We start from the raw sequence: 230,686 nt of genomic DNA on the forward strand, positions 1-230,686 counted from the left end.
GCGATGCAGAAGTGGAACCTGCACAAGCGCATCGCCCTGGTCATCGTCTCCAAGGTCGGCTCCAACACCGCGGGGCTGATCGGCGGCTTCATGATCGCCACCGGGTTCATCACGATGTGGGTGTCCAACACCGCCACCGCCGTGATGATGCTGCCCGTCGGCCTCTCGGTGGTCGCGCTGATCACCCAGTTCCGCGACGGCAGGACCGACGCGAACTTCGCCACCGCGCTCATGCTCGGCATCGCGTACTCGTCCTCCATCGGCTCGGTGGCCACCATCATCGGCACACCGCCCAACGTGCTGATGGTCGGCTACCTCGCCGAGGCCCACGACATCCACATCGGCTTCGGCGAGTGGATGCTGGTCGGCCTGCCGCTGGCCGCGGTGTTCATGCTCATCGCCTGGTTCGTGCTGATCAAGGTCTTCCCGCCGCAGGTCAAGAAGGTGGAGGGCGCCCAGGACCTCATCCGCTCCGAGCTCGCCGAGATGGGTCCGATGGCGCGCGCCGAGAAGCTCGTGCTGGCGGTCTTCGCCTTCGCGGCGCTCTCCTGGATCTTCGTCCCGGTCCTGGCCGACAACTTCCTGCCGTGGCTGTCCAGCGTCAGCGACGCCGGTATCGCGATGACCGTGGCGGTCCTGCTGTTCCTGATCCCGGTCAAGCGCGGGACCCGCCTGCTGGACTGGGAGACCGCCGTGCAGCTGCCGTGGGGCGTCCTGCTCCTCTTCGGCGGCGGTCTGGCCATCTCGGCGCAGTTCACCGCGTCCGGCCTGAGCACCTGGATCGGCAGCCAGGTCGCCGTCCTGGCGGGCGTGCCCACCTGGGTGCTGATCCTGGTCGCGGCCGGGCTGGTCCTCTTCCTGACGGAGCTCACCAGCAACACCGCCACCGCGGCCACCTTCCTGCCCATCCTCGGCGGCGTCGCGGTGGGCATGCAGATCGACATCCTGTCCCTGGTGATCCCGGTGGCCCTGGCCGCGACGATGGCCTTCATGCTCCCGGTGGCCACACCGCCGAACGCGATCGTCTTCGGTTCCGGCCACGTGCGGATCGGCCAGATGATGCGCGGCGGTGTGTGGCTCAACCTCATCGCGCTGCTCCTGATCCTGGCCACGATGTACACCCTGGTCAGCTGGTTCCTGGGCGTCAGCCTGTAGGAGTACGCGACGCGGGCGGCCCCCTGTGCTCAGGGGGCCGCCCGTTTCTGCTGTCCTGACCGCCTCCCGCAGCCGCGGAGGGCGTGGGGCGCCGGCTGGCGGAGGGGCGCTCTCGGGGGCGGGGCCCGCCTGCGGGGGCTGGGGGCGGGGGACCGGGCGGCGGCTCACCCCGGGGGCCGGGACAGGACCTCCGGTGGTCGTTCACCCGCCGGGACGTCCTGTGGCCTTCCGCCGCAGGGAGTCGGACCCTCCAGTGAGGCCGCGCCCCGCGTCACACGGTGCCCGCGTCGCACGGTGCCCGCGTCGCACGGCGGCGGCCCGCCTCCCCGCTCGGGGGAGACGGGCCGCCGCCGTGCTCCTACTCGGAGTTCTTGCCCGCCGTGCTCTGGCGGTCCAGCTTCCGGTAGTGCCTCGCCCGCGCGCCCAGGATCACCGCGGCCAGCAGGGTCGCGATGGCGGAGGCCACCAGCACGCCGGTCTTGGCATGCGCCAGGTGCCCGGGGTCGTCGGCGAACGTCAGCTCGCTGATCAGCAGCGACACGGTGAACCCGATACCGGCCAGCTGCGACATGCCGACGATGTCGATCCACTTCAGACTGGGGTTGAGCTCAGCCTTGGTGACCTTGGTGGTCAGCCACGAGCCGCCCGCGATACCGATCACCTTGCCGAGGATGAGGCCCGCGATGATGCCCAGCGCCGCCGTGTCGGTGAGGACCTCGCCGAAGCCGTCGAAGACCACGCCCGCGGAGAAGAAGGCGAAGATCGGCAGGGCCAGACCCGCGGACCAGGGGCGCAGCAGCTGCTCCACGCCGTGGCTCGGGTCGTGGCGCTCACCGGGCAGCTTGTTGGTGCGCATCAGCAGACCCATCGCCACGCCGGCGATGGTCGCGTGCACGCCGCTCTCGTGGACCAGGACCCAGATCACCACGGCCAGGGGCACGTAGACCAGCCAGTTGGGCACCACGGACGCGTTGAGCTTGGCGGCCAGCCCCTTGCCGCGCTGGAGGTACCAGAAGACCGCCAGGCCCGCGGCGGCCACCGCCATGGGGAGGAAGTTGATGTCCGCGGTGTAGAAGACCGCGATGACGATGATCGCGCCGAGGTCGTCCACGATCGCCAGCGTCAGCAGGAAGGTCCGCAGCGCGGGCGGCAGCCCGCGGCCGATCACCGCGAGGATCGCGAGGGCGAAGGCGATGTCGGTCGCCATCGGGATGCCCCACCCGTGGACGGTGTCGGGCGAGGTGAGGTTGATCGCGGCGTAGATCACGGCGGGCACGATCATGCCGCAGATCGCCGCGACGATCGGCAGCATGGCCCGCCGGGGGTTGCGCAGCTCCCCGTGGACGAACTCCTGCTTGAGCTCGTTGCCGACGACGAAGAAGAAGACCGCCAGGAGGCCGTCGGCGGCCCAGGTCTCCAGGGACAGGTTCAGGTGCAGGGACTCGGGCCCGAAGGTGATCGCCCGCAGGTTCTCGTAGGCCTCGCCGAAGGGCGAGTTGATCCAGACGAGAGCGAGGACCGCGGCGCCGATCAGCAGGAAGCCGCCGACACTGTCGCTGCGCAGGGTGTCGGCCAGCCGTGAGAGCGGGCCGGGGCGTTCGGAGCGCAGAATCGGGTCAATGCTCATGTGCAACTTTCCGGGCGTATGGCTGACAGGGACTCGCCGACCAGTCTTCCCGGCACACCTAGACGCGGGCGCGCGCCTCGCCCATGCTCGCGGAAGATGGGACGAATGTCCAGTCCAGGGGCATGGTGTCCGTTCCGGGGAGGAGGGTGCCGGTGAGGGGGCGGTGCCGGCCACCACCTCGTGTCGTACGTCCGGGAAGGGAGCCCGTCAGCCCTTCCCGGTCGGGCTGGACCATGTGTACCACTGGTCCCATGAGCGGAATGCGGGCGGAGACCATTCGCCAGGTGCGCGACCGCATCTCCGGGGTCGTCGACCGCGCGGACCGTGAGAATTCGCCCACGGCCATCACCAGACGGGGAAGAGAGGCCGCGGCGGTGGTCCCCACCGACCTGCTGCGGCGTTGCCAGCGGCGCGGGGAGCAGGAGGTCCCGCGCATGACACGGTCCCGGGCCCGTCAGGGCACCGGGACCACGGCGCGGGGCTCAGGACTTGCGGTTCTCGCCCAGCTCCTCCTCGATGGGGTTGACCGGGCGGCTCTCCTTCATCGACTCGGCCATGCCGGGCTTGCCGTGTTCCCTGCGCAGCTGCGCGCGGGCGGACTCGGTGTGCGAGTCCGTCTCGGAGCGGGGCAGGGGCACCGAGCGCAGTACCTCGTCGGCCTCGTTGTACTGGGCGGGCGGCATGGCCCGCAGGGCGCTGAGCAGTTCCTCGTCGGCGCCCGCGTCCAGGGCGTGCGTCACGATCCGGTCCTTGTCCGCGGGGAAGTCCACCTCCCCCAGGACGTCCTGTAGCCCTTCGATGCCACGCTTGACGCTCATCGTCAGTCCCTCCGACTCGTGCGAGGGCCGGGCAGCTCCGCCCCGGTCACCAGGGGCGGACTACCTGACCTGCGAGGACACTGGGGTCGCCTACCCGGTCGGAGGGGAGCCCAACCGTCGGAGGGGAGCGGGGCCGCAGCCCCGCGCGGCGCCCGGCGGGGCGCCGCGGCCCAGGCCACCACGGCGCGAAACCCCGAGCGGGGACTTCGCACCGCAGCGACCCCACATCAACCGCCGCGGGCGGCCGGAGACGTCCGCGGCGGAGGGTCTCAGCCCTGCTCCGCGGCCGTTCCCCCACCGGGGCGCAGCAGCGGCATGACCTTCTCACCGAACGCCGCGAGGTCGGCGTGGTAGTCCGGGAAGATCAGCATCAGACCGTCGAGCTCGGCGTACTCCACGATCTCGCGGATGCGTCCGGCCACCGTCTCCGGGGACCCGGTCACGAACGGCGTCTGGAACGCCTCGTCCTCGGGCCGCTCGGAGGTCAGCGACAGGGCCTTGTCCAGGGGCAGGCCCCAGGACCGCTTCATGTTGACCAGCGCGTCGATGTCCGCGCCGCGCCCGTACTCCAGCCGCCGCTCCTCGGCCGCGGCGTCGGTCTCGTCCATGACGACGGTGAGCATCGAGTACGTCTTGATGCTGCGCCCCTCCTTCCGGGCGCGCTCCTTGACGTCGAGGCTGGCGCCGCGCAGGCCGGGCAGGTCCTCCGCGGTCAGGAACGAGCCGTCGCAGTGCCGCGCCTGGAAGTTCAGGCCGGTGTCGGAGCGGCCCGCGCTGATCAGGGTCGGCGCCGGAGCGGGGTGCGGCCGCGAGCGGCAGTCGTCGAGCTTGAAGAACTCGCCGTCGTGGGTGACCGAGTCCTCGGTCCACAGCCGCTTGAGGACGCTGGTCCACTCCTCGGTGTACCGGTAGCGGTCACCGTGGCCGATGTCCTCCCGCCACAGGCCCATCTGGGCGAACTCGTCCACGTAGGAGCCCACCACGATGTTCATCCCGGCGCGTCCGCCGCTGATGTCCTGGAGGGTGGTGTACATCTTGGCGGCGAGGGCCGGGTGGAACAGGTTCGTGTGGACGGTCGCCCACACCTTGACGTGCTCGGTGGCCTCCGCGAGCCCCGACATCATCGTCATCGACTCCAGGGTGCGGCCCCAGTGGTCGGTCGCGCCGTCGTAGCCGCGCCACTTGCCCATGGACATGACGAAGTCGAGTCCGTAGGCGTCGGCGAGGACCGCGGCCTTCTTGTTGTACTCGTACGTCGCCTCGGGGTGCGGTGCGGTCTCCGAGACGATCCACCCCCCGTTGCCGATGGGCAGGAAGATGCCGTACTCGGTTTCGGCGGCCGGAAGCCCGCCTTCTGCTGCCATCCTTGGCTCCTCATTCCACTCTCGGGCGCCGCGTACCGCGGTCGCCCGTACGCCGCGCGGCTCGTGCGCCGCGCCCAGGCGCTCTACGCGCCCGGTGCGCGGCCCCGGGCCGCGCGGTTCCTGCTTGTGTGCCGTGACAGGCCCTACTCGGACGGCCAGGACACCTCGGTGGCCACGTGCACGGCCTCCAGGTAACGGGGGTCGAAGAGGGGCTCCACATCGGGCAGCTCGTCCAGCTGGCCGTTGTCGATGAGCGTCTGGCCCTCGGCCTCGGTCATGCTCAGGTCGATGTAGCCGGGGGTGGAGTCGTCGGGCGTGGAGGCGGTCACCAGCTCCTGCTCGGAGTTCCAGATCCGCAGGTTGTGCTCGGTGTCGTATCCGGCCTCGGCCAGTTCGGCGGCGTAGCCGACGCACTCCTCACCGTTGCCCTGGCAGTACTCGAAGGCCTTGGCGATCGCGCGCAGGTAGTCCTCGACGACCGTCGGGTTCTCCTCCGCCCACACGGGGTTGGTGGCCATCACGCCGAACGAGCCCACGACCCCGTAGTTCTCGGGGAGCCACTCGTTGTACTCCTCGCCCATGTCGGTCAGGAGGAAGGGCTCGTTGGAGCGGAACGCGGTGAGCGCCTGCACCTGGTCGCGCGGCAGCACGCTGGGGTCGTAACCGACCTCGACGATGTCGATGGAGTCCATGTCCACGCCGTCGGCGACGAGCATGGCCTCCAGCGGCGCGGGGAGCATGCCCTTGTGGCCGAGGGTGGTGCCCTCCAGGTCCTTGAGCTCCTCGATGCCGGTGCCGGTCAGCAGGCTGGCGATCGGGACGTGCCCGTAGGTGGAGACGCCGATGACCTCGTGTCCGGCGTCGTTGGCCTGGAGCACCTCGGCCTCGTTGCCCAGGGAGGTGAAGTGGGCGGTGCCGGCCGACACCAGCTGGGAGTTGCCGATGGTGTCGCCGCTGCCGGGCTGGATCTCCACGTCCAGGCAGACGGCCTCGAAGTAGCCGAGGGCGTCCGCGGCGATGGCCTCCAGGATGGAGACCGAGGCCTGGTACTGGTAGCCGGTGATGTAGGTGATCGTCCCGACATCGCGGTTGGTCTGGCAGCGCTCCTCGTCGATGACGGTGGCGACCTGGTTCTCCTCCTCGGCGGCCTCCCCTCCGCTGCACGCGGCGGTGAGGAGGAGGACCGATGCCGCGGTTGCGGCCGCGAGGGAGCGTCGGCGCCGGGGACTGGGGCGGTGGGGCGGATTGGTCATGGGGGTTCCTTAGGAGGTGGTGCGCTGCTGGGACTCGTGCCAGAACAGCAGTCTGCGTTCGAGGACGGTGATGAGTGCGAGCATCAGCACGCCCATGACGGCCAGACAGGCGACGGCCGCGTAGACGTACTCCAACCGGGCGGTCGCGGCCGAGTTGCGGATCATCGTGCCGAGCCCGCTTGAGGACCCGGCGGCGACGAACTCCGCGACCACGGCGCCCACGATGGACAGGGGGAACACCACCCGCAGAGCGGCGAGGGTGTAGGGGAGGCTGCTGGGGATACGCAGCCGGAGCAGCACCTCCAGACGGGAGGCGTGCAGGGTGGAGAAGACGTGCAGGACGGGCCGGGAGACCGACCGCAGTCCCGTGGTCACGTTGATCAGCACCGGGAAGAACGTGATGATCGCGGTCACGATGACCTTGGGGGTCATGCCGAAGCCGAACGCCACCACCAGGGCGGGGGCGATCGCGATGACCGGGGTCACGTTCAGGACGACGGCGAGCGGCATGACCGCGCGCCGCAGCAGCGGGATCTCCGACATCAGCAGGGCCAGGACGAACGCGGTGCCCGCGCCGAAGGCCACGCCCGTCAGGGCGATGCTGAGGGTGGCCCAGGCGTTGTGCACGAACAGCAGCGGGTCCTCGACCAGGATCCCCCCGACCTCCGCCAGCGGAGGCAGGAGGTAGGGCTGGTCCTCGGCGGTCGCCGACCAGGCGAAGCCGACGATCACCACCGCCACGGCGGTGGGCAGCCACACGCTGAGCCTGAGGCCGAACCGGCGCCGACGCGCGGCACCGCGCTTCGGGGACGCCTCGCCTCCGGGGCGGGGACGGGCGGGTGTGCTGGTGGCCATGGTCTCTCCTCCTCTCACAGGGGAACGAGGTCGTCGGGGGCGGCTCCGGCTTCCCAGGCGGACTGCAGGGACGCGCGGACCCGGTCCTCCAGGGCGTGCATGTGCGGTCCGGTCACCACGTCCCTGTCGCGGGGGCGGGGCAGGTCGACGGGCAGCACCTCGTGCACCCGGCCGGGGCGGGCCGACATCACGACGACGCGGTCGGAGAGCGTGACCGCCTCGCGCACCGAGTGGGTGACGAACACGACCGTCGTGGACATGCGCTCCCACAGGTTCAGGAGCTGGAGCTGGAGCGCCTCGCGAGTGAACTCGTCCAGCGCGGAGAAGGGCTCGTCCATCAGGAGCAGGTCGGGCCGCAGGCCGAAGGCGCGGGCGATCGCCACGCGCTGCTGCATGCCGCCGGACAGCTCGTGCGGGTACTTGCGGGCGGAGTCGTCCAGGCCGACCATGCGCAGCAGCTGGTCCGGGTCCTCGCTGCCCCTGCCAGCCCGGCGGTTGACCCGGGAGGGCAGGGAGACGTTGCGCCGCACGTTCAGCCACGGCAGCAGGGCGGGGGTCTGCGGGACCAGGCCCACGGCCTTGGCCTCGCACATGCGCTTGGGCGTGGAGCCGAAGACGGTGACGTCGCCGCTGTCGTGGCCCTCCAGCCCGGCGACCACCCGCAGCAGGGTGGACTTGCCGCAACCGCTGGGGCCGATCAGGCTGACGAACTCGCCGCGGGGGATGTCCAGGTCGATGAGGTCGAGCGCGGGCCGGTGCGGGTCACCGCCCTCGTAGGTCTTGCTGAGTCCGCGTACTTCGATACGGTCGTCGCTCACGCGGCGTCCCGCTTTCGGTACGCGTGTTCGGTGCGCCGGGCCACGGGCCCTCGGCCCGTCTCCGGCCGTGCTGGACGTGCCATACCTTCTCCTCGGAATGTGTGGTCGGATGATTGCACAACGTGTCCTGGCGGTGAATGGGTGCTGGAGGTGCAGGAACGGGCGCGCAGGTCACGGGGGTGTGGCGTCATCGACCGAGGAGGGGACCGGGCAGCACGGAGCCGGAGCGGGGCGGGAGCGCCGCGGAGCGCGTCGCGGGGCCGCCGGGGGGCGTGGCGGTGTGCGGGCCGGAAGTGCTTGCGATGACGACCGCATGGGGAAAGCCCATGGGACACCCTCCAGATGGCTGTCTCCGGGCATGGGTGCCCGAGGACCTTCGATGGAGAGCGGGTGGAAGCAAGCATGGCGACGGCCCGCGGGAATCTTGACGTGTCGAACGTTAGGGATTGCTGATTAACGCGTTATGAAGCGTTGATCACATACTGATATCGAGTGCCCGAATCCTGAGACGGTCGTCAACCAGGGCGACCGCGATCCGGTGTGAGGCGAAGGCCACGGGCAGCCACGCGCCGCGCCCGAAGAGCTTGGCGAGGGGCTCGCCCAGCACCACGAGCGGACGTGCGTCCGGGAAGTGGCGGTCCCGCAGCCAGGCCAGCTTGAAGGCGTCCGCGATGACCTTGTTGCGCTGGGCCGACTTCATCGGCCCGTGCAGGGGCGAGAACTGGGCGAGGACGGTCGGCTGACCGCCGTCGGCGCAGTCGACCCCGACCCGGGTCCCGTCCGCGAGGGTGAACTCCCGAGGGGCGAGCTCGACCCCCAGGTACGCGGAGAGTGCCCTGGTGAGCTCGGGATTACCCTCCCGGGCCGATCGGATTATGTCCCCCGATGACGGACTTCTCGCTGAATGCCCCATAGCAAGGAAACTTTAGTGCACACGGGCCCCAGCGGCATCGCGCTTGTCTCGGCGCACCCCAGGCCGGGAAGGGTGCGGGCTCTGTGACCTGCGATTTTGCGAGAAGCTTCCGTGTTGTGCTTCACATCGGCCCTTCCCGGGCCGAACTCGTGACCGAAGTCCCGTTCCGGTAGGTCCTACCGGTGCGGTCGGCGTCCGCGCGCGCTCTCCGAGGAGCATGGACCTGAACGTATCCCCTGGTCGAAGCGGGTGTCGGGAAGAAATGGCCCGGTAATTTCCCGCGAGAGCGCCGTTAGGACAACTCCAGTTCACCGTGTGGAGGTCCGCACAGTGGACTGATGGCGGTCGTTGTTCACCCGGTGATGATAGGCGCCGCGGAATGGGCGCGGTTCTCACGGCGCGCCGGCGGCGGATCCGGGGTCGCGGGGAGCCGCCATGTTCACCTGTGCCGCCCCCCGGGCAGGCGGGGATGGCAGGCGTCGCACGAGGAACACGAGGAGGCGGCGATGGAGATCGTCCGTGCCGAGCACGTGGCTCGGCTGCTGAGTACGGAGGACGGCGACCCGGTGCTGGTCGTCCACGAGGGACGGGCCGACGTCGTGGAGGAGGCCGACCTCGACGACCCGAGCCACGCGGGGGCGCTGCGCGTGATCGGCCGCGCGGACCTGCTGGCGGAGCGCGGCGGCGCGCGACCGGGGCCGGAGGAGACCGAGGCCCTCGCGCGGCGGCTGGACACCGCGGTGCGGAGCCTCGGCGGGTGACGGCAGGGGACCGGCGGACGGCCGCCGGCCCCCTGCCGTGATCGCGGGCGGCGGACCCGCGCCGTGCTCCTGGGCGACGGACGTCCGCCGTGTCACGGACGGCGGACCCGCGCGGGGCCGAGCCCCCTAACCGGCCGCCTGGGGGTCGTAGGTCTCACCGGTCACCGGGTTGGTGGCCAGACCGGTGACCGGGTCGTAGTCCACGTCCATGCCCAGGTCGGAGTCGTGGTAGAGCCCGGTCTCGGGGTTGCGCGGCAGCCCCACCTCGGGGTCGATCTCCCAGCCGGTGACCGGGTCGACGGTCGGGACGGACTCCTCGGAGGGCGCCCCGGACGGCTCCGCGGACGTCTCGGAGGAGGGACCGGTCTCGGTGTCGGCCTCCGGCTCCGGTGCGGGCTCCTCCCGCGTCGTCTCCTGCTCGCTCACGATCTCGCTCTCGGCGGGCTGCGCGCCCGCGCCGCCCTGCGGGTCGAGCGCGCCCCAGCTCACCAGGGCCAGGATGAGGATGCCCAGGCCGACGCGGTAGTAGACGAACGGCATGAAGCTGTGCGTGGAGATGAAGCGCATCAGCCAGGCGATCACCACGAAACCGACGACACCCGCGATGAGCGTGCCCACGATGGTGGCGCCCCACCCGGCGTACTCGTTCTCACCGATGTCGGTGAGCTTGTACAGGCCCGAACCGAAGACGGCGGGCAGTGCCAGCAGGAAGGCGTACTCGGCCGCGTCCGCGCGCTTGAAGCCGAGCAGCATGCCGCCGGTGACGGTGCCGCCCGACCGGGAGACGCCCGGTACGAGGGCGAGCGCCTGGAACAGCCCGAAGGTCATGCCTCGGGAGACGTTGAGGTCCTCCAGGGTGCGGTGCTTGCGCGAGTACCGGTCCACGATGCCGAGGATCACGCCGAAGATGATGAGGTTCAGCGCGATCAGGCGCAGGTCGCGGAAGACGCTGTCGATCTGCTCCTCCAGGAGCAGCCCCAGGACCACGATGGGGACGGAGCCGAGGATGACGTACCAGCCCATGCGCGCGTTGATGTCGCTGCGCAGTTCGCGGTTGACCAGCGACCTGGTCCACGTGGACAGGATCGCCCAGACCCGCTGGCGGAAGTAGATCACCACGGCCAGCTCGGTGCCGATCTGGCTGACGGCCGTGAAGGCGGCGCCGGGGTCGGGCCACCCGAAGAAGGCCGACACCACGCGCAGGTGTCCGCTGGAGGAGATCGGGAGGAACTCGGTCAGTCCCTGGACGAGGCCAAGGATGACTGCTTCGAAGAGGGACACGGCAGAGTCTGCTCCAGCTGCTTCGGTCGCCTCCCTCGGCGGGACGCGGCGACGGTGGACAGGGCACGGCGGGGGCGCGCTCGGGGAAAAGGGGGTGGTCCAGGAAGCTTACTGAGTACTCCGGGCCGGCGTGGCATCGCCGTGGGCCGAAGGACGGCGCCGCCCCGCCTCCGCGGCCGGACGGGTGCGCACGCGCGGGCGGGGCGCAGGGGCCGTCCGGCCGCGGCGGCCGGGCACACCGGAACGGGAATCGTGCACTGAGTTCTCCGGACCGCCGCCGGGCCGGGGAGCAATCCGGTAAATGATTCTTCGTCGTGAGAAATCACGGGTGGCGGACATGACGATTTCTTCGGGCGGGGCCGGGGAACATGGTCAAGTCTTTGCCCTTCGGGGCCGATTGCCTTTTGGATCCGGGGCCGATACGTGGGAGACATGTGTCGTCACCTCACACGACCGTAAGGAAGAGGCAATGCCCTACGGATACGCCGCCAGTTCCGGCGGGACGCTCGCCGTGACCGGGCTCGCCACCGGTTACCTCTGGCTGGTCGTCACCGGGTTCGTCCTGGTGGTCGCCGGAGCGCTGCTCGTCCGCGTCTCCTTCCGCCGGGACCGGGGGCCGCTGGAGCGATGAGTCCTGCCTCCGCCACCGGAAACGACCGGGATCCGTGGGCCGGGGGCTCGCGGGACGATCCGCCGCTGCCCACCGCGAGGTGCGCCAGACCCGGCGTGACGGCGTTCCTGGGCATGATCGCGCTCTGCGGGTTCGCCGTCTGGGGGCTGCTCCACGTGGTCGGCGTGGCCGGGGGCTCCGAGGCGAGCCTGGCCGTGGTGTGGCTCGCCTCGTTCCTGCTCCTGTGGTGGGCGCCCCTGGCCTGGCTGGAACGGCCGATCCGGGCCACGCCCGAGGAGCACGAGGCGCTGGACGCACTGACCGTCACCGTCCAGGTTCCCGTCTACAACGAGGACCCGCTGATCCTGCGCTCGTGCCTGCGCTCTGTCCTCGCGCAGAGCCGCCGGGTGGACCGCGTGCGGGTCGTCGACGACGGGTCCGTGGACGCGTCCACCGGGCGGCCCGTGGACTACGACGGGATCCGCGCCTGGTTCCTCGCCCGGGCGGCCGAACTGGGGGTCGAGGCCACCTGGGACCGCACCGAGAACCGCGGCAAGCGGTTCGCCCAAATGCACGTCCTGGCCGGGGACGACGCGGATGTCTTCGTCACCCTCGACAGCGACTCGGTGCTCGACCGCCACGCCGTGCGGGAGGGGCTGGCGCCCTTCGCCCGGCCGGAGGTGCAGTCGGTGGCGGGCCACGTCCTGGTGCTCAACAGGACGGCGGGCCTGCTCACCAGGCTCACGTGCGTGCTCTACCTGCCGTTCACCCGCGGCCTGCGCAGCGCCCAGTCGGTCCTGCGCCGGGTGACGATCAACTCCGGCACGCTGGCCTTCTACCGGGCCGAGACGGTCCGCGCGTGCGCGGGGGCGTACGAGAACGAGCACTTCTGGGGCCGTCCCATGCAGATGAACGACGACTCCATGCTCACGTTCTACGCGCTGCTCCGGGGCGACACGGTGCACCAGCCGTCCGCGATCGTCTTCACCCTCGTCCCGGAACGGCTGCGCCACTACTTCGGCCAGCAGCTGCGCTGGATGCGCGGGACGACGGTGCGCCACCTGTGGTGGCTGCGGTACATGCCGGTGGGCGGCGTGGTGTTCTGGGGGACGGTGACCGAGTACCTCCACCTGGTCCTGTCCTACGCGCTTCCGCTGCTGATCCTGCTGGACGACGGCCTGCGCCAGCAGTGGGGGACCATCGCCGCCGCCGCGTTCCAGATCGGCCTGGCGATCAACTACATCATGGCCCTGCGGCTGTTCACCGTCCGCAGGAGCGACGAGCCCGGGGGCTACCTGCTCCTGCTGTACCTGCTCTCGCCGCTGGCCGCGCTGTGGCGCCTGGTCGTCCTGCGGCCCCTGTACCTCTACGCGATGCTGACGTGCCGCAGGATCGCCCGGTGGGGGACCAGGGAGGGCGTCGAGGTGGCCCTTCGAAGCCGACCGGCGTGAGACCGGGCCCGGGTCCTGCGGGGGCCGGGGCGGAAAAAGGCGGGCAAGCCGAGGAGCCGGGTCGTCGAGGGCCCGTTCGGTGCACGCGCGCGGACGGGCCCCGCCGCGTGCGGACCCCGGGGCGCGGGCGCCCCGGGCACTCCCTACGGCCGAGCGCCGGGGGAGAGCTCCCCGATCAGCTCCTCGACGCGCTCCCTGATCTCGTCGCGGATGGGTCGGACGGCCGCCACGCCCTGTCCGGCGGGGTCGGGCAGGGCCCAGTCCAGGTAGCGCTTGCCGGGGAAGACGGGGCAGGCGTCGCCGCAGCCCATGGTCACGCACACGTCGGAGGCCTCGACGGCCTCGACGGTGAGGATCCTGGGCCGCTGGCCGGTGATGTCGACGCCGACCTCGGCCATGGCCTCGACCACGGCGGGGTTGAGCGCGTCGGCGGGCGCGGACCCGGCGGAGCGGACCTCCACGCGGTCCCCGGCCAGGTGGGACAGCCAGGCGGCGGCCATCTGGGAGCGGCCCGCGTTGTGGACGCACACGAACAGGACGGACGGCTTGTCGGAACTGGCCACGGTCATTCGCCTTCTGTTTCCTTTCGGTGGTGGACTGGCGCCGAGGGGAACCGGGCCCCGCGGACGCAGGGAGGGCCCGAATCCCCTCCGGGGCCGCCCCGGCGGTCCGCCGCGGCCGCGTGTCCGGGCCCGGCCGGAAAAGACGTCGGATCCGGACCTGGACCGGGTTCCCCGGGAAACGGGGGCAGGGCGCCCGGCGTCTTATCAGCGACAACTGACGGGATATTATCAGCGGATGCTGATATCAGTCGACACTGACCTCATGAGGGCTCTGGGAGACCCGCTCCGGCTGCGGATCGTGGCCCTGCTCGCCCGGGAGACCCTGTGTACGACGCACCTGGTCGAGGAGACCGGGGCGCGCCAGACCAACCTGTCCAACCACCTGCGGATCCTGCGCGAGGCGGGGGTGGTGGAGACCGAGCCCTGCGGCCGGTTCACCTACTACCGGCTGCGCCCGGACCGGATCGAGGACCTCTCCGAGGCCCTGGCCGGGCTCGCCGCCACCGCCCGCTCCAGCGGCGCCGCAGCGAACAGGAGGCCCTGCTGATGTCCTCCGCCGACAGGACCGCCGGGACCGCCGGCCCCCCGGTCGCGGGCCGGTTGTCCACACCCGACCGGTTCCTCGCGGTGTGGATCCTGCTCGCCATGGCCGCGGGCCTGGGCCTGGGACGCCTGGTCCCCGGGCTGGACGCCTTCCTGGCCGCCGTGGAGGTCGGCGGGATCTCCCTGCCCATCGCGCTCGGCCTGCTGGTCATGATGTACCCGGTGCTGGCCAAGGTGCGCTACGACCGGCTGGACACCGTCACCCGCGACACCCGGCTGCTGGTCTCCTCGGTCGTGGTGAACTGGCTCGTCGGCCCCGCGGTGATGTTCGCGCTGGCCTGGATCTTCCTGGCCGACCTGCCCGAGTACCGCACCGGCCTGATCATCGTCGGCCTGGCCCGCTGCATCGCGATGGTCATCATCTGGAACGACCTGGCCTGCGGCGACCGCGAGGCCGCCGCAGTGCTGGTCGCGCTGAACTCGGTCTTCCAGGTGCTGGTCTTCGGTCTGCTGGGCTGGTTCTACCTGGACCTGCTGCCCGGGTGGCTGGGCCTGGACACCGGCGGCCTGGACGCCTCCCCCTGGCTCATCGCGCTCAACGTGGTGATCTTCCTCGGCGTCCCGCTGGCGGCGGGTTTCCTCACCCGCCGGATCGGCGAGCGGCGGATGGGCCGCGAGCGCTACGAGTCCGACCTCCTGCCCCGGATCGGCCCGTGGGCGCTCTACGGCCTGCTGTTCACCATCGTGCTGCTGTTCGCCCTCCAGGGGGACCGGATCACCAGCCAGCCGCTGGACGTGGTGCGCATCGCGGTGCCGCTGCTGGCCTACTTCGCCATCATGTGGTTCGGCACCTTCGCCTTCGGCAAGGCGATCGGGATGGACTACGGCCGCACCACCACGCTGGCCTTCACGGCGGCGGGCAACAACTTCGAGCTGGCCATCGCGGTGGCCATCGCCACGTTCGGGGTGGCCTCGGGCCAGGCCCTGGCCGGGGTGGTGGGTCCGCTGATCGAGGTGCCGGTGCTGGTGGGCCTGGTGTACGTGTCCCTGGCCTGGCGCAGGCGGTTCGCGCCGGAGCGACGGTAGGGGCCCACCGGAGCGCGCGGGCCCGCATCTGACCGCGGGCCCGCACGGGCTCCGGCGCTCCGGCCCGGGCCCGTCCGATCGGGACCGGACCCGTAACCGGCCACCTCGACCGGCCGAGTAGTCGCCGCACGACGTGACGTGCGTCCCGGCGGACTCCGCGCAGGGTGGCCGAGGAGAAGCGGGAGGGGACCGTCGTACGGGGGAGTGCGCCGGGGAGAAGGTCAGGAAAGGGTGGTGGAGGGAGTCCGCTCGTCCCTGACACGGGTGGCCAGGGAGGTCAGCGCGCCGAGCGCTGCCAGGGCTCCCAGTGCCGCGAACGCCGCCGGATAGCCGCCCAGGGGTCCGGCCAGGGCGGCGCCCGCCCAGGGCGCGACCGCGATGGCCAGCATCAGCGGGGTGTGCATGAGGCCGTTGAGGGTGGCGTAGTGCTCCGTGCCCCACCGGTCGGACACCGCGGTGGCCTGGAGGAGGGTGAGGATGCCGCGTGCCATGCCCGCCAGCACCGCGATGGCCAGGACCAGTCCCAAGGGTCCCGGCATCAGCGCCAGGAGAAGGGTGGTCACCGCACAGGCGCCCAGCACGGCCACGGCGCGCGGTACCGGGCCGGTCCACCGTTCCAGGGGCGCGTAGACCAGGCGGCCGAGCACCTGTCCCACACCGCCCACCCCCAGGGCCCATGCCGCTTCCGTCGTGCCGAAGCCCCGTTCCTCCAGCAGGGGAACGATGTTGACCACGACCGCGTAGACGGTGAAGGACCCCAGGGCCAGAGCCGTCGTCAGAGCCCGGAACGCCCGACCGCGCACGACGGCACGCGCGCTCTGCCCCCTGTCGCCCCGGTGCCCGACACCTCCTGGGTTCCAGCCTCGTGGCAGGGCGAGGGCGTGCAGGGGCACCACCACGACCAGGAGCACGGCCGCGAGCACCAGGTAGGCGCCCCGCCACCCCCAGGCTCCTTCCAGGAGCGCGGTCAGGGGAGCGAAGACGGTGCTGGCCAGCCCGGCGGCCAGGGTCAGGGCGGTCAGGGCCCGCACTTTCGCCTTCCCGTACCAGTGGGTCAGGGCGGCGAAGGCCGGAGGGTAGAACAGTCCGGCCATCGCGGCTCCGGCCACCAGCCACGCGGCGGCGAAGACCCACGGGTCCGGGGCCAGGGCGACGGCGGCCACGGCGGGAGCCGCGAGCAGGGCCGCCGCCGTCATCGCCGGGCGCGGACCCCGGGCCTGGAGCCAGCGCCCCACCGGGATACCCGCCAGTCCCGCGATGACCTGGGAGGCGGAGAACAGCGCGGTCACCGTGGTCAGGGACCACCCGGTGTCGTCGGTGATGCTCGGAGCCAGGACGGGGAGGGCGTAGAACAGCACCCCGTAGCTGGTGGTGACGGTGACGCACAGGGCTACCAGGCCCCGGCGCGCGCCGACCACGGTGGGTGCGGGCGCGCCGGATGCCTGACCGGACGCAGGTGTCACGAGACCCGGTCCGGCTCACCCGGCCCGACCTGCTGCGAAGACGCGTCGGAGCAGCAGCCGCTCCCGGTGGAAGCCGCCGCCTCCTGGGAGGGCGCGGTGCGGTCGCCACCGAGGGAGATCACCGGCGCCTCGGAGACCTCCAGGCCACCGCGGAGACCACCCCGCTCGGCTGCGGGCTCCTCCGCGGTCTCCGGTACGGGCCCGCAGCAGCCGCCGCTTCCGGCCGCCGCTTCCGGCTCGTCGAACAGGCCCGCGCCGCCGCACACCCCGGTTTCGGGCAGGACCAGCTCCACCCGTGCGGCGGCCTCGCGGTCCCCGGCCAGGTGTGCGGCGATGCTGCGCACCTGCTCGTAGCCGGTCAGTGCGAGGAAGGTCGGGGCGCGCCCGTAGGACTTCATCCCCGCGAGGAAGAACCCCTCCTCGGGGTGGGAGAGCTCCTGCGCTCCGTGGGGGTAGACGGTGCCGCAGGAGTGCTGGTTGGGGTCGATGAGCGGGGCGAGTTCCACCGGTGCCTGGAGGGTGCTGTCCAGGCCGAGGCGGATCTCGGACAGGAAGGACAGGTCGGGGCGGAATCCGGTGAGGACGACCACCTCGTCCGCGGGGGCCAGCTCCCGGCCGTCCTCGTCGGCCAGCACGAGACGCCCGTCCCGCTCCGTCCGGACCTCTGCGGTACGGAATCCGGTCACCACCTCGACGTGCCCGGCCTCCACCGCCGCCCGGGCCCGCTGGCCCAGGGCGCCGCGCGCGGCCAGCCGGTCGTCCGCGCCCCCGCCGAAGGCGTCGCCGACCTCTCCGCGGCGCAGCACCCACACCGCCTTCGTCCCCGGGTGTTCCCCGGCCAGCGCGGCCAGGTCGGCCAGGGCGGTCAGCGCCGAGTGCCCGCGCCCGACCACGGCCGTGGTGCGGCCCGCGTGGCGCGCGCGGACGACGGGGTCGGCCAGGTCGGGGACGCGGTAGGCCAGGTGTGCGGCCGCGGCGGTTTCGCCCAGCGCGGGCAGGCCGTCGCCGCCCACCGGGTTGGGCGAGCCCCAGGTGCCCGAAGCGTCCACGACCGCGCGGGCCAGGATCCGCTCCTCACCAGCCGCGGTGCGCAGACGCACGGTGAAGGGCTGCCTCCCGCGGTCGGCGTCCACGACCCGGTCCCGGCCCAGGCGGCTCACCCCGGTCACCTCGGCGCCGAAGCGGACCCGCTCGCCCAGGGCCTCGGCCAGGGGAACGAGGTAGGCGTCGGTCCACTCGCGGCCGGTCGGGTAGCCCGCGTCGTCCGGGCGCCGCCAGCCGGTGGCGGTGAGCAGCTTCTCCGCCGCGGGGGCGACCAGGTCGCGCCACATCGAGAACAGGCGCACGTGCCCCCACTCGGCCACCGCCGCTCCGGCGGAGCCCCCCTTCTCCAGTACCAGGACCGGCAGGTCGCGCGCGACCAGCTCCGCGGCCGCCGCCAGTCCTGCGGGTCCGGCTCCGATCACCACGACGGGACGCTCGTCGCCCATGACACACCTCTTTCATCGACTGGTGTCTATGAAGTGGAACTCTATCGATGCCGACCGATGGACGCAACCATAGATGATGGTCGATAATGTGAGGCATGACCGTGACGCAGCCCGAGCACACCGCACCAGCACTGCCCCAGCCCGAAGCGGAGACCTACGCCGCCTGGTTCGCCTGCCTGGCCGAACCCATGCGCGTCCAGCTCCTGCACGCCATCGCCACCACCCCCGGCTCGGTCAACGTGGGGCGGCTCGCCGAGATGGTGGAGGTCCGCCAGCCCACGGTCTCCCACCACCTGCGCAAACTCGCCGACGTCGGGTTCGTGACCCTCACCAAGGTGGGCACCTCCACCCGGGTCGCGGTCAACCCGGCCTGCTGCACGGGCCTGCCGCACGCGGCCGACGCCGTCATGGGGATGCTCAACGCGCGGCCGTGCTGCCCGACCGACCTGCCCGTCGACGTCACCACCCGCGCCATGGCCGACGCGGACCTGGAGGCGGTCCGGGAGATCTACGCCCAGGGCGTCGCCACCGGCCACGCCACCTTCGAGACCGAGGTCCCCGGAGCGGGTGCGCTGAAGGACAGGTGGACACCCGGGCACCGCTGGGTGGCCGAGGCGGGTGGCCGCGTCGTCGGCTGGGCCGCGGCCTCGCCGGTCTCCGCCCGCGAGGTCTACTCCGGGGTGGCCGAGACCTCGGTCTACGTCGCCGAGGACGCGCGCGGCCGGGGCGTGGGCAAGGCGCTGCTGTACCGGCAGGTCACCGAGGCCGACGCCGCCGGACTGTGGACGCTCCAGACCTCGGTCTTCCCCGAGAACCGGGCCAGCCTGGCCCTGCACCACCAGGCGGGTTACCGCACCGTGGGCGTGCGCGAACGCATCGCCCGCCACCACGGGGTCTGGCGCGACACCGTCCTGCTGGAGCGGCGGCGCACGGAGGAGGGCGCCGAGTCCGGCGAGGCTCCCCGCGCGGACGGTTCGGGTTGCTAGTCGCCTGACTTCCGGCAGCGCGGAGCGGCCCGTCGGGGCGAGGGCGTCACCGCGACCGCAGGAGGCGTTTCGGAAAACCCCTGGCAGCGGGAAGCCAGCTCTGAACCGGGATTTCATTTTTCCAGGGGCATGGAAAGCCAGGGTGGTCCTGGATATACGAGTGAGGGCTCCTCGAAAATCGGAGGGCGAAAGCGAGAAGCGCAGGGACAGAGTGGGAAGACACGTCTCTGCCGCCTTCGGAACGGCACTCCCCGCCACGGCTTCGGGTCCGGATGCCTCGCCCATGCCCCTCCACGCAAGGGATCCGGGTCTCGTGCGCTCCCCTCCGGCGGCGGCCGCCCGGGGAATCCGCCGGACGAATTCCCCCTGACCACGTCTTATGGCGCCTTGCCCCGCTCTCCGGTATGGTCCCGTCGTCGAGTTCGCGCCGTCGCTCCGCAGCGCCCCCGACCCGCTGGCCGGACCCGACCTCCTCCACAACGAATTCCGGGTTACTCGTGGTTTCCAGAAAAGCGTTTCCGGCCCGGCCCGGGAACAGTTGGATGTCCCTCGGCCAATGGGTGGCGTGCGCAGCGACCGGCCTGCTCATCGCGGGCAGCCTCACCGCCTACGCGGGCTACCGCGACGCCCTGGCCATCGAGACCGAGCAGATGGACACCGACGCCTGGGGCGATCGCCCCGCCCAGGTGGAGGGGGTCCACAACATCCTGCTGCTCGGCGGGGACAACGAGTCGCAGGGCAGACGCCCCGACGTCCTGGTCGTCGTCAACGTCAACGTGGACAGGGGCGCCGTGACCATGGTCAACCTGCCGCGCGACCTGATCGTGGACATCCCCCCGTGCGAACCGGTGGACGGCTCCTCCGGGTGGCCCGGCGGACCGCAGCAGATCAACCACGCCGCGTCCTACGGCGGCTTGGACTGCCTGGGCAACACCGTGGAGAGGACCACGGACATCCGCCTGGACCACATGGTGATGGTGGACTTCGCCGGGTTCGAGAACATCGTGGACACCCTCGGCGGCGTCGAACTGTGCATTCCCCAGCCGATCAGCGACCCTAAGGCCCACCTGGAACTGGAAGCGGGAGTGCAGACCCTCCGCGGCCGGGAGGCGCTCGGACTGGCCCGCTCCCGCGACAGCACCCGGTTCAAGGACGACATGGGGCGCATCGAGAGCCAGCAGCGGTTGATCGGCGCCATCCTGCGCGAGGTCACCAGCGGCGGAACCCTGTCCAGCCCCACCACCCTCTACGACTTCTTGGGCTCGGTCACCGACAGCATGGTGACTGACGACGGGTTCACGGTGGACAAGATGGCGGAACTGGCCATCGCCATGCGCGAGGTCGACCTGAGCCGGGTCACCATGGTCATGGTGCCGGTCGTGAACTCCCGCACCCACGAGCACAAGGTGGAACCCAAGGAGCCCGAGGCCGGTGAGCTCTTCGCCGCGGTGGCCGCGGGCGAGGTGCTGCCCGAGGAGGAGGGCGACGACGGTGCGGAGGGGGACGGGCCCACCGACCCGGAGGAGCCCGCAGTGGAGCCCGCGGACGTGTCCGTGCGGGTGGTCAACGGCACGGGCGTGACCGGTCTGGCGGGCCAGGTGGGGACGCTCCTCGGAGAACGCGGGTTCGACGTCACCGGCGTCGGCGACCCCGTCGGGAGCGTTCCCTCCGCCACCACGGTCTACCACGGCCCCGGTCAGCGGGCGCACGCTGAGGAGTTGGCCTCGGTACTCGCCAACGCCCGGCTGGAGGAGGCCGCTGACCTCGGTGGGGAACTGGAACTGGTGATGGTGCCGCAGGACTGGGACGGGTTCGCCGACTCCGGTTCCGGCTCACACTCCGCTGCGGATGGGGACGCGGGGGCACTGGCCGGACTGGACACCGCGTCCGCGGCCGAGGACGGAGCCGTGTGCTGAGGGGTGCTCCCACCGCAGGGTGAGGTGCTCCTCGTCCCGTCATCGCGCGGGTGTGCCCCACAGCACTGTGCGATTCCGTCGCGAGATCCTGGCGGCACGGTGCGTCCGACCGGCGGGCAAGCCCTTGCCCCGCCGGGTGTACCGGCCGTCCAGAGCCCGTATGGCTGCGGTAGAGTTGGCTCCGGCGATGGCTGGGACCGTGCTCCGAGCCGTGTCGCGGGCCTCTAGCTCAATTGGCAGAGCAACGGACTTTTAATCCGTGGGTTCAGGGTTCGAGCCCCTGGGGGCCTACCCGCAAAACCCCAGTTCAGAGGCCGTGTTCGAGGCATCCGTCCTGGGGTTTTCGCATGCCCGGAGCTGTGTGGTTGCTCCAAGTGCGCTCTTCAGCCTCGGCCGTGCCTCCATCTCGACGGAGCACACCGGAGCAACAGGGCACCCAAACCAACCCAGACCGGCCCCTATTGCCCCGACCGTCTCGAAGTCCGTTGGTTACGACCCGTACCCGATGGACGCATAATCCGCTGCCCCATCTCCGCAGGTGAAGGGCACGGGCCGCACCTCACCAGTCTCGCCAGATACTGACCAGCTCGGTCAGGGCGTCGAGTTCCGCAGGCCGCCACCTGGCCAGCGGGCGTGCCGTAACCGCGCTGGCCGCCTCCACCAGCAGCTCGTAGCGGACCAGGTAGGGCCGGGCTCCTCGATGCCGTCGACGTCGAGCACTACACTTCCTCACGATTTCCTCTTGCTCATCCGGGTGGTGATCAGGCCCTGGCGGGTGTGCCCGCACCAGCCGGGGCGCCTCGCTCTCAGTGCCACGAGGTGTGCTCAGACCATGAGCGCCGCGGACCGTGGTGCCCGCAGGCGCGCGTGTTCCTCGACCAGCGCGCGGGTTCGGCGCGTGTCCAGCGCACTCCCGTCCATCGCCACCGCGAACCACACCCGCTTGCCCACGCCACAGCGGTAGACCCCACACACCTCGCGGGTGAACGCCCGGATGAGCCCGAGTCCGCGCCCGTGGTCGTCGATCACCCGGGCCAGCTCCTCCGGCTCGGGGAACACCGGGAGCGTCGGCCCGGTGTCGTACACCTCGACCACCCCGCAGCGGCCCGGCCACGTCCAGACCTCCACGCCGACCTCAGGGCGTCCGTGGAGCAGGGCATTGGTGAACGCCTCGCTCACCGCCAACCGGGCCACACCCAGACCGGCTTCGTCCACCTCGGCCGCCGCCAAGGCCCCGTCCACCTCGGCCGCCGCCAAGGCCCCGTCCACCTCGGCCGCCGCCAAGGCCCCGTCCACCAGAAACCTGGCCAGCCCCACGTCCTCTGGTCCCGGACGCCTCCAGACACACATGACTTCGTTCACCGCGCATCACCTCGCTGTCGTCACCGATGCGGAGCGGGCCGCGCAACCGTTCACTTCCGACCCGCCGTATGTCCATCATGATTTGCAACGACGCAAATTACAAGCAGAGCAAGTCGCTATGTGTACAATGAGTGACGATGTGTATTTCATGCGGGTGGGAAGATGGCCATGCCCGCGCAGCGAAGACAGGAGGTGGAGATGCCCGAGGGCTCTCCGGTCCAGGGTTCTCCCGCCCGGCGGCACTACCTGGTCAGCCAGCTCAAGCGGCTACGCGCTCAGACCGGGTTGTCCCAGGAGGAGGCCGCCGAGGAGATGGGCTGGCACAAGTCCAAGGTCTCCCGGATCGAGAACGGCAAGTGGAAGCGGCTGAGCAGCCCGGAGATCGACGCGCTCTGCCGCTTCTACAAGGCTTCCGACGAGCTGAGGGAAGAACTCGCCCACATCGCCAAGGCCGCCAGCCGCAACCGGGCCTCCGCCTGGTGGAACGCCTACGAGGACGTTCCCGGCGGGGCGTACTACCCGTTGGAGTACGAGGCGGACCAGATCTTCGAGTACACCCTCGGCCTCTTCAGTGGCCTGGCCCAGCACCGCGACTACATCCGGGCTCTGATGGGGCGCGGCGCGGTGCCGGACGAGGCCGAACGCGAACGCAGGTTGGAGGCACGGTTGGAGCGGTCCCGCAGCATCCTGTACCGCGACCACCCGCCTCGGATGTGGTGGGTGGTCGACGAGCCCGTCCTCACCTGCCAGGTCGGCGGTCCCAGAGTGATGCGCGCCCAGCTTGAACACCTGCTGGAGCTGAGCGACCATCCCAGTGTCGACCTCCAGGTCCTTCCCCAGTCGGAGGGCATGAGCCTGAACTACGGGTTCTGCCTGCTGTGGATCGGGGACGACCGCGTCGGACACGTGGACGTGCCACCCCAGGGGCTGCTGTTCGACGCCTCCGAGGACGTGCAGCACCATGAACTGAGGTCCCACCATCTGAGGGCGGCGGCGCTGTCCCCCGAGCGTTCCCGCGACCTGGTCCGGGACCGGATCGCCGAACTCGACTGAGGAGGGTCCCCACATGAGCATCCAGACCACGCCGTGGCACAAGTCCAGCTACAGCAACGAGGCCGGGACCTGTGTGGAGGTCTCCGAAGGACCCGTAACTGGGGTCCGGGATAACCAGAACCTCCACTTGGAGCCGCTGGACTTCGCCCCGGGCGTGTGGGCTCGTTTCCTGGGCAGTTTGCACACGGGCTGACTTCCGGTGCCCGTCGTGCTCGGCGGGCACCGGAAGTTCACACCCGAAACTGGTCCTTGACCAGCGAGGGGCCTTCGAACTCCTCGGGGATGGCGTCCATCAGCACCTCGTTGACGGTTTCTCCCAGCCACTGGTTGGAGTTGCGCCGCATCCCCTGCCGCTTGAATCCCGCCTTCTCGTAAGCGCGGATCGCCCCGGCGTTGGGCTCGATGACAGTCAGGTACACGCACCTCAGGTTGGTGACGTGGAAGGCGTAGTCCAGCACCAGCCGGGTCGCCTCGGTACCCACGCCCCTGCCCCGGGACTCACCCAGGGCCACCACGTACTCGCCGTTGCGCCGCATCTGGTCGATGTACACCTGGGCCAGGCCAACCGGGCACGGGCTCTTCCCGGTCAGGTCGTAGACGGTGAACCGCAACTCCCGGTCCGATGCCCGCGCGTAGCCCTCCAGGAGGATGTCTCGGGTGCTCTCCACCGGCTGCGGGGTCTGCCGGTTGTAGCCGACGATCGTCGGGATCGACTGCTCCCACCGCCAGTACTCCTCCACGAGATCGGCGCGCAACGGGCCGATCCCGGCCCTGTCGCCACGCAGCCAGATCAGGGGTTCACTCACGTGGTCTCCTCCACGGTCGGGATGGTCAGCAGTGCCGTGCACCGCCGTGTGCTGTCAGGTTCGGCCACCGGATGCCCCTCCGCTTCGATCCAGGCATGCAGACGGATGGGGTCGGCGATCACGCCGTGGCACCAGCGCACGCCGCGTCCGAGGACGGCCAGGGCCAGTGTCGCGGCCACCGATTCTTCCAAGCAGGCGACTCGTACGGGCGAGAACAGCCCCAAAGCACGTACTGCGTGGACGGCGTTCTCCGCCTCGGAGAGCGTGGCCGTCCGGCCGCCGCCGTGTAACGCCCGGACCAGACGCACCATGCGGCCCATCCGAGCCGAGCGCGGCCCGGCCCGCATAACGGCCAGGGAGACGGGCAAAGCCACGGCTGCGGCCATCCGGTACCGCGCGGGGACTCTGGGGAGTTCCGAGAAGCCCATGGGTAGCTCTTGCACGCCCCAGCTCGGCTCCCACCGATGACCGGTCACCACCGCCGTGGAACCGCGGTCTGCCCTCCATTTTCGGGCAGCGGCTGGGGAGAGGACCCGTACAGTCCCCTTCCTGTAGTGGACGACCACCGTTGCGGAGCCGAGGTCGCAGGCGCGTTCTTCATCAGTCGGAGTCATCGCATCACCGCTTCGTCCGGGAACCACTCGGGGACCGGTGCACGGAGTACCGCGCGTAACCATGTCTCGGTCGCCACCGTGGACTCGATCTGCGCCAGCTCCTCACCGAGGCCCAGCGCGGCACGCGTCAGCGAGTTGTGCAGAGAGGGCACGTTGATCATCCCTTCCTGGGCCAGGTGGCCGTCCACGAAATCCATCAGGAAGGGCAGGGATCGTCGCAGCCCTTCGTGGTGGTCGCTGGAGGCGTCGCCCTTGGTAGTGCGCGTCAGCAGCTTTGCAGGGAACAGGTCCCGCATCGCGTCGGCCATGACCGGCTTGTAGCGAGCAGGGCCGGGCAGGTCCTCCACGGGGATGCTCAGGTAGGCGTCCACCACCTGGGAGTCGAAGTAGGGGTTGTGCAGGGGGACCCCGACGGCCTGAGCCAGCTGCACATCCGCTCGCGCGGTACGCCCAGCGTGGACCATGGTCCGCTCCAGCATCCGGCGTGTTCGTCCCCGGGGCGAGGGATCCTCGACGTTCTGCGGTACGGGCAAGGCGGCTCGTACCCAGGTCGGTACGGGATCGGGGCCTGCCCTGGAACGGGCCGCCCGCAAGGCGTCGAGGGCCGACATCCTGCGGACGTGGGCCCATCGGACGGCCTCCCGGAAAGCGTGCCTCACCCGTCTCCGGTACAGCAGTTCCACCAGTTGGTACGGCGGAGTCAGTAACAGGGCGTCTCCGCCGTCGCCGGTCATGTGCATGTCCGAGCCGATCTCCTCCGACAGCCACCGCAACTGGGCGGAGAAGTAGGCGTACGAGACCGTCGACGGTGCAGGTTCGTCGGTGGGTGGAACGCAGTCCAGGCCGCCATAGGGGGAGTGCTCCAGGCCCAAGGGGAGGAGGCGGTGGTGCACTGCGGGATGCTGTGCCGCTTCGCGGGAGTAGTCCAGATCACCACCGTGGAGTACACCGTCAGGGTGCACGGTCACCCCGACGATCTCTCGGCCATGCGGCGCCAGGCGTTCGGCGGCCAGGAGGCCGAGTGCCGTGGAGTCGAAGCCACCGGAGAAGTCCGTGCTGGGCGTCGTGGCGTGGTTCACACGAACCGCTACCGCTCCTTCCAGTGCCGCCCGCAACCGCTCTCCATGACCGGAGCCGACATCCTGGGGCTCCCACACCCGCCTTGCCGCAGGTTCGGTGCCTCTGCTGAGGACGAGTCGGTGTCCGGCGGAGACCCTCTCGACCCCGGTGAAGTACGACCCCATCCCGTACTCCGCTGTATCGGGACCGATCAACCTCTCCGCCACCTTGGCGAAGTCGACCTGGACGGAGCCGTACAGTCCGGCCAGAATCCGGGAACTCGAAGCCCACAGCACCCCGTCCTCGGTTCTCCGGATGTAGAGAGGCAGTGCTGAGGTCAGATTCGTCCACAGCGTGACGGATCCGGTGAGCACCTCGACCACTACGTAGCTTCCCCGCCACCGCCAGGCCACATCGTCGGGGACGGCCAACGCCGTGGCCCGGTGTAGTTCAGCGGAGTCGACATCGCAGGTGCCGAACACCAGGACATGCCGTTCACCGTGCGAAGTGATGACGAGTTCGCGCTTGGGCCACTCGGTGCTCGTCCACACCCCGGGCACATCCGGGCTCACCGGGACGGCAGGTGCGGGACGTAGGGGAATGGGGCCGGTGGAACCACCGAACCACATGGCGATCCTTATCCGTTCGGGAGAACGTCCAAGGCCGCCGCGCGGAGGCAGCGGCCGTGGACGCCTCGGCGGGTCAGTTGTAGGGGTTGCGCTTGTTTTCGTTCTGGGCCCGGCCCTGGCCGAGCGTCAGGTCGGCGGCGTCGCCCAGGTCGACGATCAGTTCCAGACCGAGATCAGGGGAGTCCTGTACCGGCTTATCCATGGGGACCTCTCCTTGCTGTGAGCGGAAGGCACACCGACGCCTCAGAGGGGAGGCTGAGCCTCAGTGTGGGGTTGCACTGTGATCGTCGCTCGTGGTTGCCGGATGCGGCCATTCCAGCCCGGGTATCCCACCGTGGGATATAGCTTCTGAGCGTGACCGAGAGCCTTCTGCCCCAGCGAACCTGGGACAACCAGGAAATGCGCACTGTTCTCCGCAAAAGGGATATTTCTTCGCTTTTCCGGATCATCGGGGCGCATGGCATTTCCCAATCCCGACTCGGCAGTGTGGTGGGGATGAGCCAGGCGCGAGTCTCGGAGATCGTCAGCGGCTCGCGTACAGTCACCGCGATGGCCGTCTACGAGCGCATCGCTGAAGGGCTCGGCATGCCCGACCCGGCCCGCGTCGTCTTCGGGCTGGCGCCCCTGCACCCGGCAGGGCTGGACCACCTCGGGGCTTCGGGTCGTGCTGAGGTCATCGAGGTCTACCCGTCCCAGTCAGCCGCCACGGGGGAGATTCGTACCCGCGCTGCGAAGGCCTCCTCGTTGGAGGTGCTCGCCGTCCGAGGACTGGGGATCGTCGGCATGAACGACTCTCTACTCCGCAACGCCGTACGTAAGGGGAAAGTCCGGTTGCGGTTGCTGCTCCTGGATCCGGAGTGTCCGGCCGCCGCTCACCGGGCCGAGGAGATCGGCGAGAGCACGGGGTCCTTCACTGCCGGCATCCGGTTGGCCATAGCCCGGGTCCAGGAGTTGAGTCAGGGGGACAACGTCGAGCTGTACCTCTACGACAGGCTTCCGGTATGGCGTGTCATCGCGATTGACAATCTGCTCTACCTGTCGGCCTTCGGAGCGGATTGGGAAGGACATTCCTCGGCCATGTACAAGTTGGCGCCCACGCCTTACGGTGCTCTGCATCGCGGCGTGCGACGGCACATGGAAGACCTCCAGTGTGGGGCGCGACGCCTCCTGTGACGCTCATGAAGGGATACCGCCGGTGATCGAGGCAGAGGTGAAGGCACGGGTGGACGACCCGGAGCAGGTACTGGCCGCGCTACGCGAGTGTGCTCCGGGCGAGGAAGCCGTGTACCGGGACGTCTACTACGACCTTCCGGACCGTTCACTGACCGCCCAAGGACGGGAGTTGCGGGTTCGTGTGATCGAGCGCGACGGTTCGGAGCAGGTGGTATTCACCTACAAGGCCCCGGCAGTGGACGAGGAGACCGACTCCAAGCCCGAGCACGAGACCCATGCCGAATCCGCGCAGGCCCTAGATGCCATCCTGGCCGGTCTCGGCTACGAGCACCTGGTGGCGTTGACCAAGCACTGCACCAACTTTCCCCTGACCGCCGCGACCGGGCGGGAGTGCTTGGCCACCGTGGTGACGGTGCCCGAGCTGGGCGGGATCTTCATCGAGGTCGAGACCCTCGTTGAAGAGGACAACCTTTCCGAAGGCCTGACCGCCGTACGCGGTGTCCTGGCCAAGCTGGGCATCGGCGAGGACGCTTTCACCACCGAGCAGTACACCGACGCCGTCATCGCTCACCGCGCAACCTGAGAGCACGAATATCCCGCTTCTACGAGACCCAACACATCAATCGATCGAAGCGGGAGCCTGCCCTGGGTCTGTTCACAGGCGTTTCCACAGTCAAAGAATATTGAGATAAAGGAACGTGAGTTTTAAAATAAAAATGCCCCATTATGGGACAAATCCTTTGCCGTGGAACGTCCCTCGCTTGTTGTACCTTTTGCTTGGGGGTCGCAAATTTATCATCGTGATCGTTGGGTAACTGGGGGTTGCCTTGGTGTCTGGTTTCCGGTGCGGATGTGCGCGACACCCAGAACCGCTCGCGCGGCCAGCTCGCCTTCACTTCGGCTGCCTGGGGTGCCTTTCTCGTCTCCCTTGCCCAGGCGAGCAGGAACCGATAGCAGTCCTCTAGCGGTAATGGGTTCGCGTTTTCACAGGTCAGGGGTAGACCAATTCAAAGCTTTCGAGTGGTCTAGCACTCCTGCGTAGTTTGTTCCGGTAACGCCTGGTTCTGACCTCCGGTAACTGCTCTTATCAGTGCGGTCAGGCCGCCTTCGGGCTTCGCTGGAGAACCCCGTTCTCCGGAGTAGCGGGGAACGGGGCTTTTCGGGTTTCAGGGCCCGGGTGTCGTATCACCCCACGATCGTCTGCACGGACATCATTGCGGTGGGCGCGGCAAGTAGAAAGAAGAGCAGGATCGCACATCCGCTTCCGGCTTGAGACGCCCTGGAGGCGTTCCCTGTTGCCTTCTCACGTTGGGACGGCGGGGCGGATTCCGAGTCCTGGTCGTCCTCGGCCCTATCGTGTCGGAGCTGCCACTGCTCGGCTTCCTGGGAACGGCCAACCCGTTTCAAGAGTTGGGCCAGGCCCCACATGGCGTCAGAGTCTCCGGCTTCGGCGCCCTGGCGGTACCACCGTTCGGCCTCTTGGAACTCGCCCTTCCTCTGCGCCAAATCGCCCAGGGAGTCCAGATTTTCGACTTTGCCGGCCTCGACGCTCTGGCGGTACCACCGTTCGGCCTCCTGGAAGTCGCCCTTCCTCTCCGCCAAACGGCCCAGGTAGTGCAGGGAGGTGTCGTCGCCTGCTTTGAGAGCGCGCCGGTACCATCGCTCGGCTTCCCACAGGCGGCCGGCATGCTCCGCCAAGAGGCCCAGGGACCACATGGCACTGGCGTCTCCGGCTTCAGCGTCCTGGCGGTACCACCGCTCGGCCTCCTCGAGCAGGCCGGCCTGCTTAGCCCAAAAGCCCCGGTGTGCGGTGTCGCCGGTATCGACACTCTCGTGATACTGTTTCGCGGCCTCCTCGCGACGGACGGCCTTCTTCGCCAGGTCGTCCAGGCTCTTCTGGGCCTCGGTGTCGCCGGCCTCGACGCCCCGGCGGTACCACTGCTCGGCCTCTTGGAGACGGCCGACTTGTTCCAACAGGCGGCCCAGGCGTTGCAGGGCGTATTCTTCGCCGGTCTCGGCGCCCTGGCGGTACCACCGTTCGGCTTCCCGGAAGTCGCCGCTCTCCTCAGCCAAGCTGCCCAGATACCACAAGGCACTGGTATCCCCGGCGTTGAGGGTGCGCCGGTACCACCGCTCAGCCTCCTGGAAGCGGCCCATGCTCTTCGCCAACGAACCCAGCTCTGTCATCGCCCGGGTCTCACCGGCTTGGGCCGCGCGGCGGTACCACTGCTCGGCCTCTGGGAAGCGTCCGGCTTGCTGAGCCGACCAGCCCAGCTGTGTCATCGCATCGGCGTTGCCGGCCTCGGCCGCTCGCCGGTACCACTGCTCGGCCTGGACAGGGTCGTCGTCGATACTCGCCAGGATGAGCATGGCCCGGGTATCACCCGCCTCCGCGAAGGCGCGGCACACCTTCGCGACTTCCTCACCCTGGCCCAGGTCCCGCAGCAACGAGACATGCTCGTAGAGGGCCTCGTCGTCCTCCCCGGTCTCAAAGGCACGGCGGAGCCGTCCCAGCGGACTCTCGTCAGGAGACGGAGCCTGCTCCTCGCGGGCCCCCTCGTCCTGGTGACGACGGCTGGAGGCCGCAGGCTGCTCGCCTTTCGCAGGCTCCTGCTGCTGCGGTCCGCCAGTGTCCCGCTCCGGGGGAGGGGCCTCCTCCGTGGGGTCTTTCGCTGCGGCCGGCTCCTCGGCCCGGTCCTTGCGGGCGGCGTTGCGCCACAGCCCCAGCATGCGGGCGACCTCGGTCTCGACGTCGGCGTCGCGGACCGTCTCGGCCAGGACCTCGGTGATCATCTCGACCGCGCCCTGGGTGGGCAGGTCCGGTTTGGTGAGGGTGTCGTGGACCTTGGTGCGAGACATCGGCACCCTCTTGTCCTCCAGAGCCCGCTGGATCTCGCGGGAAGAGGGCCAACCGGCCCGGTGGTGCAGCTCGTGCAACGCGAGGTTGAGCTCACCGAGCGGGCCCGGAGGTAGGTCGGGGCGCTTCCAGGGTTGAGGCACACCAGCTCCTGTGCGGAAGAGGGGGCGGGGGGTGGTCCGCGGGTGTCCGGAACTGTCAGACATCCTGCCAGCACGGGCTTCCAGGCGCCCGCTTCTGTCAATGATTGGCCGGTCTTGGACGCCGCCGTCCGAGCCCGTCCACACCCTCTTCGGGCGGGTTCAGGCTGATCGCATCCCGATCCGCCCACCCGTGATGGAGGAACCCCCGATGCCCGCACACACCCTTTCCGAACCGTCCCTGGACCTGCTCGTCGCCCTCCTGGGCACCGCCGACACCTGGCCCATGCTCCTGCTCGTCCTGCTCGTGGCCGTCCCCGCCGTGTGGTCGCGTGATGCCCGCCGGCGCCGCCGCGCCCGGCAGGTTCTGGCCCTGCTGCGCCCCCACCGCGGGTCCGACGAGGAACCGCGCTCGGGGGCCGAGGAGGACCGCTACAGGATGTAGCGCTTCACACCCCCTAAAGTCACGGCCAGATCACGACGGCCCCCGCGCAACCGACCGTTGCGTGGGGGCCGTCGTGTGTCCGCATTCGTCAATCGGAGTTGTCTGGCCGCCGATAAGGTTCACTTACCAAACTCAAGTACCTGGACTGCTGTCTGCTGTGAGAACAGTTCGAGTCACCAACGGATTTGATCCGTGAGCCGTTGGGCGGGGAAATGCTCGGTGATTGCTCGGCTGTTCCGGGACGGGGTGGCACGGGGCGGTCTCCGGTGTCACGCACCGGGACACAGCCGCCCAGACGGTCTGGAACGAACCCCTGCATACCGGGGTGTTTCGCCCACGCACACACGGACTTTTAATCCGTGGGCTCAGGGTTCGAGCCCCTGGGGGCCTACCCGCAAAACCCCAGTTCAGAGGCCCTGTGTAAGGCTCCTGTCCGGGGTTTTCGTGTGCCCGGGGTCGTCTGCTCGCTCCATGTGCGCTCTTCGGCCTCGACCGTGCCTCCACCCCGACGGAGCACACAGGAGCAACACGTCCTCTGAGCCCTATCCGAATCCGGGCAAGCCAGGACCGTCCAGGCGCGGGTCGGTGGTGCGGCGGCGATCCTGTCCGTGCGTTTCGCGCGCTCCTTGGCCCGCTACGGGCGAGGTCCCACGATGCCTTTTTGCGGTCATGTGGTCCCAGGATTCACAGATCCGGTTCTGACAAACAGCGGGACACACCAATGTGCCATTTCATGGCATCGGTTCCTCGCGATCAGGCTTGGCGAGCGTAGGACGCAAGGCGATCGGCGAGCGCGGTGACGAGGCCGCGCAGTTCGTCGGGGCGCTCGATGACGAACGGCCGGTCGAGTGAGGCGAGTACTGGAGGCAACCAGTCGAGCCGCTCTACCCGCATCTCGACGCGCAACCAGCGCTCGGGCTGCCCGTCCTTGCCCGCCGCGGGCTCGTGCTCCTCCAGGCTCGCGATACTGGCGGGCAGATGGGAACGGATCTGCTCGACTGTCCCGTGGACCCGCAGGGTCACCTCATACCGGTACTCAGCCGTGGCGAACGCTGACAACACGCGCTGCGCCGGACCGGAACCCACGGGTGCTTCGAACGAGCCGGGCAGGGTCCGCGCGTCTGCGATGCGGTCGAGCCGAAAGGTTCGCTCCTCACCGATTCGGGCGTCCTTGCCCGTGACGTACCACCGGCCCGCATGGGAGACGATTCCGTACGCGTGCAGCGTGCGTTCGCTGCGCTGTTCGCCGCGGTCGGTGTAGCGGATCGAGACCGGTCGGCGATGGCGTACCGCATCGGCGAGGGTGAGCAGGACCCCGGCGTCCGGAGCGTCGGGCTCTCCGGGCTGTTCCGTGAAGGCGAGGGATTCCAGGAGCGTGTCGAGCCGGTGGGCGATGTGCTTGGGCAGCACCCGCCGGATCTTCGCCGATGCCGTCTCGTTCGCCGTGTGCTGCGTCGTCAGCCCTGCTCGGCGGCCGGCGACCAGGCCGAGCAGCACGGCCAGCGCCTCGTCGTCGCTGAGCATGAGCGGAGGCAAGCGGTACCCGGGAGCGAGCCGGTACCCGCCGTAGCGGCCACGCACTGATTCCACGGGTACATCCAGGTCGATCAGCTGGTCCACATACCGCCGCACGGTACGTCCTTCGACGCCGAGCCGGTCGGCTAGTTCGGCCACCGTTCGGGTGCCGCCCGACTGCAGCAGCTCCAGGAGTGTCAGTACGCGGGCAGTGGGTCGGGACATGGGCACAACCTAATGCGTTTACAGGACCGATTCTGTCCACTATTTCTCCTAGTCTGCGCGATGTACGCCTCCAGCGCGACCAAGGAGATCCCCATGGAGTTCGTCTCCATCCGCATCATCACCAGCGACGTAGCACGCCTCGTCGAGTTCTATGAGCGAGCCACAGGGTCGCAGGCGACGTGGGCCACCGAAGACTTCGCCGAACTCAACACCGGGGGCGCCACCCTCGCGATCGCCAGCACCAGGACCGTCCCGCTGTTCGCTCCGGGCTCCGCCCGCCCGGCGGACAACCACAGCGTGATCACCGAGTTCCTCGTCGACGACGTGGACCGCGTTCATCAGAACCTGACCGGCTTCCTCACCGACTTCGTCACCGAGCCCACCACGATGCCCTGGGGCAACCGGTCGCTGCTGTTCCGTGACCCCGACGGCAACCTCGTTAACTTCTTCACCCCTGTCACCCCGGCGGCCATCGAGAAGTTCGCACGCTGACGCCACGCGAAGCCGTTCATTGGGAGCCCTGAGATCTCAGGGCTCCCAATGGACGCGGCCGTCGAGTCCAGGAGCGCCATCAGCAGAGGACAGGGGGCGAAGAGGGTTCCTACGGGGTTTAGCGGCAGGCCCACACCAGAAATCATGGAAGGATCACGACAACCTCCGCGCAACGGTCCGTTGCGCGGAGGTTGCTTCGCACACGAGGCCGCCAACCTGGGGTGCCTGGCCGTCGGTAAGGTTCACTTGCCGAACATAAGTGCCTGAGCGACTTTCTGCCGTGAGGCCGGTTCGCGTCACCAGCGGACTTTGTCCGTGCCTTCCGGCCATAGGAGATGCTCGGCGATTTCTCGGCTGTTCTGGGACATCGTGGCACGGGATGGCCTCCGGTGGCACGTACGGGGACGCCGCAGCCCGGATGGGGTGGAACAAATATCCGTATAGCGGGGTATTCCGCCTCCGCGCACGCGCTTTTCATCCGTGGGTCCAGGGCCCGGGCCCCTGGGGGACTGCCCGCAAAACCCCAGTTCAGAGGTTGTCGAGGTCCTCGTCCTGGGGTTCTCGTGCGTCTGGGGCCGTCTGGCCGCTCCGTGTGCGCTCTTCGGCCTCGGCCGCGCCTCCACCTCTTGAGATGCTTCCCGGGGACGGCACCATCAGACCATCAGGTGGGACTGGGCCCTGCCCGGTGAGGGGCCTTCGAAATCCTCGGGGATGGCGTCCGGTAGCACCTCGTTGACGGTCTCACCCAACCCACTGGTGGGAGTCGAACCACATCCCCTGCCGCTTGAACCCCGCCTTCTCGTAGGCGCGGACCGCCCCGGTCTTGTCGCCGCGCGGTCAGATCAGGGGGCCGCTCGCGCGGTCTCCCCCACCGCGGGGATGGTCAGCAGTGTCGTGCACCGCCGGGGAAGCCGCCGCCTCAGCCCTTCACGACGGAGCGTCCGTCTGCTGGCGTGCCGGGGTCGAGAAGGCGGCGAACGCAGCGTCCAGCAGGTCGCCGAGGTCCTCTCGGCCGTCGCTCGCACTCCATTGCCCGAGGACGATCCACAAGATTTCGAGCGCCGCCGCCACGCGCACGTTGGCGATGACCGATGACCCGTCGGCCGAGGAGGTTGTCCTCCGCAGCCGGTCGACGATCTCTGGTCGCCATCCAGCCTGCTTCTCGCGGAGGCGCGCGCACAGGGCCGGGGTCTGCTCGATGAGGCCGAGGATCGTCACGAGTTCCCGGACGTCGCGCACGAGGAACCTCACGGCTGACTCCATGGCGTCGCGCAACCTGCTCCAGTCGTCCTGGTCGCCCCGCTCGGCATCGAGAGCGTCGGCGATGACGTCACCGACAGGGTCGAAGACGAACAGGACCACGTCTTCCTTGGTGCCGAAGTAGCGCAGGAAGGTGCTCCGCGACACTCCGGCGGCTTCGGAGAGGTCGGCGAAGGTGACCTGGTCGAAGCCCGTGAGGCAGAACCGGTTGAACGCGACGCGGGCCAGCTCTGCTCGCACCGCGTGGCGGCTGATCTCGCGGGTGCCGATTGGCGCTGTGCTCATGGGGGCGAGTGTACTCGGACACACTCGCTTGCTTCTTTGGATACAGGTTCCTAATCTGACACCCAGTGTCACCCACGATGCTGGGATTCGCGACGCGGTCCCCAGTCGGCGGCCCGGTCACAGGCCGTCCCTTACACGCGTACATGGAGCCACCTCATGAGCTACGAAGACCTTCCCGCCCTGACGATCGACGTCTTGGACGGGGTCGCGACGGTGACAATCGACCACCCGCCGCTCAACCTGATGGACGCGGTCCTCCTGCCGTCACTCCGGGCATTCGTCGCGCGTGTGCGGGATGACGCCGACGTCCGCGTCATCGTCTTCGAGAGCGCTGACCCGGAGTTCTTCATCGCGCACGGTGACATGGCCTACCTCACCGACCCTGACGCGCTGCCTGCGGCCACCCGCGCCGCGATCGCGGCCGCGCCGGGCTCGACCATCCCGGAAGGCCTGAACATCCTCCAGGCGATGAGCGAGGAGGTCCGCTCGCTGCCGCAGGTCACCATCGGCAAGCTCGCGGGCTTCGCGCGCGGCGCGGGCAACGAGTTCTTCATGTACCTGGACATGCGGTTCGCGGCGATCGGCAAGTCGGGTCAGGGGCAGCCTGAGTCCTTGATGGGGATCCTCCCCGGAGGCGGCGGCACGGTGAACATGACGCGCCTGGCGGGAAGGGCCCGCGCGCTGGAGCTCATCCTCGGGGCCGAGCTCGTGGACGCGGAGCTCGCGGAACGGTACGGCCTGATCAACCGTGCCCTGCCCGCCGCGGAACTCGATTCCTTCGTCGACACCCTCGCCCGACGGATCGCCGGCCTCCGGCCGGAGGTGATCTCCGTTACGAAGGCTGCGGTCGACGCGGTCGCTCAGCCGATCCCGCGCGCGGCGTACGTCGTTGAGAACGAGGGCCTGTTCGCTGCGTTCGGCGATGAGGTCACCGAGCTCGCCCACAAGCTGCTCGCCGCTGGCATCCAGACCCGCGAGGGCGAACGGGACCACGAGCGCATCGCCAACGGCATCTGAGCTCCCGAGCTCTCGCCCTCGGCTCCCGCCCTCCGTGCGCAGAGGCTCCGTGAAAGGGAGTTCCTCAGCCATCGCCGGCGCGCGTGTTCCCGAGCGGTCGGGTCGACCGCCCCGGTTCGCCGGGCACTGTGTCGGGAACACGGCCGGCTGAAGCGCCGGAAGCGGTGGGCGGGGGAGCGGACGGCGTAAGCAGCCGTAGATTCGGCAGCGCTGTCGGCCGCGCGAGTGGGCGCGGTCGGGAAGGCGGGCAGCCGAGCGGGCACAGGTCCCGTCGGTCATGGAGCGGCTGGCACTCCGTGATCACCGAGGAGGCCTGTGCCCGCGCTTCCGTCACGGCTGGCCGAGCCGCTCCGGGACCGATTCGCGGTCCTGTTTCCCGAGCGGCCGGGATGCCGCCCGGACCACCCGCCTGGCTGTCACCACCGAAGCCGGTACATGCCAGACTTGTTCCGTGCCTGGCCAGCCCGCGATGAAACCGCCACGGAACAGTGGTGGTTCAGCTCCCGGAGCCGACGATGGCGGTGACGCGGATCTCCACGCGCATCGCGGCGAGGCCGAGGACGGTGACGCCGGTCTCGGTCCAGATCGGCGCGCGGCCGCCGAGGCGGCGGCGGAACTGCTCGGCCATGACCCTGTTGTGGTCGTCGCCGATGGCCTCATCCCCCGGTGTGACCTTGTGGTAGGAGTTGACGTGGATGACGTCCTTCCAGGTCGCGCCGACCGTGGCGAGTGTGCGCTCCACGTTGTCGAAAGCCTGGATGATCTCGTCCTCCAGCGAGTCGGGGATGGTCAGGTCGTCATCCACTCCGGCCTGGCCGGAGGTCTCGACCCGGTCGCCGACGCGGACGGCCCCGCTGTAGCCGAGGGCCGCGTGCAGCTTCTCGCCCTGGCCCGGAGCGATGCCGAAGGTGACGGTACTCATGTTGCTCCCTTTTCCTTGTCGCAGGGGTGCGCCTCGTCGCAGGGGTGCGCCTCCCCGTCAATGACTTCAAGCGTAAAGTGAATCTAGCAAGCAATGACTTCAAGCGTCAAGTGATAACCGGCTTTGTCGAAAGAACGGGAGGATCCATGAGCGGCACACACGAGCACGGGGACGACGAGGAGCCGCGATGGCTCGACGAACAGGAGAAGGCGGCGTGGACGGGCCTGGTCTCCCTCGTCCTGCTGCTGCCCGGCAAGCTGGAGTCACCGCTGCGGCAGGAGAACGGCCTCACCCTGTTCGAGTACCTCGTGCTCAGCCACCTCTCCGAGGCTCCGGAGCGCAGGCTGCGGATGGGGGAGCTCGCCTTCCTCGCCAGCGGATCGCTCTCCCGTCTGTCCAACGTCGTCAAACGCTGTGAACAGCGCGGCTGGGTCGTGCGGACACCCGACCCCGACGACGGCCGCTACACCCTCGCCGAACTCACCGACGTCGGCCTCGACCTCGTGCGCTCGGCAGCGCCCACGCATCTGCGCTCCGTGCGCCGCACCGTCCTCGACCCGCTCAACACGACCGACCTGAAGGCCCTCGCCCGCATCGCGGAAAAACTCGGCATCGTCCCCGACGGCCTCGGCTGACAGCGGTCCCTTCCCGTGCCGCGACCCGTGGCGGCCGGGCCCGTGCGGGGGCGGCGGGTCGGCCCGCCTGCACCGGCACGGCCCCCACCCGGTCCTGCCCGGCCCCCGGGGCCGGGCAGGGACCCGAGGACTACGACTGCGCCCCGGCCGTGACCGGCGCGGGCGCCGCGCGTCCGCCGCGCACCACCATGCCCGCGGGCACCGCGGCGAGGGCGAAGAGAACCCCGGCCATCAGCACGTAGAGGTACACGCCGGTCGCCGTGCTCACCGGGGCGCCGTCGGCCATGCTCCCGGGGACGTGGGTGGCCTTGAGGAGTTCGCCTCCGGCGAAGCTGAAGACGACCGAGCCGAGGGCGAACATGACCGACACCAGGCCGGAGATCGTGCCCTGCCGCTCCGGCGGTGCCAGGCTGGTCGCCAGGTTGTAGCCGGACGTCGAGATCGCTCCGGCGGCCATGCCGACCAGGGCCCCGCAGGCGATCGCCAGCGGCAGTGCCGACACGCCGACCAGCATCATGAGGGTCGCCGTCGCACCGACGGCGATGGAGACGAGGAGGGGCCGTGCGGCACCGAAGCGCCCCGCGACCCATCCGGCGAGGATGCCGCCGACCATGATGCCGAGCGAGGGCGCGGCGAGCAGTACCGCCACCGCCCCTCCGCTGCCCAGCCCGTAGCCGAGCCCCAGTTCGGGGGGCACCTGGGCGACGATGCTCGTCAGCTGGAGCATGCTCCGGAAGGAGCCCGCGGCCAGGACCAGGGCCAGCAGCGTCAGCAGGACCGGTCGGCTGAGGCTCCGGATGTCGATGATGGGTTCGGTGACCCGCAGGGCCAGGACCGCCCAACCGGCCAACATGGCGGCACCGGCCGCCAGCAGCACGATCATTCCCGCGGACAGCCACCCGGCGTCTCCGCCGAGGCTGGCGTAGGCGAGCACGGAGCCGAGGCCGCCTCCCAGCAGGAGCGCCCCGCCCACGTCGATCCGGCCGGTGCCGAGCACCGGCGGCTCCGGGATGAGGGAGCGCACGCAGAGCGCGGCCACCGCGGCGAGCAGCGCCGCCACGACGAACACGCTGCGGTAGCCGAACAGGTCGATGACCGGCACCATCACGAACGGCTCGATGATCCCGACGATCGCCGAGCCCGACGTCACGAGCCCGATCACGGGCATGGCCACCCGCGGGGAGCAGATCTGGCGTATGAGGGCCACCGTGATGAAGACCGCGGCCAGGGCGGCCCCCTGGAGGAAGCGCCCCACCAGGAAGATCCAGACGTTGGGGGCCACGAGACAGACCAGTGCGCCCGCGCACGCGGTCACCAGCGTGATGACGAGCAGCCGCCGCTTGCCGAAGAGGTCGGAGCTCTTCGCGAGCAGCGGCGACCAGATGGCCCCGGCCAGCATCGCGCTCGCGTTCAGCCACGCGGCCTGGTCGGTGTCGAAGTGTTCGAGCAGCTGGGGCAGGACCAGCAGGGGGGAGGCGATGGCCACGTCGGCCAGGACGTTGGCGAGGATGAGAACGGCGACCCAGAGGACGAGTCGCCCGCTCCATCGGTGTTCCCGGGTGTCGGCGGCGGGCCCTTCCGGCGTGTCCTTCACATCTATCCTCTCCAGCGCGCCTCTCCGGCGCGTCAGTGGTCGAGAACTCTTCACGCCGGGGTTCAGCGCGTGCCGGTGTCCGCCGCCCGCAGGGCCTCGTCGCGGGCGGCGATGGCGGCCCAGCTGGTCGGCAGCATGCGGTCGCGGCCGCTGTGGACGCTGGCCTGGGCGAAGGTGACGTAGGGGCGCTGGCGGGCCTCGTACCGTTCGAACGCGGCGGTGTGGTCGCCGCCGCAGCGGTCGAGTTCCTCGGCGAGGATGCGCGCGCCGGTGAGCGCGAGTGAGGTTCCCCTGCCGGAGAGGAACGCCGGGCTGTACCCGGCGTCGCCGACGAGGGCGACGCGGCCGCGGTGCCAGGAGGGCAGGTGGATCTGGCTCGCGGAGTCGAAGAAGAAGGCGGGATCGGCGCGGACCGCGTCGAGCAGTTCCGGGATTCTCCACGACCGGTGGCCGGCGAAGGCGTCGATGACGATCTTCTTCTGGGCGTCCAGGTCGTGGCGGTCGTAGTCGAGCGGTTCCGAGCGGAACTGGAAGACCGCGACGGCCCTGTCCTTGTACCAGAAGGTGCCCGCCACCCGTCCGGGGACGTTGTGCAGCGAGTTGACGCCCCCGGTCCGGGCCTCGCCGGGCAGGGCGGCGAGCGCGATGTAGACACCGAGGTGGCGGAGGTAGTCCTCCTCGGGCCCGAACACCAGTCTGCGTACCGCGGAGTGCTGGCCGTCGGCGCCGAGCACGAGATCGTACCGCCCGGTGCGGCCGGAGGCGAAGCGCACGCCGACGCCGTCGCCACCGTCGGTCAGCGCCGCGATCGAGTCCCCGAAGCGGATCGCCGCGGTGCCCGGGAGCGCGTCGGCGAGGATGCGCACGAGGTCCTCGCGCAGGATCTCGATGTCGTCCTCGGAGTCGCTGATCTGGGCGATGGGGATGCGGCCCACCGTTTCGCCGTCGCCGTCGACGAACCGGGTGGACTCGGTCATCCGCAGGCGCTGCTCCAGGATGCTGGAGAGCAGGCCCATCTCCTCCACGGTTCGGACCGCGTCACCGCGGATGTCGATGGGTGTGCCCGCGAGGCGGAGGCTGTGGTCGTACTCCACGACGGTGACGTCGTGGCCGCGGGTGCCGAGTTCGCGTGCGGCGGCGAGCCCGGCGATGCCGGCTCCGGAGACGAGGATGTTCACGGGTGTGCTCCAGGTGGGTCTGGGCGGACGTGCGGGGCAGGTCGGTGGCGGTGCTCCGGAGCAGGGGAGGGGTGCGCGGCAGCGCGGTCGGCGCGGGGGCCACGGTCGCGGCACCCGGCAACTAAAGCAACTATTTGTTGCTTTAATGAAGCCTACTGGCGACCGGCTTGCACTGCAACGCCACGCCTGGTGACAATCGGCACCCGAGCAGAGAACAGGAGGTGGGCGTGGAGACGACCGACGGGACCGCCGGCCGGCCGCCCGCACGGCGCCCCGGCGGCCGCAACGCGCGGGTGCGGGCGCAGGTCCTCGCCGCGACCGCCGAGCTCGTCGCACGCGACGGCGTCGTGGGCTTTCGCTACGAGGAGGTGGCCGAGCTCGCCGGTGTGCACAAGACCAGCGTCTACCGCAACTGGCCCGACCGCGAGGAGCTGGTCGTCGACGCCATACTGAGCTACGCCGAGACCCTCGCGTCGGTCGCCGACACCGGTGACCTCCACCGGGACCTGGCGGACTTCCTGATGGGCCTCGCCGGTGGCCTGGAGACGCCTTTCGGCCGGACGCTCGAACAGGCCATCCAGCCCGCCCACCAGAGTCCCGCCGTCCGGCAGGCGCTCGCCAGGATCCTCGACCAGCGCGTGGCCGTCATGCGACGGCGGGTGGACACCGCGGTCGAACGGGGTGAGCTGCCCCCGGTCGACAGCGCCTTCCTCGGCGAGATGATCTCCGGTCCGGTGCACCTCATCCTCAACCGCGGCCTGCGCGCGTTCACCCGCGCGGACGCCGAGCGCATCGTCGCCGTGGTCCTCGCCGGTATCAGCGCCACGGCACCCGGCTGAGCCGTGCGACCGGCCCAAGACGGCGGGAGAAGGCCGGTCCCCCGATCCCCGAACCGCCGTTTCCGGTGGCTTCCACGAACACGCCGGAGCTTCGGGAGGTACCGTGCTGACAACTTCGGACCAGGGGAGCGGCCATGTGGGTGGTACTGGGTATCTGCGGCAGCCTGCGCCGGAACTCCCACAACGCCGCACTGCTGCGCCTGGCGGGCCGCAGCAACCCCGACGTCTCCGTGGTCGGCGGTGACCTGGCCGGACGCCTCCCCCTGTTCAACCCCGACCTGGACAACGACGAGGACCTGCCGGAGGTCGTCACGAGGTTCCGGTCCTGTGCCGACCGGGCCGAAGGCGTGGTCATCGCGACCCCCGAGTACGCGCACGGCCCCTCCGGAGCAACCAAGAACGCCATGGACTGGCTGGTCGGCTCCGGAGGGCTCGCCGGGAAGCCGACCCTCCTCATGAGCGCGTCGCCGGGGCAGGCGGGCGGTATGCGAGGCCACCTCGCGCTGATTCCCACGCTGACCCTGATGGGGAGTGTCCTGGTCGACTCGGTCACGGTCTCCGGGGCCCCCGCCCGGGTGGACTCCCGTGGCGAGTTCCGCGATCCGGCGGTGCTGGAGCGGGTCCGTCTGGCCATGGACGAGATGGCCACGGCGCTGTCCTACTCCCGTCAGAAGAAGGCGACGGACCTGCTCCTGGAGTAGCCCCGCTCCTTCGCGGGCGCCGTGGGCAGCGGACCGCCGACACGACCCGGTCGGGGTCCGCCCCGCCGGTCAGAGGCGTGAACACGGGGCTGTCCCGGCCGCCCGGACCGGTGCCCGGCACGTGCCCCCGACCCGCGCACGAACGCGGCGGGCGACGCAGACCGATCCTGTGCGAGGTCTGGGGGCGGTGTAGCTCCTGGGAAAGGTGTGACTCCCGGCAAACGGGGAACCTCCTACTTCCCCCCTCTTGTCGAACACATCGAACAACGGAGTGAAGCCAGCGTGCGCATCCACCAGACCACCCCCCGCATCGCGGCGTCGGCGCTCATCGCGGCCCCCGTCCTCGCCCTGGCCGCCCCGGCGCAGGCCGAGCAGGCGACCGGCTGCCTCGGCCGGGAAGGCGCCACCGTCGAGGAGGCCCGGGTCACCGAGGAGGTCCCCCAGGAGATCCTGCGCAGATCCGGGTTCGCCATGGCCGTGGACCGCTTCACGCGGGAGCTGTGCGCGGCGTCCGGAGCGGACGAGGCGAGCGCGGTCGTCGAACGCCACGGCGACGCGCTCTGGCGCGAGGCGGTGGACCGGGTCCAGGGCAACGGGAAGGTCGGGGGGAGCCTGAGCGCCGGGGACGACCGGCCGGTCTACTGGGCCCGGCTCGCCATGACCTCGGCCCTCAACCGCTGGCAGCCCGACTTCGAGCTGAGCGACGCCGACCGCGCCGGACTCGTGGCCGACATGGACCGCCGCTCCCGCGGCCACGACGACACGGACTTCGCCGAGGTCCCGGGGGAGCCCGAGGCCCTCCACATCATCGTGACCGGGTTCGACCCGTTCCGCCTCGACAACGACATCCGCCAGGCCAACCCCTCCGGTGCGGCCGCCCTCGCCCTGGACGGGGCGGTGATCGAGACCGACGCCGGCGTCGCGGTCGTCGAGACCATGCTCTTCCCGGTGCGCTGGCGCGACTTCACCGACGGCATGGTCGAGGAGGCCCTCCTGCCGCACTACACCGGCGACCGGCCGGCCGACGCGGTCATCACCGTCAGCCAGGGCCGACCGGGCCAGTTCGACCTTGAGGCCCACAACGGCGCCTGGCGCGGCGGCGCCGCGGACAACGAGTCGGCCGGCCCGGAGGAGATGATCCCCGTCCCCGACGGCGTCCCCACCGTCACACCGCAGCCGCAGTGGTCGGACTCCACCCTCGACCACCCCGCGATCGTCGAGGAGACCACCGGCGCGCCGTTCCCCGTGGTCGACAACACCACGGTGACCGAGATCCCCGAGGGCGAGACCGAACCGGTGGTGAGCGAGGACGGGCCCACCCCCGGCTCCGAGGCGCGGGCCGGAGGCGGAGGCGACTACCTCTCCAACGAGATCGCCTACCGCAACACCCTGCTGCGCGACGCCACAGGCCTGGACATCCCCGCCGGTCACGTGCACACCCCGGTCCTGGACCTCGGCTCCGGCGACGGCGTCACCGACCCCGGGTTCGAGGAGAACCGCGCGGCGATCGTCGGCCAGGTCGAGGACATCGTCGCGGCCGCCGTCCGCGGGTGACGTCCGAGGGGCCGGGCCCCCTCGGTGCGCTTCCACCGCACCGTCCGTGAGGCCCCGGCCGCCGCGTGGCCGGGCACCGCGCTCCGGCGGGGGCCCCGTCGCGATCCGCGGGGTCCGTGCGGCAGCGGGGTGCCTCGGGCGTTCGCGTGGCCGCGCAGGCGAACGCGAGCCGGCAGGCGCCTGCGCGGAACGGGCGCCTGCGCGGAACGGGCGTTGGCGTGGTCGGCCCGGTCAGGCCCCGGGCGCGGCGAGGAAGTCCCGCACCAGCGCGTTCACCCGCTCGGGCGACTGCCGGTTGACCCAGTGGCCGTGGCCCTCCAGCATCTCGACGCGGGAGCGGGGGACCAGCTTCGCAGCGGCCACGGTGTGCCGGGGGCGCACGCCGGCGTCCTGGTCCCCCTGGACGAACAGGGTGGGGCACCGGATCTCGCCCAGGCGGGGGCGCAGGTCCACGTTCATCCGCCACGGACCGATGGAGGCGTTCTGCCAGTCGGAGGAGCCCGCGCCGTTGGCCCGGACCTCGGGCATGATCTCCTCGACGATGTCGTCGAAGTCGTCTACCGGACCGGCGAACAGGCCGGTGCGTGCGAACCGGGCCACCCCCTCGCGGCTGCGGAACAGCCACGTGGGCAGTGTGTGGTTGAGCAGACGGCTCCTGGCCGTCAGCCACAGCAGCTGGTGCACCAGGGGAGGGAACGAGATGATCCCGGCCGGAGCCAGGGCGACGAGCCGGTCCAGCCGGTCGGGGTGGTCGATGGCGTAGGCCAAGGCGAGCGCGCCGCCCTGCGACAGACCCACCAGGGAGGCCCGACCGACCCCGAAGTGGTCCAGGACCGCGGTGACGCATCCCAGCATCCGGGCGTGGTCGGCGGTGCCGTCCCAGGGCCTGCTGTGCCCCTGTTTGGGCCAGTCCAGGGCGAGGACCCTGTGGTCGGGGGCCAGGACGGGGATCAGGTGGCGCCAGCTCAGCAGGGCGTTGTCCAGGCCGGCTCCGCTCAGCAGCAGGACCGTGCTCGTGCCCTGCCCCGCGGTGATGACGCTCAGAGCGCCCTCGGGCTGTTCGACGCTGACGCGGGAGAAGGGGTCCGACGGCGGAGGGCTCATGGGCGCCGACCGCTCCTCTCCCGCTCACTCCGCCACCGGGAGAAGAGCGGCGGCAGCTCGGCCTCCAGGAATCCGTAGAGCTCATGGACGTTGGCCAGGCGTTCGCGGCGCTCGTCCGGGGCGTCCCGGAGCACCCTGAGCCCGCGCTCGGTGACCTCGCGGAAGGCGGCCGCCTGGGCGTAGCGGCGCTCCAGCATCCGGCTCCAGCCGTCCGCGGCGATACGGAAGTACTCCTGGCGCTGTCCGCGCCTGCGCACTCCCTCGACCAGGCCGCTGGGGGTGAGCAGGCGCGTGGCGCTGCTGATGGAGCTGCGGCTGACCTGGAGGGTCTGCGCGAGCTGGGCGGCACTCTGTTCCGGTGGGTCGCTGATCAGCAGCCAGCCGATGACCCGTCCGGCGATCAGGGGCAGGCCCTCGCGCTCGAAGAACACCGCGACCTCGTCGACGAAGGCCAGTTCGTCCTCTGGGGGTTCGCTCATGTGAGGACATTACAGTCATTGCAGTAATGACTGCAACGAAGTGGCGTCGCGGGGGCCCGCCGCCACGGCGGCCCACGGCCTCCGCCCGGGGCGCGGAAGCGGTCCGGGCGGAGGCGGTCCAGCCCGTCCCGAAGCGCCTGGACACCGGTCGGCCCGCGGCTTCCCGGCTGTTCCCCGACGCGGTCCGTCCGTCTCGGGCGCGTCGCCGCGTCCGCCCCGGAACGTGTTGGTGTACTCGACACCATCGGCGTCAACCGACGACAAGGAGTGACATGGCTTTCTCGGAGAAGCAGCAGGCGGTCCTGCGCAAACCGGCCTTCGGGCACGTGGCCACGCTCGGACCGGACGGTTCCCCCCAGTCCAGCCCCGTGTGGATCGACTGGGACGGCGAGTTCCTCAGGTTCAGCCAGACCACGACGCGGCAGAAGCTCCAGAACCTCAGGCGCGACGGCCGGATCGCGGTCTCGGCCACCGACCCCGACGACGCCTACATGTACGTGGAGGTCCGCGGCGTGGTCGACCGGGTGGAGGAGGACCAGGACAAGGCCTTCATCAACGAGATGGCGCAGAAGTACCTCGGAACGCCCTACCCGTGGGACGACCCCGACGAGGAGCGTGTCATCGTTTACGTTCGGCCGGAGCGCTTCGTCGGCCGCTAGACGGGCGCGGCCCCGTCCCGGCGGGGCCGCGCGCTCCGGCGCGCGGTCTCCGTTCCTGGGGGATACTTGTGGGAAACTTTGCATGGACTGCAAGGATCGACCTTGTACGGGAGAGGACCATTGGGGCTTCGCGAACGCAAGAAGCAGGCCACGCGCCGTGCCCTCCAGGACGCGGCCGTCCGCCTCACGCTGGAGCGCGGCCTGGAGAACGTGACCGTGGAGGAGATCGCGGCAGAGGCCGACGTCTCCACCCGGACGTTCTTCAACTACTTCGCCACCAAGGAGGACGCCCTCCTCGGTGAGGTCCCGCGGTGCCCCGACGAGGACATGCGCAGGCAGTTCACCGAGGGCGGCCCCACCGGTGACTTCGTCGAGGACCTCATCACCATGCTGATCGCCTTCCTGGTCAGCACCGAAGACCTCGACACCCAGCGCGACGACATGCGCCTGCGCAAACAGCTCATGGACCGCGAGCCACAGCTCGTCCCCAGGATGCTCGCCCGCTTCCACACCGTGGAGATGGAGCTCGCCGCCATCATCGCCGAGCGGACCGGCGTCCCCGCCGAGGACGACCGCTCGGTCGTGGTCGCGGCGGCGGCCATGGCGGTGATGCGCCACACGATGAGGCGCCTGCGCTTCTCGGAGCACGAGGAGGCGGCGGACGTCCGTGCCAGGCTCCGCACCGACTTCCGCTTCCTGGGCGAGGCCTACGGGCGGCCCGGCCCCGCTGACTGACCCGAGGCCCCGTTCAGGCCCTCCGTGCCCGGGCTCCACGCCCTGAGCCCGGGGGCCCTGACCCGTGCCCGGGGGTCGGGGCCTGACCCGGACTCCGGCTCTCCGCCCCGCCCGCGGCACGGTCTCCGCGTCCGGTGTGCTCCACGCCTCAGCAGTTGGCCGGAACGCCGTGCGCCCCCGCCCGCGTCCAACCCCCTGCGGGACGCGTCAGCAACCCCGTGCCCGGCCCCTCCAGGGGCTCGGGGGGATGTCAGGGGACGCCCAGGGCTGTCCCGGATGGGAATCGTCGTCAGGAGGGGGCAGGGTGGAGACATGAACCAGAACTTCCAGAGCAAGCGCTTCCGACGCAGCGGAAGCGACCGCTACCTCGCCGGTGTCTGCGGGGGGATCGCCGAGTTCCTCAACGTCGACTCCACGCTGGTCCGCCTGGTCTTCGTGGTCCTGACGGTCCTCGGGTTCAGCGGCGTCTTCGTCTACATCCTGGCCTGGCTGATCATGCCGGCCGAGAACGAGAAGCGCTCCTTGCTGGAGCAGATCATCCGCAACTTCCAGGGAAAGCCGAGTCAGAGCTGATGTGGACCCTCAGAGCACAACCGGGTTGGAAACGACGCGAGCTGCGCACCCCGCGGGAGGAGCGCGAGGCCGAGCAGGCCTGCGAAGCCCCCGCGGAGTGCGGCAAGGAGCGCTAGGAACCCCGTGCGGCGGGGAACCTAGGCGCTGTCCCCGGTCGCGTTCATCTGATCGATGGTCTCACCGGCCATCCGCGACCACGGGAACGCCAGGAGCACCGCGCAGACCACGCCGATGGCACCGGCCGCGACGATGACGACACCGGTGCCGAACTTCTCGGCGAAGAACCCGGCCACCAGGATGCCCACGCCCTGTGCGGCCTGGAGCCCGGCCGCGACCAGCCCGAAGGCCAGTCCGCGGCCCTCCTTGGGCACGCACAGCACGAACGCCGCGTTGGCCACGAACTGGTAGGAGCCCGCGACGCCGCAGAGCGCTAGTGCGGTCACCATCAGCCACAGCGGCGGGTCGGTCAGCCACAGCAGCAGCGGCGCCGAGGTGAGGACGGCCAGCGGGCCGAGCAGGCGCATGCGGATGGACGGCGGGACGAACCGGGTCAGGACGAACCCGCCGACGAACCCGCCGATCGCCGAGCCCGCCATGATGAACCCGGCCGCCGCCGCTCCTGCGCCGATCTCCTCGGCCATCGGGTTGGCGAGCCCGTAGGGGATGCCGTACAGGCCGGCGAGCCAGGCGAGCAGCGCCAGGGTGCGCAGCCTGCGGTCGGAGAAGACCAGCTTGGCCCCGTCCCGGGTCATCGCGGCGAACCCGGGGCGGTCTCCCTGCCCCCCGCGGGGCGCGGGGCGCGCGGCCACACCCAGCAGCACGGTGAGCGCGGACAGCACGAAGAGGACGCCGGTCGACATCACGGCGATGTTGGGGCCGATGACGGCGACGATCAGGCCGCCGGCGACCAGACCGGCGAGCATGCCCAGCTGCGAGGTGAGCTGGATGATGGCCGTGCTGGCGACGTAGCGCTCGCCCTGGATGATCTCGGCCATCATCGCGGCGCGGGCCGCGGCGAAGGGGACCGACGGCAGCACCGAGCAGAAGAGCAGTATCCAGACGGCCCAGATCGGCATGCCGGGGATACCGATGAGCACGATCACGGCCGCGCGCGCGAGGTCGCAGGCGATCATGACGCGGCGGCGGGGGAGGAGGTCGGCGAGCCCGGAGATGAGCGGGCTGATGATCGGGGGCAGGAAGGTCAGGGCCAGGGTGACGCCCGCGGCCAGCGCGGAGCCGGTGATCTGGAAGACGAGCACGCTGGTGGCGATGTTCAGCAGGTTCGTGCCGATGACCGAGAGCGCGTGGGCGAGCCAGACGGCCCGGAACTCGGCGATCGCCATGACGACGCGGTAGCTGCTCCGCCAGTCGTCGTTGTTGGGGGCGCTCGAAGACTCGTGGTCTCCGTTGTCAGGTGTGTTGTCGAGGCGCGGATTGGCCACCCGGCACTCCCTTACTGTTACAGGGTTGTAATCACGCTGTGTCGTGTCCCAATAACCAACAGTTCCGGAAGGTGAGCTTCGTCGCAAGCCGTTCTGGGGAATTCGTGTCTGATTCGTTGCTGTGGGTGAGGAATGCCGGGTGGATTCGTCCGTGTTGTCAAGCCGCCTTGGACGGATTGTCTTCGCTGGTCGCGCCGTGTCTGAGCGGAGTCGTACGCCCGCCTTGGAATGTCGTTTATGAGCATAATGTTGATTGATATGTGCGAAGAGTGACGAAAAGCGTGATCCGAAGGAGACCGCGGCCCGGGGGCGAGGGACCGGAGGAGTGCCGGGTTCAGCCCCAGCCGAGCTCGGTCAGGCGGGAGTCGTCGATGCCGAAGTGGTGTGCGATCTCGTGCACCACGGTCACGAGCACCTCCTCCACCACCTGCTCGGGGGTCTCGCAGAAGGCGCAGATGTTGCGCCGGTAGATGAAGATCTGGTCGGGGAGCACGCCGAAGTAGGAGTCGCCCCGCTCAGTCAGGGGGATGCCCTCGTACAGGCCGAGCAGCCCCTCCGGCGACTCGTCCTCGACGGTGATCACCACGTTGTCCATGAGCTGCGCCAGCTCGGGCGGGATCTGGTCGAGGGCGTCGGCGACCAGTTCCTCGAAATCCCTGCGCGTCAGTTCCACCACACCTGCCATTGTGCTGCCTCCCCACGGCACGCCGGAAGCGACATAACACTCTCGAAGGGGAGGAAACACGGGAACGCCTCCCCCGGAGGGGCATGATGGGGGTGTGTTGTCTTGGGAAGCGATCCGCGGATACGACCTTCGCGGAGCCCTCCGACGGCTCCGCGGCACCTTTGACCGGCTGCGCTCCGGCCGCGCGTGGCGGTGGGGGTGCGTCGTCGTCGCGGGCCTGGTCGGCGGCTGGCTGGGCCTGGCCCTGGGCGGCCAGGTGGTCACTCCCATCGGCCCCGCGGACGTCACGATGAGCCTGAGCCCCCAGTGGCGGGGTGAGACGGTCGTCGACGTGGCCCCGCTGGGGCAGCTGGCCTTCGACACCCACAGCGCCCCGATCAAGCTGGAGGCGAGGATCTCCAACATCCGGCTGTCCGCGGCCGAGGAGGTCTTCGCCGACCCCGAGGCGATCAACCGCATGGCCGCGGGGATCGGTTCCGACCTGCGCGCCGGTGTGATCGGCCTGCTGGTGCGCGCGGTGCTCGCCGCGGCCCTGGGGGCCGCCGTGGTGGGGCTGCTGCTCTTCCGCGACGTGTGGCGGGCCCTGGCCAGCGCCCTGGTGTCGCTGGGCGTGCTCGTGGCCTCCGGAGCGGTGGCCGCCAACACCTTCAACCCCAGCGCCATCGCCGAGCCCCGCTACACCGGACTGATCGCGGGCGCCCCGCAGGTGGTGGGCAGCGCGGAGGAGGTGGTGGGCCGGTTCAGCCAGTACCAGGAGCAGTTGGCGGGGCTGGTCGGCAACGTCGCGATGATCTACGAGGCCACTTCCACCCTCCCCGTGTACGAGAAGGACGAGTCCGTCATCACCGTGCTGCACGTGTCCGACATCCAGCTGAACCCGGCCTCGCGGAGCATCATCCGCACGCTCCGGGAGCAGTACGGGGCGGACATGGTCGTGGACTCGGGGGACCTCACCGACCGGGGGAGCGCGGCCGAGGACGCGTTCGCCGACGAGATCGGCGGGCTGGACGTGCCGTACGTGTGGGTGCGCGGCCGGCACGACTCCATGGGAACGCAGCGGGCGGTGGCGGCACAGGAGAACGCCGTCGTGCTGGACGGCGAGGTCCGGGAGGTGGGCGGCCTGACCTTCTACGGGTCGGGGGACCCCCGGTACGTCCCGGACGCGACCCGGCTCAACCCCGACGCCTCCGAGGTGGCCGCACGGGGCGAGGAGGAGGCCGCGAAGGTGGTCGACTCCCGCGAGGACGTGGACGTGGTCGTCATGCACACGCGCACGCAGGCTGAGGCCTTCGACGGGGTGGTGCCGCTGGTGCTGACGGGCGACGACCACCTGCGGTCCACCGAGCTGACCGACCTGGGCACCCGGTTCCTCGTGCAGGGGTCCACCGGCGGGGCCGGTCTGCGCGGGCTGGATCACGGCCCCGGCCGTCCGACCCCGTACCAGGCGTCGGTGCTGTACTTCGATGCCGAGACCGGGCGCCTCCAGGCCCGCGACGACATCGATCTGGGCGGCATCGGACTGACGTCGGCACAGGTCGAGCGGCACATCGAGACCGACCCGCAGCGCCCGGTGGGCGAACCCTCCGAGGAACCTGAGGAGGAGGCCAGCGACGGGGAGCGGACTCCCTGACCCGCGCGTCGCCGCAGGTGGAGGAGGCGGCGACTGGCCGGGCTTATCACTTTGGTGTTGGTTGCGAATCTCCCCTATGCTTGACGTGTCACACGGGCCCCCATCGTCTAGCGGCCTAGGACGCCGCCCTTTCAAGGCGGTAGCGCGGGTTCGAATCCCGTTGGGGGTACGAGGCGGTTCGAGCACTACCGGACATCTGGCAGAATGAGAACCGCAGCGAGAGCACGGGGCCCAACACCCGGTGCGACAACTGAACAAGGTCCTGTGGAGCAGTTAGGAGTGCTCGCCACCCTGTCAAGGTGGAGGCCGCGGGTTCAAATCCCGTCAGGACCGCCGTCGCCGAAGTATCGGCGAGTGCGGCTAGGTAGCTCAGTTGGTACGAGCGTCCGCCTGAAAAGCGGAAGGTCGGCGGTTCGACCCCGCCCCTAGCCACTCCAAGCAGACATGCACAAAGGCCCCGCCACCTGCGGAAGCAGGCGGCGGGGCCTTTGCGTTGGTCGCGGTGGTCGTGGGTGGGCGGCTGCGGTCCCCGGTGGGTGTCCACGGCCAATGCGCGGCCACGGGGTCGTGGGGTCTCACCGGCTTCGGGTCCGATCCCGTCCTCGTGGGGCCTGGTGGACTCGTGGGGACTGGTGGAGAGGCCGACTGGCAACGCTGACGGGTGGCGCCTCGGTACAGCCGGTGCGCCTCCTCGCCCTGGCCCCTGGTGCGACTTCGTCCGCACCCGCGAGGCACGTGCGTGGGACGCCTTCAGCGCTCCCGTGCTGTGCCGGGACGAGCTGAGCGGGCGTCCGGGCGGGGTGCCCGCGCTTTCCGGGCGTTGAGCGGCCTCAGGCCCGCTGGGAGACCTCTGGTCCGCTGGGAGACCTCTGACGAATCCGGCCAGGTCCATGTGCCCCGGTAAGCGGTCACGGTCAGGGGACCGCCTCCGCGCGCGTCGGGTCCTGCACGTCCTCCGTGGGGGCGGACGGGACCGTCCCGGGCGCCGTGCCGAGAACCCCCGGGCGGTGGGGTGACGCCGACCACGGCGTGCGCGGAGCTCCTCGGGTAGTGTCCGGACCCGTGAGCCACGTGACCGCAGCTGACGGAACCCGGATCTGGTACGACGTCCTCGGGCAGGGCGATCCCCTCCTGCTCCTCAACGGGCAGTCCCTCGACCACGAGATGTGGGACGGGGTGCACACCGACCTGGCCCGGCACCACAGGGTCGTGCGGATGGACTTCCGGGGGACCGGCGGCAGCGACGCGCCCCTGGACGAGCCCTACACCTTCGGACTGTTCGTGGACGACGCCCTCACCGTCCTGGACGCCCTGGGGATCTCCCGTACGCACGTCTACGGGTTCTCCATGGGCGGGAAGGTCGCCCAGACCTTCGCGGCCACCGCGCCCGGCCGCCTCGGCGCGCTCGTGCTGGGCTCCACTGCGCCGGGCGGGAGCAACGAGGTCGAACGCCCGAGGTCGGCCACCCTCGCGCTGCGCCGGGCCGGTACGGCCGAGGGGCGCGACAGGATCGCCGAACTCTTCTACGGCTCCGAGTGGGCCGCCGCCCACCCCGACACGGTCACCCGCGTCCTGCCGCGCGGACCGCTGCGCGCCCAGCGCCTGCACTTCGGTGCCAGCTCGGGCTACGACGGGTGGGAGCTGTTGCCCTCGATCCAGGCGCCGACCCTGGTCGTGCACGGTGAGGACGACGTCCTCACCCCGGTCGGCAACGCCGCCCTCCTGGCGGAGCGCGTCCCCGGAGCCCGGCTGCTGGTCCTGCCCGGCATGCGCCACGGCTACCTGCACGAGGACGCGGCCAAGGCCACGCACGAGGTGCTGGACTTCCTGGCGGAGCACCCGCTCCCCGCGCAGGGCTGACCGGTCGCCCCGGCCGACGGGGCCCGGACCCCGGTCCCGCCAGCCGGTCCCGCCGACCGTTTCCCACGGCCGCGCGCTACGGCGCGGGCGGGCCCGGCGGGAAGTCGCTGCGCAGCCTGTCCAGCATGCGGCGGTCGCGCTTGGTCGGCCTCCCGGCCCCCCGGTCGCGCCTGATGACGGGCGTGGTCGCCTGCGGCGGGGGCGTCGGCGTCCTGTCGGTGTAGCAGCGGGCGGCGATCGGCGCGCTCACGCGCTTCTCGATGACATGGCCCACATCGACCGTGCGCGTGGTCCCGTGCAGCCGGACGCGCACCTCGTCGCCGACCTTGACCGTGGTGGCGGGCTTGGCCGGGCGGTCGTTGACGCGCACGTGCCCGCCGCGGCAGGCCTGTGCGGCGTCCGAGCGCGTCTTGGTGAGGCGTACGGCCCACATCCAGCGGTCGACCCGGGTGCTCTCCGGGCCCGGCGGCAGGGGCGCCGAGAACTCGTTCACGCCGGTTCCTTCCACTCTCCTGGGACGTTTCCCGCCACTCTAGGCGGCCACCGGTACGAAGTACTCCGAAGTCGCGCTAGAGTTGTTCATGCAGCGAGGTCCTGTGGAGCAGTTAGGAGTGCTCGCCACCCTGTCAAGGTGGAGGCCGCGGGTTCAAATCCCGTCAGGACCGCATGGTGAAGGCCCGGTGTCGTTTTCAGACACCGGGCCTTCGGCGTTCTGCGGCTGACACGGACACAGAAGGGCATGAGGGACCTTGGGTTACCGGTACGCCGTCGAGCGGACCGACCACTCGGCCCTGGCGAGCGGACACGTGCTGCGGTCCGCACCGGGCTTTCCGGGCTTTCCGGTGCGGCTGGCCAGCGAGCTGTTCCAGCGCGCGATGGTGCACACCGGAGGGGAGGCCGTCCGCCTGTGGGACCCGTGCTGCGGCAGCGGGTACCTGGCGACGGTGCTGGGCCTGCTGCACCGGGACCTCCTCACCGGCGTCCGCGCCACCGACGTGGACGCCGAAGCGGTCGCCCTGGCCGCGCGCAACCTGCGGCTGCTGACGGCCGAGGGGCTCGCCGAACGCGAGGAGGAGCTGCGCCGCTCCGCCCGGGACTTCGGCCGTGTGGCCTTCGTGGAGCGCGCCGAGGCCGCCCGCGACCTGGCGGCGGGGCTGGCCGCGCAGGGCGGCGACCTGCCCCATGAGACGGCCGTGGCCGACGTGTTCTCCCTGGAGGAGGGCGTGGACGCGGACCTGGTGGTGACGGACGTGCCCTACGGCGAGATGACCCGGTGGGAGGGGGACGTTCCCGGCGGTGCCGGGGAGCCGATGCGGGGACTGCTGGCCTCCCTGGGGCGGGTGCTGCCCGACCACGCCGTCGTCGTGGTGACCGCCCGCACCCGCCGGGTCGCCCTGCCCGAGGGCGTGCGCGCACTGGAGCGGGTGAAGGTGGGCAACCGGGCCGCGGTGCTGGTGCGCGCCCGCGACATCGCGCCCTAGCCGGACTGACCGGAACCGTCGCCGGTGTGACACGAGGGCCCGGCGAACCTCTGTGGTCGCCTGGACACCCGTCACACGGTTCCCGGCCGCGGAGCTTCGTCCACAGGCTGTGGACGACCGCTCGCCCCGGCCCGCTCCGCGCGTGCTCCCCGCTTCCCGGTCCCGTGGACGGTTCCCCGGCGCGGCACGGGGCCGCTGCCCCGGCGGCCGGACCCGTCTCCCGGCCGTCTCACCCCCGCACGTGGGCGAAGGCCCTCCAGGCGTACAGGGCCACCGCCAGGGCGACCGCCGCCAGCAGCACGAAGCCCAGCGTGTAGGCCCCCGTCGCCTGGTACACCGCCCCCATGAGCAGCGGCGGGAAGTAGCCGCCCAGTCCGCCGGCCGCACCCACCAGACCCGTGACCGTGCCGACCCTGGACGGCTCCACCAGCTTGGCCACCAGCGCGAACACGGCTCCGGTGCCCAGCCCCAGCGACAGCGCGATCAGGACGAACGCCGCACCGGCGGGGAACTCCGCGGGCGGGTGCAGGGCCAGCACGACCGCGAACACGCAGGTGCCGACGAACGAGACCAGGCACACCCGCACCGGGCCGATCCGGTCCGACAGGACGCCGCCGACCGGCCGGGCGGCCACGGCGGCCACCGCGAACCCGGCGGTGCGCAGCCCCGCGGCGGTCTGCGCGTAGTCGTAGGCCAGCGTCAGCAGCGTCGGCAGGTAGGTCGAGAAGGCCACGAAACCGCCGAAGGCGACCGCGTACAGCAGCGACGCCTGCCAGGTCGCCCGCAGCCGCACCGCCTCCCTCATGCGCGGCAGCGCGGGCTCCGTGCGCGGCCGCCACTCCGGTGAGTCCCGGCACAGCAGCCACATCACCACGCCCATGGCCGCCAGCGCGGCGCACAGCAGCAGGTGCGTGGTGAACAGCCCCACCGCGTCCACCAGCCAGGGGGTGAGGAAGGACGACAGGGCGGTGCCGCCCATCCCCGCGCCGAACACGCCCGTCGCGAACCCGCGCCGGTTCGCCGGGTACCAGGCGTTCACGAAGGGGATGCCGACCGCGAACGACGTGCCGGCGACGCCCAGGACGAAGCCCCACAGCAGCAGCATCCCGTAGGAGTCCCCCGACACCCCCACCAGGAACGTCGGCACGATGCTCGCGAAGCACAGGACCGTGAACATCAGCCGTCCGCCGTAGCGGTCGGTCAGCGCGCCCACGGGGATGCGCCCCAGCGCCCCCACCAGCACCGGGAAGGCCACCAGGACGGAGGTCTGCGTGGGCGTCAGCCCCAGGTTCTCGGTGTAGGTGCGCGACAGGGGACCGATGAGGTTCCACGCCCAGAAGGTGAGCGTGAACGCCGCCGTGGCCAGCGCGAGGTTGCCGCCCGCCGTGCCGCGGCGCGACACCCTTCTCCCCGATTCCGTACGCATCCGCGCACCCCTTCCTCCGCCGTTCCATGCGATTGTCACCCGATCCGGTGTGGGATGCGCCTTTTTCACGCCGGAGAAGGCATATTTGTTGGCGGAATGCATTGGGTTCTGGCCCGGTGTCCCCGCTGGGGGCCAAGGAACGGTAAACGGGGTGTTGTCCTTATGGCGGCGGAAAGCAAAAAAGGAGGCGCGGGGAACGCCCTTCTGGCGCTGGGCAACCACCTCACCCGCTCGGAGCCGCTGGACGGGGGCCGTGCCCAGGTCAGGAAGGGTGGGCGCCAGGGGGACTCCTTCTACCGCGACCGGTGGAGCCACGACCGCGTGGTCCGTTCCACGCACGGCGTGAACTGCACGGGATCGTGTTCCTGGGACGTTTACGTCAAGGACGGAATCATCACCTGGGAAACGCAGGCCACCGACTATCCCTCCGTCGGTCCGGACCGCCCGGAATACGAACCGCGCGGATGTCCGCGCGGTGCAGCCTTCTCCTGGTACACCTATTCGCCGACCCGTGTCCGCTATCCCTACGCGCGCGGCGTCCTCGTCCAGATGTACCGCGAGGCGCGCGCCCGCCTGGGCGATCCGGTGGCGGCCTGGGAGGAGATCACCACCGACCCCGACAGGCGCGCCCGCTACCAGCGGGCCCGGGGCAAGGGCGGCCTGGTCCGGATCACCTGGGACGAGGCCCTGGAGATCGCCGCCGCCGCGCACGTGCTCACCATCCGGAGGTACGGACCGGACCGCATCGCCGGGTTCTCCCCGATCCCCGCGATGTCGATGGTCTCCCACGGCGTGGGCGCGCGCTTCGTGAACCTGCTCGGCGGCTCCATGCTGTCCTTCTACGACTGGTACGCCGACCTGCCGGTCGCCTCGCCGCAGGTGTTCGGCGACCAGACCGACGTCCCCGAGTCCGGTGACTGGTGGGACGCCGCCTACCTGGTGCTGTGGGGCTCCAACGTCCCCGTCACCCGCACCCCCGACGCCCACTGGATGGCCGAGGCCCGCTACCGGGGCCAGAAGGTGGTGGTCGTCTCCCCGGACTACAGCGACGCCACCAAGTTCGCCGACGAGTGGCTGGCGCCCCACCCGGGCACGGACGGGGCCCTGGCGATGGCCATGGGGCACGTGATTCTCAAGGAGCGGTTCGTCGACCGCACCACGCCGCGCTTCGACGACTACGTGCGCCGCTACACCGACCTGCCGTTCCTGGTGGCCCTCGACAGCCGCGAGGGCCGCCTCGTCCCCGACAAGTTCCTCACCGCCGCCGACCTGGGGGACACGGGGGAGAACGCCGAGTGGAAGCCGGTGTTCTGGCCGGAGGGCGAGGACGCCCCCGTCGCACCCAACGGCACCGTCGGCCACCGCTGGGGCGAGGCCGGGACCGGCCGGTGGAACCTGGACCTGGAGGGCCGCGTTCCCGCCCTCACCCTCTACGCGGAGGGCGGGGAGGCCGCCGAGGTCGCCCTGAACCGCTTCGACAACCCCGGCGGCACGGCCGAGGTCCTCACCCGCGGCGTCCCGGTCCGCAGGGTCGGCGGACGCCTCGTCACCACCGTCTTCGACCTGGTCCTGGCCCACTACGGGGTGCACCGGCACGACCTGCCCGGCACCTGGCCCACCGGCTACGACGACGCCGCCGAACCCTGCACGCCCGCCTGGCAGGCCGAGCTCACCGGGGTCCCCGCCGACCGGGCGGCCCGTATCGCCCGCGAGTTCGCCGACACCGCCGAGGAGTCCGGCGGCCGGGCCATGATCATCCTCGGCGCGGGCACCAACCAGTGGTTCCACGGCGAGAACGCCTACCGGGCCTTCCTGTCCCTGCTGCTGCTCACCGGGTGCCAGGGGGTCAACGGCGGCGGCTGGGCCCACTACGTCGGCCAGGAGAAGTGCCGCACCTCCGCGGGGTGGGCCGCGTTCGCCTCCGCCGCGGACTGGGCCCGGCCGCAGCGCTTCATGGCCGGAACCTCCTACTGGTACCTGCACACCGACCAGTGGCGCTACGACACCTACCGCGCCGACGCCCTCGCCTCGCCGCTCGGCCCGGGACGGGTGCGCGGACGGCACACCGCCGACCTGGTCGCCGCCTCCGCCCGGATGGGGTGGATGCCCTCCTACCCGACCTTCGACCGCAACCCGATCGAGCTGGGACGCGAGGCGCGCGAGCGTGGGCAGGACCCCGCGGAGTACGTCGCCGACCAGCTCCACAGCGGTGGCCTGCGCTTCGCCGCCGAGGATCCCGACGCCCCCGAGAACTGGCCCCGGGTCCTCACCGTGTGGCGGTCCAACCTGTTCGGCTCCTCGGCCAAGGGCAACGAGTACTTCCTCAAGCACCTGCTCGGCACCCGCTCCAACCTGCTGGCCGAACCCGCCGGGCCGGGGGACCGGCCCGCCGACGTCACCTGGCGCGAGGACGTCCCCGAGGGCAAGCTCGACCTGCTGCTGTCCATCGACTTCCGGATGACCAGCACGACCCTGCTGTCCGACGTCGTGCTGCCCGCCGCGACCTGGTACGAGAAGCACGACCTGTCCACCACGGACATGCACCCCTTCGTGCACTCGTTCAACCCGGCCATCGACCCGCCCTGGGAGACCCGCACCGACTTCGACGCCTTCCACGCCCTGGCCAGGACGTTCAGCGCCCTGGCCGCCGACCACCTGGAGGAGGTCACCGACCTGGTGGCCGTCCCCCACCAGCACGACACCCCCGGCGAGCTCGCCCAGCCGCACGGCGTCCCGCCGGACTGGAAGGCGGACGGCACGCGGCCCGTCCCCGGCCGGACCATGCCCGCCGTCGTGCCCGTGCGCCGCAACTACTCCGAGGTCGCGCAGAAGCTGGCCGCCCTGGGGCCGCTGGCCGAGTCCAGGGGACTGCCGGTCAAGGGCGTGTCCTTCACCCCGGACCTGGAGGTGGAGTGGCTGCGCCGGCGCAACGGGGCCGTCCGGGGCGGGGTCGCCGACGGCCGCCCGGCCCTGGACACCGACGTCAAGGCCTGCGAGATGATCCTGGCCCTGTCCGGAACCAGCAACGGCCGCCTGGCCGCGCAGGGCTTCCGGCTCCTGGCCGAGCGCACCGGCACCGACATGGACGAGCTGATCCACCGGGCCGCGGAGCGCCGGGTGGTCTTCTCGGACGCGAGCCGGGGGCCCACGACGGTGGGCACCAGCCCGGAGTGGTCGGGCAAGGAGGCCCCCGACCGCCGGTACTCGCCGTTCACCATCAACGTCGAGCACGACAAGCCCTGGCACACCCTCACCGGCCGCCAGCACTTCTACCTCGACCACGACTGGATGCACGAGTTCGGAGAGGCCCTGCCGGTCTACCGGCCGCCGCTCGACATCAGCCGCCTGTTCGGCGAACCGCGACTCGGTCCGACCGGCCAGCGCGAGGTGGTCGTGCGCTATCTGACCCCGCACTCCAAGTGGTCGATCCACTCCGAGTACCAGGACAACCTGCTGCTCCAGACCCTCTCCCGCGGCGGCCCCACGATCTGGATGAGCCCCGTCGACGCCGAGGCGATCGGCGCGGCCGACAACGACTGGGTGGAGGCGGTCAACCGCAACGGCGTGGTGGTGGCGCGGCTGGTGGTCTCCCACCGGATGCCCGCCGGAACCGTGTACATGTACCACGTCCAGGAGCGCACCATCGACGTGCCCAAGTCCGAGACCACCGGCAGGCGCGGCGGCATCCACAACTCGCTCACGCGCCTGCTGGTCAAGCCCACCCACCTCATCGGCGGCTACGCGCAGCTCACCTACGCCTTCAACTACCTCGGCCCGACCGGCAACCAGCGCGACGAGGTCACCGTCGTGCGCAAGCGGACCACGGAGGTGCGTTACTGATGGCACAGGCCCACGGCAGCGGGGACGGGACCGGCGGCCCGGGCGGGGAACGGCCGATCGGCAGGGTCATGGCGCAGGTCGCCATGGTGATGAACCTGGACAAGTGCATCGGCTGCCACACGTGCTCGGTCACCTGCAAGCAGGCCTGGACCAACCGCAGCGGCGTCGAGTACGTGTGGTTCAACAACGTCGAGACGCGGCCCGGGCAGGGCTACCCGCGCACCTACCAGGACCAGGAGCGCTGGAAGGGCGGCTGGGTCCTCGACGCCAGGGGGCGTCTCAAGCCCCGCGCGGGCGGGCGGCTCAAGCGGCTCTCCACCATCTTCGCCAACCCGGTGATGCCCTCCCTCCAGGACTACTACGAGCCCTGGACCTACGACTACGAGACGCTGACCAACGCTCCTCTGGGGGACGACTTCCCGGTGGCCGAGCCGCGGTCGGCGCTCACCGGCGAGCCCATGAAGGTCAGCTGGAGCGCCAACTGGGACGACGACCTCGGCGGCGGGCCCGAGCTGACCCGCCGGGACCCGATCGTGCGCAGGCTCGGCGACAAGGTGCGGTTCTCCTTCGAGGAGACCTTCATGTTCTACCTGCCGCGCATCTGCGAGCACTGCCTCAACCCCTCGTGCGTGGCCGCCTGCCCCAGCGGCGCCCTGTACAAGCGGGTCGAGGACGGCATCGTCCTGGTCGACCAGGACCGCTGCCGGGGCTGGCGCATGTGCGTCACCGGCTGCCCGTACAAGAAGGTCTACTTCAACCACAAGACGGGCAAGGCCGAGAAGTGCACGTTCTGCTACCCGCGGGTGGAGGTGGGCATGCCCACCGTCTGCTCCGAGACGTGCGTGGGACGGCTGCGCTACCTGGGCGTGGTCCTCTACGACGCCGACCGGGTCCGCGAGGCGGCGTCGGTGGCGGACGAGAGGGACCTGTACCGCGCCCAGCTCGACGTGTTCCTCGACCCCTCCGACCCCGCGGTGCGCGCCGCGGCCCGCCGCGACGGCATCCCCGACCGCTGGGTGGAGTCGGCTGTCCGCTCCCCGGTCTACGCGCTGGCCAAGCGCTTCCGGGTGGCGCTGCCGCTGCACCCGGAGTACCGCACGATGCCGATGGTCTGGTACATCCCGCCGCTGTCCCCGGTGGTGGACACGCTCTCCTCCACCGGGCACGACGGCGAGGACGCCGACAACCTCTTCGCCGCCATCGACACCCTGCGCATCCCCGTGGAGTACCTGGCCGAGCTGTTCACCGCGGGTGACACCGGCCCCGTGGACCTGGTCCTGCGGCGGCTCGCGGCCATGCGCTCCCACATGCGCCGGATCAACCTGGGCCGGGAGCGCGACGACTCCATCGCCGCCGCCGTCGGGATGACCGGCACCGAGATCGAGGACATGTACCGGCTCCTGGCCCTGGCCAAGTACGACGAGCGCTACGTCATCCCCACCGCCTACGGGGTGGACGAGGCCGACCGCGGGGTCATCGACGAGGTCGGGTGCAGCCTCGACTTCGAGGGCGGGCCGGGCATGGGCGGCATGGGCGGGGGCGTGCCCTTCGGCGAGGCCTCCGGGCAGCCCGAGGCCGCGACCGTGGAGAACTTCCACGCCCTGCGCACCCGCCAGACCAGCGACGCCCAGGCGGACACGAGCGGCCGGGTCAACCTCCTCAACTGGGACGGCAACGGCCGCCCCGCAGGGCTCTTCCCACCCCGACGGGGTGGCGACGACGACGGCGGTGGCGGCGACGCCGCGCCGCGGAAGAGGGGGAGAGGATGAGTACCACCGCTGACGCCGAAGGAGCTGGCGGGACGGCACGGAGCGGCACCGGTTGGCTGGGGGCGGCGCGCACCATCCGCCGGGCGCACCGCGTGGCGGTCACCCACCAGTCCGCCTCGGTCCTGCTCGGCTATCCCGACCAGGTCTTCTTCGAGCGCCTGCCGCTGGTGGCCCGCGCGGTCGCCGAGCTGCCGCGGGGAGGGGTGCGCGCGGCGCTCCAGGAGTTCTGCGACCACGCCTCCACCACCTCCGAGCTGGAGCTGTGCGAGCACTACGTGGACGTGTTCGACCTGCGCAGGCGCAGGACCCTGTACATGACCTACTACACGGACGGCGACACCCGCCGCAGGGGGCACGCCCTGGCCGAGGTCAAGCGCGTCTACGCCGAGGCCGGGTGGCGGGTGGAGAACCGCGAGCTGCCCGACCACCTGGCGGTGGTCCTGGAGTTCGCGGCCCGGGGGGACGCGCGCGCGGGCGAGGCCCTGCTGCTGCGCTTCCGGCCGGGCCTGGAGCTGATGTCGCGGACCCTGCACGACCACGGCACCCCGTACGCGCGGATCGTGGACGCGGTCCGCATGACCCTGCCCGCGCAGGAGCGCGGGGACCTGGAGCTCGTGCGCAGGCTCGCGGCCCAGGGGCCGCCCGCCGAGGACGTGGGGCTGGAACCGTACGGGGTGCGGGCGCCGCTGCCGCGGACCGAGGCCCCCGGGCGTGACGGGGAGGAACGGTGAACGGGTACGGCGCACTCGACCTGCTGCTGTGGGGCGTGCTGCCCTACGCGGTCCTGGTCCTCGTGGTGGGCGGCCTCGTCTGGCGGTACCGGTACGACCGGTTCGGCTGGACCACCCGCTCGTCCGAGCTGTACGAGTCCAGGCTGCTGCGGATCGGCAGCCCGTTGTTCCACGTGGGCCTGCTCCTGGTGATCGGGGGACACGCGGTGGGGCTGCTCGTGCCCGAGGGCTGGACCCGGGCGCTCGGGGTGTCCGACACCGTCTACCACGTCACCGCCCTGTCGCTCGGGCTCGTGGCGGGGGTGTGCACGCTCGGCGGGATCGCGCTGCTGATCTGGCGCCGCCGCACGACGGGCCCGGTGTTCAGCGCCACCACGCGCAACGACAAGCTCATGTACCTGGTGCTGGTCCTGGCCATCGTCACCGGGCTGGGCATGACCGCCTACTTCGCCGGGGTGGAGGTGGCGGGCGGGCACACCCAGGACTACAGGCGGACGGTGTCGCCGTGGTTCCGCTCCATCTGGGTGCTCCAGCCCGACGTCGCGGCGATGTCGGGGGCCGAGGCCCCGTACAAGCTGCACGCCCTCGTCGGCCTCGGGCTGTTCGCCCTGCTGCCCTTCACCCGCCTGGTGCACGCGTTCAGCGCGCCGGTCGGCTACCTCTTCCGCCCCTACGTCGTCTACCGCACGCGGGACCGGTACCCGACCGCCGCCGGGCAGGCGGAGCGACCCGCGCGCCGGGGCTGGTGACCCTGCCCTCCGCGCGGTCCGGGCGGCCCGCGGGCCTCACAGATCACGGACGGTGACCGCGCGACCGGGGTGTGCGCGACGGTTATGTGTGGGAACGTGGTCATTGGCCCGCGCACACCGCGTGCGCGAACACGGGGAGTGGGAGAGAGTGCCATGGACCTGACGGTCGTCGACGTTCCGGAACGCTCGCGCTACGAGGTGAGCGCAGACGGGGCGGTGGTGGGGTTCTCCGCCTACCACCTGATCGACAAGGGCGTGTACGCCCTGCCGCACGTGGAGGTCGACTCCTCCTTCGAGGGCAAGGGGGTGGCGAGCCGCCTCATGCGCGACTCCCTGGACCACATCCGGTCGCGCGGGCTCAAGATCGTGCCGATCTGCCCGTTCGCGCAGGCCTACCTCAAGAAGAACCCGTCCTACGCGGACCTGGTCCACGAGGGCTGATCCCGCGGGTCCGCGCGGGGCCCTCCGTGGCGGCTCCGCGGGCCGGAGGCGAATAACGGGAACATCACCATCCGGGCACGGCGTGTCCCGGATGGTGATTCCGTGCACTTCACGGGTATGTGGGGGCGGTTGTCCTCTTACGGAGCAAAGGAGCCCCGCCCCGTGCTGCCTGCCGACCAAGCGCCCACCCTGGACGCGCGCCTGACCGACGCGATAGCCACGTTCAACAACGACTTCCTCTGGGCCTGGATCCTGATCCCGCTGCTGGTGGTGGTGAGCGTCTACCTCACCATCCGGACGGGAGTCGTCCAGATCCGGATGCTCCCGGAGATGTTCCGGGTGCTCAGGAGCAAGCCCGAGATCGCTCCTGACGGGGGCAAGGCCGTCTCCTCGCTCCAGGCGTTCATGATCTCGGCCGCGGCCCGCATCGGTACGGGCAACATCGTCGGTGTGGCCGTCGCCATCTCCCTGGGCGGTCCGGGCGCCGTCTTCTGGATGTGGACGATGGCGATCGTGGTGTGCGCGGCCAGCTTCGTCGAGTCCACCCTGGCCCAGCTCTACAAGGTCAGGGACTCCACCGGCTACCGGGGCGGTCCGGCCTACTACATGGAGAAGGGCCTGGGGCAGCGCTGGCTGGGCGTGCTCTTCGCGATCGTCCTCATCGTGACCTTCCCGATGGTCTTCAACGCCGTGCAGAGCAACACCATCGCCGGGGCCGTCACCAACTCCGCCGAGAACATGAACGTGACCCCGGGCCTGGGGCTGTCGGCCGCGGTCGGGGTCGTGCTCGTCGCGGTCACCGCGATGGTGATCTTCGGCGGCGTCCGCAGGATCGCGCAGACCGCCCAGGCCCTGATCCCGGCCTTCGCGCTGATCTACCTGATCATGGGCGTCATCATCGTGGGGATGAACTTCGAGCGCATCCCCGGGATGTTCACGCTCATCTTCGAGCACGCCTTCGGCATCCGCGAGTTCGCCGCCGCCGGTCTGGGCACGGTGATCATCCAGGGCGTGCGCCGGGGCATGTTCTCCAACGAGGCGGGCCTGGGCTCGGCCCCCAACGCCGCGGCCAGCGCCGCGGTCACCCACCCCGCCAAGCAGGGCCTGGTGCAGACCCTCGGCGTCTACTTCGACACCCTCGTGGTCTGCTCCGTCACGGCCTTCATCATCCTCATCGGCTACCAGGGCGACTCCGAGCGCGAGCTGGAGGGCGACCTCACCCAGATGGCGGTCACCGAGGCGCTGGGCCCCTGGGCACTGCACCTGATGACGCTGATCATCCTCCTGGTCGCGTTCACGTCGGTGCTGGGCAACTACTACTACGGCGAGTCGAACCTGGAGTACCTGACCGCCGACCGGCGCGTCATGCTCGGCTACAAGATCGTCTTCCTCGTGGCCAGCTTCCTCGGCTCGCTGGGCTCGATCGACCTGGTCTGGACGCTGGCGGACACGACCATGGGCATGATGGCGCTGATCAACCTCGTGGCCATCACACCGCTGGCCGCGATCGCGGCACGGGTGCTCAAGGACTACAACGACCAGCGGCGCCAGGGCATCGACCCCGTGTTCACGCGGGACCGGCTGCCCGACCTGCGCGGCGTGGAGTGCTGGGAGCCCAGTGAGAGGGAGACGGCCGCCGAGTCCGACCGGGTCTGAGCGCCGCGGGACGGGGCCGGGACCGTGCTGCGCCCGGATCCGGCCGTCCCGGGCCCCGGCCGGGGTTCTGATCCGTCCACCGGTGGGGCGGGGGTGTACGCATCCCCCGCCCCACCGGCGTCTTCAACGGGTCATTCAGTGACAGAACCCACCAGGTAAGGCTTTTCAGTGCATCTGTGTTCTTTCGGTCACGGCGAATAATCGCTAGTGTGCTGGATCACAGTTGTGGCGGCCCGTGTGTCTCGTCGAGGGAGTCCGATGTCCATCGTCTCAATCGAGCCCGCCACCGCCGAGCGGTGGGAAGACCTGGAGAACCTGTTCGGACCGACCGGAGCCTACGGGCACTGCTGGTGCACCTTCTTCCGGAGGCGGGCCAAGGACCACACGGCCAGCACCTCCTGCGACCGCTCCCAGCGCGGTGTGGACAACAAGGAGGAACTGCGGCGCCTGACCCTGGACGGGCGGGTGCCCGGCCTGCTCGCCTACGACGAGGACGGTCCCTGCGGGTGGGTGTCCGTGGCCCCCCGCGAGGACTTCATCCGGCTGTCGCGGTCGCGGTCCCTGCGCCCGGCCGATCCCCGTGAACCCGGCGTGTGGTCGCTGGTCTGCTTCTGGCTCCCGCCCCGCCGGCGCAGACGCGGCCTGGGCAGCCGCCTGCTGGACGGGGCGATCGAGTACGCCAGGACCAACGGGGCGCGCGTCCTGGAGGCCTATCCGGTGGACACCGCCGGGGGCCGGGCGCCCAGCGCCGAGGTCTACACGGGGACGGTGGAGATGTTCCGGCGGGCCGGGTTCACGCTGAACAACCACCACGCGAGCGAGCGCGTGGTCGCCCGCCTGGAACTCAAAACCGAGTAGCACGCGCCTCCTCTTTCCCCTTTTCCTGATCCGCCTCCCCTCTGAACCCCCACCCCCTGAACCCCCCGCCCCCCATCGCAGCCCCCCTTCCGGCTTCTGACAGTCCCGCCCCCAGCGGAACCCGGTGCACCCGCCGCCCCCGCTCTCCGGTCCGAACACGGGCCGCCCCCGGAGAACGGGGGGAGGGTATCCGGAACGCCCGCCGGGGTCCGCGGACGCCTCCCCGTTCCCCGGGGGTGCCGCCCGAGGTCCTCGCACGTCGCGTGCGGGGGCCTTCGTCGTTTCCGGGGGCGGCGCGCTCGGCGGACATTTGACAGCACCATACCCCTGAGGGGTATGTTGAACGCATTGGAGTCCGGTCCCAGGAGGACTGGCACAGCACACATGCCCCAGGAGGCGAAATGGCTGCCACCACCACCGCTGTTTACACCGTTGACGGCATGAGCTGCGGACACTGCGTCAACTCCGTCACCGAGGAGGTCGGCGGGGTCGCGGGGGTCACCGACGTCAAGGTCGACCTCGACAGCAAGAAGGTGACCGTCACCAGCGACGGCCCGGTCGACGACGCGTCGGTCCGAGCCGCCATCGACGAGGCCGGCTACGAGGTGCGCGGCTGACGCGCACACCGGACCCGCGGTCCGGGCAGGGGCGGCGCACGGCCGGTCCCGGGCCGCGGGGGAGTTCCGGCGCGGAACGGGAGATCCGCCCGCGCCGGGCCCCGGGGCCGCCCGGCCGCGGAGCACAGAACCGTCCACGGGAACACGGGGACGTCACGGAGGACCGAGGAAGGGCTATGAGCAGCAGCGCAGCCGCGGCGGGCCGGGCCGACACCGCACCGGTCGAACTGGACATCGGCGGCATGACCTGTGCCGCCTGCGCCAACCGGGTCGAGAAACGGCTCAACAAGCTCGACGGTGTCACCGCCACCGTCAACTTCGCCACCGAGAGGGCCCGGGTCTCCTTCGACGGCTCGCCCACCCCGGTGGAGGACCTCGTCGCCCAGGTCGAGAAGGCGGGCTACACCGCCACCGTGCCCCGGGTCGAACCCGAGGCGGCCGAGGACGCCGCGGAACCCGCCGACCCCGCCCGCGCGCTGCGCGACCGGGTGATCGTCAGCGCGGTGCTGTCGGTGCCGGTCATCGCGATGGCGATGGTCCCCGCCCTGCAGTTCACCTACTGGCAGTGGGCCTCGCTGGCCCTGGCGGCGCCCGTCGTCGTCTGGGGCGCGCTGCCCTTCCACGTCGCCGCCTGGAAGAACCTCAGGCTGGGCAGCGCCACCATGGACACGCTGGTCTCCCTCGGGGTGTCGGCCGCGTTCCTGTGGTCGCTGTACGCGCTGTTCCTCGGGACCGCGGGCATGCCGGGGATGACGCACCCCTTCGAGTTCACCGTCGCCCGCGGCGACGGCTCGGCCAACATCTACCTGGAGGTGGCCGCAGGGGTCACCACCTTCATCCTCCTCGGCAAGTACTTCGAGGCCCGCTCCAAGAGGCGTGCGGGCGCCGCCCTGCGCGCCCTGCTCGAACTCGGGGTCAGGGAGGCCACCGTCCTGCGCGGCGCGGACGCTCGGCAGGAGTCGGTGCCCGTGGACCGGCTCGTCGTCGGCGACCGCCTCCTCGTCCGGCCGGGGGAGAAGGTGGCCACCGACGGCGTGGTGGAGGAGGGCACCTCCGCCGTGGACATGAGCATGCTCACCGGTGAGTCGGTGCCGGTGGAGGTCGGGCCCGGCGACTCCGTGGTCGGTGCGACCGTCAACGCGGGCGGGCGCCTCGTCGTGCGCGCCACCCGGGTCGGCTCGGACACCCAGCTCGCCCAGATGGCACGTCTGGTGGAGGAGGCCCAGAACGGCAAGGCCGAGGTCCAACGCCTGGCCGACCGCGTCTCCGGGGTCTTCGTCCCGATCGCCATCCTCGTCGCTCTCGCCACGCTCGTCCTCTGGCTCGTGCTGGGGGCGTCCGCCCCGGCCGCCTTCACCGCCGCGGTCGCGGTGCTCATCATCGCCTGCCCGTGCGCCCTGGGCCTGGCCACGCCCATGGCCCTGATGGTGGGCACCGGGCGCGGCGCCCAGCTGGGCATCCTCATCAAGGGACCGGAGGTGCTGGAGGACACCCGCCGCGTGGACACGGTCGTGCTGGACAAGACCGGCACCGTCACCACCGGCCGGATGACCCTGACCGGCGTGTTCACCGCCGAGGGCGAGGACGAGGAGGAGGTCCTGCGCCTGGCCGGTGCCCTGGAGGACGCCTCCGAGCACCCCATCGCGCGGGCGGTCGCCGCCGGGGCCGCCGACCGAGTGGGCGCACTCCCGACCCCCGAGGACTTCGCCAACGCCGAGGGCCTGGGCGTGCGGGGGACCGTCGAGGGCCGTGCCGTGGCCGTCGGCCGGGTCGCGCTGCTGGAGGAGCACGGCGCCGTCCTGCCCGAGCGGCTGGCCGCCGCTCTCGGGGACGCCGAGGCCGAGGGCCGCACCGCCGTGGCCGTGGGCTGGGAGGGCCGGGTCCGGGGCGTGCTGGTGGTGGCCGACACTGTCAAGCCGACCAGTGCCGAGGCCGTCCGCAGGTTCCGTGAGCTGGGGCTCACCCCGATCCTGCTCACCGGGGACAACCGGGCGGTGGCCCGGTCGGTGGCCGACCAGGTCGGCATCGACGAGGTGGTCGCCGAGGTCCTGCCCCGCGACAAGGTCGAGGTCGTGCAGCGGTTGCAGGGCGAGGGGCGCACGGTGGCGATGGTCGGCGACGGGGTCAACGACGCCGCCGCCCTGGCCCAGGCGGACCTGGGGCTGGCGATGGGCACGGGGACGGACGTGGCCATCGAGGCCAGCGACCTGACGCTCGTGCGCGGCGACCTGCGCGCCGCCGCCGACGCCATCCGCCTCTCCCGCAGGACCCTCAGCACCATCAAGGGCAACCTGTTCTGGGCCTTCGCCTACAACGCCGCCGCGATCCCGCTGGCGGCGGCGGGACTGCTCAACCCCATGATCGCCGGAGCCGCCATGGCCTTCTCCAGCGTCTTCGTCGTCAGCAACAGCCAGCGGCTGCGCCGGTTCCGCCCGCTGGCGGGGGACCGGGCCTCCTGACCGGCGCACGGGGAGACGACAAGGGGGGAGGGGCGCGGGCCGTCCGCGTCCCTCCCCCCCTGACGAGGGGGCGTCCTCCGTTCCGCCGCGGCGGGTTCCGCCGACCCCGGTCCCGACACGACCTGGTGATGACCACGGGTGTTCCCCTGATCGCGGACGGAGGTGCCGGAGGTGGACCGGGCCCCGATCCGAGGGGGTCCTGCCCCGGCCAAGGATGTGAGGCGGGTCTCGCGCCCGCCCGGGGCGGGCCGCTAAGGTTGCGCGGGGCCGCGCGGTCCGGGCGTGTCCGCGCGATCGGTGCGGCCCCGCCGTGCCCGTACGCCCCCGCACACGAGGCCCCCGCCCCGGCCGCCGAGCCCCTCCCCCGCCTCCTTCGACCTCCCACGTGAAGGACGGACCCCCGCCCGTACCCGATCGCCCCCAGCCGAGGTACCCGTGTCCTCTGGATGTCCCCGAGCCTCGCTGCACCACAGCGAGCCGCACCCCGACCCCTACGCCGTGTACGCCGGGATGCGCGCAGACCACGGGCCCGTGGTCCCGGTCGAGCTCGAACCCGGTGTGCACGGGTGGCTGGTCACCGACTACGCCACCCTCATCTCCTGGTCACGGGACACCACCGCGTTCAGCCACGACTCCCGGCTGTGGCGGGACCTCACCGAGGGACGGGTCGGCCCGGACTCCGCGCTGCCGCCGATGCTGGCCCCGCGCGCGAGCGCCCTGTACGTCGACGGCGTGGAGCACCAGCGCTACCGCGGGGCCATCACCGACGTCCTCGGCAGCGTCGACGCCGAACACCTGCGCCGGATCGCCAGCCGCCACGCCGACCGGCTCATCGACGGGTTCTGCGCGCGGGGACGGGCCGAACTCCTCGACGAGTACGCGCGCGTGCTGCCGCCGCTGGTCATGAACGACCTCTTCGGCTTCGGGGAGGACCAGGGGAGGCGCTTCGTCACCGCCATGCGCAACCTGTGGCTCGGCGTGGACACGGAGAGGTCCCACGCCGAGGCCGAGCGGGTGCTGTCGGAGGTGGTGGCGGCCAGGCGCCGCGAACCCGGTGACGACCTCACCACACGGCTGATCCAGCACCGCGCCGCCCTCAGCGACGAGGAGGTGACCATGCAGCTCCTGCTGGTCACCGCCGCCAACGAGCCGACCGCGAACCTGATCGACGCGACCCTGCGCGCCGTCCTGACCGGCCCCTCCGGGCACGGCACGGCCCCGCCCTCCGACGCCTCCCTGGCCGAGGTCCTCGACCGCGTGCTGTGGCGGGACCCGCCGATCACCAACTTCCCCGTCCTCTACCCGCGCGTGGACGTGCCCCTCGACGGCGACCGGGTGATCGAGGCCGGCTCCCCCGTGCTGATGGCCTTCGCCGCGGCGAACCACTTCTTCGCCCTGGAGAACGCCGAGCGGATGGAGGAGACCGCCAACCGGGCGCACGTGGCCTGGGGCGCGGGGCCGCACCGGTGCCCCGCCATCGAGGAGGCGACCACCGTCGCCGGCGTCGCGGTGCGCGTCCTGCTCAACCGCCTGCCCGGACTGCGCCTGGCCGTCCCGCCCGAGCAGCTGCGCTGGCGGCTGTCGACCCTGTCCTGGTCTCCGGTCCGGCTCCCCGTCGAGTTCGCCCCGCAGGACCCCCCGCCCCGCGGGCCCGGAGAGGCGGCGCCGCTTTCGGCCGGCCCGCAGGCCTCCGGCGGCCCGTCGCCCCTGTCGAGCTTCCTGGTGCGGCTGCTGCGCAGATCGTGAGGCGGCCCCGTCCGCACGTCCGTACGGCCAGGGCCGGGCGGACACGCCCGGTGATCCCCGTCCCGCCGGTCCGGCGGAGTCTGGAGCCCTCGTGGGAATCCGCCCACTTCAGAGGCGTGCTTACGGACGTCCCGCACCCTGGGAAGACACATGACACCGTGGCGGGGAGCGCCAACAGTGGCCCGGGGATCCTAGACTCGCTAAGGCCCCGAGGTCTCCCCTCCGCCGCGCCCCGAACTCCCCACACCGCCCCTCCCCACAGAGGAACAGCGCCTTCATGAACAGTTCCGAAGCCGACCCCGGTCGTCTCCTGGCCAACCGGTACCGCCTGGACGAGGTCATCGGCTCCGGCGGCATGGGGCGGGTCTGGCAGGGCACTGACACCCTCCTGGACCGGCCGGTCGCCGTCAAGGAGCTGACCACGCCGCCGAACCTGCCCCCGCACGAGGTCGAGGTGCTGCGCACCCGCATGCTGCGCGAGGCGCGCAGCGCGGCGCAGCTCAGCCACCCCGCCATCATCACGGTGTTCGACGTGGCCGACGAGGACGGCCGCCCGTGGATCGTCATGGAACTGGTCCGCGGCCCCTCCCTGGGCGACCTCGTCCGCGACGAGGGCGCGCTGCCGGTCCGGCGGGCCGCCGCGATCGGCGAGCAGATGGCGGCCGGGCTGGCCGAGGCGCACGCCCGCGGCATCGTGCACCGCGACATCAAGCCGGGCAACGTGCTCATCGCCGGGAACGACCGCGCGGTCCTGACCGACTTCGGCATCGCCCACCTGGACGGCTCCACCCACCTGACCAGTACCGGTCTGCTGATCGGCTCCCCGAGCTACCTGGCCCCCGAGGTCGCGCACGGGTACTCGGCCACCCCGGCCTCGGACATGTGGGCCCTGGGCATCACCCTCTACCAGGCGGTCGAGGGCACCCTGCCCTTCGACCGGCCGACCCCGATGGCGACGCTGACCGCCATCGTCACCCAGGACCTGCCGGAGCCGGTCAACGCCGGTCCGCTGCGCCCGGTCCTGGAGGCCCTGTGCGAGAAGCGCCCGGAGGACCGGCCGTCGGTCGGCGAGGTGCGCGCCCTGCTGCGCGAGATCCGTGACGCGGACGACACTCCTGAGACGGTCACCCCCACACTGGTCACCACCGTGCCCACGCCGGAGCCGGAGCCGGAGCGGATCGCGGAGTCGGCCGTCCGCGCCGAGCCCTCGGGCCCCGGCCCTGCCGCCCGCCCCGCCGTCCGCGGTGGGAAGCGCCCCGGTTCCGCCAGGAGGACGCTGCTGGTCGCCGCCGCCGTGCTCGTGCTGCTCGTCGTGGGCGCCACCACCAGCCTCCTGGTGAGCATGAACCGCTCGGGCGGGCCCGACACCGGGCTGGTCGACGGATCGGGGCAGGAGGCCGCCGCCGACCCCGGCGCGGAGGTGCCGGAGCCCCCCGCAGAGGAGAGCGCGTCCGCCGCTGAGGAGACGCCGCAGGAGTCCGCACAGGCCTCGGACGAGGAGTCGGAGGCCGAGCAGGACGAGGACGGCGTGGAGGAGGCCTGGGGGCCCCTCACCCGCCACGAGGACTCCAGCGGCTTCTCCGTGGACGTCCCCGAGGGCTGGAACGTCGAGCGGGAGGGCCACATGGTCTACTTCCGCAACCCCGACGGCGGCTACCTGCTGGTGGACCAGACCGACGACCCCAACCCCGACGCCGGGGACGACTGGCGCGAGTTCGAGCCCGTCGGCAGCGGCAACTTCAGCGGCTACGAACTGATCGGCATCGAGGACGTGGAGGCCGACTGGACGGAGGACTACGTCAGCGCCGCCGACTGGGAGTTCACCTTCGGCAACGGCGACATGCACGCCATCAACCGGGGCTTCCACACCGAGGACATCGGCTACGCCCTGTTCCTGGTCTCCAGCAACGACCACCCCGAGGAGAACCGGGCGCTGCTGGACCACATGTCCCGCGGCTTCGAACCGGCCGACTGAGTGCCATGGGAGTCCGCCCCCTTCGCCGTGATCTTGTACTTATAGCGAGGCTCGACCGTCCAACCTCGCTATAAGTACAAGATCACCGCAGGTCAGAGCCCCTTGCGTCGCGCCAGCAACGTTTCCGGTTAGTCCACTGGGCGGTCGGGGAGCGGTCAGAACACCGAGCAGTTGGTGATGTCGGTGAAGGCCTCCAGGGCCAGCGCCGCCGTCGCCGAGTTGCCCTTGGAGTCCAGGCCCGGACCCCACGCCGCCACGGAGCAGCGCCCCGGCACGATCGCGAGGATGCCGCCGCCCACCCCGCTCTTGCAGGGCAGGCCGACGCGGTAGGCGAACTCGCCCGCGGCGTCGTAGGTGCCGCAGGTGAGCATCACCGCCATGATGCGGCGCGCGTCGGAGCGGCTGAGCAGCTGGGAGCCGTCCGCCCGCCTGCCGTGGCGTGCCAGCAGCAGCCCCGCCCGGGCCAGCTCCTCGCAGCTGACGGTGATCGCGCACTGCCGGAAGTAGTGGTCCAGCACATCCGGTACCGGGTTGTGCATGTTGCCGAAGCTCGACATGAGGTACGCCAGCGCCCGGTTGCGGTCCCCGTGCTCGTCCTCCGAGCGCGCCACCAGGTTGTCCGCGTGCAGGTCGGGGTCGCCCGTCTCCGCGCACAGCAGCTCCCCCAGGGCGCCGACGGCGTCCCCGGTGTCGGTCAGCAGCTGGTCGGTGACGATGAGCGCGCCCGGGTTGATCATCGGGTTGCGGGGCACGCCGCTCTCGAACTCCAGCTGGTACAGGGAGTTGAAGGAGGTGCCCGAGGGCTCCCGGTGGACCCGCTTCCACACGCTGTCCCCGGACCTGCTCATCACCAGGGCCAGGGTGAACACCTTGGTGATGCTCTGCATGGAGAAGCGCGTTCCGGAGTGGTCGCCGACGCTGTACAGGTCACCGTCAACCGTGGCCACGGAGAACCCGAACTCGTCCGGGTCCACGCGGGCCAGTTCGGGGATGTAGTCGGCGACCCGGCCCTCACCGATGTGCGACCGCACCCTCTCCATGACGGCGTCGAGCACTTCCCCGTAGTCGTGGTAGTCGCTCACCTCGGCCGATGCCCCCTCCCGTGTCGGTGTGCCTCACCCCCCCGGCTACCCAGGACGGGCTCCGGCATGGCTCGGGGCGGCCCCGAAGGCGCGGGGAGGGGCCGGGAGACGGCCCGGGGCGGCCGCTGGGGGGAACGGGAGGCGGATCAGCCCCTCCCGTCCAGAAGCTGGGCGTCGTGCACGAGCAGCGCCACCTGCACACGGTTGTTGAGCCCGAGCTTGGTGAGGATGCTCGACACGTGCGTCTTGACCGTCGGCACGCTCAGGAACAGGGCCGAGGCGATGTCGGCGTTGGAGCGGCCCTCGCCGACCGCCACGGCCACCTCCACCTCCCGGCCGTTGAGCGCCGAGAGCCGCTCGCGCGCACGCAGGGCCCGCTCGCCGCGGTCGTTGGCGCCCACCCGCTCGACCAGCCGCCGCGTCACCGTCGGGGACAGCACCGACATGCCCCGGGACACCTGGCGCACCGACTCCACGATCTCCGCGGGAGGGGTGTCCTTGAGCAGGAACCCGGCCGCGCCCGCCCGCAGCGCGCGCAGGACGTGCTCGTCGGCGTCGAAGGTGGTCAGCACCAGCACCTCCGGCGGGTCCTCCAGGGCCCGCAGCCGCTCGGTGGCGGTCAGCCCGTCCACCGTCGGCATCCGGATGTCCATCAGGACCACGTCGGGGGAGTGGCGCGCCACCAGGTCGACCACCGCGCTCCCGTCCTCGGCCTCGGCCAGCACCCGGATGTCGGGCGCGCCGCCCATCATCATCACCAGGCCGACCCGGACCAGCGCGTCGTCATCGACGAGCACGACCCCGATCTCCCGCTCCGTCTCGCTCATCTGTTTGTTGGGCGTGGATACCCCGTCCTTCAGGGCGGGGAAGAACACACCCTCTCCCTTCTTGTGACTTTCTGTTGGATTCGCCTCACGCGATCGCAGGGCGGTCGCTACGGTGTGTGCCATGACCAGGAAGAGCGTGAAGCGGGCGTTTCGGTACCGCTTCTATCCGAGTGATGTGCAGGCGGCTGAGCTGCCGCGCACGTTCGGGTGCGTGCGCCTGGTCTACAACCGCGCTCTGGCCGAACGCACCGCCGCCTGGCAGCAGCGCCGCGAGCGGGTGGGTTACTCCCACACCTCGGGGATGCTGACCGCCTGGAAGAGGAAGTCAAGTCGGCCACGGTAGCCATGCCGCCAGCCGCCAGCCACCCCGGCCGTCCGGACCGTGCTCCAGCCGCCCCGAGGCCAGGGACACCCGCTCGGCGAGCCCGACCAGGCCCTGGCCGTCGCCGTCCCCGCCCGACGCCGTGCGGGGGGCGCGGGGGGAGGGGTCGTTGCCCACCTCCACCAGCAGGCCGTCGCCCGGGGCTCCCCGGACCAGCACGCGCGTGGTGGCGCCCGGGGCGTGCTTGCGCACGTTCGTCAGCCCCTCCTGGACGATCCGGTACGCGGTGCGCCCGGTGCGCTCGGGGACCGTCCCGGCGCACTCCTGCACGAACTCCACCCGGGTTCCGGCCTCGTCGGCCTCCTCCACCAGCTGCCGCAGGTCGGCCATGGTCGGCTGAGGCAGCTCCCCGACGGGCGCGCGCAGCACGCCGATCACCTCCCGCAGGTCCTGGAGGGCCTGGTGGGCGCTCTCGCGGATCACCTTCGCCGACCGGGCCACCTCCTCGGCGGGGGCGTCCGGCCGGTACTCCAGGGCGCCCGCGTGCACGCTCAGCAGCGACAGCCGGTGCCCCAGTACGTCGTGGATCTCGCGGGCCATGGCCTCGCGGACCTGGTGCTGGGCGTGCTCGGCGCGCAGCTGTGCCTCGGTCTCGGCGTGCACGGCCCGGGCGCGCAGCGACTCCACCAGCTCACGCCGGTGCTGGACGGTGAGCCCCCATCCGGTCACGGCGCCCTGGAGGGCGGCCCCCAGCAGGAAGATCACCAGGAACGGGGCGTGCGGGTCGGGCCACAGCGCGGCGTGCACGAGCGAGGCGCCCACACTCAGCCCGTACACCGCCAGGCTGGTGCGGGGCGGGCGGCGCACGGCCAGCGAGAACAGGGCGATGAGCATCACGCCCGAGGCCAGGCTGGAGACGGCGGAGTACAGGACGAGCACGACGGCGAGCTGGACCGGCCAGCGCCGCCGCCACCACAGCGCCAGGCAGGCCAGCAGGGTCAGGGCCGTGTCGGTGGCCTTGAGCCACACGGGCGGGACCGGTTCGCGGACGGGCAGGTCGGGGAACTCGGCGGCGTTCATCAGCACGGAGAGGAGGGCGATCAGGAAGATGGAGGAGTCCACGATCCAGTCGCGCGCGCCGCACCGCCCGGCCATAGCGTTCATCTGTTTGTTGGGCGTGGATACCCCCTCCTTCAGGGCGAGGAGGAGACGCCCTCTCCCTTCTGTGGCTTTGTGTCGGATTCGGCTCACGCGATCGAGGAGCGGTCGCCACGGTGTGTGCCATGACCAGCAAGAGTGTGAAGCGGGCGTTCAAATACCGCTTCTATCCGACCGCTGCGCAGGCGGCTGAGCTGTCGCGCACGTTCGGGTGCGTGCGCCTGGTCCACAACCGCGCTCTGGCCGAACGCGGCACCGCCTGGCAGCAGCGCCGCGAGCGGGTGGGCTACTCCCACACCTCGGCCATGCTCACCGCCTGGAAGAGGACCGGGGAGCTGTCCTTCCTCACCGAGGTCTCCTGCGTCCCGCTCCAGCAGACACTGCGCCACCTGCACACCGCCTTTGGGAACTTCTTCGACCGCCGCGCGAAGTACCCGCGGTTCAAGTCCAAGAAGACGTCGCGCGCCAGCGCGGAGTACACCCGGTCCGCGTTCCGCTACCGCGACGGGCAGTTGTCCCTGGCCAAGATGGCCGAACCCCTGGACGCGGTGTGGTCGCGGTCCCTGCCCGAAGGGGCCCGCCCGTCGACGGTGACGGTCTCGCGTGACGCGGCCGGGCGCTGGTTCGTCTCGCTCCTGTGTGAGGACACCATCGAGCAGACCCCGGCCGCCAACGACGCGGTCGGTGTGGACATGGGCGTGACGTCGCTGGTGGTGTTGTCGACGGGGGAGAAGGTGGCCAACCCCCGCCACGAGCAACGCGACCGGGCCAGGCTGACCAAGGCGCAGCGTGCGCTGTCGCGTAAGGCCAGGGGCAGCGCGAACCGGGACCGGGCGCGCCGCAGGGTGGCGCGGGTGCACGCCCGTATCACCGACCGGCGCCGGGATTTTCTGCACAAGCTCACCTCTCGACTCGTCCGCGAGAACCAAGTGGTCGTGATCGAGGATTTGGCCGTGGGCAACATGGTCAGGAACCGCGGGCTCGCCCGGGCGATCTCGGACGCGGCCTGGCGTGAACTCCGGTCCATGTTGGAGTACAAAGCGCGGTGGTATGGGCGGGATCTGGTCGTGGTGGACCGGTTCTTTCCTTCCTCCAAGGCGTGTTCGACCCCTGGGTGCGGCTACGTGCACGCGTCGCTGCCGCTGCACGTACGGACGTGGGCATGCCCCCGTTGCGGGGTCACGCATGACCGGGATGTGAACGCGGCGCTCGATCTCGAAGCCGCCGGGCTGGCGGTTGTTGCCTGTGGAGCTGGTGTGAGACCTCAACGGGAGTCTTCCCGGACGGGGCGACCGGTGACGAAGCAGGAAGGCCACGGGGCGACCCGTGACGAGGCCCTGGCCTCGAACCACCGGTAGGTGGTTCCGGATTCTCCTGCCTTCAGGCAGGAGGGGAAGTCAACGCGCTGAAGTCTACGTTCGGCGCCGCACCCGGCGGGAGGAAGCTGGGGGCGGGGAGCCGGGGCCGCGCCGCCGGGTCGGCCGCCCGCGCCCTCGGCCGTTCGGCCGACGCGCACCCGGGCGGGGCTGGACGGTCGGCCGATGCGCCGCGCGCGGCCCGGTGCCTAACGTCGGGGGTATGCGCAAGGTCATCCAGGGCGTCGGCGTCCTGCTTCTCCTCGTCGGCGTCAGCGGTGCCGTCGACCACCTCTGGTACCAGCCGTTCCTGGGTGTGGTCCTCAACTCGTTCAACCGCTTCGTCGTGCCCCACGTGGGGACCTTCGAGGGCCACGAGGTGCTCGCCAACCTGGGCCTGGCCGCCGTCGGCGCCGCCCTTGCCCTGGGGATGGAGGCGCGGCGGCCGCGGAGCCGGACCTGAGGACGGGGCCGGTCCGCGGGGGCCCGCGCTCGGCCCGTCACGGCGAGGACGGTTCGTGTCCGGTCCGCGCGTCGGTACCTTGTAACCGATGAGCACCCTGGTCACCGGAGCCACCGGAATGGTGGGCCGCCGCGTCCTCACCCAGCTGAGGAGCCGCGGCCTGCCCGCGACCGGCGCGTCCCGCACCTCGAAGACGCGCCTGGACTGGACCGACACCTCCAACTGGGACGAGGTCCTCGACGGCGTGAAGAACGTCTTCGTGGTGACACCGGTCGGGAGCGCCCTGGGCAACCGGGTCGCCGGGTTCCTGGAGAGGGCCGCCGCGGCCGGGGCCGTCAACGCGGTGGTCCTGACCGCCATGGGCAACGAGTACGCGCCGTCGGACTCCGACCAGCGCGTCGCCGAGCTGCGGGCCAAGGACCTGTTCGGCCGGTGGACCGTGCTGCGGTCCAACTGGCTCTTCCAGGACTTCACCGAGGGGATGTTCGCCGGTCTGGCGCGCTCGCGCAACGGGCGCCTCGAACTGCCGGTCAAGAAGAGGACCGAGGTCAGCTTCGTGGACGCCCGCGACGTCGCCGACGCCGCCGTCGCGGCACTGCTGGGCGACCACAGCGGCAGGGAGTACACGCTCACGGGTCCGCAGCCGCTCACCTTCCGCGAGGTCGTCAAGCGGACCCGCGGCACGGAGAGCCCGGTGTGGAGGTTCAAGGCCGTCGACGAGGCGGGCTTCTACTTCCGAGCCGCGGACCGGGGGTGGAACGACCGCTTCATCGACACCCTCAACGAGCGCTTCGCCGCCGCGGTCCGGGGCAGGGCTGCCGAGGTCACCGGGGACGTGCGCGCGGCGCTCAACCGCGACCCCATCCCGCTGGGCCGCTTCGTCCGCGAGGCCACGCTCTGACTTCCCGCTCCCGGGGGCGGGAGGCCGCGGGCCCCCCGCACGGACCCCGGACCGCCCGCGGCGCGGGCGTCCGCACCACGGGCTCCCGTACCGAAGACGCGCCTACTTGAGCAGCTGGCGGGCCATCACCATGCGCTGGATCTGGTTGGTGCCCTCGTAGATCTGGGTGATCTTGGCGTCGCGCATCATGCGCTCCAGCGGGAAGTCCTTCACGTAGCCCGCGCCGCCCAGCAGCTGCACGGCGTCGGTGGTGATCTCCATGGCGGCGTCGGAGGCGAAGCACTTGGCGGCGGCGCCGTAGAACGGCAGGTCGTCGTCGCCGCGCTCGGACTTGGCGGCGGCCACGTAGACCATCTGCCGCGCGGTCTCCAGCTTCATCGCCATGTCGGCGAGCATGAACTGCACGCCCTGGAACTCGGCGATGTGCTTGCCGAACTGCTTGCGCTCCTTGACGTAGGCCACCGCCTGGTCCAGCGCGCCCTGCGCGATGCCGACGGCCTGCGCGCCGATGGTGACGCGCGTGTGGTCCAGGGTGCGCAGCGCGATCTTGAGGCCCTCGCCCGGTGCGCCGACGATGCGGTCGCCGGGGACGCGCACGTTGTCGAAGAACAACTCGCGGGTGGGGGAGCCCTTGATGCCGAGCTTGCGCTCGGGCTCGCCCAGGGTGAAGCCCTCGTCGTCGGCGTGCAGCACGAAGGCGGAGACGTTGCGGCCGCGCGGGCCCTCGGGGTCGGTCACCGCCAGCACCGTGTAGTACTTGCTGACCCCGGCGTTGGTGATCCAGGACTTCTGGCCGTTGACGATCCAGCCGTCGCCGTCGGCGACGGCCTGGGTGCGCATGCTCGCGGTGTCGGAACCGGCCTCGCGCTCGGACAGGCCGTAGGAGAACATCGCCTCACCGCTGGCGACCTCGGGCAGGTAGCGCCGCTTGACATCCTCGGAGGCGCCCAGGATCAGCGGCATGGTGCCGAGCTTGTTGACGGCGGGGATGAGGGAGGAGGAGGCGCACACACGGGCGACCTCCTCGATGACGATGCAGGTGGCCAGGGCGTCGGCGCCCACGCCGTCGTACTCCTCGGCGATGTGCGGGGCGTGGAAGTCCGTGGCGACCAGGGCGTCGAGGGCGTCCTGGGGGAAGACGCTCCTCTCGTCGACCTCCGCCGCGTGGGGGGCGATCTTGTCCTCGGCGACGGAGCGTACGGCCTCGCGCAGCTCCTCGTGCTCCTCGGTGGTCCTGAACAGGTCGAAGTCGCTCATCTGCATTCCTCCCCGGGCGGCGGTCCCGGCCGATGGCACCACGTGCCATTCTTTGGCATTCAGTGCCAGGATAAGGGGTGCAAGGGATGAAGTACACAGATGGGGTCGGACAGCCCTTCCAGACACCGGACGAAGGGGGCGCAGCCCATGGAGAACACGGGGGGCCGAGGCGGCCAGACGCGCGCGGACACCCGCGCGGTGGTGCTGGCCGCGGTGCGGCTGTTCACCGAGGACGGGTTCGAGGCCACGACGATGGACCAGATCGCGGTGGCCACGGGCGTGAGCCGACGCAGCCTGTTCCGCCGCTTCGGCTCGAAGGAGGACATCCTCTTCGCCGAGCACGACGAGTTGTTCGCCACGGTCGCGAGTTTCCTGGAGGCCTCCCCGGACGACCCGTTGACGTCGGTCCTCTCCGCCACCCGGCTGGTGCTCCAGGGGTACCTGGGCGATCCGGAGATCACCGTGCCCCGTTACCGCCTGGTCCGCGCCCACGCCCGCCTGCGCGACCGCGAGGTGGCGATGACCGCCCGCTACCAGGCCGCCTTCAGCCGTTACCTGGCGCGGTGCGGAGGAGGCGGGGACCGCTCGCTGGCCGCCGGGGTGGTGGCCGCGTCGCTCATCGCGGCGCACAACCACGTCCTGCGCGGATGGCTGCGCGACCCGGAGCAGGACGTCCGAGAGGTGTGGGCGCGCTTCGACGAGGCCGTGGACTTCGTCCGCCGGTCCGCCGAGCCGATGCTGCACACCTCGCCGGAGCCGCGGCGCGACCGGGTGCTCGTGGCGGTCTACCCGGGGGACACCGGCCGCGAGGAGCTGCTCCGCCGTGTCGCCGAGGCCGTCCGGGAGGCCGAGGAGCCGGGGAGGGCGCAGGGGGCCGGGGGGCCCGCGAGGACGTAGGGGGCCGAGGGCTCTGGAAGGCGAGGGAAGGCCGGGGAGGCAGGAGGAGCCCGGGAGGCCCGGAGGGCGCTGAGTCCGCGCGCCGGCCCGACGCCCGAACCGGGTCCGGCCGGGCCCCGCGCGGTCGGGGCCGCGCTCCGACGAGCGTAGGCTGGTGGGCCGGGAAACGGGTAGTCACACGAGGCGGATCGGACAGCGGAAATGAGCGTGGACACGGCGGGCGCCACCAAGCAGGAGTCTGAGGTCGTACGCGAGGCGTCCCGGCGGCGGACGTTCGCGGTGATCTCCCACCCCGACGCCGGCAAGTCCACCCTGACCGAGGCCCTGGCCCTGCACGCGGCCGCGATCTCCTCAGCGGGTGCCGTGCACGGCAAGGGCGACCGCAAGGGCGTGACCTCGGACTGGATGGAGATGGAGCAGGACCGCGGCATCTCCATCACCTCCGCCGCGCTGCGCATCGACTACGACGACCGGGTGCTCAACCTGGTGGACACCCCCGGCCACGCCGACTTCTCCGAGGACACCTACCGTGTGCTGTCCGCGGTGGACTGCGCGATCATGCTGCTGGACTCGGCCAAGGGCCTGGAGCCGCAGACGCTCAAGCTCTTCGACGTGTGCCGGGCGCGGAAGATGCCGGTCATCACCTTCGTCAACAAGTGGGACCGCCCCGGGCGCGAGCCCCTGGAGCTGCTGGACGAGATCGAGCAGCGCATCGGGCTGCGCCCCACCCCGATGAACTGGCCGGTGGGCATCGCCGGGGACTTCCGCGGCCTCATCGACCGCCGCGAGGGCGTCTACACCAAGATGTCGCGCACCCCGGGAGGCGCCCAGAAGGCCATCGAGGAGGTCCTGGAGCCCGAGCGCGCCGCCGAGGTGGAGGCCGACGCCTGGACCCAGGCCCGGGAGGAGATCGAGCTGCTGGAGGCGCTGGGCGCCGACTTCGACGCCGAGTCCTTCCTGGCCGGGGAGTCCTCCCCGGTGCTCTTCGGCGCGGCGCTGCCCAACTTCGGGGTCGGCCAGCTGCTGGAGGCCGTGGTGGGCCTGGCCCCGGCCCCCGGGCCCAAGGAGGACGACCGCGAGCGCTCGCGCGCCGTGGCCGACCCGTTCTCCGGCCAGGTGTTCAAGATGCAGGCCAACATGGACAAGAACCACCGGGACCGGATGGCCTTCGTGCGCATCAGCTCGGGCCGCTTCGACCGCGGCATGGTGCTCACCCACGCGCCCACGGGGCGTCCGTTCGCCACCAAGTACACCCAGGCGGTGTTCGGCTCCGACCGCACCACCATCGAGACGGCCTATCCCGGCGACGTGATCGCGCTGGTCAACGCCCAGGCGCTGGCGGTGGGCGACACCCTCTACGACGGCCCCAAGGTGTCCTACCCGCCGATCCCGAGCTTCGCCCCCGAGCACTTCGTGGTGGCGCGGGCCAAGGACGCGAGCAAGTACAAGCAGTTCCAGCGCGGCATCGCCCAGATGGACGCAGAGGGCGTGGTGCAGGTGCTGACCTCGGACGTGCGCGGTGAGCAGGCGCCGGTGCTCGCCGCGGTGGGCCCCCTCCAGTTCGACGTGGTCAAGCACCGCATGGAGCACGAGTTCCGGGCCCCGATCGAGACCTCGCCGCTGGACTACTCCGTGGCGCGGCGCACCGACGCCGAGTCGGCGCCCGCCCTGCACGCGCTGTCGGGCGCCGAGGTGCTGCGGCGGCGGGGCGACGGCGAGTTGCTGGTGCTGGTGCACAACAAGTGGCGCCTGAGGGTCATCGAGCGCGACCACCCCTCGCTGTTCATGGAGCCGTTGCTGGCCGGAGGCGTCGACGAGGGCGAGTGAGGCCCCGGGCGGGAACGCCCCCCGGGTGCGCCGCGGCCCGGACCGCTCCCTTCCGCCCGGGACACCGCCCTTTACGGCAAAGCGTGCCCGCGCTGTTTACCCGGGGTGAATACCGGTGACCCGCTGTCGATACCGGGGTCCGGCCCCGTGGAAATTGGGCGACCCGTGGAACGCCCCGGCGGGCGCTGCGGCGGTGCGGCGAGGCGGCGGGTCGGCACCGGGTGTGAACTCCCGTGGTGCACGCACAGTCCGTTGCCATGACGGGCCCGGTTCGTCGTGATCGTTGGGGCCCTTGTGACTCCCCAGTCCCAGGCAGAGGCCAAGATCACCAGTTGGCGGGCACCCCGCGTCAGGCCCCGTGAACAGCGCGAAGGTACCCTGAGGGAAGGCCGCTAGGGCGTGTTCGGACACCCGGCCGCACCGAGCTTCGTTCGGCTCTGTCCACTTCTGTGAAGGACAGGCCGAAGGGGGAGGGTTCGGGCGGATGTCGGACCGTCCAGGGGACCGGTACAGGAGGCAGCGGGACGCCGGGAGGACCTCCCGGTTCCGTCTGCGACGTCTCAGGGCGATCACGAAGTAATCGACGACTGGCAAAGTTTGTAAATCTTCACCTGGCGGTAATTCGGTGCACGTGTGGGTATGTGTTGCATGTCACCTGTTCGTGAATCGGTGAAACTTATATGCTTTTGCTTAACTGTCGTTTAACAAAACAGAACAATAACGAGTGAAGCAGGAACGTGGCGGCGGACCGCCCCGCGTATGACGCACCTCACGTATCCCCCGCCTGGAAAGGTTGACCTCGGGCATGAGCGAAGACGACAAAGAGCGCACGGTGGAGCTCCACTACGAGGGCGGCGTGCTGAAGCTGCCGGTGTTCACCGGTACCGAGGGTGAGCGCACCATCGAGCTGAAGACCCTGCTGGGGTCGACGGGGATGACGACCCTGGACCCGGGGTTCGGCAACACCGCTTCGTGTAGCTCGGAGATCACCTACATCGACGGGGCCGCCGGGATCCTGCGCTACCGCGGGTACCCGATCGAGGACCTCGCCGTGGGCGCGACCTTCCTGGAGGTCGCCTACCTGGTGATCTACGGCGAGCTGCCCGACGCGGACCAGCGCAAGGAGTTCGCCGACAAGCTGCGCGACAACGCCGACATCCCGGCCGACATGGGCGCGCTCATCGACGCGATGCCCCGCAACGGCCACCCCATGTCCCTCATGGCCAGTGCCGTGAACACCCTCGCCGCCTACTACGACGACAGCGTCGACCCCAGCGACGAGGACCAGGTGGAGCTCGCCACGATCCGGCTGTTGGCCAAGCTGCCGACGATCGCGGCCCGCATCTACCGCAACTCCATCGGCGAGAAGCCGATCGCCCCGGACAGCTCGCTCGACTACGTCGACAACTTCATCCGGATGACCTTCGGCGACGTCCACGCCGACAGCGAGCTCGGCGACCTGTTCAACCAGGCCGTCGGCATGCTGCTGGTGCTGCACGCCGACCACGAGCTCAACTGCTCCACCGCCACCGTGCGCGTCGTCGGCTCCTCCAAGGCCGACATCTACGCCAGCGTGGCCTCGGGCATCAACGCCCTCTCCGGCCCGTCCCACGGCGGCGCCAACCAGGCCGTCCTGGAGATGCTGGAGGAGATCCGCGACTCGGGCATCTCCATCGAGGACTTCCTGGAGAAGGTCAAGGCCCGCGAGATGCGCCTCATGGGCTTCGGCCACCGGGTCTACAAGAACTTCGACCCGCGCAGCAAGGAGATCAAGGTTCTGGCCAGCCAGATCCTCGACCGCGACGAGAACCCGGACGAGCTGTTCGCGCTCGCCCTCAAGCTTGAGGCCGCCGCGCTCTCCGACTCCTACTTCACCGAGCGCAAGCTCTACCCGAACGTCGACTTCTACACCGGCGTCATCTACCGCACCATGGGCTTCCCGACCAACATGTTCACCGTGTTGTTCGCCATCGGCCGCCTGCCCGGCTGGATCGCCCACTACCGCGAGCAGCTGCGCGACCCGGCCTTCCGGATCGCGCGCCCGCGCCAGCACTACGTCGGCTCCTCCGAGCGCCGGCTTCCCGGCCAGGGGTAGGCACACCCCCGAGGCACACAGGAGCGCCCGCCCGCGTCAGACGGGGCGGGCGCTCCCGTGCGTCGTCCACAGCCGCGTCCGAGCTGTTCGGCCCCCGCGCGCCCGGGTATCACCCGTACGGGCTGCCTTTCCCCGCATTTTGCGGACCGCTGTCGTCCGTGTGCGACGTTGGGGGAAGGGGCAGGGTGCGGTTACCGCACGGGGCCGTGCGAAGGAGGGGGAGACGATGGTCAGGTACGCGTGGGCCGGCGACCTGCTCGGTGAGCTGAGCCGGAACTGGTGGCTGGTGGTCCTGCGGGGGGTCGCCGCGGTCCTCTTCGGTCTGGTCGCGCTGATCTGGCCGGGCAAGACCCTGGTGGTCCTGGCGGTCGTCTTCGGCGTCTACGCGCTGGTCGACGCGGCCGCCCTCGGGTACGCGGCCTACCGCTCGTCGTCCGGCGCCCGGGTCCCCCTGGTCGTCCAGGCGGTCCTCAGCGCCGTCATGGGACTGGTCGCCCTGGTCTGGCCGGTCGCGGCGATCGTCGCCCTGGTGTTCGTCATCGGTGTCTGGGCCGTGGTCACCGGCGTGGCCGAGATCGTCACCGCCATCCGCCTGCGCGCGCACATCAGCTCCGAGTGGCTGCTGGTCTTCGTCGGTGCGCTCTCGGTCGTCTTCGGACTCCTGCTGTGGTTCTGGCCACTGGAGGGCGCGCAGGCCATCATGTTCGTGATCGCGATGTACGCGGTCATCTTCGGCGCGGTCATGGCCGTGGCCGGGTTCCGGCTCCGCGGCGCGGCCGAGGCCTTCCTGCCCCCGGAGGAAGCGCCCGCCTTCGCCGGTCTCGGCGAGCCCGAGGAACCCGCGGAGCCGTACGACCGCGGGACCCGATCCGGAGACCTCCTCGAAGACCGCGCCGACCGCGCCGACCGAGCCGATCACGACGACCTGGACCGGTGGGGCGAGCGCGGTTTCGGGGACGATCGGGACCCCGAGGAGGGCCGCTGGGGTGAGCCTGGCGCCGGGGGCCGGTGGGACGACCACGGCCGGGACGACCGTCCGGGCGGCAGACACCGGGCTCCGGGCGATGAGGGCCCTCCCGACGAGCCCCGCTGAGAAGGCCGGCCCCCGCTGACGGAGAGCGCGCCGCGACGGTCCGCTCGGGTACCGGGCACGGGCGCTTCCGCAAGGGGCACGGGGGTTCTCGAGCCCGCAGGGCCGTGCCCGAAAGCAGGTGCGCACCGGCCTGCCGTGTGGCTACCATGGCGCGCATGCACCTCCAGATCTACGGCTAGAGACAGGCCTCACCGACGCCGCGACGCACCCGCCCCGCCACGGGGCCCGGTGCCCCCCAGCCCTGCCCCCGAACACCCGTATCTGGAGAAGCACCATGAACCGCCGTGCCCATATCGCCATGGTCGGCACCCCCACCGTGAGCCACGTCCTGCCCAGCCTGGAGGTCATCCGCGAGCTGGTGGACCGCGGCCACCGCGTCACCTACGCCAACGACCCCCTGCTGGCCGACACCATCACCGGGGCCGGAGCCGAACTCGTCCCCTACGCCACCGTCCTGCCCACCGGCGACGACACCTGGCCGGACGACCCGATCAAGGGCATGGACATCTTCCTGGACGAGGCGATCAACCAGCTGCCCGCCCTGCGCGCGGCCTACGACGGAGACCGCCCCGACCTGTTCCTGTACGACATCTCGGGATTCGCCGCCCGGGTCCTCGCCGTCAACTGGGACATCCCCTCCGTGCAGCTCTCGCCCACCTACGTGGCCTGGGCCGACTACGGCGACACCGTCCTGAAGTGGCTTCGCGCCCAGCCCGGGGCCGAGGAGCACTACGCCAAGCTCGACGCCTGGCTCGCCGACAACGGCGTCACCGGGCTCGACCACTCCTCCTTCGCCGGGACGCCGGAACGCGCGCTGGCGCTGATCCCGCGCGAGATGCAGCCCTTCGCCGACACCGTGGCCGACACGGTCACCTTCGTGGGGCCGTGCCTGGGCGACCGGGCCGACCAGGGGGAGTGGACCCGTCCGGCGGACGCCGACAACGTCCTGCTGGTGTCCCTGGGATCGGCCTTCACCAACCAGCCGGGGTTCTACCGCGCCTGCCTGGAGGCCTTCGGCGGCCTGCCCGGCTGGCACGTGGTGCTCCAGATCGGCAAACACGTGGACCCCGCCGAACTGGGGGAGGTGCCGGACAACGTCGAGGTGCACACGTGGGTGCCGCAGCTCGCCGTCCTGCGCCAGGCCGACGCCTTCGTCACCCACGCCGGTATGGGCGGCTCCAGTGAGGGCCTCTACACCGGGGTGCCGATGATCGCCGTCCCGCAGGCCGTCGACCAGTTCGACAACGCCGACCGGCTCGTGGAACTCGGCGTCGCCCGGCGGATCGACACCGAGGACGCCAGCGCGGAGCGGCTGCGCGCGGCCCTGCTGGAGCTGACCGCCGACCCCGAGGTCGCCCGCCGCCTCGCCGAGGTCAGCGCCCGGCTCCAGGCCAGCGGCACCTCCTACGCGGCCGACCTGGTCGAGGCGGAACTGCCCGCCTGAGCCGGGTCCGGCCAACATCCGGTCCCGGAGGGCGTCCGACGGGGACATCCCGGCCGGACGCCCCGCCGCGCTGCCGGAGAACGGCCCCGGCCCCACCGCGGTGGCGCGCCGAACCCGCCCGGCCGGACGGGCCCGACGCGGGGAGGCGCGGCCTCCCCGCGGGCCCGGTCCGGCCCCGTCCCCGAACGGAGCACCATGGACCACCTCGTCGTCGTCACCGGAGGGCCGGGGTCGGGCAAGACCACCCTGATCGACCACCTGGCCTCGCTCGGGTACGAGCGGACCCCGGAGGCCGGACGCGCCGTCATCCGCGACCAGCGCGAGATCGGCGGCCGGGGCCTGGCCTGGCGCGACGACGCCCTGTTCGCCGAACTCATGCTCTCGTGGGAGATGCGTTCGCACCGCGAGGCCTCGTCCCTGCCCGGTCCCGTCTTCTGTGACCGGGGCGTCCCCGACCTGGTGGGCTACCTCCGCCTGCGCGGCCTTCCGGTCCCCGGGCACGTCGTCGAGGCGGCCCGCCGGTTCCGGTACCACCGCCGGGTCTTCGTGGCCCCGCCGTGGCCGGAGATCTTCACCGGCGACGCCGAGCGCCACCAGTCCCAGGAGGAGGCCGAGCGCACCCACAGGGCGATGACCGAGGCCTACCCGGCGTGCGGTTACGAACTGGTGGAACTGCCGCGCGTGCCGGTCGCCGAACGGGCCCGCTTCGTTCTGGAGGTCCTGGACCGAACTCGGCCCCCGAAACCGTGACGGGAGCGCTCGGAGTGACGGGAGTGACGGGAGAAAGCCTCTGTCACGTGATGTGCCCTCTGGACCGCAAACGGGGCACCAGTGGCCGTTCATGGCCGTAAACCGGGCTTTCTCTTGTAGTTCGCGAAGCCGGGGGCCAGACTCTTGTCTAGGTAAAGGACCATTGACCGTCCACGCCCCAGACGGCTGCGGGGAGCGTGCGTGGACGCCGGGGAGGAAGGCGGCAGGTGGCCAGGGCGTCCGGGGCGAGCATGCCGCCCATGAGCTGGGAGGGCATCGACCACGCGCTCAACCGTGTGCGCGGTGAGGCCGACCGGATCTCCCTCAACCTCGCTGACCTGGACGGACACGTCAGCCACCGCATGCTCCAGGGAGCCGACCTCGTCGGGCGCACCCGGCGGCGCTGGGAGCACGCCAGCGGGCACGTCCGCAGCCTGTGGACGGTCTACGAGGCCTTCCGCCGCGTCGTCGACAGGGCGGGCCGCATCCGGGCCCACGCGTGTGGCCCCGAGGACCAGATCACCCTGACCTCCCTGCTCAACGACGCCTCCGTGCCGTTGCCCGCCCGGGAGGTCCCGCTGCACGAGCGCGGGCTGCTCCACACCGGGCGGGAGTCCGTCACCCTCGCCGACGCCGTCGCCCGCATGTCCGCCGACTACGAGGAGGCCACCGAGGTCATCTCGGCCGCCGAGACGGCCTGGGACGCCCTCCACCCGCGCCTGGGCGAGCTCGACGCCATGTGGTACGAGATCGGCACCCTCTCCGACATGGTGGAACTCGCCGAGGACGAGTACGAGTCCCTGCGCGTGGACCTGGACGCGGTCGGCACCACCGTCCGCCGCGACCCCCTCGCGCTGGTCGAGGACGGCCGCGTGGACACGTCCGCCCTCGAACGGCTGCGACTGCGGCTGGAGCGCGTACGCGGCGAACTCCGCGACGCCCTGCGCATGCGCGACTCCTACGACGAGAGCGTCGAACGGCTCGGCTTCGCCATCGACGACGTCGGCAAGGCCGTGGAGCGCACCCGCGTGCTGCGTGAACAGGTGGTCGCCAAGATCTCCTCGCCCGCCGCGGTCGACGTGCCCGACCCGGTCCCCGCGCTGCGGGCGCACATCGGAGCCATGGACGCCCTGCGGGCCCGGGGCCGGTGGCGCGAACTCGGCGCCCGCCTGGGCGAGGTGCAGCGCGCCGTCCACGAGGCCGCCGACGACACCCGGGAGCGCGAGGCCGACCTCACCGGCCTCCTGGAACGCCGCGCCGAGCTGCGCGGTCGCCTGGACGCCTACCGCTCCCGCGCGGTCCGGCTCGGCGCCGCCGAGGACGCGAGCCTGGCCCGGCTCCACAGCACGGCGCACTGGGAGCTGTGGACCGCGCCCTGCGACCTGCGCGCGGCCACGGTCGCCCTCTCCGCCTACCAGCGGGCGCTCCAGGAACTCGGCGGAACCGATTCCGCTGTGAACAGAACCACACCGGGACCGGACGCGTCAGACGGCGAGAGTGATGGTGGTGTGAACAGATGACGAAATGCACGGCCCCCGGCTGCCCCGGCCGGATCGAGGACGGTTTCTGCGGTGTGTGCGGCCTGGCCCCCGTGCACGTACGGTCCCCGGGTGACCCCGTCCCCGCCATCCAGCGGCGACCCGCGCCGCCGACCTCCGACCCGCAGCGCTCCCTCGGCACGAACTCCTCCGCGGATCCCCTCAGCGGCGACTCCGCCCGCTCCGGCCCGGCCTCCGGCAACGTCAGGCTCTCGGGGCGCTCCGGTCCCCGCAGCGCCTCCGCGACCGCGGGCACCAGCATCAGCGGCCCCGGTCGCGGCAGCCGCCGGTCCTCCCGCGGCATGCTCGGCATGGGCATGGTCCAGGTGCCCCTCGTCCCCTACCGGGACCCCTCCGACGCCGTCATGGACAACCCCGTCGTCTCGGAGAAGAACCGCTTCTGCGGCAACTGCTACGAGCGGGTCGGCAGGTCCCAGGGCGACCAGCCAGGACGCACCGAGGGCTTCTGCCGCAGGTGCGGCACCCAGTACTCCTTCACGCCCAAACTCTCCCCCGGGGACATGGTCGGCGGCCAGTACGAGGTGCTCGGCTGCCTGGCCCACGGCGGCCTCGGCTGGATCTACCTGGCCCGCGACCGCAACGTCAACGACCGCTGGGTGGCCCTCAAGGGCCTGCTCAACGCCGGTGACGCCGAGGCGCACAAGACGGCCGCCGCCGAGCGCGCGTTCCTCTCCGAGGTCGAGCACCCCAACATCGTCAAGATCATCAACTTCTCCCAGCACCCCGACCCGCGCACCGGCATCCCCGGCGGCCACATCGTCATGGAGTACGTGGGCGGCAAGTCCCTGCGCGAGCTGCTCACCGAGCGCCGCCAGAACGATTCCGACGCCGTCCTGCCCCTGGACCAGGTCATCGCCTACGGCCTGGAGGTCCTGCGGGCCCTGGGCTACCTGCACTCCAAAGGCCTGCTCTACTGCGACTTCAAACCCGACAACGTCATCCAGAGCGAGGAGCAGATCAAGCTCATCGACCTGGGCGGCGTGCGGCGCATCGACGACACCGTCAGCTCCGTCTACACCACACCCGGGTACCGGGTGCCCGAGGAGGAGCTGCGCGACCCCGGCCCCACGGTCAGCGCCGACCTGTACTCGGTCGGCCGCGCCCTGGCCGTGCTCAGCTTCCGCTTCAGCTACATGCGCGACCACCCGCACAGCATCCCGCCGAGGGAGACCGTGCCGCTGCTCCAGCGCCACGCGTCCTTCGACCGGCTGCTGCGCCGTGCCACGCACAGCGATCCCGATCTGCGCTTCCACGACGCCGGGGACATGGCCGACCAGCTCACCGGCGTCCTGCGCGAGGTGCTCTCCGACCTGGACGGCACGCCCCACCCCGGCCCCTCGACCCTGTTCGGCGCGGAGAACCCCACCGCCGGGCCCGACCCCGGCACCCACAACGCCGACCGCATGCTCGTCGCGCCCCCGCCCACCGACGCGGCGGCGCTCCTTCCCGCGCCCCTCATCGACCAGTCCGATCCGGCCGCCCAGCACCTGCGCGGATTCCGGACCCTGCCGCCCGAGGAGCTCGTCCCCGCGCTGCGCGCCATGACCGCGCCCACCCCCGAGACCCTGCTGATGCTGGCCCGCGCGCTCGTCACCGTCGGCCGCCAGGGCGAGGCCAGGGAGGTCATCCAGCGCTTCGAGGAGGCGGCGCCGGGCGACTGGCGCACCATGTGGTACACGGCGGTCGCCGAGCTGAGCACCGGTCAGTTCCGTGAGGCCCGCGACCACTTCGACGAGCTGTACGACCACCTGCCCGGGGAGCTCGCGCCCAAGCTCGCCCTGGCCCTGGCCTGCGAGCGGACCGGCGAGTACGAGACCGCCGCCCGCCAGTTCCGGACGGTCTGGAACACCGACCACTCCTTCGTCAGCGCCGCGTTCGGCCTGGCCCGCATCCGTCTGGCCCAGGGGGACCGGGCCGCGGCCACCGCCGTCCTGGACGCGGTCCCGGAGCTGTCCCGGCTGCACGTCCACGCCCAGACCGCGCTGATCGCGGTGCTCGCCGCGCACCACCAGGGCACCGCGGCCGCCGACTTCGTGCAGGCCGGACGGCGCCTGGAACGGATCGGTCTGGACAGCGAGTCCGCGGACCGCCTGGCGGTCCGTGTCCTGGAGTCGGCCCTGGACTGGCTCGGCGCGGGTGCGGGGGCACCGGCGGAAGAGGGGCTGCTCGGCGCCCCGTTCACCGAGAACGGCGTGCGGGGCAACCTGGAGCGCCGCTACCGCGCGCTGGCCCAGCGCGTCGTCGCGCCGTCGGAACGCTATGAGCTCGTCGACAGGGCCAACTCCCTACGCCCCGTGACGCTGCTGTGAGGAACGAGGGAACGGCCATGACCAAGGTGCGGACCTGCCCCGCCTGCTCGGACAGGGTGTCCACGGAGGACGCCTTCTGCGAGGGGTGCGGGCGCCCCCTTCCCGAGGGCGCGGAGACCGCCGGGCACCCCGACCGGATGCCCACCGCCCCGCAGACGAGCCTGGCCGGCGCCGTGCCGCCCGGCGGGTGGGCCCGGGACGGGGCCGGTAACGGCACGCGGACCGGGGGAGCCCCGGGCCCGTCCGGTTCCGTGCCGCCCGACGCCGACGCGCGTCCCGGCCTGGTGCCCGACGACGGCGCCCCGACGGCTCCGCAGGTGAGTCTGCGGGCAGTCGACACGGGCGGGCGGGACGCGCCCCCTCCGGAGGCGCTGCCCGACTCCGCCCCGCACGCGGCCGACTCCATGGTCACCCAGCCGATACGGCGCGACAGCCTGCCGTCGTTCGCGTCCTCCGCGCCCCGGCCCGACCAACCGGAGGCCGCCTCCGACTGGGCGCCGCCCGCCACCGGAAGCAATCCGGTGCGGCCGGCCAACCCCGGCCTGTGCGCGTGGTGCCCCGGAGCGGTCGTCGACGGCTACTGCGAGCGGTGCGGCCTCCTCCAGCCCACCGGGCGCGACCACGTCGAGGTGCGCACGCGCGCCGCCGTCGGCGTCAGCGACCGGGGGCTGCGGCACAAGCGCAACGAGGACGCCATGGCGATCCGCGTGATCGACGCCGACAACCCCCGTGCGCCCGGCGCGGTCTGCGCCGTGGTCTGCGACGGCGTGTCCAGTTCGCCGCGCTCGGACGAGGCCTCCCGCGTCACCGCGGAGACCGGTGCGGCCGTCCTCGCCGAGCGCGTCAGCCAGGGCGCCGACCCCCGCGAGGCCACCGGCGCGGCGATGATCCGGGCCGCCGAGGCGGTCGCCGGGATCGCCGACTCGCCCAGCTCCGCGCCAGCGTGCACCTTCGTGTCGGCGGTGTACGTCCCCGCCGCGGGCACCGTCACCGTCGGCTGGGTCGGCGACAGCCGCGCCTACTGGCTCTCCGGAGGCCCCGCCTCCAGCGCTTCGGCCCTGCTGACCAGAGACGACTCCTGGAGCGAGGCGATGGTGCAGATGGGAGCGCTCTCCCGCGAGGAGGCGATGCGTTCGTCCAACGCCCACGCCCTCGTCGCGTGGATGGGCGCCGACTCCGGCGAGATCGACGCCCACATCTCCACCGTGACCCCGACCGGCCCCGGTGCCGTCGTGCTGTGCAGCGACGGCCTGTGGAACTACTTCCCCGAGGCGCAGGCCCTGACCGACGCCGTCCCCGGAGCGGGGGCCAGACCCCACGAGGCCGCCCGCGCCTACGTCGACCTCGCCCTGGAGGCGGGGGGCAAGGACAACATCACCGTCGTGATCCTTCCCGTGCCCGCTGGGGGTCCCCGTGCCGAACACGACTGAGCGCGCGGCCGAGCCGGGCTTTCGGATCGGGGTCGACCAGAACGCCTTCCTGCCGATGGGCGGACGAGAGGTGCACGCGATCGTCAGCGTCACCTCCACCAGCTCCGTGGTGGTGGGGGCGTCGGTGCGCGCCGCCGAGGTGATCATCGTCGACACCTCCGGCTCGATGTACGGCGCGAAGATCAACGCGGCCAAGCAGGCCGCCCGCGCCGCCGTGGGCGTCCTGCGCGAGGGTGTCCTCTTCGCGGTGGTCGCCGGTCACAGCGGGGCCTCCGTGCTCTACCCCGAGGGCGGCGGGCGGATGGTGCCGGCCGACGCCGTCACCCGCGCCGAGGCCGCGGAGGCGATCGACGGGCTGCGCGCCGACGGCGGCACCCGCATGGGCTCCTGGCTCACCCGGGCCGCCGAGCTGTTCGCCACCGTCGACGGCGGCATCAAGCACGCCATCCTGCTCACCGACGGCCAGAACAACGAGTCCGCCGCGGTCTTCGGGCAGGCGCTCGACCGCGTCGCGGGCTCCTTCGTCTGCGACTGCCGGGGCGTGGGCACCGACTGGAAGGTCGAGGAGCTGCGCCGGATCGACTCCGCCCTGCTCGGCGGCGGCCCCGGCATCATCGCCGACCCCGCCGACATGGTGGCCGACTTCCGGGCGATGGCGCAGGCCTCCATGGGCAAGGCCGTCGCCGACGTGGTGCTGCGGCTGTGGACGCCCCAGAACGCCGTCGTGCGCCACGTCAAGCAGGTCTCCCCCACCGTCAGCGACCTCACCGGCCGCGGCGTGGAGCGCGCGCCCCAGTCGGACGACTACCCCACGGGGTCCTGGGGGACCGAGAGCCGCGACTACCACGTGTGCGTCCGGGTGCCGCCCGGAGCCCCCGGCCGCCAGCTGCGCGCCGGGTGGGTACGCGTGGTGCTCCCCGGGGCCGCGGGGGCCGAGGACCAGGTCCTCGCCTCGGGCAACATCCTCGCCGAGTGGACCACGGACGAGGAGCGGGCCACCGAGATCAACCCCCGCGTGGCCCACTACACGGGCCAGGCCGAACTGGCCCAGGCCATCCAGGACGGGCTCGCGGCCCGTCGCGACGGCGACGACGACACCGCCACCGCGCGGCTCGGCCGCGCCGTCGCACTCGCCCACGAGTCGGGCAACGAGGAGACCGCGAGACTCCTCGGCAGGATCGTCGACGTGGTCGACCCCGTCATCGGAACCGTCCGGCTCAAGCCCGGTGTCAGCAAGGTCGACGAGATGACCCTGGACACCAACTCGACCCGGACCGTACGGACCCGGCCGCGGCAGAGCGGGCCGGACACCGGCGGTGCCCCCACACCCGGGTAGGAGGGACCCATGCCGAGTTGCCCTTCCGGGCACCACTCCACCACGACCGACTTCTGCGACGTCTGCGGGCTGCGCCTCCAGGCCCACACCCCCGCGTCGCGGCCCCCGTCGCAGCGCCATCCGACACCGCCCACACCGCCCGTGGCCCCGGCGCGGCCCCCCGCGCCGCCGCGCCCGGTGACCCTGCCCCGGGGAGGCCCCTGCCCCGAGTGCGGCACCTCCCGCGCGGGCCGGTTCTGCGAGGAGTGCGGATACGACTTCGCCTCGCGTTCCGACGGCCACCGGCGCGTGGACACGGGCGTGCGCTGGCGCGCGATCGTCGTCGCCGACCCCGCCTACTACCAGTACATGGTCCACCAGGGCATGCTCGACCCCGCCCAGATCTCCTTCCCCAAGGGCAGCGCGCAGCGCCGGGTGCCGCTCAACGGGGACAGGGTGCACATCGGACGGCGCAGCGCCACGCGCGGTTTCACCCCCGAGATCGACCTGGGCGGCCCCGGCGGCGACCCGGCGATCTCCCACATCCACGCGATCCTCGTCGCCAAACCCGGCGGCACCTGGGCCCTTCTCGACCCGGGCTCGACCAACGGCACCATGGTCAACGGGACCGCCAACCCCATCGCCCCCAACGTGGAGGTTCCCCTGCATGACAGCGACCGGATCTACGTCGGCGCATGGACCGTCATCATCCTCCAGAAGGGGTGAGCCCCGTTGACCTCCCCCACCCCCGACCGGGCTCCGCGCGGGACCAGACCGCCGGACACCCCGCACGGCGCGCTCCCGGCGGTACCGGGCGGCCGGCCCGCGCGGACCCCGGCGCCCGCGCGGAAGGGCCTCGGCACGCCCCGGCGGGGACGGGACGGGTCCGGCGCGCGTGAACGGGCCTCCGGGCTCCGCCGCTGGGCGGGCACCACCCCGGCCCGGGTGTGGCTGCTGTCCTCGGCGTGCGTGCTGGCCGTCCTCGGGCTCTTCGGCTCGGCGGCCGCCACCCTCGGCCAGACCCGCGCGGACCTGCATGTGCTCGGGGTCGACGCCGGGCCCCAGGCACTGGCGACCACCGACCTGTACCTGGCGCTCGCGGACATGGACGCCCGCGTGGCCGACGTGCTGCTCATGGGCACCGACCAGGATCTGAGAGCGGACCGCGAGGACGCCCTGGAGGGGTACGAGGCCAGCCGTGCGCGGGCCAACGAGGCCCTGCTCCAGGCCGCCTCGCTGACTGAGGAGGACGAGGACGAAGACAGCGCGGAAGGGCCCAACGTCAAGGCGGTCCAGGACGGGATGGGCGCCTACGAGCAGCTCGCCAGCCGGGCGCAGGTGCTCAACGACGAGGCGCGGGCCCCGTCCGGTCGGATAGACGGGGAGGCTCTGGCGGCCTACCGCGAGGCCACACAGCTGATGCACACCGAACTGCTGCCCAAGGCGTTCAACCTGGGGCTGGAAGCTTCGGCGGACGTGCGCGTCAACCACCAGGAGGGGCAGTCCTCCGTCGTGCTCGGCATGCTGTGGGTGGGAGCGGCCGGCGCGGTCGCCGTCGCCGCGCTGCTCGGCCTCCAGCTGTACCTGCGCGTGCGGTTCCGGCGCCGGTTCAGCGCACCGCTGCTGGCCGCCACGGCGGTCGCCGTCCTGCTCACCGGCGGGGTGGTCCTCGCCCTGACCGTCAGCGGCGGTCAGCAGCGTGAGGCCAAGGAGGAGGGACTGGACGCGGCCATGGCGCTGTCCCGGGCCGGGGCCATCTCCACCGACATGCAGGCTGACCAGAGCCGCTACCTGCTCGAATGGGACATAGAAGACAGGTACCAGGCCGACAACTACCAACAGGTCTACTTCGAACGGGCGCAGCAGGTGCTGTACCGACCGGCCGACAACCTGGAGGAGTACTACACGGCGATCGAGGGTGTGGTGGCCGCCTACCCGGAACCGCCGGTTCCGTCGGGGTCGGAGGAGAACGCCCCCGAGGACGACCCGGGCACACTCGGTTACCTGGGGCAGCGGGCCCAGATCGCGCCGTTGTCCGGTCACGAGGGTGAGCTCGCCGAGGTGCTGGAGGCCTACAACGCCCTCCAGGCCGAGGACCGGGCGCTGCGCTCGGCCGTCGGGGAAGGCGACCTGGCGGGGGCCGTCGACATCCGCATCGGTGTCGCGAGCTCCGGGGACGGTGCCTTCCAGACCTACGAGGACGCGCTGTCGGAGCTGTTCGGCCTGCACGAGGACGCGTTCAACGAGGGCATCGCGCGCGGTGGAGCGGCGCTCGATCCCTGGGAGTGGCTGCTGCCCGCCGCGACGGCTCTCGTGCTGGCCCTGATCGCGCTCGGCATCCGCCCCCGGTTGGCCGAGTACCGCTGAACCCGGGCCCGCTCACACCCGGGTCCGCCACCGTCCCGGTTCCGCCCCCAGATCCGCAGCCCCGAGAGACGAGGAACAGGCCGATGAGGTTTCGACACCAGCGCACCGCCGCCGCGGCCGCCCTGGCCGCCGCGGCGGTGATCGGACTGCCCGCCTGCTCCGTGGTACTGGGCGAGGAGGAGTCGATCCTCGACGCCGACTCGCTGACCATCGGAGTCAAGGCCGACCAGCCCAGACTGGGGATGAGGGACGACGCCAGCGGCGACATCACGGGCTTCGACGTGGAGGTGGCCCTCTACCTCGCCGACAAGCTCGGCTTCGCCGCCGAGGACGTGGAGGTGACCGGCATCGCCTCCACCGAGCGCGAGGAGAGGCTGGACAGGGACATGGCGGACGGGGTGGACATGGTCGTGGCCACCTACTCCATCACCCCTGCCCGTAAGACCGAGGTCACCTTCGGCGGCCCCTACTACGTGGCCAAGCAGGACGTGCTGGTGCGCGACGGGGACACCGACATCGAAGAGGTGCGCGACCTGGAGGGCCACACTGTCTGCCATGAGAAGGACTCCAACTCCGCCGCCCGCATCAGCGAGGGCCTGGGCATCGACGTCGAACAGAGGGAGAAGCCCAGCTACAGCGCCTGCATCGAGGCCCTGGAAAACGGCGAGGTGGACGCCGTCTCCACCGACAACCTGATCCTGGCCGGATTCCTCGCCGAGAAGCCCGACACCTTCCGGCTCGTCAACGAGCCCTTCACCGACGAGAAGTACGGCGTCGGCCTGCCCCACGGCGACGTGCGCGCCTGCGAGGAGGTCAACAGGGCCATCAGCCAGATGTACCAGGACGGCACCGCCGCGAGGCTGCTGGATAAATGGTTCGACGGGACCGGCCTCCCGCTCGTGACGAGCGTGCCCCAGTTCGAGGGCTGCGACCCGACGTGAGGCTCGGGGGCATGGTGCGTGTGCGGCGCGTGCGCCCGCGGGTGTGTGCGGGGGCGCGAGGGGCGAACGGCCGGGGCGGGGGGCCGTGGCCGGAACCGGACGAAGGCGCCCCGCTCCGCTCCGGGCCACCGCGGGAGCGGCCCGGAGCGGGTACAGGTCCGACACCGGGCCCCGGGGCAGTGGTGGACAGGAGGGGAGTCGTCCGTTGACCATCGTCGAGTTCCTCAACGCGCGTCTGGACGAGGACGAGCGCGCGTCGGAGGCCGTTCCCGCGGGAACCCGCGGCCGTGACCGGGCGCTGGCGGAGGTCGCGGCCAAGCGCAAGATCGTCCGCGGGTACGTCGACGCCCACCGCGTGAGCATGCGCAGCCTCGAACCGGTCGCGGGTACCCTCCCCGGGACCCGGCCGGGCGCCGCAGGGGACCCCTGGTCGGAGCTGCTGGCCTGGCGGCTGGCGGTCAAGTACCTCGCCGGGGTGTACCGGTCCCACCCCGAGTACGACCGGTCCTGGGCGGACTGACCCGCCGGGCCTCGGCGCGGTCCCCGACACGGGCCGGGAACGCTTGACCTGATCGAACTGGTGTTCGATAAACTGGCGGCGTGAGTCTTCTGAACGAGCAGATCGACGTCCGTTCCACCGAGGGCGGGACACCCGCCCGGTTCACCTGGCGCGGTCGCGCCTACCGTGTGCGCAGGGTCATCGGGGACTGGCCCGCCCGCCCGGGCGCGCCCGGCGTCCCGGCCACGCAGATCCACCTGCTCCGCGTCTCGGCCGAGTCCGACGCGGGGGAGCCGAGCATCATCGATATCACCCGCGACCTCGCCTCCGACCGCTGGACCATGCGCCGCCACTGGAAGTGATCCGGAGCCCGCCCGGCGCCGTCGAGCGGACCCCGCCGGGCGGGTGGGATCAGTGCCCGAAGGGGCGGTCTAGAGGAAGATCCGGCCGCGCCGGGTGCGGTCGCGCAGCGCGGCCATGCGTCGGGTGTTGCCCGGCCGCCGGGTCAGCAGGTGGTAGAGCAGCAGCGAGCAGCCCCGGTCGGTGCGCGCGCGGTCCGCCATCTCACCCATGTTGACCCTCGTGTACAGGTTGCCGCCCCCGGCGAGGATGCGCACCGAGTGGGCGCCCTCGGGAACGTGCGCGTAGGCGTGGTTGTCGGCCGTGTACTCCATGGCCCGCGACAGCGCCGCCCCCAGGCCCGGAACCAGTTCCCCGCCCAGCGTCGCCGTCCGCCGCCAGAAACCGGTGTGTCCGGCGGCCACGTGCCCCAGCTGGTGCGCGACCAGGAAGGCCAGCGCCTCGGGATCGCGGACCCGGCCGCACGGGTCGAACAGGTCGTCCGACAGCACCAGGTACCGGCGCAGCCCGTGCCCGGCGGCGTCCGTCCCCCAGCGGCGCGGCCCCACCCGCACGTAGGCCTCCGGCGTCCGAGGCAGACCCGTCTCGGCGGCCAGCGCCACCACCATCCGGTGGGCCTCGGGGAACTGCGTGGGCGAGATCTTCACCGACTCCGCCCGCCGCCGGGCGTACAGCAGCCCCCGCGCCTTCCAACACACGGCGGGAACCGCAGCCAGGGCGGCGGCCGCCCACAGCCACGACCCCGACACCGACCACACCACGTGGGCCAGCCCCGCCGCCGTCAGCAGGGTCGCGCCCACGCACGCGGCCAGGAGCGGGGCCTCCCACGGGTGGGCGGAGGCCGGGACGACCTCCTCGTCGGCGCCGAGCACCCGCAGCCCCTCCCGGGAGCGGCCTCTGGTGCCCCCGTCGACGGCGGAGCGGCAGTCGGGCACGCCGTGCACCGGACATGCGGTGGCGCGCCCCTCCGGCGGCATCGCGTGGGACATCCTGCCTCCCCTCGGAGCGCGGTCTGCGGGACAGCGGGGGATGACTACTACCTGTGTCCAAATATTACTTTCCGCTGTCCTGAAGATGGAGGAGTGTGCGCTACGGCGTGTCCGCGACCGCCGGCCCCTACGCCCCGCCCAGTAGGCGTGACCGCGTCCGAGGTCGTCGCCGCGGCGCGGTTCCCGCGTGGTCCGCGGTCCGCCCGGCCCACCCGCGCCCATCACGCGGAGTCACCGTCAGTGCGGCTGCTCGTACCCGCGCAGCTCCTTGGCGAGCACGTCCAGGAAGTGGTCCACCTGCGCCGGGTCGTACCCCGGCCGCGCGCGCGTGGTGCTGAACTGGATCCGTTCCACCTCGGCGGCGGTGAGCGTCGCCAGGTCCGGCCGCCCCTGCTGGAGGACGTCCAGCGTGAACTCGGCCCGGTCCAGGAAGTCGTCGACCTCCTGCTCGTTGTAGCCCGTGGTCAGCCGGGTGGTGGCGAACTGCTTCTCCCGGACGTCCCTCGGGGTCATCCCGGAACGCCGCGGCGGACGGAGCCGGCCCTCCTGCGGTTCCGGCTCGGACGGGCGCTGCTGGCCGTCCGAGCCGGGACGCTGGTGCCGAGGCCGCGCGGAGGCGCCCGCCGCACAGGGGAGGGGCGGCAGCGGCGGCGACTGCTCCTGGGCGCGGCCGAGGCCGCGCCCGGCCAGGTCGGCGACCACGACGTCGAGGAAGTCGTCGACCTCGTCCTCCCGGTACCCCGGACTGAGCCTCGTGGTGCGAAACCGCGAGTTGCGCACCTCTTCGGCCGTGATGAGCGCACCCGTGCGCGGGCCGCCCTCCAGGGCGACGAGCGTCGCCTCGATCCGGTCGAGGAGCGCGTCGACGTCCTCCTCGTTGTACCCCGGGCGCAGACGCACCGTGTGGAACTTCTTTTCGCGGATGTCCGCCGGTGTCAGAGGCATGGTCCCCATTGTGCAGTTGACGAGGTTCGCAGGGCTGTTTATCCCCGGGTCGTGTGTGATTCGGCCTCGGCCAGCAGCTCCACGAGGCGGGACAGGACGTCCTTCACCTGGTGGCGGTCGTACCCGCGCAGGACCAGGTCCAGCGGGGCTTCGGCCAGTTCAGCGGAGGTGATGGGGTCGGGCGCCGGCGCGGAGGGCAGGTCGAGGGCCCGCCCGTCCTGGTCGGTGAGGGCGGGGCCACCGGTGAGGGCGGTCAGCGTGAAGGAGGCGCGGTGGACGAGGTCGTCCACCTGGTGGCGGTCGAAGCCGCGCAGGACCACGTCGAAGCCGGGGAACGGGAAGGGGCGCGGGGCAGGGGATGTCATGGACGCATTATGCCCATGGGGGAGTGGCCTCCGCCATAGCGGCGGGCGCTGTGTCCGGGTACGGCAGGGCGGTGGAGACGGCCGGGCGGTGGCGCCGCCCTCCCCTCACCCCCGCATGAGGTAGAGGGCCAGCCCCTGCGCGATGGCGTCGGCGGCCCGCTCCCGCCACGCGGGGTCCTCCATGAGCGCCGCGTCCTCGGGGTTGCGCATGTTGCCCGCCTCCAGGAACACCTTGGGCACGTCGGACATGTTCAACCCGCCCAGGTCGGTGCGCACGTCCAGGCCGTCGTCGGCGAGGTAGTCGGCGGTGGGGACGCCGCTCCCCTCCAGGTACGCGCGGTGGATGTCCTCACCGAGCAGCCGGGAGGGCTCGGTGATGTCGTCGGTGAAGCCCTCGACCTCGCCCGGCATGATCACGTGGAACCCGCGACCGGTCTCGGGGCCGCCGTCGGCGTGCAGGGACACGGCCGCGTCGGCCTCCTCCTCGTTGCCGATGCCCGCGCGCTCGTCGATGCACGGTCCGACGCCGCCGTTGTCCTCGCGGGTGAGGACGACCATGGCGCCGTCGGCCTCCAGCCTCTCCTTGACCAGCACGGACAGTTCCCAGTTGAACTCGTGCTCGGCGTAGCCGCTCGCGGTCTCGGCGCCGACGGTGTCGCAGGCCTTCTCGTTCGGCCCGGCGGGGACCATCGCGTTGATCTCGTCGGGGGCGGCGGCGTTGCCGCCGTTGTGGCCGGGGTCGATGACCACGACGCTGTCGCCGAGGGGGCCCCGGCCCGCGGGCGGGCCCTCCTGCGCTCCCTCCCCGGGAGCCTCGCGGTCGTCGCCGTCGGTGCCGTCCTGCGGCCCCGGGAGGGGGAGGGCGGCGGTGGGGTCGCTGCCGGGGGGCGCCCCGGGCGTCGCCGAGCAGGCGACGGCGGTGAGGAGGAGGAAGGAGGCGAGTGACAGGGCGCGGGTGGCGCGGCTCCGGGGCCCTGACGGTGCGGAGACGGGCATGCCCACAACCTAGCCGCTCCGGACACCCGGACGTCACCCCCGGGTGTCCGGCAGGGGGCTCGGGGGAGCGGGCGCCGGGGCGCGGGGGGAGGGGCGCGGCCGATGGGAGGCGGGGCCCGGCCAGGGCGCGCCGCCCCTCACACGGAGCGTGCGCCCACGGGCGCGCGAAAGACGCTCCGGGGGGACGCGCTTCCTTTTTAAGACGCTGCGTGCGCCGTTCGGTTTACCGGTTTCGAGAAAAACTTCCAGAGGGAATTGGGGTGTCGCTCAGTGTGAGTTCGTCTTTCTCTGTGATCTTTTCGTGATGGGCTCCGGGGTAATTTAGGCTTTGTGGCGATGTAAGGTCTGAGTTAGGAAACCGGAAGCACCCCACGGCCCGGTTCCCGCGCCCCCTCCGTCCGGTGGTCGCGGCCGCGCCCTCCTGTTTCCGCTGGCAGTGAGCTTTCTGTGTGCTCCCGCCATCCCCCATCCGATCCTGGTTCGCGCCCTGTGTTCCCGCGACTTCCCCACAGTCAGCCGGTGGCGCGCGTATCCAGACCAGTCCGACCAGTGCGGACTGCGGCCGATCCGAAGAGGATTGACTTGAAGAACACCCGTGTTACCGCGCGCCGCATTCTCCAGGGCGGAGCGGCTTTCGCTGCTCTCGGCGCGCTCAGCATCGCCACGGCTCTTCCCGCCGCGGCCGAGACCGAGTACTACGGCTGGGCCTACGCCTCCGTCGGCAACTGGGAGGGCGTCGCCATCAGTTACGACGGCACGACCACCAACAGCTACTCCGGATCCGTCGGCAACTGGCTGACCTTCTCCGGTACCAGCAGCGCCACGGTCGGCGACGAGGGCGTCACCGCCACGGCCACCGTGGACACCGCCCGCCTCCAGATCACCGTCTCCGACGTGGAGGAGATCGTCGAGGAGAACCTCGACGAGGAGTCCGGGGCCACCGAGGAGCCCGAGGAGACCGGAGCCGAGGAGTCCCCGGCTCCCGAGGGCGAGGAGACCGAGCCCGGAGCCGAGAACGGTCAGCCCGAGGACGGCGGTGACGAGAACACCGGCGGCGAGGGTGCCGACGGTGGCGAGACCGGAGGCGACGAGAGCACCGGTGGTGGCGGGACCGGCGACGAGGGTACCGGTGGTGGCGGGACCGACACCCCGGCGGTACCGGAGACCGACCCGTCCCCCGAGACCGACCCCGCCTCCGAGCCCGAGACCCTGGTCCTGGACGAGGAGAGCACCGAGCTGGTCAGCGGCTCGGACGAGATCGTCCTCGACGCCACCCTGTCCGGTGTGACCACCACGACCACCCAGAGCTGGGACGGCGAGGTCTCCCACAGCGCCGACGTCGCCGACATCTCCTACCCGGACGTCGTCACCCTCGACAGCGGCGAGCAGGTCGCCGTCGTGATCGACCTGGAGTCGTACGAGTACGTCGAGGAGTACGCCGACGAGGAGAACGGCGTCACCTGGAACGACGCCCACACCGGATTCGCGGTGACCTTCACCGTCGACGGCGCCGAGGCCCCGTTCTACTACGTTGACCTGGCCGAGAGCCTCGCCAGCGTCGGTGCCGCCGAGACCGGCGACGGCGGTGGCGACAACGGCGGCGACGACAAGCCCGCGCCGACCCACCCGGAGGACGAGACCGAGAAGAAGCCGCAGCCGGACAAGCTGGAGAACGCCGAGTCCCTGGCCCAGACCGGCAGCCCGATCGCCGGACTGATCGCGGCCGGTGCCGCGATCGCCGCCGGTGGCGGTCTGGCCGCGTACTTCGCGCGCCGCAAGAAGAACACCGCTGACTCCGCCGCGGAGACCAGCCAGGGCTGAGCACGCGCTTGGCGTCGGCTGAGCCGACCCGGCCCCGGGGGACACGTTCCCCGGGGCCGTCCTGTTGTCCGGACCCCCTCCCGCCCGGCCTGCTTTCCCTGCCCTCCCGTCGTGTTCGGAACTTCGCGGCGGCGGCCTCCGTTGACCGGTGGTCGGCGCCCGCGCACCTGCCGATCGGCCTGGGGCGGACGGTTTCCGTTTCGTGATCCAGAGGTTAGGCTCGCGGTAGGGCGCCCGCACACACCGCCCGACACAGAGTCACCTTCCCGGGGCGGGAAGGCCCCGACACGATCCGCCCCGCACACCGCGACCGGCCGTCTCAGGCCGGCCGGGCAACCCTGTCCGCCGTCCGCGGCGGGCACGGGCCGACTCCCGGGTCGGACATCCCCCGCATACAACAGGAGTGTTGTGGTGTCTCCCGCCAAGCTGACCGCGCGCCGCCTCGTCCGCGGCGGCGTCCTGTTCGTCGCTCTCGGAGTGTTCGGGGCCGTGCCCGCGCTCCCGGCCTCCGCCGACCAGCTCGTCTGGGGCAACGCGCAGGCCTGGGTGGCCGACGGCGACGTGGTCACCGGTTACTCCACCGCCACCGGCTTCGGCGGCGAGACCGAGGGGAGCGCCGCGGCCGAGGACCTCTTCGGGCCGATGGCCGCCTACCTGGAGATCGACGGCGAGAGCCACACCGTGGTCGACGCCGACAGCGCGCGCGCCGCATCCACCGTGCGGACCGCGTCCTTCCGGATGGAGGTCGCCGACCTCGCCGCCCACGGACTGATCGACGTGCCGCCGGAGGCGGACCTGCCCGAGCCCTCCGCGTCGCCGTCCCCCTCCCCGGAGGCCGAACCCTCCTCGGAGGACACCCCCTTCCGGGACCAGCCCTCCCCGGACGGCGGCGACGGCAAGGACGGCACGGGCTCCGGCGCGGAGGACGGGACTCCCCCGAGCGGTGGCTCCGCCGACGAGGGCGCCGCGGACGAGGGCTCCGAGGGCGGCGGGGACACCACCGCGGACACCGGCGACCAGGACGCCGCCCAGGCGAGCGAGGAACCCTCCGACGCCCCCCAGCGCGAACCGCAGGAGGGCGCGTCCCACAGCCCCTCCGGCTCTTCCAGCCCCTCCCCGAGCGCAGCCGAGGACGTGCTCCTCCTCGACGGGGCTTCCGCCGAGACGGTGTCCGCCGACGGCAACGCCGTGGAGTTCACCCTCGCGGACGTGACCGCCACGGCCACCGCCGGGTACGACGGCGTGACCGAGACGACCTTCGCGCACGGTGACCTGACCGCGTTCGGCGTATCCGCGGGGTCGCTGGGCGAGAACGCGGACGGGACCGTCGTGGAGGAGGTCCTGGAGGTGTTCGACGAGGACGGGGACGTGGCCCTGGAGGTGCCCGTCCGCATCCGCTTCGAGGCCAACGAGACCACCTTCCAGGACCAGGACGAGGACTGGGACGGGCGGGGGATCCGCAGCTGGATGACCGTGTGGGTGCAGGTGGGCGAGGTGGGCCAGGAGAGGGGCTTCGCGGTGGACTTCGCCGACGCGTGGGCGCTCGGGTCCACCTACGCCGCCACCACCCCGCCCTCGCCGGGCGACAAGGGGGACCCCGAGGAGGAGTCGCCGCGGCCGGAGGAGGCCGCCGGGGACGACAACCGCCTGGCGACCACGGGCAGCTCGCTCGCCGCGCTGATCACCGCCGCGGTGGTGGCGGTCGGTGGCGGCGCGGCCGCGACCTTCCTGGCCCGCAACCGCACCACCGCCATGGACGACCGGATCGAGGACTTCTAGCCGGTGCCCCCCGGGGCCCGCAGTCCGGGTGCGGCGTCCCCCGGCGCCCGGACACGCGGAAGGCGGGCCTCCTGTGGGAAGACCCGCCCTCGACCCTCGTCAGCCGCTGTCAGCGGCCGGAGCCCGTCCGGCCGTTCCCCCCGGAACCGGCACAGACAGGGGAGATCACTCCGTACGCTGGCTGGGGATTCCGGCCAGCAGGGCGCGGACTTCGGTCTCGCGGTAGCGGCGGTGTCCGCCCAAGGTGCGGATCGAGGTCAGCTTGCCCGCCTTCGCCCAGCGTGTCACGGTCTTGGGGTCCACACGGAACATGGTGGCAACCTCGGCGGGGGTCAACAGGGGCTCCGCCTCGGGCGTGCGAGTTGACATGTGTACGGCCTCTCCTCCTGGATCTGTGTGCCGATCCTTGAGCCTTAATCCTGGCACTTGGCCCGGATGTCCAATATTCCCTCTAGGTCTATATTGGCATCACCCGAGGTGATTGTACGACCACTCCAAGCAACTTTGCACGTGGGAGGCCAAAGAAAGCCGCCCGTGGCCGCGTCACGCTAAGTGATTCTAGCGACACGTTTAGTGGCATGTGGCGTATTCGGTCAAAACTTCGTTCTCCGGCCTCGTTTTTCTCGATGCGGAGTACCCGAAGTGCTACGGCTGCCTGACCGAAACCCGGCTCCGTGGAGCGTGGCGGAGTCCCGGGCCCTCGGTGTGTGGTTCGCGTGCGGGGGAGGAGGCGGACCGGCGGGGGAGGGGCGCCGTGTGCTTCGGCTGGCGGTCGGGCCGCGCGGATTCCCCGCGTGGCAAGGGTTTCCTGATTACTGGCGGTGCTCTCTGTGATCGGTCGGCTACAGTCTATGCCGATCCCTATCGGGCGTTATGCCCAGTTTCACGACTCTTGATGTCGTGCGCGGACGACGTCCGGGCTCGCACCCTTGTCACATGCGAAAAGATCGCGGAGGAAGGGAGAGAAACCTGGTGTACCAGGTTGGTAACCGGCGTGGCGCGCACGTGTCCGCCCTCCCGGATGACGACAGAAGACAGCGGGTGCCCGCGAAAACCTGGCGACACCGTAACCCTCAGTTGGCGTGCTCCAGTGCGCGCACCGACCTCCAGCGTCGGGTGAGCCTCTCGCGCAGCTCCACCACGCGTCGGCCGTCCCCCGTCGCCAGGGCCTCGATCGCCCCCGCCACCTCCGCCACCGAGTGGTCCTCGCCGAGGTGGTCGTCGCTGAGGAGGTGCGGCAGTCCGCCGTAGTCCAGTTCCAGCAGCGAGTCGGGGTGCGCGGTCAGCGACAGCCAGTCCGTCAGCTGCTCGGTGGCGGCCGACACCGCGTGTTCGCCGATGTGCTCCCGCAGCACCGCCGCCGTCTGCTCCAGCCGCCTCAGCGCCAGCGAGGTCCGCGTCAGGTACAGCAGGGTCCGGGTGGAGTCCGCCGACAGCACCAGGCACCGCTCCTGGGCCTCGAAGGGCACGAACCACGGGATCGGCACGGTCCAGTTGCTCGACAGGATGCCCGGGCGCACCAGCGCGCCCGAGTCCCGCCACTCGCGGTAGCCCTCCTCGGCCCGCTCCGCCTCGGTCAGGGGCACGAACGCCGTGCTCAGCCCCACCGGCATCGTGCCGGTGAACTCGGTGAAGGCCCGCCACGAGCGCAGCCGGGTCTGCCAGGGGCAGACGTACAGCCGCTCGTTCACCCGCCGCAGGTAGGCGTTGCGGCTCTCCTCCGTCGGCGCCACCACCGGGGGTGTGGCCACCAGGCGGCTCAGGCTCTCGGCGTGCTCGGCCGCCAGCGCGTTGATCCGCCGGGGCCGGTCGGGCGAGGCCGCGTACTCCTCCCAGTAACCGCGATCGTACGGAGAGAAGGCGTTGATCGGCTGGTAGACGCGGAGATAGGCGGTGTAGGGCAGCACGAACGCATCGTGGCACATATCGTTGTCTGTGGCACTCACCACGGGGTAGCCTGTGCGGCCGCCGCTACGTGCGCTCACCACATCCGTCACACCCGGGTGGCGTAGGCACGACGGGGGCCGACCAGGTACGGTTGTATGTGTACGTAAGCTGGCGCCTGTCGTCAGTCGCGTTTGACGGCCGTCAGCCCGATAGTGCGGGTTTGTAAGTGATCTGGGGTTCGTCGGAACCCAATCGTTGAGGGGGTCGAGCCAATGGGGCGCGGCCGAGCCAAGGCCAAGCAGCAGAAGGTCGCCCGGAAGCTCAAGTACAGCTCCGGCGGGACCGACCTTGAGCGGCTGCGGTCAGAGCTGGGTGTCGCTGAGGACGAGGGGTCTCCCTCCGGGCCGTCGGGTCCGGATGATTCCTACGCGGATTCTCACGACGACCTGGTCGACCGTTACGCGGATCTTGCCGACAAGTACTCGGACTCGGACAAGTAGTACCCGGTAGACCGAGACCTTCAGGCCGCTCGGACAACAACCGCTGACCTGTGGCGGTCGCGGCTCCCGCACCCGGGAGCCGTAGCGGACAGGTGGATATAGCCGGTGCGAACCACTGTGGTGGTTCGCACCGGCTATGTTCGCGTCCGTTCCTCACGCGCCGCGGTACTCCCCGGTCAGGACAGCCTGTCCCGAACCGGCCGTCACCGTGCCCAGCCGCCAGGCCGGGACGCCGCGGTCGGACAGTACCCGCAGGGCGCGTTCGGCGTCCTCCGCCGCGACGATCGCCGCCATGCCCACGCCCATGTTGAACGTGGCCTCCATGTCCTCCCGGCCCACGCCTCCCCTGTCGGCCAGGTAGCCGAACACGGGGGCGGGCGCCCAGGTGGAGCGGTCCAGCTCCGCGTCCAGGTGGCCGGGCAGGGAGCGCGACAGGTTGGCCGCCAGCCCGCCGCCGGTGATGTGCGCGTAGGCGTGCACCTCCACGGCCCCGGTCAGCGCCACACAGTCCTTGGCGTACACCCGGGTCGGGGTGAGCAGCACCTCGCCCAGCACCCCGTCCAGCTCCGGGACGTGCGCGAACAGGTCCAGGTCCGCCCGGTCCACGATGTCGCGGATGAGCGAGTAGCCGTTGGAGTGCGGACCCGAGGAGCCCATCGCGATGACGGCGTCTCCCTCGCGGACCCGGTCCTGGCCGAGGATCGCGTCGCCCTCCACCACGCCGGTGCCCGCACCGGCCAGGTCGTACTCGTCCGGCTCCATGGCGCCCGGGTGCTCGGCGGTCTCCCCGCCGACCAGCGCGCAGCCCGCCTGGTGGCAGCCCTCGGCGATGCCGCCGACGATCTCCGCGATGCGCTCGGGCACCACCGCGCCGCAGGCGACGTAGTCGGTCATGAACAGGGGCTCGGCCCCGCTGACCACGAGGTCGTCGACGACCATCGCCACCAGGTCGATGCCGATCGTGTCGTGCCGGTCCATCTGCTGGGCGAGCATCACCTTGGTGCCCACACCGTCGGTGGAGGTCGCCAGGACCGGGTCCCTGTACTTGTTCGTGTCGAGCCGGAACAGGCCCGCGAAGCCGCTGGCGTCGGTCACCTGCTCGGGCCTGCGGGTGCGCGCCACGTGGCGCTTCATCAGGTCGACGGCGCGCTCGCCGGCGGCGATGTCCACCCCGGCGGCCGCGTACGCGCCCGACGTCCCCGTGCTTTCGGCTGCCACGCCAGTTCTCCTCGTGCTGTGTCGCTGTGGTGGTGCGGTCCCCGCCTCCCCTTCCAGGGCACGGCGGAGCCGCCGCACGGGCCCGTGCGGACCCGGCGGCGGACTACTTGTCGCTGGTGGCCAGCGTCGATCCCTCGGGCGTGCCGCAGGACTTCTCCAGCAGGTACTTGCCCCGTGCGTCGTCGCGCACCTCGATCGGGTACACGCCGTCGAAACAGGCCCGGCACAGGTTGTCCTTGGGCACCTCCGACGCGGCGATGAGCTCGTCGAGGTCCACGTAGGCCAGGGAGTCGGCGTTGACCGAGGCGGCGATCTCGTCCACGGACATGTTCGCCGCGATGAGCTCGGCGCGCGTGGCGAAGTCGATGCCGTAGTAGCAGGGCCACAGCACGGGCGGGCTGGAGATGCGCACGTGCACCTCGGCGGCGCCCGCGTCGCGCAGCATCCGCACCAGGGCCCGCTGGGTGTTGCCGCGCACGATGGAATCGTCCACGACCACCAGGCGGCGGCCCTCGATGACGTCGCGCAGCGGGTTGAGCTTGAGCCGGATGCCCAGCTGGCGCAGGGTCTGGCTGGGCTGGATGAAGGTGCGCCCCACGTAGGAGTTCTTCACCAGGCCCTGGGCGAAGGGGATGCCGCTGGCCTCGGCGTAGCCGACCGCGGCGGGCGTGCCGGACTCGGGCACCGGGATGACCAGGTCGGCGTCCACCGGGTGCTCCCGGGCCAGACGGCGGCCCACCTCCACGCGGGTGGAGTTGACGTTGCGGCCCGCGATGGTGGTGTCGGGGCGGGCCAGGTAGACGTACTCGAACAGGCAGCCCTTGGGCCGGGCGGGCGCGAAGCGCCGGGAGCGGACCCCGCGCTCGTCGATGGTGAGGAGCTCGCCGGGCTCGATCTCGCGCACGACCTTGGCGCCCACGATGTCCAGGGCGGCGGTCTCGCTGGCGACCACCCAGCCGCCCGCGCCGGAGGTCTCGCCCAGGCGGCCCAGTACGAACGGGCGGATGCCCTGGGGATCGCGCGCCGCGTACAGGGTGTTCTCGTCCATGAACACCAGCGAGAAGGCTCCCCTGACCTGCGGGAGCAGCTCGAGGGCGGCGTCCTCCACGGAGCTGCCGCTCCTGGCCCGCTCGGCCAGCAGGTTGGTGAGGACCTCGGTGTCGGTGGTGGCCCCCCGGCGCGTGTCGGGCAGCATCGCCGCCAGTTCCGGGGTGTTGATCAGGTTGCCGTTGTGGCCGAGTGCCAGACCCCCCTCACGCGCCGTGTAGAAGGTCGGCTGTGCGTTCTCCCACACCGGGGACCCGGTGGTGGAGTAGCGGCAGTGACCGATCGCGAGGTGGCCGCGCAGGGAGTCCAGGGTCGCCTCGTTGAAGACCTGGGAGACGAGTCCCATGTCCTTGTAGACGACGATCCGTTCCCCGTCGCTCAACGCGATGCCCGCGGACTCCTGTCCGCGGTGTTGCAGAGCGTAGAGGCCGAAGTAGGTGAGCTTGCTGACTTCTTCGCCGGGCGCCCAGACCCCGAAGACACCGCAGGCGTCCTGCGGGCCGCGTTCGAGCGGATCGAGATCCATGGTGAGCCGGCCGTCGGAGTACGACACACGCACAGCTTAGTGCCTGGCTGTCGGCCGGGCACCACCCGGGGGAGGTACCGGCCACAGGGGCAGGTGCCCGGACAGGTCGGAGCGCACGCCGCTGGCCCGCACCAGGTGCTCGGACACCGCCCGTTCCCAGGGGGTGCGGCCGGTGGCCACGCGCAGCCAGGTGAGAGGGTCGGTCTCGACGACGCCCGGCGGGGTGCCGCGGGTGTGGCGGGGGCCCTCGACGGCCTGCACGGCGCCGTACGGCGGTACGCGCACCTCCAGGGTGTGACCGGGGGCACGGTCCGCGAGCACCGCCAGGGTGCCCCGCACGGCGGCCTTGAGGGCCGCGCGCACGGGCTCCTCGGCGCGCAGCACGGCCTCGGCGCAGGCGGCGACGGCGGCCTCGTCGTCCCCCTCGAAGGGGGCCTCTCCCAGTTCGGAGAGCTGTTCGTCCAGGGACGCGCGGAGGCGCCGCACGGCGCTCGCGCTCAGGGCGGAAGGCATGGAGGTGAGCCTACGGGCCCCGACCTGCGGCGCGGCCGGGTGATCGGATGGATGAACGGAGGGGGTACTTGTTATTGCGGGCAAATAGACCGAAGGTGGACATCGAAGAATGCCGGTGGAACTGTCCACCGGTCTCCGCTCAATTGGGTGATTCCTGTCTCAGCGTGACGCTGGCCAGCGAGAGCGGGACACGGTAGCGTCCCGAACCGTCCCGGTGTTGTCGAGATTGGGAGGATTGCGATGGACCCCGCACCCCCAGGGTGTTCCACGCGGTGGCACCGTCAGATGAATAAGCGGTGACTAAGTCCGTGCCAGCCCAACCCCTCGGCGCCGGTCCGGCGCCGCCCAGCCCGGCCGCGCCGGACCAACTGGCCGACGCGCTTAACATCCACCAAGGAACACCACCGCACCATCGGGAGAACGACGTGCGCCTGCGCTTGCGCCCGCGTGATGACAGTTACTACGAGATGTTCACCGACTCGGCGAACAACCTGGTCATCGCGGCCCGCCTGCTGGTGGAGCTGATGAGTGACGGAGCCGATCGCGAGGCCATCACCGAGAAGATGCGTGCCTGTGAGCACGCGGGTGACGACGCCACCCACGCGATCATGCGACGCCTCAACAAGAGCTCGGGGACACCCATCCACCGGGAGGACATCTACCGTCTGGCCTCCAACCTGGACGATGTGATGGATTCCATGGAGGCCGCCGTCGACCTCATCGGCCTGTACGGCCTGGAGCGCCTCCCCAAGGGGATCATCGACCAGATCGAGGTGCTGGAGCGCGCCGCCGAGCTGACCGCCGAGGCGATGCCCCGCCTGCGCACGCTGGAGGACCTGACCCGGTACTGGATCGAGATCAACCAACTGGAGAACCAGGCGGACCGCATCTACCGCAAGCTCCTCGCCCGCCTGTTCAGCGGGGAGTACGACGCCCTGACCGTCCTCAAGCTCAAGGACGTCATCGAGGAGCTGGAGACCGCCGCGGACGCGTTCGAGCACGTCGCGAACACGGTGGAGACCATCGTCGTCAAGAACGGCTGAGGCCCCGGCCCCCGAACCTGCCCGGTGGGGACCAGCGGCGGGCGGGAGGTGTGCGCTCCCCGCCCGCCGAAGAGCTCCGGAGCCCCTGGGGCGTCCCGCCGCCCGCCTCGTCCGGGTACTCCTCGTACCCGGCCCCGTCGCCCGCCTGACCTCGGCTGACCCGCGAGCTCGGGTCTTGCGGAACACGGTCAGGATGATGGTGCGTCGTTCCTCAGCGGGCTGGCCGGAACCGTTGCTGGTGTGACACAAGGGCTCTGACCTGCGCTGATCTTGTACTTGTAGCCGCTGTCGGCGCTCGAACCCCGCTATAAGTACAAGATCACAGCGAAGGGGACGGGTCGGTGACCCTTCCCGGTCATCGCAGAAGGTGTCCGGAAACCGGGAGGCCGGGGTCTACAGGCCGGTGATGACCCGGTTCGGGGCGGTGCGCCGGGACAGCAGACCGGCGAGGAGGTCGAAGAACCCGTCGGCGTCGATCTCCTCGACCACCGTCGCGTTCGCCTCCAGTCCGTGCACGCCCCAGGACATGGCCGAGTATCCGCGTGTGAGCTCCCCGGCGGTCTCCACGTCCACGTGGTACCGCGCGGAGCGGCGCACCAGCTCCGGGTGGAGCAGCACCGCGGCGGTCAGGGAGTCGGGGTGGGTGGTGCCGTCGATGCCCACCCTGCGGTCGAACTCCAGCGTCGCGGCGCACACGCGCCCGAAGAAGTCCGACAGCGGGGTGCCGAGGGCGGCGAGGGCCTCCAGCCGCTCCTGGCCGAACACGGCCTGGCGCAGCGTCAGCGGGTCCCAGGGGACCACGGTGATCTCGAAGCCCGCCGCGAACACGGCCTTGGCCGACTCCGGGTCCACGTAGAAGTTGAACTCCGCGGCGGCGGTGATGTTGCCGCGGCCGTTGTTGGACCCGCCCATGACGTAGAGGGCGCCGACGTTGCGGGCGAAGTCGGGGTCCTTGGCGGCCGCCATCGCGATGTTGGTCAGCGGCCCGATCGCCACCACCGACAGCTCACCGGGGTTCTCCGCGGCCAGCCGGACCAGGGCGTCCACCGCGTGCTCGCGCTCGGTCTCCAGCCCCGAGACGTCCATGGACAGGCCTCCCGACCCGTCGCCGTGCACGTTCTCCGCGCTCACCCACGGGCGCACGAGCGGACGGCGGCAGCCCAGGTGCACGGGTACCTCGCCCAGGCGGCCTGCCACGCTGAGGGTGAGGAAGGCGTTGCGCACCTGCTGGTCGAAGCCGACGTTCCCCGCGACCATGGTGACGGCTCGCAGGTCCGCCTCGGGGTCCAGCAGCCCGACGAGGAGGGCAACGCAGTCGTCCTGCGCGGTGTCGGTGTCGATCACCAGGGGTGTGGTCACGCCTGTCCTCGTGTTCTCTCGTCAGCGTGGGTTTCCGGGCGTTGCCGGCGGGTCCCTACCGGGCCACCCGATCGCCGGTCGCCCTTGGTCAGGGGGGTGAAGGGAGCGGTTGAGCCGAACCGGCCGCCCGATCGCCGGACGCCCCTGGTCAGAGGGGTGAAGGGAACGGTTTAGCCGAACCGACCACCCGATCGCCGGTCGTCCCTGGTCAGAGGGGTGAAGGGAACGGTTTAGCCGAACCGACCACCCGATCGCCGGTCGCCCCTGGTCAGGGGGGTGAAGGGAGCGGTTGAGCCGAACCGACCGCCCGATCGCCGGACGCCCCTGGTCAGAGGGGTGAAGGGAACGGTTTAGCCGAACCGACCACCCGATCGCCGGTCGTCCCTGGTCAGAGGGGTGAAGGGAACGGTTTAGCCGAACCGACCGGTGATATAGTTCTCGGTCTCCTTCTTCTCCGGCCGGGTGAACATCTGGTTCGTCTCGCCCATCTCGATGAGCTTGCCCGGCTTGCCCGGAGCCGACAGGTTGAAGAAGGCCGTCCGGTCGGACACACGCGCCGCCTGCTGCATGTTGTGCGTCACGATGACGATCGTGTAGTTCTCCTTGAGCTGGTGGATGAGGTCCTCGATCGCCAGGGTCGAGATCGGGTCCAGCGCCGAGCACGGCTCGTCCATCAGCAGCACCGACGGCTTGACCGCGGTGGCGCGGGCGATGCACAGGCGCTGCTGCTGGCCGCCCGAGAGGCCCGAACCGGGCTTGTTCAGCCGGTCCTTGACCTCCTCCCACAGGTTGGCGCCGCGCAGCGAACCCTCCACCAGCTCGTCCGCCTCGGACTTGCTCATCCGCCGGTTGTTGAGGCGGGCGCCGGCGATGACGTTGTCGTAGATCGACATCGTCGGGAACGGGTTGGCCTTCTGGAAGACCATCCCGACCTCGCTGCGCACCATGACCGGGTCCACGTCGGGCCCGTAGATGTCCAGGTCGTCCAGGAGCACCTTGCCCTGGACGCGGGCTCCCTGGGTCACCTCGTGCATCCGGTTGAGGGTCCGCAGGAAGGTGGACTTGCCGCAGCCCGACGATCCGATGAACGCCGTCACCGACCGCGGCTCGATGGTCATCGACACGTCCTCCACGGCCTTGAAGTCGCCGTAGTAGACGTGGAGACCGGAGACGTCGATACGTTTCGCCACTGGAAGTTCCTCGTGAATCTGCTCCGCGCGCGGGGCGTGGGCGGTGGGTGTAGGGGTCAACGGGCCTTCGGCGCGAACAGGCGGCCGATCATGCGGGCCAGGAAGAACAGCAGCATCACCACCAGGATCAGGGTCAGCGCCGCCGCCCAGGCCCTCTCGTAGTTGACGGCGCCGCCCATGCGGACCTGCGAGTAGATGAACACCGGCAGGTTCATCATCTGTCCGTCGAACAGGTTCCAGTTGATCGACACCGCGGACGACCCCGTGGTGAGGATCAAAGGAGCCGTCTCCCCGATAACACGTGCGATGGCGAGCATGATTCCTGTGGTCAGACCGGCCGCGGAGGTGGGCAGCACCACCTTGGTGATCGTCCGCCACTTGGGCACCCCCAGGGCGTAGGAGGCCTCGCGCAGGTCCTGCGGCACCAGCCGCAGCATCTCCTCGCTGGAGCGCACCACGACCGGGATCATCAGCACCGCCAGCGCGATCGCGCCCGCCGCGCCGTTGGTCCGGCCCGGGCCGAACAGGATCATCCACAGCGCCACCACGAACAGTCCGGCGACGATCGACGGGATGCCCGTCATGACGTCGACGAAGAACACGATGGTCCGCTTCATGCGGCCCTCGGCGTACTCCACGAGGTACACGGCGGTCATCACGCCGATGGGCACCGAGATGAGCGTGGCCATGCCGGTGATCGCCAGGGTGCCCGCGATCGCGTGGTAGACGCCGCCCGCGTCCATGCTCGGCAGGACGCCGTTCATGGACACCGTGAGGAAGTAGCCGTCGAACCGGACGATGCCGTTGCTCAGCACCGTCCACAGCACCGACACCAGAGGCAGCATCGCCAGCAGGAAGCACAGGTAGACCAGCGAGGTGACCAGGCGGTCCTTGGCCTTGCGGCCGCCCTCGACGCGGGCGGAGGCCGTCACGATGATCACCACGTACGCGGCGGCCGTGAGCAGGCCCCACAGCAGGAACCCGAAGGACGAGAAGGCCAGCAGGACCCCGGCCACCACGGCGGCGGAGGAGGCCAGCAGGGCGGCGGGGAACTGGTGGGGCAGGGAGCCGCGACGCAGGTCGGTCGCGGTGGATCCCGCCTCGGGGCCGGGAGGCTGGGCGGTCGTCGTGTCCATCAAGACTCCTTGCTCCCCCGGGTCACGACGTAGCGCGCGCCCATGTTGACGACGAGGGTGATCGCGAACAGGACCAGCCCGGCGGCGATCAGCGCGGAGACGCCGTACCCGGTGGCCTCGGGGTACTGGAGGGCGATGTGCGCGGCGATGGTCTGGTTGCCGCTCTGCAACAGGTTCCAGGAGACGATGAGGGAGGGGGACAGGATCATCGCGACGGCCATGGTCTCGCCCAGGGCGCGGCCCAGGCCGAGCATGGCGCCGCCCACCACGCCGGACTTGCCGAAGGGCAGCACGGCCAGGCGGATCATCTCCCAGCGGGTGGCGCCCATGGCCAGGGCCGCCTCGCGGTGCCCCTGCGGGGTCTGGCGGAACACGTCGCGCGCCATCGCGGTGATGATCGGCAGGATCATGACGGCCAGTACCACGCCCGCGGTCAGGGTGGTGCGGGCCGAGGTGGAGGCGGGGCCCTCGAACAGCGGGATCCAGCCCAGGTAGCGCGTCAGCGCCTGGTACACGGGAACCAGTTCCGGCGCGAGGAAGCCGATGCCCCACAGGCCGTAGACGACGCTGGGGATGGCGGCCAGCAGGTCCACCAGGTAGCCGAGCAGCGAGGCGAGTCTGCGCGGCGCGTAGAAGACGATGAACAGCGCGATCCCGATCGCCACCGGCGTGGCCAGCAGCAGCGCGATGGCCGCGGCCAGGACGGTGCCGAAGGCCAGGGCGGCGACACCGAACGCGGGGTCCTCGCGGACGTTGGGCTCCCACTCCGTGCTGGTGAGGAAGTTCACCGTGTTCGCGGTCAGGGACGGCCAGGCCTGTACGAGCAGGAAGGCGGCGACACCGGCGAGGATCAGCAGGATCAGGGTGCCCGAGCCTCGGGCGAGCCCGGCGAAGGCGACGTCGCCGATCCGGCGCTTGCCCGTGGGCGGCGGTGCCGCCTCGGGGGCGTCCGTGGTCGTCATGGGTTGGCTCCGGTTCGGAAGGTTTCGGGGCGGGTCGCCCGGATGGTGCGGTGCGTTCCGTGCACCTTCTGCGTGCCTGGTCTGTTCCCTGCGACGCGCGGTTCTCCCGCTGGTCGGGGGATGTCTCCCCGCCGAGAGCCCCTCCGCGTCCCGTACTGGGGCGATCGCCGGTCACCGCGCCACGGTCCGTGGTGGAGGGTGGCCGTGCCGCACCGAATGTGAAGGTAGGTGCAAGAGGTGACGAGTTGTCCCAAACAAGGTGAACGGAAGATGAACGAGGCGCCGCACTCCCGTGGCGGCCCGGGGATTGCCCGGTGAATGTGACAGGTCACACGTTCGGGCGGGGGGCGTCGTCCCTCGGCGGCGCGTACATCACGTCGGTGTCCCACATGGCGAATCCGAGCGACTCGTACAGCCGCACCGCGGCCTCGTTGTCGCCGTCCACGTACAGGTGGACCCACGGCAGGCCGGCGTCGCGCAGGTGTCGCAGACCCGCCAGGGTCAGGGCCCGGCCGAGGCCGCTGCCCTGCCACTCGGGGTCCACGCCCACCGCGTAGACCTCGCCCACCGGATCGCCGTCGGTGAGCCCGGCGCCGTCGGCGTGGGTCTTGGTCCAGTGGAACGCGGCCACTCCGCCGTCCTTGGCGGTGGCCAGGAAGAAGCCGTGCGGGTCGAACCAGTCCTCCACCTCGCGCTGGAGCAGGTCGTCCAGGGTGAGCTGGCCCTGCTCGGGGTGGTCGGCGAACGCCCGCGCGTTGGCCGCCAGCCACGCCTGCTCGTCCTGGCCGACGACGAAGGCGCGCAGCCGGACCCGCTCGGCCACCTCGGGCCGCAGTTCGGGCTCGGGCAGCTCTGGTGCCTCCCAGGGGCCGCCCGCCTCGTCCTCGGCGATGTCGCGCAGCGGCATCCGCATCTTGTGGAGTTCGCGGACGGCGGTCCACCCGTCCTCACGCGCCACCGACACCGCCTGCGGGGTGCGCCCGTGCGCCCACACGCGGACCCCGTCCGGTCCGGCGTCCCGGTCCACCGAGTGCAGCAGGGCGGTACCGTACCCGCGGCCGCGGTGGTCGGGGTGGACGACTACCTCTCCGGAGTCGGGCTCGCCCGCGACGCGCTCCACGAACGCGAAGCCGATCGCGCGCCCCTCCTCCAGGGCCAGGTGGAATCGGCTGCTCCCCGAGGGGGCGCCGTGTCTGACGCGGAGCAGGGTGTGCTCCGACAGCGGTGCGACCCCGTCGGCCGCGCGTGCGGCCTCGGCGAGCGTCAGCACCTGTTCGGCCAGGGTCCGGTCCAGGTCATCGGTGACTAGCGGGGTGTCCATGGACCGAAAGCCTACGACGGGCTGACCGCAGGACTTCCGTCAGCCACGGCTGGCGGGGTGTTTGTCCTGGTAGCCGCCCCGCCCCGCGCGTCGCCGGGGCGCCGTCCCCGGCGGCGCGGCCGCCGGGGAGCGGCTCCGGGACGTCCTACCTCCTGCGGCGCCTGCCCTGGTAGCCGCCGCCGACGCGGACGCGCCGCATCGGTGCGAGCGGGGCCGCGAGCAGCAGCGCGAGGAGGAAGGCGGCGAGCAGCACCGCCGGGGCCATGTTCGGCCCCAGGTCGCTGTGATCGGCGGCCACCTCGGCGCCGTCGAGGTCGTCGTCCTGACCGCCGGGGGTCACCGTCGGCAGTTCGGCGAGGTTCTCCGCGCCGGGCACGACCCCGGGCAGGGCGGCCTCGTCACTCGGCAGGTCCGGGAAACTGTCACGGGTGGTGGGCACGTCGCTGGTGGGCACGTCCTCCACGCCTCCGGAGGAGCGGGGCGTGCCGCCGGAGCCGCCGGACCGGCCGCCGTTGCCCGAGCCGCCGGAGCCGCCCGAGCCGCCGGAACTCCCCCCGCGGTCGTCGTCCGACGCGGGCGGGTCGGAGGGTTCCTTGGTCTCGTCCGGTTCCTCGGTGGGCTCCTCCGTGGGCTCCTCGGTCGGATCCGGGGGAGTGGTGGGCTCGGGCCTGGTGATCGAGATGGCCCACGTGCCGGTGGAGACGGTGTGCTCTTTCGCCGGGTCCAGGGCCGCGCACTCGACGCCCTCCTGGGCGAGCGCGTAGGTGAGGGTGGCCACGACCTCGGCGGACGCGCGGGTCTCGCCGGTGACCTCTCCGGCGGGCGCGGCCTCGCCCGGGGCGACCTCCTGGGGAGTGAACCCGTCGACGCGGAAACCGTCGGCGTTCACGCTCATCGCGAGCAGGCAGACGCCGGCGTCGCCGGTGTTGGTCGCGGTGAGGGGGTTGGCCGGGACGGAAGTGCCCAGATCCACCTCGTCGGAGTCCCGCCCGAAGGAGACGACGGCCGATGCGACGGGCTCGGGGGAGGGGGAGGCGGACGGCGGCGGCGAGGGCGGGACCGACGGGGACGCGGACGCTGAGGGGCTCGGCTCCGCGTGGGCCGGGGACATGACGGCGACCAGGCTGGAACCGACGAAGACGGCCCCCAGGGCGACGGCCGTGCGGCGGCGTCCGGGGGTGAGCGGGGGTCTCGCGGCGTTCGTGGGCATCGGGGCGTTCTCCTCCTCGCGGATGGCGCGCCAAGGCAGCTTCTGCGCACCCGGCCGCGGGGAGTTTCGCCGCGCCTGACGTCCCGGCGTGGGGGTGCCCACACGATCTTAGGACCTGGGGCCGTCGAACACGAGTGTTCGGACGCCCCTTCCCGCGCCGTTCGTCCGAGGGACGGCCGAGCCCGCGAGCGCGGTCGGCGAACCCGGAGGCGGCCGGCCCCGCAGCGCCGGGGGCCGGTGGACCCGGGGCGTCCGGAAACGGCTCCGGGGCGCCCGCACGGGCGCCCCGGAGCCGTCCCGCGGGCGGGAGGAGGCGGCTCCCCGCGGGTTGCGTCCGCCCGGCCGCTACGTCGCGCTGGGCTCGGCGGAGCGCGCGGCGGGCGGGGCGTCGACCCCCTCCGGCACGGCCGCGGGCGCCTTGGCGACCGGGTCGGGCACGAAGCGGTAGCCCACGTTGCGCACGGTGCCGATCAGCGACTCGTACTCCGAGCCCAGCTTGGCGCGCAGGCGCCGCACGTGGACGTCGATGGTGCGGGTGCCGCCGAAGTAGTCGTAGCCCCACACCTCCTGGAGCAGCTGCGCCCGGGTGAACACCCGGCCGGGGTGCTGCGCCAGGAACTTGAGCAGTTCGAACTCCTTGAAGGTGAGGTCGAGGATCCGGCCGCGCAGCCGCGCGATGTAGGTGGCCTCGTCGATGACGAGATCGCCCCTGCGGATCTCGTCGGGGTCGTCCGTCCCGGCCTCGGCCGACCCCACGGCCAGCCGCAGGCGCGCCTCGACCTCCGCGGGACCGGCGGTGGACAGGATGAAGTCGTTCACCTGCCAGTCGGGGGTCAGCGCCGCGACGCCGCCCTCGGTCAGGACCACCATCAGGGGGCAGTCCAGGCCCGTGGTGTCGAGCAGGCGGCAGAAGTTGCGGGCCGCGGCGAGGTCGGTCCGCGCGTCGACCAGGATGGCGTCGACCGGAGCGCCGGAGCCGCCGCCCGCGTTCGACGCCAGCAGGGCCCCCGCCTCCGCCGGTGCCACCCGCACCGAGTGCAGAAGGAGACCGAGGGCGGGAAGTACGTGGTCGGACGGTTCGTTCGAGTTCGTCAACAGCAGCAGATGGCTCATGCGTCTCTTCTCGTCACCCCGCTCTGCGCGGGCGATCGAAGGCGCCATTGCCCCCGGTGAAGATGTCCAATTCGTCGCCTCCGAGCAACACCAAGGATAATCAACGGATGGCGAAGTGCACTATCAGGTACTGGGCAGCGGCCAAGGAGGCCGCCGGAACCGCCGAGGAAACGGTCGGGGCCGCCACACTCGCGGAGGCTCTGGAGGCGGCGTGTCGGCTGCACCCGGACGACCGCTTCCAGCGCGTACTCGGATCCTCCTCACTGCTGGTCGACGAGCGCCCGGTCGGCCGCAGGGCGCACGGTGACGTGCCGGTCGCGGACGGCACTGTGATCGAGGTCCTACCGCCCTTCGCGGGCGGCTGAGGGGCCGTACGGCTCCGGAAACAGGAGGGGAACATGGCGGAAACGCCCCAGTGGGCGGGTCGGGCGCGCGTGGTGATGCTCGGCAAGCCGGGATGCCATCTGTGCGAGGACGCCTGGGGGGTCATCGAGCGGGTCACGGACGAGCTCGGTGCCAGCCGGGCGGTGCACCAGCTCGACGAGGTCGGCGCGGACGAACGCGAGGAGTACTGGGACAAGGTCCCGGTGACGTTCGTGGACGGGCGCCGCCACGACTTCTGGAGGGTGGGCGAGGACCGCCTGCGCTCCGCCCTGGGCGGTTGAGCGGACGCGCGGTCGTTCTCGGGGGCGTCGGGACGGAGTGCCGTGCGGGGAACAGGTCTCTCGGCGGCCCCCGGGAGGCGTCGCCTGAGGGGTGAATGGTTCTGCCCGAGAGCCAAGTAAGCCCGAAAACTACGACTGTGCCCACAAATATGCACATATGACGTTCTTTGGTTGTCCCGAATTGTCGACGTGCGCACCGGAGGTTTGCGCGGGGGCGCCGGGGCCCTTGCCGGTGGGAACTTATGAGCCCGCCGTCACAGCGGACCCCACTTTGTGCGTGCTTTCACAAGCACGTAATCTAGGTATCCCAAGACATGCCGGGGGAGTGCGGCGGCAGCAGCCCGTCCGCTCCCCGCGCCGGTCCTGGCGGCCCGCCTCCCGCCCGGACCGCCTCCGCGCCCGCCCGCCGACCGCTGCCCAGGAGCGCCCGCCTGTGACCAGTCGTCCACCACGGCCCCGGGAGAGGGGCATTCCGGAGGCCACCGTGGCCCGGCTCCCCGTCTACCTCCGCGCCCTCCAGACCCTCCAGGACCGGGGCACCCTCACCGTCTCCTCCGAGGACCTCGCCTCCGCGGCCGGTGTGAACTCCGCCAAGCTGCGCAAGGACCTGTCCCACCTCGGGTCCTACGGGACGCGTGGCGTGGGTTACGAGGTGGAGTACCTCGTCTACCAGATCTCGCGTGAGCTTGGTCTCACCCAGGACTGGGCCGTGGCCATCGTCGGGATCGGCAACCTGGGCCGCGCACTGGCCAACTACGGGGGGTTCGGGACCCGCGGGTTCCGGATCGCGGCGCTGCTCGACGCGGACCCGGCGATGGTGGGGCAGAGTGTCGCGTCCCTGGACGTGAGGCATATTGACAACCTGGAGGAGGTTGTCCGTTCCGAGAGAGTTTCCATCGGTGTCATCACGACGCCGGCGGTCTCCGCGCAGGGCGTGGCGACGCGTTTCGTCGAGGCCGGGGTGGCCAGCATCCTCAACTTCGCGCCGGTCGTACTCAATGTGCCGGACGGGGTCGATGTGCGTAAGGTCGACTTGTCCATCGAACTCCAGATCCTCGCCTTCCACGCGCAGCGCAGGGCCGATGGCGACGGCCGCGGCGCGGAACGCGCGGGACTGGAGCTGACGTGACCTGAGGGATGGACGATCCGGGCCGTGAGGCCCGCATGAGCGGTGGGCGATGAGCGAGCGTGCGCCGCGCCTCCGGCGGCCTGGCCGCCGCCGGGGCATACGAAGACGCTGTGTGGTGCCTGCATAGGAGTAGTGCGGATGAGTGTCCTGGCCGTGGGGTTGAGCCATCGGAGTTCGCCGGTGGCGCTCCTCGAACGTGTCGCTCTGAACGGGGAGACCCGCGGCAACGCGGTCGCGGAGATGGTCGGCTCCGAGCCCGTCAACGAGGTCATGGTGGTCTCCACCTGCAACCGCACCGAGGTCTACGCCGACGTCTCCGCCTTCCACGGCGGCGTCTCGGCCATCACCGAGCTGCTCTCCTGGCACACGGGGGTCCCCCTCGGCGAGCTCTCCGAGCACCTCTACGTCCACTACGAGGACCGCGCGGTCCAGCACCTGTTCTCCGTCACCTGCGGACTCGACTCCATGGTCCTCGGCGAGGGCCAGATCCTCGGCCAGGTGCGCGACGCCCTCAAGGAGGGCCAGGAGACGGGCTCCGTCGGCCGCGTCCTCAACGACCTCGGCCAGCGCGCCCTGCGCGTGGGCAAGCGCGCCCACACCGAGACCCACCTGGACCACGCGGGCGCCGACATGGTCAGCTTCGGCCTCACCGTCGCCTCCGGCGGACTCGGGCTCGGCCCGACCGGCGCGCCGCAGACCACCGCCGTCCAGACCGCCCAGACCGTGGGTTCACTGCCCCCCGCGGGCTGCCCCATGTCCGCGGCCCCGGGCGACACCGCCGACGCCCCCGGGCTCGCCCGGCCCGCGCACGGCCCCCTCACGGGCGTGCGCGTCCTCGTCCTCGGCGCCGGGTCCATGAGCGCCCTGTCCGCCAACACCGTCTCCCGCCAGGGCGCGGAGGCGGTCGTCGTGGCCAACCGCACCTTCGACCGGGCCGCGCGCCTGGCCGAGTGCCTCACCGAGGCCTACGACACCGTCGACGCCCGTGCCGTCCCCTTCGCCGACGCAGCAGGCGTCCTGGCCGATGTCGACCTCGTCATCTCCTGCACCGGAGCCCAGGGGCTGGTCCTGAACGCCGACGCCGTGGCCGCCGCCACCGCCGGGCGCACGCGGCCCCTGGTCTTCCTCGACCTCGCGCTGCCCCGCGACATCGACCCGGCCGTGCGCGAGCTGCCCGGCGTGCGCCTGGTCGACATCGAGGACCTGCGCCAGGCCGCCGCCACCGCGCCCGGCGCCGACACCGGCCGCGACAGCGCGCTCACCCTCGTGCGCGGCATCGTCGACGAGGAGGTCAGCGAGTTCCGCGCGGTCCGCCGCGCCCACCAGGTGACCCCCACCGTCGTCGCCCTGCGCGCACAGGCCAGGGACGTGGTGGACGCCGAGCTGTCGCGCCTGCACGGCCGCCTGCCCGCCGACCTCGACGACCGCACGCGCGAGGAGATCAGCCGCGCCATGCGCCGCGTCGCCGACAAGCTCCTGCACAGACCGACCGTGCGCGTCAAGGAACTGGCCGCCGCACCGGACGGGGAGTCCTACGAGGCGGCGCTGAGAGAACTCTTCGCACTCGACCCCGCAAGCCCCGAGGCGCTCACCGCCCCCGAGGGCACCGCCACCGCGGCACGGACCGCACAGGAGAAGTCATGACCGGCACGCCCGCCCACGGCGCATCCGACCACGGCACGTCCGCCGACGGCGCCCCGGCCCGTCTCGGCACCCGCCGCAGCACCATGGCCACCAGCCAGTCGCGGATGGTCGCCGACGCCATCACCGAACGCACCGGCAGGGTGATCGAGCTGGAGCTGATCACCAGCTTCGGCGACGTCACCAAGGCGCACCTGACCCAGCTCGGCGGCACCGGCGTGTTCGTCAACGCGCTGCGCGACGAGCTCCACGCGGGCGGCGTCGACTTCGCCGTCCACTCGCTCAAGGACCTGCCCACCACGCCCGCCGAAGGGCTCGTGCTGGCCGCCGTCCCCGAGCGCGACGACCCGCGCGACGCCCTGTGCGCGCGTGACGGGCTGAAGTTCGCCGACCTGCCCGCGGGGGCCAGGATCGGCACCGGCTCCCCGCGCCGGGTCGCCCAGCTCGCCGCGCTGCGCCCGGACCTGGTCTACGTCCCGATCCGCGGCAACGCCGAGACCCGTCTGGGCAAGGTCGCCTCCGGAGAGCTCGACGCCGTCGTCCTGGCCTACGCCGGACTCGGCCGCGTCGGCCGGACCGACGACGTCACCGACGTCTTCGAGCCCGAGCAGATGCTGCCCGCGCCCGGCCAGGGAGCCCTCGCCGTCGAGTGCTCCGCCGAGCGCCTCGACGGCGACCTCGCCTACCTGGCCTCGGTCGACCACCCCGCCACCCGCGCCGAGGTCGTCGCCGAACGCACCGTGCTCGCCGAGCTGGAGGCCGGTTGCGCCGCCCCGGTCGGCGCCTACGCCCAGTACGACGCCGAGGCGGGCCGCCTGCGCCTGCGCGCCGCCGTGGTCTCCACCGACGGGTCGGAGGCCGTGCGCCGCGAGCGCGCAGTCGACCTCGCCTCGCCCGGGGACCTGGCCGCCGCCACCGCGCTCGGCCGGGACCTGGCCCGCCAGATGATCGCCGAGGGAGCCGACCGCATCGTGGCCGAGGCCTTCGCGGAGAGGGACACGCCCTAAGCAGGAGCAGTCGGCGGGCCTCCTCGGCCTGGCCCGCCGTACCGCCGCCCCCGGAGCCGCACACCGGGGCGCGGCGACCCACACAGAGGAGCCAGTACGTGAACGCCAACGCCAACCCCCAGCCGGAGGAGCCGCGCACCGCAGCGCGGGCCGGGCACGTCGCCCTGGTCGGTTCCGGCCCGGGCGGCGCCGATCTGCTCACCCTGCGCGGCGCCGAACTGCTGAGCCGCGCCGACGTGGTCATCACCCTGCGCGAGCCCGCCGCCGAGGAGCTCTCGGGCTTTCGGGCCGAACTCCTCTCCCACTGCTCCGAGGACGTCTCCGTGATCGAGGCGGGCGAGTGCGGCGGCGACGTCAACGCCCTGGCGGTGGCCCGCGCGCGCGACGGGCAGCGGGTGGTCCGCCTCTACTCCGGCGACCCGTTCTTCGGCTGCCGCGGCGCCGAACTGGTCTCCGCCTGCCACGAGGCCGGGGTCGAGGTCGAGGTCGCCCCCGGGGTCTCCGCGATCACCTCCGTGCCGACCTTCGCGGGCGTGCCGCTGATGGACGCGGACAGCCCCGAGGTGCGCGTGCTCAACGCCCGCGCGCACGGCGGGGGAGGGGTCGACTGGCACGAGGCCGCCGCCAGCGGCGCCACCCTGGTCGTCATGGGCGGCGACGCGCCCGCGGGGGAGCCGATCGAGCACCAGGGTCCCGGCTTCGACGTGCTGTGCAAGACCCTCATCGCCGGAGGACGGCCCGCCACGACCCCCGTCGCGGTCGTGCGCGCGGGCGGCACCACCCGCCAGACCACGGTCTCCTCCACCCTGGGGCGGCTCGTCGCCGACCTCAAGGCCAAGGACGCCAAGGGCCACCACGTCACCGCGCCCGCGCTGATGATCGTGGGCCCCGCCGCGGGCCGCCAGGCCGAACTGTCCTGGTACGAGAGCCGTCCGCTGTTCGGCTGGCGGGTCCTGGTGCCCCGCACCAAGGAACAGGCCGCCGCCCTGTCCGACCAGCTGCGCGGCTACGGCGCGGTGCCCGAGGAGGTGCCCACCATCTCCGTGGAGCCGCCGCGCACCCCGCAGCAGATGGAGCGCGCAGTCCGCGGCCTGGTCACCGGCCGCTACCAGTGGGTGGCCTTCACCTCCGTCAACGCGGTCCGGGCCATCCGCGAGCGCCTGGAGTCCTACGGCCTGGACGCGCGCGCGTTCGCCGGGGTCAAGGTCGCCGTCGTCGGCGATGCCACCGCGCGCGCCGTGCGCGAGTTCGGCATCCAGCCCGACCTGGCCCCGCCCGAGGACGAGCAGTCCAGCTCGGGCCTGGTCTCGGTGTGGCCGCCCTACGACGCCGGGATCGACCCGATCGAGCGGGTCCTGCTGCCGCGCGCCGACATCGCCACCGAGACCCTCTCCGCCGGGCTGGACAAGCTCGGCTGGGAGGTCGACGACGTCACCGCCTACCGCACCGTGCGCGCCGCGCCCCCGCCCGCGCCCGTCCGGGAGGCGATCAAGGGCGGCGGCTTCGACGCGGTGCTGTTCACGTCCTCCTCCACGGTGCGCAACCTGGTGGGGATCGCGGGCAAGCCGCACAACACCACCGCCATCGCCGTCATCGGCCCCGAGACGGAGAGGACCGCGATCGAGTTCGGCCTGCGTGTCGACGTCGTGGCCCCCAAAGCCTCGGTTTCCGCCCTCGCGCAGGCCCTTTCGGAGTACGGTGCCGAAAAGAGGCGCGAGGCGGTCGAGGCGGGCAAGCCCGTCCTCAAGCCCAGCCAGAAGAGGCGCGGTCGCCGCCGCAAGCTCTGAGAGACCGCACCGCCACCGACGCACGAACCTTCTCCGGGAGCCCCGTGATGAACGCCTCCAGCAACGACGCCGCCTTCCCCGCGGTCCGGCCGCGCCGCCTGCGCCGCGGACCGGCGCTGCGCCGCCTGGTCGCCGAGACCCGGGTCCGCCCCGAGAACCTCGTCCTGCCGATGTTCGTCAAGGAGGGCATCACCGAGCCGGTGGCCGTCTCCTCGATGCCCGGCCAGGTGCAGCACACGCGTGACAGCCTGCGCAAGGCGGCCCACGAGGCGGCCGCCGCCGGGGTCGGCGGGGTGATGCTGTTCGGCATCCCCGCGCACAAGGACGCGCACGGTTCGGCCGCCGACGACCCCGAGGGGATCGTCCAGGTCGCCCTGCGCGACCTGTCCGCCGAGGTCGGCGACGACCTCGTGGTGATGGCCGACCTGTGCCTGTGCGAGTACACCGACCACGGCCACTGCGGTCCGCTGGAGGTCGACGGGCACGTCGACAACGACCTCACCCTGGAGCGGTACGCGTCCGTCGCCGCCGCCCAGGCCGAGGCGGGCGCCGCCGTGGTGGCGCCCAGCGGCATGATGGACGGCCAGGTCGCGGCGATCCGCGCCGGGCTGGACCGCACCGGACACGGCCAGGTGCCGATCCTGGCCTACGCCGCCAAGTACGCGTCGGCGTTCTACGGACCCTTCCGCGAGGCCGCGGAGGGCGCGCCGCAGTTCGGCGACCGCTCCGGCTACCAGCAGGACCCCGCCAACGCGCGCGAGGCGCTGCGCGAGGTGGCCCTGGACGTCGCCGAGGGCGCGGACATGGTGATGGTCAAGCCCGGCCTGGCCTACCTCGACATCGTGGCCAAGGTGGCCGAGGCCTCCCCGGTACCCGTGTCGGCCTACCAGGTCAGCGGCGAGTACGCGATGGTCGAGGCGGCCGCGGAGCGGGGTTGGATCGACCGGGAGCGGGCCATCACGGAGACACTGACCTCCTACCGGAGGGCGGGGGCCGAGCAGATCCTCACCTACTGGGCGACCGAGGCCGCCCGCCTGCTCCGGTAGGGCGACCAGGCCCCTCGCCCCGGTCGCGGTCTCCGGGCGCAGGGCCTCCCACGACGGCGAGGCCGCGCCTGGAAGACGAGCGAACACCGGGGAGGCTCCATGGCCGAGGTTCTGTACCGACGTAAGCGCCGCCATGCGGCGGACAGCATGCTGGACGCCGCTCTGGGCTACGCCGAGCTGGGCTGGCCGGTGGCGCGCGGCACCTCGCCGGGGCAGGACCGCGCGTGCAGCTGCGACCGGATGGGCTGTCCGGACCCGGCGGCGCACCCGGTGACGATGGCCTGGGGTGTGGAGGCCAGCACCGACACCGCCACCATCCGGCGGTGGTGGACGGCCACCCCCGACGCGAACATCATCCTGCCCACCGGCCGGGTCTTCGACGTGTTCGACGTCCCCCGCGAGGCGGGTGTGATGGCGCTGGCGCGCATGGGCCGCTCGGGCGTCCCCGCGGGCCCGGTCGCGGCGGTGGAGTCCTCGCGCTACCTGTTCTTCGTGGCCACCCGCTCGCCGGTGGACGAGGACGAGTGGTGGTCCTGCCACCTGGACTGCGTGCCCGAGGCCGTGGAGGAGATGCCGGGGCTGCGCTGGCACTGCCGGGACAGCTTCGTGCTCGGCGCCCCCTCGCTGCTGCCCTCCGGCGACCGCGTCACCTGGATCCGCCCCCCGCGCGCAGCGGACGGATCCGTGGTGCTGCCCGACCCGATCGTGGTGCTCGACATCCTCGCCGACGCGAGCGAGGAGTTCTCCGCCTGACCTCGGGGCCCGCTGAGCGTGCTGGTGACGGTACCGGTCAGCCGCGCGAGCGGCGGCGGGACGGTCACCTGGGCAGGGTGAGGATCTCGGCTCCGCCGTCGGTGACGGCGATCGTGTGCTCGCTGTGCGCCGTCCGGCAGCCCGTCGCGCTGCGCAGCGTCCACCCGTCGGCGTCGGTGACGAGCTCGGCGGTGTCCGCCATGACCCACGGCTCCAGTGCGAGCAGCAGCCCGGGGCGCAGCTTGTATCCGCGGCCGGGCTGTCCGGTGTTGGGGACGTGCGGGTCCTGGTGCATCGTCGACCCGATGCCGTGACCGCCGAACTCGGTGTTGATCGGGTACCCCGCCGCGCTGAGGACCGATCCGATGGCGTGGGAGACGTCGCCGACGCGGGCCCCGGGCCGGGCGGCGGCGATCCCCGCGCTCAGGGCGCGCTCGGTCGCGCTGATCATCGCGACACTCTCCGGGGGCCTCGACCCGCCCACGACGAAGCTGATGGCGGAGTCCGCGGCGACCCCGCCCAAGGAGACGGCGAGGTCGAGTGTGAGCAGGTCGCCGTCGGCGAGCGCGTAGTCGTGGGGCAGCCCGTGGAGCACGGCGTCGTTGACCCCCGTGCAGATGTAGTGGCCGAACGGCCCGCGGCCGAAGGACGGCGCGTAGTCGACGTAGCAGGACTGCGCTCCGGCCTCGGTGATCATCTCCCGGGCCCACCGGTCGATGTCCAGGAGGTTCGTGCCGACCGTGCTGCGGCTCCGCACCGTCTGGAGGATGTGGGCGACCAGGGCGCCCGTGTCCTTCGCTCGGGCCAGCTCGGCGGGTTTGAGGATCTCGATCATGCGGCGCCCTTCTCAGTGGCCAATAACTATACCGTCCATACTATACCGGTACGAGGGCGGGGCCATGGCCGGAACGCCGACCACTCCGTCGGAGGGGGAGCGAGGGCAGCGCCCCGGCGCCTCCCGCGCCGCGGGAGGCGCTCAGCGCTCGGGACCGCGCGCGGCACACGCGTCGGAGGTCCCCCGGAGGACCGGGCCGTTCCGGCGTCCGAGGACGGGCCCTAGCCGCCGCGCCGCTCCCGTACCCACAGCGCGAGCCGGGTGCGGTCACGCAGCCCGAGCTTGCGCAGGATGCTCGTGACGTGGTTCTTGGCGGTCCCCTCGGTGATGAACAGGGCCCGTGCGACCTCCCGGTTGGTGGCGCCCGTGCCGACGAGGCGGGCCACCTCCTCCTCGCGTTCCGACAGCCGGGGCGCGTCCTCGTGCCCTGACGAGCGGGGCGGGGCCGCCGCGGGTGCGGGGGAGGGGCCTTCGCCGAGCGCGGCGACCAGGAGTTCGGCCGCTGGACCGCCGAGAACGGTCTCGCCCCGGGCGACGCGGCGGATCGCCGTCACCAGTTCCTCCGGCGGCACGTCCTTGAGCAGGTAGCCGCGCGCTCCGGCCCGCAGACCTCCGAAGACCAGTTCGTCGTCGTCGAACGTGGTCAGCACCAGGGCGGGCACGTCCGGGTACTCCGCGCGCATCCGGCCGATGAGGGCGACCCCGTCCATGCGGGGCATGCGGGCGTCCACCAGGGCCACGTCCGGGAGCGGGTCTGCGGCCGACAGGAACTCCAGGGCCTCGACGCCGTCCGCGGCGTCGCCGACCACGTCGACGCCCTCCTCGATCTCCAGCAGTTTGCGCAGACCCTGCCGCATCAGGATCTGGTCGTCGACGATCAGGACCGAAACAGTGTTCAAACGGTGCCCCCAGCCGTGCCGGGAACATTCTCCCGCGTACGGGCCCTCGCGGGAACCTCCGCGCGGAGCCGGAAACCGCGGAGACCCGCCGGGCGCACGCTCCTCAGCGCCGTGCCCTCCCGCGCGCGCTCCCGACAGGCCGGGTTCCCGGCTGCTCCGCCCTCCGGTGCCGCGTCCCCCCGTTCCCGGTCGGCCGCGTACACGTTGCCGCCGACCATCGTCCCGCCGACGGCCCCGACCCGTTCGGACAGGCCCCGCAGTCCGAACCCTGCGCGCACCGCCTCCTCCGCCGCGCCGCCGCCGTTGTCGGTCACCGTGACCGCGACACCGTCGGCGCGGGTCAGCACCTCCACCTCGACCACGTCGGCGCCCGAGTGGCGCATCGCGTTCGTCAGGCCCTCCTGGAGCGCCCGGTAGCAGACCAGCTCGGCCTCCTCCGACAGGTCGGGCCAGACGCCGGTGCCGGTGACGGCGAACCCGATCCGGATGCCCCCACCGTCGAAGGAGGCCGCCAGCGCCCGCATCGCGGTCAGCCCCGCACGCCCCTCCAACCGCAGGGGGCGCAGCGCGCGCACCCAGCGCCGGGTGTCGGTGAGCGCCTCCCGGGCCAGTTCGCGGGCCTGTTCCACCTCCTCCCACGCCGCGTCGGGCCGTGCGGTGCGAAAGCGCAGCGCGTTCGTCAGGGACACGGTGAGCACGGTCAGGTAGTGACCGGTGCTGTCGTGCATCTCCCGGGACATGCGGGCGCGCTCCTCGGCCACGGTGAGCTCGCGGATGCGTTCGGAGCGGCGGCGCAGCTCCTCGTGGGCCTCCTCCAGCGCGGCCAGGAGCTCCCGCGTGCGCTCGGCCCGCTGCGCGGCCACGGTCAGCCCGAGGAACACCGTTCCCGACGCCGCCACGATGAACAGCAGGATCACCCCGGCGAACAGCCCCACCGCGAACGGCAGCTCGGGGACCACCAGGGCCAGGCCGACGTTGAACACGAGCACGGCGGAGCCGTAGCCGATGCCGCCCGGCAGCCCGAACACGGCCACCGCGTTCATCGTGCCCACGCACAGCAGCAGGAAGGTCGTGTGGTTGCTGCTGAGCATGCAGAGCACGGTGAGGGCGAGGAAGGCGGCGCTGACGGCCCTGCGCGGCCACGGGGACGCCGGGGACCAGGCCAGGAACGGCCACAGCGCACAGCAGAGCAGCAGGACGCCGACGCTGACGAGCACGGCGGTGTTGGCGACCGGGTCACCGCCGCGAAAACGCATCTGGCCGCTCAGGAAAAGCAGTGCGTAAAGGCCGAGGGTGAGTGCCACCGCGCCCCAGAAGAGCAGTTCCAGAACGCGGGGCGGACGGTTCTCGTGCAACGTGACCCAGGATGACGGGTCGGTCGGGGAGCCGGGGGTGCGCATTCCTCCGAGCGTAGTCGGGACGATCCCGCGCGGGCAGCCGGAGGAGGCCATGGTCAGGGGCATGTCCGCACCATGACCTCCGGCATGCCCGCTGTCCGCGGACCGCGTGACCGCACCGTGCCTCGCGGTCGATGCGGTCCCGAAACCCCTTTTCCTAGTGTTGTGCCACGAGAGCGGCGAGGGAGAGGAAGAAACGGAATGAACGGCACGGACGATCCGGTGGAGGCGAATGTGGAAAGGCCCCGGATCCCCTTTTCGGGAATTCTCTTATCGGCGGCCGCGGTCGCCCTCATGGCCCTCGTCTCCTGGACGGCCTGGCCCGACCTGCCGGGAACGGTGCTCAGCGGCCGGACCAATCTGGACGGCACCCCCGACACGGTCCCCCGGGCGGTGCTCGCGCTGGCCCTGCCCCTGACGACCGGGCTCCTGGCGGTCGTGCTGTCGGTCGCCGCGGTCTTCGGTTCCCGTCTCCAGAGCGGTCTCCAGGAAGCGCTGGGGCTACCGGCGGGGCCGACGCCGCGGAGCACCACGCGGGGCATGAACGCCCTCCTGTGCCTGCTGTCCCTGTTCCTGCTCGTGGCGCACGGCGTGCTCGTCCTGGGCCAGGCCGGATGGGACCTCCCCATCAGCCGGGTGATGGGCGTGGCGACCGGCCTGTTCCTGGCCGGTGTCGGCGCCGCCCTGCCCGCACCGGGGCCCGGGGCGGACCACGACACGCCCCTCGTCCGCTGGTGGTCGGCCGCGCACCGCCTCATGAGGGCCGGGTTCGTGCTGGTCGGCCTGGTGCAGGCGGCGGTCGTCCTGCTCGTGGACCACGCGCTGGTGTGGCTCCTCGCCCCGCTTCTGCTGCTGCCCGTGATGTGCGCGGCCATGGTGCTCCCGATCCTGCGCGGCCGGGCCTGAGCGCACGGCGGGGACGGGCGGAAGACCCCCTGGAGGCCGCCGAAGGCCTCTGAGGGCTCACCGGGAGGAGGCGCCGAGCAGGTGCGGGGGAGGCGCGGAGGAGGTCACCGCCGCGACCTCCTCCGTTCGCCCTCGTCTGGTCCGGTGTCAGACCGCGATCTCCTCGGCGTTCACCACCACGCCGTCCTCGTCGCTGTAGAGCCACTCGCCCGGCGCGAACGTGACGTCGCCGAAGGTCACGGGCACGTCCACGCGCCCGGCGGCGTCCTTGAGGGACTTGCGGGGGTTGGAGCCCAGCGCCTTGACGCCCAGGTCCAGCCCGCCCAGGGCGCGGGTGTCGCGGACCGCGCCGAAGATCACGGTTCCGGTCCAGCCGTTGGCCACGGCGGCCTCGGCGATCATGTCTCCCATCAGGGCCGACCGCAGCGAGCCGCCGCCGTCCACCACCAGGACCGCCCCGTCGCCCGGGGTGTTGAGGACCTGCTTGACCAGGCCGTTGTCCTCGTGGCACCGGACCGTGCGGATCCGGCCGGAGAACACCGCGCGTCCTCCGAACTGGCGGAACTGCGTGGAGCAGCTGCGCAGGGTGTCGCCGTGGTCGTCGACGAGGTCCGCCGTGGTGAAGTTCGAGGTCATCGGGGCTCCGTGTCGGGAGGGCGGATGGGCACCGCCGGGAGGGTGGTCACCCCCAAGCTACTCATCGGTACGCCGGTCCTCACGGGCGGCACGGCGACTCCTTCGTCGGTGCCGTCCGTCTCTTTCGTCGGTACGGCCGTTTCGCGGGTCCGGGAAGTCCCGGTTGATGACAGGATGAAGCCTTCCCTGTCACCGAAGCGTGGGATTCCCGTCACCTTTGGACGGGGCGTCGCCCAGATCCTCCCCCCTGCGCGACCCTCCCCCCTGCCCGACCCAATGGAGAGAGATGGTCTCTGAGATCCTCGCCGTCAGCGCTGCCTGGTCCCGGGCCCTGATCGGGTTCACCGCGGACCTGGACCCCTGGGTGCGGAGCGTCGCCTACGTGGGCACCGACCTCTTCCTCGGCGTGTTGGGGGGCGACCGGAATACGTGACGGATCGGCAATAGGCCCTGGGCTTGAACCTGATGGTGACGGTTTGACTACTTCCCGGACACGCTGCACCGAGTAGCGCTAGGTTGTCCGCGCCACTTCCGCTTCGTAGTCAAGGCAGGACCGATGGCGTCGATCGACCGCACCGCCTACCCCCGGTTCAAGAAGAGCGTGCCGCCCCAGGAGCTGTACGACGTCTTCACCCCCTCACCAAAGGAGATCGAGTGGGCCCAGCGCGCCACCCGCTCCGATGAGCACCTGCTCGCGCTGGTGGTCCAGCTCAAGGCCTTCCAACGGCTGGGGTACTTCCCCCGCATGGACGAGGTCCCCGACGCTGTAGTTGGTCATGTGCGCAGCCGCCTGGATCTGGCCGCCGATGTGGAGTGTGCCCACGATTCGGACCGGACCCGGCGCCACCACCGGGCACTGGTCCGCGACCGCCAGGGCGTCAACAGCGACCGCGAGGCCGCACGTGTCCTGGCCGAGGAGACCATGCGCGCCGAGGCGCGGGTCAAGGACAACCCGGCCGACCTGATCAACGTCGCCTTGGAGGAGCTGACGCGCAACAGCTTCGAGCTGCCCGGGTTCACCGTCTTGGACAAGATGGCCGCGCGGGTGCGAGCCGAGGTCAACTACGAGTTCTTCTTCGGCATCACCAAGCGCATGGGGGACGACGACATCGCCCGGATGGAAGGGCTGCTCCAGGTCCCTGCGGGACGGCGCACCTCCCCGGCCGACGACCTCAAACAGTCCGCGCGCCGCCCGTCGCTGTCGCGGTTCAAGCAGCACCTGCGGCACCTGCGCGACCTGGACCTGCTCGGGCCGACCCAGGTGTGGCTGGAAGAGGTTCCCAAGGCCAAGGTCGAGCACTTCGCCGCTGAGGCGCGGGTGCTGGATATCTCCCAACTGCGCAAGTTCAACGATGACAAGCGGATCGCGTTGGTGGTCAGCCTGGTCCACGTGGCCCGGGTGCGGGCTCGCGATGAGGTCGCGGGCATGTTCTGCCGCCGGATGGCGGCGATCCACAAGAAGGGGCGCGAGCGCCTGCAGGAGATCCGCGAACGCCAGCGGGCCGAGACCGAACGGCTGTGGGGCGTGTTCGGCCGTATGCTCTCGGGAGCCCGGGAGGCCCACGCCCACGGCGAGGCCGCCGCGTGGGCGGAGTCGGCGGTGTGCGAGCGGGCCGGGGAGCTGATGCTCAAACCGCTCGCCGACGCCGGCGGCGTCGCCAAGGTCTCGCAGGAGCACGAGGAGATCTCCGCCCACCACGGCAACAACTACACGGGCCTGATGGCGGGGTTCTACCGCTCCCACCGGGCAGCGCTGTTCGAGCTGCTGGAGGTGTTGGAGCTCAAGCCCACCAGCGCTGATGACTCGGTGCTGCGGGCGGTGGCGTTCATCCGCGCCAACCGGCACCTACGCGGTGAGTATGTCCCTGACCATCTGGAGGGCTGCGAGGCGTTGGATACCTCCTTCGTCTCCGAGCACTGGGCCAAGACGATCCGCGAGCGCGGTCGGCCGGGGGTTTTCGTGCGCCGCCAGTTGGAGGTGTGCGTGTTCTCCTACCTGGCCTCGGAGCTGCGCACGGGGGACGTGGCTGTGGTGGGGGCCGACTCCTACGCCAGCTTCCTGGACCAGCTCATGAGCGCCGAGGAGGCCCAGGGCAAGATCGCCGCCTACTGCGCCGAGGCGGGCATCCCCGACACGGCCGACGGGCTGTGCGACATGGTCCGGGGCCTGCTGGACGCGCACGCCGCGCGCACGGACGCCGCCTACCCTGACAACGCCGACCTGGCGATCGACGAGGACGGGGTGCCCACGCTCAAGCGGCGCCGCGGCCGCGAGCGCACCGCCTCCGCGCTCGCGCTGGAGGCCGCGGTCACCGAGCGCATGGACGAGGTCGGGCTGTTGGACATCGTCACCCGGACCGCGCACTGGATCGGCTGGTACCGCCACTTCGGGCCCTTGTCGGGGTCGGACCCCAAGATCAAGGACCCGTTGGGCCGCTACTCGGTCATCGGCTTCACCTACGGCACCAACCTGGGGCCGCACCAGATGTCGCGTCACCTGCGCGGCGGGCTCTCGCCGCACGAGATCGCCGGGCCCGCCCGCGAGCACGTCACCGCGCACAAGCTGAACCGGGCCAGCGCCGATGTGGTCAACGCCTTCAGCTGCCTGGACGTCACCTACTGGTGGGGCGATGGCTCACGGGTGGGGGCGGACGGCACCCAGATCGACACCTGGGACGACAACCTCCTGGCGGAGACGAGCGTGCGGTATGGCGGGTACGGGGGGATCGCCTACCGGCACATCGCCGATTCCTATATCGCGCTGTTCTCCCACTTCATTCCGTGCGGGGTGTGGGAGGCCGTCTACATCTTCGAGGGACTGCTGCGCCAGGAGAGCGGCCTGGAGCCCGAGACGCTCCACGCCGACACCCAGGGCCAGTCCCTGCCGGCCTTCGGACTGGCCGCTTTGCTGGGGGTGGAGCTGCTGCCCCGTATCCGCAACTGGAAGGACCTGGTCTTCTACCGCCCCAGCGCCAACGCCCGCTACCGCCACATCGATGCGCTGTTCGGCGAGGACGCGGTCATCAACTGGAAACTCATACGCACCCACTGGATCGACCTGATGCGCACCGTGCTGTCCATCAAGGAGGGACGGCTGTCCAGCTCGGTGCTGCTGCGCCGCCTGAGCAACGAGTCCAAGAAGAACCGGCTGTACCGGGCGTTCCGTGAGTTGGGGCGGGCGATGCGCACCACCGTGCTGCTGCGCTACCTCAACGAACCCGAGCTGCGCGAGGGCATCACCGCCGTCACCAACCGGGTGGAGGCCTTCCACGGGTTCTCCTCCTGGCTGCGGTTCGGCAACAACGGCACCCTGGCCGACAACGACCCCGACCACATGGAGCTGCTGGTCAAGTTCAACGAACTGCTGGCCAACTGCGTGATCTTCTACAACGCCGTGGCCATCACCGCGGCCCTGACCCAGCTCAGGAACGAGGGCCACCGCGTCTACGGGCCCGACGTGGCCTGTCTGGCCCCGTACATGAGCGCGCACATCCGCCGCTTCGGCGACTACGTGCTCGATGTGTCCCCGCCCGGCGCGGCCCAGGCCCACCTGGAACTGGACGAGACCGACCAGACACAAGAGAGCACGCGGTGAAGACTCACACCCCGAAGATGCAGGGCTCCCCGAGTCGTGAGGCGGCCCGACAGGTCGGCGGCCCCCGCGCGGCCTCTGTCACTTCTTGGGCGCGTCGGCTTCGGTGTCGCCGGAGCGCAGGGGCGGGGCCGTCGTCCGTCTGGACGCTGCAGCGCCCAGCGAGGATAGGCTGAGAGCGCTACTCCCCGGGAGAGCCGACGGCATACAGCACGGTAACCGATCACGCTGAATGTCGGTGTGTCAGATTGTTGTTACGAGGGGTGAACGGTGATTTCGGACCAACCCGAACTCGTACTCGACCGCATCGAGTGCGCCGCTCGCACCTTGGGTGCGGGCGGTCTGGTCGCGTTCCCCACCGAGACGGTGTACGGGCTCGGCGCCGATGCCGAGAATGTCGGCGCCGTGGAACGTGTCTTCACGGTGAAGGGGCGGCCGACGACGCATCCGCTGATCGTGCACCTCGGCGGCGCGCACCAGCTCGCTGAATGGGCGGCCGACGTGCCCGACACGGCGCACCTCATCGCCGAACGCTTCTGGCCGGGCCCGCTGACGCTGGTGCTTCGGCGGGCGGCCCGTGTTCCCCGTGTGGTCACCGGTGGCCTCGACACCATCGCGCTGCGGGTGCCGAACCATCCGGTCGCCTTGAAGATGCTGACGGCTTTCGGCGGCGGGGTGGCGGCGCCCTCGGCCAACCGCTTCGGCGAGGTCAGCCCTACGACGACCCGTCATGTCCATGCGGGATTGGGCGCGGACGTCGACTATGTGCTCGACGGTGGCCCGTGCTCGGTCGGCGTCGAGTCCGCCATCGTCGATCTCACGGGTGAGCCGGCGATCCTGCGCCCCGGTGGTGTGAGTCGAGAGGACCTCGAGCACGTACTGGGCCGTGCCGTGTCGGTGCGGGCCAAGAGCGCTGTCCGGGTTCCAGGCCAGTTCCCGTCGCACTACGCGCCGCGGGCCCGGGTGCTCCTGGTCGAACCGGACCGGGTCCTCGACGAAGCCGAACTGCTGGCGGCGCAAGGGCAACGGGTCGGTGTCCTTCTTCCCCCCGAGTTCGCGGGTGATGCCGTGTCGTCTTCCGCGCAGCACGTGATCGCGGTACCGGACTCGGCCGCACAGTACGCGCAGCGGCTCTATGGGTTCCTCCATGACTTCGACCGGCACGGATGCGAGGTCATCGTGGCATCACTTCCCGCCCTGGAGGGGATCGGATCGGCGATCGCGGACCGGCTCGGCCGGGCGGCCGGGCCCCGCGATCAGGCGAGTCGTGGCTCCGGCCGGTTCAGCGGTCGTTGAGGGCGGCGACGAGGTCTTCGAGGCGGGCGGCCCGGGAGGCCTTGATCAAGACGAGGTCGCCGGGGTGAAGGCCGCGGTGGAGGACGTCGTGGGCCTGCCGTGCGTCACGGACGGAGACGATGTCGAGGTGGTCGCATGCGGCGCGGGCGGCGTCGGCGATCAGGGCGGCGTGGTCATCGCCGACCACGACCAGGAGGTCGAGAGCGGCCTGTGCGGCGAGCACGCCCAGGTGGCGATGGGCTTGAGCGGCGTGCTCTCCGAGCTCGGCCATCTCTCCCAGGACCGCGATGCGGCGACGCGCGGTCACCGAGGTCAGCGCGGTGAGAGCGGCCGACATCGAGTCCGGATTCGCGTTGTACGCGTCGTGGATGAGGGTAATACCGTCATCCCGGACGATGGTCTGCATACGTCCGGCGGACCTGGGCCGTGCCTCGGTCAGCGCCTGGGCGATCATCGCGGTGTCCAGACCCAGGCCATGAGCGGTCGCCGCGACGGCGAGTGCGTTGCCGATGTGATGCCGACCGGTGAGCGAGAGCGTGACGGGCGCGGTGCCCTCGGGGGTGCACAGGGTGAATCCCGCGCGACCGTCCTGGGTGAGGCGCACGTCGCGGGCGTGCACGCGCGTCGGATGGGGGTGGTGGCTCCACCACAGAGGGCGGGCACGGGTGCGGTCCGCCATGGCTGAGACGAGCGGATCGTCGGCGTTGAGGACGGCGAGGCCGCCGTGGTCGGCGTCGGGGAGTCCGGCGACCAGTTCGCTCTTGGCCACGGCGATCCCGGCCTGTCCGTCGGGGTACTGGCCGATGTGGGCGGTGCCGACGTTGAGCACCAGGCCTACATGGGGCGTGACCAGGTCGCACAGGTAGCCGAGGTGCCCGCGGCCCCGGGCACCCATCTCCAGGACGAGGTAGCGCGTGTCGGGGGTGGCGTGCAGGATCGTGAGGGGGAAGCCGAGTTCGTTGTTGTACGAACCGCCGGTGGCGGTGACGGGTCCGTGGTGCGCCAGCACCTGGGCGGCGAGATCCTTGGTGCTGGTCTTGCCGTTCGATCCGGTGATGCCGATGACGGTCGCCGACAGGTGGCCCGCCACGTGGCGGGCCAGCGCGCCGAGCGCGACGGTGACATCGGCGACCTGGACGGCCGGGGCGGCCACCGGCCGTGAGGCGAGCACCAGCGCCGCGCCCGCGGCGATGGCGGCCGGGGCGTGGTCGTGCCCGTCGGTGTGCCGGCCGGAGAGCGCGGCGAACAGGCCGCCGGGGTGGACCCGGCGTGAGTCGATGCTTGCGGGTGCCGTGACCCACAGGAGGGGGTCGGTGCCGGCGGTCAGGCGACCTCCAGTGGCCTCGGCGATGGCGGTTGCGGTCAGAGGTATCACGTGGTTGGACTCCTGCGCGCGAAGGCTCTTGCCCGTCGGTGTCGACGTCGTCGGCGAGGACCAGGCCCGGGGTCCGCTGTTCGGCGTGTCCGGTGGCCAGTGCGACGCGTGCGTCCGTACAGGGGTGGGCGGTGGCGGTCACGCCACCTGGTCAGGGTCGATGCGGGTGCCGATGAGCACGGCCAGGAGTTCTCCGATGGCGGTGTCGCGGTCCATCGGATGGCGCAGCGGCAACTCCGCGTGCATCCGGTACCGGTTGCGGCGCCCCTCGCGCTCTCGTTCCAGGTACCCGGCTTCGACGAGATCCGCCACGATGCGCTGTGCGGCCCGCTCGGTGATGCCCACCTGCTCGGCGACATCCCGCAACCGGGCCTGGGGATCCCGCACCACGCACAGCAGTACGTGGGCGTGGTTGGTGAGAAACGTCCACTCCTGCATGCCAGTACCTTACCCCACCTTCCCGTAGTGCGTATCGCGTTTTTCGGCACGCGTATTTCATGTCGTATAACTCGTCCGGCTCTGTGGTCGCCCTCGGCTGGGCCGCCGCGGAGGTCCGTTCGCGTCGCTCGAATCTGCGCCTGATGAACGCCTCGCATGTGCCGCGCACCATCCGCTCCTTCGGTGAACCGGACGTCGTGCCATCTTCGGCTGTTCTTCGGGAACGTGCGAAGACCGCACTGGCGGAGGCCCGTCGTCGGTCGCCCTTCAGGAACCCGGGGTCGAGGTCGAGACGTCGGTGGCGTCGCCGCCCGTGTTGGATGCCCTGGAATTCGCGCCCCACGACGCCGGACTCGTGGTGTCGTCCGCGCCGGCTCGGGCTCGTGACCGCGCCGGCGGCAGGCCTTGGCCGGCGATGGATGTTCTTTGACGCTCGGCCCGGCTCACGGCTCTTCGGTGGTGTCCTCGCGCCCGGCCTCGGCGTCGTGCGCGCGAAGTGAGCCCGCGTGGGCCTTGGCCGTAGGGTCGCGGCGGGTCTTGGCCAGGCTCGCCACGGTGACCACGACCAGGATCACGATGATCACCACCAGGCTCGCCAGCGTCGGGATCTCCGGGACCCGTTCGTCCAGGTCCACGTGGGCCCAGTGCAGAAGCAGCTTCGCGCCGATGAACATCAGGATGAGCGCCAGCCCGGTCGAGAGGTACACCAGCCGGTCGAGCAAGCCCTTCACCAGGAAGAACAGTGCGCGCAGCCCGAGCAGGGCGAACGCGTTCGCGGTGAACACGATGTAGGGCTCCTGGGTGATCCCGAAGATCGCCGGGATCGAGTCCACGGCGAACAGCAGGTCGACGGTGCCGATCGCGATCAGCACGATGAGCATCGGCGTGACCACACGGCGGCCGTCGACCCGGGTGAAGATCCTGCCACCGACGAACCCGTCGGTGACCGGCAGGACCCGCCGGGCCAGACGCACCACGGAGTTGTCCTCGATCGCGGGGTCCTCGTTGCGGTGCCGGAACAACTGGATCGCCGTGTAGATCAACAGCAGGCCGAACACGAGGAACATGAAGGAGAACAGTGCCAACAGCGCGGCTCCGAGTGCGATGAACACCGCCCGCATGGCCAGGGCGAGCACGATGCCGAACGTCAGCACCTTGTGCTGATGCTCGACCGGTACCGCGAAGGTGGTGATGATGATGACGAAGACGAAGAGGTTGTCGACGGACAGGCTCTTCTCCACCAGGTAGCCGACGAAGTACTCGGTGCCGAGCTCACCGCCGTGAGCCAGGGTGAACCACACGCCGAAGATCAGGGCCACCGCGATGTAGAAGACCGACCACGCGGTCGCCTCCCGGAACCCGACGCGGTGCGGTTTCAGCGCGGCGATGGTCAGGTCTGCGGCGAGCAGGGCCACGATGACGGCGATCGTGACGATCCACGTGGTAAGGCCGATGTCGAGCACGTCAGTCCTTTCGTGCTGGGGTCTGGTCTGCGCCGGTGGGCCCTGCCGACGGTCGCGTCGGTGATGTCGGACCGCGGGGTTCGATCACGGATTGCACCCGTCGCAGAACGTGGGGTCGGTGCTGACCCGACCGTCGTCTCTGGGGTGGCTGCTGCGATGAGGACACCGCTGGCATCCGTGGATGACGGCGAGGGTCTGTGATGTGGGCTCAGAGCAACTGTCGCACGGAAGGCCGGGTTCTCGGTCGACCTGGCCGTATCCGGGGGTGCCGCAGGCGGGGCACAGCGTGGCGAGGCGGTCGGTGAGCCGGTCGGCGAGCAGGCCGATCTCGCGCATGCGCGTGGGATTGAGGTGGGCGCGCATGTCGGTCTCCAGCCGGGCCAGGCCGTCCGCCGACCGTAGGGCGCACTCGTTGATCGCGGCGGCCAGTTCGGCGCGGGTCCGGATGCCTTTGCTGATAGGGCCGGGGTCCTGCGGATCGATTGGGGTGTGGGGGCGCACGATCATCGCGTGGGGGCCGAAACCGGTTCGGCCCAAGAACGCCTCGGTGGTCTCATCGAGGCGTCGGGCGGTGGTGTGGGCGAAGTTCGTGAGGCCCAGGCGGCGCTCCACGATGCACAGGTCCCGGGTGGTGTCGAGGAAGGCGAGGATCTCGTCGCCGGCACTGAGCATCGGAGCCATGGGATGCGGACCGAAGGAGCCTTCGCTGGCCACGGCGAGCCCGAGGCCGGTCGACCGTAGACCGAGGCGTGCCTTGCGCACGGCGGTCACGGACGGCGATGCCGCGCGTGGGACCTCACCGGTGAAAGTGCCCAGCTCGTCGGTGTCGACGTCGTCGGCGAGGACCAGGCGCAGACCCGGGATGCGGGCCAAGGCCGGGCCCAGGACCCTCTCCTTGGCGTGTCTGGTGGCCAGTGCGACGCGTGCGTCCGCGTAGGGGTGGGCGGTGGTGGTCACAGGGCCTCGTCAGGGCCGTTGCGGGTGCCGATGAGCACGGCCAGGAGTTCTCCGATGGCGGTGTCGCGGTCCATCGGATGGCGCAGCGGCAACTCGGGGTGCATCCGGTACCGGTTGCGGCGCCCTTCGCGCTCTCGTTCCAGGTACCCGGCTTCGACGAGGTCCGCCACGATGCGCTGTGCGGCCCGTTCGGTGATGCCGACCTGCTCGGCGACATCCCGCAACCGGGCCTGGGGATCCCGCACCACGCACAGCAGTACGTGGGCGTGGTTGGTGAGAAACGTCCACTCCTGCATATCCACCATGGCACCCCGTGGCAGGTGACTGATAGCACGATTTTCATTACGCGCTATTGATGTCGTACGATCCATGTCGTGTATACTAACACGCGTTATCAGTGACGTGCTTGGGAGGTGAGTGTCATGGGTGGCATCGAGATGGCGCGTGTGCCGACCGTTGGTCAGCCGACGGCCGACGAGGCTTCGCGGGGTCGGATGCACCGGTGGTCCCCGTCACCGGACGCGACGATCAACACCGGCTCGCCGGGCTCCATCGGTGCCCCCGGAGCGGGACGGGGACGGCCGCTCCGCCGCGTGACCCGCGGTGAGTCGGCACGGGTGCGGATCAGTGGTTTCCACGGACGTGCCCTGCCCGCACATCCCTCGGAAACCATCGCCGCCGACGTCACCGCGACCCCGGTCTCGGGTCGCGCCGCGAAGGGCGCTGAGACGGAAGGTGCGGCCGCGTGACGGGGATGATGCTGGTGGCCTTGGCGGCCCTTCCCGCCGTCGCGGCGATGACCGGATCGATCCGGAGCCTGCGACCCCTGGCACCCGCGCTGGGCGCGGGCGCGGCACTGTCGACGACCGCACTGGCCGGGGCTCTGGCCGTGACGGTGGCCCTCGGCGGACCGGTGGCGATGGTGTTGGCCGCTCCGGACGGGCACGTCTGGACCGGGTTGGCGGCCGACCGCCTCGAGGCGATCGTGCTGTTGTTGGTGTGCGCGATCAGCGCGGTGGTCCAGGTGTTCGCCCTGCGCTACCTGCGCGGCGACCCGGCCGCGGCCGGGTTCGCCATCACGGCCGGGGCGCTGACCGCCGCGACCGCGGTGATGGTGGCCGCGGTCACGATGGTCACCCTGGCGGTGGCGTGGTCGCTGACCGGTGTCGCCCTGTGGCGACTCGTGGGGATGTACCGACCCGCCCCTTCGGCCATCGACGCCTCCCGCCGTACCGCACGTGTGGTCATCATCGGAGACGTCGCATTGTGGTCCGGGGTGGTTCTCGCGGTCGCCGCCTGGGGCGATCTCGACTTGCGCGACCAGAACGGCGTAGCCTTCGGCGGCGCGGTGGGCACGGCGGTGGCCTGCTCGCTGGTGATCGCCGCAGCCGCACGGTGTGCGCAGTTGCCTTGGCACCGGTGGCTGTCGGCGACTTTGGCGGCGCCGACCCCGGTCTCGGCGCTGCTGCACGCCGGCGTGGTCAACGCGGGCGGAGTGCTCCTGGTGAAGCTGTCGCCGATCTTCGGTGCAGCCCCGGCGGCGACACACCTGGCGTTCGCCATCGGCGCCGTCAGCGCTGTGGCCGCCACGGCGATCATGCTGACCCGCCCCGACGTCAAGGGCTCGCTGGTGCACTCCACGATCGGGCAGATGGGGTTCATGCTCATGACCTGCGCGCTCGGCCTCTACGCGGCGGCGGTGGTGCACCTGGTGGCGCACGGACTGTTCAAAGCCACCTTGTTCCTGGGCTCGGGGTCGGCGGTGCAGCGCCACACCCACCGCATCCTGGCTCCGCCCGCGCCCCGGTCGACCCCCGCGCGTTCGGCGCAGGTGGCCGTCCTCGCCGGAGCCGTCGCGGTTGCGGCCGTGGCCGTCGCGATCTGGTGGCTGCCTCCGCACGCCGGAGGCTCGGCGCTACTGATCTTCGCCGCGGCCACCGCCGCACGGCTGGCGTGGGGATGGCTGCGGCGCCACCCGACCGTGGGGGCGCTGGCCACCGTGGTGGTCGTGCTGCCGGGTGCGGTGATCGGCTACCTGGGCGTGGTGGCCGTGGTTACGGAGTTCCTGGCCCCGAGCGTGCCCGTTGCCGCCACCGCCGCAGTTCCGGCCTGGTTGCCGGCGATCGTGGTGGCGGTGCCGGTGATCGGAGCGCTGTTGGTCCACCGGGCATCCGCACTCGGTCTCGGCCGCTGGCGCGACCGCCTCTACGTGTTGGCGTTGTCCGCCGGACAGCAGCGCACGCACACCACTCCGGGTCTCCCGTCACGTGCGGTGCCCGCACCGCACCCACGGCCGGTGCCCCTACCTGAGGGAGCCGGGGCGTGATCGCCGGCCCCTCGACGGGACCGCCGGACGGCGTCCGGCGCTCTGACCGGAGCCACCCGGGCCTCCCGGAAGCGCGGACCCAGGGCTTCACGCGGTCGCGCGTTCCGCCACCGTCATCACAGCAGGAGGAGTCGCAACCCATGACCATCGGACCCATCACCAAGGCCGCTCCCGAGACCGCCACCTCGGCGGCCGCCGTGCGTGCCGTGATCGCCGATGCCGCCGCGTTCTTGGCGCCGACCTGGCCGCTCGCCGACTTCATCGCGGTCAACCCACTGTCCGGCCTGGTGGACCGCCCGTTCGCGGACGCGGCCATCACCGCCGCGGACCTGCTCGGAGCGCGGGTCACCCCGGACGAGAGCTGGCTGCGGGCGGCCTGGCGGCACGGGCGGATCACCGACGACGACGTGCGTGCCGCGCTGATCCGCCGCCACCCCGAGGTGCTGCGATGCCGACCGCTCACCCTCGGCGGCCGGCCCTACGACCCGGTCGAACTCCTGTCGGCCGATCTGCACCAGGGCATCACCAACCCCCCGCCGATCCGCCAGGCACGCACAGCGACTGAAGCGCTGGCCCCGGACATGGCCGCCCTCCTCGACACCCACACGATCCAGTGGTGCTCGGCCTATTTGGACGAGGGCCAGTCCACCTGGCGGATGCCCGGCCGCGACCGAGGCTTCTACCACGCGTGGCGGGCTCTGGCCGCACACGACACGACCCTGCCGCGGCGCGTGCGTACACGTCTTCGGGACCTGCCCGAACGGGCCGAGCAGGCCGTTGCGGAGGCTCTGGCCGCCCTCGGTGTCCCGGACGACCAGCGCACCCGCTATCTCCAGGCCCATCTGGCATGCCTTCCCGGATTCGCCGCCCACATCCGCTGGCGGGGCGAACTGCAGGGCAGTGGTATCGACCTGGTCGCCTACCTCGCCCTGCGGTTGACCACCGAAGCCGCCGCGCTCACCGAGACCCATACCCACGGTACGGCGTGGAACTCGGCCTCCGCCGACCTGCTCGACACCGGGCAGGCCACCACCGAACCCGACGATCGGGCCCGCCACCTTCTGGCGGCCCTGGAGATCACCGACACCGACGCGGCACAGCGCACCGAATTGGCGCGGTTCCTCGACCGACTCCCGGTGGAGCAACGAGCCCTCGTCTGGCTGGACGCCTACGAAGACCACTACCGGAGCCGACTGCTGCGCACCCTGAGCCGCTCGGTGCCCGAGTGGACCGACGCCCCTCCGCGGGCACAGGTGGTGTGCTGCATCGATCCCCGTTCCGAGGGACTGCGCCGCCACCTGGAAGCGCTCGGTGACTACCAGACCCTGGGCTTCGCCGGATTCTTCGCCGTCGCCATGCGCTACCGCGACCTCGCCGGAGGAACCGCTCGTGCCCAGTGCCCGGGCCCGATCACGCCCCGGCACACCGTCACCGAACGCCCCAGCGAGGGTCGACGGCGCGCGGCCGAACGGTCGCTGACCGGCCGCCGGGTACTGGCCGCGGCCGACCACTCCCTGCACGCCGCCAAGGACGACCTGGTGGCGCCGTTCGTGCTCGCCGAATCGGCCGGTTGGCTCCTGGGCCCGTTGGCCGCGGCCAAGACCTTCGCTCCCGGTGCCGTCGGCGCCGCCCGCGCGTGGTGGACCCGCCGTATCACCCCCGACCCTGCGACCGAGATCTCCCTCGAGGACGCCTTCACCTCCGAGGAGCGCACCGCGACCGCCGAAGGCATTCTCACGTTGATGGGTTTGACCCAGGGGTTCGCACGCCTCGTCGTATTCTGTGGGCACCGTGCCCACACCGACAACAACCCCTACCAGGCCGCGCTGGACTGCGGTGCATGCGGGGGGCACCCCGGCGGTCCCAACGCCCGCGCCGCCGCCGCCCTGCTCAACGATCCGCAGGTTCGCCGACATCTCGCCGAACGCGGCATCGGCATTCCCGACGACACCCGGTTCGTTCCGGCCGAACACGACACCACCACCGACACCGTGCGCCTGTTGGACACCCACCTCCTGCCCGACACCCACCGCCGGGACGTCGACCGGCTCACCGCCGATCTTCGCACGGCCGGCGCACACCTGGCCGCCGAGCGCTGCGCCACCCTACCGGGCGCACCTTCCCGGCCCCGCCCACGGCACGCGGCGCGCCACACCCGCACACGCGCCCGTGACTGGGCCCAGGTCTTCCCCGAATGGGGTCTGGCCGACAACGCGGCCTTCCTCATCGCACCCCGCGCCCTCACCCGGGGCATCGACCTGCACGGCCGTCTGTTCCTCCACGACTACGACCCCGACCTCGACCCGGCCGGCACCGTCCTGGAGACCATACTCACGGCGCCGCTCGTCGTCGCGCACTGGATCAACAGCCAGTACTACTTCGCCGCCACCGACCCCCAGGCCTTCGGCGCCGGCAGCAAGGCCCTCCACAATGTCGTCGGCGGTGGCCTCGGTGTCATGACCGGTCACACCGGCGACCTTCGGTCCGGCCTGCCCTGGCAGTCCCTCACCGACGGCCACCACACCAGGCACGAACCGCAACGCCTGCTCGCCATCGTGCAGGCACCCTTGCAGCGGTTGGACACCCTCATTGCGCGTCACACCGTGCTGCGCCACATGTTCGACCACGACTGGGTCGGTCTCGCCGCACGCGAGCGCCCCGATGAACCCTGGCTCCGTTACACCTCCACCGGTTGGCGGCCCTGGCTTCCGGCCACGGTCACCCCCGAGGGCAGCTGTCCGTCCGCACCGCTGAGCACATGACGACCGGGCACGTGCAGCGCCACTTCACTCCAGGAAAGGGAAGTACCCGATGAACATGCTCCTGTTGGTTCGAAGCGTGGACGACGTCAGGTCCGCGGTCGAGAACGTGAGCGACTATCTGGTCAACCATCGACGGCAGTTCGGGGATGAACCGGGATCGAACCGGCTGCTCGGACTGTGGATCCGCCCCGAGCTCGAAGCCGGGCTGCCCGTCCTGCTCCCTGGCGCCGCTGACGTCACCCCCACTCAACCGCCCTCTGAAGCGGTGGGGATCGAGAGGTCGTTCTCGCTGGCGGGCATCTGGACCCTGTGCTGGACGGACGGGCCCGCCCTGCGGGAAACACAGGACCCGTTCGAGCTGCGCAACCGGATCCTCGATGCCCTGGTGGCGGACGCAGCGCCCGAACCGGCCGTTCCGGAGGCGTTCGTTCCCGTATTCGCCGAGGACGATGCCGTGGAGACGAGCATGGCGGCGCTACAGGCCCGGTATCCGCGGCTGATCACCGAGCACTGGTACGTCGATGACCGAGAACGAGGAATCGTCGGGCCGCTGAAGACCACGGAAGGGTGATCGCCTTTCCGTGCACCGCATCACCCAGCGCATCAGGGCAGGCGACCGGGGTGCCCGTCCCGGTCATCGATCACGAGTCGAGGAGATTCCCGATGGAGTTGTCAAGCCGGAGCGGTGACACGCCGTGAGGCCCTCAGGCCACCGCGGCCAGCTTCACAGGTCCTTGACCTTCAGTCCACGTCCCGCTGGCCTGAGGGAACGTCACCGCCTAGAGAAACGCCCCCTAGCTGGCCCTTGAGTTCTAGTGGTCGTTGCAACACCCCATCTCTGAAGGGGTGCGATGGACGACGAGATCCGCAAAGAACGCCGGATACCGCAGGGGCGCAAGAAGCTCGTCCGTGAGCGGGAGGAATACTTCCGGCTCACGGACCAGGGCTACAGCAGCAGAGAGGCCTGCCGGATCGTCGGCATCAACCGGCGTACCGGCAAGGTCTGGCGCAACGGTCGCAGAGCGCACAAGAGCCTGGAGAGGCCCGTGGCACCCCTCAGGGGCCCCGGGGCCTCTCCGGGCTCTTCGCGTTTCCTGAGCCAGCAGGAGCGGACGCAGATCGCCGACATGTTGCGTCTGCGGTCCTCGATCCGCTCGATCGCCGCCGAGCTGGACCGGGCCTCGTCCACGATCAGCCGCGAGGTCCGCCGCAACCGCTCCTACTACGCCTCCATCAAGAAACACCGGTACGGCCCCTACGCCGCCCAGGTCCGCACGGACGAGCGCAGGAAGCGACCCAAGACCCGCAAGCTCGACGCCAACTCGCGGCTGCGCGAGTATGTCCAACAGCGCCTGGATCAGCGCTGGAGCCCCGAGCAGATCGTTCACCTGCTCCGCCGGGACTTCCCCGACGACCAGGAGATGCGCGTGGGCCACGAGACGATCTACCAGGCCCTCTACGTCCAGGGCCGCGGCCAGCTGCGCCGCGACCTGGCCAAGCTGCTGCGCACCGGACGCACCATGCGCCGGCCCCGCCGCTCCGCTTGCACCCGCCAGCCCCGCATGTCCAAGAACATGGTGATGATCAGCGAGCGCCCGGCCGAGGCCGCCGACCGGGCGGTGCCCGGCCACGGCGAACAGCACACCCAGCACCGCGCCGACAGCGGCCAGTTGCAACGCGGCGCGGACCGCCGCCCACAGCAGATCCCGGCTCAGGGCCAGACGCTGGGCATGGGCCAGTGCCAGGGCCAGCGCGACGAAGACGGTGCACAGCGCGACCACGCCCCATGACGGTGCCGCGGTCATGGTCCCTCCATCAGGTAGTCCAGGCTCTGGGGTGGCCCGTGTGCGGCCAGGCGGCCGTGGTCGAGGACGAGTACGGCGTCGGCGGCGCGGATCCAGGAGCGGCCGTGGGTGGCGGCGAGCACACTGGTTCCGGCAGCCGTGAGGGTGCGGGCCACCTCGGGCACGACCCGGGCGGCGGCCCCGTCCAGCGCGCTGGTGGGTTCGTCCAACAGCAGCACCTCGGGCTGCAGGGCCAGGGCACGCGCCAGGCACAGGCGCTGGGCCTGGCCTCCGGACAGGCCCGCGGTGGGGCGGTGGAGAAGACCGGTCGGCAGGCCGAGGCGACCCAGAAGATCGGCGGCAGCCGCCTGGCCGAGGTCGGGGCGCCCGACGCGCAGTTCGGCGGCGACGCTGTCGGTGAGCAGTACCGGGTGCTGGGCGACCAGCACCACACGGCGGCGCGGGGCGAGCACGTCGGTCTCGGCCAGCGGGCGGCCGTGGAAGGCGAGGTGCCCGCGGGTGGGCTCCGCCAGACGGTTGAGCAGGCGCAGCAGTGTGGTCTTCCCGGCGCCGCTGGGGCCGGTGACGATGGTCAGGCGCCCCTGGCCGACCTCGGCGTCGATCCCGTCGAGGAGGGGAGCCCCCTGCTGGTCGAATCCGACACCGGTCATGGAGAACACCACGCCCGCACACTCCCTGTTTCCTACACCCCACATACGGATAGTTATGAAACCATGGTTACATGTTCGGTGGAGGTACGGGGGAAGGAGTGGATGTGATCACGCACCACAGCAGGTCGAAGGCGGCCCTGGCGCTGGGGTTGGTGGTTGTGCTGAGTGCCTGCTCGGCGGGCCAGGCGGACCAGCAACAGCAGGACCAGCAATCGTCCGAGGCCCTGGTCGAGCCGGCCACCACACAGGCCCAGGACTGGGCGCAGGTGGCCGACGCGCTGGGACGGGAGGGACAGCTCTCCGATGACACGGTCTACCGGGTGGGCTTTCCCCGCTCCGACCTGGACGTGACCTCCCGGGGGGTGCAGATCGGAGCGGGGTTCGCCCTGGGCTCCTACGCGGCCTTCACCCGCTATGAGGACGGCACGACGATGATGATGGGCGATCTGGTGGTCACCGAGGAGGAGCTGCCCGGGGTCACCGACGCCCTGCAGGACAACGGCATCGACCAGACCGCGGTGCACCAGCACCTGCTCGACCACGAGCCCGCGGTGTGGTGGACCCACTTCCACGCCCACGGCCAGGACGCGGCCGCGCTCGCACAAGGGGTCGACGAGGCGTTGGAGGCCACCGCCACCCCGCGCGAGGCCCAGGACGGGCCGTCGCAGGAGCTGGATCTGGACACCGCGGCCGTGGATGAGGCGATGGGCACCCAGGGCCGCGCCCAGGGCGGGGTGTACAAGTTCTCCTTCGCCCGCACCGGCCAGGTCACCTCCGGTGACCACGTGCTGCCCTCAGGCATGGGGGTGGCCACGGTGATCAACTTCCAGCCCACCGGCGGGGGTAAGGCGGCGGTCAACGGCGACTTCGTCATGACCGCTGACGAGGTCCAGGGGGTGATCCAGGCGCTGCGGGAGGGCGGCATCGACATCGTCGCGCTGCACAACCACGCCCTCAACGACCAACCGCGTCTGTTCTACATGCACTTTTGGGCCAACGATGACGCGGCCACGCTCGCCAGGGCGTTGAGGAACGCGGTGGACCAGCACCAGGTCGAGCCCACCGGCTAGCGGCCACTTCCGATCGATCGAGGACCACACCAGGAGAGGAGTCCCTGCGTTGCGACCGCAAAACGCGCTGGACTGGGTTGCTTTCGTGTTGCTGTTGATCGGCGCGTTCGCCTGGGGGGCGTTCGTCACCGACGTCAACGTGCTGGACCGCCTGCTCGAACCCATCGCCGACCCACTCGACGACACGGTGTTCATCCTCATCGCCGCAGCCGGACTGTACTGGATCGCCCGCGTGATCGGTGTGGGCAGACGGGCCCGGCAATGAACGCTGAGCCCGCCGCGCAGGGGCCGGGCGAGTGGGTGCTGTTGAGCTACCGGATCCCGCGCGAGCCCTCCACCCCCCGCATCAGCGTGTGGCGCAAACTCAAACAGCTCGGCCCCGCCCAGATCAGCGACGGCCTGGTCGCGCTGCCGGCCGATGCGCGCACCCGCGAACACCTGGACTGGATCGCCGAGGAGGTCGTGGAGGCCGGAGGGACGGCCACCGTGTGGCTGGCCCGGCCCACCGCCCGGGCCCAGGAACATCACCTGGCCCAGACCATGGCCCAGGCCCGCGCGGCCGAATACCGCGCCGTGCGGGCCGAGGCCGCCCACGCCCGTAGCCTGCCCGAACCCGAACGCCTCCGGGCGATGCGCCGGCTGCGTACCCAACTGCGCCGCATCGCCCGCCGCGACTACTTCCCCCCGCCCGAGCGCCGCACCGCACGCGAGGCCGTCGAGGCCCTACATCCAGACCACACCGAACAGGAGAGCGCATGAAGTGGTCCACCCGCGCCGGTATCCACATCGACCGAGCCGCCTGCGCCTGGCTGATCCGCCGCCGCATCGACCCCGAGGCCGAGTTCGTGTTCGTCACCGACCCCGCCGACGTGCCCGAGCAGGCCACCGCCTTCGACATGCGCGGCGTCGAGTTGGGCCACCACGGCGGCGACTGCAGCTTCGAGACCATCCTGCGCCGCTACGACCTCACCGACGCGGCGCTGTGGAAGATCGCCGAGGTCGTCCACGAGGCCGACCTGGACGACGAACGCTACGACGCCCCCGAGGCCCCCGGCTTGGACGTGGTCCTGCGCGGTTTGTCGATGACCGGTAGCGACGAGCGCACCCTGGCCGTCACCGGTCCCCTCTTCGATGGCCTGTACGAGTACTACCGGCGCCAGAGCCTCCTGGGACGGGAACCCGCATGAGCACCGACCCCCACCACCCCACCACCGAATCCGACGACGCCCCCGGCGGCGCCGGGGAAGCGCGGAGAGACGCCGCGCCCGTGGGCGACCTGGTCCCCTTCCGCACGGCCCTGCGCGTGTGGTTCCTGGTCTCCCTGCAGACCTTCGGCGGCCCGGCCGGGCAGATCGCCGTCATGCAGCGCACCCTGGTCGAGGAGCGGCGCTGGATCGGCCAGCAGCGCTTCAACCACGCCCTCAACTACTGCATGCTGCTGCCCGGCCCCGAAGCCCAACAGCTCGCGATCTACCTCGGCTGGCTGCTCAACGGCACCCGCGGCGGCATCGCGGCCGGCACCCTGTTCGTGCTGCCCGGCATCCTGGCCCTGGGCGCCCTGTCGGCGATCTACGTCGCCTTCGGCGACACCACCGCCGTCACCGCCACCTTCGCCGGACTCGCCCCGGCCGTGCTGGCCATCGTCGCCCAAGCCGTCCTACGGGTGGCCAAACGATCACTCACCCACCCGGCCCTGATCACCCTGGCCGTGGCCGCCTTCGCCGCACTCGCCCTGTTCGCCGTGCCCTTCCCACTGGTGATCGCCCTGGCCGCCCTGGTCGGCTGGCTGCTCTCACGCCGCGACCCCGACTTCGCCCGCCCCGCCCGCGTGGGCGACGCCGCTGACGGGCCCGCGCCCCTGATCTCCGACGAGGCCCTGCACCACGACCGGCCCACCGCGAGCCGTTTCACCAGGATCCTGGCCATCGGGTTGGGGCTGTGGGCGGCGCCGGTAGCCGTAGTGGCCCTGCTGTTGGGATCCGAGAGCATCTTCACCACCCAGGGCCTGTTCTTCTCCCTCACCGCGGTGGTGACCTTCGGCGGCGCCTACGCGGTGCTGTCCTTCATCGCCCAGCAGGCCGTGCAGACCTTCGGGTGGTTGGCGCCGGGAGAGATGGTGCGCGGCCTGGCCCTGGCCGAGACCACCCCGGGCCCGCTGATCATGGTCGTGCAGTTCGTGGCGTTCCTGGCCGCCTACCGCGACCCCGGCACCCTGGACCCCTGGGCCGCCGCGACCCTGGGGGCGCTGTTGACCACGTGGGTGACCTTCGTGCCCTGCTTCCTGTTCATCCTGCTGGGCGCCCCCTACGTCGAACGCCTGCGCCACAACACCGCGATCTCGGCGGCGCTGACCGGTATCACCGCCGCCGTGGTCGGCGTCATCGCCAACCTCGCCCTGTACTTCGCCCTCAACACCTTGTTCACCACCACAGGCACCTGGGACTGGGGCCCCCTGCACATCACCGTGCCCGAGGTCGCCTCGGTGAGCCCGGTCGCGGTGGTCATCACCCTCATCGCGCTCATGCTGACCTTCGCCCTGCGCTGGCCGATCCTGCGGGTGCTGGGCGTATGCGCCGCCCTGGGCCTGGCCAGCACCCTGCTGCCGCTGTGAACCGGGCCAGACGGACTCCACCGACGGCTGCGCGTGCACCGGCAGAGACGTCCTGGCACGTGGAAGTCAGCGCACTGACCTGAAATCCCGGAGGCGCGACGAACCGCAAAGACATGTGAGCATGACGGCACGCACTTCCAGCCCTGATGCTGCATCGCTGACACCGACAAGCCGTGTGACAGAGAATCAAATATTCTCTGTCACACGGATCCGGGTGTGCCCCGCGCGGCCTGCGTCGAGGTGTTCGCCGGCCGCAGGTGACTCCGTAACATTCTCTGTCACACCAGCCGGGAGGTGTTGTGACCGTCCACCCCCTGCCCCGCCCCGGCGCCCTCACCCTCGCCCAGGCGAGCGCCGAGTTCCTGGACCGGTTCCGCGGCCAGCCGCACACCCGCCGCGCCTACGCCCAGACCCTTGTTGCCCTGGAGCAGGCGGCCGTGTGCGGACCCTCCGCGCCGGTCGAGGTTGCCTTCACCCCCGACGCGGCGGCCGCCGCCCTGGCCCGCTGGGAGAGCGCGGCCCCGGCCACGTGGAACAAGCACCTGGCCGCCCTGCGCTCCTTCGCCTCCTACTGCGCGCGCCGGGAGTGGCTCACCACCGACCCCACCCATCTGTTGGAGCGGCGCAAGGAGCCCCGCCGCGGTGACAAGTCCGTCCCCGCCGCCCGGCTGGAAGCCCTGTTCACCGACCCGGACGTGAGGCTGCGCGAGAAGGTGCTGTGGCGGATGCTGTACGAGACCGCGGCCCGCGCTGAGGAGATCCTCACCCTGGACGTGGGTGACCTGGACATGGCCATGCGCCGGGCCCGGGTTCGCTCCAAGGGCGGTGCGATCGAGTACGTGCACTGGGCCACCCCCACCGCCCGCCTGCTGCCCCGGCTGTTGAACGGGCGCACCACAGGCCCGGTGTTCTGCTCCAACCGCCGCTCCCCGACCGCCGGCGCCCGAGCCCGCGCCCTGGCCGACGTCGACCCCACCACCGGCCGGGGACGGCTGTCCTACCCGCGCGCGGAGTACCTGTTCAAGCAGGCCTCGAAGAAGTACGACCCGCACGGGCAGGGGTGGACGCTGCACCAACTGCGCCACTCCGCCCTCAAGCACCTGGCCGCCGAAGGCCGCAGCGCCCCCGAACTCCAGGCCAAATCACGCCACGCCCACCTGGCCACCCTGGGCAAGTACGTGCGCCTGGGCGAGGAGACCGCTGCCCGGATCACCGCCGAACACGACCCGTACAACCGGCGCGCTCCACGCCGCTGAACAGCGATCAACGTCGTGCCCTTCTCACCGTCGTCGACGGCCAGCCGGACGGCGTGCCGGTGGAGGAGCCTCACCAGGGGACATAAGCTCTGTTGCCGCTTCGTCACGTATTCCGGTCGCCCCCCGTGTTCGCCGTCCTCTTCCTCGCCGCCTGGTGGCGAGCCCGCTCCCTGGACTCCCGCCTGGTCGGCCTGGCCCTGTTCGCTCCCGTCGCCACCGTCGTCGCCTACGCGGTCAGCCGCACGGTGAAGTCGTTCTTCGAGCAGATGCGCCCCTGCCAGGCGATGACCGACCTGGCCACGATCGCCACCTGCGACCCGCTCGGCGACTGGTCCTTCCCGAGCAACCACGCCGCGATCGCGGGCGCCGCCGCCGCGGCGCTCATCCTGGCCTGGCGCCGCATCGCCGTCCTGGTCGTGCTGCTGGCCGTCCTGGAGGCCTTCTCCCGGGTCTTCGTCGGCGCCCACTACCCCCACGACGTCACCGTCGGACTCCTCGTCGGCGCCGTCGTCGCGGCACTGGTCTCCCTCGCCGCGTCCCGCCCGATGACCGCCCTCGTGGAGCTGCTCGCCCGCAACGACCGCCTGCGCCCGCTGGTGCGCGCCGAAGGGCCGGACGGCCCGGAGGCTCCGGACACCCCCGACACGACCGCTCCGCCCCCGTCCGAGGCCAGCGCCCCCGTCCGGGGCGGCCACGCCGCCCGACGCTGAGCGGACTCCCGTGCCCCGTCCCCTCCCGGGGGCGGGGCACCCGCGTGCGCGGGGCCTCGACCTCCTTTCGCTGGTCGGGCACGAGGTCGGACACACGTGTGCCCGACCAACCGGGAATCCCGGCCGCCGCGAGATACACGTGTACGTGCCCGACGCCGGGACCCCGGGCGACGCGAGGCGGGTCATGGTCCCGGTACCGGACACAGCTGACACACTGGTGAGGTGGGTACTCAACAGACTTCAGCAGAGCTTTTCCAGCGTGCCTCCGCCGTCGTGCCCGGCGGCGTGAACTCCCCCGTCCGCGCCTTCGGCGCCGTCGGCGGCACCCCGCCCTTCTTCGTCAAGGGCGAGGGCCCCTACCTCACCGACGCCGACGGCCGCCAGTACGTCGACCTGGTGTGCTCGTGGGGGCCGTTGGTCCTCGGCCACGCGGCCCCCGCCGTCGTCGAGGCCCTCCACGGCGCGGTCGACGCCGGGACCTCCTACGGGGCGCCGACCCCCGGCGAGGTCGAGCTGGCCGAGCTGATCGTCGGACGCACCCCCGTGGAGAAGGTCCGCCTCGTCAACTCCGGCACCGAGGCCACCATGTCCGCGATCCGCCTCGCGCGCGGCTTCACCGGACGCAGCAAGGTCGTCAAGTTCGCGGGCAACTACCACGGCCACGTCGACGCCCTCCTGGCCTCCGCCGGTTCGGGCCTGGCCACCTTCGCCCTGCCCGACTCCCCGGGCGTGACCGGGGCCAGCGCCGCCGACACCCTCGTGCTGCCCTACAACGACCCCGAGGCGGTCGAGCGCGCCTTCGCCGAGCACGGCGACGAGATCGCCTGCGTGATCGCCGAGGCCTGCCCCGCCAACATGGGCGTCGTCGCGCCCCGGGACGGGTTCAACGCCCGGATCAAGGAGATCGCGCACGCCAACGGCGCCCTCCTCATCCTCGACGAGGTCCTCACCGGCTTCCGCGTCAGCGCCTCGGGCTGGTTCGGCCTGGAGGGGGTCGCCCCCGACCTCATGACCTTCGGCAAGGTCATGGGCGGCGGCCTGCCCGCCGCCGCGTTCGGCGGCCGTGCCGAGATCATGGACCGCCTCGCTCCCGACGGCCCCGTCTACCAGGCGGGCACCCTGTCCGGGAACCCGCTGGCCACCGCCGCCGGACTGGCCACCCTGCGGGGCGCCACCCCCGAGGTCTACGCCCGCATCGACGAGGTCTCCGCCCAGGTTTCGGCCGAGGTCTCCAACGCGCTCGGCGAGGCCGGGGTCGTCCACCGGATCCAGAACGGCGGCAACCTCTTCACGGTGTTCTTCACCGACCAGGAGGCCGTCGACTTCGACACCGCGCGCACCACCGACACCGCGGTCTTCTCCGCGTTCTTCCACGCCATGCTCGACCAGGGCGTGTACCTGCCGCCCGCCGCCTTCGAGGCCTGGTTCTTCTCCGCCGCGCACGACGACGCCGCCGTGGACCGGGTGGTCTCGGCGCTGCCCAGGGCGGCCCGCGCCGCGGCCGAGGCCCGGGGCTGACGCCCAGGGCCGGTACAGCCCCGACGCCCACGACTCCGAACGAAAGACACACACGATGACGACGACCACCGTCGTGCACCTGCTGCGACACGGAGAGGTGTACAACCCAGGCAAGGTGCTCTACGGAAGGCTTCCCGGCTTCCACCTCAGCGACAGGGGCCAGCAGATGGCGGAGATGGCCGCGGAGTGGTTCGAGGGCCACGACATCGCGGCGCTGTTCTCCTCGCCGCTGGACCGCACCCAGGAGACCGCCGTGCCCCTCCAGAAGGCGACGGACCTGCCCGTCACCCTGGACGACCGGCTCGTCGAGGCGGCCAACAAGTTCGAGGGCATGAGCCTTTCGCGGCGGTCGGTGCGCGACCCCCGCGTGTTCAGCCGGGTGTACAACCCGTTCCTGCCGTCCTGGGGCGAGCCCTACTCCGAGATCGTCGCCCGCATGGTGGAGGCCGTCAAGGTCGCCCGCCGGGCGGCGTGGGGCCGCGAGGCCGTGTGCGTCAGCCACCAGCTGCCGATCTGGATGTCCCGCCGCGCGGCCGAGGGCAAGCGCCTCTGGCACCGTCCCGACCTGCGCGAGTGCAACCTGGCGAGCGTGACGTCGCTGACCTTCAGCGACCAGCGGCTGACCAGCGTCAGCTACGCGGAGCCCGCCGCCGTCCTGTACAAGGACGAGCCCGCACTTCCCGGGGCGTGACCCGGAGCGCGCACCCGTAACGGTAAGCTGGGCCTTCGGGTGCGGTAGGTGCGCGCTCTCAGCGCCGGACCCGGGGGACACCACCCCGGTCGCGCCGGCCGCTCCGGGCCCCGGGCACGCCGGTGTCCGAACGGCTCCGGTGACCGCATCCGAACCCCTTGCCGGTTTCCACCGCCCAGCGGTGCGGCATGTCCGTAACCTCCGTCAGCGAGAAGGTGATCCCATGGGTTCCGTCATCAAGAAGCGCCGCAAGCGGATGGCGAAGAAGAAGCACCGCAAGCTGCTCAAGCGCACGCGTGTCGCGCGTCGCAACAAGAAGTAGGACCGGTAGCGGCGAACGTCGTCTCTCCGCGGGCGCGGGCGCGCTCCAGGCACGCCCGGACGCGGAGACACCGCCGTCCTTGCCCGGCCTTTGCCGCGGCAATGGAATTTTCTGGGTGAGGCGCTGTTGTGCCTCACGGGTCGCGGTCGCCGGTTCACCCTTGGGGTGAACGGTCCGCGGGCCTGCCGGAACAGCTCCCGTCTCCTCCCAAGGAACGTGTCGCCATGGTTCGTGTCGTACTCGTCACCGGGGTTTCCACACCCCTGGCCGCCAGGGTCGCGCAGACCCTGAGCGAGGAGCCCGGTGTCCACCGGGTGATCGGTGCGGACTCCTCGCCGCCGCCCGCGGACGCGCCGGGGATCGAGTACGCCCATGTCGACCTGCACGACGGGAGCCTGGACAGGATCGTCGCCGACTCCGGCGCCGAGCTCGTCCTGCACCTGGGCCTGGACACCGTGGGCCGTCCCAACCGCGAGGACAACGTCCTGGGCACCATGCGGGTGCTCGGCGCGGCCCAGCGCTCCACCACCGTCCGGCGCCTGGTGGTGCGGTCCAGCGCCACCCTGGACGCCGACGACGCGGCCGAGGTCGAGCGGCACACCCGCGGTCTCCAGCGCCGCCGCCCCGACCTGTCGGTGGCCGTCCTGCGGTTCGCCAACCTCATCGGCCCCTCCGTGAGCACCCCGCTCACGCGTTACCTGGACTCGCGGTTCGTGCCCACCGTGCTCGGCAGCGACCCCGACGTGCAGTTCCTGCACGAGGACGACGGCGCCGAGGCGCTGGTGCGCATGGCGCTCAGCGACGGCACCGGGTTCTTCGACGTGGCGGGCGAGGACTCGGTCCGCCTCTCGCACTGCCTGCGCCGCGTCGGCGGCCAACGGCTCCCCGTCCCGGCGCGCGGCCTGCGGGTGCTGCGCGGCCTGGCCAGGCACGGTCGGATCGACTACGCGAGCTCCAGCACCGCTCGCGCCGTGAGCGCGGGCCTCAACACCTCGGGCATGCACACCGACTCCCTGGAGCGGGTGCTGGACTGGTCGCCCTCCTACAGCTCGGTGGAGGCCTTCGAGACCTACGCGGGCAGCCGCCGCGGTACGTCCTCGCGAGGAGGCGGGCTTCGGCCCGTCCACGTGCTCGCCCTCGCCAGGGCCACGCTGGGGCGCTGAGGCCCCTCCGGTCGGCCCCTTGTGCGGCCGACGGCACGAAACGCCCGGAAAGCGCATCTGAGGGCGTTGTGGACAGCATGAAGTGTTTCGGGCCCCTGGGCCCCCTTGATCCATTCCACCAGGCGGCCGCCCGCCAGCGCCACGCCTCCGCGTGACCTGTGGACGACTCCAGCCCCGGGCCCGCCGCCGTGCGGCGGCCCCTCCGGTGACCGGTCCCCCGCCCGTACGGGCTCTCTTGCCTTCCGGCCTTCGGGGCGCCCGGCTCAGCCTGGTCGGCCCCGCTCCCCCGCCCTTCCGGTCCGGGCCTCCCGTGCCCGGCGCCCGGCTCTTCCCGTCCGGCTCAGCCGGTCCGTCTCTGTCTGACCGCGTGCAGCGCCACGGCACCGGCGACGGCGCCCACGGCTGCCGGGACGGCCACGCGCAGCGCGTTCCGGTGCCGCCGGAAGTCGTGCACCGGCCACCCGTGCGTGCGGGCGTACCTGCGCAGGTCGGCGTCCGGGTTGACCGCGTGCGGGCGCCCCACCAGGGACAGCAGCGGCAGGTCGTTGGAGGAGTCGCTGTAGGCGGAGCAGGACGCCAGGTCCCACCCCTCCCTGTGGGCGAGGGCGCGCACCGCCACGGCCTTGGCCGGACCGTGCAGCAGGTCCCCGTTCAACCGTCCCGTGTACACCCCGTCGACGCACTCGGCCTCGGTGCCCAGCGCGCCGGTCAGCCCCAGCCGCCGCCGGATGATCTGGGCCAGTTCCACCGGCGTCGCGGTCACCAGCCACACCGGCCGCCCCGCGTCCAGGTGCCCCTGGACGAGCGCCCGGGTGCCCTCCCAGATCCGGTCGGCCATGGTGTCGTCGTAGATCTCCTCGCAGAGCGCGACCAGGTCGTTCACGTCGTGTCCGGCCACGAACGCCAGCGCGGCCTCACGCGCGGCGTTGATGTGCTCGGGCTGCTCGCTGCCGGTCACCCGGAACACCGTCTGCCCCCACGCGAACCGCATCAGGTCGCGGGTGGTGAACAGGTCCCGGGAGGCCAGGCCCCGGGCGAAGTGATAGATCGACGCACCCCGCATCAGGGTGTTGTCCACGTCGAAGAAGGCGGCCCCGCGCGCGTTCGGGGACACGGCGTCGTGTGACACGGTTCTCTCCTGGCTTGGGTGGGGGAAACGGCCCTTCCGGTGTCGGGGCGGCGCTCCCCGCGTAGTGCGAGCCTACGGCCACCCGCGGGCAGGGTGGAGCCCCTGGGATGCGGCGGCAAACCTGGTGATGAAGCTCACAGTGTAAATCCCCGTTGTGGCCTCCACTCTGCGGGATCGTCGCCCACACTGACCCCCCAAATCTGCACCGAGTGCACATCCACCCGCTAACGTGCAGCATCATTGTCGGGATGGTGACGGTAGGACTGGCATTCATAAGCGCGTTGGTGGGCTGGAGCGCCACCGCCGCGCTCGCCGCGTACGCCCAGCGCCGTCCCAGTGTGGCCACGGTCGGATGGCTCGTCGCCGCACTGGGTACGACGGTCGGCCTCAGCGCGGCCGTGATCGGCGCGATGTTCGACTTCGGCGGGCTCACCTTCCGGCTGCTGCATATCGGCATCAGCCTCCTGGGCCCGCTCTACATGGCCTGGGGCGCACTGGAGTACGGCGTCCGCTCGCCCCGCGGCCGGTTCACCTCGCGGCTGTTCCTCAGCGCGTTCACCATCGTCCCCCTGGTGGTGCTGTCCGTCGACCGGGTGAGCACCCGTTTCGACGCCTCCTACCCCGCCTTGGGCGACCACTACGACCTCATCCCGCGCTCGCTCGTCAACATCGCGCAGGTCCTCGTCGCGGTCCTCCTCGTCACGGCGCTCGTCGCGGTCGCCAGGCGCGACTCCGACCACCGACGCACCGACCTGTCGGTGCTGGGGCTGGTCAGCCTGGCCGCGCTGCTCTCCGTCGTGGTCGGCCGCTTCGGCCTCGGCTTCGGGGGGCCGCTGCTCATGCTCGGCGCCGTCGCCGCGCTGTGGGGGGCCGTCGCCATGGCCGCGCGCCCGCGCCGAGACCCCTACGACGACGATGACGACTACTACGACGACTACGACGACGGGGGCGCGGACCCCGACGACGAACTCCCGGAGGAGCCCGTGCGCCGCAAGCGTCGCCAAGCCGACCCCTACGACGACTACTACGACGGCCCGCCGGTCCGCCAGGCGCCGCCCAGCAAGCTCCGCGGCGTCATCACCATCTACACGCTCGCCGACCGCCAGGGCCCGGGCTTCGACCGCATCGCCGACGCCCTCGTCGCCCAGGTCTCCCGCAGCGAGCCGGACACCCTGCTGTTCGCCTGCCACACGGTGCCCAGCGCGCCGCTCCAGCGCATCGTCTACGCGATGTACCGCGACGAACTGGCGCAGGAGGAGCACGAGCAGCAGCCGCACGTCCTGGAGTTCGCCCGTCTCAGCCCCCAGCACGTGGTCGCCACCAACGTGATCGAACTCTCCCTCGCGGGCGCGGCGGCCAGCGACGGCCTCGCAGCCATGCTGATGCCCCACTGAGCAGGGCCTGGAAGGCCCGCCGACAGGGCTGTCGAGCCCCGTTCCGCCCCGCGAGATGTCTCGAAACGGTTTATTCGTCCACGTGGGACAAACCGGTGGAAGACCCCGGGCATCCAACCTGTGGTGAAGTAACCTTCCGACAGGTTTCCATGACCGGCGCCCGTCGGGCGCCGATGGCGTGTGACCACGACCGGCGGGATGGCCCAGCCGAGAGCGCGCCGGAACGAAAGAAAGTGTGCTGGGATCTCCGATGCGTAAGTTTCTCGTCGTTCTCCTGATCCTCCTGGCGGTCGCCGTGGTTGCGGCCGACATCGGGGCACGCGGCTTCGCGCAGAACATGGTCGCGAGCCAGCTGGCCCAGCGGCTCCAGATGGCCGAGGAGCCGGAGGTGTCCATCGAGGGCTGGGCCTTCCTGCCGCAGGCCCTCGGCGGCACCTACTCCGAGGTCAACATCACCGCGGCCTCGGCCACCATGGACAGCATCACCGTCGAGCAGATCGACGTCACCGCCACCGAGGTCGACGCGCCCCCCGCCGACCTGCTCAACCAGCCGACCGTGGTGGCGGGGCAGCTGGACGGCTCCTTCACCGTCCCCTACTCCTTCTTCAACGCCTACCTCCCCGAGGGCATCACCATCACGACCGAGGGCGGCGAGCCCCGCATCACCGGTGAGCTGGCGTTCCCCGAGTTCGGCATCAGCACCTCCGTCAACGCGGGCGGGGAGTTCACCGTCGAGGGCGACACCGTGACCGTCACCCCCGTCGACGTCCAGGTGGGCGACGCCCCCGTCGACCTCAGCGGCATGGCCGCGACCATGCTCACCTTCAGCGCCCAGGCCCCGCAGCTGCCGTTCGGCCTGACCGTCACCGAGATGGAGGCCACCTCCAGCGGCCTGCGGGTCACCGGTACCGGCGCGGACGTTCCGCTGATGGGCGCCGACGCGGTCTGACACCCGTCCCGGCCGTCCCGCGGCGGTGCTGTCCCGGTCTGCGCCGGACGGTACGGCCGCGGGACCGGGAGCGTCCGCGAGCCACCGGGCGCGGACCGCGCTGATGCGCCTCGGGCGCCGGACCGCACCGGTCGACGGGGGGCGGCGCACCGGGAGCGACAGCCGGGGGACCGGTGGAGAGGCCACGCAGAGGAGGGGAAGCACCATGGCGCGACAGGACGCGGGCACGGCGGGCGACGTGCTCACGGCGGAGGATGTCGGTGCCCCGCTGGGGGAACGGGCCACCCTCGTGCAGTTCTCCACCGCCTTCTGCCAGCCCTGCCGGGCCACCCGGCGCGTCCTCGACGAGGTCGCGGCCATGGTCGGCGGCGTCGCGCACGTGGAGGTGGACGCCGAGTCCCGCCTCGACCTCGTCCGGCGCCTGGACGTCACGGCCACCCCCACCGTCCTGGTCCTGGACGCCTCCGGTCGCGTGGTGCGCCGGGCGGCGGGCCAGCCGCGCAGGGCGGACGTGATCGCCGCGCTCGGTGCGGCGGTCCTCTGAACCGCCTCCCCGGGGAGGCGTCCCGCCGGCGCGGATTACCTCTTTGTGATCCAGCCCACCAGTGACAAACGCGTAACAGGGCCTGTAGCGTCTTCGGTGTGACCACCTTGACGAGCGCGTATCTGACGAAGCGACGGGCAGTGGACTTCTGCCGCGTCGCCGCCGCGCTCTGTCTGTGTCCCTAGGGCGGACGGGCCCCGGAGCCCACGCCCCCTCCGTGCGACTGGTTCTCGTTTTCCGTGTACGCATCTGGGGACAGCACACATGCGGGTCGACCCTCACGGGCGGTGCCTCGCGCCTGCCCTGACCACTTCTCTGCCAGCCGGAGCCCCGGCAGCCGCTGACCTGCGCGTTCTCGGCCGCCGTTCTCCGCTCCGCGCCAGCACGGTGGTCCGGACGGTCCGACACCTCCTCCGCAGCCCGCTGGCCGCCGTCCCCGTACGCCCGGGATCCGACGTGCCCCGACCCCCCGGCGCACGCCCGGCGACCCCGGCCCGCGCCGGAACCGGGAACCCCGCACCGCTCCGCAGACCTTCGACATCCCCCGCTTCCGGGACGGCAGCCCCCGGGAGCACCGACCGGCACACACGACACCGCACAAGAAACACAGGAGGTTCCCCATGAGCCGCTCCGACGTCCTCGTGGACGCCGACTGGGTGGAGGCTCACCTGGACGACGCCGACGTGGTCCTGGTCGAGGTCGACGAGGACACGTCCGCCTACGACAAGGGCCACATCCCCGGTGCCGTCAAGATCGACTGGAAGACGGACCTCCAGGACCCGGTCCGCCGCGACTTCGTGGACCGCACCGGTTTCGAGAAGCTGCTGTCCGCCAAGGGCATCGGCAACGACGACCAGGTCATCCTGTACGGCGGCAACAACAACTGGTTCGCCGCCTACGCGTACTGGTACTTCAAGCTCTACGGCCACACCAACGTCCGCCTGCTGGACGGCGGCCGCAAGAAGTGGGAGCTCGACTCCCGCGAGCTCGTCAAGGAGGTCCCCGAGCGGGCCGCCACCCAGTACACCGCCCAGGAGCAGGACGCCTCCATCCGCGCCTTCCGCGACGAGGTCGTGCAGGCCATCGGAGCCAAGGACCTGGTCGACGTGCGCTCGCCCGACGAGTTCACCGGCAAGCTGCTCGCTCCCGCGCACCTGCCGCAGGAGACCTCGCAGCGCCCGGGTCACATCCCGACCGCGCGCAACATCCCGTGGGCCAAGACGGCGAACGAGGACGGCACCTTCAAGACCGCCGACGAGCTGCGCGAGCTCTACACCGACGCGGGCGTGGACCTGGACAAGGACATCATCGCCTACTGCCGGATCGGCGAGCGCTCCTCGCACACCTGGTTCGCCCTGCACGAGATCCTGGGCCTGGAGAACGTCAAGAACTACGACGGCTCGTGGACCGAGTACGGCTCCCTCGTGGGCGTCCCGGTCGAGCTGGGGGAGGCCGAGGCCAAGTGAGCGACAGCTGCGGAGCGCCGGTCGGCGGGGTCGCCCTCGCCGACGTCGACGCCGGGAACCAGGCGGTCATCCAGGGCACGGTCACCCGTGACGGACAGCCGCTGAGCGGGGCCTACGCCCGCCTGCTGAACGACTCCGACGACTTCGTCGGAGAGGTGGCCACCGGCGAGGAGGGCACGTTCCGCTTCTTCGCCGCCGACGGCTCCTGGAAGGTGCGCGTGCTGGCCTCGAAGGGCTTCACCGGCGAGTACGCGGTGCAGGCCGAGGTGGGCAAGGTCATCGACCTCCAGGTGCAGGCCTAGACGGCCGGGCGACCTCAGGCGTACGGGGCGCCGGTGCCGACGGGAGACCGTCCGGTACCGGCGCCCCGCGCCGTTCCCGGCCCTGTCCCTCCCAGGGTCCAGTCCCCGGGACCCTCAGTCCGGGGTCTCCTCCCGGTCCTTCTCGGCCAGGGGGAGGTTGAGCTCGACGGCGATGGCCGTGCGCCGCAGTATCCACAGCCGGTGCAGCTGCACAAAGAGCGCCAGCACCAGGCACAGGGCGGCGATTCCGGGGGCGAAGGGCAGCGTGTTCAGGGCGCTCTGGCCGACCATGAGGAACCCGAGCATCAGCAGGTTGCTCGTTTGGGCCGCCGCCATCCAGGGATTCTCCACCGCCCGTCGGCGGGTGCGAGCCCGCAGACACACAGTCGCGGCGGATTCCGGCTCGCCCACCGTCTCGCCTCGGCGTATGGCGCGGTCTGCCCGTCGGCGGGCCTGCCGTGACAGCCCACGCACACGAATGCCCTCTGCGTCATCGGTGACGGAGCCGGGCCAGCGGGGGCGACCGCGGCGACGGTTCCACCTGGCCCCCAGATACATACAGCTACACGTGCAGACCAGGAAGAGCAAGACGGCGACGAGCATGAGCGTGGACAGCAGCTGTTCGGGAATGGGGGGTCACTCCTCGGAAAGGGGGCGTCCTCTCTTCTTCTGTCCCCCTTCCCCTGCCCCCTGGGGAGGCGCCAACACGGCGGTGACTCGCCACCGGTGCCGGGAACGGGCGCCCCTCGGCGCGCGACCCTCCGGGAGCAGGGGCCGGGGCGCGCGGCCCCTCCGCCTCCGCGGGGTTCCCGGCGGGTTTTCCACAGGTCCGGGGCGGGGCTGGAAAGCGGTGCGCGCTGCTGCTTGACTGAGATCGACGGCCACTCCACCCGCGCTCACCGGCACCCTCCGTGCCCGTGACCGGTTCCGGCGTGGCCGTGACAAGCGCGGCGGGCGGGTGACAGCATTTCGCCCACGCTCCGGCCCGGTCCGGAGCCCCGCGTGAACGAGTCCCCGGCCGCCCCCGCGACGGCTGGTCAGGAGGTGTTCGGACGGTGCCCAACCCCCGTTCGGGAGGAGCGTCCCGAGGAGAGGCAGGACGTACCTACGTCGGCTGGCGGCACGCCGTGCTCCTGCCGCCTCCCGGACCGGCCCCGCGGAGGCCGACCCCGGCCGACGCCGAGACCGTCAGCGAGGAGTGGGTCGCCGCCCAGCGCGACAGCGAGGCCCAGACCAACCGGCCCCTCTACTTCGCCCTGGCCGGGCTCGCCCTCCTCGCCCTGCTGCTGCCGCTGCTGTGGACCCTGCGCATCCTTCCCGGCAGCTTCGCCCTCGGCGGCGTGTTCGCCTGCGCCGCCATCGCCGCGCCCATCGGCTTCGCCCTCGTCCAGAGCCGCCAGGTCGTCGCCGACCGGCTGGAGAGGGCCAGGGAACGCCTGGCCGCCGAACGCCGGGAACGCGACCGGGTCCTGCGCGAACAACAGCACGAGCACGCCCGCAGGTACACCGAGTGGCAGGCGGCCTCCCGGGCCTACGAGGCGCAGCCGCTCTGGTACGGGGTGACCGTCCCCGCCGACAGGAGCGCCGTCGTCGTGGTGGGCGGGGACGACGCCGGATGGTCGGCGCTGCTCGCCACCGTCGGCGTCTCCCGGCTGCGCGAGGGCGGCGACCTCACCGTGGTCGACCTCACCGGGCGCTCCGTGGCCCGCGAACTCGTCCGGCTGGCCCGCCGCTGCGCCGTCGCCCCGCGCCGGTGGGTGCTCCCCGCCGACCTGCCCCGGATGACCCTGGGCACCAACCTGGACGCCGGCCAGCGCGCGCGCATCCTCTCCGCGGTCGCGTCCGCCTCCGGAGGCGCCGCGGAGGCCGACGCCGACGAGACGCTCCTGCTCCGCCTGCTGGAGGTCCTGGGACCGCACGCCGGGATCGCCGAACTCATCGGGGGCCTGCGCGCCCTGCTCACCCCTGAGGATGACGCAGCCGAGGACGACCCCGCGCTCGCCCTGCTCACGCCGGGGCAGCGGACCCGGGTGCGCGAGCGCTGCGCCTACGGGCCGCGCATCGGGGAGCGGGCCTGGGAGCTGGAGCGCCGCCTCAGCCCCTTCGAGGCCGTCGGCACCCGGGCGGACGACAACGACTACGCGCAGGTCAAGATCATCTCCACCGACCGGGCCTCCGGCGAGACCGCCGCACGCGTCTACGGCACCTACGCCGTGTCCGCGCTCAGCGAGCTGCTGGAGGCGCCCGAACCCAGGAACGCGGACGGCGTGCGCCCCCGCGTGCGCCCGGACCGGACCCGCACCGTCGTGGTCTGCGGCGCCGAGTCCCTTCCCGAGGACGAGGTCGACCAGGTCCTCTCCGCGGCCGCCGACGGCGGGGTCGAGGTGGTCCTGATGTTCCGCACCGCGGTCTCCGCCGCGCTCGCCCGGTTCTCCGACCCCGCCTGCCTGCCGGTGGTGATGCGCCAGGACGGGGATCGGGCGGAGGCCGTCGGGCGTGCCGTGGCCGCCGTGCCCGGTGTCACCGGGCACGGTTCCAGCGGGCTGCGGGTGCACCGCCTCACCGAGGTGATCGGCGAGGCCGTGGGCGGTGCGGCCACGGGTGAGCCGGAGGACCCCGACGCCGAACTGGAGGCCGACGACCGGTTCTTCCCCTCCCCGCACACCGAGTCCGGCGCGGTGATCCGCAACGCCGCGGCGGCGGTCGCGCCCCTCGACCTCGTCCGCCATGTGAGATCCGCCACCGCCTGGGGGCGGGCCACCGTCCAGGAGGCCGGTACCGGTGGGTCCGCCGCAGTCGGGGACGGCGGCACGGCCCCCGGCCGCCCCTGCGGTCTGGACGCCGAGTCGCTGCGCGGGCTCCCCGCCACGGCCGCCGTGGTCCTGACCGCCGACGGTCCCGTGCTGGCCGACACCAACCCGGGTATCCTCACTCTGTCCACAGCCACACTCGCCACGGTGGACGACTCTCGGAACGCCGGTAACACACCGGGCGTTGGAGACGGTGGCGCCGCGGCCGGAGCCGCGAGGGGCCGCGGTACCGCAGGCGGCCGCCCCCGCGTGCCGACCGCGGATCCCACCGCCCCGACCGACACACCCGACGGCACCGCCGCCGCGGACGGGTCTCCCGCGCCGCCGGGGGCCGTCGACGAAGGGGTGCCGCCCAACCTGGGGCCGCCGCCCGAGAGGTTGGACTGGCGGGTCTGACCCCGGGTGGACACTAGGCTTGGCCCGACACACCGCCCGCCGCCTCCCAGGAGCGAACGGCGCGGGCGGTCCAGCACTTACTGGAGAGTAGATGAGCGAGCTTCCCCTGCGCGCCCAACTGGCATCGGTTCTGGGAAGGAGCGCGGCCAGCCTGTCCCGTGCCACCGGACGCGGAGACGGCTCCGTCATCGGCGGCCGGGTGGCGCTCAAGGTCGAACCCGACCTGCTCGCCAAGCTCGCCCGGGGGCGCAGGCTCACCCTGGTCAGCGCCACCAACGGCAAGACCACCACCACCAGGCTCATCTCGCACGCCCTGCGCGAGTTCGGCGACGTGGCCACCAACGAGCACGGCGCGAACATGCCCACCGGGCACATCACGGCGCTGTCGGACAACCAGTCCGCCGTCAACGGCGTGCTGGAGGTGGACGAGAAGTACCTCCCGCAGGTGCTGCTCGCCACGCAGCCCGCGTTCGTGGTGCTGATGAACCTCAGCCGTGACCAGATGGACCGCGCCTCCGAGATCAACCTGCTCGCCAAGAAGTGGCGCCTCGCGCTGGGCAAGAGCAACGCCCACGTCATCGCCAACGCCGACGACCCGCTCGTGGCCTGGGCGGGCCTGGGCGCGCCCAACGCCACCTGGGTGTCCGCGGGACAGCGCTGGAAGGAGGACTCCTGGTGCTGCCCCGAGTGCGGCGGCCACCTCAAGCGCGACGTGGACCCGTACTGGGCCTGCCCCGAGTGCGGACTGACCCGCCCCTCGACCACCTGGGCCGTGGACAACGCCTCCGACTCCCTCGTCACCCCGGAGGGGCAGAGCATCAAGCTGCGGCTGAACCTGCCCGGTGACGCCAACCGCTCCAACGCCGCGATCGCCGCCGCCACCGCCGCCGGGTACGGCATCCACCCCGAGCGCACCGTGGAGCGGCTGCGCGAGATCACCTCCGTCGCGGGCCGCTACACCTCCGTGGTGACCATGGGCGTCGAGGTGCGGCTGCTGCTCTCCAAGAACCCCGCCGGATGGCTGGAGTCCTTCGCCGTCCTCGACCCGCCCCGCACCCCGGTGATCCTCTCGGTCAACGCGCAGGTCCCCGACGGCAAGGACACCTCCTGGCTGTGGGACGTGGACTACACCGTCCTTCGCGGTCGCCGCGTGTTCGTCATGGGCGAGCGCCGCACCGACCTCGCGCTGCGCCTGGAGACCGACGGCGTGCGGTTCGAGGTGGCCGACCGGGTCGACGAGGCCCTGGGCCGCATCAAGGCCGACCAGCCCGAAATCACCAAGGTCGACCTCATCGCCAACTACACCGCCTTCCAGCAGATCCGCACGGCGTACGGCCGCGTCCAGTAGGGAGACCACCCATGACGAACACCAGCGCCCTGCGGATCGTGTGGATCTACCCCGACCTGCTGAGCACCTACGGGGACCAGGGCAACGTCCTGATCCTCAAGCGCCGCGCCGAGCTGCGCGGCATCCCCACCGAGATCGTGCACGTCCACTCCAGCGACTCCGTTCCCGAGCAGGGCGACATCTACCTGCTCGGCGGCGGCGAGGACCGGCCGCAGATCCTGGCCGCCGAGCGCCTGCGCGCCGACGGCGGCCTGGCCCGCGCCGCCGCCCGCGGCGCCTGCGTCTTCGCGGTGTGCGCCGGATACCAGATCATCGGCGAGACCTACGGCGACGACGAGGCCAACCCGCTTCCCGGCGTGGGCATCATCGACATCCGCAGCGGCCGCGGCCAGACCCGCGCGGTCGGCGAGATCGTCGCGGACGTGGACCCGGCCCTGGGCGTGGGACGGATCACCGGCTTCGAGAACCACCAGGGCCGCACGGCCATCGGCCCCTCGGCCCGGCCGCTGTCCACCACGGTGCGCGGCATCGGCAACGACGACCGCACCGAGGGCGCCTACCAGGGCCAGGTGCTGGGCACCTACCTGCACGGCCCGGCCCTGCCGCGCAACCCGGAGCTGGCCGACCTCCTGCTGCGCTGGCGTGTGGGCCAGGTGGCCCCGCTCGCCCCCTCCTGGGGTGAGCGCCTGCACGACGAGCGCCTCGCCGCCGCCATGCGCTGACACCGCGTCCCGAGGGGCCCGACGGGTACGTCCCGACGGGCCCCTCGCGTCCTCCCGTATGGAATGAACTCCGGGACGTGACCGCTGTTGTGTGTATGAAGGCAATCGCACTACAGCAGTACGGATCGGTCGACGACCTCGCCCTGGTGGACCTTCCCGACCCGAAGGTCGCCCCGAGCGAGGTCCTCATCCGGGTACGGGCCGCGGGGGTCAACCCGGTGGACTGGAAGCTCGCGGCGGGCGGTTTGGACGCCCTCATCGAGGCGGACTTCCCGCTCGTCCCCGGCTGGGACGTCGCCGGTGTCGTCGAGGCGGTCGGACCCGACGCGCACGAGTACGAGGTCGGTGACGAGGTCTACGGCTACGCCCGCAAGGACTGGGCCAAGAACGGCACCTACGCCGAGCTGGTGTCGGCCAGCGTGCGCATGCTCGCGCCCAAGCCGGAGTCGCTGAGCTGGCAGGAGACCGCCGGCGTCCCGCTGGCGGGCCTCACCGCCCTCCAGTCACTCGAACGGGCGGGGGTCAGCTCCGGTGACACGGTGCTCGTCCACGCCGCGGCTGGCGGTGTCGGAGCGTTCGGCGTCCAGATCGCCGTCGCCCGCGGCGCACGCGTCATCGGTACCGCCAGCGAGCGCAACCACGACTTCCTGCGCTCCCTGGGCGCCGAGCCCGTGGTCTACGGGGACGGCCTCGTCGACCGGGTCCGTGCCCTGGCACCGGAGGGCGTCGACGCGGTGCTCGACTTCGTCGGCGGGGGAGTGGCCGAGGAGTCACTGCCGCTGGCGGGCGGCCCCGCACGGATCGTGTCCATCGCCGACCCGAACGTCCAGGAGCTGGGCGGGCACTGGCTGTGGGTGCGCCCGGACTCCGAGGGCCTCGCCGAGCTGGCACGCCTGGCCGACGACGGCAGACTCACCGTGCACGTGGACCGCGAGTTCCCGCTGTCCGAGGCGGCCGAGGCCTGGCGCCTGAGCCAGGCCGGACGCACCCGGGGAAAGATCGTCCTCACCGTCTGATCGGCCCCGATCCGCCCGAGGGGCCCGGCCGCACCGGCCGGGCCCCTGTCGTCAGCGACATCTCCGCTTTCAGCCGGGGGCGAGACCAGGAAGGCGCTGGCCGGGCGGGGCCATCTGGCCCCACCAGGCAGAAGGCGCCCCGGAGCGGAATGAACCGCGCGTGCCGTGCGTCACACCAGCATGAGCACCAGCGGCCGTCACCCACCACCGTCCAGAGGGCCCGGCTCCGTCGTACGGGCCCTGGCCGCACCCGTCGCCGTCCTCCTGGCCGGAGCCGGGTGCGTCGCCACCGTGGTCTCGTTGGAGAGCGCCCCGCTCCCCGAGGCCCGGTTGGTCCTGGAAGAGCCGGAACCCGGGCCCGGCACCGCCCAGGAGCCCGCCACACCGGATCCATCGGCGCCGGACCCCCCGGCACCGGGTCCCGCCACGCCGAACCCGGCCCCACCGGACCCTTCCGCACCTGACCCCACCGCGCCCGAACCCGGGCCCGGGCAGGAGGAACCGCCCGCGGGCGAGGCGGACCCCGACCCGCAGTCGGTACCGCCGGAGTCCTACAACGGGGCCTCCGCCGTCTTCGACACCTTCCTGGTGGAGGTGGAGGCGGCCTACACCGACACCACCGTCACCGACGGGATGGGGTCGTCCACCACCGCGCCCCCGGACTCCGAGTTCCACGTCTACCGGCTCGACGTCACCAACCAGGGATCCGCGCCCGCGGTCTTCGACAGCTACGGGACCATCGGCGTGACCACCGAGGGCCTGGAGTACGCCAACGACGTCGACGCCGAGATCGTCGTGGCGTGGGACTACTTCTGGGACGAGATCAACCCGGGGGAGAGCGTCACCACCCACATCCTGTTCCTGGCGCCGACCGGGACCGAGTTCGCCGAGGTCCACATCGGCGGACGCGGCCTCCTCGAACCCGCCTAACGCGGACGGCGGCGCAGCTCGATCTTGGCGTTGGCGCCCGTGTCGGGGTCCACCACGACCTCCTGCCCGGCGGCGATGCCGTCCACCACCAGGTCGGCGTCGGTGGGAGCCGCGCGCTTGACCACGCCCAGGGCGATCGGCCCCAGCTCGTGGTGGCGGGCCGACGTGCCCACCCGGCCCACGGAGCGCCCGTCCAGCTCGATGGAGGCACCCACCTCCGGCAGGCGCTCGGCGGTGCCGTCCAGGTGCAGCATGATCAGTCGCCGCGGCGGACGGCCCAGGTTGTGCACCCGCGCCACCGTCTCCTGACCCGGGTAGCAGCCCTTCTCCAGGTGCACCGCGCGGCCCACCCAGTCCACCTCGTGCGGGATGGTGCGCTCGTCGGTGTCCAGTCCCGCGCGCACCCGGTGCTCCGCGATCCGGTTCGCCTCGTGGGCCCACATGCCCGCCGGGCGCACCCCGGCCGCCGTGAGCGCCTCGGCGGCCCCGACGAGCCGTTCGGCGGGCAGGAACAGGTCGGTCTCGCCCTCGGCCGCGCGCACGGGCACGTCACCGAGCGACGCGGCCTCCACGGCCTTGGCGCGGTCCGGGCCGAGCACGCTCAGCACCGCGTGGGAACCGCTCAGGTCCTCCACCTCGACACGCAGCATGAACCGCATCGAGTCGAGGAACCCCGCCAGCTCCGCGCCGCCCTCCGGCTCGGTGTGGATCCAGGTGGCCTCGCCGTCGTCCACCAGCGACAGGTGGTGCCGCAGGTGCCCCTTGGTGTCCAGGACCAGCGCCTCGGTGGCGGTCCCCGGGGCCAGGCCCCGGGTCAGCTGGCTGGTGAGGTCGTTGAGCCAGCCCAGGCGGTCGGGGCCGGTCACCCGCACCACGCCCCGGTTGCTCCGGTCGACCCACGCGCTCGAACGTTCGATGGCGCGTCCCTCGTGCGCGGGGTCGCCGTAGTGCGCGGCGACTCCGGCGTCGGGGGACTCGGCGCTCACGGCGCCCGGTGTGCTCAGCAGCGGCGAAGTCATACCGCCGAGACTAGTCGCCCCGCCAAGAGGTCGGAAACGCCGTCCCCACCTGCGGTTTCGCGCACAGAAAAAACATTTGCCCCGCCTCCGGCACGGGACGTAGTGTCGGAGGCACGCAAGAAAGGAGGTGGTCCAAGAGATGGTTGATCTTAGGACTGGCGAGGTGGCCGTCCGCTAGGACGACGCTCGCGTTCGCGCGACGTCGTTCGCAGCGAATCCCAGACGGACACCCGGACCCCGGGCCGCCGGAACTCGTCCGACCGGCCCCGCCCCAGCGGCGGGAGCAGCCCGGGGTCTGCCCGTGCCCGGGCCCGGCTACTTCGCGCCGACCCTCTTGAGCTGTGCCGACATGTACGAGCGCAGACTGTGGCCGCGCGCGGCCAGGTCCCAGGCGTATCCCAGCGTCTCCCGGTTGTCGCCGAACAGGCCGTACAGCCGGTGCGAGGCGGTCGCGTCGATCCCGGTCTCGGTGTGCACCACCGCGTCGGTGGACATCTCCACCCGGTTCGCGAACACGTTGCCCAGGTACACCTCGTTGAAGCCCTCGGGGTGCGCGATCAGCACCTCCAGGTGCACGACGGGCTCGCCCTCCTCGGGCTCCGCGCCCGTCTCGGGCCGCACCCGCCAGTACCCCGACTCCTCGGTGACCAGCTCACCGCGGGTGCCCTCCGGGGTCATCCGCCAGGCCCTGCTGGTGAAGGTCAGGTAGGGCAGGCCCGCGTTGTGCGCGAACTCGATCTCCTGGCCGAACTGGAACTCCTCCACGTCGGCGTAGCCGGCGACGCCCACGCCCTCCCAACGGCCGAGCAGGAAGGACAGTTTCGCCAGATCGGGGTGTACGTCAGCGTCCATATCCCCAGAGCGTAGCGGCGGCTGGAGGCGGCGGTGACCGCCGACGGCGCACCGTGGCGACCGCCACTCCCCGGCCCCGGTCTGGACATGCCCAATTGGCCCCGCTTTCCCGGAGAACTGGTAAAGATTGTCAGCAGCGCGGTGCGGCCACGGGGCGTGTTCTGCCGACCGCGCCTAGACCTCCGACGCGTTTTCCAAAGGGGCGGCCTGTGTTACTGGTGATCGGTTCGGCGCTGCTCGTGGCCGCGGTGGTCCTCCTCCCCCTGACCGTGATCGCCCTGCGGCGCTGGCTGCGCCAGCGGGGACTGGCCCAGCTGCGCCCGGGCGTGCTGGCGGCCAACGAGGGGCAGCGCGTCACGCTCACCGGCGTCGCGGCCCCCGGTCCCGACGGCCCCCTCTCCTCCGGTCTGGCCGGTGCCGAGTGCGTCTGGCACGGCCACGAGGTGCTGCGCCACTACTGGCCCCTCAACCGCGACCCGGTCGAGGGCGCGGTCCGCGAACGGGCCTGCGACTCCATCGCCGACTACGGTTCCGAGGACCTGTTCGGCATCGTCGCCGAGGGCCGCCCCGGCGACGGCAACCGGATCTTCGTCGACCCGGGCGACACCGAGCCGCGGGGCGCCGAGTTGTGTCTCAAGCGCGTGGTGGGCCGCCCGCAGCCGGGTGTGGCCTCACCCGCGGACGACCTGCTGCCCCGCGTGCGCGGCCGCATCTCGGGAGTCTTCCGGGGCGAGACCATCGAGTTCGAGTACCGGGAGTGGGTGATCCGGCCGGGCGCACGCATCCGCGTCACGGGCCGGGTCCAGGTGCGCGAGGGCCGCGTGGTCCTGGCCGCCTCCGAGGACGGAGCGCTCAGCATCGAGCACGGTGTGGACGACCAGCCGGTGCGGATCTCCCCGCGCCGCACCGAGGCCCTGGTGCTCACCGTCGCCCTCGCGGTCTGCTCGATCGCGGGCGCGGTGCTGACCGCGGCCGCGCTCTGAGTAGGCTGGCGGGCATGTCTCGTTCCTTGGTGATCAAGGTCACCGCCGGGGAGGACGATCCCGAGCGGTGCAACCAGGCGTTCACGGTGGCCGCCGCCGCCCTGGCCAGCGGCGTCGGGGTCTCCCTCTGGCTGACCGGTGAGTCGGCGTGGTTCGCGGTCCCCGGTCGTGCCGAGCGGTTCTCCCTCCCGCACACCGCCCCCCTCAAGGACCTGCTCGACGCGGTGCTCGCCGCGGGTCGGGTGACGGTGTGCACCCAGTGCGCCGCCCGACGCGACCTGACCGGGGACGACCTGATCGAGGGCGTGCGCATCGCCGGGGCGCCGTCCTTCGTCGAGGAGGCCGTCCAGGAGGGCGCGCAGGCCCTCGTCTACTGAGGCGTCCGGCGTCGTCCACAGGCCGCGACCGGCTCTGCGCGAATCCCGTGCACGGCCCCGGCCTGGCAGAGGGGGAGGCCCGGCCTCCGCCCGCCTCGGCATGCCCCGCGCTGCCGGGCCCCGGACCCCGGCATCCCCGCCCGACCCCGGACAGCGGTGTGCCCGCACCACCGACGGTGGCGCGGGCACAAGAGCGGAGGGGAGCTTCGGCGTCCTACTTCTTGCCCTGGTTGGCGACGGCCTCGATGGCGGACTTGGCCGCCTCCGGGTCGAGGTAGGTGCCGCCGGGGTTGGTCGGCTTGAACTGGTCGTCCAGGTCGTAGCGCAGCGGGATGCCCGTCGGGATGTTCAGTCCGGCGATGTCGGCGTCGCTGACGCCGTCCAGGTGCTTGACCAGCGCGCGCAGCGAGTTGCCGTGCGCGGCGACCAGCACCGCCTTGCCCGCGGCCAGGTCCGGCACGATCGAGTCGTACCAGTACGGCAGGGCGCGCTCCAGCACGTCCTTGAGGCACTCGGTGCGCGGCAGCAGCTCCGGCGGCAGTTCGCCGTAGCGGACGTCACCGGCCTGCGAGTAGGTGTCGCCGTCCGCGATGGGCGGCGGCGGGGTGTCGTAGGAGCGGCGCCAGATCATGAACTGCTCTTCGCCGTACTCCTCGCGCGTCTGCGCCTTGTCCTTGCCCTGCAGGGCGCCGTAGTGGCGCTCGTTGAGGCGCCAGGTGCGCTCGACCGGCAGCCAGTGCAGGTCGGCGGTCTCCAGGGCGAGGTTCGCGGTGCGGATCGCACGCTTGAGCAGGGAGGTGTAGACCACGTCCGGCCGTACGCCGGCCTCCTTGAGCAGCTCGCCGCCCCTGCGGGCCTCCTCCTCACCCGTCGCGGACAGGTCCACGTCCACCCATCCGGTGAACAGGCCCTTCGCGTTCCAGACGCTCTCACCGTGTCGCAGCAGTACCAGAGTTCCCATGGGGGCAAGCCTAGCCACCCGGGTGCCGCGCTCGGGCGTCCGCCCGCCCGCTTGCGGGGTGCGGACGGGACCGAGGCGGCCTACCCCTCGTCCCGGGGCTCGACCAGGTGCGCGAACGCCCGAAGGTTGCGCATGTCGTGGCCGCGCTCGGCGCGCCAGCGCCACTCCTTGCGGATGGCCGACGCGAACCCGCGCTCCAGCGCGCCGTTGAAGTTCTCGTCCGAGTAGGTGAGCACGCATCCCAGCAGCCGGTCGACCTCGTCCGGGGTGACGCCCTCCAGCGGCAGGCGGCCGCGGACGTAGACGTCGCCGGCCTCGTCCGCGACGAAGGCCATCCCGTACATGTCGGCGCTGCGGCGCATCAGCCACAGGTAGAAGTCGGCGTGGTTCTCGTCGGGCTGGCGGCAGAAGAACGACGTCAGGGTGAGGCTGTGCGGCCCCACCTCCAGCCACACCAGGGTCTTGAGCTTGGCCTTCCCCGGCAGCGTGACCAGGAACGACCCCTCGCGGGGGCGCTCCACCTCCAGCCCGGCCTCCGCCACGGCCGAGGAGATCGCCTTGGCCGCGGCGTCGCGGGCGGCGTTCCTGTCCACAGCGTCCCTGTCCACCTCGTACGTCCCCTCCTCCTCGGTCACCGGCACGCCGCCAGGGGCAGCTCGCGGGGGGCGGTGCTCGCCCGGTACACGTCCAGCAGTTCGTCGACGGTCCGCGACCAGCCCAGGGTGGCGGCGTGCTCGGGTGCCGCCGTCGCCAGCTTGGCACGCCACGCCGGTTCGGCGATCATCCGGTGCAGCTCGGCCGCGTAGTCGTCCGGGTTGTGCCCCCGCACCAGGACCCCGGAGATCCCGTCCGCCACGGCCGTGGTCAGGCCGCCCACGCGCGCGGCCAGGACCGGGGTGCCGCACGCCTGCGACTCCACCGCCACCAGGCCGAACGACTCCGAGTAGGACGGCACCACGGTCACCGCGGCCGCGCGGTAGTAGTCGGCCAGCCGCTCGCGGCTCTGCGGAGGCTCGATCCGCACCACGTCCGCCACGCCCAGGGAGCGGGCCAGGTCGGTGAGCATCCCGGGCTCGCGCATCCCGCCGCCCGACAGGCCGCCGACCACACCCACCACCAGGCGCGAACGCAGCGAGGGGTCGCGCTCCAGCAGCGCGGCTGCGGCCCGGATGAGCACGTCGGGGGCCTTCAACCGCTGCACGCGCCCCACGAACAGCAGGAGTTCGGTACCCGCGGGCAGCCCGATCCGCGCCAGCGCGTCCCGGCGCGAACCGGGGCTGAACACCTCCAGGTCCACGCCCGGGGGGATGACGCTGATCTGGCCGTCGCGGGCGCCGTAGTGCTCCCGGAGCTGGCGGGCCTCGTCGTCGGTGTTGGCGATGAGCCGGTCGGCCTGGCGGACCAGCTGGTCCTCCCCGCGCAGCCGCGCCTCGGGCTCGGGGGCGTCACCTTCGGCCAGGGAGGCGTTCTTCACCCGTGCCATGGTGTGCATGGACTGCACCAGGGGCACGCCCCAGCGTCGGGCGGCCACCACACCGGCCTGGCCGGACAGCCAGTAGTGCCCGTGCACGAGGTCGTAGTGGTCGGGCTCGTTCTGCGCCTCGGCCCGCAGCATCCCGAAGATGAACGGACACAGGTGCTCGGCGAGGGCGGTCTTGTCCAGGTGGCCGTAGGGCCCGGCGGGCACGTGCCGCACGTTCACACCCGGGGCGAGTTCCACCACCGGGGGAAGGTCGGCCCGGGTCGCGCGGGTGAACACGTCCACGGCCACGCCGCGTTCGGCCATGCGCCGGGCCACCTCGACCACGTACACGTTCAGGCCTCCGGCGTCGCCGGTGCCGGGCTGGTCGAGCGGGGAGGTGTGCAGACTGACGGTCGCGACCCGGGACGGGACCGCCGTCTGCTCTCCCACGGGAACGATTCCAGACACCGGAGGTCCCTTCAGGTCGTGTGCGCAGCCGCTGTCGTCAACAGCGACGAAGGTACACACTGTTCCCCGCTGGTCCGTGCGAGGGGGCCGGGTGTGCGCACCGCGTGACCTACGGTGCCGAGGTCCAGCCCGAGACCAGGAAGTCGACGGCGTCGGCGAAGGAGCGCTTCCAGGTGGTGAAGTCGTGGCCTCCGTGCGGGTGGAGCGTGGCGACCGTCATACCGTGTTCGGTGAGCAGGCCGGAGAAGCGCTCGGCCTCACCGTGGATGCTGCCCTCCTGGAGCGGGGTGTGGTCCTCGGTGCCCTCCACCAGCATGAACCTGAGGTCGCGCACCTCCTCGGAGCCGAGCAGCCGGTCGGGGGAGTGCGGCTCGGTGTCGCCGCCGAAGACGCCGTGCGGATCGTCCACCCGGAAGTACCCGGCCCAGGACACCACCTGGGTGTAGAGGTCGGGGTTGCGCAGCGCCAGCGCCGCCGCCCCGTACCCGCCCATGGAGAACCCGCCGACGGCGCGCAGTTCGCGGGGGCGCGTGTGCTCGCCCTCGACGGCCTCAACGGCCGCGCCGGTGACGAAGCTCTCCAGCGCGAACCCCCCGTCGGCGGCGTCGCCCCACTCGGTGGTGGAGCCACCGCTCTCCTGGCCGTAGGGGGCGGCGATGACGAACTCGACCCCCGAACGGCACATCTGCCGGTCCAGGAGCGCACCGATGTCCTCGTCCATGAGCGTCTCGTGGGTGGAGGCCGACCCGTGCAGCAGGTAGAGCACGGGCAGGTTCGCGCTGTCGGGGCCCGAGGGGCGCCGGATCCACAGGGGGCGGCCGCCCTCGGGCGCGCCGGTGTCGGGCAGGGTGACGACCTCGTCCCTGCCGGGTGCGGCGCAGGCCGCGACCTGTCCGGGACGGGGCAGGAGCGCGGAGGCGGAGGGCTCCTGGCGCGGGGAGAAGCGCGTCTGGCTGTCGGCCAGCCGGGGCTCGGGGTCCAGGCCGGATTCGAGCCGCTCGGTCAGCTCCTCGGGCGGGACCGTGGCCAGCGTCGCGGCTGCCGTGGCGACCACGCAGGAGGAGGCGAGCACGAAGGCCCGCCTGGAGAAGGACGCGAACACACCGAAACCTCAGGGTCGGGTCAGCGGCACCCTGTCGGGGGACCGGAGGAACGTCACTGAGTGTAATGTGCCATGTGTGCCCGGTCGCGGAACGGGGGGAAACCTCCCCTCTTCGTGGTCAGACCGTGACCGCGTGCCGCAGTCGCAGGTCGTCCGGGTAGGGGCGCAGGTAGGTCTGGTCGCGGGCCCACCCGATGTCCTCCGCCGCGCAGTGGTGGCGCAGCAGCGCCACCGGGACGCTCAGCGGCACCTGTTCGTGCCGGTAGTCCTCGATCGCCCCCAGCAGGTCGTGCCTGCGGGCGTCGTCCAGCAGCGGGCTCAGCATCCCGAAGGCGTGCTGGAGGGCGTTGACGTGCTTGCCACGGCTCGGCCGCACGGCCATCGCCCGGTGGAAGGCCTCGGTGTAGACCGCCCGGACCTCCTCGGGGGCGTCGGTGCCGGCGCGCGCCACGATCCTGCCCGTCTCCCGGTACCCCTCCGGGGAGTGCGACATCAGCTGGAGCTTCTGGCGGGTGTGGAACGCCACCAGGTCGCGCGGACGCCAGTCGGACTCCCACAGGTGACGCAGCCGCGCGTGCGCGAAGACGCGCTGGGCGAACAGTTCGCGCAGCACGGGGTCCATCAGGCGGCCCTGCTCCTCCACGGGGAGGGAGGGCAGCAGATCGGTGAGCCGCTGGGCGAAGGCGCCCCGGCCCCTGCCGTCCACCCGGCTGCCGCCCTGGTCGAACACGGGCAGGGCGAACAGGCCGCAGCTGGGCGACTTGTTCTTGAGCACGTACCCGTCCAGATGGCGCAGCTGGGCCAGGTGGCGGTCGGCGACCTCGGCCAGTTCCTCGGTGCGGTCGGCGCCGTCCGCGCTGGAGACCACCCGGTCCAGCCCCTCCCGGCGTTGCAGGCGCAGGGTGGGGCGCGGGACCCCCAGTCCGATCTCCGCCTCCGGGCAGACCGGCAGCCAGTCCACGTGGCGGTCGAGCTCGTCGGTGAGGAAGCGCGAACGGGAGTGCCCGCCGTTGTAGCGGACCGGAGCGCCGAGCAGACAGCTGGACACCCCGACCCTGGGGCGGACCCGCGGGTCGGGCACAGGAGGAAGCCGTGTGGTCATGCGCACTTCCTACCCGGTCAGCGGCCTGAGCACCGGCTTTTCCCCGGAGGATCCGGAGTGCCCGCGCGAACACGTCCGGTGGAGGAGCGCCGCTCGGCGCCCGCCACCATCGTCCTGTTCACACAGGACCTCCGCGTCCACGACCATCCCGCCCCGGCCGCCGCGGTCGAGCTCTCTGCTCGTCCTCCGGGGCGGCGCGGTCAGGGAGGTCGCCGTCCCGTGTCCGGGCCCGGCGCGAGCGGCGCGGGGCGGGGCCGCCGCGTGGTCGCGGACACGCCCGCCGCCGTGCCACCGTCCGCGTGCCGCGGGTCAGCTGGGGTCGAAGGCCCTGAGGAAGGCCTGGTGCGCGACGTCGTCGAACAGCACCAGGCGGATCTCCGGCACGCGCAGGTGCGCGGAGTGCAGGGCCCAGGCGGCGATGCGCGCCGCGTCCTCGACCGGCCACCGGTAGGCGCCGGTGGAGATCGCGGGGAAGGCGATCGACTCCGCGCCCAGCTCGTGCGCGACCCGCAGGGACTCGCCGTAGCAGGAGGCCAGAAGGGCGCTGCGGTCCTCAGTGGCGCTGTACACCGGGCCGACGGTGTGGACCACCCACCGGGCGGGCAGCCGCCCGGCCGTGGTGGCCACCGCGTCGCCGACGGGCAGGCCGCCCCCGTAGTGGCCCGCGCGCAGCCGACGGCACTCCTCCAGGATGGACTTCCCGCCCTTGCGGTGGATGGCGCCGTCCACTCCGCCGCCGCCCAGGAGCGAGCTGTTGGCGGCGTTGACGACGGCGTCCACGCTCTGCTCGGTGATGTCGCCCCGGACGACGTGGATCCGGGAGTGGTTCGGAGAGGCCATGGCCCTTCCCTTCCTGTGCCGTGGGTGTGCGGCGGTCGCCGCACTGCGGTGACGGGGGTCGCGTTGTGGGACGGGTGCCCGGGTTCCCTGGTTCGGTTGGGGCCCGGGGAACGCCCTCCGCGGTCGTCGTCGGAGGAGGTCCGGACCGGGTGCGGGGGAGGCCGATCCCACCCCGCTCCGGGACCGCTATCCCTTGTCCCGTAGGTGATGAGGATTTAACCTGGGGGTACGACAGCGGGTAGTACGACCCCAAGTAGAATCACGGGTATGAATCGGCTTGGCGAACTTGAGCGTGCGGTGATGGATGTACTGTGGTCACGGAACGAACCAATGACGGTTCGTGAGGTCGGCAAGGCTCTGGCCGAGCGCGACCTGGCGCACACGACCGTCATGACCGTGCTCGACAGGCTCGCCAAGAAGAAGGTCGTCACCCGGGCACGTGAGGGTCGTGCGTGGCGCTACCGTCCGGCAGCCAGCCGTGAGGCATACGTCTCCGAGTTGATGTTCGACGCGCTCGGACAGACCGGGGACCGCGACGCCGCCCTGGCCGCCTTCGTCCAGTCCATGGACGGCGAGCAGGCTGAAGCGCTCCGGCGCGCACTCGCGGAAACCGAGCAGCCAAGGAACTAGTCCGTATGGTCAGTGCCGCACTTCTCACCCTCGTCGCGGTCTGCTGTCTCATCGCGATGGAAGGCCTCCATCGGGCCAAGTGGCCCTCGCGGGGGCCCTACACGGCCGTGATCACGTGGCAGGCGCTCGGTCTGGCCTGGGGCGTGTCCACCATCGGCGCGCTGCTGGCCTTCGGGCTCTCCTCCTACCAGCTCGGCGCGGCCGGGGGGTCCATGGCCCTGGCCACGGACATCGTGACCGGCGAACTGCTGCTCGCCGAGCTCTCCCAGGGGCTTGAGGGCGTCAGCCACATCGCGGCCGTGGTCCTGGCCGTCGTGCTGACCCTGGTGCTCTTCTACGGCCTGGTCTCCTCCTTCGTGCACGTGGTCCGCGTCCGACGACGCCACCACGATCTCCTCGAACTCATCGCCAGCGAGCACCCCGACGTGCCCGGCGCCCGCGTGCTCGACCACCCGGCGGCCGCCGCGTACTGCCTTCCGGGCGTGCTGCGCTCGCAGGTGGTCATCAGCGCCGGGGCCCTGGCGGTCCTCGACAACCGCGAGCTGGCCGCCGTCCTGGCCCACGAGCACGCCCACCTGCGCCAGCGCCACGACCTCGTGCTGCTGCCGTTCTCCTCGCTCAAGCGCGCCTTCCCGCGGTTCCGCCTGGTCCGCACCTACTACGAGAGCGTCGCGCTGCTCATCGAGATGTGCGCCGACGACCAGGCCAGGCGCAAGAGCTCCTCGCGCGAGCTGGCCATGGCGCTGCTGCGCTTCGGCGCCGCCGGACCGGCCCCGGTGCCCGCAGGCGCGATGGCGGCCGTTCCCGACGCCGAGCCCGGTGTGATGCGTCGGGTCAACCGCCTCCTGCACCCCGACAACGAGCTGCCCTACCACGCGGGCGCCTTCATCATGGGCGGTTCCGCCTTCCTGCTGGCCGCGGTCACCTGCCTCTGGCACATCCCGCTGTGACCCGCGCGGCCGCCGGTCGCGTGTCCTCGTCCGGGGCCGCCGCCGACCGCCGCTCCGACGCGTGTGTGACACCGGCCTCCGCGGGCACGATCAACGCGTCCCATCCGTTTACGGTGGAGAGCGGGCGGACTCCCCGCTCGGAACGTCGTCGGGAGTGTGCGTTTTGTTCGGACTGATCTGGCAGGCCATCTACCTGGCCACCTTCGTGGCGAGCCTGTACGCGCTGATCGAGGCGATCCGTACGCCGGCAGCGGCCTTCGAGCTGATGGACAAGCAGACCAAGAAGCTGTGGGTCATCCTCACCGGTGTCGCCTCGGGCCTCTCCCTGCTGGCCGTGTTCTCCGGCAGCGGGATGTTCGTCATCCTCGGCCTGGTCGCCACCCTCGTCTTCCTGCTGGACGTGCGTCCGGCCGTCAAGGGCGTGGGCGGCAACAGCAACAACGGCCCCTACGGCCCCTGGTAGGCCTCCCGCGATCTCATCCCGCGCTCCCCGCGGAGGCCTCGGAATCCGCGCTCCCGGCGGAGGCCGCACGCAGCGCCCGCGCCTCCATGGCGTCCAGCACCCGCCGCAGCTCCGCGGAGTAGGCGGGGTCGCCCGTGTAGTAGGAGTGGCCCAGGATCTCCGGACGTCTGGCCTCGCCGGGCAGGGCGTCGTAGGAGCGCGGGTCCGGCAGCGGTTCGGCCCGCTCCACGACGTGTGCGGCCCGGGCGCCGACGGAGGGGCCGAGCGTCCGCACCGGGCCGGCGATCGCGTCGGTGACCCGCCACAGGTTGCGCCAGTCCGTCACCCGCTCCCGCAGGTCCGCGAAAGGCCCCGGCCCGAAGTAGGCCGGGAAGTAGCGGGCGTACAGGCGGTCCAGCGGTGAGCCGTGCGTGATGAGCGCGATCCGGCCCAGGCAGTCGGTGGGCAGCTGCCAGACGGTGGCCGCCGCCAGCACCGAGCCCTGCGAGTGCCCCGAGAGCACCACGTCCGTGCCCTCCCGGCACAACAGGGCGACCCGGGCGCACAGCTGGGGCACGGCCCGCTCCGCGTAGGAGGGCGGCGCCAGCGGGTGGGCCGCCCGGGGCCAGAACGTGCCCACGTCCCACACCGAGCCGACGGCCTGCCGCGTGGGCCGGTCGCGGTAGGCGCTGCGTCCGATCCAGGCCAGCGCCACCAGGGCGGCGCCGCCCAGCAGGGAGCCGACGCCGATCAGCCCCGACACCGTTCCCTGGGCGAACCCCCGCACCTCGCCCGGGACGGAGGACACAGCCGACACGGCCGTCGTCGCCGAGGCCGCACCCGCCGGCAGGTGCCCCGACAGCGTGGAGTGCAGTACGAGCACGCCCAGCGCCACCACCGGGAGCAGGAAGGCCGCCAGCACCCACGGCAGCGCCTCCGTCATCCGGCCCGCCGCCCGCGCGTGGGCGATGTCCCAGGTGCGGCGGTCGCGCACGCTGCGCGCGTAGTCCTCGGTGACCCCCTCCAGGTGCGACCGGGTGTCGCGGCGCAGCCGCAGGGCGAGCACCCCCACCACGACCAGCGCGATGGCCGCCTCCAACGCGAACGCCAGCTGGAGCCAGGAGTAGGCGGCCGGCACCGACAGCGGCAGGCAGTCCACCTCGGGGGTGGCCAGGGTGCCGCAGCCGCTCAGAGCCAGTGACCCCTGGTAGACGAGCGCGGCCGAGAACCCGCCGCCGAGCAGGGCGCCCAGGGCCGCCGTGGCCGGACCCGCCAGGCCGCGCATCGCCGCGCCGCCGTGGGAGCGGTCGGAGGCGAACAGGAACAGCGCCGCCGCCAGCATCACCAGTACCAGGACCGCCTGGATCGCGAACAGCGTGTTGAGGATCGCCCCGTTGCCGGGCAGCCGTCCCGACGCCGCCCACTCGGGGCGGGGCCAGAGCGCGTACGCGGCCACCGCCAGCCCCAGGACCAGGGTGGCGTCGCGCAGCAGGCGGCAGACCCGGTCGGCCCGGGCGTTCCAGCGCGGGTCGGTGCCCGGGACCAGCACGCTCAGGGTGCTCAACGTGACCACCGCGGCCAGCAGGGCCGAGAGGAGTGCGCCGACCATCCACGGCCCCGGTCCGTCGGGCGGTCCCGCCGTCGACGGTCCCAGGTCGTGCCGCAGCGCCGGTACGACCAGCAGGGCGGCCACCGTGCCCAGAGCCGCCGAGATGTGCGCCGAGCGCAGCCGGGCCATGGTCTCGCTGTTGCGCCAGAAGCCCTTGTGGCTCAACGGGGCGGCCGCGCTGGGGCGGGGCGGTATCGGGCTCTCCACGACCTCGTAGTCGGCCGCCGTGCGCCGCGACAGCAGCCACAACACCACGATCAGGACCAACGGCAGCACCGCGCCCACCAGCAGGGCCGGGCCCGGCGCGGACAGCACCGACGAGGGCGAGCCCAGGAAGGCCAGCCAGGGGCGGGCCCGCACGCACTCCTCGCCCTGCCCGGAGGCGCACTGCCAGGCCACCAGGTCCATGCCGATCCCCGCCGCGGCCAGGGTGATGAGCACCGTCAGGGACAGCGCGAGCAGCCGCACGCCCCCGCCGTAGGCGTTGTTGGCCAGCAGCCGTGCCCCCGTGGGGTCGCGGTCCATCCGTCCGGGCCGCATCCAGTACGCCACGTTGACGAGCATGAACGGCAGCAGCAGCAGCCAGAACGCCCGGGAGGAGCGCCCGGAGGTGAGGTTGCCCCAGGCGAAGATCTCCCGGCGCACACCCGGGACGGTCTCGGTGTCGGACTCGCGGCGCCAGCGGAAGAACCCCGCCAGCCGGTCGCCGCCCACGCGCATCGCGGGTTCCACGTCCAGCAGTTCCTCGGCCTGGCCGCCGCTGACGCCGTGCACGCGCAGCTCGACCCGCTCGGCCACGGGGGAGCCCGGTCCGGTCGGGACGGGCGGTGGAGAGGCTTCGTCGGGGGAGGTCCCGGGGGAGCGGGGAGCGGGGGCGGTCGGTTCGGGCTCGTAGGGGCTGAGGGGTTCGGCGAGGTCCGACATACGAAGCATCCTGCCACGCTCCGTATCCGGGCGACAGCGGTACTTCGAACCTGTGGACAACACCGGGGGAACTCCGCGTACGGCCCCGTCCGGGCACGGGGTCCGCACACGGAGGACGGTGTACGGGGAGGCGCCGCGCGCAGGGGGCGCCGCCCACGAGGACGCGGCGCGTACGGGCGCCCCCGCCCGCGTGCGACCCGCACACGGGCGCCCCCGCCCGCGTGCGACCCGCACACGGACGCACCCGCACACGGACGCACCCGCGCACGGACTGCCCGCCGACGTCAGGAGGGCGGCGGCAGCCGTAGTCCCCGCAGCAGCAGTTCGACCATCCGGCGCGGGTCGTAGCGGGGGTCTTCGCGCCCGACGCAGAGGTTGCCGATGCCGCGCATCAGCTCGTAGGCCCGCGTGCCGGGCCCGATCTCCCCGGCCTCGACCGCGGCGTCGAGCAAGCGCGTGCAGACGGGCACCAGGCGGTCGAGGAAGTAGGAGTGCAGAGCCTCGAAACCGCCGCTGTCCGACCGCATCGCATCGGCCAGTCCGTGCTTCGTGACCAGGAAGTCGACGAAGAGGTCGACCCACTCGCGGAGCGCGGTGAACGGGGACCCGGCCTCGGCCAGCAGCCTCGGACCGGCCTCGGCGCAGGCCTCGACCTGGTGGCGGTAGACGGCGACGACCAGGTCCGCGCGCGTCGGGAAGTGGCGGTAGATCGTCCCCATCCCGACGCCCGCCCGGGCCGCGATCTCGCGGATCGGCGCGTCGACGCCGGAGGTGACGAACACCGCGGCGGCGGCGGTGAGCAGCTTCTGCTGGTTGCGCACCGCGTCGGCCCGCCTGCCGCGGACCGGAACCTCCTCCGACCCCCCTGTGCTGGGCATACACGCTCTCCTTCCGGCGGACGTTGCGAAACGGAACACTGCTCCGTATATTAAGAGGAACAGCGCTCCGCTTGCAGTCTAGCTGCGACGGGACACTTCTGCCCGCCCTGCCCGCCGCCGGTCCGACGAGGTCGGCGGCGGAGGGCCATCGAAGGGAAGACGCACCATGAACAGCGCACCGACGCGCACGGCCGACGCCGTCAGCCCTCCCGCCCCCGTCATCTCAGTCAGCCCGGTCGTGCTGCCCACGCCCGACCGCGCCGTGGACCTGGAGGTGCGGGTCTCCGTGCCCGTGACCGGAGGCGAACTGCCGATCGTCCTCCTCTCGCACGGCCACGGCCACTCCCACCACCTGTCCTCGCTGAACGGCTACGCGCCCCTCGCCAACTTCTGGGCGGCCCACGGGTTCGCCGTGATCCAGCCCACCCACCTGAGTTCGAGGTCGCTGAACCTGCCCTCTGACACCCCCGAGGCGCCGCTGTACTGGCGGTCGCGGGCCGAGGACATGAAGCGCGTACTGGACCGGCTCGACGAGATCGAGGCCGCCGTCCCCCGGCTCTCCGGACGCCTGGACCGGAGCAGGATCGCCGTGGCCGGGCACTCCATGGGCGGGCACACCGCGAGCCTGCTGCTCGGAGCCCGGCTCACCGACCCGCACGACGGGAGGGTGGTGGACCTGTCCGAGCCCCGGATCACGGCGGGTGTGCTGCTCGCCTCGACCGGCGCGGGCGGTGACTCCCTCACCGAGTCCACGGCCCGCGCCTACCCCTTCCTCTCGACCACGGACTTCTCCACGATGACGACGCCCGCGCTCGTGGTCGCCGGGGAGGAGGACGAGTCCGCCCACCTGACGGTCCGCGGCCCGGAGTGGCACGTCGACCCCTACCGCCTCGCCCCCGGGCCCAAGACCCTGTTCACGCTGTTCGGCGCGGAGCACGGGCTCGGCGGGGTCTCCGGGTACGACGTCGCCGAGACCACGGACGAGAGCCCCGAGAGGGTGTCGGCGGTCCAGCGGCTCACCTGGGCCTACCTCCGCGACCGGTTCCACCCCGGGGGCCCCGCCTGGCGGGCGGCGTGCGACGCGCTGACGGGCGGCCCGGACCCGATCGGGAGAATCGAGTCCCGGTAGGGCCCCTGCGGCGGACCGGCGGACCGGCGGTCCGGGGGCGGCCCGGCCGGAGCGGGGGCTCCCCCGCGGAGGGCGCGGTCCGCCCTCCGCGGGGCCCGCCCGGCCCGGGGGGCTCAGTGCACCAGGGACTCGTCCGCCACGTCCCAGGTGTTGCACGCCCCCGGCCTCTGCTCCTCCAGGCCGGTCCGGGTCCACGCCACGCTGTTGTCCACCGACCCGTGCGTGCGGTCCTCCTCCTCGCCGTCCTCGCGGTCGGCGGTGGCGGCGGCGTCGTCCAGCAGCGTCTCCACGTCCTCCTCGTCCAGGGGGTAGCTCACCCGGACCGACCCCATGAACACGCCCGCCAGGCAGTTCGCCTGGAGCTCGCCGCGGCGCGTCCACGCGTTGCGCTCCAGCACGTCCTCCTCCAGCTGGCGCTGCCCGTGGTAGTACTCCAGCAGCCCCGACTCCCCCTGCACGTGGTGGCCGTACTCGTGGGCCAGCAGGGACGCGTACACCACGCTGTCCGTGGCGCCGTTCCACTTGTCCACCACGTCCGCGGTGCCGATGTAGATGCTCGTGCTCGCCCGGCAGTAGAACGCGCCCGCACGCGACGGGTAGGCCCGGCACGGGCTGATCCCGGGTTCGTCCCAGAACACCCGCTCCGGAGGGGTGAAGGGGATGCCCGCGCGCAGGAACTGGGTCCGCCACGCGTCGTCCAGGCAGTCCGCGACCGTGTGCAGGAAGTCCTCCATCGACTCCGGGTCCTCCACGTCCAGCTCCGGCACCGGACACGGGCGCGGGCTCAGCCGCCCGGTCTCGTACAGCGGGTTGGCGACCAGGGCCCGGTACCCCGACGGGCGCTCCTGGGAGCCGAACCGCTCCGACGGCCCCGTCTGTCCCTGCCCGCCCGCCATGCCGGAGGGGGCCTGGCCGGGCTTGTCGTCGGAGTCGGCGTCCGCCCCGGGGACGGACCCGTCCGACGCGGCCCCGGGCGGGGGGCCGTCCTCGCCCGCGGCGGTCCACGACAGCAGCGCCAGCGCGAGCAGCACCACCATGAGGGCGGTCACCAGACCGAACACCCGGCGGTCGGCGCGGCGAGCCGCGGACGCCGGCGACCTACCGAACCCTGCGTACACCCCTGTCCGCCCGCCCTGTCGTCACCGTGGCCGGGCCGGACCCGCCCGGCGCCTGACCGTGCCCCCGGAAGCTCGTCACCGCACCAGCTCCTCGGGAGCGTTCCACGTGTTGCACGCGGCCGGATCCCTGCGGTCCATGCCGTGCGCCGTCCACAGGCGGCCGTTGGCCGCCGAACCGTGGGTGTGCTCGTCGCCCCAGTCGGAGCGCAGCCCGACGTCGTCGAGGATATTCTCCCGCTCGGACCCGCCGAGGCCCAGGTCCTCGCGCGAGGCCCCCAGGAAGACCCCGCCCAGGCAGTTGGCCTGGAGCTCGTTGCGCCTGGTCAGCTCATCGGCCTCCGCCTCGTCGGCGCCCGCCCGCTCGCTGTGGAACTGCGCCAGGATGCGCGACTGCCCCTGCACGTGGTGCCCGTACTCGTGGCTGAGCAGGAACGTGTACGCCTCGGGCTTGTCGCTGCCGCCGGAGGCCGCCACGATGTCCTCCACGCCCAGGTACAGGCCCTGGTTGGCCTGGCAGTAGAAGGCCGCCGTGCCCTCGCTGGGGAAGGCGCCGCACGGGCTGTTCCCGGCGGTGTGCCAGTACACGCGGTTGGGGGAGGTGAACTCCAGCCCCGCATCGGCGAAGTAGGCCCCCCACGCCGTGTCCAGGCAGTCGGCGATCTCGTGGACGAACGCCTCCACCGACTCCGCGTCCTTCTCGTCCAGCTCGGGCAGCTCGCAGGTGATCTCGCCCAGCTCGCCGATCCGGTACAGCGGGTTGTCGGCGAGCGGGTCGCCCTGTCCCGAGGCGGTCAGCGGCTCCTCGGCCGGTGAGGCCTGGGCCGCCCCGCCCGTCGAGAGGTCCGCGGACGCCACCGGGTGCGACCACGCGGGCTCCGTGGGATGCAGGGCCGCCGAGATCGCCAGGAAACCGGTGAACCCCACCGCGGCGACCCCGGTGCCCAGTGTGAGCGAGACCCCGAGCCCCAACCGCTGGAGGAACCCGGGGTCCTCGGGCCAGAAATCAGGCCCCCGGACGGGTCCGCGGCTCACCACGGCAGCTCCTCGCGGTACCGGGGCACGACGTCGGCCACCGTGCCCGGGGGGAACGGCGCACCGGGGGACCGGATAGGCTCTCGCGACATGTGGTGGGTTGGCTCCTGGCGCCCGGCCGTCGCGGTCGCGACGGCCGTCTTCGTGTTGTCCTCACTGGTCACGGCGCTTGTCGTCGCCTGGCCGGGTGGGGAGGCCCACGCCGCGACGGCAGCGGCACCGGTCCCCACAGTACCGGGGGGCTCCACGGCGGCCGCCAGCGACCGGTCGGGGCCGGTGATCACCAACGACGTCCGCCTCGAACTCGACCGCGCGGGCGTCCTCCACGGCGAGGAGACCATCTCCTTCTCCGGCGGCGCCCCGGCCACCTTCACCCGCTCCCTGACCGAGACGATGATCTACGACACCGAGTACGACCGGAAGTTCGAGGTCACCGGTGTGCGGGCCACCGACCTGGACGGCAACACCCTGGACGCCCGGGTGAGCAGGGACGACGGGTCCCTGTCCGTGGAGGTCCCCACCGAGGCCACCTCCGGGGTCGTGCTCTCCTACCGGGTGAGCGGGACCGTGAGCGAGGTCTCCCAGGGCGTCCAGATGGAGTGGCGGGCCGTCGGCGCCTACAGCCACACCGTGAAGACCACCGACGTGACCGTCACCGCGCCCCTGCCGCCCGGGGCGCTCTCCTGCCTGGCCGGGGAGCCGCGCAGCGCCATGTACTGCACGGCCTCCGACATGGGCGCCGACGCGGGCGTGGCCCACTTCCTCCAGGCCGACATGGAGCCCAGCGACCGGCTCGACATCGTCGTCAACTACCCGCCCGGCACCGCGGAGGGCGAGCCGATCCTCACCCGCCGCTGGTCGCTGTCCTCCGCGTTCGCCGTCACCCCGGCCACCGCCAGCGTGTTCGGGCTTTTGCTGGCGGTGCTGCTGGGCGGCCTGGTGGTGCTGATCCGCGTCCGGGGCCGCGACGAGCGGGCGCTGCGCGACGAGGCCTCGGCCGGGGACCACGCGCCGGTGGCCGAGGGAGAGCACGGGCGTCTGCGGTTCGCCCCGCCGGACGACGTGCACCCCGGCCAGATCGGCACGCTCGTCAACGAGACCGTGGACATCACCGACCTCACCGGCGCCGTGGTCGACCTGGCGGTGCGCGGCTACGTGCGCCTGGAGGAACTGCCGCACGAGCACTTCACGTCCGTCGACTGGCGGCTGGTGCGGCTGGACGGTCCGCCGGAGGACACCCTCCGCTCCTACGAGTGGCTGCTGCTGGACGCGCTCTTCGGCGGGCGCCGGACCGTGCGCCTGTCCCAGGTGGGGTCGCCCCGGACCTCCGCCGACTTCCCGGCGCGCATCGACCGGGTGCGCGAGGAGCTGTACCGGGACATGGTGCGGCTGAAGTGGTTCGCCCACTCGCCCAGCAAGGTGCGCACCCGCTGGAGCACCATCGGCATGGCGGTGACGGCCGCGGGCGTGGTCCTGACCGGGGTCCTGGCGGTCTTCACCAGCGCCGCGTTCACCGGGCTGGCCGTCATCATCGCGGGCGCCGCCGTCACGGCGGGGGCGCAGTACATGCCCGCCAAGACCGCCCTGGGCAGCTCGGTGTACGCGCACACGGTGGGCTTCCGCGACTACCTGCTGAGCCCGCGCTCGGCGACCGCGCCCCCGGGGCAGCGGGTGGAGCTGTACTCGCGCTACCTGCCCTACGCGGTGATCTTCGACGACGTCGACCACTGGGCCAACATCCTGGCCTCGGCCGCGCTCACCGACCTGACCCCCGAGGAGCTGACCGGTGACGGCCTGGCCTGGTACACGGGGCCCAGGGAGTGGCGGATCGAGGACTTCGCGGACTCCATCACCACGTTCGTGGTGACGCTGACCGGCATCATCACCAACGCCCGGCGGCTGCGGGCGCTCAACCAGTTCCAGCGGCGGTAGGCCGCGGCGGACCCACGAGGGGAGGCACCATGCGCGCGGTCGTACAGCGCGTGTCGCACGCGTCGGTGACGGTGGACGGCGAGGTGGTCGGACGGATCACCGAACCGGGCCTGATGGCGCTGGTGGGGGTGACCCACACCGACACGGCCGCCGAGGCGGCCAGGATCGCCAGGAAGCTGTGGACGCTGCGGATCCTGGAGGACGAGCAGTCCTGCTCCGACACCGGCGCGCCGCTGCTCGTCGTCAGCCAGTTCACGCTCTACGGTGACGCGCGCAAGGGCCGCCGCCCCACCTGGCAGGCCGCCGCGCCCGGACCCGTCGCCGAACCCCTCGTGGACGCTGTCGTCGAGGAGCTGCGCTCGCTCGGCGCCGCGGTGGCCACGGGGGTGTTCGGCGCGAGGATGTCGGTCTCCCTCACCAACGAGGGGCCGTTCACGGTCGTCCTGGAGGCATGACGGGGCCCGGGCTGTGGACACCGCCACGGCCCGGGACACGGGAGACGACGCAGGAGGGGGAGTCCCCGGAGAGATCCCGTGCCCCTCAGACGTCGACGGTCACCGGCTCGAACTTGTAGCCCAGACCGCGGACGGTCACGATGTAGCGCGGGCTGCCGGGGTCCTCCTCGATCTTGGCGCGCAGCCTCTTGACGTGCACGTCGAGGGTCTTGGTGTCACCGACGTAGTCGGCGCCCCACACGCGGTCGATGAGCTGCATCCTGGTGAGCACCCGTCCGGCGTTGCGCAGGAGCACCTCCAGCAGCTCGAACTCCTTGAGGGGGAGCTGCACGTTGTCGCCGCGCACCGTCACCACGTGCCGCTCCACGTCCATCCGGACGGGACCGGCCTCCAGGGCGGCGGGGAGCACGACCTCGTCCTCTCCGCGGCGGCGCAGCACCGCGCGGATGCGGGCCACGAGCTCGCGTGAGGAGAAGGGCTTGGTCACGTAGTCGTCGGCGCCCAGCTCCAGACCGACGACCTTGTCGATCTCGGAGTCCTTGGCGGTGAGCATGATCACGGGGACGTTGGACTTCTGCCGCAGCGTCCGGCACACCTCGGTGCCCGACAGCCCCGGCAGCATCAGGTCCAGCAGCACCAGGTCGGCCCCGGTACGGTCGAAGGTCTCCAACGCCACGGTCCCTGTGGGAGCCACGGCGACCTCGAAGCCCTCCTTGCGCAGCATGTACGACAGGGCGTCGCTGTAGGATTCCTCGTCCTCGACAACGAGTACACGCGTCACTGTGCCGCCTCCTGACGGTCGGTGTTCCGGGCGGCCTCGGGCCCCCGGCTCTCGGATCTGGGCAGACGCAGAGTGAACGTCGACCCCGACCCCTCCTTGCTCCACACGGTCACTTCTCCACGGTGGTGGGTCATGATGTGCTTGACGATCGCCAGGCCCAGACCGGTACCTCCGGTGGCCCGGCTCCGAGCGGCGTCCACACGGTAGAACCGCTCGAAGATCCTTTCCAGATCCTGCTGAGGGATCCCTATGCCCTGGTCGGCGACGCTGATGTCCACGCTCGACCTGGACAGCACCACGGACACGGCGACCCGGGTGTTCTTGGGGCTGTAGGCCACGGCGTTGGCGACCAGGTTACGCAGGGCCGTGCCCAGCAGCCCCCCGTCGCCCATGACCGTGACACCCTCGGCGCCGCTGCCGACCAGCTCGATCCCCTTGGCGTCCGCGGGCATGCGCACCGAGTCCAGCGCCTCCTCCACGACGGGACCGAGGTCGACCCGGGCGGGCTCGGCCATCGGTTCGGCGCCCTGGATGCGCGAGAGCGTGATGAGGTCCTGGATCACCGCGGTCAGCCGGGAGGCCTCGATCTGCATGCGCTCGGTGAAGCGACGCACCGCTTCCGGGTCGTCACTGGCGTCCTGTACGGTTTCCGCCAACAGGGACAAAGCGCCCACCGGAGTCTTCAGCTCGTGCGAGATGTTCGCGACGAAGTCGCGGCGAACCGCCTCCAGGCGCCGGTGCTCGGTCTGGTCCTCGGCCAGCACCAGCACCAGCCCGGTCCCTCCGAGGGGGGCCACCCGCACGGCGAAGGACGTGGCGTCGGGGCCGAACTTGCGCACGGCGACCTCGATGTCCGTCTCCCGGATGACGCCGTCCCGCCGTACCTGCCGGGCCAGGGTGAGGAGCTCGCCTATGACCAGTTCCTCGCCCCGGACGATGCCGAAGGCGCGTGCGGCGGACGAGGCGCGCAGGACCCTGTCGGCCGAGTCCAGCACGACGGCGGAGGAGGGGATCGCGGAGAGCACCTCGGCTATGCCTGACGGCAGCACGCCGCCGTCGCGGTTCTGCGGCTCCGGAGCCTGCCGCTGCCGTGCGGCGGTACCCGTACGGAAGAAAGGACCGGCCAGGACGCCGATGACGACGCCTGTGACGAGTCCGATGATGCCGGTCACCGCGGCGAGAAGTTCCCCTTGCACGGTTCGATCGTAAACGTGCGGGCTGGGGCTTTACCCGGTCAGGGCATGCGACACAACCGAGGTTCTTGCATCGTTCACCAATTCTTGGCCGACTCTTCAAACAACCACTGGGAGCATTGACGCCATGCGCGATACCTACCACGAGGACCTTGACAGCCTGAGTGAACGCCTCGTCGAGATGACGCGGCTCGCCCGGCACGCCGTCGCTCGTGCGACCACGGCGCTGCTGGACAGTGACCTCAACGCGGCCCAGGAGGTCATCTCCGGTGACGAGCAGATCAACCGGCTCGACCAGGACATCGAGGACACCGCGTTCAGCCTGATGGCCCGGCAGCAGCCGGTCGCCTCCGACCTGCGGACCATCATCACCTCGCTGTACATGCGCGGCGACCTGGAGCGGATGGGCGACCACGCCGTCCACCTGGCCAAGGTCGCGCGGCGGCGCCACCCCGACTCGGCGATCCCCAAGCCGGTGCGGTCGATCGTGCTGGAGATGGGCCACCAGGCGGAGCTGCTGGTCACCAAGGCGGGCGAGGTCATCATGGACCGCGACCCGGACACCGCCCTGGAGCTGGACAAGGACGACGACACGATGGACCGGCTGCGGCGCAAGCTGCTGCAGCGCATCCTCGCCCCGGGGTGGGAGTACGGGGTGGAGGCCACCATGGACGTCACCCTGGTCGGCCGGTTCTACGAACGCTTCGGTGACCACGCGGTGCACGTCGCCGACAACCTCGTCTACATGGTGACGGGCGAGAAGCGCGAGGACTACGACCCCGAGAGCTGAGTCCGAGGAGGGTCCCTCGCCGAACGCGTCGCGTGCGCCCCTCCGGACGCGCCCCTCCCGCGGCGCCGCGCGCTCCGCGCGGCGCCGCGCGGCGCCGCGGGGGCGAGGGCGGAGGGTGACCGGTCCGAACGGGCCGTGCGGCGGCGGTTCCGGCGGGGTGCCGTACGCCCCTTTCCGGCGACGTGTGCCAGTCGACGCGGCACCGTGAGATCCGTCGCTCCGGCCCCTCTCGGAAGGCTTCGCGGGCGTGTCCGTAACGCTGTGCCCAAGTCCCGGTGAAGGGGCGGTCACGGCGTCCGCAAGCCCTTCCGTACGGGGTCTGACCAGGTACGCAGCAGGCCTCGGGTACACTTTGTCAAGCCCTGGAAAGTGGGGCTTGACCTGCGTGTTCGCAAACCTAATAGGTACGTTAAGTCACAGATTCGTGGTATCCTTGTGGTAGCGGAAGGGGTACCTGTCACATGGCTTTCAAGGTCGGCGACACTGTTGTCTACCCCCATCATGGGGCTGCTCGTATTGAAGCGATCGAGACGCGCAACATTAAGGGCGAGGACAGAATCTACCTCGTTCTGAGGGTCGACAAGGGCGATCTGACGGTGCGCGTGCCCGCCGCGAATGCCGAGGACGTCGGCGTTCGCGACGTGGTGGGGCAGGAGGGCCTGGACAAGGTCTTCGAGGTGCTTCGCGCGCCGCACACCGAGGAGCCCACCAACTGGTCCAGGCGCTACAAGGCCAACCTGGAGAAGCTGGCCTCGGGTGACGTGAACAAGGTCGCCGAGGTGGTTCGGGACCTCTGGCGCCGGGACAAGGAGCGCGGCCTGTCCGCCGGCGAGAAGCGGATGCTCGCCAAGGCGCGGCAGATCCTCGTCAGCGAACTCGCCCTCGCGGAAAAGACCAACGAGGACAAGGCCGAGGCCCTCCTCGACGAGGTTCTCACGACCTGACCTGGTTCTGAAATCACGTAATTGATGACGAATATGCCTCGGGTGGGCGTCGGAACGGACGTCCACCCGTTTTCTCCTGGGCGCACCCTTTTCCTGGCCGGTTTGGAATGGCCGGGAGAAGACGGCGTCAGCGGCCATTCCGACGGCGATGTCGCCGCCCACGCGGCGTGCGACGCGCTGTTGTCCGCCTGCGGGCTGGGCGATCTGGGATCCAACTTCGGTACCTCGGAACCGCGCTGGAAAGGCGCGTCCGGGGCCGCCCTGCTCACCGAGACCGCGGCGCGCGTGCGCGCGGCCGGTTTCGAGATCGGCAACGTGGCCGTCCAGATCATCAGCAACCGCCCCAAGTTCGCGCCGCGCCGCGCGGAGGCCGAGAAGACGCTCTCGGAGGTCGTGGGGGCGCCCGTGAGCATCTCGGCGACCACGACCGACGGCCTGGGCCTCACCGGCCGGGGAGAGGGCATCGCGGCCGTGGCCACGGCCCTGTGCGCCGCGGTGGACTGAGAGGCCGGAGCCCGGCCCCGTCACGACGCGCGTCCGCGCTCCCGGTAGACGAGCAGCTGGTAGCCGGGGGCGCTGGCGACGTTGAAGGCGTGGAAGTCCACCGTCAGCAGGCCCCGCTCCGGGTGGCGGAGCAGTTTGGTCTCGTGGGTCTTCGGCTGTACGTCGTGTCTGGCCCAGAGAGCGGGGAACGCGGGACTGGCGTGGCGGAGCGTCTCCAGGAGCTCGGCGAGCCTCGCCGGTGTCCGGCTGAAGTCGGCGCTGGCGCGCAGGTTCGCCACGGTGGCCTCCGCCGACGCCTCCCACTCGACGAAGAAGCGCGGTCCCTCGGGGTCGAGCATGACCATCTCCAGCAGGTTCGCGGTGTCGGCGAACCCGCTGAACAGGTCCCGTGCCCCGGCGTTCATGGCGATGACGTCGAGCACGGGGTCGAGCACGATGGCCCCGGCCTCGTGCCAGGAGTCGAGAAGGGCGAGCAGCTCGGTCGGGACGGGGCGCACCGTCGCCTCCTCGTCCAGTCGCCGCGCCACACCGGCGAGTGCGTACAGGTGCCTCTCCTCGGCCTCGCTCAGCCGCAGGGTCGCCGACAGCGCCGCCAGCACCGGTTCCGAGGGGTGCGGCTCCTTCCCCTGTTCGAGGCGCCGGTAGTAGTCGATGCTGAGGCCGGCGTCCTGGGCGACCTCCTCGCGCCGCAGCCCCGGGACCCGGCGGTGGCCGCCCGGGGGGAGACCGAGGGAGTCCGGCGTGACCTTCGCGCGGCGGGTGCGCAGGAACTCGCCCAAATCCGTCTTCGCCATGGGTGGAGTCTAGAAGCCGGGTGCCGGACGAGGGGGGCCGCGTCACAGCCTCCCTCGTCCGGCACCCCGGCCTGAGCATGGTGGACATGGACACCACACCGAACACTCTGCCCACCGCACAGGTCGTCTCCGGCACGCCGCTCGCCGGCCGGGTCGCCGTCGTCACGGGTGCCTCCAGCGGCATCGGTGAGGCGACCGCGCTCCGGTTCGCCGAGCTGGGAGCGAAGGTCGCGCTGATCGCCCGCCGCGGCGACCGGCTCGAAGCGCTCCGGGACCGTGTCCGAGCGAACGGAGGCACGGCCCTGGCGCTGCCGACCGACGTCACGGACCGCGCGGCCGTTCTCGCCGCCGCCCGGCGGACCGAGGACGAGCTCGGGCCCGTCGACCTGGTCTTCGCCAACGCGGGAGTCCAGCTCATCGCGGAGATCACCGACCTGGCGGTGGACGACTGGGACACCCAGCTCAACACCAACGTCGTCGGCGTCATGAACACCATCCAGGCCTTCGTCGGCTCGTTGGAGGCCGCGGCGGCGGCCGGACGGCCCGCGGACCTGATCACGACCTCCTCGATCGCCGCGGTGCGGGTCCTGGAGAGGTTCCAGGTCTACTCGGCGACCAAGGCCTACGTCAGCCAGCTGTCGCGGTTGCTGCGCACGGAGCTCGGGCGCAAGCGGGTCCGCGTGTGCACCGTAGAGCCCGGCATGGTCGACACCGAGCTGCCCGACCACGTCACCGACCCGGACGCCTCGAAGCTCATGGCGGACCTCATCGAGCAGATCGACGTACTGCGGTCCGAGGACGTCGCTGAGACGGTCTCCTTCGTCGCGGCCGTGCCGAGGCACGTCAACCTGACCGAGATCACGATCCTGCCGACCGAGCAGGCCATCTGACGGCCGACGCCCGCGGTGGAGGGAGGCCGCTGTGGTTCGCCGCCGTCAGGCGCGCTCCGGTGGAGCACGGAGGGTCCGGGGTCTGCGGGCCCGAGGGCAGCGGGTCCGGGGCAGCACGGTGTCGGCGGCGTCCGAGGGCCCCCTTGTCCTCAGGCCGGACCGCGGCGACCAGGACCCACCAGAACGACTTCGGGGCTGTGCACGGACCGTGCGCAGCCCCGTCGTGTGTCCACTCAGCCCGTCTGCCCGGTGCGCCTGCTCGCCGTGTCTATTCGTCCGGGCGGAGCGGCTCGCTGCGCACGCGCCGCGAGGGCGGGCCCGCCGCGAAGTCCGGCATCGGCGGCCGCGGCGGCTTGAGCACCATGGGGCGCTTCCCCACGGGTGTGAGGGGCCCGCGTCGCTCCGGCGCGGGACGCCCGGCACCGGGCGCGGGCGCGGCCGGGGGCGCCGGAGAAGAGGGGGCCTGCCCGTCCCCGCCCTCCTCCCGGACGGTGGGGGGAAGCTCCTCCGCCTCGGGCGGGAGGTCGGTGTCGGGCACGGAGGGCTCGGGTTCCCCGAGCGGTTCCGGTTCCTGGAGGGGGTCCCCTTCCTGGGACCGGTCCTCGTCGGCCGCGTGGCGGGTCTGGGCCTCCTCCGGCCCCGGCGCGGGCTCCACGGGTCCGTCCGAGGGGCGCGCCGCCTCCGGGGGCAGGTCGCTGATCCGGAACGCCGCCCGCACCGTGGGACCGGTGTCGTGGTCCAGCACGGGCGTCGGTTCCGGTTTCGGCTCCGGCTCCTCCGCGAAGGGGGAGGTGTCGTCCTCCGGCGGCGTCCACACCGGCGGTACGTAGTCCGCGAGGGCGTGGGCGCCCGAGTCGTCCTCGGGCGGCTCCCAGAGCGCGGTGCCCGGGTCGTCCGCCCGGTCGGACGCGGCGGCGGCCGGCGCACCGTGCTCCGTACCGTGCCCGGACGTGCGGCCTTCGGCGGCCGCCGCGGAGGGCTCCGCCTCCCGGGGCTCCTCGGCGGTCGGGGCGCCGACGGGGGCGTAGGCCGCCACGGGTTCGGGTTCCGTGACCGGTCCGGGCTCCGGCTCGGACGGCGCGCTCCGCAGCGCGGACACGGGCGCGGGCTCCGGGGCGGGCCCGGCCTCCGGGTCCTCGGGCCCAGCCTCCGGTGCCACGACTGGAGCGGACTCCCGCCGGAGCTCCGCGGGCTCCTCCGGCGGTTCGGACTCCGGGTCGAAGGCCGTGACGGTCCCGGTTCCCGGTTCCGGCCCCACGGGGGGCTCGGACTTCGACTGGGGCTCGGCGGCCGCCGGCGGGGCGTCGGCCTCGTCCGACACCGGGTCGCCGAAGGGCGGCTCGTGCTCGAAACCCTCGTCGGCCAGGTGGTCGGGGACCACCGCGGCCGACTCCGGCTCCGCTTCCGGCTCGACGCGGGCGGGCGACGCCGCGCCGGGCACCACCGGGGCCTCCTCGGCGGCCCGCTTGATCGGGTTGTGCCCGTCCCGCGAGCGCCGGGGCAGGCGCAGCGTCGGAACGGAGGCCTCGATCCCGTCCCCGCCGTCCTCCGCGTCGGACCGCGGTGCGTCGGTGTCCGCGACGGGCAGCGGCTCGGCGGCGAACTCCGCGTCGTCCCAGCCCTCCTCGTCCCGGCCCGGCTCGTCCCGGTCCCAGACGGCGTCGGGTTCCGGACCCCTCCCGCGCTCCCCGGACGACTCCGGCTCCCCGAACGCCTCCGGCCTTCCGGGGGCCTCCGGATCCCCGGCGGGCCTCGGGCCCCCGTCGCCCCCGTCGTCGTCCCGGCCAGGACGGGCGACCGGCGCGAACGCCTCGGTCTCCTCCTCGTCCCGGCCGTCGGAGCCCAGGCGCAGCAGCCGCGCCTTGAGCGCGCCGCCCTCCGAGGCGGACAGGTGGGCGGCCTCCCCGCGCGGGGGGACCGCGGTGCGGGCGTGCAGCACCGTGGTGGGGTCGTCCGCCGGACGCGGCCTCGCCACCCGGGCACGGCGGCGCCTGCGCATGTGCGCGCGCAGGGTCATCCACAGCAGGAAGGCGACGAGCAGAGCCGCGAGCGGCGCCACCGCCACGATCACGTTGGCGACCCCCTGGTGCACCCGCTCGACGAGTTCCAGGCTGCTCATCAGCATCGCCGTCGCGGCGAACAGGACCAGCACCGGGATCAGCACCAGGTCGACCCAGAGCCGCTCGCGCGGGGGCGCTCCGCGCAGCAGGTAGCTCACCCAGCACGCCATCATCAGCAGCAGGGTGTAGGTCACCGGGAACACGTGGGCGAGGAGGCTGCCCTCGTGGCCGCCGTACTCGGCGAACTGGAAGATGCCGTTGTAGGAGATGACGAGGGCGCACAGTGCGATGAGGCCGACGAACAGGCCGCCACCGACGAGAGCACCGGCTCCCGCGCCGCGACCTGCCGCGGGCCTACCGTTCCGTGTCCCTGACTCGGGGGCGTTGTTGTAAGGGGCCATCGCCTTCGCAGCGTAGTCGAGTCGGTGCCGCGAACACGAGATTCCGGCTGATTATGGTTGCTTCCAGGCGGGCCGTCCCCAGGCGTTCTGTGTCGTTCTGTCGGAATATGCAGGGAGTAGTGGCAGGGAGAACCGCCGGATCGGGGTTCCGGTCAGGGTTATCTCACACCTCTTCTGCCCGAATACGGCCAATCACATATACGCACTTGGGGATGTCCGGGAGGGCTTCTCCCACCTGGGAGTCCCTGGTTTGTGACGTCGCTGTGAGGGGAAAGGGGATACGCTTGACAACGTGAGTCTGCGCTTCTATGACACCAGTGCCCGACAGGTCCGCGAGTTCGTCCCACTGCGCGAGGGGGCCGCCTCCCTGTACCTGTGTGGTGCCACGGTGCAGGCACCCCCGCACATCGGGCACATCCGCTCCGGGGTGAACTTCGACATCCTGCGCCGCTGGCTGACGCACCTGGGGTACGACGTCACCTTCTGCCGCAACGTCACCGACATCGACGACAAGATCATCCGGGTCGCGTCGGACGAGGGCGTGCCGTGGTGGCAGGTCAGCGAGCGCAACCAGCGCGCGTTCACGCACGCGTACGAGATCCTGGGCTGCCTGCCGCCCACCGTGGAGCCGCGGGCCACCGGGCACGTGCCCGAGATGATCGACCTCATGCACCGCCTCATCGACGCGGGCCACGCCTACGCCGCCTCCGACGGCTCCGGCGACGTCTACTTCGACGTGCGCTCCTACCCGCCCTACGGGGGCCTGTCCAACCAGCGCCTGGACCAGGTCGTGGAGTCGGCCGACTGCGACGCGGACCGCGACAAGCGCGACCCCCGCGACTTCGCCCTGTGGAAGGGCGCCAAGCCGGGCGAGCCCAGCTGGCACACCCCGTGGGGGCGCGGACGCCCCGGCTGGCACCTGGAGTGCTCGGCCATGGCCACCAAGTACCTGGGCCCCAGCTTCGACATCCACGGCGGCGGCCTGGACCTGGTCTTCCCGCACCACGAGAACGAGCTCGCCCAGTCCCGCGCGGCCGGGGACGGCTTCGCCCAGTACTGGCTGCACAACGGTCTCCTCGTCGTCGGCGGCGAGAAGATGAGCAAGTCGCTGGGCAACTCCCTGCTCATCCCGCAGATGGTGCGCAAGGTGCGCCCGGTCGAGCTGCGGTACTACCTGGGCCAGGTGCACTACCGCTCGGTCATCGACTACTCCGACGCCGCCCTCCAGGAGGCGGCCACCGCCTACCAGCGCATCGAGGGCTTCCTCACCCGCACCGTCGAGGTGCTGGGCGAGGTCGCCCCGGCCGCGGACGTGCCCGCGGAGTTCGCGTCCGCGCTCAACGACGACCTCGGTGTCTCCCAGGCCCTCGCCGTCGTGCACGGCCACGTCCGCGAGGGCAACACGGCGCTGGCGGCGGGCGGCAAGGAGCAGGCCGCCGAGATCGCCGGTGAGCTGCGCACCATGCTCGGCGTCCTGGGCCTGGACCCGCTCGGGGAGCAGTGGGCCACCGGCGGCGACCAGGGGCTGCGCGAGGTCGTGGACGCCCTGGTGGCGGTCGCCCTGGAGCAGCGCCAGGCGGCACGCGGCCGCAAGGACTACGCGGCGGCCGACGCGATCCGCGACCAGCTCGCCGGGGCGGGCGTCGTGGTCGAGGACACCCCGGAAGGCCCTCGCTGGGACCTGCGCCGCGACTGAGGCGGCCCGTGCGGTGGCGCGGCGGCGTTAGTCTGGGAGTTTGCCGCCGCGTTCACGCCGGCAGGCCACATTCCACCAGCCGGATGCCCCGCGCCTCCGGTATGCCCGCAACACTGACGGGGAGGCGGCGACCATGCCGGCGAAGAAGAGCAAGAAGGGCCCGACCAAGGGCAGCGGAGGCAAGAACCGCCGCTCACTGGAGGCCAAGAGCGGTACCCTGCCCGCCGAGCAGCGGCACTGGTACGAGGGCAAGCAGCGGGCCAGGGCCGCCCGCCGCCCCGACTCCGGCGGCCAGGCCCGGGGGGCGCAGCAGGGGGAGCGGCGCCGTCCGGACGCCTCCGACCTCCTGGTGGGGCGCAACCCGGTGGTGGAGGCGCTGCGCGCCGGTATGCCCGCCACCCGTCTGTTCCTGGCCAACAGCCTCGACCCGGACGAGCGGGTCAACGAGGCGGCCCGGATCGCGGGCGAACGCGGCCTGGACGTGCTGGAGGTCACCCGGACCGAGCTCGACCGCCGCTGTGAGAGCAACGGCCAGCCCGGCGCGGCCCACCAGGGGCTCGCGCTCCAGGCGCGCCCCTACCAGTACCGCGCGCCCGAGGCCCTGCTGGACGCGGCGCAGGAGTCCGACTCCCCGGCGCTGATCGTGGCCCTGGACGGGGTGACCGACCCGCACAACCTCGGCGCCATCGCCCGTTCGGCCGCCGCGTTCGACGCGCACGGCCTGCTCATCCCCGAGCGCCGCTCGGCCGGGGTCAACCTCACCGCGTGGAAGACCTCCGCGGGCACCCTCGCCCGGCTGCCCGTGGCCCAGGCCACCAACCTGACCCGCGCGCTGGAGGGCTTCAAGAAGGAGGGTCTGTTCGTCGTCGGCCTCGACGCCGGCGGCGACACTTCGATCCCCGACCTGGAGCTGGCCACCGGTCCGCTGGTCATCGTGATCGGCTCCGAGGGCAAGGGCCTGTCCCGCCTGGTGCGTGAGACCTGCGACGTGGTCGCGAGCATCCCGATCGGCAACGCGGAGTCGCTGAACGCCTCCGTGGCCGCCGGGGTCTCCCTCTACGAGGTGGCCCGCCGCCGCGCCGCGGCGAAGTAGCGCTCGGCCGCAGTCCGCGGGAGACGGGCCGGGGGTCTGCCGGACCTCCGGCCCGGTACCGTCCGGCTCCGCCTCCGGGGAGCCGGACGGGCGGCGTGGGACCCCCGTTTTCCGGTCGGGCCCCGCGGGTAGCTGTGCTGCTGCACCTGACCATCGCAGAGGAAGCAGGTGGGCGGCATGGCGGCGACTCCCCCTATCCCCGACTACGAGGACCTCTCGATCCGGGCCCTGGACGAGCGCGTCCGACCCCTCCCCGCGGAGCGGGTGCGCGAGCTGATCGCCTACGAGGAGAGCCACTCCGGCCGGATGGAGGTGCTGGAGCTCCTGGAGGACCGCCTGCACTCGGTCGAGGGGCGGGACGAGGCGCACCGGGGGGCCGGACCCGAGGGCCGCCATGACGTCGCCGCCGACGCGGCCGACGCGCGGGCGGTGCCCCGGAGCCCGGAGCGCCCGCCCGGCCGCGACCCGTCCTGACCGGGCGAACGGTCCAGGGAGCGCGCATGGTCGTCCGCGAGGAGGCCCCGGTATGAGTCTGCGGCGCAGCGACCCGGCCTCGCCGGGGATCACCAGGCGTCGCCGCGGTCGCGGCTACAGCTACCACGGTCCGGACGGGAAGCCGGTCACCGACCCCGACGAGATCCGGCGCGTCAAGGAACTCGCTGTGCCCCCGGGCTGGCACGACGTGTGGATCTGCCCCTCGTCCGAGGGGCACATCCAGGCGTGCGGCACCGACGACGCGGGCCGCCGCCAGTACCTCTACCACCGGGAGTGGCGGCGCCGGAGCGAGGAGGCCAAGTACGACCGGATGCTCGACTTCGCCGCGCTTCTCCCCGGGATCCGGAGCACGCTGACCGGGCACCTGGGCCGCCGGGGGCTGGGACGCGAGCGCGTCCTGGCGGCGGCCGTACGCCTGGTCGACCTCGGCTTCCTGCGGGCGGGGGGCGACGCCTACGCCGCCCGCAACGACTCCTACGGGGTCGCGAGCCTGCTGCGTGAGCACGTCCGCCGCAGCCGCGGCACGGTGGTGTTCGAGTTCCCCGGCAAATCCGGTCAGGACCAGCGCGTCGAGTGCGCCGAGCCCGAGATCTGCCGCGTGGTCTCCGGCCTCCAGCGCGTCCGCTCGCCGGGGCAGGACCTGTTCGCCTACCGCGTCGGCGACGACTGGCACGACGTGAACACCGACGACCTCAACTCCTACCTGCGCGAGGTCGCCGGGGAGGAGCACACGGTCAAGGAGTTCCGCACCTGGCACGCGACGGTCCTGGCCGCGGTCGGGGTCGCGGTGGCCGTTCCCCCCGACGACGACAGGGACCTGGCCAGGCTGAGGACGCACGTGGTCCGCGAGGTGGCCGACTACCTGGGCAACACCGAGGCGGTGGCCCGGGACTCCTACATCGACCCCCGTGTCTTCCGGCTGCACGAGCGGGGCGTGACGGTCGCCGCCGCGCTGCCCGAACTGGGCAGCGAGGTGCCCGCGGGCGAACTCGCCACCCAGGGCGGGGTGGAGGAGGCGGTGCTGCGCATGCTGCGTGACGACAGCGACGCCTGACGGTGCCGGGGACGCGCCGGACCCGCGCGCCCCCGGCGCGCTCAGCCCTCCTGCGCGGCGATCAGGCTCGCCGGGCGCAGGTCGGTCCACTCGCGCTCCACGTACTCCAGGGCCTCGGCCCGGGAGGACTCGCCCTGCGCCACCCGCCATCCCCGGGGCACCTCGGCGAACGCGGGCCACAGGGAGTGCTGGCCCTCGTCGTTGACCAGCACCAGGAAGCGGGCGTCCTCGTCGTCGAAGGGGTTGCTCACGTCGGTCTCTCTCCTTGTCGTCGTGGGTGCCGCGCGCCGTCCGCGCGGCACGGTCAGCGCGCCCGGCGGTTCCGCGCGCGCCCCCGCCCGGCGTCGCGCACGAGGCCGCGCAGCCGTTCGGCGTACTCGTCGGCCAGGGCCCGCACCGTCGCGGCCCCGTGCCGGTGGGCCGAGTAGGTCCAGGAGAACTCCAGCCGCTCCTCGGTGACGCCGCCGGTCACGTCGAACAGGCCGGTGCGCTCCTCCTGGGGGGCGTGGTCGCACGGGGGCAGGGGCAGCAGGCGCCCCACCGGCCCTCCGTTCCGGTCGCCGAACCGCCCCAGGTAGTTGAAGGCCACCTGGGGCTCGGGCATGGCGGCCAGCGGAGCCGGAGCCCTGTCGCCGCCCAGTTCGCGCAGCGCCCCGAACCCGATCCCGTCCGGCGCCGCCCGCCGCTGGGCCCGGGCTGCGGCGACCGCCTCCGCCGTTCCGGTGCCCGGGGGGACCTCCAACAGCACCGGGTGGATGGCGGTGAACCAGCCCACCGTGCGGGACAGGTCCACGTCGTCGAACAGGTCCTCGCGGCCGTGGCCCTCCTTGGCCACCAGCAGGCGCGGGTCGCCGCTCCAGTCGGTCAGCACCCGGCCCAGCGCGCCGAGCAGCACGTCGTCGATGCTGCTGCGCAGCGTGCCGGGCACCCGGCGCAGCAGCGCGTCGGTCTCCTCCGCCGACAGGGACGCCGTGACGATCCGCTGGGAGGCCACGTCGTTGGGGCCCGAGTCCAGCTCCACCGGGAGGCGGGCGCCCGCGGCCCGGGATGCGAGGTCGGCCCAGTACCCGGCGTCCCCGTCGAAGGCACCCCGGGCGGTGTGGTGTCCGAGGCGGCGGGCCCACTCGGGGAAGGGGGTGGTGGGCGCGCCCAGGTCCACCGCCTCCCCGCGCTCCAGCTGCCCGTAGGCGGTGGCCAGGTCCTCCAGCAGCACCCGCCAGGACACGGCGTCGACCACCAGGTGGTGCGCCGACAGCAGCACCCGCGGTGCCCGGCGCCCGCCCGGGTCGAACACCACCGTCTCGAACAGGGGGCCCTCCGCGAGCCGCTTGGCGGGACGCTCGCGCAGGGCCTCGCGCTCCACCGCCCGCCCCAGCTCCCCGTCGTCGCCGTCCACACGCACCACCCTGGCGCCGGGCGCCGCGTCGGCGTCCAGGTGCCCGCGCGGACCGTCCGCGGTGTCGGTGACCCGCAGCCGCAGCATGTCGTGGTGCGCGGGCAGGCTGTCGGCGGCCCGTGCCCACAGGCGCGGGTCGGTGCCCTCGGCCGCCTCGAACAGCAGCGACATGTCGAAGTGCTCGGGGCGGCGCGTGCGGGTGCGCAGGAACCAGCGTTCCACGGGCGTGGGCGGGACGGTCCCGGTGACCGGGACCCGCGCGGCGGCCCCGTCCGCGGGCCCGCCCCGGTCGGCCGCGGCGGCCAGCTCGGCGACCGTCTGGTGCAGGAAGGCGTCGCGCGTGGTGATGTTCCACCCGGCCTCGCGCACCCGCGAGACCATCTGGATGCTCAGGATCGAGTCGCCGCCCAGGGTGAAGAAGTTGTCGTGGCGGCCCACGTCCCCGACCCGCAGCAGCTCCGCCCAGATGCCCGCGAGCGCCTGTTCGGTGACGCCGCGCGGGGCCGCGTCCGGTGCCGTGCGCTCCCCGGGCTCGGCGGGCTCGGGCAGGGCGGCCCGGTCCACCTTGCCGTTGGCGTTGAGGGGGATGGCGTCCAGGAACACCACGGCGCCCGGGACCATGTAGTCGGGCAGGGTCCGGCGCAGCCGCTCGCGCAGGTCCGGCAGGTCCGCGTCCGTTCCCGGAGCACGGACCGCGTAGGCGACCAGGCCGCGCGCGCCCGAGGCGCCGCGGTGCACCTGGACGGTGGCCTGCGCCACGTCGGGCAGGCGCAGCAGGGCCGCCTCCACCTCGCCGGGTTCGATGCGAAAGCCCCGCAGCTTGACCTGTGCGTCGGCGCGTCCGGTGTACTCCAGTTCGCCGGAGTTGTTCCAGCGCACCAGGTCGCCGGTGCGGTAGAGCCGTCCGCCCCCGCCGAAGGGGTCGGCGACGTAGCGCTCGGCGGTCAGCCCCGGGCGGCCGTGGTAGCCGCGGGTGACCCGGCCGCCCACGTACAGCTCGCCGACCGCGCCCACGGGCACCGGCCGCAGCCGCTCGTCCAGCACGTGCAGCCGGGTGCCGTCCAGGGGGCGGCCGATCGGCACCGGTTCGGGGGTGGCGCCCTCCCGGGGCAGCGCGTGGTGGGCGGCGAAGGTGGTGGTCTCGGTGGGCCCGTAGCCGTTGGCCACGGTCGTGCCCGGGCAGGCGCGGCGCACCCGCTCCACCGCGTGGGGGCTGGCCGCCTCGCCCCCGGTGATGACCTGCTCCATCCCGGCGAAGCAGGAGGGGTCCTGCGCGGCGTAGAGGTTGAACAGCGCCGCGGTGACGAAGGTGGCGCTGACCCGGTGCTCGGACACCAGGGCGGCGAAACCGTCCGCGTCCAGCCGCTCCGGCGGGGCCACCACCACGGTGCCGCCGGTCAGCAGCGCCGCCCAGATCTCGTAGGTGGCGGCGTCGAAGGCGTGCGAGGAGTGGAAGAGCGTGCGCCGGGCGTGCCCGCCGGACCAGCGCCGGTCCGCGGCCAGGCGCACCACGTCGGTGTGGGTCACCGCCACGCCCTTGGGGGCGCCGCTGGAACCGGAGGTGTACATGACGTAGGCGAGCTGGTCGGGACGGGCGCCGTCCAGCACCTCCGCCCCGGCGTCCGCGCCCGGTACGGCGTCCGCGGCGTCGACCAGCACCGCCGTGGGGGCCGACGGAACCCGGTCGGCGGAGGCGGCGTCGGTGAGCACGCAGGGCGCACCCGTCCCGGCGACCAGGAGGCGGACGCGTTCGGCGGGGTCGTCGGGGTGGACGGGGACGTAGGCGCCCCCGGCGCGCAGCACCGCGAGCATCGCGGTGACCACGTGCGGCCCCCGCTCCAGCAGCAGGGGCACGGGCGTCTCGGGCCCCACCCCCAGCGAGCGCAGCCGCGCCGCCAGCGCCGCCGAGGCCCGGTCCAGCTCGGCGTAGGTCATCACCCCCCCGGCGCCCGCCAGGGCCGGGGCGTCGGGGTTCTCGCGCGCCCGCTCGCGGAACACGCCGGGCACCGAGGCCGGGGGGTGGCCGGGCGCGCCCGTGCCCCAGGAGCGCAGGGCCTCGGCCTCCTCCGGCGCGGGCGCGGGGGCGAGGGAGAGCACGGGCGCCCCGGGCGCGCGGGAGAGCAGGTCGAGGACGGCGGTCAGGTGGTGGGCGATCCGGTCGGCCGTGCGGGCGTCGAACAGGTCGGTGTCGTACTCCACCGCGCCCAGCAGCCTTCCGTCCTCCTCCGCGAACTCCACCGTGAGGTCGAACTGGGTGTGCCGGTGGGCGACCTCGTGCGGGCGCGCGTCGAGTCCGCTCACCCGCCAGGGGGCGCCCGGCGTGTTGCGCAGGGTCACCAGAGCCTGGACCAGGGTGGGGCGGGAGGGGTCGCGCTCCTGCCCGGTCGCGTCCACGACGCTGTCGAAGGGCACCTCGCCGTGCTCGAACGCGGCGAGGACGGTCTCGCGCACGTCGGCGAGCAGCGAGGCAGCCGTCGCCTCGGGGTCCACCCGCAGGCGCAGGGCCACGGTGTCGACGAAGAACCCGACGGTGTTCTCCAGGGCCGCGCTGTCACGCCCGGAGGTCACCGTGCCCAGCACGAGGTCGCGCTGGCCGCTGTGGCGCGCGAGCGTCACAGCGGTGGCGGCCGCCAGCACCATGAACAGGGTCAGGCCGTACTCGGACTCCAGAGCGCGGACGCCCTCGCGCACCCGGGCGGGGACCTCGAAGGCGCGCGCGGCTCCGAGGCCGCGCCGCCGGGCTGGCCGGGGCCGGTCGGTCGGCAGCGCCAGGGGCTCCACTCCGGCGAGCTGGTCGCGCCAGTACCCCAGGTGTTCCTCGAAGGCGCCCGAGCGGGCCCGCTCCTCCTGCCACACGGCCACGTCGGTGGCGCGCAGGCCCACCGGCTCCAGGCCCGCGGCGCCGGGCAGCGCGTCGGCCGGGGCGCCGGGCCGTTCGCGGGCGGCCTCGTAGAGCGCGCCCAGCTCTCCGACGAGCACCGACATCGACCAGGCGTCGGTGACGATGTGGTGCATGGCGATCGAGAGGACGTGGTCGTCCTCGTCCACACGCACCAGCAGCACCCGGGTCAGGGGCCCCCGGGCCAGGTCGAAGGGCCGCGCGGCGAACTCCTCCAGCAACGCGTCCAGCCGCTCCCCGCGCCCGGCGCCGGGCGGGCCGTCCGACTCGGCCTCCTCCACGGGCGGGCCGTCCAGCTCGGCCCTCTCCACGGGCAGGCCGGAATCGGGGAGCACGACCTGCTGCGGCGTGCCGTCCCGGGACGGGAAGACCGTGCGCAGCGCCTCGTGGCGCGCGGACAGGGCGTGCAGGGCCCGCTCCAGCGCCGCGGTGTCCAGCTCACCGGACAGGCGCAGCGCGCCGCCGGAGTTGTACCCGGCCCCTCCGGGCGAGTACTGGTCCAGGAACCACATCCGGCGCTGGGCGGCGGACAGGGGCGCCGGGCCCTCGTGCTCCACCCGCGCGGGCGCGTCGCGGCGGTCGCCGGAGCCGTCGTAGAGCTCGGCCAGCGCCGCGATGGTCGGCCTCTCGAACAGGGCGCGCAGCGGGGGCCGGGAGCCCAGCCGCTCGGCGGCGCGGGCGAGCACGCGCACGCCGGTGACGGAGTCGCCGCCCACGCGGAAGAAGTCGTCGTGCACGCCGACGCGCTCCAGGCCCAGCAGGGAGCACCACACCCGCGCCAGCTCCCGCTCCGCGCGGGTGCGCGGGGCGGCGTGCTCGGCGCCGGAGAGCCCGGCCCAGTCCACGGCGGGCAGGGCGCTCCGGTCGGTCTTGCCGTTGGCGGTGACCGGGACGCGGTCCAGCACGACGAAGGCCGCCGGGACCATGTAGGCGGGGAGTACGCGGGCGGCCAGCTCCAGGTCGGCGGGGCTCGGGGCGTGCCCGGGGGCGGGGACGGCGTAGGCGACCAGGCGACGCGAGGAACCGGTGCCGTCGACCACCACCACGGCCCGTTCGACCCCGGGCAGGCGGGTGAGGGCGTGCTCGACCTCGCCCGGCTCGACGCGGTGGCCGCGGATCTTGACCTGGTCGTCGGTGCGGCCGAGGAACTCCAGCCGCCCGCCGACGCGGCGGACCAGGTCGCCGGAGCGGTACATGCGCCCGCCCTCGGCGTCCGGGTCGGCGACGAAGCGCGCGGCGGTGGTGCCGGGCAGATTGAGGTACCCGTGCGCCAACCCGTCGCCGCTGATGTAGAGCTCGCCGGGGACGCCGTCGGGCACCGGGCGCAGCCAGCGGTCCAGGACCCGTACGCGGGTACCCGTCGCCGGATCGCCCAGGGGAGGGCTGCCGCAGCCCGACAGCGGCGTGCTGAGGGTGGTGCACACGGTGGACTCGGTGGGGCCGTAGCCGTTGTACACGGCCCGGTCGCCGCAGAAGCGGGCGACCTGCTCGCCGGGGCAGGCCTCGCCCGCCACGAGCAGGTGCTCCACCGGGCCCAGCTCCTCGGGGGACAGGCCGGGCAGAAGCGCGGGCGGCAGCGTCACGTGGCTGACGCGGTGCTCGCGCAGGGCGCGGGGAAGCCCCTCGCCCGCCAGGGACGGCCGCGGCAGCAGCACGGCGGCCGCGCCGTTGAGCAGCGCCACCACCAGTTCGGCGATGGCCGCGTCGAAGCTGGGGGAGGCGAACTGGAGCATCCGCGAGCCGGGGCCCACGCGCATGCGCTCGCCCTGGAAGGCGGCCAGGGCCGCCAGGCCGCGGTGCGCCACCAGGACGCCCTTGGGCCTTCCGGTGGAGCCGGAGGTGTAGATGAGGTAGGCGGGGTCCTCGGGAAGGACGTGCTCGCGCAGCGGCTCCGCCCGGGCCACGTCGGTGTCGGCCGCGTCCACCAGCGGGCCGCCCCCGGGCAGGCGCCGGGCGCCCGCGGGGTCGGCGACCACCGCGCGCGGCGCGGCGTCGTCGAGGATCGCGGCCAGCCGCTCCTCCGGGTACTCCGGGTCCAGGGGCACGTAGACCGCCCCCGCGTACACCACCCCCAGCAGCGCCTCGGCCAGGGCCGGACCGCGCTCCACGCACACGCCGACGCGGTCGCCCCGCTCCACGCCCAGTTCCCGCAGCCGCCGGGCCAGGCGGGCGGCCCGGTCGTCGGCCTCGGCGAAGGAGACGGTGCGGTCCGCGCCGACCAGGGCGGGGTCGTCGGGGCGCAGGCGCGCCCGCTCGGCGAACAGCTCGGGCAGGCTCCGCGGCCGGGGGCCGGGCGCGCCGGTCCAGGAGCGCTCCAGCTCCCGTGCCCGCTCGGGGCCGACCAGCGCCACGGCGCGCAGCGGCCGGGGGTCCTCGGCGTTCTCCAGCACCCGCACGAGGTCCCCGACCAGGCGCTCCACGGTGGCGCGGTCGAACAGGGCGGTGTCGAACTCGGCCGACCCGGCGACGCCGCCGGGCCCGGGACGGAACTCCAGGGTCAGGTCGAAGACCGACTGGCCGCGCCGCACCGGCACGGGTTCGGCCTCCAGGCCGCCCAGGTCCGCCGCCGCGGGCTCCTGGGCGCTCTGGAAGACCACGGCGGCCTGGACCAGCGGCGGTACGGCGGGGTCGCGTTCGGTCAGGACGGCGTCCACGACCGTGTCGAAGGGGACCTCACCGTGGTCGAGGTCGGCGAGGAACCCGGCGCGCGTCCGGTCCAGCAGCGCGCCGAAGGACACCTCCTCGTCCACGTGCTGGCGCACGGCCAGGGTGTTGACGAAGAAGCCCGTCACCGCGTGCAGCCGCCGGTCCTCACGGCCGGAGGTGACGGTGCCCAGCACCACGTCGGGGTTGCGGCTCCACCGGGCCATGGTCACCTGGGCCGCGGCCAGCAGCACCGTGGACAGGTGGGTGCCGTGGTCGGCGGCCAGGCGTTCGAGGCGCTCCACCAACGGCGCGGGCAGGGCGAAGGGCAGGGTGTCGCCCGCCCCCTCGCGCACCGCCGGGCGGGGGCGGTCGGTGGGCAGTTCGAGCACGGGCGGGTCGGCGAGCCTGCGGCGCCAGTGGTCCAGGGAGCGGTCCAGGGCGGGGCCGTCCAGGCGGGCGCGCTGCCACGCGGCGTAGTCGGCGTACTGGGCGGGCAGCGTGCCCAGGTCCGAGGCCAGGGAGCCGGGCGCGCGCCCGGGGTCGGCGGTGGCGGCGCGGTAGAGGGTGTCCAGTTCGGTGCGCAGCAGGTCCAGGGACCAGCCGTCGGTGACGATGTGGTGCAGGCACAGCACCAGCACGTGGACGCGGGGCCCCTCGGCCAGCAGCCGGGCCCGCAGCAGGGGACCGCGCTCCAGGTCGAAGGGCAGGGCGTACTCGCGGGCCGCCAGTTCGGCGGCCTCCTCGCGGCTCCCGGCCGGGGTCACCGGCAGCTCCACCTCGCGGGGGGCGCCGATCACCTGGCGCCCCTCGCCGTCCACCTCGGTGAAGGTCGTGCGCAGGGACTCGTGCCGGTGCACCAGGGCGGTCAGGGAGCGCCGCAGCGCCCCGGCGTCCAGGTCCCCGGTCAGCCGCAGCACCAGGGCGGAGTTGTAGTCGGTGCGGCCGGGAGCCATCTGCTCCAGGACCCACAGCCGCTGCTGGGCGAAGGACAGCGCGGCCGGGCGGTCGCGGGGGACGCGGGGGATGTCCTGGCCGGTCCCGCCGCGCGAGCGCAGGCGGCGCAGGACCTCCTCGCGGGCCCTGGCCCGGGCGGCGTCGGTGGTGGGGTCGGCGGTGGCTTCGCTGCTCATGGTGGCTGTGCCGGTCCTCGTCTGCGCAGGGAGTGGGTCAGGCGTTGGGGCCCACGGCGAGCCCGCTCAGGCGCAGGGTGCGCCCGTTGTACTGGAGCGCCGTGGCGCGCCGGGGCTCGGAGGGGTCGGCGAGGAAGCGCCCGCTGAGCGCGATCCCGCCGTGGCGCTCGGAGACGACGCGGAAGGCGCCGCCCGGCCCGGTGGACAGCGCGCCCTCGAAGCCGTTGGACATGACCAGCCGGTATCCGTCCCGGCTCGGGACGACCTCGGCGGCCAGGCCGCCGTTGCCGTAGCGCCCCGTGACGCGGTCCGGGCCGGGTCCGATGGCGGTGCCCTCGGCCGCGGCGTCGGGCTGGCGGTAGTGGCCCACGTCCACCCCCAGCTCGCGCAGGCCCCGGACCACGTGCTCCCAGGCGGTCACACCGGTGGTGGCGTTGGTGGTCAGCGCCACCACCGAACCGCCCTCGGGGTCCACGCGCAGGTTGCAGGTGGCGCCGTCCAGGGTTCCGTCGTGGCCGTACCACAGGCGGTCCCCGGCCAGGTGCAGCGACCACCCGGCGCCCCAGCCGTCGGCGAGGCCGAAGGGGTCGGCCACGCTCACCGAGCGGCCCATCTCGCGCAGCACGTCCGGGGCGGCGACCTCGCCGTCCAGGGCGGCGTGCCCGGGGTCGAGGAAGGCGCGGCCGAAGGCCGTCAGGGCGGTGGCGCTGGCGGCCAGGCCCCCGGCCGGGGCCAGCGCGGGCTCGATGTGGAAGCCCACCGGATGGGCCCGGCCCGCGCCGTCGACGGCGTGCCCGGTGACCAGGTCGGCGGCGGGGCGGGACCGCGGCGCCGGGACCGGAGCCAGCTCCATGCCGGTGGAGCCGCACAGGTGCGACTCCACGGTCTCCCACCAGTCCTGTCCGGTGACGGTCTCCACGAGTCGGCCCGCCACGGCGTAGCCGGTGTTGGAGTAGGAGAACAGCGTGCCCGGCTCGGCGATGCGGTCCTCGGGCGCCAGGGAGGAGACGTAGCGGCGCAGGGAGGGCGCGGGGGCGGCCTCGGAACGCTCCGAGACCAGCCCGGCGGTGTGGCTGAGCAGGTGGCGGGGGGTGGCGCCCCGCAGGGGGTGTACGGGGCCGCCCAGGTGGTCCAGCACCGGGGCGTCGAGGTCGACGTCGCCGTCCTCCACCAGTTGCATGATCAGGGCCGCGGTGACGGTCTTGGTCACCGAACCCATCGGGAAGAGCGATTCGGGCGCCACGGGGCGCCCCGTCTGGGCGTTCTCCACCCCGGTGGCGCAGGTGTGCAGCTCACCGCGGTGGTAGACCGCCAGTTGGGCTCCGGGGACGCCGGCCTGGTGAGAGGTCCGGCGGAGCAGGTCGGACAGGGCGTCGCGCACGACGTTCTCCTCGTGGGAGTCGGAGGGCACCCGAAAGGCCGGCGCTCGGGACGGGAGCGGCCGGTCGCTTCGGCGGGGACGGGGCGGTACACCGCACGTGCCACGGATACTCACATATCGCTTCGAATCTTGGCAAGGGTTTCGGATATGTCGGGAACCAGGTGACGCGGAATACGGTCCGGGCGTTCCGGGAGATTTCCGGGGTGTGAAGACATTCACCCCGTGCGGGGGCCTTCGTGTTTTTCGATGTGTCCCCCTGTCGTTAGCAGGGTGTTCGCCTTCCGGTCGGGATGGTGAAGGCTTCGGCGGAAGGTCCGTGTCACCTTGTGGACGTCGGTCGACAACGGTCTCGGTTTACCCGTGTGTATGTGTTCCTTCTCACCCGTTCGTACTGATGGAGGGGGGATTGCGGCCAATAGCGCTCCTGTTCGTGTGGGCGTTGCTTTGGTCGTTGAAACGGCGGATTTCCTGTTGTTTCGGGGACGAAGAGATGGTCGGTTGAACGACGTTCGGTCTTTTGCGGAGAACCCCATGTACTGGGTTCTGGAGTGTGGTATGGGCTGCGCGTGGGTCCTGAGCAGGGGTGACGCGTCCACCCGGTGGGGGTGCCCCTCCGCGGAGTGGTGCGGGGGAGCGGCGGCGGGGCCCGTGGCGGGGTGCGGTCCCGGCGGCGCCGGGTGCCGGAGGCGCGCGCGATGGTCCGGTCCGCGATCGGGCGCGAAGTTCCAGGATGGCCGCATGCGGACAGGTATTGGACATTCCTTTACTTTGAGTAATTTAACCACTCCATACGGTACTCAAGCCTTCTGGTGTTGTGCGGCTTTTGTTCGTGTTGTATCGCTTTGTTCTGGCGTGGTCTGTTGAATATGACTTTTGTTGTATTTTGTCTGATTTGAGGCCTGTGTATTCCGTGTGGCGCAAGGTGTTCGGTGTGGGGTTATCTGTCACCGAAGGGAATTTCGAAATGACGAGCTTTTTGGTAAAGTGCCCGGTTGGATAAGGAGATGTGGCAAGCTCTGTCCTCGTGCGGAGGCCCGTCGGGAATGGCGGCCCGATTCGCCTCCGCAGCCCCGCCGCCGGACGGCCGCGCCACCGCGGCGGCGGAGCGCCCGGCCCCGCGCCGCCCCCACGCCCGCCCTTCCGCCGTCCTCCCTTCCGAACACGCGCCAGGAGCCGTCACGTGCTGTCCTCCCAGGAGTCCACCCGCCTCGCCCTCGACCCCGCGGACACGGTCTCGCCCTCCTCGGTCCCGGAGGCCTTCGCCGGGCAGGCGGCCCGCACCCCCGACGCCCCGGCCCTGCTCGGCGGCTTCCCGGCGGTGACCTACGCCGAGCTCGACGCCCGCTCCGCCGGCCTGGCGCGCCTGCTGCTGGCCCACGGGCTCGGTTCCGAGGGCACCGTCCTGCTCGCCCTGGAGCGGGGGCCGCACGTGGTCACCGCGATGCTCGCGGTGCTGCGCGCCGGGGGCGCCTACGTCCCCGTCCACCCCGACGAACCCGCCGACCGGGTGCTGGCCGCGGCCGAGCGCACCGGCGCGCGCCTGGTGCTCACCGACCGGGTGCTCGGCCCCCGCCTGCCAGCACGCCTGGCCGACCTGGCCCGGATCCTCGACCTGGACGCGGAGGGCGGAGGGGACGGACGGGACGGCGCGTCCGGGGACGGTGCCACCACGGGCGGCGTCGCCGGGGACGCCCCCTCCGGCCCGGAGCTGCCCGCCCCCCATCCCGGCGCGCTGGCCTACGTCATGCACACGTCCGGCTCCACCGGTGAGCCCAAGGGCGTGGCGGTCACGCACGCCGACGTGGTGGCCCTGGCGCGCGACCCCCGGTGGGGCGGGGGACGCGACTCCCGGGTGCTGTTCCACTCCTCGCACGCCTTCGACGCGGCCACCTACGAGATCTGGACGCCGCTGCTGCGCGGCGGCGCCGTGGTCGTCGCACCGCCGCAGCGGCTCACGGCCGGGGACTTCGGCGCGCTGGCCCGCCGCCACGGGGTGACCTCCACCTTCGTCACCGCCGCCCTGTTCGACCTGTTCGCCGCCCAGGACCCCTCCTGCTTCGCCCCGCTGCGCGAGGTCATCGCCGGAGGCGAGGCCGTCCCGCCCGGCGCGGTCCGCGCCGTGCTGGACGCCTGCCCCGGCACGGCGGTCGCCAACGGCTACGGGCCCACCGAGACCACCACCTTCGCCACGCACTTCGCCGTGGACCGCGACCGGCCCCCGCTGCTGTCGGTGCCCGTCGGCACGCCCCTGGACGGCGTGCGCGCCCGGGTGCTCGACGACCGGCTGGCCCCGGTCGCGCCGGGTCGGGTGGGGGAGCTCTACGTGGGCGGGGCCGGGGTCGCCCGCGGCTACCTGGGCCGTCCGGGGCTGACCGCGGAACGCTTCGTGGCCGACCCCCTCGGCAGCGGTGAGCGGCTCTACCGCACCGGCGACCTGGTGCGCTGGAACGCCGACGGCCTGTTGGAGTACGTCGGGCGCGCCGACTCCCAGATCAAGATCCGGGGCTTTCGCATCGAACCCGGCGAGGTCGAGGCCGCCCTGCTCGCCCAGGAGGGCGTCGCCCAGGCCCTGGTCACGGTCCGCGAGGACGCCCCGGGCGCGCGCGTCCTGGTCGGCTACGTCGTCGGGACCGCCGACACCGAAGCCCTGCGCGGACGGCTCGCCGACCGCCTGCCCGCCTACATGGTTCCCACCGCCGTCGTGTCCCTGGAGGCACTGCCCCTGACCGCCAACGGCAAGGTCGACCACCGCGCACTCCCCGCGCCCGCCGTCCGTGCCGCCGCCGACCACGTCGAACCGCGCGAGGGCGCCGAGCGCGTCGCCGCCGAGGAGTTCGCCGCGGCACTGGGCCTGGAGCGCGTCGGCGCCCGCGACGACTTCTTCGCCCTGGGCGGCGACTCGATCCTCGCCGCCCGCGTGGCCTGGCGCCTGGGCGAGCGCCTGGGCACCGGCCTCGACCCGCGCGCGCTGTTTCGCCACCCCACCCCCGAGGGCATCGCCGCGGCGGAGGACGCGGGGCGCCACGAGGAGCCCCTCACCCCGGCCGGGCGCGGCCGCCCGCTGCCGCTGTCGGCGGCCCAGCGCCGCCTGTGGTTCCTGCACCAGCTCGACGGCGACAGCGCCGAGTACCACACCGGCAGCGCCTTCCGTCTGCGCGGACCGCTCGACGTGCCCGCGCTCGGCCGCGCCGTGGAACTGCTCCAGGAGCGCCACGAGGCCCTGCGCACCACCTACGACACCGTCGACGGCGAACCCGTCCAGTACGTGCGCGCCCCCCGCGCCGACCTGCTGACCGTGCGTGAGATCTCCCCGACCGACCCGGCCGGCCGGGAGGAGGAGCTGCACCGGCACCTGCTGCGCGAGGTGGACACCCCCTTCGACCTCGTGGCGGGGCCGCCCACCCGCGCCCTGCTGCTGCGCCTGGACGACCGGGACCACGTCCTGGTCCTGAGCACCCACCACATCGCCTGCGACGGCTGGTCGGTCGACCTGCTCCACCGCGACCTCGCCGCGTACTACCGGGCCGCCGTGCGCGGCGAGGAGGCCGACACCCGAGCGGAGATCGACTACGCCGACTTCGCCGTCTGGGAACAGGGCCGCTGGGAGGGGGCCGAGGCCCGGCGCCGCCTGGAGCACTGGGCGCGCACCCTGGAGGACGTGCCCCCGCTGGCCGTCCCCACCGACCGGCCCCGGCCCGCCCGGCGCACCACCGCCGGAGCCGTCCACCGCACCAGCCTGACCCCCGACCAGCTCCGGGGCCTGCGCGCCCTGGGCGGCGAGTGCGGTGCCACGCTCTTCGCGACCCTGGCGGCCCTGACCCAGGCGGTGCTCTCGGCCGCGTCCGGCTCCGCCGACGTCGCCCTGGGCGCGGCCTCAGCCGGACGCGACCACCCCCAGCTGGAGGACGTGGTCGGCTTCTTCGTCAACCCGGTCGTGCTCCGCTCGCGCCTGCGCCCGGGCACCACCGCGGCCGCGTTCGTCGGGCAGGTGCGCGCCGAGGCCGACGCCGCCCTCGCCCACGAGATGCCCTTCGACCGCGTCGTCGACGCCCTGGTCACCGAGCGCGACCCCGCCCGAGGCCCCCTGTTCCAGGCGCTGATGGTCCTCCAGAACGCCCACACCGGCGGCCTGGAGCTGGAGGGCCTGCGCGCCGAGGAGGTCGACCTGCCGCGCACCGCGGCCCTGGCCGACCTGGTCTTCGAGTACGCCGAACGCGACGGCGCCCTGCGCCTGTCCGTCGAGTACAACACCGACCTGTACGACGCCGGGCGCGTGGCGGCCCTGGCCGACTCCCTGTCCCGGCTGGCCGACGCCGTCGTCGCCGACCCCGGCCTGGACCTGGCCGCCCTGGACCTGCGCCCCGAGGCCGAACGCGCCCTCCTGGGATCCTGGGAGCACGCCCCCGCCCAGGACGCGCCCGCGTCCGTGACCGCCGCGTTCGCCGAGCAGGCCGCCCGCACCCCCCGCGCCCCGGCCCTGGTAGGCGACTTCCCGGCGCTGACCTACGCCGAACTGGACACCCGCTCCGCCGACCTGGCACGCCTGCTGAGGGCGTGGGGAGTCGGCACGGAGGACGCCGTGCCCCTGCTGCTGGAGCGGGGGCCGCACGTGGTCACCGCGATGCTCGCGGTGCTGCGCGCCGGGGGCGCCTACGTCCCCGTCCACCCCGACGACCCGGCCGAACGCGTGGCCTGGACGGCCGCCCGCACCGGCGCGCGCGTCATCGTCACCGACACCGCCTCGCGCTCCCGCCTGCCCGAGGGCACCGACGCGCGCGTGCTGGTCCTGGACGGGCCCGGCCCCTACCCGACCGTCCGGACCGAGGCCCCCCTGCCCGAGGCCGACCCGCGTGCGCTGGCCTACGTCATGCACACGTCCGGCTCCACCGGCGAGCCCAAGGGCGTGGCGGTCACGCACGCCGACGTGGTGGCCCTGGCGTGCGACTCCCGGTGGGGCGGAGGCCGTGACGAGCGCGTGCTGCTGCACTCCTCGCACGCCTTCGACGCGGCCACCTACGAGATCTGGACGCCGCTGCTGCGCGGCGGCGCCGTGGTCGTCGCACCGCCCGGACGCATGAGCGCCGAGGAGTTCGGCGCGCTGGCCCGCCGCCACCGGGTGACCTCCACCTTCGTCACCGCCGCGCTGTTCAACCTCTACGCCGCCCAGGACCCCTCCTGCTTCGCCCCGCTGCGCGAGGTCATCACGGGGGGCGAGGCCGCCAGCCCGGCGAGCGTGCACCGGGTGCTGCGGGCCTGCCCCGGCACGGCGGTCGCCAACGGCTACGGGCCCACCGAGACCACCACCTTCGCCGCCCACCACACCGCCGCGCGCACCGCCGAACCGGTGCGCACCGTCCCCGTCGGCACGCCCCTGGACGGCATGCGTGTTCGGGTGCTCGACACCCTCCTGCGACCGGTGCCCCCGGGCGCGGTCGGGGAGCTCTACGTGGGCGGGGCCGGGGTCGCCCGCGGCTACCTGGGGCGCCCGGGGCTGACCGCCGAGCGCTTCGTGGCCGACCCCTCGGGCGACGGCGAACGCCTCTACCGCACCGGCGACCTCGTGCTGTGGAACGGCTCCGGAGAGCTGGAGTACGTCGGGCGCGCCGACTCCCAGGTCAAGATCCGGGGCTTTCGCATCGAACCCGGCGAGGTCGAGGCCGCCCTGCTCGCGCTGGAGGGCGTCGCCGAGGCCGTCGCCCTCGTGCGCGCCGCACCCGGCGGCGGGCGCAGGCTCCTCGCCTACGCCGTGCCCTCGGAGGGGGAACCGGGCGAGGAGGCCGCGGAGGAGTGGCGCCGCGCCCTCGCCCGCACCCTGCCCGGCTACATGGTGCCCGCCGCCGTCGTGGTCCTGGACGCGCTGCCCCTGACCGCCAACGGCAAGGTCGACCACCGCGCACTCCCCGACCCCGGGCACGGCGGGGAGCACGCCGCCCCCCGCACCGACACCGAGCGGGTCCTGGCCGAGGTGTTCGCCTCCGTCCTGGCCGTGGAGCGCGTCGGTGTCCACGACGACTTCTTCGCCCTGGGCGGAGACTCCATCCTCAGCATCCAGATGGTCTCCCGCGCACGCGGGGCCGGTGTGGAGCTGAGCAGCCGCGACGTCTTCTCCCACCCCAGCGTCGCCGCCCTGGCCGAGGTGGCGCGCGTGCGGCGTCCCGGCGCGATCGGTGCCGGACCGGTGAGCGGCCCGCTCACCGCCACGCCCGTCATGGGCTGGTTCGACCGCACCCACCCGGTGGCGCCCGACCACTTCGCCATGTCCGTGCTGCTCGACCTGGCCCAGCCCCTGGAACCGCGCGCCCTGCGCACCGCACTGGCCGCCCTCGCCGACCACCACGACATGCTGCGCCTGCGGCGCGACGGCGACGGCCCGCGCGTGGCCGAACCCGGCACGGCCACCCCGCCCCTGAGCGTGGTCGACCTGTCCGGGCACGAACCCGGGCGGGCCCGCCACCTGGCCGAGGAGAGCATTCGAGCCGCCCACGGCGGCCTCGACCTGGCCCGCGGCCCCGTCTTCGCCGCCGTCCTGCTCGACTCCGGCCCCGACGGCTCCCGGCTGCTGCTGACCGCCCACCACCTCGTCGTGGACGGGGTGTCCTGGCGGGTGCTGCTGGAGGACCTGGCCACCGCCTACCGCCAGGCCGCCGAGGGCGCGCCCGTGGACCCGGGGCCGCGCACCACGCCCTTCTCCGTGTGGGCCGACCGCCTGGCCCGGCACACCGCGCGGGGGGCCTTCGACGCCGAACTCGACACCTGGGCCGAGGTCGCCGCCGTCCGCGCCGAACTGCCCCGCGACCTCCCGGGCCGGGGCAACGGCCTGGTGCGCGACCAGCGGGTGGTCACCGCCGGGCTGTCCGAGGAGGACACCCGGCGCCTGCTGGGCGAGGCGCCCGCGGCCTTCCGCACCCGAGTCAACGACCTGCTGCTGTCCGCCCTGGGCCGGGTGCTGTGCGAGTGGACCGGTTCCGCGCGCGTGCCCGTGGACCTGGAGGGCCACGGCCGCGAGGACCTGTTCGAGGACCTGGACACCTCGCGCACGGTGGGCTGGTTCACCACCGTGTTCCCCGTCGTGCTCACCGGCGGACCCGACCGGACCGACCGCATCCGCGCCACCAAGGAGATGCTGCGCGCGGTCCCCGGCAACGGCCTGGGCTACGGCGCGCTGCGCCACCTGGGCACACCGGAGCAGCGGGTCCGCCTGGACCGCGACCCCGCGCCCGGCGTGAGCTTCAACTACCTGGGCCGCTTCGACACCGACCCCGGGCGGGGCGCCCTGCACACCGGGCTGCGGCTCAACCCCGGCGGCGAGCACTCCCCGGACGAGGAGCGCGCCCACCTGGTCGAGGTGGTGGGCCGCTTCGAGGGCGAGCGCCTGGTCTTCGACTGGTACCACGCCGCCACCGTCCACGACACGGCCACCGTGCGCCGCCTCGCCGAGGCCATGGCCGCCGAACTCGCCGCGCTGGCCGACCACTGCCTGGACCCCGCCCACGGCGGGGCCACCCCCTCCGACTTCCCGCTCGTGCGCCTGGAGCAGGACGAGGTCGACCGCCTCGTCGGCGACGGCCGCGACGTCCAGGACGTGTGGCCGCTCACCCCCATGCAGCAGGGCATGTTCTTCCACTCCGCCCTGGAACCCGACTCCGGCTCCTACCTGGAGCAGGTCGTCGTGGACCTGGACGGCGTGGGCGACCCCGGGGCCCTGGGCCGCGCCTGGCGGCGGGTGGTCGCGGCCACCCCCGTCCTGCGCGCCCGCGTGGCCTGGGAGGGACTGTCCGAACCGGTCCTGCTCGTGCACCGCGCCGTCCCCGTCGAGGTGCGCCACCTCGACCTGCGCGGCGCGACGGAGGAGGAGCGCGGGCGGGCCCTGGCCGACCACCTGGCCCAGGACGCCGCCCGGGGCGTGGACCCCGTCCGCGACCCGCTCCTGCGCGTGGCCCTGCTGCGCACCGGCGACACCTCCGTGCGCCTGGTGTGGACCTTCCACCACCTCGTCCTGGACGGGTGGAGCCTGCCCCTGGTCCTGGAGGACGTCCTGGCCGCCTACCGGGGCGGCGTCCCGGCCGCGCGCCCCGACTTCCGGGAGTACCTGCGCCGCCTGGCCGGACGCGACACCGGGGAGGGGCTCGCCTTCTGGCGGGGCGTGCTGGAGGGCGTGGCCGAGCCCACGCCGCTGCCCTACGACCGGCCGCCCGCCGCCCTGCGCGCCGCCCGCTCCAGCGCCCGCAGCGAAGCCGTCCTCGCGCCGGAGCGGGCGGGGGCCGTGCACGCCTTCGCCCGCGCCCACGGCCTGACCGTCAACGCCGTGGTCCAGGGCGCGTGGGCCCTGCTCCTGTCCGCGTACTCGGGGCGGACCGACGTCGTCTTCGGCGCCACCACCTCCGGGCGCCCCGACGACATGCCCGGTGTGGAGGCCGCGGTGGGCCTGTTCATCAACACCCTGCCGGTGCGCGTGGCGGTCGACCCCGCCGAGCCCGTGGCGCGGTGGCTGCGCCGCCTCCAGGAGGACCAGGCGCGCTCGCGGGCCCAGGACCACCTGTCGCTGGCGCGCGTGCAGGCCGAGGCCGGACTGCCCGGCGACACCCCGCTCTTCGACAGCGTCGTGGTGTTCGAGAACTACCCCGTGGACGAGGCGGCCGCAGCCGAACACGGGCTGCGGGTCCGGTTCGTCAACGCGGTGGAGGCCACCAACTACCCGCTCGCGCTGAGCGCCTACGCCTCCGACGGGCTGCGCCTGATCCTGGGGCACGATCCGGCGTGCTTCGACGCCGCGACCGCGGACCGCCTCCTGGAGGACCTGGAGCGCATCCTGGTATCGCTCACCGAGGACCCCGAACGCCCCCTGGGCCGAGTGGCCGGAGCCGACCCGGCCCGGTCGCTGGCCCTGGCCGACGGCGGAGGGGAGGGGCCGCCCGCCACCACCGTCACCGCCCTGTTCGCCGAGCGGGTCGCCCGCCACCCCGAGGCGACCGCCCTGGTCGGCGCGGACGGCGGGTGGACCTACGCGGAGTTGGACGCCGAGGCCGACCGGGTCGCCGACCGCCTGGCCGCGCTGGGCGTGGGCGCGGAGTCCCGGGTGCTGCTGCTCATGCCGCGTTCGCCGCGGGTGGTGGCCGCCATGCTCGGCGTCCTGCGCACGGGGGCCGCCTACGCGCCGCTGCACGAGACGGTTCCGGCGGAGCGGGTCGCCTCCCTGGCCCGCGCCCTGGGCGCGCGTGTGGCGGTGGCCGATCCCGGCACGGCCGAACGCTGCGCGGACGTGGAGGCGGTGGTGGGCTACGCCGCCGACGGCACGCTGTCCGGGGCGGGCGAGGGCGCGCAGACCACGGTCCGCCGGGGCCCGGTGCACGGGCACACCGCCGCCTACGTCATGTTCACCTCGGGCTCCACGGGCACACCCAAGGGCGTGGTGGTCGACCACCGGGCCGTGGTCGCCCTCAGCGCCGACTCCCGCTGGCGCGAGGGGCACGACAGGGTGCTGTTCCACTCCCCGCACGCCTTCGACGCCGCCACCTACGAGGTCTGGGTGCCGCTGCTCAACGGCGGAACCGCGGTGGTGGCGGACGGGCCGGTCTCCGCCGACTCCCTGCGCGGACACACCGCCCGGCACGGGGTCAGCGCGGTCTTCCTCACCACCGCACTGTTCAACCTCTTCGCCCAGCAGGACCCGGAGTGCTTCGCGGGGCTGCGCCAGCTGTGGACCGGCGGGGAAGCAGCCGACCCGGCCTCCCTCGCCCGCGTGCGCAGGGCGTGCCCCGACACAAAGCTGGTGCACGTGTACGGGCCCACCGAGGCCACCACCTTCGCCACGTGCACCCCGCTGAGCGCGGAGGAGGCCGACGCCGGGCACTGCCCGATCGGCCGCCCGATGGACGCCACCGGCGCCCACGTCCTGGACGCCGCGCTGCGCCCGGTTCCGCCCGGCGCGGTGGGCGAGCTGTACCTGTCCGGGCCGGGGACGGCGCGCGGCTACGACGGCCAGCCCGGCCTGACCGCCGAGCGCTTCGTGGCCGACCCCTTCGGCGACGGCGGGCGGCTCTACCGCACCGGCGACCTGGTGCGCTGGTCCGCCGAGGGGCGCCTGGTGTTCGTGGGCCGCGCGGACGGCCAGGTGAAGCTGCGCGGGTTCCGCATCGAGACGGGCGAGGTGGAGGCCGCCCTGCTCCGTGGGCCCGAGGTCGCCCAGGCCGTGGTGCTGGTGGCCGATGCGCCCACAGGGGGACGCCAGCTCGTCGCCTACGTCACCGGAGAGGAGGTGGACGCCGACTCGGTGCGCGAGCGCCTGTCCCGCGAGCTGCCCGCCTACATGGTGCCCGCGGCCGTCACCGCGCTGGAGGCGCTGCCGCTCAACGCCAACGGCAAGGTGGACCGCGCCCGCCTGCCCGAACCCGCCTGGGCGCGCGCCGCCGCGCCCGTCCACGTCGAGCCGGGCACCCCCACCGAGGAGGCCGTGGCCGAGGTGTGGGGGCGCGCACTGGGGCTGGAGCGCATCGGGCGCGACGACAACTTCTTCGACATCGGCGGGGACTCGGTGCGCAGCCTCCAGGTGGTGCGCGAGGTCGAACGCCTGCTGGACGTCACGGTGCCCACCCGGCTGCTGTTCGACCACCAGACGGTGCGCGCCTACGCCGAGGCGGTGGAGGACGTGCTGCTGGAACAGATGTGACGCGGGTCGCGGGCCCCGCCGACCGGCGGCGCCCGGGGCGGTTCAGCGGGCGCGGCGCGCCCGCCCGCGTGCGCCGGGCAGGGCCACGTGCCCCTTGGTGACGAGGTGGAACCGCTCCAGGCCGGGGCACTGCACCTGCACCACGACGGTGCCGTGCTCCATCGTCCGCAGCGGGTGGGCCGCGACGCGGTGCCCGGCCGCCGCCAGCCGTTCGACGACGGCGGCCCGCTGGAGGGGCACACCGGTGCCGGGCGGGACGGTCTCGGGCGGCACCGCGCCCGTCGGCGCCCCGCCGATCCGGTCGGAGAAGTCCAGCATGGCGCAGGCCAGGAGCCGGGGATGTCCGGCGAGCCTGGCGCCGACCCCGGCGGCGACGTCGTGGTCGGCGACCAGGCGCGCGAACGGACCGGAGCGGTCCGGCGCCGCCGACTGCTCGGCCACGACCCGGGCGAGCAGCTCGCCCTGGACGAACTCGGTGACGGCGCGCTCCACGGCCAGTTCGCCCGACAGGGAGGCGCCCAGGCCGTAGCGGTGGTCCGGGGCGCCGCTACGGCGTTCGGGGGCGTAGGCCATGACCACGGGCACGCCGAGGTCGGTGGTCAGGTCGAGCAGGACCACCGGGCCGCCGACGAGGTCGCGGGCGCGGTCCAGGTGGGCGCGCAGGCGGCCGGGCAGCGCCTCGCGGGGCACGCGCGCGGGCATCGGGCCGCCGTCGTAGACGGAGCGCAGCAGGAACAGCGAGAACGCGTCGCGCTCCACCCACTCGTTCAGGGCGTGCAGGAGCGCCTCGTCGCGGGTGGCCCCGATCGCGCAGCCGGAGTTGACGCTGTAGGACATCGCCGACCGGTACTCGGCGGTGTCGCCCAGGGCGCGGCGGGCCTTCGCCGCCTCCCCGCCCGGGACCGGGTACCACGGTGCCCACAGGAACACGGGGACGTCGACAGGCGGGCCGCCGTCGAGCGCCTCGTGGCGCACGCAGGCCACCCGCGCGCCCTTCTGCGCGGCCACGTCGCGGACCGCCCGGTCGGAGGCGAAGGGCCCCTCGGCGAGTTCCGCGGCGTCCACCAGGCGCACCGGCAGCGTCTCCAGGACGGTGGGGCCGGTGAACGCGTGCTCCAGGGCCTCGAACTGCGCGCCGACGCGCGCGGGGGCGCCGGGCCCCTTGCCCGCGCCGAGTCCGTAGGGGACCTCCGATCCGTCGGCGTCCCACAGGCCGCACTGGACGGCGGTCGGTTCGCGGTCGTCGAGCACCCGGTAGCGGGCGCTCCAGCCGAGGGCGCCCACCTCGGCGCGGACCCGCCGCTCCGCCTCGTCCAGCGTGAGTTCGCGCTCCCGGGTCCCGGACCAGCTTCCGGAACCCGGACCGGGGAGCGGGGAGGTCCGCTCCCCGGACACGGTGATCCACGCGGATCGCGTCACCGCGCTACTCCGCGGTCTCCTCGTCCAGTTCCTCGACGGCCGGGGCGATCTCGTCCGCGCTCTCCAGCGGGGCGGTCCACTCGTATCCTGCGCAGGCCATGTTGCGGCTCCTCGGCGGTAGACACACGGGGCGCGTACGGGGTTGTCCGCGCCCCCGTCCTGCCTACCCCGCGAGGTGACTCCCGTCACTCGAAAAGCGGGAGAAATGACCGATCCGCCAGTTTCGGTACGGGGTCCCACAGGTCGGGGGTGCGTCCGTGCGCCGCGGGTGGCACACTCGCGCCATGGCCGACGCCCCATCCGACCCACACGACCCGGCCGCCCGTGTCGACGCCTGGCTCAACGGAGCCTGGATGGTCGCGGCGCTCGCCGCCGCCGCGGAGGGCGCGCCGCTGTCGCGCGAGCACGGCGGGCTGCTGGCCGCCGCGGGGTGCGCGGAACCCGACGGCGACGGGTGGCGGCTGCTCCCGGCCTACCGCGACGTCATCGCGGGCCCGGCCGGGGAGCCGTCCGCCTTCCCCCGCAGGGTCGCTCGGCAGCTGTCCCAGGCCGCCGACGCCGCCCTGGGAGTGGAGGACCACGCGGCGGAGGACGACGCGGCCTTCCTGGCCGAGGGCGCCGCCTCGGGGCGTCGGATGGCGGACTTCCTGAACCTGCTGGAAGCGCGCGTTCCGGGGTTCGGGGACCTCCTCGGCCGGGACGGCCTGCGCTTCCTCGACGCGGGAACCGGGATCGGCGCCATCGCGGCCGCGGTCCTGGACCGCGTCCCCGGATCCCGTGCGGTCGGACTCGACGTCCAGCCCCGGGCACTGCGCCTGGCCGAGCGCCACCTGGGCGAACGCGGGCTGCGCGACCGGGTCGAGCTGCGCCTGCTCGACGTGGCCGGACTGTCCGAGACCGGGTCCTACGACCTGGCCTGGCTTCCCCTCGCGGCGCTCCCTCCCGACGCCGTCGCGCGGGCGCTGCCGCGCGTGCGCGAGGCCCTGCGCCCCGGGGCCTGGCTGCTCACCGCGACCGTGCTGCGCGACGACCCCGGCGACGCCCCGGACGGCGGGGTGCGCGACGCGGTGGTGCGCTGGCGGATGTCCCGCAGCCGGATCACCCCGTGGGGACCGCGGGAGGCCGCGCGCGAACTGTCCGCCGCGGGCTACCGGGACGTGCGGCGGGTGGCCACGTCCGAGCCAGCCCTCACCCTGCTCGTCGCCCGCACGCCCTGAACCGCGGGCCCGCCGCCGGGGCCACCCCGCACATGCCCCGCTCGTCGTCCGCGCGCCCCGACCCTCCCCGCGCGTCAGCGCGTGCCGAGGTAGTTGTTCGGGTCGAGCACGTACTTGCTGGCCGCGCCCTCGTCGAAGGCCCGGTACCCCTCGGGCGCCTCCTCCAGCGGGATCGCCACGGCGTTGACGGCCTCGGCGATCCGCACCCGGTCGTTGAGGATCGCCTCCATCAGTTCGCGGTGGTACTTCATGACCGGGCACTGGCCGGTGAAGAAGGCGTGCGACTTCGACCAGCCCAGCCCGATCCGGACTGACAGGGAACCCTCCCTGGCGGCTTCGTCGGACGCGCCGGGGTCGCCGGTCACGTACAGGCCCGGGATGCCGATGGACCCACCTGCCCTGGTCACGTCCATCGCGGTGTTGAGCACGCTGGCGGGAGCCTCCTTCGAGGCGCCCTCACCCGTCCCGTGCGCCTCGAAGCCGACCGCGTCCACCGCGCAGTCCACCTCGGTGACGCCCAGGATCCGCTCGATCTGCCCGGCCAGGTCGCCCTCGGCCACGTTGACCGTCTCGCACCCGAAGCTGCGGGCCTGCGCCAGCCGCTCCTCCTTCATGTCCGCGACGATCACCACCGCCGCGCCGAGCAGGCGGGCCGACGCGGCGGCGGCCAGCCCGACGGGTCCGGCTCCCGCGACGTAGACGCTCGAACCCACGCCCACGCCCGCGGTGACGCAGCCGTGGTAGCCGGTCGGGAAGATGTCCGAGAGCATCGTCAGGTCCAGGATCTTCTCCATCGCCTGGTCCCGGTCGGGGAAGGCGAGGAGGTTCCAGTCCGCGTAGGGCACGAGCGCGTACCTGGCCTGCCCGCCGACCCAGCCGCCCATGTCGACGTAACCGTAGGCCGAGCCCGGCCGGTCGGGGTTGACGTTCAGGCAGATCTCCGTGCGCCGCGCCTTGCAGTTGCGGCAGCGCCCGCAGGAGATGTTGAACGGGACCGAGACGAGGTCGCCGACCTTGACGAACTCCACGTCGGGCCCGGTCTCGACCACCTCGCCGGTGATCTCGTGGCCCAGGACCAGCCCTTCCGGCGCGGTGGTGCGCCCCCGCACCATGTGCTGGTCGCTGCCGCAGATGTTGGTGGCGACCACCTTCAGGACCGCCCCGTGCGGAACCCTGCGCCCGACGTTCGCCGGGTTGACCCCGGGACCGTCCTTGATGACGAACTCGGGGTAGTCGACGTCCTCGACCTCGACCCGGCCCGCACCCCTGTACACCACACCCCTGTTGCCGGTCATGTCCTTCCCGCCTCTCCGCCCCCGGGTGGGGGCACTTTCCCCTGTGGTTTCCGGTCGGGGCGGTCGGTAACCGGACGCCGGGAGCACCTCCGGACTTCTTTGCCGGATCGGGGTGCGCGGTCGGTGCGTCGGGAGGCGGGTGCGGGGTCGACGCGGTGCGCGCGGCTGGAGGGGTCTGTCAGCCGACGGGGCGGAGGCCGGGGCGGCGACTCGACCGCCCGGGCGTATCCGAGTAGGCCGGGCGGTGTTTGAACCGGTACCATTTCCGAGGGACGCAGCCGGGACCACGGTCGCGGCAGCCCGCCAGCGTAGCTCAATTGGCAGAGCAATCGCCTTGTAAGCGATAGGTTAGGGGTTCAAGTCCCCTCGCTGGCTCTCACATGGTCTGACCTGGGGAGATGCCCGGTCGGTCGCCTAGTAGGGCGGCCTGCCCACCCCGAGAGCAACCGCCTACACCGGCCCCGTCCGTCCGAGGGCGGGCGCGACGGTGCCCCCGCGTCGTACACCGACGCCGTGCGCCGGTTCGCCACCGACCACCCGCTGACCGGGGGTCGGCCCACGGGCGTCCATGTCCGCTTCTACACCGACGCTGACAGCGGCGCTGACATGCTCCAGGGTTGGCGCCCGTCCCCGTGCGTCCGGCGGACGGGCTCGCTCCCGGCGCGCTGTCGTGCACCGCCCCTGCCGAGATCCTCGCCCTGCTACGGACGGCCGTACCTTCCCCGGGCACCGCGCCACCGGCCTCGCGGAGCTGACGGGAGGCCCCGCCCGAGGAGGGCGCTCAGCCTCCTTCGAGTTCCCGGCGCAGGGTAGCGGCGATGCGGGTGAGTGCGGTTCCGAGGTGGCGGCGCTGAGCTGCGCTGAGCGGATCGAACACGAGCCGCTTCACCTGCGCGACGTGTTCCGGTGCGCTCTCGACGAGCTTCTGCCGACCGGCGCCGGTCAGGGTGGCGAGGGTGTACCGGCCGTCGCCGGGGTCGGATCGGCGCACGACCCAGTCACGGGCCTCGAACCGGTCCATCACCTTCGACAGGCGGGGCAGGGTGCTGTCGCAGAGCCGGGCCAGGTCGCTGAGCCGCATGGTGGCCTCGTCGGCCATGGACAGTCGGGCCAGAACCCCGTACTCGAAGTTGGAGATACCGGCCTCCCGCTGTAGCTGGCGGTCGAGGGCCGCTGGGAGGGCGATGACGACCGTGAGCAGCGCCTGCCACAGGTCCTGCTGGTCGTCGTCGAGCCAGGGTTGAGTGTCCATGAGCTTCATCATACTTGCCCGGGCAACTTGAATCACTTGCCCAGGCAACTACTTGTGGGCTACCTTTCAGTTGCCCAGGCAAGTAAAAATACTTGCTTAGGCAAGTGAAGGAGCTGGTTCTGATGACCACCGAGAGCAGCCTGAATCCCCCCTCGCCGGCGCGCGCACCAGCCGCGGCGTACGACGACCTCCTCGCCCGGGTCCTGCCGCAGGCGCGCGGGCAGCGGGTGTGGACCCCCTCCGACGGGCCCATGCCCAGCCTCTTCGTCAGCCACGGCGCACCGTTCACCCTCGACGATCCGCAGTGGCTCGGCGACCT

General features: G+C 72.2%; 197 protein-coding genes, 6 tRNA genes and 5 pseudogenes (2 of these 208 cut by a window edge). 124 read left to right on the forward strand and 84 right to left on the reverse strand.

The window, feature by feature from the left end; genetic code table 11:
- Nucleotides 1-1,155, forward strand: partial view of an SLC13 family permease gene (locus tag HGB44_RS00270; protein ID WP_061081058.1) — the 3' portion only. The gene continues 396 nt to the left of window position 1, outside the view; only the last 1,155 of its 1,551 coding nucleotides appear in the window; the start codon falls outside the window, past its left edge; its stop codon occupies nt 1,153-1,155.
- Nucleotides 1,156-1,513: 358 nt separating this feature from the next.
- Here the strand turns inward: HGB44_RS00270 and nhaA are convergent, their stop codons facing one another.
- A complete protein-coding gene (gene nhaA / locus HGB44_RS00275) occupies nt 1,514-2,782 on the reverse strand; it encodes a Na+/H+ antiporter NhaA (RefSeq protein WP_061081059.1) in 1,269 nt (422 codons plus the stop codon).
- A gap of 260 nt (nt 2,783-3,042) precedes the next feature.
- On the opposite strand from nhaA, the pseudogene HGB44_RS31685 reads away from it, so the two are divergent.
- A pseudogene (locus HGB44_RS31685) lies at nt 3,043-3,189 on the forward strand (type II toxin-antitoxin system prevent-host-death family antitoxin); the annotation flags it as partial.
- A 75-nt stretch (nt 3,190-3,264) separates the two neighbouring features.
- Here HGB44_RS31685 and HGB44_RS00285 read toward each other — a convergent pair.
- From HGB44_RS00285 to HGB44_RS00310, 6 genes are all read right to left on the reverse strand, one after another.
- Nucleotides 3,265-3,600: a DUF2795 domain-containing protein gene (locus HGB44_RS00285; protein WP_061081060.1), complete on the reverse strand. Its 336-nt coding sequence runs from the start codon at nt 3,598-3,600 to the stop codon at nt 3,265-3,267.
- Nucleotides 3,601-3,869: 269 nt separating this feature from the next.
- Nucleotides 3,870-4,964, reverse strand: coding sequence for an LLM class flavin-dependent oxidoreductase (locus tag HGB44_RS00290; protein ID WP_061081061.1), 1,095 nt, complete (start codon nt 4,962-4,964; stop codon nt 3,870-3,872).
- Nucleotides 4,965-5,107: 143 nt separating this feature from the next.
- Nucleotides 5,108-6,217, reverse strand: a complete 1,110-nt coding sequence (locus HGB44_RS00295) for an ABC transporter substrate-binding protein (RefSeq protein WP_061081062.1) — start codon at nt 6,215-6,217, stop codon at nt 5,108-5,110.
- 9 nt (nt 6,218-6,226) lie between these two features.
- Nucleotides 6,227-7,072: an ABC transporter permease gene (locus tag HGB44_RS00300; protein WP_061081063.1), complete on the reverse strand. Its 846-nt coding sequence runs from the start codon at nt 7,070-7,072 to the stop codon at nt 6,227-6,229.
- A 14-nt stretch (nt 7,073-7,086) separates the two neighbouring features.
- The gene (locus tag HGB44_RS00305; protein ID WP_061081064.1) at nt 7,087-7,890 is read right to left on the reverse strand and encodes an ABC transporter ATP-binding protein; all 804 of its coding nucleotides are present in this window, start codon (nt 7,888-7,890) and stop codon (nt 7,087-7,089) included.
- 475 nt (nt 7,891-8,365) lie between these two features.
- Nucleotides 8,366-8,803 (reverse strand): hypothetical protein, encoded by a 438-nt coding sequence (locus HGB44_RS00310; protein WP_061081065.1) that lies wholly within the window; start codon nt 8,801-8,803, stop codon nt 8,366-8,368.
- Nucleotides 8,804-9,309: 506 nt separating this feature from the next.
- Between HGB44_RS00310 and HGB44_RS00315 the strand changes: the two genes are divergently transcribed.
- On the forward strand, nt 9,310-9,564 hold the full coding sequence (locus tag HGB44_RS00315) for a hypothetical protein (RefSeq protein WP_061081066.1): 255 nt from the start codon (nt 9,310-9,312) through the stop codon (nt 9,562-9,564).
- Nucleotides 9,565-9,690: 126 nt separating this feature from the next.
- Here the strand turns inward: HGB44_RS00315 and HGB44_RS00320 are convergent, their stop codons facing one another.
- Nucleotides 9,691-10,845, reverse strand: a complete 1,155-nt coding sequence (locus tag HGB44_RS00320; protein WP_061082795.1) for an undecaprenyl-diphosphate phosphatase — start codon at nt 10,843-10,845, stop codon at nt 9,691-9,693.
- A 469-nt stretch (nt 10,846-11,314) separates the two neighbouring features.
- Here HGB44_RS00320 and HGB44_RS00325 point away from each other — a divergent pair, with 469 nt between their 5' ends.
- Together HGB44_RS00325 and HGB44_RS00330 are read left to right on the forward strand one after the other, a co-directional pair.
- Complete coding sequence (locus HGB44_RS00325; protein ID WP_168443867.1) at nt 11,315-11,476, forward strand: hypothetical protein; 162 nt, start codon at nt 11,315-11,317, stop codon at nt 11,474-11,476.
- A complete protein-coding gene (locus HGB44_RS00330) occupies nt 11,473-12,906 on the forward strand; it encodes a glycosyltransferase (RefSeq protein WP_061082796.1) in 1,434 nt (477 codons plus the stop codon). The genes HGB44_RS00325 and HGB44_RS00330 overlap by 4 nt, the downstream gene beginning before the upstream one ends.
- 143 nt (nt 12,907-13,049) lie before the next feature.
- Here the strand turns inward: HGB44_RS00330 and HGB44_RS00335 are convergent, their stop codons facing one another.
- Nucleotides 13,050-13,475, reverse strand: coding sequence for an arsenate reductase ArsC (locus HGB44_RS00335; RefSeq protein ID WP_061082797.1), 426 nt, complete (start codon nt 13,473-13,475; stop codon nt 13,050-13,052).
- 256 nt (nt 13,476-13,731) lie between these two features.
- Between HGB44_RS00335 and HGB44_RS00340 the strand changes: the two genes are divergently transcribed.
- Nucleotides 13,732-14,016: an ArsR/SmtB family transcription factor gene (locus HGB44_RS00340; protein ID WP_210751044.1), complete on the forward strand. Its 285-nt coding sequence runs from the start codon at nt 13,732-13,734 to the stop codon at nt 14,014-14,016.
- Nucleotides 14,016-15,098, forward strand: a complete 1,083-nt coding sequence (gene arsB / locus HGB44_RS00345) for an ACR3 family arsenite efflux transporter (RefSeq protein ID WP_061082799.1) — start codon at nt 14,016-14,018, stop codon at nt 15,096-15,098. Before HGB44_RS00340 ends, arsB begins: the two co-directional genes overlap by 1 nt.
- Before the next feature lie 221 nt (nt 15,099-15,319).
- On the opposite strand, the gene HGB44_RS00350 is transcribed toward arsB, so the two are convergent.
- Entirely contained in the window at nt 15,320-16,561 is a 1,242-nt protein-coding gene (locus HGB44_RS00350) for an MFS transporter (RefSeq protein ID WP_061082800.1), read from the reverse strand.
- Nucleotides 16,558-18,051: an NAD(P)-binding domain-containing protein gene (locus HGB44_RS00355; protein ID WP_061082801.1), complete on the reverse strand. Its 1,494-nt coding sequence runs from the start codon at nt 18,049-18,051 to the stop codon at nt 16,558-16,560. The genes HGB44_RS00350 and HGB44_RS00355 overlap by 4 nt, the downstream gene beginning before the upstream one ends.
- A 95-nt stretch (nt 18,052-18,146) precedes the next feature.
- On the opposite strand from HGB44_RS00355, the gene HGB44_RS00360 reads away from it, so the two are divergent.
- From HGB44_RS00360 to HGB44_RS00370, 3 genes are all read left to right on the forward strand, one after another.
- Nucleotides 18,147-19,037, forward strand: coding sequence for a helix-turn-helix domain-containing GNAT family N-acetyltransferase (locus tag HGB44_RS00360; RefSeq protein WP_061082802.1), 891 nt, complete (start codon nt 18,147-18,149; stop codon nt 19,035-19,037).
- A 542-nt stretch (nt 19,038-19,579) separates the two neighbouring features.
- Nucleotides 19,580-20,953, forward strand: a complete 1,374-nt coding sequence (locus tag HGB44_RS00365; protein WP_061082803.1) for an LCP family protein — start codon at nt 19,580-19,582, stop codon at nt 20,951-20,953.
- 218 nt (nt 20,954-21,171) lie between these two features.
- A tRNA-Lys gene (locus HGB44_RS00370) sits at nt 21,172-21,244 on the forward strand.
- A gap of 268 nt (nt 21,245-21,512) precedes the next feature.
- Here HGB44_RS00370 and HGB44_RS00375 read toward each other — a convergent pair.
- Nucleotides 21,513-21,686, reverse strand: a complete 174-nt coding sequence (locus HGB44_RS00375; protein WP_168443868.1) for a hypothetical protein — start codon at nt 21,684-21,686, stop codon at nt 21,513-21,515.
- Between the two features lie 92 nt (nt 21,687-21,778).
- The gene (locus tag HGB44_RS00380; RefSeq protein ID WP_061082804.1) at nt 21,779-22,315 is read right to left on the reverse strand and encodes an ATP-binding protein; all 537 of its coding nucleotides are present in this window, start codon (nt 22,313-22,315) and stop codon (nt 21,779-21,781) included.
- A gap of 168 nt (nt 22,316-22,483) precedes the next feature.
- Between HGB44_RS00380 and HGB44_RS00385 the strand changes: the two genes are divergently transcribed.
- Nucleotides 22,484-23,368 (forward strand): helix-turn-helix domain-containing protein, encoded by an 885-nt coding sequence (locus HGB44_RS00385; protein WP_231972602.1) that lies wholly within the window; start codon nt 22,484-22,486, stop codon nt 23,366-23,368.
- Nucleotides 23,369-23,381: 13 nt separating this feature from the next.
- Nucleotides 23,382-23,561 carry a DUF397 domain-containing protein gene (locus tag HGB44_RS00390; protein ID WP_061082806.1) on the forward strand — a complete coding sequence of 60 codons (180 nt, stop codon included), beginning with the start codon at nt 23,382-23,384 and terminating at the stop codon, nt 23,559-23,561.
- Nucleotides 23,562-23,598: 37 nt separating this feature from the next.
- Here the strand turns inward: HGB44_RS00390 and HGB44_RS00395 are convergent, their stop codons facing one another.
- From HGB44_RS00395 to HGB44_RS00410, 4 genes are all read right to left on the reverse strand, one after another.
- Nucleotides 23,599-24,174, reverse strand: a complete 576-nt coding sequence (locus tag HGB44_RS00395) for a GNAT family N-acetyltransferase (protein ID WP_061082807.1) — start codon at nt 24,172-24,174, stop codon at nt 23,599-23,601.
- Nucleotides 24,171-24,851: a lasso peptide biosynthesis B2 protein gene (locus HGB44_RS32605; protein WP_325096923.1), complete on the reverse strand. Its 681-nt coding sequence runs from the start codon at nt 24,849-24,851 to the stop codon at nt 24,171-24,173. Before HGB44_RS32605 ends, HGB44_RS00395 begins: the two co-directional genes overlap by 4 nt.
- Complete coding sequence (locus HGB44_RS00405) at nt 24,785-26,476, reverse strand: albusnodin/ikarugamycin family macrolactam cyclase (protein WP_061082809.1); 1,692 nt, start codon at nt 26,474-26,476, stop codon at nt 24,785-24,787. The genes HGB44_RS32605 and HGB44_RS00405 overlap by 67 nt, the downstream gene beginning before the upstream one ends.
- Nucleotides 26,477-26,549: 73 nt before the next feature.
- The gene (locus tag HGB44_RS00410) at nt 26,550-26,678 is read right to left on the reverse strand and encodes an albusnodin family lasso peptide (protein WP_168443869.1); all 129 of its coding nucleotides are present in this window, start codon (nt 26,676-26,678) and stop codon (nt 26,550-26,552) included.
- A 152-nt stretch (nt 26,679-26,830) separates the two neighbouring features.
- Here HGB44_RS00410 and HGB44_RS32610 point away from each other — a divergent pair, with 152 nt between their 5' ends.
- The 3 genes from HGB44_RS32610 (at nt 26,831) to HGB44_RS00425 (ending at nt 28,603) form a co-directional block, all read left to right on the forward strand.
- Entirely contained in the window at nt 26,831-27,649 is an 819-nt protein-coding gene (locus HGB44_RS32610) for a helix-turn-helix domain-containing protein (protein WP_210751022.1), read from the forward strand.
- A 22-nt stretch (nt 27,650-27,671) separates the two neighbouring features.
- Complete coding sequence (gene cyaB, locus HGB44_RS00420; RefSeq protein ID WP_061082811.1) at nt 27,672-28,232, forward strand: class IV adenylate cyclase; 561 nt, start codon at nt 27,672-27,674, stop codon at nt 28,230-28,232.
- Between the two features lie 269 nt (nt 28,233-28,501).
- A complete protein-coding gene (locus HGB44_RS00425; RefSeq protein WP_231972604.1) occupies nt 28,502-28,603 on the forward strand; it encodes a DUF397 domain-containing protein in 102 nt (33 codons plus the stop codon).
- Between the two features lie 231 nt (nt 28,604-28,834).
- On the opposite strand, the gene HGB44_RS00430 is transcribed toward HGB44_RS00425, so the two are convergent.
- Nucleotides 28,835-30,508, reverse strand: coding sequence for a tetratricopeptide repeat protein (locus HGB44_RS00430; protein WP_168443870.1), 1,674 nt, complete (start codon nt 30,506-30,508; stop codon nt 28,835-28,837).
- 349 nt (nt 30,509-30,857) lie between these two features.
- On the opposite strand from HGB44_RS00430, the gene HGB44_RS00435 reads away from it, so the two are divergent.
- Nucleotides 30,858-31,091: a hypothetical protein gene (locus HGB44_RS00435; RefSeq protein ID WP_061082813.1), complete on the forward strand. Its 234-nt coding sequence runs from the start codon at nt 30,858-30,860 to the stop codon at nt 31,089-31,091.
- Nucleotides 31,092-31,844: 753 nt separating this feature from the next.
- On the opposite strand, the gene HGB44_RS00440 is transcribed toward HGB44_RS00435, so the two are convergent.
- Nucleotides 31,845-32,831: a helix-turn-helix transcriptional regulator gene (locus tag HGB44_RS00440; protein WP_061082814.1), complete on the reverse strand. Its 987-nt coding sequence runs from the start codon at nt 32,829-32,831 to the stop codon at nt 31,845-31,847.
- 60 nt (nt 32,832-32,891) lie between these two features.
- Here HGB44_RS00440 and HGB44_RS00445 point away from each other — a divergent pair, with 60 nt between their 5' ends.
- The gene (locus HGB44_RS00445) at nt 32,892-33,323 is read left to right on the forward strand and encodes a VOC family protein (RefSeq protein WP_231972605.1); all 432 of its coding nucleotides are present in this window, start codon (nt 32,892-32,894) and stop codon (nt 33,321-33,323) included.
- Nucleotides 33,324-34,250: 927 nt separating this feature from the next.
- On the opposite strand, the gene HGB44_RS00450 is transcribed toward HGB44_RS00445, so the two are convergent.
- Nucleotides 34,251-34,868, reverse strand: coding sequence for a TetR family transcriptional regulator (locus HGB44_RS00450; RefSeq protein ID WP_061082815.1), 618 nt, complete (start codon nt 34,866-34,868; stop codon nt 34,251-34,253).
- 156 nt (nt 34,869-35,024) lie between these two features.
- On the opposite strand from HGB44_RS00450, the gene HGB44_RS00455 reads away from it, so the two are divergent.
- Nucleotides 35,025-35,885, forward strand: a complete 861-nt coding sequence (locus HGB44_RS00455; RefSeq protein WP_061082816.1) for an enoyl-CoA hydratase/isomerase family protein — start codon at nt 35,025-35,027, stop codon at nt 35,883-35,885.
- A 496-nt stretch (nt 35,886-36,381) separates the two neighbouring features.
- On the opposite strand, the gene HGB44_RS00460 is transcribed toward HGB44_RS00455, so the two are convergent.
- Nucleotides 36,382-36,807 (reverse strand): Rid family hydrolase, encoded by a 426-nt coding sequence (locus tag HGB44_RS00460; RefSeq protein ID WP_061082817.1) that lies wholly within the window; start codon nt 36,805-36,807, stop codon nt 36,382-36,384.
- Nucleotides 36,808-36,953: 146 nt separating this feature from the next.
- On the opposite strand from HGB44_RS00460, the gene HGB44_RS00465 reads away from it, so the two are divergent.
- Complete coding sequence (locus HGB44_RS00465) at nt 36,954-37,442, forward strand: MarR family winged helix-turn-helix transcriptional regulator (RefSeq protein ID WP_210751023.1); 489 nt, start codon at nt 36,954-36,956, stop codon at nt 37,440-37,442.
- A 130-nt stretch (nt 37,443-37,572) separates the two neighbouring features.
- On the opposite strand, the gene HGB44_RS00470 is transcribed toward HGB44_RS00465, so the two are convergent.
- On the reverse strand, nt 37,573-39,036 hold the full coding sequence (locus HGB44_RS00470) for an MFS transporter (protein WP_061082818.1): 1,464 nt from the start codon (nt 39,034-39,036) through the stop codon (nt 37,573-37,575).
- A gap of 62 nt (nt 39,037-39,098) precedes the next feature.
- Nucleotides 39,099-40,214, reverse strand: a complete 1,116-nt coding sequence (locus HGB44_RS00475) for an FAD-dependent monooxygenase (RefSeq protein WP_061082819.1) — start codon at nt 40,212-40,214, stop codon at nt 39,099-39,101.
- 227 nt (nt 40,215-40,441) lie between these two features.
- On the opposite strand from HGB44_RS00475, the gene HGB44_RS00480 reads away from it, so the two are divergent.
- From HGB44_RS00480 to HGB44_RS00490, 3 genes are all read left to right on the forward strand, one after another.
- Entirely contained in the window at nt 40,442-41,053 is a 612-nt protein-coding gene (locus HGB44_RS00480) for a TetR/AcrR family transcriptional regulator (protein ID WP_061082820.1), read from the forward strand.
- A 134-nt stretch (nt 41,054-41,187) separates the two neighbouring features.
- Nucleotides 41,188-41,754, forward strand: a complete 567-nt coding sequence (locus HGB44_RS00485) for an NADPH-dependent FMN reductase (protein WP_061082821.1) — start codon at nt 41,188-41,190, stop codon at nt 41,752-41,754.
- Nucleotides 41,755-42,036: 282 nt separating this feature from the next.
- On the forward strand, nt 42,037-43,308 hold the full coding sequence (locus tag HGB44_RS00490) for a hypothetical protein (RefSeq protein ID WP_061082822.1): 1,272 nt from the start codon (nt 42,037-42,039) through the stop codon (nt 43,306-43,308).
- A gap of 231 nt (nt 43,309-43,539) precedes the next feature.
- On the opposite strand, the gene HGB44_RS00495 is transcribed toward HGB44_RS00490, so the two are convergent.
- Both HGB44_RS00495 and HGB44_RS00500 read right to left on the reverse strand, forming a co-directional pair.
- Nucleotides 43,540-44,412, reverse strand: coding sequence for an alpha/beta fold hydrolase (locus HGB44_RS00495; protein ID WP_061082823.1), 873 nt, complete (start codon nt 44,410-44,412; stop codon nt 43,540-43,542).
- A complete protein-coding gene (locus tag HGB44_RS00500; RefSeq protein WP_168443871.1) occupies nt 44,409-44,891 on the reverse strand; it encodes a GbsR/MarR family transcriptional regulator in 483 nt (160 codons plus the stop codon). The genes HGB44_RS00495 and HGB44_RS00500 overlap by 4 nt, the downstream gene beginning before the upstream one ends.
- 272 nt (nt 44,892-45,163) lie before the next feature.
- Between HGB44_RS00500 and HGB44_RS00505 the strand changes: the two genes are divergently transcribed.
- From HGB44_RS00505 to HGB44_RS00515, 3 genes are all read left to right on the forward strand, one after another.
- Entirely contained in the window at nt 45,164-45,550 is a 387-nt protein-coding gene (locus HGB44_RS00505; protein WP_061081576.1) for a PPOX class F420-dependent oxidoreductase, read from the forward strand.
- 120 nt (nt 45,551-45,670) lie between these two features.
- On the forward strand, nt 45,671-46,285 hold the full coding sequence (locus HGB44_RS00510; RefSeq protein WP_061081577.1) for a TetR/AcrR family transcriptional regulator: 615 nt from the start codon (nt 45,671-45,673) through the stop codon (nt 46,283-46,285).
- A gap of 312 nt (nt 46,286-46,597) precedes the next feature.
- The gene (locus HGB44_RS00515; protein ID WP_013155458.1) at nt 46,598-46,858 is read left to right on the forward strand and encodes a PspC domain-containing protein; all 261 of its coding nucleotides are present in this window, start codon (nt 46,598-46,600) and stop codon (nt 46,856-46,858) included.
- Nucleotides 46,859-46,995: 137 nt separating this feature from the next.
- Here the strand turns inward: HGB44_RS00515 and HGB44_RS00520 are convergent, their stop codons facing one another.
- A complete protein-coding gene (locus HGB44_RS00520) occupies nt 46,996-48,300 on the reverse strand; it encodes an MFS transporter (protein ID WP_061081578.1) in 1,305 nt (434 codons plus the stop codon).
- Nucleotides 48,301-48,634: 334 nt separating this feature from the next.
- The gene (locus HGB44_RS00525; protein ID WP_013155455.1) at nt 48,635-48,985 is read right to left on the reverse strand and encodes a metallopeptidase family protein; all 351 of its coding nucleotides are present in this window, start codon (nt 48,983-48,985) and stop codon (nt 48,635-48,637) included.
- A 97-nt stretch (nt 48,986-49,082) separates the two neighbouring features.
- Here HGB44_RS00525 and HGB44_RS00530 point away from each other — a divergent pair, with 97 nt between their 5' ends.
- The 5 genes from HGB44_RS00530 to HGB44_RS00550 all read left to right on the forward strand — a co-directional run bounded on the left by HGB44_RS00530 (nt 49,083) and on the right by HGB44_RS00550 (nt 52,475).
- Complete coding sequence (locus HGB44_RS00530) at nt 49,083-50,615, forward strand: metallophosphoesterase family protein (protein ID WP_061081579.1); 1,533 nt, start codon at nt 49,083-49,085, stop codon at nt 50,613-50,615.
- A 96-nt stretch (nt 50,616-50,711) separates the two neighbouring features.
- Nucleotides 50,712-50,784: transfer RNA gene (locus HGB44_RS00535), tRNA-Glu, on the forward strand.
- 89 nt (nt 50,785-50,873) lie between these two features.
- Nucleotides 50,874-50,948 (forward strand) — tRNA-Asp (locus HGB44_RS00540).
- A 25-nt stretch (nt 50,949-50,973) separates the two neighbouring features.
- Nucleotides 50,974-51,047 (forward strand) — tRNA-Phe (locus HGB44_RS00545).
- Between the two features lie 618 nt (nt 51,048-51,665).
- Nucleotides 51,666-52,475 carry an alpha/beta fold hydrolase gene (locus tag HGB44_RS00550; protein WP_394327815.1) on the forward strand — a complete coding sequence of 270 codons (810 nt, stop codon included), beginning with the start codon at nt 51,666-51,668 and terminating at the stop codon, nt 52,473-52,475.
- A gap of 76 nt (nt 52,476-52,551) precedes the next feature.
- On the opposite strand, the gene HGB44_RS00555 is transcribed toward HGB44_RS00550, so the two are convergent.
- Complete coding sequence (locus HGB44_RS00555; protein WP_061081580.1) at nt 52,552-52,968, reverse strand: RNA-binding S4 domain-containing protein; 417 nt, start codon at nt 52,966-52,968, stop codon at nt 52,552-52,554.
- A 97-nt stretch (nt 52,969-53,065) separates the two neighbouring features.
- Here HGB44_RS00555 and HGB44_RS00560 point away from each other — a divergent pair.
- Together HGB44_RS00560 and HGB44_RS00565 are read left to right on the forward strand one after the other, a co-directional pair.
- A tRNA-Asp gene (locus tag HGB44_RS00560) sits at nt 53,066-53,140 on the forward strand.
- Nucleotides 53,141-53,224: 84 nt separating this feature from the next.
- On the forward strand, nt 53,225-53,956 hold the full coding sequence (locus HGB44_RS00565) for an rRNA methyltransferase (RefSeq protein WP_061081581.1): 732 nt from the start codon (nt 53,225-53,227) through the stop codon (nt 53,954-53,956).
- Between the two features lie 229 nt (nt 53,957-54,185).
- On the opposite strand, the gene HGB44_RS00570 is transcribed toward HGB44_RS00565, so the two are convergent.
- Nucleotides 54,186-55,382, reverse strand: coding sequence for an MFS transporter (locus tag HGB44_RS00570; RefSeq protein ID WP_061081582.1), 1,197 nt, complete (start codon nt 55,380-55,382; stop codon nt 54,186-54,188).
- Nucleotides 55,383-55,544: 162 nt separating this feature from the next.
- Here HGB44_RS00570 and HGB44_RS00575 point away from each other — a divergent pair, with 162 nt between their 5' ends.
- From HGB44_RS00575 to HGB44_RS00625, 11 genes are all read left to right on the forward strand, one after another.
- On the forward strand, nt 55,545-59,222 hold the full coding sequence (locus tag HGB44_RS00575) for a nitrate reductase subunit alpha (protein WP_061081583.1): 3,678 nt from the start codon (nt 55,545-55,547) through the stop codon (nt 59,220-59,222).
- Nucleotides 59,222-60,991, forward strand: coding sequence for a nitrate reductase subunit beta (gene narH / locus HGB44_RS00580; protein WP_061081584.1), 1,770 nt, complete (start codon nt 59,222-59,224; stop codon nt 60,989-60,991). Before HGB44_RS00575 ends, narH begins: the two co-directional genes overlap by 1 nt.
- Entirely contained in the window at nt 60,988-61,722 is a 735-nt protein-coding gene (narJ, locus tag HGB44_RS00585; RefSeq protein WP_061081585.1) for a nitrate reductase molybdenum cofactor assembly chaperone, read from the forward strand. The genes narH and narJ overlap by 4 nt, the downstream gene beginning before the upstream one ends.
- Nucleotides 61,719-62,471 carry a respiratory nitrate reductase subunit gamma gene (gene narI, locus HGB44_RS00590; RefSeq protein WP_061081586.1) on the forward strand — a complete coding sequence of 251 codons (753 nt, stop codon included), beginning with the start codon at nt 61,719-61,721 and terminating at the stop codon, nt 62,469-62,471. Before narJ ends, narI begins: the two co-directional genes overlap by 4 nt.
- A 153-nt stretch (nt 62,472-62,624) precedes the next feature.
- Nucleotides 62,625-62,912 (forward strand): GNAT family N-acetyltransferase, encoded by a 288-nt coding sequence (locus HGB44_RS00595; protein ID WP_061081587.1) that lies wholly within the window; start codon nt 62,625-62,627, stop codon nt 62,910-62,912.
- A 162-nt stretch (nt 62,913-63,074) separates the two neighbouring features.
- A complete protein-coding gene (locus tag HGB44_RS00600) occupies nt 63,075-64,568 on the forward strand; it encodes an alanine/glycine:cation symporter family protein (protein ID WP_061081588.1) in 1,494 nt (497 codons plus the stop codon).
- A gap of 258 nt (nt 64,569-64,826) precedes the next feature.
- A complete protein-coding gene (locus HGB44_RS00605; RefSeq protein WP_061081589.1) occupies nt 64,827-65,426 on the forward strand; it encodes a GNAT family N-acetyltransferase in 600 nt (199 codons plus the stop codon).
- A gap of 401 nt (nt 65,427-65,827) precedes the next feature.
- On the forward strand, nt 65,828-66,043 hold the full coding sequence (locus HGB44_RS00610; RefSeq protein ID WP_017563817.1) for a heavy-metal-associated domain-containing protein: 216 nt from the start codon (nt 65,828-65,830) through the stop codon (nt 66,041-66,043).
- Nucleotides 66,044-66,219: 176 nt separating this feature from the next.
- Nucleotides 66,220-68,502, forward strand: coding sequence for a heavy metal translocating P-type ATPase (locus HGB44_RS00615; RefSeq protein ID WP_061081590.1), 2,283 nt, complete (start codon nt 66,220-66,222; stop codon nt 68,500-68,502).
- 498 nt (nt 68,503-69,000) lie between these two features.
- A complete protein-coding gene (locus HGB44_RS00620; RefSeq protein ID WP_061081591.1) occupies nt 69,001-70,248 on the forward strand; it encodes a cytochrome P450 family protein in 1,248 nt (415 codons plus the stop codon).
- A 277-nt stretch (nt 70,249-70,525) separates the two neighbouring features.
- On the forward strand, nt 70,526-72,223 hold the full coding sequence (locus HGB44_RS00625; protein ID WP_061081592.1) for a serine/threonine-protein kinase: 1,698 nt from the start codon (nt 70,526-70,528) through the stop codon (nt 72,221-72,223).
- A gap of 155 nt (nt 72,224-72,378) precedes the next feature.
- On the opposite strand, the gene HGB44_RS00630 is transcribed toward HGB44_RS00625, so the two are convergent.
- Together HGB44_RS00630 and HGB44_RS00635 are read right to left on the reverse strand one after the other, a co-directional pair.
- Nucleotides 72,379-73,305, reverse strand: coding sequence for a glutaminase (locus HGB44_RS00630; RefSeq protein WP_061081593.1), 927 nt, complete (start codon nt 73,303-73,305; stop codon nt 72,379-72,381).
- A 146-nt stretch (nt 73,306-73,451) separates the two neighbouring features.
- Nucleotides 73,452-74,132 carry a response regulator transcription factor gene (locus HGB44_RS00635; RefSeq protein ID WP_061081617.1) on the reverse strand — a complete coding sequence of 227 codons (681 nt, stop codon included), beginning with the start codon at nt 74,130-74,132 and terminating at the stop codon, nt 73,452-73,454.
- 121 nt (nt 74,133-74,253) lie between these two features.
- On the opposite strand from HGB44_RS00635, the pseudogene HGB44_RS00640 reads away from it, so the two are divergent.
- Nucleotides 74,254-74,454 (forward strand): annotated as a pseudogene (locus HGB44_RS00640) (helix-turn-helix domain-containing protein); the annotation flags it as partial.
- Between the two features lie 3 nt (nt 74,455-74,457).
- Here the strand turns inward: HGB44_RS00640 and HGB44_RS00645 are convergent.
- On the reverse strand, nt 74,458-75,609 hold the full coding sequence (locus HGB44_RS00645; protein ID WP_061081595.1) for a sensor histidine kinase: 1,152 nt from the start codon (nt 75,607-75,609) through the stop codon (nt 74,458-74,460).
- Between the two features lie 128 nt (nt 75,610-75,737).
- Here HGB44_RS00645 and HGB44_RS00650 point away from each other — a divergent pair, with 128 nt between their 5' ends.
- The 3 genes from HGB44_RS00650 to HGB44_RS00660 all read left to right on the forward strand — a co-directional run bounded on the left by HGB44_RS00650 (nt 75,738) and on the right by HGB44_RS00660 (nt 78,331).
- A complete protein-coding gene (locus HGB44_RS00650) occupies nt 75,738-76,970 on the forward strand; it encodes an RNA-guided endonuclease InsQ/TnpB family protein (RefSeq protein ID WP_210751025.1) in 1,233 nt (410 codons plus the stop codon).
- Between the two features lie 220 nt (nt 76,971-77,190).
- Entirely contained in the window at nt 77,191-77,430 is a 240-nt protein-coding gene (locus HGB44_RS00655; protein WP_061081596.1) for a hypothetical protein, read from the forward strand.
- Between the two features lie 88 nt (nt 77,431-77,518).
- Nucleotides 77,519-78,331 (forward strand): NAD-dependent epimerase/dehydratase family protein, encoded by an 813-nt coding sequence (locus tag HGB44_RS00660; protein ID WP_061081597.1) that lies wholly within the window; start codon nt 77,519-77,521, stop codon nt 78,329-78,331.
- Nucleotides 78,332-78,433: 102 nt separating this feature from the next.
- Here HGB44_RS00660 and HGB44_RS00665 read toward each other — a convergent pair whose 3' ends face one another.
- A complete protein-coding gene (locus HGB44_RS00665; protein WP_061081598.1) occupies nt 78,434-79,588 on the reverse strand; it encodes an acyl-CoA dehydrogenase family protein in 1,155 nt (384 codons plus the stop codon).
- A gap of 147 nt (nt 79,589-79,735) precedes the next feature.
- On the opposite strand from HGB44_RS00665, the gene HGB44_RS00670 reads away from it, so the two are divergent.
- The 15 genes from HGB44_RS00670 to HGB44_RS00740 all read left to right on the forward strand — a co-directional run bounded on the left by HGB44_RS00670 (nt 79,736) and on the right by HGB44_RS00740 (nt 98,476).
- Nucleotides 79,736-80,485 carry a TetR/AcrR family transcriptional regulator gene (locus tag HGB44_RS00670; protein WP_061081599.1) on the forward strand — a complete coding sequence of 250 codons (750 nt, stop codon included), beginning with the start codon at nt 79,736-79,738 and terminating at the stop codon, nt 80,483-80,485.
- Nucleotides 80,486-80,686: 201 nt separating this feature from the next.
- A complete protein-coding gene (locus tag HGB44_RS00675) occupies nt 80,687-82,312 on the forward strand; it encodes a peptide chain release factor 3 (protein ID WP_061081600.1) in 1,626 nt (541 codons plus the stop codon).
- 805 nt (nt 82,313-83,117) lie between these two features.
- Nucleotides 83,118-84,407 (forward strand): citrate synthase, encoded by a 1,290-nt coding sequence (locus tag HGB44_RS00680; protein ID WP_061081601.1) that lies wholly within the window; start codon nt 83,118-83,120, stop codon nt 84,405-84,407.
- A gap of 226 nt (nt 84,408-84,633) precedes the next feature.
- Entirely contained in the window at nt 84,634-85,500 is an 867-nt protein-coding gene (locus tag HGB44_RS00685) for an HdeD family acid-resistance protein (protein WP_061081602.1), read from the forward strand.
- 274 nt (nt 85,501-85,774) lie between these two features.
- Nucleotides 85,775-86,944 carry a macrolide family glycosyltransferase gene (locus HGB44_RS00690; RefSeq protein ID WP_061081603.1) on the forward strand — a complete coding sequence of 390 codons (1,170 nt, stop codon included), beginning with the start codon at nt 85,775-85,777 and terminating at the stop codon, nt 86,942-86,944.
- 195 nt (nt 86,945-87,139) lie between these two features.
- A complete protein-coding gene (locus tag HGB44_RS00695; RefSeq protein ID WP_061081604.1) occupies nt 87,140-87,694 on the forward strand; it encodes an AAA family ATPase in 555 nt (184 codons plus the stop codon).
- 251 nt (nt 87,695-87,945) lie between these two features.
- Nucleotides 87,946-89,214, forward strand: a complete 1,269-nt coding sequence (locus HGB44_RS00700) for a hypothetical protein (protein WP_082768461.1) — start codon at nt 87,946-87,948, stop codon at nt 89,212-89,214.
- The gene (locus HGB44_RS00705; RefSeq protein WP_061081605.1) at nt 89,211-91,562 is read left to right on the forward strand and encodes a serine/threonine-protein kinase; all 2,352 of its coding nucleotides are present in this window, start codon (nt 89,211-89,213) and stop codon (nt 91,560-91,562) included. Before HGB44_RS00700 ends, HGB44_RS00705 begins: the two co-directional genes overlap by 4 nt.
- Before the next feature lie 17 nt (nt 91,563-91,579).
- A complete protein-coding gene (locus tag HGB44_RS00710; RefSeq protein WP_061081606.1) occupies nt 91,580-92,992 on the forward strand; it encodes a PP2C family protein-serine/threonine phosphatase in 1,413 nt (470 codons plus the stop codon).
- On the forward strand, nt 92,976-94,328 hold the full coding sequence (locus HGB44_RS00715) for a vWA domain-containing protein (RefSeq protein ID WP_061081607.1): 1,353 nt from the start codon (nt 92,976-92,978) through the stop codon (nt 94,326-94,328). The genes HGB44_RS00710 and HGB44_RS00715 overlap by 17 nt, the downstream gene beginning before the upstream one ends.
- Nucleotides 94,329-94,337: 9 nt before the next feature.
- Nucleotides 94,338-95,033, forward strand: a complete 696-nt coding sequence (locus HGB44_RS00720) for an FHA domain-containing protein (RefSeq protein ID WP_061081608.1) — start codon at nt 94,338-94,340, stop codon at nt 95,031-95,033.
- 6 nt (nt 95,034-95,039) lie between these two features.
- Nucleotides 95,040-96,674 (forward strand): hypothetical protein, encoded by a 1,635-nt coding sequence (locus tag HGB44_RS00725; protein WP_061081609.1) that lies wholly within the window; start codon nt 95,040-95,042, stop codon nt 96,672-96,674.
- Between the two features lie 83 nt (nt 96,675-96,757).
- Nucleotides 96,758-97,615 carry a glutamate ABC transporter substrate-binding protein gene (locus tag HGB44_RS00730; RefSeq protein WP_061081610.1) on the forward strand — a complete coding sequence of 286 codons (858 nt, stop codon included), beginning with the start codon at nt 96,758-96,760 and terminating at the stop codon, nt 97,613-97,615.
- A 205-nt stretch (nt 97,616-97,820) separates the two neighbouring features.
- Entirely contained in the window at nt 97,821-98,135 is a 315-nt protein-coding gene (locus HGB44_RS00735; RefSeq protein ID WP_061081611.1) for a DUF6221 family protein, read from the forward strand.
- Nucleotides 98,136-98,215: 80 nt separating this feature from the next.
- Nucleotides 98,216-98,476 carry a DUF6504 family protein gene (locus tag HGB44_RS00740; protein WP_061081612.1) on the forward strand — a complete coding sequence of 87 codons (261 nt, stop codon included), beginning with the start codon at nt 98,216-98,218 and terminating at the stop codon, nt 98,474-98,476.
- Between the two features lie 69 nt (nt 98,477-98,545).
- Here the strand turns inward: HGB44_RS00740 and HGB44_RS00745 are convergent, their stop codons facing one another.
- The 4 genes from HGB44_RS00745 to HGB44_RS00760 form a co-directional block, all read right to left on the reverse strand.
- Complete coding sequence (locus tag HGB44_RS00745) at nt 98,546-99,463, reverse strand: M48 family metallopeptidase (RefSeq protein WP_061081613.1); 918 nt, start codon at nt 99,461-99,463, stop codon at nt 98,546-98,548.
- Nucleotides 99,464-99,700: 237 nt separating this feature from the next.
- Nucleotides 99,701-100,417 (reverse strand): DivIVA domain-containing protein, encoded by a 717-nt coding sequence (locus HGB44_RS00750; RefSeq protein ID WP_061081614.1) that lies wholly within the window; start codon nt 100,415-100,417, stop codon nt 99,701-99,703.
- 29 nt (nt 100,418-100,446) lie between these two features.
- Nucleotides 100,447-100,773, reverse strand: a complete 327-nt coding sequence (locus HGB44_RS00755; RefSeq protein ID WP_061081615.1) for a hypothetical protein — start codon at nt 100,771-100,773, stop codon at nt 100,447-100,449.
- A 105-nt stretch (nt 100,774-100,878) separates the two neighbouring features.
- On the reverse strand, nt 100,879-101,769 hold the full coding sequence (locus HGB44_RS00760) for an N-acetylmuramoyl-L-alanine amidase (protein WP_061081620.1): 891 nt from the start codon (nt 101,767-101,769) through the stop codon (nt 100,879-100,881).
- A gap of 582 nt (nt 101,770-102,351) precedes the next feature.
- Here HGB44_RS00760 and HGB44_RS00765 point away from each other — a divergent pair.
- Together HGB44_RS00765 and HGB44_RS00770 are read left to right on the forward strand one after the other, a co-directional pair.
- Entirely contained in the window at nt 102,352-103,590 is a 1,239-nt protein-coding gene (locus tag HGB44_RS00765; protein WP_168443872.1) for an LPXTG cell wall anchor domain-containing protein, read from the forward strand.
- A 411-nt stretch (nt 103,591-104,001) separates the two neighbouring features.
- Nucleotides 104,002-105,369, forward strand: coding sequence for a hypothetical protein (locus HGB44_RS00770; protein ID WP_231972475.1), 1,368 nt, complete (start codon nt 104,002-104,004; stop codon nt 105,367-105,369).
- Nucleotides 105,370-105,534: 165 nt separating this feature from the next.
- Here HGB44_RS00770 and bldC read toward each other — a convergent pair whose 3' ends face one another.
- Nucleotides 105,535-105,738: a developmental transcriptional regulator BldC gene (gene bldC, locus HGB44_RS00775; protein WP_013155387.1), complete on the reverse strand. Its 204-nt coding sequence runs from the start codon at nt 105,736-105,738 to the stop codon at nt 105,535-105,537.
- Nucleotides 105,739-106,442: 704 nt separating this feature from the next.
- Nucleotides 106,443-107,294, reverse strand: a complete 852-nt coding sequence (locus HGB44_RS00780; RefSeq protein WP_061081173.1) for a hypothetical protein — start codon at nt 107,292-107,294, stop codon at nt 106,443-106,445.
- A gap of 234 nt (nt 107,295-107,528) precedes the next feature.
- On the opposite strand from HGB44_RS00780, the gene HGB44_RS00785 reads away from it, so the two are divergent.
- Nucleotides 107,529-107,756 (forward strand): DUF3073 domain-containing protein, encoded by a 228-nt coding sequence (locus tag HGB44_RS00785; RefSeq protein WP_013155385.1) that lies wholly within the window; start codon nt 107,529-107,531, stop codon nt 107,754-107,756.
- A gap of 153 nt (nt 107,757-107,909) precedes the next feature.
- Here HGB44_RS00785 and purM read toward each other — a convergent pair whose 3' ends face one another.
- From purM to HGB44_RS00800, 3 genes are all read right to left on the reverse strand, one after another.
- A complete protein-coding gene (gene purM / locus HGB44_RS00790) occupies nt 107,910-108,974 on the reverse strand; it encodes a phosphoribosylformylglycinamidine cyclo-ligase (protein ID WP_061081172.1) in 1,065 nt (354 codons plus the stop codon).
- Between the two features lie 103 nt (nt 108,975-109,077).
- The gene (gene purF, locus HGB44_RS00795; RefSeq protein ID WP_061081171.1) at nt 109,078-110,574 is read right to left on the reverse strand and encodes an amidophosphoribosyltransferase; all 1,497 of its coding nucleotides are present in this window, start codon (nt 110,572-110,574) and stop codon (nt 109,078-109,080) included.
- Between the two features lie 9 nt (nt 110,575-110,583).
- The gene (locus tag HGB44_RS00800) at nt 110,584-111,060 is read right to left on the reverse strand and encodes a sterol carrier family protein (RefSeq protein ID WP_061081170.1); all 477 of its coding nucleotides are present in this window, start codon (nt 111,058-111,060) and stop codon (nt 110,584-110,586) included.
- Between the two features lie 425 nt (nt 111,061-111,485).
- Here HGB44_RS00800 and HGB44_RS00805 point away from each other — a divergent pair, with 425 nt between their 5' ends.
- Nucleotides 111,486-112,103, forward strand: coding sequence for a DUF47 domain-containing protein (locus tag HGB44_RS00805; protein WP_013155381.1), 618 nt, complete (start codon nt 111,486-111,488; stop codon nt 112,101-112,103).
- A 393-nt stretch (nt 112,104-112,496) separates the two neighbouring features.
- On the opposite strand, the gene HGB44_RS00815 is transcribed toward HGB44_RS00805, so the two are convergent.
- The 7 genes from HGB44_RS00815 to HGB44_RS00845 form a co-directional block, all read right to left on the reverse strand.
- Nucleotides 112,497-113,462, reverse strand: a complete 966-nt coding sequence (locus HGB44_RS00815) for a nucleoside hydrolase (protein WP_061081169.1) — start codon at nt 113,460-113,462, stop codon at nt 112,497-112,499.
- Between the two features lie 410 nt (nt 113,463-113,872).
- Entirely contained in the window at nt 113,873-114,652 is a 780-nt protein-coding gene (gene pstB, locus HGB44_RS00820; protein ID WP_017563780.1) for a phosphate ABC transporter ATP-binding protein PstB, read from the reverse strand.
- Between the two features lie 56 nt (nt 114,653-114,708).
- Nucleotides 114,709-115,788 (reverse strand): phosphate ABC transporter permease PstA, encoded by a 1,080-nt coding sequence (gene pstA / locus HGB44_RS00825; RefSeq protein WP_061081168.1) that lies wholly within the window; start codon nt 115,786-115,788, stop codon nt 114,709-114,711.
- Nucleotides 115,788-116,750 (reverse strand): phosphate ABC transporter permease subunit PstC, encoded by a 963-nt coding sequence (gene pstC, locus HGB44_RS00830; RefSeq protein ID WP_061081167.1) that lies wholly within the window; start codon nt 116,748-116,750, stop codon nt 115,788-115,790. Before pstC ends, pstA begins: the two co-directional genes overlap by 1 nt.
- Nucleotides 116,751-117,078: 328 nt before the next feature.
- Nucleotides 117,079-118,071 (reverse strand): mycothiol synthase, encoded by a 993-nt coding sequence (mshD, locus tag HGB44_RS00835; protein ID WP_061081166.1) that lies wholly within the window; start codon nt 118,069-118,071, stop codon nt 117,079-117,081.
- A gap of 145 nt (nt 118,072-118,216) precedes the next feature.
- A complete protein-coding gene (locus tag HGB44_RS00840; protein WP_061081165.1) occupies nt 118,217-119,281 on the reverse strand; it encodes a hypothetical protein in 1,065 nt (354 codons plus the stop codon).
- Between the two features lie 345 nt (nt 119,282-119,626).
- Nucleotides 119,627-120,394 carry a winged helix-turn-helix transcriptional regulator gene (locus HGB44_RS00845; RefSeq protein ID WP_061081164.1) on the reverse strand — a complete coding sequence of 256 codons (768 nt, stop codon included), beginning with the start codon at nt 120,392-120,394 and terminating at the stop codon, nt 119,627-119,629.
- Between the two features lie 107 nt (nt 120,395-120,501).
- Here HGB44_RS00845 and HGB44_RS00850 point away from each other — a divergent pair, with 107 nt between their 5' ends.
- From HGB44_RS00850 to HGB44_RS00885, 8 genes are all read left to right on the forward strand, one after another.
- Nucleotides 120,502-120,759, forward strand: coding sequence for a MoaD/ThiS family protein (locus HGB44_RS00850; protein ID WP_013155371.1), 258 nt, complete (start codon nt 120,502-120,504; stop codon nt 120,757-120,759).
- Between the two features lie 33 nt (nt 120,760-120,792).
- Nucleotides 120,793-121,059, forward strand: a complete 267-nt coding sequence (locus HGB44_RS00855; RefSeq protein WP_061081163.1) for a glutaredoxin family protein — start codon at nt 120,793-120,795, stop codon at nt 121,057-121,059.
- 433 nt (nt 121,060-121,492) lie between these two features.
- Complete coding sequence (locus tag HGB44_RS00860) at nt 121,493-122,188, forward strand: redox-sensing transcriptional repressor Rex (protein ID WP_061081162.1); 696 nt, start codon at nt 121,493-121,495, stop codon at nt 122,186-122,188.
- Between the two features lie 138 nt (nt 122,189-122,326).
- Nucleotides 122,327-123,832 (forward strand): glutamyl-tRNA reductase, encoded by a 1,506-nt coding sequence (locus tag HGB44_RS00865; protein WP_061081161.1) that lies wholly within the window; start codon nt 122,327-122,329, stop codon nt 123,830-123,832.
- Entirely contained in the window at nt 123,829-124,836 is a 1,008-nt protein-coding gene (hemC, locus tag HGB44_RS00870; protein WP_061081160.1) for a hydroxymethylbilane synthase, read from the forward strand. Before HGB44_RS00865 ends, hemC begins: the two co-directional genes overlap by 4 nt.
- A 98-nt stretch (nt 124,837-124,934) precedes the next feature.
- Nucleotides 124,935-126,623 carry a bifunctional uroporphyrinogen-III C-methyltransferase/uroporphyrinogen-III synthase gene (locus HGB44_RS00875; RefSeq protein ID WP_061081159.1) on the forward strand — a complete coding sequence of 563 codons (1,689 nt, stop codon included), beginning with the start codon at nt 124,935-124,937 and terminating at the stop codon, nt 126,621-126,623.
- 47 nt (nt 126,624-126,670) lie between these two features.
- On the forward strand, nt 126,671-127,669 hold the full coding sequence (hemB, locus tag HGB44_RS00880; RefSeq protein ID WP_061081158.1) for a porphobilinogen synthase: 999 nt from the start codon (nt 126,671-126,673) through the stop codon (nt 127,667-127,669).
- 99 nt (nt 127,670-127,768) lie between these two features.
- The gene (locus HGB44_RS00885) at nt 127,769-128,422 is read left to right on the forward strand and encodes a bifunctional DNA primase/polymerase (RefSeq protein WP_061081157.1); all 654 of its coding nucleotides are present in this window, start codon (nt 127,769-127,771) and stop codon (nt 128,420-128,422) included.
- 64 nt (nt 128,423-128,486) lie between these two features.
- Here HGB44_RS00885 and map read toward each other — a convergent pair whose 3' ends face one another.
- The 3 genes from map to HGB44_RS00900 form a co-directional block, all read right to left on the reverse strand.
- Nucleotides 128,487-129,257, reverse strand: a complete 771-nt coding sequence (map, locus tag HGB44_RS00890) for a type I methionyl aminopeptidase (RefSeq protein WP_061081156.1) — start codon at nt 129,255-129,257, stop codon at nt 128,487-128,489.
- Nucleotides 129,258-129,478: 221 nt separating this feature from the next.
- Nucleotides 129,479-130,156 (reverse strand): response regulator, encoded by a 678-nt coding sequence (locus HGB44_RS00895; protein WP_061081155.1) that lies wholly within the window; start codon nt 130,154-130,156, stop codon nt 129,479-129,481.
- Nucleotides 130,153-131,556, reverse strand: a complete 1,404-nt coding sequence (locus HGB44_RS00900; protein ID WP_061081154.1) for a sensor histidine kinase — start codon at nt 131,554-131,556, stop codon at nt 130,153-130,155. The genes HGB44_RS00895 and HGB44_RS00900 overlap by 4 nt, the downstream gene beginning before the upstream one ends.
- 291 nt (nt 131,557-131,847) lie before the next feature.
- Here HGB44_RS00900 and HGB44_RS00905 point away from each other — a divergent pair, with 291 nt between their 5' ends.
- The gene (locus tag HGB44_RS00905; protein ID WP_231972474.1) at nt 131,848-132,459 is read left to right on the forward strand and encodes a hypothetical protein; all 612 of its coding nucleotides are present in this window, start codon (nt 131,848-131,850) and stop codon (nt 132,457-132,459) included.
- Between the two features lie 147 nt (nt 132,460-132,606).
- Here HGB44_RS00905 and rraA read toward each other — a convergent pair whose 3' ends face one another.
- Nucleotides 132,607-133,095, reverse strand: a complete 489-nt coding sequence (rraA, locus tag HGB44_RS00910) for a ribonuclease E activity regulator RraA (protein WP_061081152.1) — start codon at nt 133,093-133,095, stop codon at nt 132,607-132,609.
- Nucleotides 133,096-133,381: 286 nt separating this feature from the next.
- Here rraA and HGB44_RS00915 point away from each other — a divergent pair.
- From HGB44_RS00915 to HGB44_RS00925, 3 genes and pseudogenes are all read left to right on the forward strand, one after another.
- A pseudogene (locus HGB44_RS00915) lies at nt 133,382-133,504 on the forward strand (phosphatase PAP2 family protein); the annotation flags it as partial.
- A 147-nt stretch (nt 133,505-133,651) separates the two neighbouring features.
- Nucleotides 133,652-136,690, forward strand: coding sequence for a Tn3 family transposase (locus HGB44_RS00920; RefSeq protein ID WP_061081151.1), 3,039 nt, complete (start codon nt 133,652-133,654; stop codon nt 136,688-136,690).
- Nucleotides 136,691-136,957: 267 nt separating this feature from the next.
- The gene (locus tag HGB44_RS00925; protein ID WP_061081150.1) at nt 136,958-137,983 is read left to right on the forward strand and encodes an L-threonylcarbamoyladenylate synthase; all 1,026 of its coding nucleotides are present in this window, start codon (nt 136,958-136,960) and stop codon (nt 137,981-137,983) included.
- Here the strand turns inward: HGB44_RS00925 and HGB44_RS00930 are convergent.
- From HGB44_RS00930 to HGB44_RS00950, 5 genes are all read right to left on the reverse strand, one after another.
- Nucleotides 137,970-139,358 carry a UDP-N-acetylmuramoyl-tripeptide--D-alanyl-D-alanine ligase gene (locus HGB44_RS00930; protein ID WP_061081149.1) on the reverse strand — a complete coding sequence of 463 codons (1,389 nt, stop codon included), beginning with the start codon at nt 139,356-139,358 and terminating at the stop codon, nt 137,970-137,972. The two genes, HGB44_RS00925 and HGB44_RS00930, sit on opposite strands and share 14 nt — an antisense overlap.
- 138 nt (nt 139,359-139,496) lie before the next feature.
- Nucleotides 139,497-139,796 (reverse strand): winged helix-turn-helix domain-containing protein, encoded by a 300-nt coding sequence (locus HGB44_RS00935; RefSeq protein WP_061081148.1) that lies wholly within the window; start codon nt 139,794-139,796, stop codon nt 139,497-139,499.
- Between the two features lie 443 nt (nt 139,797-140,239).
- Nucleotides 140,240-141,259 carry a TerC family protein gene (locus HGB44_RS00940; protein ID WP_061081147.1) on the reverse strand — a complete coding sequence of 340 codons (1,020 nt, stop codon included), beginning with the start codon at nt 141,257-141,259 and terminating at the stop codon, nt 140,240-140,242.
- Nucleotides 141,260-141,343: 84 nt separating this feature from the next.
- Nucleotides 141,344-142,216, reverse strand: coding sequence for a DUF6671 family protein (locus tag HGB44_RS00945; protein ID WP_061081146.1), 873 nt, complete (start codon nt 142,214-142,216; stop codon nt 141,344-141,346).
- The gene (locus HGB44_RS00950) at nt 142,213-142,521 is read right to left on the reverse strand and encodes a winged helix-turn-helix domain-containing protein (RefSeq protein ID WP_210751027.1); all 309 of its coding nucleotides are present in this window, start codon (nt 142,519-142,521) and stop codon (nt 142,213-142,215) included. Before HGB44_RS00950 ends, HGB44_RS00945 begins: the two co-directional genes overlap by 4 nt.
- A 449-nt stretch (nt 142,522-142,970) precedes the next feature.
- Here HGB44_RS00950 and HGB44_RS00955 point away from each other — a divergent pair, with 449 nt between their 5' ends.
- The 4 genes and pseudogenes from HGB44_RS00955 to HGB44_RS00970 all read left to right on the forward strand — a co-directional run.
- Nucleotides 142,971-144,542 (forward strand): proton-conducting transporter transmembrane domain-containing protein, encoded by a 1,572-nt coding sequence (locus tag HGB44_RS00955; protein WP_061081145.1) that lies wholly within the window; start codon nt 142,971-142,973, stop codon nt 144,540-144,542.
- Between the two features lie 140 nt (nt 144,543-144,682).
- On the forward strand, nt 144,683-147,304 hold the full coding sequence (locus HGB44_RS00960; protein ID WP_061081144.1) for a DUF2309 domain-containing protein: 2,622 nt from the start codon (nt 144,683-144,685) through the stop codon (nt 147,302-147,304).
- A gap of 49 nt (nt 147,305-147,353) precedes the next feature.
- A complete protein-coding gene (locus HGB44_RS00965; RefSeq protein ID WP_061081143.1) occupies nt 147,354-147,875 on the forward strand; it encodes a hypothetical protein in 522 nt (173 codons plus the stop codon).
- Nucleotides 147,876-148,155: 280 nt separating this feature from the next.
- Nucleotides 148,156-148,941, forward strand: a pseudogene (locus HGB44_RS00970) (IS30 family transposase); the annotation flags it as partial.
- A gap of 48 nt (nt 148,942-148,989) precedes the next feature.
- Here the strand turns inward: HGB44_RS00970 and HGB44_RS32795 are convergent.
- Together HGB44_RS32795 and HGB44_RS00980 are read right to left on the reverse strand one after the other, a co-directional pair.
- Nucleotides 148,990-149,109, reverse strand: a pseudogene (locus tag HGB44_RS32795) (hypothetical protein); the annotation flags it as partial.
- Nucleotides 149,106-149,759, reverse strand: a complete 654-nt coding sequence (locus HGB44_RS00980) for an ABC transporter ATP-binding protein (protein WP_106247094.1) — start codon at nt 149,757-149,759, stop codon at nt 149,106-149,108. The pseudogene HGB44_RS32795 and the gene HGB44_RS00980, both read right to left, overlap by 4 nt.
- A 104-nt stretch (nt 149,760-149,863) precedes the next feature.
- Here HGB44_RS00980 and HGB44_RS00985 point away from each other — a divergent pair, with 104 nt between their 5' ends.
- From HGB44_RS00985 to HGB44_RS01035, 11 genes are all read left to right on the forward strand, one after another.
- On the forward strand, nt 149,864-150,829 hold the full coding sequence (locus HGB44_RS00985; RefSeq protein WP_061081141.1) for a DUF1259 domain-containing protein: 966 nt from the start codon (nt 149,864-149,866) through the stop codon (nt 150,827-150,829).
- Between the two features lie 49 nt (nt 150,830-150,878).
- Nucleotides 150,879-151,094: a DUF378 domain-containing protein gene (locus HGB44_RS00990; protein ID WP_168443873.1), complete on the forward strand. Its 216-nt coding sequence runs from the start codon at nt 150,879-150,881 to the stop codon at nt 151,092-151,094.
- Nucleotides 151,091-151,588 (forward strand): Chromate resistance protein ChrB, encoded by a 498-nt coding sequence (locus HGB44_RS00995; protein WP_061081139.1) that lies wholly within the window; start codon nt 151,091-151,093, stop codon nt 151,586-151,588. The genes HGB44_RS00990 and HGB44_RS00995 overlap by 4 nt, the downstream gene beginning before the upstream one ends.
- On the forward strand, nt 151,585-152,016 hold the full coding sequence (locus tag HGB44_RS01000; RefSeq protein WP_061081138.1) for a chromate resistance protein ChrB domain-containing protein: 432 nt from the start codon (nt 151,585-151,587) through the stop codon (nt 152,014-152,016). The genes HGB44_RS00995 and HGB44_RS01000 overlap by 4 nt, the downstream gene beginning before the upstream one ends.
- Nucleotides 152,013-153,440: a chromate efflux transporter gene (gene chrA, locus HGB44_RS01005; protein ID WP_061081137.1), complete on the forward strand. Its 1,428-nt coding sequence runs from the start codon at nt 152,013-152,015 to the stop codon at nt 153,438-153,440. The genes HGB44_RS01000 and chrA overlap by 4 nt, the downstream gene beginning before the upstream one ends.
- Before the next feature lie 299 nt (nt 153,441-153,739).
- Nucleotides 153,740-154,696 (forward strand): tyrosine-type recombinase/integrase, encoded by a 957-nt coding sequence (locus HGB44_RS01010; RefSeq protein ID WP_082768409.1) that lies wholly within the window; start codon nt 153,740-153,742, stop codon nt 154,694-154,696.
- 125 nt (nt 154,697-154,821) lie between these two features.
- Entirely contained in the window at nt 154,822-155,406 is a 585-nt protein-coding gene (locus tag HGB44_RS01015) for a phosphatase PAP2 family protein (protein WP_231972473.1), read from the forward strand.
- Between the two features lie 222 nt (nt 155,407-155,628).
- Complete coding sequence (gene hemL, locus HGB44_RS01020) at nt 155,629-156,924, forward strand: glutamate-1-semialdehyde 2,1-aminomutase (RefSeq protein WP_082768408.1); 1,296 nt, start codon at nt 155,629-155,631, stop codon at nt 156,922-156,924.
- 55 nt (nt 156,925-156,979) lie between these two features.
- Nucleotides 156,980-157,615, forward strand: coding sequence for a histidine phosphatase family protein (locus HGB44_RS01025; protein ID WP_061081135.1), 636 nt, complete (start codon nt 156,980-156,982; stop codon nt 157,613-157,615).
- Between the two features lie 223 nt (nt 157,616-157,838).
- Nucleotides 157,839-157,937 (forward strand): 30S ribosomal protein bS22, encoded by a 99-nt coding sequence (locus HGB44_RS01030; protein WP_013155353.1) that lies wholly within the window; start codon nt 157,839-157,841, stop codon nt 157,935-157,937.
- Between the two features lie 224 nt (nt 157,938-158,161).
- On the forward strand, nt 158,162-159,100 hold the full coding sequence (locus tag HGB44_RS01035; protein WP_061081134.1) for an NAD-dependent epimerase/dehydratase family protein: 939 nt from the start codon (nt 158,162-158,164) through the stop codon (nt 159,098-159,100).
- A 340-nt stretch (nt 159,101-159,440) separates the two neighbouring features.
- Here HGB44_RS01035 and HGB44_RS01040 read toward each other — a convergent pair whose 3' ends face one another.
- Nucleotides 159,441-160,229: an HAD family hydrolase gene (locus tag HGB44_RS01040; protein WP_061081133.1), complete on the reverse strand. Its 789-nt coding sequence runs from the start codon at nt 160,227-160,229 to the stop codon at nt 159,441-159,443.
- Between the two features lie 248 nt (nt 160,230-160,477).
- Between HGB44_RS01040 and HGB44_RS01045 the strand changes: the two genes are divergently transcribed.
- The 6 genes from HGB44_RS01045 (at nt 160,478) to HGB44_RS01065 (ending at nt 164,884) form a co-directional block, all read left to right on the forward strand.
- Nucleotides 160,478-161,623, forward strand: coding sequence for a putative quinol monooxygenase (locus HGB44_RS01045; RefSeq protein ID WP_061081132.1), 1,146 nt, complete (start codon nt 160,478-160,480; stop codon nt 161,621-161,623).
- Between the two features lie 250 nt (nt 161,624-161,873).
- Nucleotides 161,874-162,572: an LmeA family phospholipid-binding protein gene (locus HGB44_RS01050; RefSeq protein WP_061081131.1), complete on the forward strand. Its 699-nt coding sequence runs from the start codon at nt 161,874-161,876 to the stop codon at nt 162,570-162,572.
- 205 nt (nt 162,573-162,777) lie between these two features.
- Entirely contained in the window at nt 162,778-163,116 is a 339-nt protein-coding gene (locus HGB44_RS01055; RefSeq protein WP_061081130.1) for a TlpA family protein disulfide reductase, read from the forward strand.
- A gap of 98 nt (nt 163,117-163,214) precedes the next feature.
- Complete coding sequence (locus HGB44_RS32800) at nt 163,215-163,301, forward strand: putative leader peptide (RefSeq protein WP_369689881.1); 87 nt, start codon at nt 163,215-163,217, stop codon at nt 163,299-163,301.
- Between the two features lie 435 nt (nt 163,302-163,736).
- Nucleotides 163,737-164,582 (forward strand): sulfurtransferase, encoded by an 846-nt coding sequence (locus HGB44_RS01060; protein WP_061081129.1) that lies wholly within the window; start codon nt 163,737-163,739, stop codon nt 164,580-164,582.
- On the forward strand, nt 164,579-164,884 hold the full coding sequence (locus HGB44_RS01065; protein ID WP_013155346.1) for a DUF1416 domain-containing protein: 306 nt from the start codon (nt 164,579-164,581) through the stop codon (nt 164,882-164,884). The genes HGB44_RS01060 and HGB44_RS01065 overlap by 4 nt, the downstream gene beginning before the upstream one ends.
- Before the next feature lie 114 nt (nt 164,885-164,998).
- Here HGB44_RS01065 and HGB44_RS01070 read toward each other — a convergent pair whose 3' ends face one another.
- The gene (locus HGB44_RS01070; RefSeq protein ID WP_061081128.1) at nt 164,999-165,220 is read right to left on the reverse strand and encodes a hypothetical protein; all 222 of its coding nucleotides are present in this window, start codon (nt 165,218-165,220) and stop codon (nt 164,999-165,001) included.
- Between the two features lie 719 nt (nt 165,221-165,939).
- Here HGB44_RS01070 and HGB44_RS01075 point away from each other — a divergent pair.
- The 5 genes from HGB44_RS01075 to HGB44_RS32360 all read left to right on the forward strand — a co-directional run bounded on the left by HGB44_RS01075 (nt 165,940) and on the right by HGB44_RS32360 (nt 172,106).
- On the forward strand, nt 165,940-168,090 hold the full coding sequence (locus tag HGB44_RS01075) for a hypothetical protein (protein ID WP_394327814.1): 2,151 nt from the start codon (nt 165,940-165,942) through the stop codon (nt 168,088-168,090).
- A 91-nt stretch (nt 168,091-168,181) separates the two neighbouring features.
- On the forward strand, nt 168,182-169,438 hold the full coding sequence (locus HGB44_RS01080; RefSeq protein WP_168443874.1) for a MurT ligase domain-containing protein: 1,257 nt from the start codon (nt 168,182-168,184) through the stop codon (nt 169,436-169,438).
- A gap of 11 nt (nt 169,439-169,449) precedes the next feature.
- Nucleotides 169,450-170,160 carry a type 1 glutamine amidotransferase gene (locus tag HGB44_RS01085; protein ID WP_061083269.1) on the forward strand — a complete coding sequence of 237 codons (711 nt, stop codon included), beginning with the start codon at nt 169,450-169,452 and terminating at the stop codon, nt 170,158-170,160.
- A 95-nt stretch (nt 170,161-170,255) separates the two neighbouring features.
- On the forward strand, nt 170,256-171,176 hold the full coding sequence (locus tag HGB44_RS01090; protein WP_061083268.1) for an NADP-dependent oxidoreductase: 921 nt from the start codon (nt 170,256-170,258) through the stop codon (nt 171,174-171,176).
- Between the two features lie 165 nt (nt 171,177-171,341).
- A complete protein-coding gene (locus tag HGB44_RS32360; RefSeq protein WP_168443875.1) occupies nt 171,342-172,106 on the forward strand; it encodes a DUF4352 domain-containing protein in 765 nt (254 codons plus the stop codon).
- Here the strand turns inward: HGB44_RS32360 and ygfZ are convergent.
- Nucleotides 172,103-173,125 (reverse strand): CAF17-like 4Fe-4S cluster assembly/insertion protein YgfZ, encoded by a 1,023-nt coding sequence (gene ygfZ / locus HGB44_RS01100; RefSeq protein ID WP_061083266.1) that lies wholly within the window; start codon nt 173,123-173,125, stop codon nt 172,103-172,105. The two genes, HGB44_RS32360 and ygfZ, sit on opposite strands and share 4 nt — an antisense overlap.
- Nucleotides 173,126-173,440: 315 nt before the next feature.
- The gene (locus HGB44_RS01105; RefSeq protein ID WP_061083265.1) at nt 173,441-173,977 is read right to left on the reverse strand and encodes a nitrobindin family protein; all 537 of its coding nucleotides are present in this window, start codon (nt 173,975-173,977) and stop codon (nt 173,441-173,443) included.
- A 209-nt stretch (nt 173,978-174,186) separates the two neighbouring features.
- Between HGB44_RS01105 and HGB44_RS01110 the strand changes: the two genes are divergently transcribed.
- Nucleotides 174,187-174,960: a GIDE domain-containing protein gene (locus HGB44_RS01110; RefSeq protein ID WP_061083264.1), complete on the forward strand. Its 774-nt coding sequence runs from the start codon at nt 174,187-174,189 to the stop codon at nt 174,958-174,960.
- 14 nt (nt 174,961-174,974) lie between these two features.
- Nucleotides 174,975-175,337, forward strand: coding sequence for a DsrE family protein (locus tag HGB44_RS01115; protein ID WP_061083263.1), 363 nt, complete (start codon nt 174,975-174,977; stop codon nt 175,335-175,337).
- A 214-nt stretch (nt 175,338-175,551) separates the two neighbouring features.
- Here the strand turns inward: HGB44_RS01115 and HGB44_RS01120 are convergent, their stop codons facing one another.
- The 6 genes from HGB44_RS01120 to HGB44_RS01145 all read right to left on the reverse strand — a co-directional run bounded on the left by HGB44_RS01120 (nt 175,552) and on the right by HGB44_RS01145 (nt 181,272).
- The gene (locus HGB44_RS01120; RefSeq protein WP_061083262.1) at nt 175,552-176,298 is read right to left on the reverse strand and encodes a phosphoglyceromutase; all 747 of its coding nucleotides are present in this window, start codon (nt 176,296-176,298) and stop codon (nt 175,552-175,554) included.
- Nucleotides 176,299-176,378: 80 nt separating this feature from the next.
- The gene (locus tag HGB44_RS01125; RefSeq protein WP_061083271.1) at nt 176,379-176,891 is read right to left on the reverse strand and encodes a YbjN domain-containing protein; all 513 of its coding nucleotides are present in this window, start codon (nt 176,889-176,891) and stop codon (nt 176,379-176,381) included.
- Nucleotides 176,892-176,929: 38 nt separating this feature from the next.
- Nucleotides 176,930-178,228, reverse strand: coding sequence for a D-inositol-3-phosphate glycosyltransferase (gene mshA / locus HGB44_RS01130; protein ID WP_061083261.1), 1,299 nt, complete (start codon nt 178,226-178,228; stop codon nt 176,930-176,932).
- 109 nt (nt 178,229-178,337) lie between these two features.
- Nucleotides 178,338-179,330, reverse strand: coding sequence for an alpha/beta hydrolase (locus HGB44_RS01135; RefSeq protein WP_061083260.1), 993 nt, complete (start codon nt 179,328-179,330; stop codon nt 178,338-178,340).
- A gap of 118 nt (nt 179,331-179,448) precedes the next feature.
- Nucleotides 179,449-180,432, reverse strand: a complete 984-nt coding sequence (locus HGB44_RS01140; protein WP_061083259.1) for a YbgA family protein — start codon at nt 180,430-180,432, stop codon at nt 179,449-179,451.
- Nucleotides 180,433-180,741: 309 nt separating this feature from the next.
- A complete protein-coding gene (locus HGB44_RS01145) occupies nt 180,742-181,272 on the reverse strand; it encodes an O-acetyl-ADP-ribose deacetylase (protein ID WP_061083258.1) in 531 nt (176 codons plus the stop codon).
- Nucleotides 181,273-181,539: 267 nt separating this feature from the next.
- Between HGB44_RS01145 and HGB44_RS01150 the strand changes: the two genes are divergently transcribed.
- From HGB44_RS01150 to HGB44_RS01160, 3 genes are all read left to right on the forward strand, one after another.
- Nucleotides 181,540-181,902 carry a BlaI/MecI/CopY family transcriptional regulator gene (locus tag HGB44_RS01150; protein WP_013155328.1) on the forward strand — a complete coding sequence of 121 codons (363 nt, stop codon included), beginning with the start codon at nt 181,540-181,542 and terminating at the stop codon, nt 181,900-181,902.
- 5 nt (nt 181,903-181,907) lie between these two features.
- Complete coding sequence (locus tag HGB44_RS01155) at nt 181,908-182,852, forward strand: M56 family metallopeptidase (protein ID WP_061083257.1); 945 nt, start codon at nt 181,908-181,910, stop codon at nt 182,850-182,852.
- A 163-nt stretch (nt 182,853-183,015) separates the two neighbouring features.
- Complete coding sequence (locus HGB44_RS01160) at nt 183,016-183,315, forward strand: DUF2516 family protein (RefSeq protein WP_061083256.1); 300 nt, start codon at nt 183,016-183,018, stop codon at nt 183,313-183,315.
- Between the two features lie 13 nt (nt 183,316-183,328).
- Here HGB44_RS01160 and HGB44_RS01165 read toward each other — a convergent pair whose 3' ends face one another.
- Entirely contained in the window at nt 183,329-185,827 is a 2,499-nt protein-coding gene (locus tag HGB44_RS01165) for a hypothetical protein (protein ID WP_061083255.1), read from the reverse strand.
- 284 nt (nt 185,828-186,111) lie between these two features.
- On the reverse strand, nt 186,112-186,705 hold the full coding sequence (locus tag HGB44_RS01170) for a TetR/AcrR family transcriptional regulator (RefSeq protein ID WP_061083254.1): 594 nt from the start codon (nt 186,703-186,705) through the stop codon (nt 186,112-186,114).
- 166 nt (nt 186,706-186,871) lie between these two features.
- Between HGB44_RS01170 and HGB44_RS01175 the strand changes: the two genes are divergently transcribed.
- Complete coding sequence (locus HGB44_RS01175) at nt 186,872-187,834, forward strand: alpha/beta hydrolase family protein (protein WP_061083253.1); 963 nt, start codon at nt 186,872-186,874, stop codon at nt 187,832-187,834.
- A gap of 113 nt (nt 187,835-187,947) precedes the next feature.
- Here HGB44_RS01175 and HGB44_RS01180 read toward each other — a convergent pair whose 3' ends face one another.
- The gene (locus HGB44_RS01180) at nt 187,948-188,895 is read right to left on the reverse strand and encodes a neutral zinc metallopeptidase (protein ID WP_061083252.1); all 948 of its coding nucleotides are present in this window, start codon (nt 188,893-188,895) and stop codon (nt 187,948-187,950) included.
- Nucleotides 188,896-189,027: 132 nt separating this feature from the next.
- Nucleotides 189,028-189,921 (reverse strand): neutral zinc metallopeptidase, encoded by an 894-nt coding sequence (locus tag HGB44_RS01185; protein ID WP_061083270.1) that lies wholly within the window; start codon nt 189,919-189,921, stop codon nt 189,028-189,030.
- A gap of 153 nt (nt 189,922-190,074) precedes the next feature.
- Here HGB44_RS01185 and HGB44_RS01190 point away from each other — a divergent pair, with 153 nt between their 5' ends.
- Nucleotides 190,075-191,916, forward strand: coding sequence for a DUF2207 domain-containing protein (locus tag HGB44_RS01190; protein ID WP_061083251.1), 1,842 nt, complete (start codon nt 190,075-190,077; stop codon nt 191,914-191,916).
- A gap of 29 nt (nt 191,917-191,945) precedes the next feature.
- Nucleotides 191,946-192,371, forward strand: a complete 426-nt coding sequence (gene dtd, locus HGB44_RS01195) for a D-aminoacyl-tRNA deacylase (RefSeq protein WP_061083250.1) — start codon at nt 191,946-191,948, stop codon at nt 192,369-192,371.
- 85 nt (nt 192,372-192,456) lie between these two features.
- Here the strand turns inward: dtd and HGB44_RS01200 are convergent, their stop codons facing one another.
- Together HGB44_RS01200 and HGB44_RS01205 are read right to left on the reverse strand one after the other, a co-directional pair.
- Nucleotides 192,457-193,152, reverse strand: coding sequence for a response regulator transcription factor (locus tag HGB44_RS01200; protein ID WP_013155318.1), 696 nt, complete (start codon nt 193,150-193,152; stop codon nt 192,457-192,459).
- Nucleotides 193,149-194,324, reverse strand: a complete 1,176-nt coding sequence (locus tag HGB44_RS01205) for a sensor histidine kinase (RefSeq protein ID WP_082768620.1) — start codon at nt 194,322-194,324, stop codon at nt 193,149-193,151. The genes HGB44_RS01200 and HGB44_RS01205 overlap by 4 nt, the downstream gene beginning before the upstream one ends.
- A gap of 148 nt (nt 194,325-194,472) precedes the next feature.
- Between HGB44_RS01205 and phoU the strand changes: the two genes are divergently transcribed.
- The 3 genes from phoU to ispF all read left to right on the forward strand — a co-directional run bounded on the left by phoU (nt 194,473) and on the right by ispF (nt 196,583).
- Nucleotides 194,473-195,135: a phosphate signaling complex protein PhoU gene (phoU, locus tag HGB44_RS01210; RefSeq protein ID WP_017563721.1), complete on the forward strand. Its 663-nt coding sequence runs from the start codon at nt 194,473-194,475 to the stop codon at nt 195,133-195,135.
- Nucleotides 195,136-195,596: 461 nt separating this feature from the next.
- Entirely contained in the window at nt 195,597-196,079 is a 483-nt protein-coding gene (locus HGB44_RS01215; protein ID WP_013155315.1) for a CarD family transcriptional regulator, read from the forward strand.
- A gap of 33 nt (nt 196,080-196,112) precedes the next feature.
- Nucleotides 196,113-196,583: a 2-C-methyl-D-erythritol 2,4-cyclodiphosphate synthase gene (gene ispF, locus HGB44_RS01220; RefSeq protein ID WP_082768648.1), complete on the forward strand. Its 471-nt coding sequence runs from the start codon at nt 196,113-196,115 to the stop codon at nt 196,581-196,583.
- A 20-nt stretch (nt 196,584-196,603) separates the two neighbouring features.
- Here ispF and HGB44_RS01225 read toward each other — a convergent pair whose 3' ends face one another.
- A complete protein-coding gene (locus tag HGB44_RS01225; protein WP_231972672.1) occupies nt 196,604-197,377 on the reverse strand; it encodes a helix-turn-helix transcriptional regulator in 774 nt (257 codons plus the stop codon).
- 86 nt (nt 197,378-197,463) lie between these two features.
- Here HGB44_RS01225 and HGB44_RS01230 point away from each other — a divergent pair, with 86 nt between their 5' ends.
- Nucleotides 197,464-198,267, forward strand: a complete 804-nt coding sequence (locus tag HGB44_RS01230; protein ID WP_231972671.1) for an SDR family oxidoreductase — start codon at nt 197,464-197,466, stop codon at nt 198,265-198,267.
- 268 nt (nt 198,268-198,535) lie between these two features.
- Here the strand turns inward: HGB44_RS01230 and HGB44_RS01235 are convergent, their stop codons facing one another.
- The gene (locus tag HGB44_RS01235; protein WP_061083586.1) at nt 198,536-200,728 is read right to left on the reverse strand and encodes a DUF2637 domain-containing protein; all 2,193 of its coding nucleotides are present in this window, start codon (nt 200,726-200,728) and stop codon (nt 198,536-198,538) included.
- Nucleotides 200,729-201,020: 292 nt separating this feature from the next.
- On the opposite strand from HGB44_RS01235, the gene cysS reads away from it, so the two are divergent.
- The 4 genes from cysS (at nt 201,021) to HGB44_RS01255 (ending at nt 205,066) form a co-directional block, all read left to right on the forward strand.
- A complete protein-coding gene (gene cysS / locus HGB44_RS01240; protein WP_061083585.1) occupies nt 201,021-202,424 on the forward strand; it encodes a cysteine--tRNA ligase in 1,404 nt (467 codons plus the stop codon).
- 133 nt (nt 202,425-202,557) lie between these two features.
- Nucleotides 202,558-203,517, forward strand: a complete 960-nt coding sequence (gene rlmB / locus HGB44_RS01245; RefSeq protein ID WP_061083584.1) for a 23S rRNA (guanosine(2251)-2'-O)-methyltransferase RlmB — start codon at nt 202,558-202,560, stop codon at nt 203,515-203,517.
- A 177-nt stretch (nt 203,518-203,694) separates the two neighbouring features.
- Nucleotides 203,695-203,991 (forward strand): hypothetical protein, encoded by a 297-nt coding sequence (locus HGB44_RS01250; protein WP_210751028.1) that lies wholly within the window; start codon nt 203,695-203,697, stop codon nt 203,989-203,991.
- A gap of 52 nt (nt 203,992-204,043) precedes the next feature.
- Nucleotides 204,044-205,066, forward strand: a complete 1,023-nt coding sequence (locus HGB44_RS01255) for a DNA topoisomerase IB (protein ID WP_061083582.1) — start codon at nt 204,044-204,046, stop codon at nt 205,064-205,066.
- Between the two features lie 41 nt (nt 205,067-205,107).
- On the opposite strand, the gene HGB44_RS01260 is transcribed toward HGB44_RS01255, so the two are convergent.
- Genes HGB44_RS01260 through HGB44_RS01270 form a run of 3 tightly spaced genes read right to left on the reverse strand, consistent with a single transcriptional unit; the run spans nt 205,108 to nt 214,548 of the window.
- Nucleotides 205,108-205,317, reverse strand: coding sequence for an MbtH family protein (locus HGB44_RS01260; protein WP_017563712.1), 210 nt, complete (start codon nt 205,315-205,317; stop codon nt 205,108-205,110).
- Between the two features lie 53 nt (nt 205,318-205,370).
- Nucleotides 205,371-213,137, reverse strand: a complete 7,767-nt coding sequence (locus tag HGB44_RS01265) for a non-ribosomal peptide synthetase (protein WP_168443876.1) — start codon at nt 213,135-213,137, stop codon at nt 205,371-205,373.
- A 37-nt stretch (nt 213,138-213,174) separates the two neighbouring features.
- The gene (locus HGB44_RS01270; RefSeq protein ID WP_061083702.1) at nt 213,175-214,548 is read right to left on the reverse strand and encodes a serine hydrolase domain-containing protein; all 1,374 of its coding nucleotides are present in this window, start codon (nt 214,546-214,548) and stop codon (nt 213,175-213,177) included.
- A 1,150-nt stretch (nt 214,549-215,698) separates the two neighbouring features.
- Here HGB44_RS01270 and HGB44_RS01275 point away from each other — a divergent pair.
- Nucleotides 215,699-225,184: a non-ribosomal peptide synthetase gene (locus tag HGB44_RS01275; protein WP_168443877.1), complete on the forward strand. Its 9,486-nt coding sequence runs from the start codon at nt 215,699-215,701 to the stop codon at nt 225,182-225,184.
- Nucleotides 225,185-225,226: 42 nt separating this feature from the next.
- Here HGB44_RS01275 and HGB44_RS01280 read toward each other — a convergent pair whose 3' ends face one another.
- Nucleotides 225,227-226,603: a YcaO-like family protein gene (locus HGB44_RS01280; protein ID WP_061083533.1), complete on the reverse strand. Its 1,377-nt coding sequence runs from the start codon at nt 226,601-226,603 to the stop codon at nt 225,227-225,229.
- Between the two features lie 284 nt (nt 226,604-226,887).
- Between HGB44_RS01280 and HGB44_RS01285 the strand changes: the two genes are divergently transcribed.
- On the forward strand, nt 226,888-227,820 hold the full coding sequence (locus HGB44_RS01285) for an SAM-dependent methyltransferase (RefSeq protein WP_061083534.1): 933 nt from the start codon (nt 226,888-226,890) through the stop codon (nt 227,818-227,820).
- A 74-nt stretch (nt 227,821-227,894) separates the two neighbouring features.
- Here the strand turns inward: HGB44_RS01285 and fdhA are convergent, their stop codons facing one another.
- A complete protein-coding gene (fdhA, locus tag HGB44_RS01290) occupies nt 227,895-229,115 on the reverse strand; it encodes a formaldehyde dehydrogenase, glutathione-independent (RefSeq protein ID WP_061083535.1) in 1,221 nt (406 codons plus the stop codon).
- A gap of 302 nt (nt 229,116-229,417) precedes the next feature.
- Between fdhA and HGB44_RS01295 the strand changes: the two genes are divergently transcribed.
- Nucleotides 229,418-229,490: transfer RNA gene (locus HGB44_RS01295), tRNA-Thr, on the forward strand.
- Nucleotides 229,491-229,896: 406 nt separating this feature from the next.
- On the opposite strand, the gene HGB44_RS01300 is transcribed toward HGB44_RS01295, so the two are convergent.
- Nucleotides 229,897-230,367 carry a MarR family winged helix-turn-helix transcriptional regulator gene (locus tag HGB44_RS01300; RefSeq protein ID WP_061083536.1) on the reverse strand — a complete coding sequence of 157 codons (471 nt, stop codon included), beginning with the start codon at nt 230,365-230,367 and terminating at the stop codon, nt 229,897-229,899.
- Between the two features lie 122 nt (nt 230,368-230,489).
- Here HGB44_RS01300 and HGB44_RS01305 point away from each other — a divergent pair, with 122 nt between their 5' ends.
- Nucleotides 230,490-230,686, forward strand: the 5' portion of a protein-coding gene (locus HGB44_RS01305; RefSeq protein ID WP_061083537.1) for a DODA-type extradiol aromatic ring-opening family dioxygenase. 682 nt of this gene lie beyond the right edge of the window; only the first 197 of its 879 coding nucleotides appear in the window; the start codon lies at nt 230,490-230,492; its stop codon lies off the right edge, out of view.

This window comes from Nocardiopsis alborubida, from assembly GCF_012396365.1.
GTDB lineage: Bacteria > Actinomycetota > Actinomycetes > Streptosporangiales > Streptosporangiaceae > Nocardiopsis > Nocardiopsis alborubida.

Coding starts and splice junctions, on each gene's coding strand:
- pstC (WP_061081167.1), bottom strand. CDS start 116,750: ATGACGACCACGGACGCCCCCGAGGCGGCACCGCCGCCCACGGGCAAG.
- HGB44_RS00705 (WP_061081605.1), top strand. CDS start 89,211: ATGACGAAATGCACGGCCCCCGGCTGCCCCGGCCGGATCGAGGACGGT.
- HGB44_RS00750 (WP_061081614.1), bottom strand. CDS start 100,417: ATGGGGACCATGCCTCTGACACCGGCGGACATCCGCGAAAAGAAGTTC.
- chrA (WP_061081137.1), top strand. CDS start 152,013: ATGAGCACCGACCCCCACCACCCCACCACCGAATCCGACGACGCCCCC.
- HGB44_RS01215 (WP_013155315.1), top strand. CDS start 195,597: ATGGCTTTCAAGGTCGGCGACACTGTTGTCTACCCCCATCATGGGGCT.
- HGB44_RS01265 (WP_168443876.1), bottom strand. CDS start 213,137: ATGAGCAGCGAAGCCACCGCCGACCCCACCACCGACGCCGCCCGGGCC.
- HGB44_RS32605 (WP_325096923.1), bottom strand. CDS start 24,851: ATGGTTACGCGCGGTACTCCGTGCACCGGTCCCCGAGTGGTTCCCGGA.
- HGB44_RS00290 (WP_061081061.1), bottom strand. CDS start 4,964: ATGGCAGCAGAAGGCGGGCTTCCGGCCGCCGAAACCGAGTACGGCATC.
- HGB44_RS00360 (WP_061082802.1), top strand. CDS start 18,147: ATGACCGTGACGCAGCCCGAGCACACCGCACCAGCACTGCCCCAGCCC.
- HGB44_RS01090 (WP_061083268.1), top strand. CDS start 170,256: ATGAAGGCAATCGCACTACAGCAGTACGGATCGGTCGACGACCTCGCC.
- HGB44_RS00845 (WP_061081164.1), bottom strand. CDS start 120,394: ATGAGCCATCTGCTGCTGTTGACGAACTCGAACGAACCGTCCGACCAC.
- HGB44_RS01080 (WP_168443874.1), top strand. CDS start 168,182: ATGAGCGAGCTTCCCCTGCGCGCCCAACTGGCATCGGTTCTGGGAAGG.
- HGB44_RS01000 (WP_061081138.1), top strand. CDS start 151,585: ATGAAGTGGTCCACCCGCGCCGGTATCCACATCGACCGAGCCGCCTGC.
- HGB44_RS01025 (WP_061081135.1), top strand. CDS start 156,980: ATGACGACGACCACCGTCGTGCACCTGCTGCGACACGGAGAGGTGTAC.
- HGB44_RS00340 (WP_210751044.1), top strand. CDS start 13,732: ATGAGGGCTCTGGGAGACCCGCTCCGGCTGCGGATCGTGGCCCTGCTC.
- HGB44_RS00625 (WP_061081592.1), top strand. CDS start 70,526: ATGAACAGTTCCGAAGCCGACCCCGGTCGTCTCCTGGCCAACCGGTAC.
- HGB44_RS00690 (WP_061081603.1), top strand. CDS start 85,775: ATGAACCGCCGTGCCCATATCGCCATGGTCGGCACCCCCACCGTGAGC.
- HGB44_RS00995 (WP_061081139.1), top strand. CDS start 151,091: ATGAACGCTGAGCCCGCCGCGCAGGGGCCGGGCGAGTGGGTGCTGTTG.
- HGB44_RS00505 (WP_061081576.1), top strand. CDS start 45,164: ATGGCTTTCTCGGAGAAGCAGCAGGCGGTCCTGCGCAAACCGGCCTTC.
- HGB44_RS00745 (WP_061081613.1), bottom strand. CDS start 99,463: ATGTCCCACGCGATGCCGCCGGAGGGGCGCGCCACCGCATGTCCGGTG.
- HGB44_RS00525 (WP_013155455.1), bottom strand. CDS start 48,985: ATGGCAGGTGTGGTGGAACTGACGCGCAGGGATTTCGAGGAACTGGTC.
- hemB (WP_061081158.1), top strand. CDS start 126,671: ATGAACGCCTCCAGCAACGACGCCGCCTTCCCCGCGGTCCGGCCGCGC.
- HGB44_RS01070 (WP_061081128.1), bottom strand. CDS start 165,220: ATGGCGGCGGCCCAAACGAGCAACCTGCTGATGCTCGGGTTCCTCATG.
- map (WP_061081156.1), bottom strand. CDS start 129,257: ATGATCGAGATCCTCAAACCCGCCGAGCTGGCCCGAGCGAAGGACACG.
- HGB44_RS00905 (WP_231972474.1), top strand. CDS start 131,848: ATGGCCCTCGTCTCCTGGACGGCCTGGCCCGACCTGCCGGGAACGGTG.
- HGB44_RS00460 (WP_061082817.1), bottom strand. CDS start 36,807: ATGAGTACCGTCACCTTCGGCATCGCTCCGGGCCAGGGCGAGAAGCTG.
- rlmB (WP_061083584.1), top strand. CDS start 202,558: ATGCCGGCGAAGAAGAGCAAGAAGGGCCCGACCAAGGGCAGCGGAGGC.
- arsB (WP_061082799.1), top strand. CDS start 14,016: ATGTCCTCCGCCGACAGGACCGCCGGGACCGCCGGCCCCCCGGTCGCG.
- HGB44_RS00780 (WP_061081173.1), bottom strand. CDS start 107,294: ATGTGCCACGATGCGTTCGTGCTGCCCTACACCGCCTATCTCCGCGTC.
- HGB44_RS01035 (WP_061081134.1), top strand. CDS start 158,162: ATGGTTCGTGTCGTACTCGTCACCGGGGTTTCCACACCCCTGGCCGCC.
- HGB44_RS01235 (WP_061083586.1), bottom strand. CDS start 200,728: ATGGCCCCTTACAACAACGCCCCCGAGTCAGGGACACGGAACGGTAGG.
- mshD (WP_061081166.1), bottom strand. CDS start 118,071: ATGGACACCCCGCTAGTCACCGATGACCTGGACCGGACCCTGGCCGAA.
- HGB44_RS01250 (WP_210751028.1), top strand. CDS start 203,695: ATGGCGGCGACTCCCCCTATCCCCGACTACGAGGACCTCTCGATCCGG.
- HGB44_RS00965 (WP_061081143.1), top strand. CDS start 147,354: ATGAACATGCTCCTGTTGGTTCGAAGCGTGGACGACGTCAGGTCCGCG.
- HGB44_RS01155 (WP_061083257.1), top strand. CDS start 181,908: ATGGTCAGTGCCGCACTTCTCACCCTCGTCGCGGTCTGCTGTCTCATC.
- HGB44_RS00685 (WP_061081602.1), top strand. CDS start 84,634: ATGGTCAGGTACGCGTGGGCCGGCGACCTGCTCGGTGAGCTGAGCCGG.
- HGB44_RS00445 (WP_231972605.1), top strand. CDS start 32,892: ATGTACGCCTCCAGCGCGACCAAGGAGATCCCCATGGAGTTCGTCTCC.
- HGB44_RS00430 (WP_168443870.1), bottom strand. CDS start 30,508: ATGTCTCGCACCAAGGTCCACGACACCCTCACCAAACCGGACCTGCCC.
- HGB44_RS01115 (WP_061083263.1), top strand. CDS start 174,975: ATGTCTCGTTCCTTGGTGATCAAGGTCACCGCCGGGGAGGACGATCCC.
- phoU (WP_017563721.1), top strand. CDS start 194,473: ATGCGCGATACCTACCACGAGGACCTTGACAGCCTGAGTGAACGCCTC.
- pstA (WP_061081168.1), bottom strand. CDS start 115,788: ATGGACACGACGACCGCCCAGCCTCCCGGCCCCGAGGCGGGATCCACC.
- HGB44_RS01225 (WP_231972672.1), bottom strand. CDS start 197,377: ATGGCGAAGACGGATTTGGGCGAGTTCCTGCGCACCCGCCGCGCGAAG.
- HGB44_RS00295 (WP_061081062.1), bottom strand. CDS start 6,217: ATGACCAATCCGCCCCACCGCCCCAGTCCCCGGCGCCGACGCTCCCTC.
- HGB44_RS00670 (WP_061081599.1), top strand. CDS start 79,736: ATGGAGAACACGGGGGGCCGAGGCGGCCAGACGCGCGCGGACACCCGC.
- HGB44_RS01170 (WP_061083254.1), bottom strand. CDS start 186,705: ATGCCCAGCACAGGGGGGTCGGAGGAGGTTCCGGTCCGCGGCAGGCGG.
- HGB44_RS00755 (WP_061081615.1), bottom strand. CDS start 100,773: ATGACATCCCCTGCCCCGCGCCCCTTCCCGTTCCCCGGCTTCGACGTG.
- HGB44_RS00935 (WP_061081148.1), bottom strand. CDS start 139,796: ATGCAGGAGTGGACGTTTCTCACCAACCACGCCCACGTACTGCTGTGC.
- HGB44_RS00920 (WP_061081151.1), top strand. CDS start 133,652: ATGGCGTCGATCGACCGCACCGCCTACCCCCGGTTCAAGAAGAGCGTG.
- HGB44_RS00330 (WP_061082796.1), top strand. CDS start 11,473: ATGAGTCCTGCCTCCGCCACCGGAAACGACCGGGATCCGTGGGCCGGG.
- HGB44_RS00720 (WP_061081608.1), top strand. CDS start 94,338: ATGCCGAGTTGCCCTTCCGGGCACCACTCCACCACGACCGACTTCTGC.
- HGB44_RS00680 (WP_061081601.1), top strand. CDS start 83,118: ATGAGCGAAGACGACAAAGAGCGCACGGTGGAGCTCCACTACGAGGGC.
- HGB44_RS00760 (WP_061081620.1), bottom strand. CDS start 101,769: ATGCCCGTCTCCGCACCGTCAGGGCCCCGGAGCCGCGCCACCCGCGCC.
- HGB44_RS01120 (WP_061083262.1), bottom strand. CDS start 176,298: ATGGGAACTCTGGTACTGCTGCGACACGGTGAGAGCGTCTGGAACGCG.
- ispF (WP_082768648.1), top strand. CDS start 196,113: ATGCCTCGGGTGGGCGTCGGAACGGACGTCCACCCGTTTTCTCCTGGG.
- HGB44_RS00315 (WP_061081066.1), top strand. CDS start 9,310: ATGGAGATCGTCCGTGCCGAGCACGTGGCTCGGCTGCTGAGTACGGAG.
- HGB44_RS00635 (WP_061081617.1), bottom strand. CDS start 74,132: ATGAGCGAGACGGAGCGGGAGATCGGGGTCGTGCTCGTCGATGACGAC.
- HGB44_RS00865 (WP_061081161.1), top strand. CDS start 122,327: ATGAGTGTCCTGGCCGTGGGGTTGAGCCATCGGAGTTCGCCGGTGGCG.
- HGB44_RS00300 (WP_061081063.1), bottom strand. CDS start 7,072: ATGGCCACCAGCACACCCGCCCGTCCCCGCCCCGGAGGCGAGGCGTCC.
- HGB44_RS01085 (WP_061083269.1), top strand. CDS start 169,450: ATGACGAACACCAGCGCCCTGCGGATCGTGTGGATCTACCCCGACCTG.
- HGB44_RS01175 (WP_061083253.1), top strand. CDS start 186,872: ATGAACAGCGCACCGACGCGCACGGCCGACGCCGTCAGCCCTCCCGCC.
- HGB44_RS01300 (WP_061083536.1), bottom strand. CDS start 230,367: ATGGACACTCAACCCTGGCTCGACGACGACCAGCAGGACCTGTGGCAG.
- dtd (WP_061083250.1), top strand. CDS start 191,946: ATGCGCGCGGTCGTACAGCGCGTGTCGCACGCGTCGGTGACGGTGGAC.
- HGB44_RS00730 (WP_061081610.1), top strand. CDS start 96,758: ATGAGGTTTCGACACCAGCGCACCGCCGCCGCGGCCGCCCTGGCCGCC.
- HGB44_RS00665 (WP_061081598.1), bottom strand. CDS start 79,588: ATGAGCGACTTCGACCTGTTCAGGACCACCGAGGAGCACGAGGAGCTG.
- HGB44_RS01150 (WP_013155328.1), top strand. CDS start 181,540: ATGAATCGGCTTGGCGAACTTGAGCGTGCGGTGATGGATGTACTGTGG.
- nhaA (WP_061081059.1), bottom strand. CDS start 2,782: ATGAGCATTGACCCGATTCTGCGCTCCGAACGCCCCGGCCCGCTCTCA.
- HGB44_RS01190 (WP_061083251.1), top strand. CDS start 190,075: ATGTGGTGGGTTGGCTCCTGGCGCCCGGCCGTCGCGGTCGCGACGGCC.
- HGB44_RS01060 (WP_061081129.1), top strand. CDS start 163,737: ATGAGCCGCTCCGACGTCCTCGTGGACGCCGACTGGGTGGAGGCTCAC.
- HGB44_RS00570 (WP_061081582.1), bottom strand. CDS start 55,382: ATGCGTACGGAATCGGGGAGAAGGGTGTCGCGCCGCGGCACGGCGGGC.
- HGB44_RS00405 (WP_061082809.1), bottom strand. CDS start 26,476: ATGTGGTTCGGTGGTTCCACCGGCCCCATTCCCCTACGTCCCGCACCT.
- HGB44_RS00615 (WP_061081590.1), top strand. CDS start 66,220: ATGAGCAGCAGCGCAGCCGCGGCGGGCCGGGCCGACACCGCACCGGTC.
- HGB44_RS00335 (WP_061082797.1), bottom strand. CDS start 13,475: ATGACCGTGGCCAGTTCCGACAAGCCGTCCGTCCTGTTCGTGTGCGTC.
- HGB44_RS00325 (WP_168443867.1), top strand. CDS start 11,315: ATGCCCTACGGATACGCCGCCAGTTCCGGCGGGACGCTCGCCGTGACC.
- fdhA (WP_061083535.1), bottom strand. CDS start 229,115: ATGACCGGCAACAGGGGTGTGGTGTACAGGGGTGCGGGCCGGGTCGAG.
- HGB44_RS00605 (WP_061081589.1), top strand. CDS start 64,827: ATGTCCATCGTCTCAATCGAGCCCGCCACCGCCGAGCGGTGGGAAGAC.
- HGB44_RS00515 (WP_013155458.1), top strand. CDS start 46,598: ATGAACCAGAACTTCCAGAGCAAGCGCTTCCGACGCAGCGGAAGCGAC.
- rraA (WP_061081152.1), bottom strand. CDS start 133,095: ATGACCTCGAACTTCACCACGGCGGACCTCGTCGACGACCACGGCGAC.
- HGB44_RS00645 (WP_061081595.1), bottom strand. CDS start 75,609: ATGGCCGGGCGGTGCGGCGCGCGCGACTGGATCGTGGACTCCTCCATC.
- HGB44_RS00390 (WP_061082806.1), top strand. CDS start 23,382: ATGAGCATCCAGACCACGCCGTGGCACAAGTCCAGCTACAGCAACGAG.
- HGB44_RS00885 (WP_061081157.1), top strand. CDS start 127,769: ATGGCCGAGGTTCTGTACCGACGTAAGCGCCGCCATGCGGCGGACAGC.
- HGB44_RS01255 (WP_061083582.1), top strand. CDS start 204,044: ATGAGTCTGCGGCGCAGCGACCCGGCCTCGCCGGGGATCACCAGGCGT.
- HGB44_RS00365 (WP_061082803.1), top strand. CDS start 19,580: ATGTCCCTCGGCCAATGGGTGGCGTGCGCAGCGACCGGCCTGCTCATC.
- bldC (WP_013155387.1), bottom strand. CDS start 105,738: ATGTCAACTCGCACGCCCGAGGCGGAGCCCCTGTTGACCCCCGCCGAG.
- HGB44_RS01050 (WP_061081131.1), top strand. CDS start 161,874: ATGCGTAAGTTTCTCGTCGTTCTCCTGATCCTCCTGGCGGTCGCCGTG.
- HGB44_RS01285 (WP_061083534.1), top strand. CDS start 226,888: ATGGCCGACGCCCCATCCGACCCACACGACCCGGCCGCCCGTGTCGAC.
- HGB44_RS00385 (WP_231972602.1), top strand. CDS start 22,484: ATGCCCGCGCAGCGAAGACAGGAGGTGGAGATGCCCGAGGGCTCTCCG.
- HGB44_RS00840 (WP_061081165.1), bottom strand. CDS start 119,281: ATGCCCACGAACGCCGCGAGACCCCCGCTCACCCCCGGACGCCGCCGC.
- HGB44_RS00575 (WP_061081583.1), top strand. CDS start 55,545: ATGGCGGCGGAAAGCAAAAAAGGAGGCGCGGGGAACGCCCTTCTGGCG.
- HGB44_RS01165 (WP_061083255.1), bottom strand. CDS start 185,827: ATGTCGGACCTCGCCGAACCCCTCAGCCCCTACGAGCCCGAACCGACC.
- HGB44_RS00950 (WP_210751027.1), bottom strand. CDS start 142,521: ATGGTGGATATGCAGGAGTGGACGTTTCTCACCAACCACGCCCACGTA.
- ygfZ (WP_061083266.1), bottom strand. CDS start 173,125: ATGACTTCGCCGCTGCTGAGCACACCGGGCGCCGTGAGCGCCGAGTCC.
- HGB44_RS00410 (WP_168443869.1), bottom strand. CDS start 26,678: ATGGATAAGCCGGTACAGGACTCCCCTGATCTCGGTCTGGAACTGATC.
- HGB44_RS00655 (WP_061081596.1), top strand. CDS start 77,191: ATGCGCAAGGTCATCCAGGGCGTCGGCGTCCTGCTTCTCCTCGTCGGC.
- HGB44_RS01140 (WP_061083259.1), bottom strand. CDS start 180,432: ATGACCACACGGCTTCCTCCTGTGCCCGACCCGCGGGTCCGCCCCAGG.
- HGB44_RS00285 (WP_061081060.1), bottom strand. CDS start 3,600: ATGAGCGTCAAGCGTGGCATCGAAGGGCTACAGGACGTCCTGGGGGAG.
- HGB44_RS00900 (WP_061081154.1), bottom strand. CDS start 131,556: ATGCGCACCCCCGGCTCCCCGACCGACCCGTCATCCTGGGTCACGTTG.
- HGB44_RS00675 (WP_061081600.1), top strand. CDS start 80,687: ATGAGCGTGGACACGGCGGGCGCCACCAAGCAGGAGTCTGAGGTCGTA.
- HGB44_RS00595 (WP_061081587.1), top strand. CDS start 62,625: ATGGACCTGACGGTCGTCGACGTTCCGGAACGCTCGCGCTACGAGGTG.
- HGB44_RS00355 (WP_061082801.1), bottom strand. CDS start 18,051: ATGGGCGACGAGCGTCCCGTCGTGGTGATCGGAGCCGGACCCGCAGGA.
- HGB44_RS01045 (WP_061081132.1), top strand. CDS start 160,478: ATGGTGACGGTAGGACTGGCATTCATAAGCGCGTTGGTGGGCTGGAGC.
- HGB44_RS00660 (WP_061081597.1), top strand. CDS start 77,519: ATGAGCACCCTGGTCACCGGAGCCACCGGAATGGTGGGCCGCCGCGTC.
- HGB44_RS01145 (WP_061083258.1), bottom strand. CDS start 181,272: ATGGCCTCTCCGAACCACTCCCGGATCCACGTCGTCCGGGGCGACATC.
- HGB44_RS00700 (WP_082768461.1), top strand. CDS start 87,946: ATGCCGCCCATGAGCTGGGAGGGCATCGACCACGCGCTCAACCGTGTG.
- HGB44_RS00850 (WP_013155371.1), top strand. CDS start 120,502: ATGGCGAAGTGCACTATCAGGTACTGGGCAGCGGCCAAGGAGGCCGCC.
- HGB44_RS00785 (WP_013155385.1), top strand. CDS start 107,529: ATGGGGCGCGGCCGAGCCAAGGCCAAGCAGCAGAAGGTCGCCCGGAAG.
- HGB44_RS01230 (WP_231972671.1), top strand. CDS start 197,464: ATGGACACCACACCGAACACTCTGCCCACCGCACAGGTCGTCTCCGGC.
- narH (WP_061081584.1), top strand. CDS start 59,222: ATGGCACAGGCCCACGGCAGCGGGGACGGGACCGGCGGCCCGGGCGGG.
- HGB44_RS01030 (WP_013155353.1), top strand. CDS start 157,839: ATGGGTTCCGTCATCAAGAAGCGCCGCAAGCGGATGGCGAAGAAGAAG.
- HGB44_RS01105 (WP_061083265.1), bottom strand. CDS start 173,977: ATGGACGCTGACGTACACCCCGATCTGGCGAAACTGTCCTTCCTGCTC.
- HGB44_RS00495 (WP_061082823.1), bottom strand. CDS start 44,412: ATGAGCCCTCCGCCGTCGGACCCCTTCTCCCGCGTCAGCGTCGAACAG.
- hemC (WP_061081160.1), top strand. CDS start 123,829: ATGACCGGCACGCCCGCCCACGGCGCATCCGACCACGGCACGTCCGCC.
- HGB44_RS00465 (WP_210751023.1), top strand. CDS start 36,954: ATGAGCGGCACACACGAGCACGGGGACGACGAGGAGCCGCGATGGCTC.
- HGB44_RS00650 (WP_210751025.1), top strand. CDS start 75,738: ATGACCAGCAAGAGTGTGAAGCGGGCGTTCAAATACCGCTTCTATCCG.
- HGB44_RS01055 (WP_061081130.1), top strand. CDS start 162,778: ATGGCGCGACAGGACGCGGGCACGGCGGGCGACGTGCTCACGGCGGAG.
- HGB44_RS00440 (WP_061082814.1), bottom strand. CDS start 32,831: ATGTCCCGACCCACTGCCCGCGTACTGACACTCCTGGAGCTGCTGCAG.
- HGB44_RS00610 (WP_017563817.1), top strand. CDS start 65,828: ATGGCTGCCACCACCACCGCTGTTTACACCGTTGACGGCATGAGCTGC.
- HGB44_RS00435 (WP_061082813.1), top strand. CDS start 30,858: ATGCCCGCACACACCCTTTCCGAACCGTCCCTGGACCTGCTCGTCGCC.
- HGB44_RS00855 (WP_061081163.1), top strand. CDS start 120,793: ATGGCGGAAACGCCCCAGTGGGCGGGTCGGGCGCGCGTGGTGATGCTC.
- HGB44_RS00980 (WP_106247094.1), bottom strand. CDS start 149,759: ATGACCGGTGTCGGATTCGACCAGCAGGGGGCTCCCCTCCTCGACGGG.
- HGB44_RS00695 (WP_061081604.1), top strand. CDS start 87,140: ATGGACCACCTCGTCGTCGTCACCGGAGGGCCGGGGTCGGGCAAGACC.
- HGB44_RS00485 (WP_061082821.1), top strand. CDS start 41,188: ATGTGGGTGGTACTGGGTATCTGCGGCAGCCTGCGCCGGAACTCCCAC.
- HGB44_RS00955 (WP_061081145.1), top strand. CDS start 142,971: ATGATGCTGGTGGCCTTGGCGGCCCTTCCCGCCGTCGCGGCGATGACC.
- HGB44_RS00800 (WP_061081170.1), bottom strand. CDS start 111,060: ATGCCTTCCGCCCTGAGCGCGAGCGCCGTGCGGCGCCTCCGCGCGTCC.
- HGB44_RS00455 (WP_061082816.1), top strand. CDS start 35,025: ATGAGCTACGAAGACCTTCCCGCCCTGACGATCGACGTCTTGGACGGG.
- HGB44_RS00450 (WP_061082815.1), bottom strand. CDS start 34,868: ATGAGCACAGCGCCAATCGGCACCCGCGAGATCAGCCGCCACGCGGTG.
- HGB44_RS00310 (WP_061081065.1), bottom strand. CDS start 8,803: ATGGGGCATTCAGCGAGAAGTCCGTCATCGGGGGACATAATCCGATCG.
- narJ (WP_061081585.1), top strand. CDS start 60,988: ATGAGTACCACCGCTGACGCCGAAGGAGCTGGCGGGACGGCACGGAGC.
- HGB44_RS00710 (WP_061081606.1), top strand. CDS start 91,580: ATGACCAAGGTGCGGACCTGCCCCGCCTGCTCGGACAGGGTGTCCACG.
- HGB44_RS00960 (WP_061081144.1), top strand. CDS start 144,683: ATGACCATCGGACCCATCACCAAGGCCGCTCCCGAGACCGCCACCTCG.
- HGB44_RS00500 (WP_168443871.1), bottom strand. CDS start 44,891: ATGAGCGAACCCCCAGAGGACGAACTGGCCTTCGTCGACGAGGTCGCG.